The organism is Pseudomonas sp. S35 (assembly GCF_009866765.1).
Lineage (GTDB): Bacteria > Pseudomonadota > Gammaproteobacteria > Pseudomonadales > Pseudomonadaceae > Aquipseudomonas.
Genome location: NZ_CP019431.1, coordinates 1601818 through 1832503, shown reverse-complemented (window position 1 = coordinate 1832503; position 230686 = coordinate 1601818). Strand labels below are relative to the sequence as shown.

Below are 230686 nucleotides of genomic sequence, written 5' to 3'. Positions count from 1 at the left end.
TAGCTCAACGCCTGGGAAATTTCCGAGTCGAGGAAGCTCAGCAACTGGTCGCGGTTATCCACCAGTTCCACCAGTACACCCAGGCCGCTGAAGATCGAGGCGTATTCACAGCCGATCACGCCAGCGCCGTAGATGATCAGTTTGCGCGGGGTGTGGCCCAGGCTCAGGATGGTGTCGCTATCGTAGATACGCGGGTGGTGAAAATCGATGTCCGCCGGGCGATACGGGCGCGACCCGGTGGCGATGATGATGTGCTTGGCCACCAGCTTCTCGACCACGCCGTTGGCGCAGACCACTTCGACGGTTTGCTCGTCGGCAAAGCTGCCGGTGCCAAAGAACAGATCGACGCGGTTACGGGCGTAGTAGCCGGTACGCGATGCCACTTGCTTGGAGATGACTCTCTCAGCGCTCTTGAGCACGTCCGGGAACGAGAACCAGCGCGGCTCACCAATGGCCCGGAACATCGGGTTGGTGTTGAACTGCATGATCTGGCGGACCGAGTGACGCAAGGCCTTGGACGGGATGGTACCCAGGTGGGTGCAGTTACCGCCGACCTGGCGACGGCTATCGACCATCGCCACCTTGCGCCCTGCCTTCGCGGCGTTCATCGCCGCACCTTCTCCAGCCGGGCCGGAACCCAGTACCACCACGTCGTAGTTGTAGACAGCCATGCGTACTCCTCAGAACAGGCCAGGCGCACGGTTGGACGCCTGGCTAAATCATGCCGCGGCCAGCGGTCATGAAGGACAATTTGGCTCAAGTGTGTGAACCGGGGCACAGTCTATATAAGGCTCAACGCCGCGCACATTAACCCTTGGTCGCGTCGTAGGCCAGTCTTGCCTTTACTACAGGGCGCCGATTACGGTTTTACACCCGTCAATTGATCGAACGCCTGGTTGGTGCGCGTGACGAAACCAGCCCCTTCACGACTCACGAAAAAGGCCGCGATGCCGTGCTGCTCAGCATAGTCCCGACCTTGCTCAGGCCCGAGGATGAGCAGCAACGTCGACAAACCATCCGCCATCAACGCCGAGGGGTGCAATACGGTCACCGAGGCCAGCTGATGGGTGATCGGCGCACCGGTACGCGCATCCAGCGTGTGGGCATAACGCCGACCATCCTGCTGGAAATAATTGCGATAGTCACCTGACGTGGACACCCCAAAGCCATCCACCTCGATGATTTTTTCGGCCACCTGCCGATCATCCCGAGGCTCTTCCAGGGCGATGCGCCAAGGTGAGCCATCGGGTTTGCGGCCAACGGCCTTGAGCTCGCCAGTGGCTTCGACGAGGTAGCTGTGGACGCCCTGGCCGCCGAGCAACTCAGCGATACGGTCCACGGCGTAGCCGGCGGCGATGCTGTTGAAGTCGATTTCGATGGCGGCGTCCTTGCACAGTTGCTCACCTTCGATGCGCAGGTGCTGGTGCCCGACGCTCTGCCGGACCAGCCTGAGTGTCGTGGCGTCCGGCACCTTCAACGCCCGCGCCTGGGGGCCGAAGCCCCACAGGTTCAACAGCGGCTCAACCGTCAGGTCGAACGCACTGTCACTGGCCTGGGACAACTGCTCGCCGGTGCGCACCAGGTGCAGGACAGGCGCAGGCATCGCCTGACAGCTGTTCGCCGGCAGACGGTTGAAGCCCTCGATAACGGAGTCGCTGCGGTAGGTCGACATCTGCCGGTCAACTTCGCCTAGTAGGCTTTCCACCTGGCGCTGGAGTTCTTTCGGACCCGGCGCGCTCGACGTTCTGACGTACTGGATCGAATAGGTACTGCCCATGGTCGGCCCGCCAAAGCGTTCCAGCGAATCGCCGTCGCAGCCGGTGAGCAGCGCCACCGCACAGAACATCACCACTTGACGCAGATTGCCCATAAACCCTGCCGTTGCCGTAATTGAATTAACCTGTAGGCACACACCTTTTCAGGATCGGCCATTATGCGACATGTCATTTTGTGTTTATTGCTGATGTTCTCGATCCCGACATTCGCCAATGAGGCAGATCGTCTCGCCCAGGCGAATTTTCCGGCGCAGTCCCAGCAACTGGCGCTGAAAAACCAGGCCGTGCTGACCTATCTCTGGGCCGATGTGTATGCAGCGGCGCTCTACACCCCGGCGGACCTCGGCGCGAAGCAAGCCTGGGAACAGCAAAAGGCTGTCCGCCTGGTGCTGTATTACTTTCGCGATATCGACCGCAACGATGTAATCAAGGCCGCCACCACCACCCTTGAACGCCAACAGGCCAATGCGCGTTTAAAGCCGGAACTGGACCAATTGCACGCCAGCTTTCGTAACATTCGCAGCGGTGATCGCTATGCCCTGGACTTTCGTCCGGGCCGTGGCCTGAATTTGGAGATCAATGGCCAAGTGGTGTTCAGCAGCCGCAATGATGCGCTGGCAAGGGCCTACCTGGGCATCTGGCTGGCGCCCAAGGGCCTGTCTGATGAGTTGCGCGGCAAATTGCTGAAATGAAAAAGGGTGCCAGGTGCAGATGTTGCAGCTGAACCACCGCTATCGGGGGCTTACCCCCGATGAGGCCCTCACCCACACCACAAGCCCAGCCAAGAAAAAGCCCCGAACCAGTCGGGGCTTTTTCATTCACTGCAAAGGCTTAGCGCGGGAACGCAGGCGGGTTAACCCCGGCCATGTCTTCCATCACGCGAACCACCTGGCAGCTGTAGCCGAACTCGTTGTCGTACCACACGTACAACACAACGCGGTTGTCCTGGCTGATGGTCGCTTCGGCATCCACTACACCGGCGTGGCGCGAACCAACGAAGTCAGTCGAGACCACTTCCTGGGAATTGACGTAGTCGATTTGCTTATGCAGATCGGAGTGCAGCGCCATGTAGCGCAGGTACTCGTTCATCTCTTCGCGGCTGGCGGCTTTCTCAAGGTTGAGGTTGAGAATGGCCATCGACACGTTAGGCGTCGGCACGCGGATCGCGTTACCGGTCAGCTTGCCGGCCAGCTCAGGCAAGGCCTTGGCAGCAGCAGTGGCAGCACCGGTCTCGGTGATCACCATGTTCAGCGCGGCGCTACGACCACGGCGATCGCCTTTGTGGAAGTTGTCGATCAGGTTCTGGTCGTTGGTGTACGAGTGAACGGTTTCAACGTGACCGTTAACGATGCCGAACTTGTCGTTCACAGCCTTGAGCACCGGCACGATGGCGTTGGTGGTGCAGGAAGCGGCGGACACGATCTTGTCGTCTGCGGTGATTTCACCGTGGTTGATGCCGTGCACGATGTTCTTCAGCTTGCCTTTGCCAGGCGCGGTCAGCACAACGCGGTCGACACCCGGGCAGGCCAGGTGCTGGCCCAGGCCTTCGGCGTCACGCCATACGCCGGTGTTGTCCACCAGCAGGGCGTCCTTGATGCCGTACTGGGTGTAGTCCACCTCGGACGGGTTCTTCGCGTAGATCACCTGGATCAGGTTACCGTTGGCGGTGATGGTGTTGTTTTCTTCGTCAATGACGATGGTGCCGTTGAACGGACCGTGTACCGAGTCGCGACGCAGCAGGCTCGCGCGCTTGGTCAGGTCGTTGTCGGCGCCTTTGCGTACGACGATGGCACGCAGGCGCAGGCCGTCGCCGCCACCGGTTTTTTCGATCAGGATGCGCGCCAGCAGGCGGCCGATACGACCGAAGCCGTACAGTACAACGTCGGTGCCTTTGCGGGCTGCGGCGTTTTGCTGGCCAACCACGTCGGCCATTTCTTCACGCACGAACTGCTCGGCGGTGCGGCCAGCGCCTTCTTTGCGGAATTTGTACGCCAACTTGCCCAGGTCTACCGAGGCCGCGCCGAGCTTGAGCTCGCTCATGGCCTTGAGCAGTGGGAATGTTTCGTGGACGGAGAGTTCGCTGTCGTCGGCAGAGCGATGGCGCGCAAAGCGGTGCGCCTTGAGAATCGCGATGACGGACTGGTTGATCAGGCTGCGGCCATAGATCGAGCTCACCACATTGTTATTGCGGTATAGCTGACCGATAAGCGGGATCATCGCTTCTGCGAGTGCTTCACGGTCGATCCATTCACCAAGACACTGGTCGGGCTTCTGAGTCACGGGAACCTTCCACATGTAGGGGCTGAAAAAAGGGGCTACATTATGCCGCCCGAGTGTCCGGGGAGCAATGCGCACCGGACAACAAAAACGGCTTGCGCAAACTTGATACCTCGCTGGAGCCCAGTAAATACGCGGGCTTCAGAAGGCCACTAGTTGAGCGAGCAAGCCAACTTGTCCGTAACACTCCTAAACATTCGCGCTTTTTGGCACTACATATTGAGTCAAAACACGCCATTGTTTGTCTTAGCCACTACATTTCCTACAAACCGTAATAGGCACAGTCAGCAACTGACAGGCGGCACCTTGGCCCGTTACAATTACCGACTTTGTCGCAACGCTTGGAGCTCAACCTTCCGTGCCCGTTCTGCGTCTACCGCTACTCCCTGCTGCGGCAGGTAAACAGCACTGGGGCAACCTGCCCGGTGCCGCCCTGAGCCTGGCCATTGCCGAGGCTGCCAGCGCAGCCAAGCGCTTTACCCTGCTGCTTACCGCCGACAGCCAAAGTGCCGAACGGTTGGAGCAGGAGCTGAGCTTCTTCGCCCCCGATTTACCGGTGCTGCATTTTCCCGACTGGGAAACCCTGCCCTACGACCTGTTCTCGCCGCATCAGGACATCATCTCCCAGCGCATCGCCAGCCTGTACCGCTTGCCGGAACTGGCCCACGGCGTACTGGTGGTGCCGATCACCACGGCACTGCACCGCCTGGCGCCGACCAAGTTCCTGCTGGGCAGCAGCCTGGTGCTGGATATCGGCCAGAAGCTCGACGTCGAGCAGATGCGCACGCGCCTGGAAGCCAGCGGCTATCGCTGCGTCGACACGGTGTACGAGCACGGCGAATTCGCAGTGCGCGGCGCCCTGATCGACCTGTTCCCGATGGGCAGCAAGTTGCCGTATCGCATCGACCTGTTCGATGACGAAATCGAAACCCTGCGCACCTTCGATCCGGAGAACCAGCGCTCCATCGACAAAGTCGACTCGATCAAGCTGCTGCCCGCCCGGGAGTTCCCGCTGCAAAAAGACGCGGTCACCCGCTTCAAGGCGCGCTTTCGTGAACGCTTCGACGTCGACTTCCGTCGCTGCCCGATCTTTCAGGACTTGAGCAGCGGGATTACCCCCGCCGGTATCGAGTACTACCTGCCGCTGTTCTTCGACGAAACCTCCACGCTGTTCGATTACTTGCCTCAGGACACCCAGGTGTTCTCGCTACCGGGCATCGAGCAAGCGGCGGAAAACTTCTGGAACGACGTGCGCAACCGCTACGAAGAGCGCCGCGTCGACCCGTCCCGTCCTTTATTGCCACCGGCCGAACTGTTTTTGCCGGTGGAAGACTGCTTCGCCCGCCTGAAGAACTGGCCGCGTGTCGTCGCCAGCCAGCAGGATGTGGACGCCGGCAGTGGCCGCGAACGCTTTCCAGCGGGAACGCTGCCGGACCTGGCGATTCAAGCCAAAGCCACGCAGCCTCTGGAGGCGTTGTCCAACTTCCTCGGCGACTTCCCCGGCCGCGTGCTGTTTACCGCTGAATCCGCCGGCCGCCGTGAAGTGCTGCTCGAACTGCTGGAACGCCTGAAACTGCGGCCAAAAACCGTCGACAGCTGGCCGGACTTCGTAAAGAGCAAAGAACGCCTGGCGATCACCATCGCGCCGCTCGACGAAGGCTTGCTACTGGATGACCCGGCCCTGGCGCTGATCGCCGAGAGCCCACTGTTCGGCCAGCGCGTGATGCAACGTCGCCGTCGCGAAAAGCGCGCCGACGCCAACAATGACGCGGTAATCAAGAACCTCACCGAACTGCGCGAAGGCGCGCCGGTGGTACATATCGACCACGGCGTGGGCCGCTACCTGGGCCTGCAAACCCTGGAGATCGACAACCAGGCCGCCGAATTCCTCACCATGGAATACGCCGAGGGCGCCAAGCTCTACGTGCCGGTCGCCAGCCTGCACCTGATCGCCCGCTACACCGGCAGCGACGATGCCTTGGCGCCGTTGCACCGCCTGGGCTCCGAGACCTGGCAGAAAGCCAAGCGCAAGGCCGCCGAACAGGTGCGCGATGTGGCTGCCGAACTGCTCGACATCTATGCCCGTCGTGCGGCCCGTGAAGGCTATGCCTTCGCCGACCCGAAAGCCGACTACGCGACCTTCAGTGCCGGTTTCGCTTTCGAAGAAACCCCGGACCAACAAACCACCATCGAAGCGGTGCGCGCCGACATGCTCGCGCCCAAGCCGATGGACCGCCTGGTGTGCGGCGACGTGGGCTTCGGCAAGACCGAAGTGGCCATGCGTGCAGCCTTTATTGCGGTGCACGGCGGTCGCCAGGTGGCGATTCTGGTGCCCACCACCCTGCTCGCCCAGCAGCACTACAACAGCTTCCGCGACCGCTTTGCCGACTGGCCGGTGACCGTCGAAGTGATGAGCCGCTTCAAGTCGGCCAAGGAAGTGAATGCCGCCGTCGCCGATTTGGCCGAAGGCAAGATCGACATCGTGATCGGCACGCACAAGCTGCTATCGGACGACGTCAAGATCAAGAACCTGGGCCTGGTGATCATCGACGAGGAACACCGCTTCGGTGTGCGTCAGAAGGAACAGCTCAAGGCCCTGCGCAGTGAAGTCGATATTCTTACGCTCACGGCGACGCCGATCCCACGCACGCTGAACATGGCGGTGTCGGGCATGCGCGACCTGTCGATCATCGCCACGCCGCCGGCACGGCGCCTGTCGGTGCGCACCTTCGTGATGGAGCAGAACAAAAGCACGGTAAAAGAAGCACTGCTGCGCGAGTTGCTGCGTGGTGGCCAGGTGTACTACCTGCACAACGACGTCAAAACCATCGAGAAATGCGCCGCCGACCTCGCCGAACTGGTGCCGGAAGCACGGATCGCCATCGGCCACGGGCAGATGCGCGAACGTGAACTCGAACAGGTGATGAGCGACTTCTACCACAAGCGCTTCAACGTGCTGATCGCCTCGACCATCATCGAGACCGGCATCGACGTGCCAAGCGCCAACACCATCATCATCGAACGTGCCGACAAGTTCGGCCTGGCGCAATTGCATCAACTGCGCGGGCGTGTGGGCCGCAGTCACCACCAGGCCTACGCCTATTTGCTGACGCCGCCTCGCCAACAGATCACCTCCGACGCCGAGAAGCGCCTGGAAGCCATCGCCAACACCCAGGACCTGGGTGCCGGTTTTGTACTGGCCACCAACGACCTGGAAATCCGCGGCGCCGGCGAACTGCTGGGCGACGGTCAGAGCGGGCAGATCCAGGCGGTGGGTTTCACCCTGTATATGGAGATGCTCGAACGGGCGGTCAAAGCCATCCGCAAGGGCGAGCAACCGAACCTCGACCAACCCCTGGGAGGCGGTCCGGAAATCAACCTGCGCCTACCGGCGTTGATTCCCGAAGACTACCTGCCGGACGTGCACGCGCGGCTGATCCTGTACAAACGCATCGCCTCGGCCACCGACGAAGAAGGCCTCAAGGACTTGCAGGTCGAGATGATCGACCGCTTCGGCCTGCTGCCCGAGCCGACCAAGAACCTGGTGCGCCTGACCCTGCTTAAATTGCAGGCCGAGCAGTTGGGCATCAAGAAAGTCGACGCCGGGCCGCAGGGCGGGCGCATCGAGTTCGAAGCGCAGACGCCGGTGGACCCGTTGGTGCTGATCAAGTTGATCCAGGGCCAGCCCAACCGCTACAAGTTCGAAGGGGCTACGCTGTTCAAGTTCATGGTGCCGATGGAACGTGCCGAAGAGCGCTTTAATACCTTGGAGGCGCTGTTTGAGCGCCTCATCCCGAAATCTGTTTGAAGGACGCCCCAATGCGCCTGTTCCGCATGCTGAGCTTGTTGTTGGTGGTAGTGGCGCCTTCGGCATTCGCCGACAGCCCGTACCAGGTAGAAATGATCCTGGTACGCCAGAACGCGGAGCCGGTGATCAACAGCCGCGCCGCGCCGGAAAACTGGGATGCCGGGGCTGCGCGCCTGGGCGACAAAATGAGCCCGCCGCGCCTGAGCAACATCGTCGACAAGTTGCGCGCCGATAACAGCTACACCGTGTTGGCGCACAAGGCCTGGGAACAGAACCTCGGCGAACAGCCGGTCAAAATCGCGATCACCGACGGCCAGGAACAGTTCGGCCAGTTCCCCATCGAGGGCACGCTGAACCTGCAACTGGGGCGTTTTACCGACATCGATGCGCAGTTCTGGATCAACCAATTCGACAGCAACGGCAGTGTGATCGCCAGCGAACACCTGAACCAGACTGACGTGCGCACCAAGAACAACCAACTCAATTACCTCGACGGCGGCCATCTGGCGCTGCTGATCAAGATCACTTCGCTGACCGCCAAGCCACCCAGCGCACCGCCGCCCGACATCCAGGACTGATCCAGCGCCATGCCCCTGACGTCGTCGTTGACCAAGCCCCTGGCCCCTTCGTGGGCCAATCGCTTCAAAGAGCAAAGCCTGGAGCGCGGGCGACGTTATGCCTTGGAGAACCGTGTGCGTATCGTCGAGTCCGGCGACAGCACCATCATCGCCAGTTGCGAAGGCTCGGGTAGCAACGTTTACCGGCAGACCATTTCACTGCGCGAGTCAGCCAAGGGCACCTTGATCCTGGTGGACAGCCGCTGTACTTGCCCGGTGCACACCAACTGCAAACACATCGCCGCCGTGCTGCTCAAGGTCCAGGAAACGCTGGCCTATCCAGCCGCCGCCCAGGATGCCGAACTGCTGGAAAAACTCCAGGCCGTGCTGGACAACCGCGTGGTGTTGCCACAGGTGGTGATGGAAGACGTGATGCCGGTGCCGCGTTTGTGGCTGGCGAGTATCGAGTTCAGTGCGTTCGAACCGCGCAACGGCAAGATGCAACGCTATATCCAGCACCGTGCCGCGTTGTCGTTCAACTACTTGGGCAACTATGTCAGCGGGCAAAAGAACGCCGACATCATCGTGCGCCAGGACACCCAGAGCCTGCGCATCAAGCGCCACCCGGCGCTGGAACAGCCCTATCGCGAACACCTGCGCCTGCTGGGCTTCAAGATCGCCACACGCCAGAGCAAGGCCCTGCCGGAAAGTGCCGGCGAATTGTTCGAGATGGTCAATGACAGCGCCTGGCTGAACTTCACCCTCAACGCCTCGCCCACCTTGCGCGCCGAGGGCTGGGAGTTGCAGATCGACGAGGATTTCGGTTTCGACCTGAGCACGGTGGACGACTGGTACGCCACCGTCGATGAAGGGCCTGAGCGCGATTGGTTCGACCTGGAACTGGGCATTATCGTCAACGGCGAGCGGCTGAGCCTGCTGCCGATCCTGCTGAACCTGATGCGCTCCCACACCGAGATCCTCAACCCGGAAAAACTCGCACGGCGCCGTGATGACGAACTGATCCTGGTGAACATTCCCGGCCTGCCCAACGGCGGCCACGGCCCGTTGCAAGTGGCGCTGCCTTACGGTCGCCTGAAACCGGTTCTGGCAACGCTGGGCGAGTTTTACCTACAGGAAGCTGGCACCACCACCTTGCGCCTGGCCAAGGCCGATGCGATCCGGTTGAACCCGCTGGAAGACCTCCCGCTGCAATGGGAAGGCGGCGAGAAGATCCGCAATTTTGCCCAGCGCCTGCGGGATATCAAGGACTTCACCTGCGTAGCGCCCGAAGGCCTGAACGCGACCTTGCGCCCTTACCAGTTGGAAGGCCTGAGCTGGATGCAGTCGCTGCGCCAATTGGACGTCGGCGGGATTCTTGCGGATGACATGGGCCTGGGCAAAACCCTACAGACCTTGGCGCATATCCTCAGCGAAAAGATCGCCGGCCGCCTGGACCGGCCCTGCATGGTGGTGATGCCCACCAGCCTGATCCCCAACTGGCTAGACGAAGCGGCGCACTTCACACCGCAACTGCGGGTACAGGCACTTTATGGTGCCGGGCGTAAGAAACATTTCGCCAACCTGCAGGATTACGACCTACTGCTCACCACCTACGCCCTGCTGCCCAAGGACATCGACCACCTCGCCGCCCTGCCCTTGCACGTATTGATCCTCGACGAAGCCCAGTACATCAAGAACCCTTCCAGCAAGGCGGCCCAGGCAGCGCGCGAGCTGAATGCCCGGCAGCGCCTGTGCCTGAGTGGTACGCCGCTGGAAAATCACCTGGGCGAGCTGTGGTCGCTGTTCCACTTCCTGCTACCGGGCTGGTTGGGTGACGTGAAAAGCTTCAACCGTGACTACCGCGTGCCCATCGAAAAGCGCGCCAGTGAGGTGCGATTGCAGCACCTCAACGGTCGGATAAAACCCTTCCTGCTGCGCCGTACCAAGGAGCAAGTGGCAACGGAATTGCCGCCCAAGACCGAGATCATCCACTGGGTCGACCTTAACGAAGCCCAGCGCGACGTGTACGAAACCATGCGCCTGGCCATGGATAAAAAGGTCCGCGACGAGATCACCCGCAAGGGCGTGGCACGCAGCCAGATCATCATCCTTGAAGCACTGCTCAAGCTGCGCCAGGTCTGCTGCGATCTACGCCTGGTCAACGACGCCACCCTGCCCGCCCGCGGCAGTAGCTCGGGCAAGCTCGACAGCTTGCTGGACATGCTCGACGAGTTGTTTGCCGAAGGTCGCCGGATCCTGCTGTTTTCCCAATTCACCTCGATGCTGAGCCTGATCGAAGCCGAACTGAAAAAACGTGGCATTGCCTACGCACTGCTCACCGGCCAGACCCGGGATCGGCGCACGCCGGTGAAAGACTTCCAGAGCGGCAAGTTGCAGATCTTCCTGATCAGCCTGAAGGCCGGCGGCGTGGGCCTGAACCTGACCGAAGCCGACACCGTGATCCACTACGACCCGTGGTGGAACCCGGCCACGGAAAACCAGGCGACTGACCGTGCGTATCGTATCGGGCAAGAGAAGCCGGTATTCGTCTACAAGATGATTGCACGGGGCACGGTGGAGGAGAAAATCCAGCACCTGCAGAAGGAAAAGTCCGATTTGGCGGCGGGCGTGCTGGATGGGCGCACCACCGGGGATTGGCAACTGGCCAACGAGGATATCGAGGCGCTGTTTGCCCCACTGCCGAATAAGCAAGAGAAGCGCTGACTGTCGGATCGCCATCGGGGGCAGGCCCCCGATAGACGCGACTCAGTCTTCAGCCAATCAACTGAGCATCCCGCAGCGCAGTAAGCGCTGCCAACCAACGCGGATCCTGCTTGTACTCAGTCGAAGCAATCGCTTGCCCGCGCATCCGCGCAATACGCGCAGACGGCGTGACCTTCATCCGCTGCGCCGCAGTCAGAGCAAGCTCGGCCGCTGCACGGTCATTGCACACCAAGCCCATATCGCAGCCCGCCGTCAGCGCCGCTTCAATCCGACTGGCCGCATCGCCGACCACATGAGCGCCGGCCATGGACAGGTCATCGCTGAAAATCACCCCATCAAATTGCAATTCACCGCGCAGGATCTCCTGCAACCAGCGACGCGAGAACCCCGCGGGCTGGGCGTCAACCTGCGGGTAGATGACGTGAGCCGGCATCACCGCCGCCAATTGCTTGCTCAGGCGTGCGAAAGGCACCAGGTCATTGGCGCGAATCTGTTCCAGGCTGCGTTCGTCATTAGGAATCGCGACGTGGGAATCGGCCTCAGCCCAACCATGACCGGGGAAGTGCTTGCCCGTCGCGGCCATGCCGGCGCTGTTCATGCCGCGAATAAAGGCACCCGCGAGCACGGCGGCGCGCTCGGGGTCGCCTTCGAAGGAGCGCGTGCCGACCACAGCACTGCGCTGGTAGTCCAGGTCGAGTACGGGGGCAAAACTCAGGTCGAGGCCGACGGCGAGCACTTCGGTGGCCATGATCCAGCCGCACTGCTCGGCCAGGTATTCGGCGTTGGGGTTGTCCGCCAGCGCACGCATGGCCGGCAAGCGCACAAAGCCCTGGCGCAGGCGCTGTACGCGACCGCCTTCCTGGTCGACGGCCAGCAGCAGGTCGGGCCGCACCGCACGAATCGCCGCGCTCAATTCCCGCACCTGGCGTGGATGCTCGATATTGCGCGCGAAAATGATCAGGCCGCCCACTTCGGGTTGGCGCAACAGGTGACGATCCTCGGCCGTCAGCCAGGTACCGGCCACGTCGACCATCAAAGAACCTTGCAGGGCAGCAGTCATAAACCTTCCTTAAATAACGCACACAACCCGTTGCGCTCACGCGGCGCAATTGGCGCGGCGAGCACAACGGGTTGCGAGTAAATAGCTGAAATCGGCATGGCGGCTAGCTTAGCGGATGCAAGCGGCCGCGCACACCCGCAGCGGTCAAACCTTGGCGGGCGCCGCTGCGGTCTTGCTGCGTGGGCGCAACTGGGCAGCCGCCATGCTCGCATCGGTCACGCCGGTTTCGGCACGCATGCCGGCAGCGAGGAACGGCACCATCAGGCGCATGACCTGCTCGATGGAGGTGTTGACGCCAAAATCGGTCTCGGCAATTGCACGCAACGCCTTGATCCCGGACATGCTGAACGCGGCCGCACCCAGCATGAAATGCACACGCCAGAACAGTTCGATAGGAGGAATACGCGGCGCCGCTTCGTTGACCAGCAACATATAGCGACGAAATACCTTGCCGTACATGTCTTCCAGGTAACGCCGAAGGTGGCCTTGGCTCTGACTGAACGCCAGGCCCAACAGACGCATGAAAATCGACAGGTCGTTGCCACTGCGCGGTTGAACCACCAGGGCTTGCTCGACGAGGATTTCCAGCAACTCTTCCAGGCTGGGCTTGTTGTCAGCCTTGGCCTGGCGACGTTCGAGCTCACGGTCGAGACTGGCGCAGAACGGCCCCAGGAAGCGCGAGAACACCGCCTGGATCAGGGCTTTCTTCGAGCCGAAATGGTAGTTCACAGCAGCGAGGTTGACCCCGGCCTTGCTGGTGATCAGCCGCAATGAGGTTTCAGCAAATCCTTTTTCCGCGAACAATTGCTCGGCAGCATCGAGAATGCGTTCAACGGTTTCCGACTGGGCCATGACTACTCCGCCTGACAAACACTTGTTTGAAACATACGTTTCAGGGTGTGTCTTGTCAAGCCTGCGGGTTCGCTTTCCGGCCGGGCAGTCATCTATTTCATCGCTATTTAATCACATCCTTCCCGGTCTGTAGGCAGCGCTATCTCTAGCTTGTAGGACGGATGACAAATGACCGTCTAGCGGAGCCACAGAAAAGGATGATTGCCAAGCGCAGTTCACTGTATATAATCCCAGTCACTGTATAAAAAGACAGAGCGATCAACATGCTAAAACTGACGCCACGCCAAGCTGAGATTCTGGCTTTTATCAAGCGCTGCCTCGATGACAACGGCTACCCGCCGACACGAGCCGAAATTGCGCTGGAACTGGGGTTCAAGTCCCCCAACGCCGCCGAAGAACACCTCAAGGCCCTCGCTCGCAAAGGCGCGATCGAGATGACCCCCGGTGCGTCGCGCGGTATTCGCATCCCTGGCTTCGAAGCCAAGGCCGACGAATCGACACTGCCGATCATCGGTCGCGTCGCGGCCGGTGCGCCGATCCTGGCGCAGCAGCACGTCGAGGAGTCCTGCAACATCAACCCGACCTTCTTCCATCCGCGTGCCGACTACCTGTTGCGGGTACACGGCATGAGCATGAAAGACGTGGGTATCTTCGATGGCGACCTGCTGGCCGTCCACACCACACGCGAAGCCCGCAATGGCCAGATCGTCGTCGCACGTATCGGCGACGAAGTCACCGTCAAACGCTTCAAGCGCGAAGGCAGCAAGGTCTGGCTCCTGGCCGAGAACCCTGAGTTCGCCCCGATTGAAGTGAACCTGAAAGATCAGGACCTGGTGATCGAAGGCTTGAGCGTCGGCGTCATTCGCCGCTAAAGGAGGCATCATGCAGCTCGTACACACCCCACAACACACACAACTGTCGCTGTTCGAGGCCTTTATGGCCCAACCCCTTGCGCCCATCCTCAAGGAAACGGTCGAGGCGCCCTGGAGCGCCGAGCCCGAGGCGTTCAGTGAGCTGTCGTTGCGCGGTGCGGCCGGAAGCTGCCTGAGCCTGCTGGCGCCGATTCTTCGCGAGCTGAGCGAAGACCAGGATGCACGCTGGTTGACCCTGATCGCCCCGCCCGCCAGCCTGACCCAGGCCTGGTTGCGGGACGCCGGCCTCAACCGTGAGCGCATCCTGCTGCTGCAACCACGCGGCACGCAAAGTGCCCAGCAATTGACATGCGAAGCGCTGCGCTTGGGTCGTAGCCATACGGTGGTGAGCTGGTTGAACCCGCTGAACGCGACAGCCAAGCAGCAATTGATCAGTGCGGCACGCACGGGTGATGCGCAGAGCTTGAATATTCGACTGGGATAAGAAGCTGGGTCTGATGAAGACGCGAAGCGGGCTGGTTGTAGTTAGCATGCTCATTATGCTGAGCGAGCTTGTGTGGTGAGCGGGCTTGTGTGGTGAGCGGGCTTGCCCCGCGCTGGGCTGCGAAGCTGCCCTAGATAGATTAACTCGGTGTATCAGGTATTCCACGGTGTCTGGTTTTGGGGCCGCTTGGCAGGGGACTGTCATAAATTTTGTGTTCGGGCATAACATGTTGATAGAGGTGCATGTATGCCGACCAAAAAGAAACCGGCCCGTGAGGCCCTGCGAGACCTTCCATCTATTCCAAAAGAGCTGATCGACCAGTTCGTCAGCGGCCCGATGAGTGCCGAAGCCATTCAGGATGCCTCGATGGCGTTTAAAAAGGCACTTATCGAGCGAGCCCTTGGTGCCGAGTTGGGCCACCACCTTGGCTACCCTCAGGGCGCGGAGCGCCCTGAGGAATCGAGCAACCAACGCAACGGCAAAAGTGGCAAAACGGTGCTGACCGATGACGGCCCGTTGCGTCTCGACATTCCCAGAGATCGCGATGGAAGCTTTGCCCCGATCTTGATCCCTAAGCATGAGCGCCGTTTTACAGGCTTTGATGACAAGATCATCGCGATGTATGCCCGAGGTATGACGGTTCGCGAAATCCGGGCGTTTCTCTCGGAACAGTACGGAACAGACGTCTCCCACGACTTCATCAGTTCTGTCACTGACGCAGTTTTGGAGGAGGTTACCGCCTGGCAACAGCGACCGCTTGAACCGATGTACCCGGTAATTTTCTTCGATGCATTGCGAGTCAAAATTCGCGACGAAGGCCTGGTTCGCAACAAAGCGATTTACTTGGCACTGGGAGTATTGCCGGACGGAACGCGAGATATCCTGGGAATTTGGATTGAAACAACCGAAGGCGCCAAGTTTTGGATGAAGGTCTTTAACGACCTGAAAACCCGAGGTGTCGAAGACGTCTTGATCGCGGTGACTGATGGTCTCAAAGGCATGCCCGAAGCGCTGAGTGCTGTATTTCCTGAGACGACATTGCAGACCTGTATCGTCCACTTGATCCGTAACAGCCTCGATTACGCCCCGTGGGATAAGCGCCGTGAGCTGGCCAAGGCACTGAAGCCGATCTATCAAGCACTCAATGTTGACGCTGCAGAACAAGCGCTACTGGCTTTCGAAGCCGGGCCTTGGGGTAAGCAATATCCGACGGTCGTATCGGCTTGGAAACGTGCTTGGGATCGAGTTATACCGTTCTTTGTGTTTCCCCCGGCGATACGCAAAGTGATCTACACAACCAACGCCATCGAGAGTATCAATGCCCAGTTGCGCAAGATCATCAAGACGCGAGGCCACTTCCCAACGGATGAGGCCGCGACAAAACTAATCTGGCTGGCATTGCGAAATATCACCGCGAACTGGGGCAGCGCAGCTCATGATTGGAAGAGCGCGATGAATCAATTTTCGATTCTGTACGGAGATCGATTTATCAGGCCGACCTGGTAAAGCTAGGGCCTGCCTGACGGCAGGCCGTAACCGGCCCGCACACAAAAAATCTGACACTCTCCTTGGCAGCCCAACGCGGGGCAAGCCCGCTCACCACCCAAGCCCGCTCACCACCCAAGCCGGCTCGCCACAACAGCGAACCCACTTGCCACACTCAGTGAAGAACCCGCGACCCATCCTCTTTCTCCGGCTCGCCTTCCGCCAGACGACCCGCCATCTGCACGCCCACACTCAACATGGCTTTTGCCACTTCCACGTGCTGGCCTTGCAGGAACGCTTTTGCGTCCTCGGAAAAATCCAGAATAACCAGAGAACCTTCGTCCTCAGCCCGGCGCAGTTCGATTCGGCCGTCAGGCAACTCAACAATTTCCAGAAAGGACGTCGGCATAAAAGTCTGTTCTCCACGAAAGGCCGGGATTATATCAGTCATCCACCCAGCCTCGCTGAGGATCTGAACAGGTTTCTTTACAGCATGATGAACGGCGCTTTCTCAATTCAGGGCGGCTTTAGCACTCGTTCAAACCTTCACGAAAACGCAGCGCCATCTTCTTAAGCTCCTGACGCCAGCCCTCCAACGCTTCCCGGCTCAGTGGCTTGGGCTCGTCCTCTTCCAACGCAACTGCGACGATCAACGGCTGAGTCACATCACCCTTTGGCACGTGGGGAACACGCGGCGGCTGGAACATATCCGAATGAGCCTTGAGCAGACGCGCGACCCAACTGTCGGGGCTCTGGGCCATTTCCACCAGCTCAGCAAGTTCAGGAATCGCCATGCTTTCCAGCACTTCACGATTCATGATCATTTCCGCACGGGGTGAGCCGGCCTGTGGCAAACGGTAGAACCCGGCGATTTCATGGCAAAGACCCAGCAAGGCACCGTACAGGTGGAACAAGGCTGCTTCACGCCCCGCCTGAACCAGCGCGATAGCATTCATCTCCTTCCCTTCCTCGGCACGCCCAAGGGCTTCCAGGGACAAACCCGCGAAGTAAATTTTCTGATTGGTACGGGTATAGAGTTCGTTGGCCATGACGGCAATCTCCACAACGAATGAGGCGTGATGCTGGCTCAACAGTGTCACGGATCAACCGAGCCCACTGCAAGCGCAAAAAAAGGCCGCCCATACAGGCGGCCTTTGTCTATGACAGATCAGTCGATCACGCGCCCTGGCGCTTGTCCTCGACCTTCCACTTGCCGCCGTCGTAGAACGCTTTCCAGCCCGTAGGCTTGCCGTCCACTTCGGTCTGCACGTACTGCTCCTTGGTCTTGCGGCTGTAGCGGATCACGGCTGGGCGACCATCCGGGTCCTTCTTCGGCGCTTCACACAGGAAGTGGTACTTAGGATCGATCTCGTCCTTGTGCGGCACGATCTCCATCACCAGCGGCGCACGGGTCTCGCGGTTTTTCGGGAATTGGCTGGCGGCCAGGAACAGACCCGAAGCGCCGTCGCGCAGGATATAGGTGTCGTTGACCTTCTCGCACTTGAGTTCCGGCATCTTCACCGGGTCCATCTTCGGCGGCGCGGCATCCCCGCTTTTCAGCAGTTTGCGCGTGTTCTTGCAGGTTGGGTTGGTGCAACCGAAGAACTTGCCGAAACGGCCAGTCTTGAGTTGCATCTCGCTGCCGCACTTGTCGCATTCCAGGCTAGGACCTTCGTAGCCCTTGATGCGGTAAGTCCCCTCTTCAATCTCGTAGCCGTTGCAATCCGGGTTGTTACCGCAGATATGCAGCTTGTGCTTCTCGTCCAGCAGGTAGGCGTCCATCGCCGTGCTGCAGATCGGGCAACGGTGCTTGCCACGCAGCACCAGCGACTCGGACTCACCCTCGTCGTCGGCGGCGATTTCATCACCCGGCACCAGGTTGACGGTGGCCTTGCAGCGCTCTTTCGGCGGCAGGCTGTAGCCCGAGCAACCAAGGAACACACCAGTGGATGCCGTACGAATCTGCATCGGACGGCCGCATGTCTGGCACGGGATGTCGGTCATCACCGGCTGGTTGGCACGCATGCCGTTCTCAGGGCTTTCGGCTACTTCGAGTTTTTTCTTGAAGTCACCGTAGAACTCGTCCAGCACGTTTTTCCAGTCGCGCTCGCCCTGGGCCACGTCATCGAGGTTCTCTTCCATACCGGCGGTGAAGCCGTAATCCATCAGGTTGGAGAAGCTCTCGGACAAGCGCTCGGTAACGATATCGCCCATCTTTTCCGAATAGAAACGACGGTTGTGCAGCGCCACGTAGCCACGGTCCTGGATAGTGGAGATGATCGCCGCGTAGGTCGAAGGACGACCGATGCCACGTTTTTCCATCTCCTTGACCAGGCTGGCTTCCGAATAACGCGCCGGCGGCTTGGTGAAGTGCTGGGACGGGTCGAGCTTGATCAGCTTTAGCGTATCGCCTTGGGCCATGTCCGGCAGCACATCGTCGTCGCCCGGCTTGGCGATTTGCGGCATCACCCGGGTATAACCGTCGAACTTGAGGATACGGCCCTTGGCACGCAGCTCGAAGTCGCCTGCGCCCACACTGACGGTAGTCGACAGGTATTGCGCTGGTAGCATCTGGCAGGCCAGGAACTGGCGCCAGATCAGCTCGTAGAGGCGCTCAGCGTCGCGTTCCATGCCGCTCAGCTTGCTTGGCTCGGTGTTGGCGTCAGAAGGGCGAATCGCTTCGTGAGCCTCTTGGGCGCCTTCCTTGCTGCTGTAGACGTTCGGCTTCTCCGGCAGGTACTTCTTGCCAAACTCGCTTTCGATATACGTGCGCGCCATCGCCACCGCATCTTGCGACAGGTTGGTGGAGTCGGTACGCATATAAGTGATGTAGCCGGCTTCGTACAGACGCTGGGCCATCATCATGGTTTTCTTCACACCGAAGCCCAGGCGGTTGCTCGCGGCCTGTTGCAGGGTGGATGTGATGAATGGTGCCGACGGCTTGCTGCTGGTCGGTTTGTCTTCGCGCTTGACGATGCTGTAGCTGGACGCCTTGAGCTTTTCCAGCGCAGCCATGGCCTGGGCTTCGTTCAGCGGCTTGAAGGCCTCGCCTTTCTCGCGGGCCACTTCAAAGCGCACGTTGTTGCCCTTGGCAGTACCGAGGTCGGCGTGGACTTCCCAATACTCTTCAGGGTTGAACGCACGGATCTCACGCTCACGCTCCACCACCAGCTTGACCGCTACCGACTGCACACGGCCGGCGGACAGGCCACGGGCGATCTTCGCCCACAGCAGCGGCGAGACCATGTAACCCACCACGCGATCGAGGAAACGCCGGGCCTGCTGGGCGTTGACGCGGTCTATGTCCAGCTCGCCCGGCTTGGAGAAGGCTTCCTGGATGGCTTTTTTGGTGATTTCGTTGAACACCACACGCTTGTAGCGGCTGTCGTCACCGCCGATGGCTTCCCGCAGGTGCCAGGCAATGGCTTCCCCTTCGCGGTCCAAGTCCGTTGCGAGATAGATGGTGTCGGCATCTTTGGCGAGCCTGCGCAGCTCTTCGATGACCTTTTCCTTGCCCGGAAGGATTTCGTACTTGGCCTTCCAGCCATGATCCGGGTCCACACCCATGCGCGAGACCAGCTGCTTGCGCGCTTTCTCTTTTGGCGTGAGCACCGGACCTTCGCCCGCAGCGGCCTTGCCGCGCTTGGCGGCAGGCTCCTTGCTGGCGCTAGCCGAACCGCTGGTGGGCAGGTCTCGGATATGGCCGATACTCGACTTCACCACGTACTCGTTACCCAAGTACTTGTTGATGGTCTTGGCCTTAGCCGGGGATTCCACAATGACCAGCGATTTGCCCATGGATCGGAAAATTCCTGAATTCGAGAAGTGAGAGGCAGTTGGCGCCTGTCGCGGCAACGCTATATATAGTGGCAACAAGGTGAGGTCAAGCGCAGCATTCTGCGCGACCTGCCGTTATTGCCCTTTAAAAAGACTGGCTTCGGCCTGGACCAAAGCAAAGCGCGGGACCTGCTCGCCGTCAACTTCGACGGTCTCCAGGAACATGCTCAAGGGGCGCACCCAAAAGCCGTATTCACCATACAGCGCTTGGTAGAACACCACTTCTTCTTCCGTCTCGGAGTGCCGCGCCACACTGAAAACACGGTACTGCGGACCTTTATAATGCTGGTAGAGCCCTGGTTCGACTTTCATGCTCTGGCCCCCTTACAAAATTTGTTAAAAAAAAAATACGAAATCACCCAAAAACAAAAACCGGGGCACTGGGCCCCGGCTTCCGTCAACCGAACGCTTAGACGCGTTCGAAGACGGTGGAAATGCCTTGGCCGAGACCAATGCACATGGTGGCTACCCCAAGGTTGCCGCCATTTTGCTTCATCACGTTAAGCAAAGTGCCAGAGATCCGTGCACCGGAGCAACCAAATGGGTGGCCCAGGGCAATCGCACCGCCGTGCAGGTTAACCTTCTCATTCATCTTGTCGAGCACTTTCAAATCTTTCAGCACCGGCAGGGCCTGTGCGGCGAAAGCTTCGTTGAGCTCGAAGAAGTCGATATCAGAGATGGTCAGGCCCGCGCGCTTCAAGGCTTTTTGTGTGGCCGGTACTGGACCATAGCCCATGATCGCGGGGTCCACACCCGCCACGGCCATCGAACGGATCACTGCCAGCGGCTGGATGCCCAGGTCCTGGGCCCGCTGCGCCGACATCACGATCATGCACGAAGCACCGTCGGTGATTTGCGACGAAGTGCCGGCCGTCACGGTGCCGCCCTTTGGATTGAAGGCAGGTTTCAAGGCTGCCAGGCTTTCCAGGGTGGTATCCGGACGGATGGTTTCGTCGTAGTCGAACAATTTCAGGAAACCGTTCTCGTCGTAACCGTTCATCGGGATGATTTCATCCTTGAACTTGCCTTCCACGGTCGCCTTGTGGGCGAGTTGGTGGGAGCGCACGCCGAATGCATCCTGGGCTTCGCGGGTAATGCCGTGCATCTTGCCAAGCATTTCTGCGGTCAGGCCCATCATGCCCGAGGCTTTCGCCGCGTACAGGGACATGTGCGGGTTAGGATCGACGCCGTGCATCATGCTGACGTGGCCCATGTGCTCCACGCCACCGACCACGAACACATCACCGTTACCGGTCATGATCGCCTGGGCGGCGGTGTGCAGCGCGCTCATCGACGAACCGCACAGGCGGCTGACGGTCTGGCCAGCGGCCGTGTGCGGGATCTGGGTCATCAGCGACGCCATGCGCGCGATGTTCCAGCCCTGCTCCAGGGTCTGGTTGACGCAGCCCCAGATCACATCCTCGACTTCGTTCGGGTCGACCTTGACGTTGCGCTCCAGCAGTTTGCTGATCAGGTGCGCCGACATGTCTTCAGCGCGGGTGTTGCGGTGCATGCCGCCCTTGGAGCGGCCCATCGGCGTGCGACCGAAGTCGACAATCACGACGTCTCTTGGATTCAAGCTCATAAATATTCTCGCTCAAGTGTCAGGGGCGCTTAACCGAAGAAGCTCTGGCCATTCTTGGCCATTTCACGCAGCTTCGCGGTCGGGTGGTACAGCGGGCCCAGATCAGCGTATTGATCAGCCAGGGCAACGAATTCAGCCACACCGATCGAGTCGATGTAACGCAGTGCACCGCCACGGAACGGAGGGAAACCAATACCGTACACCAGGCCCATATCGGCTTCGGCGGCGGTTTCAACGATGCCGTCTTCCAGGCAACGCACGGTTTCCAGGCACAGGGCGATCATCATCCAGTTGATGATGTCCTCGTCGGACACCTCACGCTGTTCGTAGATGACCGGCGCCAGCACTTCGTGCACCGATGGATCGGCGACTTTCTTCTGCTTGCCCTTCTTGTCGGTCTCGTAGGCGTAGAAGCCCTTGCCGTTCTTCTGGCCCAGGCGCTTGGCTTCGTAGAGCGCGTCGACAGCCGAGCGGCGGTCGTCTTTCATGCGGTCCGGGAAGCCTTCAGCCATCACGTCGCGACCGTGGTGGCCAGTGTCGATACCGACCACGTCCATCAGGTACGCCGGGCCCATGGGCCAGCCGAATTTCTCCATGACTTTGTCGATGCGCACGAAGTCCACACCGGCGCTGACCAGCTTGGCGAAACCACCGAAGTACGGGAACAGTACGCGGTTGACCAGGAAGCCCGGGCAGTCGTTGACCACGATCGGGTTCTTGCCCATTTTCTTGGCGTAGGCCACGGTGGTGGCAACGGCCAGTTCACTGGACTTCTCACCACGGATCACTTCCACCAACGGCATCATGTGCACCGGGTTGAAGAAGTGCATGCCGACGAAATTTTCCGGACGCTTGAGGGCCTTGGCCAGCAGCGAGATGGAAATAGTCGAGGTGTTCGAAGCCAGGATCGTGTCGTCTTTGACATGGCCTTCGACTTCAGCCAGTACCGCCTGCTTGACCTTCGGGTTCTCGACAACCGCTTCGACCACCAGGTCGACGTGGCCGAAATCACCGTAGGACAGCGTAGGACGAATGCCGTTAAGCACTTCAGCCATTTTCGCAGCGGTCATGCGACCTTTGTCAACGCGGCCCACCAGCAGCTTGGCGGCTTCGGCCAGACCTTGCTCGATACCGTGCTCGTTGATGTCCTTCATCAGGATCGGCGTGCCTTTGGACGCCGACTGATAGGCAATACCGCCACCCATGATACCGGCGCCGAGTACGGCAGCCTGTTTCACGTCCTTGGCGATTTCGTCGTAGGCCTTGGCCTTTTTCTTCAGTTCCTGATCGTTCAGGAACAAGCCGATCAGGCTCTGGGCCGCCGAAGTCTTCGCCAATTTGACGAAGCCTGCCGCTTCCACTTCCAGGGCTTTGTCGCGACCGAAGTTCGCGGCTTTCTGGATGGTCTTGATCGCTTCGACCGGCGCCGGGTAGTTCGGGCCGGCTTGGCCAGCCACGAAACCTTTGGCGGTTTCAAACGACATCATTTGTTCGATGGCGTTGAGCTTGAGTTTTTCCAGCTTCGGCTGACGCTTGGCCTTGTAGTCAAATTCGCCGCTGATGGCGCCCTTGATCAGGTTCAGCGCGGCTTCGGCCAGTTTGTCTGGCGCAACCACAGCGTCGACGGCACCGACTTTCAGCGCGTCTTCAGCTTTGTTTTCCTTACCGGCGGCAATCCACTCGATGGCGTTATCAGCCCCGATCAGGCGCGGCAGACGTACGGTGCCGCCAAAACCCGGGTAGATGCCCAGCTTGACTTCAGGCAGGCCGATCTTGGCAGTGGCCGACATGACGCGGAAGTCGGCGGCCAGGCACATTTCGAAGCCGCCGCCCAACGCGATGCCATTGATCGCGGCAACGGTCGGAACGTTGAGGTCTTCGAAATCGCTGAAAATCTTGTTGGCTTCGAGGTTGCCAGCCACTAGCTCGGCATCGGGCAGCTTGAAGTTGTCGACGAATTCGGTGATGTCAGCGCCGACGATAAACACGTCCTTGCCGCTGGAGACGATCACGCCCTTGACCGACGCATCTGCCTTGATGGTGTCTACGGCCTGACGCAGTTCGTTCAGGGTTAGACGGTTGAACTTGTTGACGGACTCACCCTTGAGGTCGAATTTCAGTTCGACGATGCCACTTTCAAGAGCCTTAACCGTGATGGCTTTACCTTCGTAAATCATCAACTGATCTCCACGATATGGAAGCTGAACAGTACACATTGGACGCTGGCCTCTGGTTGGACACTGGCCGTTAGGTCAATGCTCACTCCAATCCGCCAGGCACACCCGCCAATGCGATAGTCGGGATTCTGTATGAGCTGTCTGACAGACAAACGCTCAATTCATACGCCCGTTTGATTTGGGTACGCCACCTTCATCCAATTCCGAGCAATTGTCAATCGCTCGAAAGGCTAGGAAAAACGCGACTTTCCAGTCATTTCAGAACCCCAACCATAGGCCGACGGTTCGTCAATATTCAAATATTCACGAAATCAATAATAGAAAACATGTGGGAAAAGGCTGTACAGAACAGGATATGCCGCTAGGCTAGCGACAACCGTAACGCGCCTGGATGAACATCCGACGCAGGAACCACAGATTTACCGGCCTGCCTGGCCAACTCCAGCCCGATGATGATGTCGGGCTTTTTATTGCCTGAATTTCTGTCAGCGCTTTAGGCCAACGCTTTGAGCAGTGCATCAATGGCAAGCAAATCACTTGCTTCGCCCTTCTCGCCCCAATATAGGGCGATCATCTGCTTGTCAGCCTCAACCTTGAAGACATTGGCTGGCAGCGTTGCAAAATGCGGCAACAACTTCTCGTCCTCGCACACTTCACGCCACTGATTGACCCATACCCCCGGCTCCAACTGCCAGTAGCTCCAGATGGCCGGCGTACTGCCGCGCCGTGGCCGGCAGTACTGCGCGCAGGGGCTTGGCGGCTCCTGCTTGAGCCAATGCGGCCACTCCTGCGGCGCCAGTTGCATGGCTAGGCCGATGCGGCGCGCTTCCATGCGCAGGGCCATGCGCCCGCTCTGGTGGCGCGACGGGCGCAGCCATGCCAGCGGGCTCAGAACCACCACAAGGATTGACACCACTATCCAGACCGTCATATGTGTACTCCCGAATTTCTAGATGAGCGGATTTGATCTGACGCAACCCCATCCGCTTGAAAGCAGCCATACTGAATTTATTGCAGTCCCTTGGAGGAACGCCTCATGCCCTACGTACATATTCTGGTCGCCGTAGACCTGACCGAAGAGTGCGATCCAGTGATCAAGCGCGCACAAGAATCTGCATTGGCCAATGGCGCCATACTGTCGCTGGTGCATATCGTCGAGCCTATGGCCATGGCCTTTGGCGGTGACGTGCCGATGGACCTTTCCCAGTTGCAGCAACAACAATTTGACCAGGCCAAGGAGCGCCTGGACCGTTTGATTCTCAAGTACCCGCACCTGAAAAAGGAAGACTGCCACCTGACTTACGGCCAGCCGCGCCAGGAAATCCACCACTTGGCCAAAGAAAAGGCTTGTGACCTGATCGTGGTCGGCAGCCATGGCCGACATGGTTTGGCGTTGCTGCTGGGCTCCACTGCCAATGATGTGCTGCACGGCGCGCCGTGTGATGTGCTGGCAGTGAAGCTTGTAAAAGCCTCATAAGGCCAATGAGAACCAAATGTGGGAGCGGGCTTGCCCCCGATGGCGGTGTATCAGTCACCAGATGTATCAACTGACAGACTGCTATCGGGGGCAAGCCCCTCCCACCTTTGAACCGCGCTTCATATGAAAAACCCGGTGTTCATCAGATGAACACCGGGTTTTTTAATGCACCGCCATCACTCAGGCATCCAGCTCGGCCCAACGCTCCATCAACACTTCCAGTTCCTGGTTCAGCGTCTCCAACGAAGCGATGACCTTGGCGGTTTCCGCCGCCGGGCGCAGGTAGAAACCCGCGTCAGCCATGTCCGCTTCCACCGCAGCGATCTGCTTTTCCTTGGCGTCGATGTCACCCGGCAAGGCTTCCAGCTCACGCTGCAGCTTGTAACTGAGCTTCTTCTTGGCCGCCGGAGCAGCTTCTGATACAGGGGCAGCAGCGGCAATAGGGGTCACCACCGCAGAGTTCAAGTCAGCCTTGCCGGACTTGCTCTCGGTCACGCCCAGCAGGCGCGGCGAACCGCCCTGGCGCAGCCAGTCCTGATAACCACCGACGTACTCGCGCACCTTGCCTTCACCTTCGAACACCAGGGTGCTGGTAACCACGTTGTCGAGGAATGCCCGGTCGTGGCTGACCATCAGCACAGTGCCGTTGAAGGTCAACAGCACCTCTTCCAGCAGTTCGAGGGTTTCTACATCGAGGTCGTTGGTCGGTTCGTCGAGCACCAGCAGGTTAGCCGGCTTGCTGAACAGCTTGGCCAGCAGCAAACGCGCGCGCTCACCACCGGACAAAGCCTTGACCGGCGTGCGTGCACGCTGCGGGCTGAACAGGAAATCGCCCAGGTAGCTGAGCACGTGGCGGCTCTGGCCGTCGATGTCGATAAAGTCGCGGCCTTCGGCCACGTTGTCGATCACGGTTTTTTCCAGATCCAACTGATGGCGCAACTGGTCGAAGTAGGCCACGTCGATACGCGTGCCCTCTTCCACGGTGCCGCTGGTCGGTTTCAGGCCGCTGAGCATCAGCTTGAGCAGCGTGGTCTTGCCGGTACCGTTGGCGCCCAACAGGCCGATACGGTCGCCGCGCTGCAGGACCATGGAGAAGTCCTTGATCAGGAACGGGCCGTCCGGGTGATGGAAGCTGACGTTCTCCAGCACCATCACTTGCTTGCCCGACTTGTCGGCGGTGTCCAGCTGGATGTTGGCCTTGCCGGTGCGCTCGCGACGTTCGCCGCGCTCCACACGCAGAGCTTTGAGGGCGCGGACACGGCCTTCGTTACGGGTGCGGCGGGCCTTGATGCCCTGGCGGATCCAGACTTCTTCCTGGGCCAGTTTTTTGTCAAACAGCGCGTTGGCAGTCTCTTCGGCGGCCAGCGCGGCTTCCTTGTGCACCAGGAAGCTGGCGTAGTCGCCGTTCCAGTCGATCAGGCCGCCGCGGTCCAGTTCCAGGATGCGCGTGGCCAGGTTTTGCAGGAAGGAACGGTCGTGCGTGATGAACAGCACAGCGCCCTGGAACTCCTTGAGGGCTTCTTCAAGCCAGGCGATGGCGCCGATATCCAGGTGGTTGGTCGGTTCGTCGAGCAGCAGCAAGTCCGGCTCGGACACCAGGGCCTGGGCCAGCAGCACGCGACGACGCCAGCCGCCGGACAATTCGGCGAGGGTCTTGTCGGCCGGCAGTTGCAGGCGGCTCAGGGTGCTGTCGACCAGTTGCTGCAAGCGCCAGCCGTCACGGGCTTCGAGGTCTTGCTGAACGTGCATCAGCTTGTTCAGGTCTTCTTCGGTCACGCAGTTCTGTGCCAGGTGATGGTATTGCGCGAGCAACTCGCCCACGCCGTCCAGGCCTTCGGCAACCACGTCGAACACTGTCCGTCCGTCGGCCACCGGCAATTCTTGCGGCAATTCGCCAATCTTGAGGCCCGGGGAGCGCCAAACAGAGCCATCGTCGGGCTTCTGGTCGCCTTTGACCAGCTTCATCATGCTGGACTTGCCGGTGCCGTTGCGGCCGATGATGCACACCCGCTCACCACGGGCGATCTGCCAGGACACCTTGTCCAACAACGGCATAGCGCCGAAAGCAAGGGACACATCGCTGAATTTGAGCAGGGTCATACGCTTCTCCAAAAACTGGGCGCGCATTCTACCTGAGTTAAGGGTGGGATGCGGCCGGCATTTTTACTACGGGCACCTTCTGCAGGACATTTCCAGCGAACTTCAACGATGCCACCGGCAAAGCTTTCGCCGGCCGCTGGCAAAAGGCTAAGCTAGGGGCAATCAGCGTCGGCGGTGCCGGCGTTAGTCGTGATTTCTCTGCACGGATGTCTCATGCGCAGTCGCCTTTTCAACTTTTTATCTTGTCTGCTTCTTTCCGCCACCGCCGCTCAATCCGCCCAGGCCGTGGACCTCACCACCCAACGTCAATATTACGATGAAGCCAAGCGCGCCCTGGCCAAGGGCGACAGCGGCCCGTACATGCAATACAGCCAGGCCCTGGCCGACTACCCGCTCACGCCGTACCTGGCCTATGACGAACTGACCGCCCGCCTGAAAACCGCAAGCAACCCGGAAATCGAGCAGTTCCTCGCCAAAAACGGCGACCTGCCCCAGGCCAATTGGATGAAGCTGCGCTGGTTGCGCTGGCTGTCCGAGCGTGGCGACTGGCAGACCTTTGAAAAGTACTACGACAGCAAGCTCAATTTCGTCGAACTGGACTGCCTGCACGGCCAATACCAGCTAACCCACAACCTGAAGGCCGAAGGCTACAAGACTGCCGAAAAGCTGTGGATGACCGGCAAATCCCAACCTGCCGCCTGTGATGCCACCTTCGGTCAGTGGGCAGCGGATGGCCAACTTACCGAACAGAAGATCTGGGACCGCACCAAACTCGCCGCCGAAGCGCGCAACTACGCGCTGGCCAACAGCTTGGTCAAAACCTTGCCGACCCTTGGCGCCCAAGGTCGCCTGATGGTGGACGTGGCGCAAAAGCCCGACATGCTCAGCGACCCATCACGCTTCCAGCCGGCCACCGAGGCCATGTCTGACGCCGTGGGCCTGGGCCTGCGGCGCCTGGCCCGCCAGGACCCGGACAAGGCCATGGCGCTGCTCGACGGTTATGCCAGCAGCATGCACTTCTCCCGTGACGAAAAAGTGTCGATTGCCCGCGAAATCGGGCTGACCCTGGCCAAACGCTTCGACCCACGCGCCCTTGAGGTGATGACCAAGTACGACCCCGAACTGCGCGACAACACCGTCTCCGAATGGCGCCTGCGCCTGCTGCTGCGCCTGGCCCGCTGGGAAGATGCCTACCAACTGACGCGCAAACTCCCACAAGACCTGGCCACCACCAACCGCTGGCGTTACTGGCAGGCCCGCAGCCTGGAGCTGGCGGAGCCAAAGAACCCGCAAGCCTTGGTGCTGTACAAGAACCTGTCACGCGAGCGCGATTTCTACGGTTTCCTCGCCGCCGACCGCTCCAAGGCACCATACCAGTTGAATAACAAGCCGCTGGTAATGAGCCAGGCGCTGGTCAATAAAGTGCGCAACACCCCAGGCGTGCGTCGCGCGCTGGAGTTCTACGCCCGTGGCCAGATCGTCGATGGCCGTCGCGAGTGGTACCACGTCAGCCGTCACTTCAACCGCGACGAGATGGTCGCCCAGGCCAAACTGGCCTACGACATGAAGTGGTACTTCCCGGCGATCCGCACCATCAGCCAGGCGCAGTATTGGGACGACCTGGACATCCGCTTCCCAATGGCCCACCGCGACACGCTGGTGCGTGAGGCCAAGGTGCGCGGCCTGCATTCGAGCTGGGTATTTGCCATCACCCGCCAGGAAAGCGCCTTTATGGACGATGCCCGCTCAGGCGTCGGCGCCAGCGGCCTGATGCAACTGATGCCCGGCACCGCCAAGGAAACCGCGCGCAAGTTCAGCATTCCCCTGGCCTCCCCGGCCCAGGTGCTGGACCCGGACAAGAACATCCAACTCGGCGCCGCTTACCTGAGCCAAGTGCACAGCCAGTTCAACGGCAACCGCGTACTCGCCTCCGCCGCTTACAACGCGGGGCCGGGTCGCGTACGCCAGTGGCTGCGCGGCGCCGATCACCTGAGTTTCGACGTGTGGGTGGAGAGCATCCCGTTCGACGAAACCCGCCAGTACGTGCAGAACGTGCTGTCTTATTCGGTGATCTACGGGCAGAAGCTCAATTCGCCACAGCCGCTGGTGGATTGGCATGAGCGGTATTTTGACGATCAATGACACACCACATCCTTGTGGTGAGCGAGCTTGCTCGCTCACCACAGGTCAGTGTTGAAGCTGCTCATCCCCATCACTGAACTGCAACGCCGCCAACCGCGCATACAGCGGGTTGCTCGCAATCAACTGCTGATGCGTGCCCACTGCCACCAACTTGCCTTGGTCCATCACCGCAATCCGATCGGCGTTCTTCACCGTGGCCAGGCGATGGGCGATGACCAACGTGGTGCGCCCCTTCATCAACTGCGGCAGCGCCTGCTGGATCAGGTGTTCACTCTGGGCATCCAAAGCGCTGGTGGCCTCGTCCAGCAGCAGGATCGGCGCGTCCACCAGCAATGCGCGAGCAATCGCCAGGCGTTGCCGTTGCCCGCCGGAGAGGCCCATCCCACCATCGCCCAAATGGGTCTGATAGCCGTTGGGCATTTGCAGGATGAAATCGTGGGCGTGGGCGATACGCGCGGCAGCTTCGACCTGGGCGGTTGTCGCGCTCGGGTTGCCGTAGCGGATGTTTTCCTCGACGCTGCCAAAAAACAGCGCCGGGCTCTGGGACACTAGGGCGAAGTGACGGCGCAGGTCCAGAGGGTCGAGTTCGGTCAGCGAATGGCCTTCGAGCAGGATGCGGCCGTGCTGAGGATCATAGAAGCGCAACAGCAGGTCGAAAATCGTCGATTTGCCAGCACCGGACGGCCCCACCAACGCCAGGGTTTCACCAGGGTTGATGGTCAGGTTCAGGCCATCAATGGCGTAGCTGTCTGGCCGTGACGGGTAGGAAAAACGCAGCTCCTGCAGCTCCATGCCGCCACTGACCCGCTCCGGTAATTTCACCGCATCGGTAGCAGGCGCCTGGATTTCGTTCGTTGACTGCAACAGCTCTGCGATCCGTTCGGCTGCACCCGCAGCCCGCTGCAACTCCCCCAGCACTTCACTCAACGTACCCACGGCGCTGCCGACGATCAGGCTGTAGAACACAAATGCCGCCAGTTCGCCGCCGGAAATGCGCCCGCTGATCACGTCCATGCCGCCCACCCACAGCATCACGCCTACCGCGCCGAGCACCAGCATGATCACCAGGGTAATCAGCCAGGCACGCTGAGCGATGCGTTTACGCGCCGTGGCAAAAGCGTCCTCGACGGTTATGGCAAAGCGCTGCTCATCCTGAACCTGATGGTTGTAGGCCTGCACGGTCTTGATCTGGCCGAGGGTCTCGGACACATAGCTGCCCACATCGGCAATGCGGTCCTGGCTCAGGCGCGACAGGCTGCGCACGCGGCGGCCGAAAATCAGGATCGGCGCCAGCACCAACGGCAGCGCCACCACCACGATGCTGGTGAGCTTGGGGTTGGTGACGAACAGCAGCACAATGCCGCCGATCACCATCAAGGCATTGCGCAGGAACAGCGACAGCGACGAGCCGATCACCGATTGCAGCAAGGTGGTGTCAGTGGTCAACCGCGACTGGATTTCCGAGCTACGGTTGTTCTCGTAGAAGCCGGGGTGCAGGTAGATCAGGTGGTTGAACACCTGCCGACGAATATCCGCCACCACCCGCTCGCCGATCCAGGACACCAGGTAAAACCGCGCAAAGGTACCCACCGCCAGGCCCACTACCAGCAGCATGAACAGGCCAATGGACTGGTTGAGCAGGTGTGGCGACTGGGTCATGAACCCCTGGTCGACCAGCAGACGAATGCCCTGCCCCATGGATAACGTGATGCCGGCCGTGACGATCAGCGCCAACAACGCGCCCAACGCTTGCCAGCGATAGGGCGCGATAAAGCGGCTGGCCAAGCGAATCGCACGGCGTTGACGGGCAGAGAACATGAGGGCGTCACCTGATCAAGAAGGGATTGGTACCTACCCCCTTACATTGGGGGAACTTGGCTGAATAACAATGAGTCAGGTTAATTATGCCCGCCGATACTCGCCCCTAGAGGCTATCGGTCTAAAGCGTGGCTGGAAATCGGCGGCCGTTTCTGGTGGACTGAGTATTCGAACCGGTGGTCGTGCAGGGAGTTGTAACAGCGCGGTCACGCGGGGGTTTTACAGTAGGTACACAACCTGATGAGGAGACAGGCCATGACCTTGCAAAACAGCAGCGATGCCAAGATTGAAGTGATCCGCCAACCCCAGCAGTTGCCTTGCTCCGTCATCGACGCCCAAGGCCACGAGGTGCAGATTACCGAAGAGATGATCCAGCAAGCGTGCCGCGAACTGGAAGAAAAATTGGTCAAGCCTGCCCAGCAAGGCTGAAGCGCCCATGCTCTTTCAGACCCGGCCTCGATGGCCGGGTTTTTTATCGGCGTTTAAACTGCCGCCGCGCCCAGTGCGGACACGATCTTCGACAACGCCGCCGATTCCCCGTTGATGCGCACATTCAAGCCATCAATCTCACGACGCTCCGGGTAGTGCTTGCGCAGCAGGTCGAACGCCTTGCGCTGTTCTTCCACAGTGCCCACCAGGCTGCGACGCAAATCCGCGTCATCGCGGCGCGGGTCGTACACGCTGCGGCACAAGGTCGCCAGCGCCCAGGCTGGGTCGGTCGAGGCATTCAAGTGCACTTCAGCCAACCACAGTGGCGGCAAGAGCTCGCTCAAGTGGATACTCGGTTCCTGGCCCAGGTGTGCACAGAACGCCTGGTAGATCTGCGCCGTGCCGCGCTGCCGGCCCTCAAGGCTGTAACCGGCGATATGCGGTGTGGCCAGCACGCACAGGTCAGCCAGGTCCACATCCACCTCAGGCTCGCCTTCCCACACATCCAGCACCGCTTGCAGGTCTTCGCGCGCCAGCAACACTTCGCGCAGGGCGGCGTTGTCCACCACCGGGCCACGGCTGGCGTTGATCAGCCAAGTGCCGGGCTTGAGCTGCTCCAGGCGTTGGCGGTCGAACAAATGCCAAGTGGAGCCATTACCGGACTTGGTCAGTGGCGTGTGCAGGCTGATCACGTCGCACTGCTCGATGATCTGCGCCAGGCTCACATAGTCGCCGTCTTCGGCGATCTGCCGGGGCGGGTCGCACACCAGCACGTTCCAGCCCAGGCCCTTGAGCACCTTGACCAAGCGCCCGCCCACCTCACCGGCGCCGACGATGCCGTAGGTACGCTGATTGAGGTCGGCGCCTTCGATCTCGGCCAGGGTCTGCAGGCTGCCCAGCACGTAATCCACCACGCCACGCGCATTGCAGCCAGGGGCGCTGGACCACTGGATGCCGGCCTGCTTGAAGTAGTCGAGGTCCAAATGGTCGGTGCCGATGGTGCAGGTGCCGACAAAACGCACCTTTGAGCCTTCCAGCAGCGCGCGGTTGACGTTGGTCACCGAGCGCACCAATAGCACGTCGGCCTGCTCGACCGTGGCGCGGTCCAGGGAACGGCCAGGCACTCGGCGAATCTCACCAAACCCTTGGAAGAAGGCATCGAGCAGCGGGATATTTTCGTCGGCAACAATCAGCATGGCAGGCTCCTTTGGCGGACCCGCAGTGTACAGGCTTGTGCGGATTCAATGTGGGAGGGGCTTGCCCCCGATTGCAGTATGTCAGTCACGAGCTAGTTGGCTGACACACTGCAATCGGGGCATGGGGGCCTACACAACTTCCTGTGGATGCTGAATCGATGGCAAATGGGCTGTTGTGGTGAGCGGGCTTGCCCCGCGCTGGGCTGCGCAGCAGCCCCAACAAGGTCGCCGCTGAGTGCCAGAATCAATCGAAGTGAACGTTTGGGGGCCGCTTCGCAGCCCAGCGCGGGGCAAGCCCGCTCACCACAGAGTTATGTATGAGCTTTTGAGAGTTGTGTAGATACCGATGCTCATCGGGGCATGGGGGCCTAAACAACTTCCCGTGGATGCTGAGTCGATGGCAAATGGGCTGTTGTGGTGAGCGGGCTTGCCCCGCGCTGGGCTGCGCAGCAGCCCCAACAAGGTCACCGCTGAGTGCCAGAACCAATCGAGGTGAGCGTTTGGGGGCCGCTGCGCAGCCCAGCGCGGGGCAAGCCCGCTCACTACAGAGTTATGTAGACACCGATGCTCATCGGGGCTTGGAGGCCTACACAACTTCCCGTGGATGCTGAGTCGATGGCAAATGGGCTGTTGTGGTAAGCGGGCTTGCCCCGCGCTGGGCTGCGCAGCAGCCCCAACAAGGTCGCCGCTGAGTGCCAGTTTGGGGGGCCGCTTCGCAGCCCAGCGCGGGGCAAGCCCGCTCACTACAGAGTTATGTGTCAGCCTTTAAGAGTTTCATCGGGGGCAAGGCCCTCCCACAATGGCTATGCGGTGGCCTGGCAGGTCGCTTACAAATCCCCAACACAGGTTTTTTCCTGACCACTGCGTCAAGGCGTAGAATCCGCCGTCCTTGCGCTCCTCTATTGGACACCTGTACGTGAACACTGCCACCGCTGCCCTCACCCGCCCCGCCCGCATCAGCCGGGAAGTGCGCGACCTGCTGACACTCGCCCTGCCGATCATGATCGGCCAACTGGCGACCACCGCCATGAGCTTTGTCGACGCGGTGATGGCCGGCCGAGTCAGCCCCCAGGATCTGGCGGCGGTGGGCCTGGGCAATTCGATCTGGATTCCCGTGTACCTGCTGATGAGCGGCACGCTACTGGCCACCACGCCCAAAGTCGCTCAGCGCTACGGTGCCGGCACGTTCAGCGAAATCGGCCCGCTGGTACGCCAGGCGTTGTGGCTGGCGGTGGTCGTGGGGGTCATCGGCGGATTGCTGCTGCTGTGCGCCGAACCGATCCTGCATGCCATGAAGGTCGAACCGGACCTGATCGAACCGTCCATGGGTTACTTGCACGGCATCGCCGCCGGAATGCCGGCGATTGCGCTGTATTACGTGCTGCGTTGCTTCAGCGATGGCCTGGGCCGCACGCGGCCGAGCATGGTCATGGGCCTGGTCGGCCTGGCGCTGAATATCCCGCTGAACTACATCTTCATCTACGGCCACTTTGGCGTGCCGGCCATGGGCGGCGTGGGCTGCGGTTGGGCCACGGCCATTGCGATGTGGGTGATGATGCTCGGCCTGGCGGTCTGGACGCGCTGGGGCCCGGCCTATCAGAGCAGTGAATTGTTCAAGCGTTTTGACTGGCCACAATGGGCGGTGATCAAGCGCATATTGGGGATTGGCCTGCCGATTGGTGTCGCGATCTTTGCCGAATCGAGCATTTTTGCCGTGATCGCCCTGCTACTCGGCAGCCTGGGCGCCACGGTGGTGTCCGGGCATCAGATCGCGCTGAACGTCAGCTCGCTGGTGTTCATGATTCCCTACTCCCTGAGCATGGCCGTCACCGTGCGCGTCGGTCAGGCCCTGGGGCGTGGCGAGGCGCGGGAAGCGCGCTTCGCCGCCGGGGTCGGCATGGGCACCGCGCTGGCCTATGCCTGCCTGTCGTGCAGCCTGATGCTGTTGTTCCGCGAGCAGATCGCGTCGATCTACACCCCGGACCCGGTAGTGATCCACCTGGCCTCGACGCTGATCGTATTTTCGGCGCTGTTCCAGTTCTCGGATTCGATCCAGGTCACAGCCGCTGGCGCATTGCGTGGCTATCAGGACACCCGCGTGACCATGGTGCTGACGCTGTTCGCTTATTGGGGGGTGGGGCTGCCGGTAGGTTACGCCCTGGGGCTGACCGACTGGCTCGGCGAACCCAGTGGCCCGAGCGGCTTGTGGCAAGGCCTGATCGTCGGCCTGAGCTGCGCGGCAGGAATGTTGCTGGTACGCCTGGCGCGCAGTGCACGCCGGCGTATCCGGGCGGACAAGGCGCGCGCTTAGTCGGCCTTCTTGCGGATCCAGTACAGGTAGGTGCCGGCCTGCTCTTGCTGATCCACCAGTTCGTGGTCAAGGAACACGCAGAACTTGGGAATGTCGCGACGGGTCGACGGGTCGGTCGCGATCACCTTGAGCAAGCCGCCAGCGGGCAGGTCGCGGATGTGCTGGTGCAGCATCATCACCGGTTCCGGGCAGTTGAGACCCGTCGCGTCAAGCACGCCGTCGACGGTGCTTTCGTTGATATCGCTCATTGATGACTCCTCGTTAACGGGCCTTGGTTTTCTTCGCATCCACCAGACGGCGCAAGTGACAGGTCACTTCCTCACGGTCGTGGTACAGCTGCTTGCAGCCGATCTCCACGCGAATGCCACGGGCCTTGAAGCCCTCTTCAATGCGCTCCAGCAGGCGTTTGACTTCGGCATAGCGCTGCTTCATCGGCAACTTCAGGTTCACCACGGCCTCGCGACAATGCCCCTCGCCAATCCAGGTTTCCAGCAGTGCGGCGTTGCGCGCCGGTTTTTCGACGATGTCGCACACCATCCAGTCCACCGGTTGCTTGGGCACGAAGGTGAAGCCGTCAGCCATCAGGTGTTGGACCAGGCCAGTGTCCATCAGGCTTTCGGCCATCGGGCCGTTGTCGATGGCGGTTACCAGCATGCCCCGATTGACCAATTGCCAGGTCCAGCCGCCTGGCGCGGCACCGAGGTCGACGCCGGTCATGTCGCCGTGCAGGCGCTCGTCCCACTGGTCGCGGGGGATAAAGTGGTGCCAGGCCTCTTCCAGCTTCAGGGTTGAGCGGCTTGGTGCGTCTCGCGGGAACTTCAAACGCGGGATGCCCATTGGCCACATCGCCGAGTTGTTCGACTCGGCCAGGCCCATGAACACTTCGCGGCCGCTCTTGAAAGTCAGCAGCAGACGCGGCTTGCTCGGGTCGTCCACCAGTTTGCCGGCGCCCAGCAGGGCTTTGCGCAGGTGCACTTCGAATTTCTTGCAGAAGTTCGACAGTTCCTTGCCATCATTGGTGTCGACCATCTCCAGCCACAGGCTGCCGCACACCGGGAATTCGCGCAGGTGAGCGAGAATAACGCTGATGCGGTCGGTTTCCGGCAGGTCGATAAACACCCCGCGCGCCCACTGCCTCGGGAAGATCAGCTCGGCAAAGCGCTGGCCGTGCATCAGGCGCTGGGCGCCGTCTTCTTCGGTGCAGACAAATTCGGCGCAGGCGCTGCCGGTCTTGGCCTTGGCGTAGCCGGACACGTTCAGGCGCGCGGCGTGTTCCGCGATCTCGGAACAGACTTCGCCTTCAAAACCCGGGCGGCAGTGCATAAAAAGGGTGTTCATTGAATCTCCTGGCAACTGGCTTGCTCTATCGCAATGCCTGTCATGAAAACGCGCGCATGATAGCTGAGTTCGGAACCTTGGACTTGCCCATAGAGTCCAGTTATTAGCCTGCTAATGAAAACGGGGCTAGTTTGATAGCTCTGTTCGTCCCGTCAGGTCCGTAGCCGTGCGGACCATAAGGAGTCGCGTCATGTCATCGCTTGATAGCCTGAGAACCCTTAAAACCCTGGAAATAGACAGCAAAACCTACCACTACTTCAGCCTGCCCGAAGCCGCCAAGAGCCTGGGCGACCTGGACACGTTACCAATGTCGCTCAAAGTGCTGCTGGAAAACCTGCTGCGCTGGGAAGACAACAAGACCGTCACCGGCGCCGACCTCAAGGCCATTGCCGCCTGGCTCAAAGAGCGCCAGTCCGATCGCGAGATCCAATACCGCCCCGCCCGCGTGCTGATGCAGGACTTCACCGGCGTTCCCGCCGTGGTCGACCTGGCCGCCATGCGCGCCGCCGTGGCCAAGGCCGGTGGCGACCCGCAGCGCATCAACCCGCTGTCCCCCGTGGACCTGGTGATCGACCACTCGGTGATGGTCGATAAATTCGGCAATGCCGACGCCTTCGAACAGAACGTCGATATCGAGATGCAGCGCAACGGCGAACGCTACGCCTTCCTGCGTTGGGGCCAGAGCGCCTTCGACAACTTCAGCGTGGTCCCGCCGGGCACCGGCATCTGCCATCAGGTCAACCTGGAATACCTGGGCCGCACGGTGTGGACCAAGGACGAGGACGGCCGCACCTACGCCTTCCCAGACACCTTGGTCGGCACCGACTCCCACACCACCATGATCAACGGCCTTGGCGTACTCGGCTGGGGCGTGGGCGGCATCGAAGCGGAAGCGGCGATGCTTGGCCAACCGGTGTCGATGCTGATCCCAGAAGTAATCGGCTTCAAACTCACCGGCAAGCTCAAGGAAGGCATCACCGCCACAGACCTGGTGCTGACCGTCACTCAGATGCTGCGCAAGAAAGGCGTGGTGGGTAAGTTCGTCGAGTTCTACGGCGACGGCCTGGCCGACCTGCCCCTGGCCGACCGCGCCACCATCGCCAACATGGCCCCGGAATACGGCGCCACTTGCGGATTTTTCCCGGTAGATGACGTGACCCTGGATTACCTGCGCCTGTCCGGTCGCCCGACGCAAACCGTCAAACTGGTCGAGGCCTACACCAAGGCCCAAGGTTTGTGGCGTATTGCCGGCCAGGAGCCGGTGTTCACCGACAGCCTGGCCTTGGACATGGGCAGCGTCGAAGCCAGCCTCGCCGGGCCGAAACGCCCGCAGGACCGCGTGGCCCTGCCGAATGTCGGCCAGGCCTTCAGCGACTTCCTCGACCTGCAATTCAAACCCACCAACAAGGAAGAAGGCCGCCTGGAAAGCGAAGGCGGCGGCGGTGTCGCCGTGGGCAACGCCGACCTGGTGGGTGAAGCCGATTACGAATACGAAGGCAGCACCTATCGCCTGAAAAACGGCGCAGTGGTCATCGCCGCGATCACTTCGTGCACCAACACCTCCAACCCGAGCGTGATGATGGCGGCCGGGCTGGTGGCAAAAAAAGCCGTGGAAAAGGGCCTGACGCGCAAGCCGTGGGTCAAAAGCTCCCTGGCACCCGGCTCCAAGGTGGTCACCGACTACTACAACGCCGCCGGCCTGACGCAATACCTGGACGCGCTCGGCTTTGATCTGGTGGGCTATGGCTGCACCACCTGCATCGGTAACTCCGGGCCGTTGCCCGAGCCGATTGAAAAGGCCATCCAGCAAGCCGACCTCACCGTGGCCTCGGTGCTGTCCGGCAACCGCAACTTCGAAGGCCGCGTGCACCCGCTGGTGAAAACCAATTGGCTGGCCTCGCCGCCGCTGGTCGTGGCTTATGCGCTGGCTGGCACCGTTCGCATCGACATCAGCAGCGAACCGCTGGGTAACGACCAGGATGGCAAGCCGGTGTACCTGAAGGACATCTGGCCGAGCAGCAAGGAAATTGCCGACGCCGTCGCCCAGGTCAGCACCGGCATGTTCCACAAGGAATACGCCGAGGTGTTTGCCGGCGACGAGCAGTGGCAAGCGATTGAAGTGCCCCAGGCCGCGACGTATGTATGGCAGAAAGATTCCACCTACATCCAGCACCCGCCATTTTTTGACGACATTGCCGGCCCGCTGCCGGTGATCAAGGACGTCAAGGGCGCCAACGTGCTGGCCCTGCTGGGGGATTCGGTAACCACCGACCACATCTCCCCTGCCGGTAATATCAAGGCCGACAGCCCTGCCGGCCGCTACCTGCGCGAGCAAGGCGTGGAGCCGCGTGACTTCAACTCCTACGGCTCACGCCGGGGCAACCATGAAGTGATGATGCGCGGCACCTTCGCCAATATCCGCATCCGCAATGAAATGCTCGGCGGCGAGGAAGGCGGCAACACGCTGTATATCCCCACTGGCGAGAAGATGGCGATCTACGACGCCGCGATGAAATACCAAGCGTCGGGCACGCCGCTGGTGGTGATCGCCGGGCAAGAATACGGCACCGGCTCGAGCCGCGACTGGGCGGCCAAGGGCACCAACCTGCTGGGGGTCAAGGCGGTGATCGCCGAGAGCTTCGAGCGTATTCACCGCTCCAACCTGGTGGGCATGGGGGTATTGCCATTGCAGTTCAAGCTGGACCAGAACCGCAAGGCGCTCAAGCTTACCGGCAAGGAGAAGCTCGATATTCTCGGGCTGACCGAGGTGGAGATTGTGCCGCGCATGAACCTGACGCTGGTGATTACGCGGGAGGATGGCAGCACGGAGAAGGTCGAGGTGTTGTGCCGGATTGATACGTTGAATGAGGTCGAATACTTCAAGGCGGGGGGCATTCTGCACTATGTGCTAAGGCAGTTGATCGCCAGCTAAAGAACACTGGAAATCAAATGTGGGAGGGGGCTTGTCCCCGATGAGGGTTTGTCAGCTGATAAATCGGTAGCTGACCCACTGTCATCGGGGGCAAGCCCCCTCCCACATTTTTGGCCGCGTTTAAACTTTCAGATCAGCCGAACAGCCATTTCCACAGCAGCACCAGCACCACCACCGCCAACACCGGCCGCGCAATGCGGTAGGCCTTCGGATGCTTGCGCTTCCACTGCTTGACCTGCCCACTGAACTTGTCGCTGAACGTCTTGCTCCACGCGTACGCCTGGTTGATGCCGCCAACACGCTCGTCATCCAGGTTCTGCGGTGCAGTCGCGCGGCCCAGTTGCTTGCTGACCCAACGGTTGAGGCAGGTCATCACGCGGTTGCTCAGGGGGCGCTCGATGTCGCAAAACAGGATCACGCGGGTCTGTTCGGTTTCGTTCTTGACCCAGTGCACGTAGGTTTCGTCGAACATCACATCGTCACCGTCGCGCCAGGCGTATTCCTGGCCGTCGACGAAAATGCGGCAGGCGTCGGAATTGGGCGTGGACAGCCCCAGGTGATAACGCAGCGAACCAGCAAACGGGTCGCGGTGCGGGTTGAGGTGACTGCCGCCCGGCAACAGCGCGAACATCGCGCCCTTGACGTTGGGAATGCTGCTCACCAGCGCCACGGTTTTCGGGCACAGCGCCTCTGCCGATGGCAACGGTTTGTCGTACCACTTGAGGTAGAAACGCTTCCAGCCCTTCTTGAAGAACGAACCGAAACCGGCGTCGTTGTTCTTTTCAGCAGCGCGGATGTAACCCTCGTCGAACAGGTGCATGGCCTCTTCGCGGATCACTTCCCAGTTGTCCTTGAGCACGTCCAGTTCCGGGAACTTGCTGCGGTCCAGGTAAGGCTTGGACGGCACGGCCGAGAACAGGTACATCAAGGCGTTATACGGGGCGAACAACGCCGAATGGTTAACGAACTGGCGCAACATCGGTAAACGGGCCTTGCCGCGCAGGTGGACATACAGCGTGCTGCCGATAAACAACAGCAACACCGACAGTTTGGCGGCCAACGAAAAGGTCATGCAGCAACTCCTGGAAAAAAGCGCCTGGCCAACAACTTCCCTTCACTGGGAAACCAGACGTAGCAGCCAGCCATGATAAACAGTTGGGCCATTATGCAGAAGGCCCAGGGTAACGGGGCTGACACACATCAACCCCGAATGCTCATCAGGCCTGGGTTTCCTGCTCGGTAAACAAATCGCTGAACAGCATGCTCGACAGGTAGCGCTCACCCGAGTCCGGTAGGATCACCACAATGGTCTTGCCCTGCATTTCCGGCTTCTGGGCCAGGCGCACGGCCACGGCCATCGCGGCGCCACAGGAGATACCGCACAGAATTCCCTCTTCCTGCATCAAGCGCAGGGCCATGGCCTTGGATTCGTCGTCGCTCACCAGTTCAACGCGGTCAACCATCGACAGGTCGAGGTTTTTCGGCACAAAGCCGGCGCCGATGCCCTGGATCTTGTGTGGGCTTGGCTTGATTTCTTCACCGGCCAGGGCCTGGGTGATCACCGGCGACACCATCGGCTCCACGGCCACCGACAGGATCGGCTTGCCCGCGATGTTCTTGATATAGCGTGATACACCGGTGATGGTGCCACCGGTGCCCACGCCCGCGACCAGCACGTCTACGGCGCCGTCGGTGTCGTTCCAGATTTCCGGACCGGTGGTTTTCTCATGGATTGCGGGATTCGCCGGGTTTTCGAACTGGCCGGGCATAAAGTAGGTGGCCGGGTCGCTGGCGACGATTTCGCCGGCCTTTTCGATAGCGCCTTTCATGCCCTTGGCCGGCTCGGTCAGCACCAGCTCGGCACCCAGAGCCTTGAGTACCTTGCGGCGCTCGATGCTCATGGACGCCGGCATGGTTAGCAGCAGCTTGTAGCCACGGGCGGCGGCGACGAACGCCAGGCCGATGCCGGTGTTGCCCGAAGTCGGTTCGACGATGGTCATGCCCGGCTTGAGTTTGCCGGTGCTTTCCGCGTCCCAGATCATGTTCGCGCCAATGCGGCACTTCACCGAGTAACCCGGGTTACGCCCTTCGATCTTGGCCAGGATAGTCACGCCACGCGGGGCGATCCGGTTGATCTGCACCAGGGGCGTGTTACCGATGGAGTGCGCGTTGTCTGCAAAGATACGGCTCATGACGGGTCCTATTGGGCGGTTTCAGGAAGGCAACAAGGGTATGCCTCGGACTGCAAAGCGTCCAGTCAGAGGAACGTTGCACGGTTCAAGGCAGTCCATGCTTTACCTGCAAGGAGAACTGCCCGATGAAACGTCGCTACAGCTGGCCACTATGGACCGTCGCCGGATTGCTGGTGGTCTTGGTTGCCGTGAGCATCGCCCTGCCCTATCTCGTGCGTAACTACCTGAATGACAAGCTGGCTGACATGGGCGACTACCGCGGCCAGGTGACCGATGTGGACCTGGCCCTGTGGCGCGGTGCGTACCGGATCAATGGCCTTGAGATCATCAAGGTCGATGGCAAGGTGCCCGTACCGTTCGTCAAGGCGCCGTTGATCGACCTGGCGGTGAGCTGGCACTCACTGTGGTACGACCATGCGGTGGTCGCCAAGGTACGGTTCATCAAGCCTGAAGTGAACTTCGTCGACGGCGGTGCCAACAAGCAGGCGTCCCAGACCGGTAAAGGCACCGACTGGCGCGAGCAGTTGAGCAAGCTGGCGCCCATCACCCTTGATGAAGTGCGCATCGAAGACGGCAAGATTGCCTTCCATAACTTCAGTTCCAAACCCGTGGTGAAGATCGACGCCACCGACGTCAACGCCAGCTTCTACAACCTGACCAACGTGGTCGACGTCAAAGGCAAGCGCGACGCCCGCTTCGACGGCAAGGCCCTGCTGCAAGGCCAGGCCCCGCTGGAAGCCAGCGCCACCTTCGACCCGCTGAGCAATTTCGAAAACTTCGAATTCCGTTTCCGCGCCAAGGATTTGCAGCTCAAACGCATGAATGACTTTGCCTCGGCCTACGGCAAGTTCGACTTCAAGGCGGGCACCGGTGATGTGGTGATCGAGGCCCAGGCCGAAAAAGGGCAGTTGACCGGTTACATCAAACCCCTGTTGCGCGATGTAGAAGTCTTCGACTGGCAGCAGGACGTGGAAAACAAAGACAAGAACATCTTCCGCTCGATCTGGGAGGCTGTGGTGGGTGCCAGCGAGACCGTATTGAAGAACCAGCAGAAAAACCAGTTCGCCACCCGTGTCGAACTCAGTGGCAGCGTGCATCAGCAAGATGTCGGCGCGTTTTCCGCGTTTTTGGCGATTTTGCGTAATGGGTTTATCCAGGCGTTCAACGCGCGCTATGAACAGCCCAAGCCCAGCGCAGATTAAAATGTCGCAGGGGCGGTTATTCAGAAACTGAATAACCCGTCTGCGTTCACAGTCGCCGGGGCTGCGCGGTATAGTCCGGGCATTGATGAATGCGAGGAAACACCGATGAAGTTCGAAGGCACCCAGGCCTATGTGGCTACCGATGACCTGAAACTGGCCGTCAACGCCGCCATCACCCTGGAGCGGCCGCTGCTGGTCAAGGGCGAGCCCGGCACCGGCAAGACCATGCTCGCCGAGCAACTGGCCGAGTCCTTCGGCGCCAAGCTGATCACCTGGCACATCAAGTCAACCACCAAGGCCCACCAGGGCTTGTACGAGTACGACGCGGTCAGCCGCCTGCGCGACTCGCAACTGGGCGTGGACAAGGTGCACGACGTGCGCAACTACCTGAAAAAGGGCAAGCTGTGGGAGGCGTTCGAGTCCGAAGAACGGGTGATCCTGCTGATCGATGAAATCGACAAGGCCGACATCGAGTTCCCCAACGACCTGCTGCAAGAACTCGACAAGATGGAGTTCTACGTCTACGAAATCGACGAGACCATCAAGGCCAAGAAACGCCCGATCATCATCATTACCTCCAACAACGAAAAAGAACTGCCGGACGCGTTCCTGCGCCGCTGCTTCTTCCACTACATCGCCTTCCCCGACCGCACCACCCTGCAGAAGATCGTGGATGTGCACTACCCCGACATCAAGAAAGACCTGGTCAGCGAAGCGCTGGACGTGTTCTTCGACGTGCGCAAAGTCCCGGGTCTGAAGAAAAAACCATCCACCTCCGAACTGGTCGACTGGCTCAAGCTGCTGATGGCCGACAACATCGGCGAAGCGGTGCTGCGCGAACGCGACCCGACCAAGGCCATCCCGCCGCTGGCCGGTGCCTTGGTCAAGAACGAGCAAGACGTGCAGTTGCTGGAACGTCTGGCGTTCATGAGCCGTCGCGGTAATCGCTGATGTTGCTCAACCTGTTCAACGAAATGCGTGCCGCCAAGGTGCCGGTGTCGGTGCGCGAGCTGCTCGACCTGATCAACGCGCTGAAACAGCGCGTGACGTTCGCCAACATGGACGAGTTCTACTACTTGGCCCGGACGATCCTGGTGAAGGACGAGCGGCATTTCGATAAGTTCGACCGGGCCTTCGGCGCCTATTTCAACGGCCTGGAAAAACTCGACGACCACTTGCAGGCGCTGATCCCCGAAGAGTGGCTGCGCAAGGAGTTCGAGCGTTCGCTCAGCGATGAGGAGCGTGCGCAGATCCAGTCCCTCGGCGGGCTGGACAAGCTGATCGAGGCATTCAAGAAACGCCTGGAAGAACAGAAGGAACGCCACGCCGGCGGCAACAAATGGATCGGCACCGGCGGCACCAGCCCGTTCGGTTCCGGCGGCTACAACCCCGAAGGCATTCGCGTCGGCGACGCCGGCCAGCGCCAGGGCAAGGCGGTCAAGGTCTGGGACCAGCGCGAATACAAGAACCTCGACGACCAGGTGGAGTTGGGCACGCGCAATATCAAGATCGCCCTGCGCCGCCTGCGCAAGTTCGCGCGCCAAGGCGCGGCCGAGGAGCTGGATATCGATGGCACCATCGACCACACCGCCCGCGATGCAGGGCTGCTGAACATCCAGATGCGCCCGGAGCGGCGTAACACCATCAAGCTGTTGCTGCTGTTTGATATCGGCGGCTCGATGGACGCCCACGTCAAGATCTGCGAAGAGCTGTTCTCGGCGTGCAAGACCGAGTTCAAGCACTTGGAGTACTTCTACTTCCACAACTTTGTGTACGAGTCGGTGTGGAAGAACAACCAGCGCCGCACCTCGGAGCGCACCGCCACCCAAGACCTGCTGCACAAGTACGGCGCGGATTACAAAGTGATCTTTATCGGCGACGCGTCGATGGCCCCGTATGAGATCACCCAGGCCGGCGGCAGCGTCGAGCATTGGAACGAAGAGCCGGGCTATGTATGGATGCAGCGCTTCATGGCCAAGTACAAGAAGCTGATCTGGATTAACCCGTATCCGAAGGACACCTGGGGCTACACGGCGTCGACCAAGATTGTGCAGGACTTGGTGGAGGATCAGATGTTTCCGCTGACGCTGCGCGGGTTGGAAGAAGGGATGCGCTTGCTCTCCAAATAAACGCCGACCCAAATAATGCAGGAGATCTAATGCGGGAGGGGGCTTGCTCCCGATGGCGGTGGGTCAGTCACTGATGGGTTGACTGACACACTGCTATCGGGAGCAAGCCCCCTCTCACATTTTAAATTGCGGTGTTATGTAAATCGGCGCAAATACTCGACATGCTGCCGATGCGCCGTTTCCTGGACAACCGGCACCACCCTCACCTTTTCTCCCGGTAAACACTGCGCCAGCCGCGCCAGCGCCAACGGCGTCAACGCCCCCAGGCGCGGATAACCGCCAATGGTCTGCCGATCATTGAGCAACACAATCGGCTGCCCATCCGGCGGTACCTGGATTGCGCCCAGCGGGATCCCTTCGGAAATCAGCGACGGCCCCTGGTACTGCAACGGCGTGCCCAACAAACGCATGCCCATGCGGTCGGCGCGGCTGTCCAAGGTCCACTCGGTGTTAAACACATCGAACAGGCTCTGGCCGCTGAACTGGCCGATCTGTGCACCGACGATCACGTCCAGCGGTGCCTTGGCCGCAAGTGCGGGCTCGCTTAAAACGTTCATCGCCCCGCCCGTGCCCGAATAAGCCAACCGCCCACCTTCACCGAGCGCCTTGCCAAAACCGTCCAGCCCGCCCAATTCCTCGCGCACCACCGTGGCGCAGCTGCCCAGCACAGCCGGCGCGTCAAACCCACCCGGCGCCGCCAGGTAAGCCCGTGCGCCGTTGAACGGCTGGGTAAAACGCAAGCGCTGGCCTTTTTGCAGGATAAAACTGCGGCCAGGGCTGAGAGCTCGTTCGTCGATAAACGCGCCCAGGTCCGCACCGGCCAGGGCCAGCAGGCAATAATCCTCAGCCTGCACGGTAAAGCCGCCCAACGTGATTTCCACTACCGGCGCGTCCAGCGCGTTGCCCAGCAGCCAGTTGGCCCAGGACATTGACACCCAATCCAGCGCCCCGCCCTGGGTAACGCCCAGGTGGCGCACGCCAAAACGGCCGGCGTCCTGCAACAGACACAGCGGCGTGCTGGCCTCGATGATCAAGCGGCTCATGCCTGCGCCTCCAACGGCGTGTCATCGCCACCCAGGTTGATGAATTCGGCGCGACTGACCGCTTCGAAGCGCACCGTGTCGCCAGGTTGCATGAGGCTGTAGCCGTCGCGCGCGCGGTCGAAGAGTTTGGCGGGGGTACGGCCGATCAGGTTCCAGCCGCCCGGAGAAACAACCGGGTAAGCCGCCGTCTGGCGCTCGGCGATCCCCACACTGCCGGCCGCCACGCGTTTGCGCGGGGTGTTGAGGCGTGGGCTGGCGAGGACTTCGTCCACCAACCCCATAAAAGCAAAACCAGGGGCGAAGCCGAGGGCGAACACCTGATATTCATGGGCGCTGTGGCGACGGATAACGGCGTCGACGGCCAGGCCACTGCGCTGGCTGAGCAAGCTCAGCTCCGGGCCGACACTCAGGTCGTACCACACCGGCAGCACATGGCATTGGCCGCTTCCTTGGGCCAGGGGCTGCAAGTCGGTGAACGCATGGTCGATCAGCTCACGGGCCTGGGCCGGGCTCAGTGCGATCAGGTCGTAATGCACCATCAAGGTGGTGTAGGACGGCACCAGGTCCACCAATGCCGCGCCAAACCCCTCGCGCAGACGTTGGGCGGCGGCGAGCATCCACGGCATGTTGGCTTCTGCGATCGCATCGAACAGACGCACCATCAGGCAGTCGATGGCCACCACTTCAATCCGTGGCTTCATGCTGGCTTCAACGCCTCGCGGATACGCTGCACGGCAGCAATCGAACTGGCGTTGTCGCCATGCACGCACAGGGTATTGGCCTGTAACACAAGGGCGCTGCCGTCGCTGGCCGTCAGCGATTCGCCACGAGAAATCGTCAGGGCTTGCTGGATGATCGTTTCGGCGTCGTGGTGTACGGCGCCTGGTAACTGGCGGGACACCAAGTGGCCATTGTTATCGTAGGCGCGATCAGCGAAGGCTTCGAACCACAGGGTCACGCCGTACTCGTCACCCAAGGCCTGGGCCGCGCTGTTGTCACGGGTGGCCAGCAGCATCAGTGGCAGGTCGCCATAGGCGGCCACGGCCTGGATCACCGCACGCAACTGCGCAGGGTTGGCCATCATGTCGTTGTACATCGCGCCATGGGGTTTGACATAGCTGACACGCCCGCCCTGGGCACGACAGATGCCGTCGAGTGCGCCGATCTGATAGTGCAACAGGTCCTGGATTTCCTGAGGCGTGTAGGCCATGGAGCGACGGCCAAAACCTTGCAAGTCCTGGTACGCCGGGTGCGCCCCCACTTGCACGCCATGCTTGAGCGCCAGGCTGACAGTCTTGCGCATGATGCTCGGGTCGCCCGCATGAAAGCCGCAGGCCACGTTGGCGCAATCAATGAACGGCATGACATCGGCGTCCAGACCCAAGGTCCAGTTGCCAAAGCTTTCGCCGATGTCGCAATTCAGTAAAAGACGGCTCACGGCCTGACGCTCCTGTAGGACTTATTTTTTTGTAGTGTGGGATTTTTAACGCAGAACGCGCAACTTGTCCTGACACCCCACCGACGCTTATCGTGCAATGGCTCGATTTTTGGCGCTGGCCCGGTGCGGCGTCCAACTAATAAAAACCGATCCATGCATAAGAAAAAGTTGATCCCATGAATTTGAAGTTCCTCGAAACCTTCGTCTGGGTGGCCAAGCTCAAGAGCTTTCGCCTGACGGCCGAGAAGCTGTTCACCACCCAGGCCTCGATTTCCAGCCGCATCGCCGTGCTGGAAAGCGAGTTGGGGGTGAAGCTGTTCCTGCGTGATTCGCGGGGCGTGAGCCTGACGCCGGAAGGCTTGAAAGTGCTCGATTACGCCGAGCAGATGATGGTGACCATGCAAGGGCTGAAGCAATCCTTGGAGACCACCAGCAGCAAGGTCGGGCGTATTCGGATCGGCGCGATGGACACGGTGATCCACACCTGGCTCAGCCCGCTGGTGGCGGAACTGATGGACCATTTCCCTTTGGTGGAAATCGAATTGGTCGCCGATACCGCGCTCAACCTCAGCGATCAGCTGCAAAAAGGCTTTCTCGACCTGATCCTGCAAACCGACCTGCTGCGTCTGGAAACCGTACGCAGCCTGGAACTGTGCAGCCACCCCATGGCCTGGATCGTCGCCAGCCAATCGATCTACCACCGCGACTACGCCTCCCTCGCCGAACTGGCCCAGGAGCGCATCATCACCTACTCGAAAAACTCCCACCCGCACCAGGATGTGCTGAGCCTGATGCAGGCCAACGGCGTGGCCGCGCCACGGATGAACTGTGTGAATTCGGTGTCGGCGATTACGCGGCTATTGCGCGACGGATTCGGCATCGGCGCACTGCCGCCGGTGCTGGTGCGCGAAGAGCTGGCACGCGGGGAGTTGGTCATGCTGCCGATGGCGCAGAAACTGCCGAACCTGCAAGTGGTGGTGTCGTGGCGCGTGGGGGTGGAATTGGTGGAGGAGATTGTCGGGTTGTGCCAGAAGGTCGTTGGTCGCTATGCCGAGGAAGTCGGCGAAGAGCGGATGCTGCTGAGCAACTGAATAAACCGGATACAAATGTGGGAGGGGGCAAGCCCCCTCCCACATTAGACCGGGTTGAGCGTTAAAGACCCTTCAGGTCCCGCTCTTCAATCGGCCGGCTCTGGCGCAGGCGCTTGCCGCCCAGCACCACCCAGTCGATCAACCGGAACAGACACTCCAACCCAAACGACAGCAGCATCGCCCCGCCCAATCCCCAGCCCATGGCTTCAGGGGTCAGCAGGATCTGGTAGCTGTAGCCGTTCCAGGTTTCCTTACGGATATCCGGGTCGGCAGCCACTGCCACCTGCAAGGCGCGGATGTACCACGGGCCTTGCATGGCCTGGAATTGTTTATCCAACGCCACCTGGCGATCGAGCATGGCGCCCAGGCTGCTGGCATCGCTCTGGAACACCGGGTCATCACTGGCGCGGTAGTGCGCCACCAACGCCTTCAAATCACCGTTGAAAAACTGCCTTGCGGTGGACTCGAACCCGCTGAGGCCGGTCTGGGCCTCGATCAGGTGAGCCTCGACGCGCTTGGCGTAGTCATTGATAAACCCTGGCACTTGCACGCCGACCAACAGGCCAATGGCAAACAGCACCAACCGCAGATAGCTGAGCAACATGGTCGATATCCTTACTCAGTAATGCCCTGGCTGACGCATTCACCGCGTCGCCACAGGCTCCATTGGCCCGGTTCGTAGCGGGTCCAGTTTTCGTTGTCGGTCAACGGCTCGGTGGCGATCACCGTCACTACGTCATTGGGCGTGGTTTCGGCCTGGAAATCGACGATTACGTCGACATCTTTCAAACGCGCCGGGCCAAACGGGGCACGCCGGGTGATCTGCGCCAACTTGGTCGAGCAGTAGCAGAACAGCCAGTCACCGTCACTGAGCAGGCAGTTGAACACGCCTTTGCTGCGGTATTCGGCGCAGGCGGCGATCAGGTCCGGCAACATCTGCTCGATGCCTACCGGTTCGGGGAAGGCTTCGCGCACGCGGTTGAGCAAATCGCAGAAGGCCGCTTCGCTGTCGGTATCGCCGACCGGGCGGTAGAAAGTGGCGCGGGGGTTGAAGTCCGCCAGTTGGCCATTATGGGCAAAACACCAGTTGCGGCCCCACAGTTCGCGCACGAACGGGTGGGTATTGGCCAGGCTCACCTTGCCCACATTGGCCTGGCGGATATGGCCGATCACCACTTCACTCTTGATGGGGTATCGCTGCACCAGCAACGCGACTTCCGATTCACTGCTCGCGGCCGGGTCCTGGAACAGACGCAGGCCACGGCCTTCGTAGAACGCGATGCCCCAACCGTCGCGGTGGGGACCGGTACGCCCACCGCGCTGCATCAGCCCGGTAAAGCTGAACACGATATCGGTAGGGACGTTGGCACTCATGCCCAATAATTCACACATGCCAGGGCTCTCGCTGCAACGTTAAAGACGCGGTTCGACCCGCATGCCACTGACAGGCGCCGGACGGCGGAATGGTTCATCATCTTGCGCCAGTTCGGCGGCCAGGGCGGCATCGGTAGCGGCCTTGCGCTCACGGCGCGCATTGGCGGCACGCTCGATGGGCCAGCGGATCAACACAACCACGAGGTACACGCCAAAGGCGATCATGGTGTACATGAACAAATCGGAAATCGCGCGCCAGGCGTTATTGCCGACCTTGAGCACCAGGTCCAGGGCAGTGATGGCCACGGCCGGGGCGAACTGAGTCTTGACCGGGTCGACGATGGTCGGGCTCAACAGCAACACCGCCATCAGCAATTGCAATGGCTCACGCAGCCAGCGCCAGATCCAGCGCGTCATGCGCCACCACACCAACAGGCAGCCCAAAGCGGCGAAGGCGTAAAGGCCCCAAGCGGTCAGATAGTCGTTCTCGGTCATGGTGTCCATGGCAAGGCTGGCAAAGAGGCGGCTATGATAACGGCTTTTGCGTGTCGCGGCTGCAAAGCCTGCCACCGTCCGCCAGATAGAGAATAATCCATGCCTACATCGACCACCCCGATTGCCCGCAAGGCCCCAGGCCAGGATCCTTACGCTTGGCTGCAAGAACGCGACAACGCTGAAGTACTCGATTACCTCAAGGCCGAAAACGCCTGGCAGGACGCCCAGCTCGCCGACCAGGCCGCCTTGCGCGAAAGCCTGTTTGAAGAGATCAAGGGCCGCATCCTCGAAACCGACCTTTCCCTACCCTCGCCGTGGGGCCCGTACCTGTATTACACCCGCACCACCGCCGGTGACGAGTACGCCCGGCACTACCGCTGCCGCCGCCCCGCCGACGACGGCAATCAGGTAGACGATAGCAGCGAAGAGCTGTTGCTGGACCCGAACGCACTGGCCAATGGCGGTTTCTTCTCCCTCGGCGCGTTCAGCATCAGCCCCGACCATCAGCGCCTGGCCTACAGCCTGGACACCAGCGGCGATGAGATCTACACCCTGTTCGTGAAGGAATTGGCCACCGGCAAGGTCAGCGAACTGGAGTTCCAGGACTGCGACGGCAGCATGACCTGGGCCAACGACAGCCTGACCCTGTTTTTCGCTGAGCTGGACGACACCCACCGCCCACACAAACTGTATCGCTATCGTCTGGACGGCACGGCAGCGCAGGAAGTGTTCCATGAGCCCGACGGGCGATTCTTCCTGCACTGCTACCGCTCCAGCTCCGAGCGCCAGTTGCTGCTGGCCCTGGGCAGCAAGACCACCAGCGAAATCTGGGCACTGGACGCCAGCCAGCCGCACTTGGACTTCACGTGCATGGCGCCACGGGTCGAGGACCACGAATACGATGTCGACCACGGCCAACTGAATGGCGCGTGGACCTGGTTTATCCGCAGCAACCGTGATGGCATCAACTACGCACTGTTCGTCGCCACCGACATTGGCGACGTGCCCACCGAGGATGAGTGGCAAAACCTGATCCCCCACAACAATGACGTGATGCTCGACGGCGTGAGCCTGAATACCGGCGCCATGACCCTGAGCCTGCGCATCGGCGGCCTGCCGGTGATTGAAGTGCACCCACAAGGCGTGCCGGCGTATCGCGTGGAATTGCCTGACGCTGCCTACAGCCTCTACGTACAAAACAGCCTGGAATTCCCCAGCGACAAGATCCGCCTGCGCTACGAAGCCCTGAACCGCCCGGCCCAGGTGCGTCAGCTGGAACTGGCCACTGGCACGCAACAGGTGCTCAAGGAAACCCCAGTGCTGGGCGCGTTCAACGCCGACGACTATGTCAGCCAGCGCCTGTGGGCCACCTCCGCCGATGGCACCCAGGTACCGATCAGCCTGGTGGTCAAGCGCGATCAACTCGGCAAAACCACCCCGCTCTACCTGTACGGCTACGGCGCCTATGGCCAAAGCCTCGACCCGTGGTTCTCCCATGCGCGCCTGAGCCTGCTGGATCGCGGCGTGGCGTTTGCTATTGCGCATGTGCGTGGCGGCGGCGAACTGGGTGAAGCCTGGTACCGCAACGGCAAGCAGGAACACAAGCAGAACACCTTCAGCGACTTTATCGCCTGCGCCGAACACCTGATCGCCCAGGGCCTGACGACGTCCAAGCAACTGGCCATCAGTGGCGGCAGTGCCGGTGGCCTGTTGATCGGCGCGGTGCTCAACCAGCGTCCCGAACTGTTCCAGGCGGCGATTGCCGAAGTGCCATTCGTCGATGTGCTCAACACCATGCTCGACCCGGAGCTGCCGCTGACCATCACCGAGTACGACGAATGGGGCAACCCCGAAGAGCCCGAGGTGTACGAACGCATCAAGGCCTACGCGCCGTACGAAAATGTCCAGGCCCAGGCCTACCCGCACCTGCTGGTGATCGCCGGCTACAACGACAGCCGCGTGCAGTACTGGGAAGCGGCCAAATGGGTGGCCAAGCTGCGTGACACCAAGACCGACCGCAACCTGCTGTTGCTCAAGACCGAACTGGGCGCAGGCCACGGCGGGATGAGCGGTCGTTACCAGGGATTACGTGACGTAGCGCTCGAATATGCATTTGTGTTCAAGGCGCTGGGGTTAGTTTAGGAACTTAGTGCGGCGGTTCTGTCTGAACACAGGACCGCTTGCCGATTGATGGACCAGTCATGCCACAACCGACCTTACTGAACGATGAAATCCGCGACATGCTCATGGACTGCGGGCTGTTCGACCCGCTGTTGCCGGAGGATTTTCACGTCGCCGCCGGCTACTTCAATATCAGCAGCATTGCCCAGGACGATGTGATCTTCCTCGAAGGCGATGCGGGCACCTTCATGTGCATCCTCCACAGCGGCCAGGTGGCGGTGCAGAAGACCCATCACGACGGCCAGCGCCTGACCATCGCTACCCTGCGCAGTGGCCGGGCCTTTGGTGAGATGGCGGTACTCGATGGCGAGCGACGCTCGGCCAGTTGCGTGGCGGCCAGTGACTGCGTGCTGTTGAACCTGGGCAAGGATTCCCTGGAAAAGATGCTCAACGAAACGCCTCGGGTGGCCGCGAAGATCATCCGCGCGATTGCGATTGCCTTGTCCAAGCGTCTGCGCATGGCCGACGGGCAGTTGCTGTCCCAACAGTTTTAACCGCCGGGGGTCTTCGGTTTGCTGTCGTTCTGTTGCAGACCGGGTACCGTCTGGTCCTTGGGTGGCGTCGGCAACACGATAGGCGCCAAGGGCGGTGAGCCGTTGGTCTTGGGCTGCGCAGGCGGGGTGACTTGGGGGTACAACGTCGGTGTTGGCGTGCCCGGTGCACCAGGGGTTGCTGCTGGCGCAACCGGGACGGTTTGCAACTCCTGAGCCTGCGCCGCACCGGATGCGAGCGCGCTCAACACAATGACCGCTAGAATGCTGCACTTCATCGATGGCTCCATGGCCTGACCGGAATGTCGTAAGGCTACTCCCAACCGCGCAAGAATGCCCTTCCCAATGAGATTTCCATGAAACGTTTCGTTCTGCTGGACACCACCCCGATCCCCGACAACGGCGGTGCCTTGTGCCTGTTCGAATACGGCGAGGATTTTGTCATCAAGATCCAGGGCGGTGACGGCGGCCAATTGATGAACACGCGCATGCACGGCTCCGAAGATGCGCTGGCGGAGATTCCCTGCCGCAAGGTCGCCGGGCGCCCTGCTTCACGGGTGCTGATTGGCGGCCTGGGCATGGGCTTTACCCTGGCCTCGGCCCTCAAGCATTTAGGCAAGACCGCCGAAGTGGTCGTCGCCGAACTGGTGCCGGGCGTCGTGGAGTGGAACCGTGGGCCGCTGGGGGAAAAATCCGGGCGCCCGTTGCTGGACCCACGCACGGTGATCCGCATGGAAGACGTGGCCAAGGTGCTGCAAGCCGAGCCCCAGGGCTTTGACGCGATCATGCTCGACGTCGACAACGGCCCCGAAGGCCTGACGCAAAAAGCCAACAGCTGGCTCTACTCCGCCGGCGGGCTCGCCGCCTGTGCCAAAGCCCTGCGGCCCAAGGGCGTACTGGCCGTGTGGTCGGCCAGTGCCGACAAGCTGTTCAGCGACAAACTGCGCAAAGCCGGTTTCAAGGCCGAGGAAGTGCAAGTGTTTGCCCACGGCAATAAGGGCACCCGGCACACCATCTGGATTGCGGAAAAACTCAAGAGCTGAAAAAACCGCTCCGCCGCATGAAACAAACTTTATATTTTATCGGCAACGCCTGTGCTTGCCGATAAATTACTACCAACACTTTTACCCGTTTCTTACATACACCAGCACCCGCCGCTGACATTCCTCTCGTTAAAAATCAAAGAAACTGCCACCACTGCGCGGCACAACGCTTCACCGTGCAGACACTGTTCGGAGACGAAGTAATTATTTTCAGTATCCGTTACAGCTTCTTACTCATACGTAGCAAGGGTGATTGTTATGCAAGAAAAAACCATGACCGAACTCGACATCAACGAACTTGAGGAAATCCGTGGCGGAGGTGCTTTAGTCAATGCGATGACAGGCGCAGCCACTTGGACTGAAGGCGCAGCAAACTCCGTCGCAAATTGGAGCGAAGGTGTTTTCAAGGCTGTAACTAACAGCTGATTCATAAAGCCGTTATTTGCGCTATGTAAAACAGGCCAAGGAAAGAGCAACTACCTTCCTTGGCCTTCTTATTGACTGGATCATTAACATCCCCCTACAAGTATTGAGAGAGTCACTGGTCTAATTATGCTTGAACTGGGAAGTGTCACACCAAGGTCATCCGTTCGGCCATTGGTGTTCGGCTGGTTGATTTGCCTCTTTTTCATGACTGCACTCATCCTGCTGTTCACGGGCACTTATGCAAGAAAAGAGGAAATAACAGGCCATATTCAGACCCGCGATATTGTACGTATTACCAGCGAACGATCAGCCCATATCAAAGAGGTGCTGGTGGGCGCCGGAGAAACAGTCAAAAAGGGCCAGCCATTGCTGCAGATGCTGAACAACAACCCGGAACTCGTCAGTGGACAAACCCGCACGACGTCTTCCAGCGCGAGTGCTGAGCGGCTTGAGCACCTCTTGGCAGATCGGCTTGCAGACGAGGCCAGCGCACGATCAACCCATGACGCCCAGCAGCAACTGCTCCACCTGCAACGTGAACAATTGCGTGCAAGCCTGCAACTGAACAGCACCGTCCAACAGTCCATACAGCGTCGTGCCAACATCGCCCTGGAACAAAAACAACGGCATGAACGCCTGGCCGAACAACAGGCCATATCCCAGGCAGATCTTAACGCCGCAACGGTCCATCACGAGTCGGTGCTGCAGGACCTGGCCACCAATGAGCTGGCCAGGACTCACGCCCAACAGCGCTTGCTTGAGCTTGAACAAGCCAGCCATGAGAACGAACAGGCCTTGACCCGCCGCCTCAGCGAACTGGCACGTCAAGACCATGAACTGCGCGAACAACTGCAAAATCTGCATAAAAACCAAGAGTACGTACTGCTTTCCCCCGTCGACGGCGTTGTCGACAGTGTTTCGGTTTTTTCAGGTAGCCGAGCGGACATCGGGCTCCCGATGATCGTGCTGCGGATCAACCAACCCTCCCTCCATGCCCCGGTGGTGGTGCTTGAAGTCAGCCCTTCGGCCATTGGCTTCGCCCAGGTGGGCAGTGAGGTGATCGTGCGAATCGACGCGTTCCCCTATGCGCGTTACGGGGTTATCAAGGGGTCTATTGTGCACAGCACCTCAAGCACGTATCTGAACACCACGCCGATTGGCACCGCCGACCCTGCCCGCAACGGCCAGGTATATCTGGTGGAGGTTAACCTCGACTTCGAGGGCAGCAGGACCCAGATCCAACAGGGGTGGCTCAAAGACGGTATGACCCTGCGCGCCTCATTGAGCCTGGAGCGCTTGAATCTGATGCAATGGCTATTCCTGCCGGTGCTCAAGGGCATCGAACGCGCCCCCGACTTTCGAAGCTTGCCTTCCACTGACGGGCATTCGCTATGACAGCATTCAAACAGGTACTGACCGACGCACTCAATCGCTCGCGGCAATGGCTGCGCAAACGCATGCCAGTGATTCTCCAGGACGAGATGTCCGAATGCGGCATCGCCTGCATCGCCATGATCAGCAGCTACTACGGCAAAAACCTGAGCCTTCGCGAAATGCGCCAGCACTACCGGGTGGCACGCGATGGAATGTCATTGCTGCAAGTGGTCAAGATGTGCGAAGAACACAACTTGATTTCCCGCCCCCTGCGCTTGACCCTCGCTAACACGGTGCATCTGCGTACGCCGTCAATCCTGTTCTGGAACAACCGGCATTACGTGGTTCTGGAATCCACCAATGCTCGCGGGCTGCATATCGTCGACCCGGCGGTCGGGCGGCGGTTCTATACCTGGGCCCAGGCGCTGACGATGTTCAGTTCAGTCGCGCTGGAAGTGCAACCGGGTCTTTCATTCACGACAAAGGTCAAGGGCACGGACAAGCAGTCGTTGAGTTTTACCCACCTGCTCGAGCGCAACCCCTGGCTGTTGCGCTACCTGATACCGATGGGGCTGCTATCCATTTTTGGCTACGTAGGTGCCATCGCCGCCCCCAAACTGTTTGCCCTGACGATTGACGAGGTCGTGGCAAAGAACGATCAGGACTTTCTGTACCTTATCCTCTACATCTTTGGCGCTTTGTTCATCTTCAAAACCCTGGCTGCGTGGCTCAGGGCAATCCTGGACATGCGCCTGCGAGTGGCGCTGAGCCTGGACCTGGCAACGGGAGTCGTTGCCTGGCTGCTGCGCCTGCCGGTGCAGTACTTCGAGCGCCGCGCCGCGGCCGACCTGCTGCGTCGAACCCAGGCCACGGAAAAAGCCTATCTGCAATTCACCTCCGGGACGATGGACATCACCATCGACCTGCTGGCCAGCGTGCTGTTCCTGGCATTGATGGCGCTGATCAACCCCATGTTGGCTGGACTGTCGATAGCGCTATGCGGTGTGTTTTTTGTATTTCGCAGCATCACGCTGCCGGCAATGGAGCGACATCACAAGGCGTCAATCGAGGCAGAGACGGCCCGCAACGTCACGCTGTTGAGCACGCTGGGCAACATCGAGTCGATGAAACTCTATCAATACGAAGCGGACCGACTGGCCACCTGGAACAATCACCAAGCTGACATGGAAAGCGCCAGGGCACGGGTTCAACACCTGCAAGTGATGAACAACGTGGTCCACGAGGGGTTATCTCACAGCCACTCGTTGCTGGTGAGCGCGATAGGAGCGTTGGCAGTGCTGCATGGGACAAACAGCGTCGGCGACCTGTTTGCCTTTGTTCTCTACAAAGACCTGTTCATGGGGTGCCTGTTCAAAGCCATCGACAATTACATCAACCTGCGGCTGGTACGTGTCGAGTTGCTCAGGGTCGAGCAGATCGTCGACGAGCCCAGGGAAGCGATGGAGACCTGCGTTTATAGCGCCAAGGGACTGAATGAACCGGACCCGGTTACATCAATCAGCCTGGACGGTGCGTTGTTTCGCTACAGCTCGTTTGATCGACCGACCTTCAAGGACGTGCACCTGAGCCTGCCGGATAGCGGGCGCAAAATCGCGATCTTCGGGCCGTCAGGCTGTGGCAAAAGCACCTTGCTGAAAGTCCTCGCGGGATTTTACCCGCCCGACCAGGGCCAGTTGATGATCAATGGTGTGGCGCTGCAACGCTTCGGCCTGCGGCGCTATCAAAACAACGTGGCCTATGTCACTGCGATTGGCGAAATCATCGACGGCTCCGTCATCGAAAATATCGCCATGGGGATCGAGCCCCTGGATGGCGAGTACCTGCTGGCATGTGTCGAACAGGCCGGCCTGCTGGACAGCATTCGCGCATTGAGCAATGGCTTCAATACATTGCTCGGCCCGGGCGGCGTACAGCTGTCTTCCGGGCAACGACAACGGCTGTTGATCGCCCGCGCGCTTTTCCGTCGCCCAAACCTGTTGTTGCTCGATGAACCCACCTCGCACCTGGATGGCGATGCCAGGGATGTGATCATCGAAACGTTGCGCCGTCTCCCCATGCTCTGTGTAGTCGTGACCCATGACTTGGCGGTGACCAAAGCCTGCGACCGGGTATTGCAGATGGTCGATGGCCAACTGGTGCCCATGCCGGAAAACCGCCCATGAGCCTGCACTGGCGATTGCGCTGGGCTGTCGGCAAGGTCCACATTCACAAGGCCGTGTGTACCTTGCTGGCGACGGCATTGGGCGACGAAGTGCGGTCGCGTGGGCTGGTACGGTTACCGCAGTGGCTAGCGCACTTGCCAGCGCGCGCGCGCGGCGCGCACTACCTGCGAACCGTCCAAAACCTTGAGCTATTCGATCTGCCCCCCAATGACATTGAAGCCTGCGCCTGTCGTCATATCGCTATTGAATGGCAAAAAGGCATCCACCAACAGCGTTACCCCTTGCAGCACCCAGCGCTGTTACGCACCTGGATTCGCTCGGTTGCCTGGGTCGATCCCGAAAACCACTGGCAACGATTGCCTCACAGGCCGCACGTGCTGGTGCTGCTCCATACCGGCGAATACTGGATGGCAGTCGCCAGGCTGGTGGAGCACTACGCTGCCCCGACGCGTTTCGTGATTCCGATCTGGAACTACCGAGACGCGTTCACCCGCAGTGCCCTCATGAGCCTGGAAAGCCTGGGTCATACGGTCGAGATTCTCGACAGCAACGCACCTGCCACAGCGCTGTGTATTGCGCGCCGTATCAGGCAAGGCCATCAGGTCATCATCTTCTCGGATATACCAGTGAGCCTGAACACCAGCCGGGCCGGCGAGCCGGTCGATGGGACACTCTTCGGACGCGCCGCCCAGTTTGTCAAAGGGCCCATGTTCCTCGCTTCACGACTGGGCTGCCCGGTCCTGCTTGCCGGCCATCGCGTCCAGCTTGGTAGCCACGGCGAGCTGCATGCAATTGCCCATATCGCGCACGGGGAGGCGCGAGACATGCTGGCCCATTGGAGCAAAGCCATGGAACGCTTCATCCGCCAGGCACCAGAACACTGGTTCTACCTGTCGCAGATGGAAGCCTTCTACCAAAGACAACCCGATTCGGCGCAGCGACGTTCAAACATCCCTGGCGCCTTAACCAAACACACCCACCGCCGAGTTGCCCCATGAAAGCCTGGACCGGATTGCTGACGCTGGGCCTGGCCGGTTGCTCACTGACCCCTGACTACCAGGCGCCAGCCTTGCCAATTGCCGCGCACTGGCGCGATCACCCAACTGAAGTCGAGGCAAAGGCGCTGTCTGAATGGCACGAAGTTTTTTCCGACCCGCAACTTTATGCGCTGATCACGCAAGCCTTGCAGCACAATCGCAACTTGCAGGTTGCCATCCTGCGCATTGAGGAGGCCCGTGCTCAGCATGGCATCCAACGCGCCGGGCAATGGCCAGCAGTCGGCCTCAACGGCTCGACCGAACGAAAGCAGGTGTCCGCCCTGGATTCACCTGATGGTCAACGCCACATTCTCGAACACGGCCAGGTCGGGCTTGGCATCACCGCATTCGAACTGGACCTGTGGGGGCGCCTAGCTGCACTCAAGGACGCCGCTGGCCATAGCTTTGTGGCCACCCAGGAGGATGCCCGTAGCGTACAGATCAGCCTGATAGCAGAAGTAGCCAGCCACTACTACAAGGCCTTGGCCCTGCTGAACATGCGTGACCAACACCAGCAATTGCTCAGCATGGCGCATGCTGCAAGGCGGATGATGACCACGCGTTATGAAGCAGGTCTTGTCAGCGAGTTGCAGGATCGCCAGGCCGACAGTTGGTTGCAGAATCTGCAGAGGCAATCGGCAGAAACCGATCGCGAGCTGAACCTCACCCTTCACAACCTTGAGTACCTGGCCGGGACCCCGCTGGATCAATCCGGCCTACTGTCGGTTGCTTGGCGCGACGGCTCCGTCATCCTGCCTGTCAGCCCAGGCCTTGCGTCGCAACTCTTGACCCGCCGCCCGGACATCCGAGCCGCAGAAGCACGCCTGCGGGCGCTCGATGCGAACATCGGGGCTGCACGTGCGGCTTTTTTACCGTCCATCAGCCTGACCGCACTGCTCGGTGTCAGTAGCCCTCAGTTGGGGCAACTGTTCTCCGGTGATGCGAGAAGCTGGTCGTTCAGCCCGCAGTTGGGAGTGCCACTGTTTGATATGGGCAAGCGCCTGGCCCAACTGGACGTTGCCAAGGCCCAACGCGAAAGCGCCGTGGCCCATTATCAGTTGACGGTCCAGCAAGCCTTTCGTGAAGTGGCCGATGCATTGGGCTCTGCCGAACCGCTGCAAATCCGGCTTGAAGCCCAGGAGCGCACGGTGGCGAACGAGCTAAGACGGGTAGAGTTGGCAAATCTGCTGCTTAACGAAGGGCTGAACAGTTATCTGGAGGTCGTGGATGCGCAGCGCCGCTTAAGTTCGGCGCAACAGGATCTGATCAGTGTGCGCCTGTTGCAGATAAACAATCGGATATCCCTTTACAAAAGCTTGGGCGGTGGCTGGTCGTAACGACAAGGCTGCCAGGCTTGGTGCCCCTCCTATTTCACGCTGGCACCCTTCAGGGCGCCAGGTGCCTGCTAGACAATCCTCACATGAACTGACGCATCTGCTGCACGTCCCGCTCGGTCAGCTCGCCTCGGCCCACCGTTCCCAGCTTGAAGGTGCCGTCAGGCTTTACGTCAATGCTGCTGGAGCCAGTGATTACCGTGCAAATACCTGGAGTTTCCAGCAGGTCCTTCAGTGGCTGACGACCTCCCTCCTCCTGCTTCAGGCTGAGTGCCAGCTGAAAATCGGTCTGCGCATCCGCCCCACCTACCCAGATGACTTTACCGCCACCCGCCAAAGAACCCTTGAGCTCGGCAAGCAACTCAGTGGCGTCTTGATCGATCAAGCCGTAGGGCAGGCTGCTTCCATTCAGATGCATCAACGTACGCGATTCGTAGGTACTGCCATTCCAGCCTGAAAGCACTGCCAGGGCTGAGCTGCTGGACAAATACTGTGTGGACAGCGTCGACGTGGTGTCATGGACGGTCTTGCAACGCCCCGTGTCGACAGAAACGGTTTGCGTGGGCGGTGAGGCTTTTTGGCTTGGTGATACTGCATGGCCTTGGCGGAAAAAACCCTTCACCTTGGTAAAAATAGAACAGTCCGCAGCCGGGCCAGCATCCTCACAGCCAAGCCGAAAGGCCTGGGAAGAGGGAGTTTGACTTGATGTGGTTACTAGGGGCATCACATACCTCTGAGGTTCTCTGTTGTGGAGCAAACGAGAGTACCTGAGACCTGGATGCCGCTCACTGCTGGCCCGCCGGTATTGGTGTACAGGGTATGTCTCGGATGAGCGCGCTTGCGTACGTTGCTGAAAAAGCCGCAGCCAACTGCATGTCGAACGGCTAGAATCACCCTCATCCGTGACCCACCAAATAGCCAGGAGCCATGATGAGCTCGACCAACCCGCCCTCCCACACCGCCAAGCTGGACCGCATCCTTGCCGATGCCCAGCGCGACCGGGAAATGGGCTACCGCGACAAAGCCCTCAAGATGTACCCCCACGTGTGCGGCCGCTGCGCCCGTGAATTCGCCGGCAAGCGCCTGAGCGAACTCACCGTGCACCACCGCAACCACAATCATGATGACAACCCCCAGGACGGCTCCAACTGGGAGTTGCTGTGCCTGTATTGTCACGACAACGAACACTCGCGCTACACCGACCAGCAGTACTTCGGTGAAGGCTCCACCAGCAGCCCGACGATCGCCAAGGCGACGCACAACCCGTTTGCGGCGTTGGCGGGGTTGATGAAGAAAGACAGCTGAATTACGCAGCTTCAAGTTTCAAGCAGCGAGCTACAAGAAAAAGCCATGGCGCTTTTACTTGCAGCTTGTAGCTTGCCGCTATAATGCTGCCTTTTTAAAGGCACTCCCGTGGGCAATAAACGCTACAGCTGCATCGGCCTGTATAACCCCAAATCCCCCGAAAACGTCGGTTCGGTCATGCGTGCCGCCGGCTGCTACGGCGTGGCCTCGGTGTTCTACACCGGCGTGCGCTATGAGCGTGCCCGGGACTTCATCACCGACACCAAGAAAGTCCACCACGACATTCCACTGATCGGCATCGACGACCTGAAAAAGATCCTGCCCCTGGGCTGCATCCCCGTCGCCGTGGAACTGGTGGAAGGTGCCCGCCCGCTGCCGGAGTACACCCACCCTGACCGTGCGCTGTACATCTTCGGCCCCGAAGACGGCTCGCTGGACAAAGAGATCCGCGACTGGTGTGAGGACGTGGTGTACATCCCCACCACCGGTTGCATGAACCTCGCCGCCACCGTCAACGTGGTGCTCTATGATCGCCTGGCCAAGGGCAACAACACCCGCTCGGGCCCCAAGTACTGATCTTTCGGGAACATCTGGTACCTGCAAACAGTCAGCTACTTACACTTGCCCTTGTTGGAGACAGATCATGAGCGACAGCGAAAACGTGCGACCTATCATCGAACACACGCCATTCCAGACTCAACCCGCACAGAACGTACACGGCTGGGAACGTATCGGCTCGGTGGCCGGTGGTGTGATGATGGTGGGCAAAGGCCTGCGCCGGGGCGGAATTTTCGGTTTGATCCAGGTGGCGATTGGCGGTGTGGCGTTAGCGCGTGGTTTTACCGGGCACAGCTCGCTCAAGGACAAGTTGGAACAGGGCCGCCAGGAGATGAACAGCGTGCGCACGAAGATCGAGCGTGCCGGGGCGCAGCTGAAGAACCTGAAGACCAAGGCCGAAGTAGCGGCTGAGAAGGCTGTGAAAACCACAGGCTGACACCCGCTTTCAGTCTGTTGCAGATCCAAATGCGGGAGGGCCAGGCACCCTCCCCCCATTTGGCTTTGCGCATGCCTTGAAGGTCAGTGCAGTAGTTTTGAATCCAGCACCACCGACGACTCGCCAATGATGCTTTCAGCCAGTTGCACGAATTGCGCAGTGGTGACGCTATTGGCCCGCATCACCGCCTGCGCAAGGTCATCCAGCGAGCGCTTGTTATGGGTTTTCACACGGATCTCGCGGTCCAGCTCCTGCAATACCACCACTGCCCGCGCAACGGTTGCGCCGCCAACGTGCTCGCCGCGTAGCGTGGTGACGGCCTTGCCGTCCTGGGTCAAGCGCGCCTGTATGGCCTGATACCGCTCATCGGTGATCCCGCCAGCACGGCGCAGCAGCTCAATGGCGTAATACTCCCCAAGCCCTTCGCTGATCCAGTCACTGGTGTCGTGGTCGCTGAAACGTCCAATCGCCTGTACCACCTCACGAATCAACGGGCTGCTGCCGTTCTCACTGACCAGCGGCGTGCGACTGTTGAGGTAGATCGAATCACGCGCCGAGAACGCCCCGCGGCGCATCGGGTCGCTGGCGCCCACCACCAGCAGCTTGACCGGATGGCGCGGGAACGCGGCTTCCACCTGCGGCCAGACGAACGTCAGCAACGTCAACACATCCATGCGGCGCATGGCCTGGCCTTTGGGCGACGCCACGGTGACTTCGGTCTCGCCCAGGCGCACACGGCGACTGCCGAGATTGCCGGCGAGCATCCAGCCAGTGGGCCGGTCGAACAGGCGCGAAACATTGTCGATGCGAAACTTGTTCTTGCCGATACGCGGCCAGGCGGTCTCGACGCTTTTCCAACCCACTGGCAGCTCGAACGCGAGGCGCGAGACCAGTTCGACGCCGTCCTGTTGGTCAAGGCGCGCAGAGGGCACCAGGTCTTCACCGCGAAACAACGCCCAGCCCGGGGTCATCCGTGTGTCATAGATCCCCGGTTTACGCGCCAGACTCAGGCGTACGCGGTAGCTCAAAGTGGCCTTGCCGGTCCCCGGTTGCCACACGCCACGGCCGCCCGTAACCGACCACTGCCCGTCGGCCTTGAAGTCGCTGTAGGCACCCTCGCCGTCCAGGTCGAAGTCCAGGCTGCGCACCGCCGAGCCTTGGGACAAACTCACGCGCACTTCAGCCTGATCGCTCTGGGGCAACAGTTTGACGTGATAGTCCAGGTCGACTTTCTTTGCGCACCATGCCGGCATGCTCAGCGCCAGCAGCACCAGGCTTGCCACCAGCGGGGTTCCCACCTTCATACACACTCCTTTTTTCAGCCGGCGCGGAAGATCAGGTAATCCTCCCAGTCGTCTTCGGGCACGCTGCCTTCACTGAGCATGCGCCCGGACTGGGAAATGCGTTCGTGGTGCACGGCGTCGCGGTCGCCACAGACCAAGTGGTGCCACAGCGGCAAATCCTTGCGCTCGCTGACCAGCCGATAGCCGCAGGTCGGCGGCAGCCATTTGAACTGATCGGCCTGGCCTGGGGTGAGTTGGATGCAGTCAGGCACCGAGGCGCGACGGTTGGGGTAATCGCTGCACTGGCAGGTTTTCAGGTCAAGCAGTTTGCAGGCGATGCGCGTGTAATAAACGCTGTTGTCGTCTTCGTCCTCAAGCTTTTGCAGGCAGCACAGGCCACAGCCGTCGCACAACGACTCCCACTCCTCCTGGTCGAGGTGTTCAAGGGTTTTGCGTATCCAGAAAGGTTCGACTTTGGCGGCCATGGCTCTACATCAGTATCGGTAGGTGAAAAGGCCGCCAGTCTAGTGCGCAAGTCCCTCGGAACCAAGCGCTTACGACCTACGGTGTAACAACACTTGTCAGTCTAGCGGGCGCGCAGTAGCTTTGAGCGCCGAATTGACGATCAGGAACAGCTCATGACACGTGTTGCCGACTATCCGATCCACACCCAGTTCACCGACCGCTGGTCGCCCCGCGCCTTCACCGGCGAGAGCATTTCCCAGGAAACCCTGCTGAGTTTCTTCGAAGCCGCACGCTGGGCGCCTTCGGCCTACAACTCGCAGCCTTGGCGCTTTCTCTACGCGCGCCGTGACACGCCGGACTGGCAACGCTTCCTGAGCCTGCTCAACGAATTCAACCGCGGCTGGGCGCAACACGCCTCGGCCCTGGTGATCATCGCCTCGAAAACCGACTTCGTCGCCCCCGGCGCCACCGAAGAAACCCCGGCGCTGTGGCACACCTTCGACACCGGTTCCGCCTGGGGCCACCTGGCGCTGCAAGCCAGCCTCAGCGGCTGGCACACCCACGGCATGGCGGGCTTCGATCAGGAGCTGACGCGCAGGGAGCTGAAGATTCCAGAAGGCTATGCGCTGCATGCAGCCGTGGCCGTTGGCAAGCTGGGCGACAAGTCGACCCTGCCGGAGTACCTGCAAGGCCGCGAAGTACCCAGCCCGCGCAAGCCGTTGAGCGAGCTGGTGTCGGAAGGCGACTTCAGCCTTTGACACAGATGGCCCCCTGCCATTGAAAAACGGCAGGGGTAACCCTCAAGGCTCTCGCGCAATCAGTGCACTGAACGCAGCGCGCAGTTCGTTGACTTGTCGGTCGTACGCCCTTTTTACCACTGGCACCATAAACTCAGCCGGCATGCCATTCATGTCGACGGGGTAAACCATGTTGTCTTTTTTCGAGTAGATGAAGTTTTTCAACTGCAGGTCATCGTGATAGATGTCCTTGGCTTCCATCCGTGCCACTGCCTCATCGACCAACGACCGCGTATTCGGCGGCAAACTGCCCCTCGGCACCTGGCTCAGGTCTACGCCATCGATCCTACCCATTTTTATGTACTTACGGCCGTCCTCAATCACCACCTCGGCAAAGGCATTTCCATAGTATTTCCTCAGGTTCTCCACCTGCATGTCCGTATGGCCTTCGGCCGTGGTCAACCGTGTAGGCCCCAAGTCTTTGTAAACACTTTTCCCATCCCGGCTTGCATAAACAATCGCCTCCCCGCCTCGACCTATCTCAGGCCCAAGGTCTGCCTTGACCGAAACAGGACTGCCGCCCCACACGCCCAGCCGCTGCCATCGATCCGCCTGGAGACTCTCCAGCAACAATGGGGTCTGCCGGTCGTTGTGATACACACGCACCTGGACCTTGCCATTCTCCGCACGCGTGACTTGCCGCACTTCGTAGACCGCCGCCTGGCCAGTGCTGTCGGTATGGCGGATATGCGACAGATGGCCGTCAGCGGCAACATACACACCCTGACTGTTGTGTGAGAGCCCGGCAATTCTCGATTCGGGCACTTTGAATTCGCGAAATGACCGGTTGCGCAGTTCGCCCGGCAGTTGAGTCATCTTGCCATCCACCGCGCGGGCTAGAGGTACGAAGTCTTCCAGCGGGCGTCCATAGGCACGCAGGGTGTGCGTATCCAGCGCATACCAGTTGCCATCGCGCAGCACCGCACCGCCCTCGACGCTTTCGCCAGCGACCTTGAACGTGCCCGTCGCCACTTCCCCATGTTGTTTGCTAGCAACCTTGAGCAGCTCGTAACTGTCCGTCGCGCCCCTGAACTGATTGAGTTGCCGGGCCATGTTCGCCGCTACATAACGGCTGCCATTGGCCACCCACCGGCCGGTGCCTACCAGCAAGTCACCCACGCCGCTCACGGGGTTGAAGGCTTCCACCGCAGCAGCGCCGACAAACCTCGCGGCCTTGACCGCATGGCGTGCCGAGGACAAGGCACTGCCCACCACCTTACCGGCCTGCGCTGCCTTGCCCGCGCCAAGGGTGACCAGGCCGACGACATCCAGGCCCAGGTCAAAGATACCCTGGGCGACATTGCCATTCTGAAAGTTAACGATCGCTGAGCGCAAAGGGATGAGGTTCAGAAAGAATTGGGAAATAGCTTCATTTCTGGCGCTTTCCTGATCATAGACAGTGCTCCCCCTGGCCTCGTTCAGCAGGTCGTCGTTCTTCAGGTCGAGGGCCTTCACGAAGGCATCCGCGATAGCCTGGCTGCGGCTGGAGTTGAAACTGTCGGGCTGCTCCAGCCCTTCAGGCTGCTCCTGGAACGGCTGAACATCGGTATCGTTACCGGGTTCAAACAGCGTGGTTCTAGAGAGGATATTCGCGTTGCGCGCCTCCATCTTGTCGTCGGTGTAAGGCTCGGTACGGCGGCGTAGCAGGACGTTCTCCTTCTCGATGGCACCGCGCCGGGTATCGAGGGTGTAGAGATTGACCTGCCCATTCCTGGTCGCCTTCACCTCCAACGTATGCCCCCTGACGTGAAGGGCAGGCGGAGTGAATAAATCACCGGCAATTTTGTACTGGTGGGTATGGAAGAACTCCAGCTTGCCGAACTCAAGGTTCTTGCGGTCTTCCAAAGGCAATGTGCAGATCAGTTGCCTGACCCGGTTCTGATGCCCCTCCTCATGAGCGCGTATGGCCGCGTCGTACGCTGCCTCAAATGACGCCGCGACACCCAGCTTGCCCTTCTCGTAGAGGTTGCAAAATGCAGTGATGGGAAGGCGCTTGTCATCGCTGACCCAATGATCGTCAGCCGCCAGCTTTTCCCCGCCCATCACGATGTCCAGCATCGAGCGTACACCGGGATGGAGGCCAGGCCGCCCCTCCCGCAACCTCGCCTTCTTTAGAGTGCGCACCTCAAACAGGCTTGGGTCCAGGTTGGGAAACGCTTCTTCCAGCTGGGCAAGCGCCATCGCCTTTCGGCTGGGGATAGCGGTTTGCAGCAAGGTGCTGGTGGCCTTCAATGAACCCAACTGGCGGTTATAGGCCTCCCGCACGCGCGCCATCGCAGTGGCCGAGGGTGCCTCTTCGGGCTTGGCGAGAAACCCGTTGGCTGCGCCCCAATCCCAAAGCGCCTCATAGTTGATCTGTTCGCTGACAGCTTCGTCGGTGTTGAGCTGCTCGGCGCCCAACAATACCTCGGCATAGCTCATGACAAGCGTACGGCCCGGGGTCTGGGCTTCGATCCTGGCCACAGCCATTGCCAGTTGCGCCCAGAGCACACTGCCGTAGGTGACGCTGGCGGGGATGTCCCTGACCAGGTATTGCGGCGCAGTCCTGGCCAGCAACAGCGAAGCGCCGAAGTGAGCGGTTTTCGCGCTGACGCGGCCTTTTTCGAGAAGGTGGTCGCCTAGCCTTTGAACCACCACTGACGCCGGCTGCCCCCAGTGCTGGAGCGCTCCCAGATCAAATCCGGCGACTGTATTGCGCGCAGGTGTCGCCTGTGACTCCGGGTCTAAGCCCAGTTGAATCGCCGTCATCACATAGTCGCTGCCTGCGCCGTCAGCCACGACTCCACCCAGCCGAGCTTGAATCGCGGGCCCCAGGGCCAGGGCGCGGGGCGCGTCGAGCAGCTTCTCCATCGCGAGCACAGGGCGCTGCAGGTCGGCATCAGAGACCGAACTGCCGCTCATCAGATAAGCCAGCACACCTCTCGCTCCGTCAGCCAAGGGCAGGCCTGGCAAGCCGCTGGTGTTGCTTTGCATCAGCGCGACCAGGGTGTTCTGATCCTGCACAGGCATCGCCAGGGGCCACGACAGCGCGCCACTGAGGTTGCCCAGGGGATGGACCTGCGTTTGCCGGGAAAGCTTGAGTTCGAGGTCAAGCAGTGCGTCAAGGGTCTGCGGGACTGGCATGCCGCAGCCGAGGATATAGGCTTGCAGGCTGATCAAGCGGTTCGCAGGCAACGGCTGTTGTGGCGAATAGGACGAGTCCTCGCACACGTACATCGTCGTATTTTTCAACAGCACGGCCAGCGCTGTTTCCATCTGCGCCCTCGCCTTGTTTAGAGCTGGCGGCTCACCCGAAGCGAGCTGGCCGGGAAGGTCCTGAATGATACGCTTGAGTGTGTCGGCCAGGGTTCGCTGGTTGCAGCGATCTCCCAGCATCCTCTTCAAAACCGATGAATGCCCATCGCCCGAAGTGCCTGGCGCACCGGCGGCCGCTGCGGGCGGTTGATCAGCCGAAGCGGTAGAGTGGTCGAGGGGGAGCGCTGGGGGAGTGTGAAGAGCAGGCAAAACGGAAGGGATCATGCGGGTACCGGTCGTTAGTCAGTGGGTCTCTGTCAAAAGGCGCGGCTGTGCGCCCTTTGCGGTCACTGGGTGGGGAGACCCACTAAGGAGGTTCCGTCTTGACTGTGAAGCAGTATGTACGTGTCCCTATGTAAACAAGTACCGCCGGCCAACGCGTGCGGCCATCAGTAACCGCGCTCGAAATCCACTTCCCCGCGTAGCGCTTGCTTGGCCCGATAAGCGCGCAGGTTGTCCAGAAACAACCCCACCATCATCGGCGGCGACGTCGGCCCGGAACTGTGCCCGGTCAACAGCAACCCCCACGCGGTCCAGAACGGATGGCGCTGGGGCAGCGGTTCCTGGCGGCATACGTCGATCACCGCACCGGCCAAATGCCCTTCTTTCAAGGCCTCGACCAGGTCGGCATCCACGACGGCTACACCACGCCCGACATTGATGAACAGGCCTGTCGGCTTGAATTGCTTGAAGAGCGCGGCGTCGTAAAGATCATGGGTGGTCGGCGTGTTGGGCAACAGGTTGATCACATAATCCACCTCTCCCACCAGCCGCCCCAGTTGGTCAAGCCCGACCACTTCGATAAACGGCGCCTGCTCGCGCGCAGCACTGGCAATGCCATACAGCTTGACGCCAAACGGCTGGAGGAATTGAGCCACACTTTGGCCAATGTCGCCGGTACCCACGACCAACACCTTACGCCCCGACAGGCTCTGGCCCATGCGGCTGTCCCACTTGCGCTCGACCTGGCTGACCAGTCGCGCCAACACTTCGCGCTCATGGCCGAGCATGTAAGTGAGGACAAACTCAGCCATTACCTGACCATAAATCCCGACGGCGCGAGTCAGGCGATAGTCGCGGGGCAAGCCGTCTGCCAGCAGCGGCGTGATGCCGGCCCAGGTCGATTGCAGCCATTGAGGTTGGTGGCCCTGGCGCAGCAGGGTCGCCAACAGGTCCGGCTGGCCCAGCCATACCGGGCAATCGGCGGCCAGGCGCGACAGTTCGGCCGAGTCGCCGCTGGTGAACACCTCAAGGTCCGGCGCCAGGTCATTGAGCAATTGGGCGTAGAGCGGGTGATCCTGTTCAGCAATCAGAACACGCATGGTTCAAACCTTTCAAAAACAGTGCAGACGGCCGCCCGCTTCCCTACGGCCACCGCCCACTAATACGATTCCATTGAAACCTGTGCCCTGGAGCGGGCACCGACCGATTACATCGGGTCGTTGCGACGCAACAGCTCTTCGGGCAAGTGCTCGATGTACTCGTCCTCGGCCGGCGGCATTTGCAGGTGGTAGCCCTGCTTGTCGAGGTTTTCCAGGACCACCAGGATGTCTTCGCGCGACAGCTTGCGTTCGGGTGTCAGCACCATGTCGAACGCGTGGTGCGGCTTGCCGAAGGCGGCCATCAAAGGCTCCGGCACGCGCTCCAGGGCGTCGCTCTTGAGCACGTAGAGGTACATGCCGTCTTTTTTCAAGCTGCGATAGATGGAGCAAATACGTTTCAAGGCTGTTCTCCGGCAGTGGCCAGGCTGTCAAGCAGCGCCTGGCCCATCAACTCGCGGCGCCAGCCACGCAGCGAGTCTGGCAATTTATAAGGCCCATCGGGGTAGCCACTTTTAACCAGGGCTTCGAGGGTTTTCTTGCGCAGCATCAGTTCCGGCGCCATGTCCTGGCGCTCGGCGAATGTCTGGCCCAGGGCACGCAGTTGCTTGATCAGCGTGGCGGCGTCCACCGGCAGTGGTTCAGCCACCGCGGGCGGCCATTGGTCCATTGGCACGCTGCCGGCACGCTTGATCAGGTCCAGCAGGAACTGGCCGTCCTGACGCACGGTGCGCGGGTGCATGTCTTCGATCTTGCCCAGGGCGGCGAGGTTATCCGGCTGGGATTTGGCCAGAGGCCACAGCGAGTGCTCACGAACGATGCGATTGCGTGGCAGGTCACGGGCGCGGGCCTGCTGCTCGCGCCAGGCGCACAGCTCACGCAGCACGGCGAGTTGGGCGCGGGACAGTTTCCACGCCAGCTTGGCGTCGCGGTACACCTCGTACGGGTCGACTTCGCGGCGCAGGTTGGCCACCAGTTCGGCGCCATCCTCCAGCACCCAGGCGTATTTATCGTCCGAAAGCTGCGGACGCAGGCGAATGTAGACCTCGGCCAAATGCACCGCGTCTTCGGCGGCGTAGCTGACCTGGGTCTCGGACAATGGCCGCTGCAGCCAGTCCGAGCGGGTCTCGCCCTTGGGCAGTTCGATGTCGAGCACGGCTTGCACCAGGCGCGAGTAACCCATGGAGAAGCCGAGGTTCAGGTAGGCCGCAGCCAATTGGGTGTCGAACAGCGGCACCGGCAGGCTGCCGGTCAAGCGCAGCAACACTTCGAGGTCTTCGCTGCAGGCGTGCACCACCTTGATCACCGCCGGGTTTTCCAGCAGATCGGCCAGGGGTTGCCAGTTGTCGATGGTCAGGGGATCGATCAGGTAAGCGCGTACGCCATCACCGATCTGGATCAGCCCGGCAATGGGATAAAAGGTGTCGACCCGCATAAATTCGGTGTCGAGGGCGACGAATGGCAACTGCTGCCATTCGGCGCAATGCTGGCCGAGGCTATCGTTGTCGCAGATCCAGTGAATATCGATGGCCACACGGCTCTCCCTTGAAGAATGGCGCGCAGTATATATCGCGAAAGGGGCTAGCGAGCATTCGCAGTGCACAGGCAACCATGAAAACTCAGACAGGAGATGAAGAATAGCCCTACAGACCAGAGTTATCCTTTCTTGCGCAACACATAGACCCGCCACAGGTTCGAGCCGGGCATGAATTCCTGCTGGTTCAGCACCTTGAAGCCCGCCTGGCGAAACTCGTCGTCAACTGCCGTACGTGAGTTGACCGAAACAATGACGGTGTCCCGACTCACCCGGTAAAACTCCCGTAGCAACGCCAGGCGCCCGTCACTGCTGGGCACATGGCGAAATAACTCCAGGCAGAAGATGCAGTCCACCGCGTTCGCCGACAAGCCAATGGAGAACGCCGAACCTTGAAACGTCTTGACCCGCTTGAGCAGCGCCGCCGCGTGGTGGGTGCACGCGTGGTCGAGCATGTCCTGGGAATTGTCCGAGGCGAGGATCACCCGGTTGACGTGTTCGGCCAGCACTGGCCAGAAGCGTCCCGAGCCGCAGGCCAGGTCGAGGATCAACCCCGGCTCGCCGGCCACCTTGAGCGCCTGGCGCACCAACCACTCGTCGCGCCATGACGCCAGGCGCCGCCGCAGTCCGGGTGGACGCGTGTCTGCACAGACCTTGGCATGTTCAAGGCCGCAGCGCTCGGCGTATTCGATCTCGATGGAGGATGGTGGTTGTGGCGACATCACGGGCTCATTGGGGTTAAACAGGGGTGAACGACCTTGATTCGCAGCTTAACCATCGCAACGTGAAAAAAAGGTTGAAGCCTCCACTCCCGCCCATCCACTCACGCCTGATGCAGGTACCAACGCCAATCCTGCTCGCCCACTTCGCCCATGAACTGGCGATATTCAGCGCGTTTCACCGCCAGGTACACACCGAGGAACTCGCCGCCAAACGCCTCTCGCGCCCAGCTTGACCCCTCAAGCGCACGCAGGGTGGTGAGCCAGTCGGTGGGCAGAAACTCCGTGGCCTGGGCGTAGCCGTTGCCTTCGACCGGTGCGCCGGGGTCACGCTGTTCGCGGATACCGCGGTGAATGCCGGCCAGGATCGCGGCAGCTGCGAGATAAGGGTTGGCGTCGGCGCCGCAGATGCGGTGTTCGATATGCCGGGAGTTGGCCGGCCCGCCGGGTACGCGCAGGCTGACCGTGCGGTTGTCCACGCCCCAGGTGACGGCCAGGGGCGCGTAGCTGTTGGTTTGGAAGCGTCGATACGAGTTGGCGTTGGGGCAAAACAACAGCAGTGAATCGAGCAAGGTGCTGAGCATCCCACCCACGGCCTGGCGCAGCAGCGGTGTACCGTCGGCGGCCTCACTGGCGAACAGGTTGTTGCCTTCGGCATCCGCCAGGCTCACGTGCATGTGCATGCCGGTGCCCGCCAGGTCGTCGAACGGCTTGGCCATGAAGCATGCCGTCATCCCGTGCTTGTGCGCCACGCCCTTGACCAGGCGCTTGTAGCGCACCGCTTCGTCCATAGCTTGCAGAGCATCGGCGCGGTGTTCCAGGGTGATTTCCACTTGGCCTGGGGCGTACTCGGAAATGGCGGTGCGCGCCGGGATACCTTGCAGCTTGCAGGCGTTGTAGAGGTCGGCAAGGAAGGGCTCGATCTGCTCCAGTTCGCGCAGGCCGTAGACTTGGGTCGAACGTGGCCGGCCGCCATCCACATCGCGCGCCGGTTGCGGGCGGCCGTTGCTGTCGGGCTTTTGGTCGAGCAGGTAGAACTCCAGCTCCGCCGCCATCACCGGGTAATAACCGTCGGCCTTGAGACCGTCGATTACCTTGGCCAGCACATGTCGGGGATCGGCCACGGTGGCAGGCAGACCTTCGGTGGGGTGCATGCTGACTTGCACCGCCGCCGTGGGGATCAGCCGCCAAGGCATGCGCTGCAAACTGCCGCTGATCGGGTAGGCGCGGCAATCGATATCACCCACTTCCCAGACCAACCCAGAGTTTTCCACGTCGTCGCCGTTGATGGTCAGGCCGAGGATGGTGCTGGGCAATGGTCGCCCGCTTTCATACACCGCCAGCAGCTCATCGCGGTGCAGCAACTTGCCGCGCGGTACGCCGTTGTTGTCGAGGATAAACAGCTCGAACATTTCGATATCGGGGTGTTGCTCAAGGAAGGACTGGGCTTCGTGCAGGCTGGCAAAATCGCGCATTGGGTTTCTCATACGTTCGTTGCAGGCAGACGCGCGCAGGGGCGCGTCATACATAGGGCAGATCAACGTAAGAAAAGGGCGTCCGGCGGGCGTGCATGCCGACAGTGAAACAGCGCCCAGAACGCAAGTAGGGACGGCAGTGTCGCGAGATGGGTAGCGGCGGAACCGTCCATGGGCGAATCACGATGATGAAGATGCCCGCAGCCTCACACGCCTGAATAGGCGATTCAAGTCAGGGATAACGGAGTTTGGTTACACACTGGCTAAACAATCGCCACGCCTTGCCACTCTGCCCCTTGCTGGAAATAATGACTCCCCCCTGACAATGCCCCAAGGACTCGACCACATGAAAGCTCCCTTAGCCCTGTGTGTACTGGCGAGCCTGGCCACCAGCGCCCTGGCCGACACCGCCCCCTCGCGCCTGGATCAAGTGCTGCAGCGCGGCACCCTCAGCGTGTGTACCACTGGCGACTACACGCCCTATTCCAAGTTGGGCGCCGATGGCCGCTACGAAGGCATCGACATTGCCATGGCCGAATCCTTGGCCAAGACCCTCAACGCCAAGATCACCTGGGTCCCCACCACCTGGAAAACCCTGATGCCGGACTTTATTGCGCAACGCTGCGACATCGCCGTGGGGGGTATTTCGGTGTCGCTGGAGCGTCAGAAAAAGGCGTTCTTCAGCCAGTCCCTCGGCGTGGACGGCAAGATCCCACTGGTGCGCTGCGCCGACGTGAAGCGCTACCAGAGCGTCGAGCAGATCAACAAGCCAACGGTGCGGGTGATCGAACCGGCAGGCGGCACCAACGAAATATTTGCCCGTACTCACCTGGGCCAGGCGCAGATCCGCCTGCACGACAACGTGACGATCTTCGACGAACTGCTTGCCGGCAGGGCCGATGTGATGATCACCGACGCCAGCGAGGCGCTCTACCAGCAGAAGTTCAAGCCAGGCCTGTGTGCCGTCAACCCGGAGCGGCAGATGCAGTACAGCGAAAAAGCCTTTTTGCTGCCCCGCGATGATGTGGCCTGGAAAAGCTATGTCGACCAGTGGTTGCACCTGAGCATCGCCACCGGGGTGTACCAGGGCATCGTCAATCAATGGTTGGCAGCGCCCTGAGCCAGGGCCGTCTACGCTCTTGTCACACCAACAAGAACGAGGACGGACCATGAAGGGAATGCTCCGCATCACCTGGCTGCTGCTGTTGTGTTTCAGCCAGGTGCACGCCGCCCCGACTCAGGATGAGGACGCCCAGGCGGCCAAGGCCCTGCTGGAAAAAGCCCTGGCCTACTACCAGAGCAACGGCGACAAGGCCTTCGCCGCGTTCAGCCGCCAAGGGGAATTTATCGACCAGGACCGTTACGTGTTCGTGGTCGATACCCAGGGCGTGCTGTTGGCCAGTGGCGGGCCCTCCTCCGCACTGATCGGTCGCGACGTCAACGAGGTGCTGGGGCCGGATTTGCGCCAGTCGTTCAAGGACGCGCTCACGGTGCCCGAAGGCCAGGGCATCCAGCAAGCCGACTACCGCTGGCAGAACTGGAATGATGGCAAGGTCGAACACAAGCATGTGTTCTACCAGCGGGTGGGCGAGCGCATCCTGGCCGTGGGCTATTACCTACCACGTGCAACCCCGGAACAGGCCCGGGCCCTGCGCAACAAAGCGGTGAACGCCCTGCTCAAGGATGAAGCCGGCACACTCAAGGCCATCAATGCCTTGCAAGGCGGTTTCCTACAGGATGACCTGTATGTGTTTGTGGTCGACCTGAACACCCAACGCTACGTGGCCCACGGCACCAACCTGCGGCTGATCAACACTGACTTCAGCAAGATCAAGGACCCGGATGGCAAGCCCGTCGGCGAGCCAATCCTCAAGTTGATGGCCGAACAGGACCAGGGGGAATACAAGTACCGCTGGAAGAACCCGGTGACGGATAAGGTCGAGAACAAACATGCCTATATCCGCAAGGCCGGGCATTTCATGGTGGCCGTCGGGTACTACAGCCCCTGAAACTGTAATGCGGTAAACATGTGGGAGGGGCAAGTCGAATCGTCGTAACGCCCTCCCACCTTTTTATCTTCATCGTGTCAGTTACTTCGCTTTGTCTTCCCGACCACGCAGCACCCGATTGGGCATCGCTATCGCCGCCGCCAACCCCAGCAACGACACCGCTGCACTCACCATCAACAAGTGCCGGAACGTCACCCCCAACTCGCCACGCAGTGCATCCTGCGCCGGGCCCGGCGCAGCGTTCAGGCCATCGAGCAGCACATTGCCGGAACTGCCCTCGGCCACCAGCGCACCGCTGGCCAAATGAGCGAAGCTGGAATCCTGCAACAACGCCAGCAGCAACGCCGACATGCACGCCACGCCTACCGCACCGCCCAGGGAGCGGAACAGGTTGGTGGTGCTGGTGGCGACGCCGATGTCCCGCTGTTCCACCGAGTTTTGCGAGCCCACCAAAGAGGTGGGGAATTGCATGCCGGCAGCGATCCCGCACAACAGCATGAACACGCCGGTCAGCAGCACGTCCTGGGGCGCGCTGAAGGCCATGCCCAGAATCGCCAGCGGGCTTAACAGCGCACCGCTCAGGATCATCGGTTTGTAGCGCCCGGTCACCGACGTCATGCGCCCGGCAGAATACGCGCCGATAGGCAGGCCAATCGCCAGGGGCAACAAGTGCAAGGCCGCACTGTCGGCACCGCCTCCGGTCACGGTCTGAAAGCGCAGGGGCATCAGCACGGTCAGGGAAATCGCCTGGAAGCTGGTGAAAAACACCGTGCACCAACACAGCACCGCGCTACGGTTGGCGAACAAATGCATCGGCAGCAGCGGTTCCCGCGCACGGCGCTCGTGCCACACAAACAACGTCAACGCCACCAGCGCGCTGGCCAGCAACCCCAGCACCTGGCTGTCACGCCAATGATGGCCCTGGCCGATTTCGGTGATGCCCAGCAACAAGGCAGTCAAGCCGATGATCATCAGCACGGTGCCGAGGTAATCGATGATCGGCTTGCGCTGCGGCACTGGCAGCCCCACCAGGGTGCGATGGGCCACGTACCAGGCACCGGCGCCCAGCGGCAGGTTGATCAAGAACACCCAGCGCCACGACAGGTACTCGGTCATGTAACCGCCCAACACCGGCCCGGCCACGCTGGCCACTGCGTACATGCTGCTGAAATAACCCTGGTAACGCCCACGCTCACGGGGCGCGATGATGTCGCCGATGATCGCTTGGCTCACCGAGATCATCCCGCCGGCGCCGATGCCTTGCAGCACCCGCGCCAGCACCAGTTGCTCCATATTTTGGGCCATGCCACAAAACAGCGACGCCACGGTGAACACCCCCATGCCGATCAGCATCATCGGCCGGCGCCCGTACAGGTCGCCGAGCTTGCCGTAGATCGGCACCGCCACTGTCATCGCGACCATGTAGCCGGAGATCACCCAGGCCAGCAGGTTGACGTCATGAAATTGCGCGGAGATGGCGGGCATGGACACGGCGACGATGGTCTGGTCCAGGGCACCCAAGAAGATCGCCATCATCAATGAGGCGAGGATACTGCGCACCGCCGGCAGCGGTGGCGTAGGCTGATTGAGCTGAGTCACGGCAGAACCTTCAAGCAAGGCCCGTGGGAAAAGGCGGCCCACGGGAATGCTGAATACGATAGCAGGCTATTCGATAGCCTCGTAAGGAAGCCCGACGTAATTTTCTGCAATGGTGGTTCGCCCGGCTTCTGAATGGATGAAGTACTCCAGTTCGCTCTGTGCGATGCGCTGGCTGAAGCCGTCCGCTTCCGGGAATTGATGCAGCATCGAGGTCATCCACCAGGAAAACCGCTCGGCCTTCCACACCCGGCGTAGGCAAATGGCCGAATAGCGCTCCAGCAAATCCACGCGCCCTTCGCCATAGACCTTGAGCAAAATCCGGAACAAGGTGCTCACATCACTGGCCGCCAGGTTCAAGCCCTTGGCCCCGGTGGGCGGCACGATATGCGCAGCGTCCCCCAACAGGAACAGGCGCCCGTATTGCATCGGCTCCACCACAAAGCTGCGCAGCGGCGCGATGCTTTTTTCAATCGATGGGCCTGTGACCAACTGCTCGGCCAGGCTGCGGGGCAAGCGGGTTTTCAGTTCATCCCAAAAACGCGCATCCGACCATTCGTCCAGCGGCTCTTCGGCTGGCACTTGCAGGTAATAACGGCTGCGGGTCGGCGAGCGCATGCTGCACAGGGCAAAGCCACGCGGGTGCTTGGCGTACACCAGTTCGGCGTGCACCGGCGGCGTGTCGGCGAGAATGCCCAGCCAACCGAAGGGGTAGACGCGTTCAAAGATTTTCAGTGACTCAGCCGGGATCGACTGGCGCGCCACGCCGTGGAAACCATCACAGCCGGCGATGTAATCGCACTCCAGGCGAAACGCCTCGCCCTGGTGTTCGAAGGTCAGCCAGGGTCGATCAGTTTTAAGATCATGGGGCTGCACGTCACGCGCTTCGTAGAACGTGACAGCGCCGGCCGCGTCACGGGCGGCCATCAGGTCGCGGGTGACTTCGGTCTGGCCGTAGATCATCACCGATTGGCCGCCGGTCAAGGCCTTGAGGTCGATGTGGGTGAGCTGCCCGTCCAGCGCCAGCTCGAAGCCGTCATGCACCAGGCCTTCGGCATCCATGCGTTGGCTGACACCCGCCTGGCGCAGCAGGTCGACCATGCCCTGCTCCAGCACCCCGGCGCGGATGCGGCCTTGCACGTAGTCGGCGCTCTGGCGCTCTAGGATAAGGGTCTCAATACCGGCGTTGTGCAGCAATTGGCCGAGCAGCAGTCCGGAAGGACCGGCGCCGATAATGGCGACTTGGGTTTTCAGCGTTTTCATTATTTTTATGGCCCGCAAGTTCCACCCGAACGGATCGAGTGAAAGAGTTGTCATTGATCTTATGCCTGACATTTTTCACTTGAGTGCACAGCATAAGAAGGTGAAAACTGCGACAAACCCTGCGCTTTTTGCCAATTTGGGCGATTACCGCACAACCGTCCTGAGTATCGGATTGAAACCATGACCAACACCGCGATTCCGGTCTTCAAGCTTTACGGGGAAAACCAGCAATGGCCGACCCCCGATTTGTTGCACTGCGAAACCATTTCCCGACGCAGTCGGGAATACCAGTGGGAAATCCAGCCCCACCGGCACGCGGATCTGTGCCAGTTGCTGTACGTGCACAAGGGCCAGGCCCAGTTGGAAATCGAAGGCCAACGCACCACCCTCAACGAAGCCACCCTGCAGGTATTGCCGCCGTTGTGCGTGCATGGGTTCCGTTTTGCCGAAGATGTCGAAGGCTATGTGGTGACACTCTCGGCGCCACTGGTGAGCCACTTGCAAGCCCAACTGGGTGCGACAGCAGGCGGTCTGCACACCTTGGGCAGCTACCCGGCGGGCAAGGACAGCGATTACCTCAACAGCCAGTTCGCCCGCCTGCAGGACGAATACGCCGACGACCAACCGGCCCGGGACATGATGATGCACGCGCTGGTCAGTGTGCTGCTGGTGTGGATCAGCCGCCAGGCCATCCAGCGTCGCCATTCGCGTGCGCCAAGGGGGCGCGAGTATTTCCGGCGGTTTACCCAATTGGTCGAACAGCACTACCGCGAACACCCCAAGATCGAGGATCTGGCCCACAAGCTGGGTATCTCGGTCTCACACCTGAATGGGACGTGTCGCGAACTGGGTGGGCAGCCCGCCTTGCAGATCATGCATGATCGCCAGTTGCTGGAAGCCAAGCGCCTGCTGACCTACACCAGCATGACCATCAATGAAATGTCGGAGGTGCTGGGGTTTTCCGACCCGACCAACTTCTCACGGCTGTTTCGCCGGCGGGTCGGGTTCTCACCCAAGGCGTTTCGCGAGCAACTCAAGGCCGAATCGCCGGCTACCTGAGCGCGCTGAAACTGCCGGTGTGGGGAACGCATTGGTCCTGATGGCAGCTGATCGCAAAGGTCGGCTGCATACGGGTCTGTTCGACGCGGTAGGCGGCAGTCCCGTACAGCGCGCTGGCAAAGGCGCAGAGGGTGAAAATCATCAGGTATTTTCGGGTTTTAATGTTCATGGCACAGACCTCTGGACGGATCTACACGGTGCTGTTTAAAGCATAGGCCAGCCAGGGCGAGTTGCCATTATTGGACGACATTCAACAGGGTTATGTCGCCCTACAGACCGACGTCCCACACCGGCTGTTCCGGGAACCTCACCACCAGGAAATCCAGCAGGCTGCGCAGCGCCGACGGCATGTGTTTGCGTGAGGCGTAGACCGCGTAGATATTCATCTGCCGGGGCTCGGCGTGGGGCAGCAGGCGCACCAGTTCGCCACGGCGGATGTGATCGCCGGCCTGGTAACTGGGCAGCATCGCCACCCCGGCTCCCGCCAGGGTCAGGCGTAACAGCGTGCTGGCCTCGTTGGCCGTGATGTTGCCGTGCACTGGCACCGACACGTGCTCGCCATGTTCCTCGAAATGCCACAGGCTTTTGCCGAAGTACGAGTGGGTCAGGCAGTTGTGCCGGGCAAGCGCTTCGACCTTCTGCGGGGCCGGGTGCTCCAGCAGATATGCCGGCGTTGCACACACAACAGAACGACAGACGGTCAGGCGACGTGCGATCAAGTTGGGGTCCAGGTCATTACTGGTGCGAATGGCCAGGTCGATGCGTTCATCCACCAGGTTCACCGTACGGTCGAGCATTTGCAGGTCGACCGTGACCAAGGGGTAGCGCTTGACGTACTCGGCAATCGCCTCGGCCAATTGCGCCTGGCCGAACGAGGTGCTGACACTCAGGCGCAGCAAGCCTCGGGGCGCGTCATCCGGTTCGCTGACGGCGGCCTGCATGTCGCCGCACAGTTCCAGCAATTGTCGGCAGCGCGGCAAGGTTTCGCTGCCAGCGGCCGTGAGGCTCAGCTTGCGCGTGGTGCGGTGCATCAGGCGCGCACCGACCCAGTCTTCCAACTCGGCCAGGTAACGCGAGACCACCGGGCGAGACAGGTCCAGGTGGTCGGCGGCGGCGGACTGGCTGCCCAGGTCCACCACGGTGACAAACACGCGCATGGCGTGAAGGCGATCCATGATTTGCTCACTTTAAGAAACAAACTATGTCCCAGCATCGCATTTTTAGTCTCGTTTGGTGCAACTAAGCTCTGTGCTTCCTTTGAATCGCCTGCCGGAGCTACTCGATGTTCTCAACCCTCAAGCGCTTGACCCTAGCCACCGCCGCCCTGGCGTTTGCCGCCCACGCCTCGGCGGCCGACCTGACCCTCGACGTGTACAACCCAGGCGAAGCCGCGATCTTCCCGGTGACCTCGGTGCTGGTCAGCGGCGCCAAGGACGCGATCCTGGTAGACGCGCAATTCGGCAAGGGCCAGGCCGAGCAACTGGTGCAGAAGATCCGCGCCAGTGGCAAAAACCTGACCACCATCTACATCAGCCACGGCGACCCGGATTACTACTTCGGCCTCGACACCCTCACCGCCGCGTTCCCGGATGCCAAGGTGCTCGCGCCGCAACCGGTGGTCGACCATATCAACGCCACCGTGGCCGGCAAGCTTGAGTTCTGGGGCCCGAAGATGGGCGCCGACAAACCGGCTAAAACCATCGTGCCGCAGGTGCTGCAAGGCCATAGCCTGACGTTGGAAGGTAAACAGCTGGACGTGATCGGCCTGGACGGCCCACAGCCGGACCGCAGCTTTGTGTGGATCCCGTCGATCAAGGCCGTGGTCGGTGGCGTCGTGGTCGCCGAAAACATCCATCTGTGGATGGCCGACACCCAGGGCGCGCAATCTCACAAGGACTGGCTGACCACCCTGCAGCGCATCGAAAACCTGAAACCGCGCACCGTGATTCCCGGCCATTACCTGGGCACGCCGTCGCCGAAATCCGTGGCCTTTACTGCCGACTACATCAAGGCCTTCGACGTAGAAACCGCCAAGGCCAAGGACTCTGCCGCCCTCATCGCGGCCATGAAAAAACGTTACCCCACCCTGGCCGACGAAAGCTCCCTGGAGCTGAGTGCCAAAGTCGCCAAGGGCGAAATGAAGTGGTGAAACCTCTCAAACCTTAACCGTACTGGAGAACGTCATGAGCAAGATCGCAATCATTGGGGCTACAGGCCGTGCCGGCAGCCAATTGCTGGAAGAAGCGTTGCGTCGTGGGCACAGCGTCACCGCCATCGCGCGTAATACCGACAAGCTGACAGCGCGCCCGAACGTCACCGTCAAACAAGTGGACGCGCTGGACGCCGCTGCACTGCAACAGGCCATCAGCGGCAGCGATGTGGTAATCAGCGCCGCGCATTTTGCCACCCTGCCCGCCAGCGCCGTGATCGGGCCGGTGAAACAGGCTGGGGTGAAACGCCTGCTGGTGGTGGGCGGTGCGGGTTCGCTGTTGCTGCCAGGTGGTGGTCGAGTGATCGACAGCGAAGGTTTCCCTGCCGAGTACAAGGCAGAAGCCAGCGCAGGGGCTGAATTCCTGGAGACCCTGCGCCAGGAACAAGAACTGGATTGGACATTCCTGTCGCCATCGGCGCTGTTCGATGGGACCGAGCGCACCGGTAAATTCCGTCTGGGCCAGGATGATTTGCTGGTGAGCAGCGACGGCAAAAGCTCGATCAGCTTTGCCGACTACGCCATCGCAATGATTGATGAAGTGGAAACACCAAAGCACTCGCGCAAGCGGTTTACCGTCGGTTACTGACACAACGCGGTCAATAAATGTGGGAGGGGCAAGCCCCCTCTCACATTTGCCCTTCAATGCTCTGGACATTGCGCCTGGCTGACTAACCAATCCATTAACGCTTCGAGCCCGGTCGACGGCTTCGTCCCCGGCGGATACACCAGGTAATACCCCATCCCCGTCCGCACCCGCAGCTCAAACGGCATCACCAACCGCCCCGCCTTCACATCCTCGCCAATCAACGCGCTGTCGCCAATCGCCACCCCGGAACCCTGGGAGGCCACCGTCATTGCCAAGTCCAGCGTTTCGAAATGATGACCCTGGCTCAGATTGCTCAAGTGGATATTCGCCGCCTTCAACCACAACGCCCAATCCCGCTCGTCCCGCGTGGGGTGCAGCAGCACCTGTTGCTGCAAGTGCTGCGGTGCTTGCAAGCCCGGCAGTAAACCCGGCGCGCAGACCGGTGTGAGTTGCTCGTCGAACAAATGCCGCGCCTCGGCCGACTGCTCGGCGATGGGGGCGTAGATCACCGCTGCATCAAATTGCTCGCGCCGAAAATCCACGCTGTAGGCCACGGTGGTGGTGAGTTCCACCGGCACGTCCGGGCGCTCCTTTTGCCACTGCATCAGGCGCGGCAGCAACCAGCGCATCACGCAGGTGGACGCCTTGAGCTGCAAGGTCTGGCGGCGACTGCCGATCTGCTCCACCGCGTCACCGAGCAAGCCAAATACGTGCTGCGCCCGCACTGACCACTCGCGCCCCTCTTCGGTCAGGCTCAAACCGCGCGCCTGGCGTTGGAACAGCGCGTAGCCCAAGTGGCTTTCCAGCCCGGCGATCTGCCGACTCACCGCGCCCTGGGTGATGTGCAGTTGCTCGGCGGCGCGAGTGAAGTTGCAGCACTGGGCCGTGACCCAGAAGGTGTGCAGCGCGGGCAGCGGCGGAAGGCGTTTCATAGGGTTCAGCCATGACGTGAAGACATGGCTAGTATGACTTTTTATCGATTGTTGCCGCTACGGGCCAGCCGGTCCAATACCGCCTCGAATCCATAACAAGAGCGACCTGTATGGCGACCTGCGGCGAAGTGTTGGTCAAACTCCTGGAAGGCTACGGCGTGGACCAGGTGTTCGGCATCCCCGGCGTGCACACCGTGGAACTGTATCGCGGCCTGGCCCGTTCCCGTATCCGCCACGTCACCCCGCGCCACGAGCAAGGTGCCGGGTTCATGGCCGACGGCTATGCGCGCACCAGCGGCAAGCCCGGCGTGTGTTTCATCATCACCGGCCCCGGCATGACCAATATCACCACGGCGATGGGCCAGGCCTATGCCGACTCGATCCCGATGCTGGTGATCTCCAGCGTGCAGTCACGCAGCCAATTGGGCGGCGGGCGCGGCAAGCTGCATGAACTGCCGAACCAGAGCGCGATGATTGCGGGTGTGGCGGCGTTCTCCCATACCTTGATGTCGGCGGCAGAGTTGCCCGGTGTGCTGGCGCGGGCGTTTGCACTGTTCCAGGCCGGTCGTCCGCGGCCGGTGCATATCGAAATCCCTTTGGATGTGTTGGTGCAAGACGCTGACGCACTGCTGGGCAGCGAACCGATCAGCGTCGCACGCGCCGGCGCTGCACCCTCGGCGATCAAGCAGATGAGTCAGTTGCTGGCGTCGGCCAAGCGCCCGCTGATCCTGGCCGGTGGCGGTGCCATCGATGCTGCACCCGCCTTGACTCGCCTGGCCGAAACCCTGGGCGCGCCGGTGGCCCTGACCATCAACGCCAAAGGCATGTTGCCCGCCGCGCACCCGTTGCTGGTCGGCTCGACCCAAACCTTGGTTGCCACCCGCGCATTGGTCGCCGAGGCCGACGTGGTGTTGGCCATTGGCACTGAGCTTGGGGAAACCGATTACGACGTGACCTTCGCCGGCGGCTTTGACATTCCAGGCGCACTGTTGCGTATCGACATCGACCCCGACCAGACCGTGCGCAACTACCCGCCTCACATCGCCTTGGTGGCCGATGCACAGATCGCCGCCGAGGCCTTGTTGACTGAGTTGGGCAGCACATCTTTAGCGCCGCGCCGCACCGACTGGGGCAGCCAACGCGTCGCCCGTTTATGGGCTGAACTGGCGCCCACCTGGGACGCCGCCACCCGCGCGCAAACCCTGTTGCTCAACACGGTCCTGGAGACACTGCCCGGCGCCGTCATGGTGGGCGACTCCACGCAACCGGTGTACAGCGGCAACCTGACCCTGAACCTCGACCACCCGCGCCGCTGGTTCAATTCCTCCACCGGCTACGGCACCTTGGGTTACGCCCTGCCCGCCGCTATCGGTGCGTGGCTGGGACGCGGCGATGGGCAACCGGTGGTGTGCCTGATCGGCGACGGCGGCCTGCAATTTAGCCTGCCGGAACTGGCCAGCGCGGTGGAAGCCCGCACGCCGATCATCGTGTTGCTGTGGAATAACCAGGGCTACGAGGAGATCAAGAAATACATGGTCAACCGCGCCATCGAGCCGGTCGGCGTAGACATCTACACCCCGGACTTTATCGGCGTGGCCAAGGCACTGGGCTGCGCGGCTGAGCGCATCCAGGGCATCGCGCCTTTGCGCACCGCACTGCTCGCGGCCGCTGAGCGCCAGGGGCCGACGCTGATTGAAATCGACCAGGGGCTTTGGATGAAGGAGGTTGCGCTATGAGCACAGTTTTGAACGGTGTGTATATCGACGGCGAATGGCGTGCGGGGCATGCCGTGCTGGAGGTGATCAACCCGGCGACCGAAGCCCTCCTGGCCCAGGTCAGCGCTGGGGACAAGGCTGCCGTGACCCAGGCGGTGGACGCCGCCAGCCGCGCGTTTGCCGGCTGGTCAAACAGCACCGGCCGTGACCGCGGCGCCTTGTTGCGCAAGATCGCCCAAGGCGTGCGCGAGCAGCGCGAACCGTTGATGCACCTGCAGTCGAGTAACAACGGCAAGCCGCTGTTTGAGGCCGGCATCGATGTGGACGACGTGATCGCCACCTTCGCGTACTACGCCAGCGTGGCGGACGAAATGGATGCGGGCCAAGACCACCCGGTGGCGCTACCCAGCGAGGCGTTCAGCGCCCGCCTGCGCCGCGAACCGTGTGGCGTGGTGGGGCTGATCGTGCCGTGGAATTTCCCCATGGTGACCACCGCCTGGAAGCTCGCCCCGGCCCTTGCCGCCGGTTGCTGCGTGGTGCTTAAACCGTCGGAAGTCACGCCACTGGCGGAACTGCGCTTGGCGCAGATCATTGCCGACGCCGGGCTGCCGAAGGGCGTATTCAACCTGATCTGTGGCACCGGCCTGGCCGTAGGTGCACCGCTGGCGGCAGATCGTCGGGTGGCCAAAATTTCCTTCACCGGCAGCAACGCGGTGGGCGTGCAAGTGATGCAGCGCGCTGCCGAAACCATCAAGGGCGTGAGCCTGGAACTGGGTGGCAAATCCTCGCTGCTGGTGCTGGCGGATGCCGACCTTGACCTGGCGGTGGAACTGGCGTGCGGCGGTGGTTTTTTCAACGCCGGGCAGATGTGTTCCGCCACCAGCCGCGTGTTGGTGGCCGACAGCCTGGCGGATGAATTCCTGCAACGTTTGCAGGCGCGGACCGAAGGGATTCGCGTAGCTGGCCCGTTTACCGAGGACGTGGAAATGGGCGCGCTGATCAACCGTGCGCAGTATCAGCGGGTACAGGCGCATATCCAGCGCGGCATCGAGGACGGCGCGCGATTGCTGTGCGGCGGTGAACGTCCAGTGGGTCTGGCGACAGGTTTTTTCATCCGCCCGACAGTGTTCACCGAGGTGCCGCTGGACAGCGCGTTATGGAACGAGGAAATCTTCGGCCCGGTGCTGTGTGTACGACGTTTCGCGACTGTGGATGAGGCGATTGCCCTGGCCAACGACAGCGATTTCGGCCTGGTGGCCAGTGTGGTCAGCGCCGATGCCGACACCGCCGAGCGGGTGGCAAATGCCTTGCAGGCCGGGCTGGTGTGGATCAACGCACCGCAGGTGATCTTCCCGCAGACGGCGTGGGGCGGCTACAAGCAGAGCAGCATCGGCCGTGAACTGGGGCCTTGGGGGCTGGCGGCGTTTCAGGAGATCAAGCACGTGATTCGATCCACCTGACACCGCAGCCCCTGCTGTAGAAGGTGGACCCCCTCCCACATTTCGATTTGCGGTGTTTGTGGGAAATGCATTTTTTAGATAGTCCCTGCGACTTTCTCATTTGCCCCCTGGCCCCATGCGTGGCCTGATTCGCCCTTGTTCATTCAAGGCAGGCCCATGGAAAACGTTCAGGCAAAACCCACCACCGCCGTTTGGCTGATGATCAGCGTGGTACTGGTCGCCCTTAACCTGCGCCCGTCGATGGCGGCTGTGGGGCCATTGTTGTCATCGATTCGTGGCGATGTGCCGCTGAGTTTCAGCAGCGCGGCGTTGCTGACCATGTTGCCGGTCATGGCCATGGGCCTGGCGATGTTCTTTGGCATGGGCTTGGCCAAGCGTATTGGCGAGCACCGCAGCATCGTGCTGTCGCTGGTCGTGATTGGCCTGGCCACGCTGTCGCGGTTGTTCCTCGATTCGGCGCTGGAATTGATCGTCAGCGCCATTGCGGCCGGTATTGGTATCGCAATGATCCAGGCGCTGATGCCGGCGCTGATCAAGTCGCGCTTCAGCACCAACGTCTCGCTGTTCATGGGCCTGTACGTCACTGCCATCATGGGCGGTGCAGCACTGGCCGCTTCGTTCTCGCCCTTGGTGCAAGTCCACACTGGCAGTTGGCGCATCGGCCTGGCGATCTGGGCCGTGCTGGCGTTACTGGCGTTGGTGTTCTGGTACGCCCAGCGCTCGGCCATGCCGCCGCTGCCGCAGACGGGTTCAAGCCCGCAGGAAGCATTTTTCGGTAACGGTCGCGCCTGGTTGCTGGCGATCTTTTTTGGCTTGGGCACCGCGTCCTACACCTGTGTACTCGCATGGCTGGCGCCGTACTACGTGGAGCAAGGCTGGAGCGAACAGAACGCCGGCCTGCTGCTGGGCTTCCTGACCGCCATGGAAGTGGTCTCCGGCCTGGTCACCCCTGCCATTGCCAACCGTCGCCAGGATAAACGCGGCGTGGTCGCGGTGTTGCTGGTGCTGATCATCATCGGGTTCTGCGGCCTGATCCTCAGCCCGCAATTCTTGAGTTTGTTGTGGCCCTGCTTGCTCGGCCTGGGTATTGGCGGGCTGTTCCCCATGAGCTTGATCCTGCCCCTCGACCACCTGGACAACCCACGTCGCGCTGGGGGCCTGACGGCCTTTGTGCAAGGCATCGGCTACCTGATCGCCGGCCTGTCGCCGCTGATCGCGGGGATGATCCGTGACCAACTGGGCAGTTTCGAGTGGGCCTGGTGGGCACTGACGGGGGTGGTCGTGTTGATGCTGTTGATCGTCACGCGCTTCAACCCGAAGCATTACTCACGACATATCCGCTGAGGTCGTGTTGCAAACAGTATTTGTCCCACGCACAACATAGAAACGCCCTACAGAGCTTTCTATTGGCACGTCCGTTCCGTTAAGCTTTTGCGCTGTCGTGTACTGAGTTCGGTACATCGGGTTTACGGACGGAATGGATGCTAAACAGTAACTTGCTCAGAAAGCTCGATATGCAGGACTTGATGGTGTTTATCGCCGTCTACGACCAGAGCAGCGTTACCGAGGTGTCAGAAACGCTGTTCGTCAGCCAGTCCACCGTGAGCTACAGCCTGAAGAAGCTGCGCACCAGCTTTGAAGACGAGTTGTTTATCAACACGCGAGCAGGCATGCGTCCTACGTACAAGGCCACCACCATGTACGGCCACGTGCAAAAAATCCTCGAAAGCATCAACCTGTGCCACGCCGGTGCCCAGTCCTTCGACCCCACCCAGAAGGCGGTGACCTTCAACGTCTGCGCACCGGAATACTTCGAACAGTTGATCCTGCCGCGCCTGCTCAAAACCTTCGACCGCGCCGACCTGCCGGTGATCGTCAACGTACAGAAACTGGAAACCGAGATCCCCGCCGATGACCTGCGCGAAGGTCGCCTGGACCTGGTGATCTGTTTCGGCCCGCACTTTCACCGTGCCCACAAAGACTTCAAGACCCAGATGCTGCTCGAGGACGACCTGGTGTGTGTGTTCGACAAGCGCTCGGCGCCCCGCGAGCCCGCGTTCAGCCTGCAATCCTTTGTCGAGCGGCGCCACGTGTTCCCCACGCCGTGGACCTCCGACACCAACATGATCGACGGCTGGCTGGCGCGCCAGGCCCACAAGCGCCAAGTGATCGCACGGGCCAACAGCTACAGCGCAGCCTTGAAGATGATCACCGGCACCGACTTCATCGTCACCCTGCCCCGCCGTGTGCAAAAACTCCTGGCGCCGGCAACGGTGTTTGGCCATTGCGAAGCGCCCAACGGGCTGCCGGGGTTTACCCTGGATATGCAGTGGAACGAAGCCAGCGGACAGAACAGCGCCAATACCTGGTTCAGGGAACAAGTCGTAAAGGTCTGCGCAGACCAAGGTTTACTCTAACCGCTGTGGCGAGGTGTCAGCCGATGGCGACTTTGCTGTAGGAATCACGGTCCATGTCCACCAACTGGACACTCAATTGAACCTGTATATCCGCCGGCCAGTCGCCCAGATCCTGCAACGCCGCCAGCAGGTTTTCCGACAGCTGTTTCTTGACCTGCGGTGACCGCCCACTGAGCAGTGACAGCTTCACCGCAATAAACCCGCGCGGATTGAGGGAGGTGCCTACTTGAAAACTCTCAAGCTTCACCGCCCGGCTTTTGATATCGAACTCGGAGCCGAACTGCCCGGACGCCATTAGCACGTTGTTGAGCCGCAACAGGGTTTTATCGACGGCCAGGTTGGTCAGGTTGGCGGTGTATTCCAAGTGCAGGTGCGGCATGGGTTGCTCCGTGTTTGTTGTAGGAAGATTCTTAAATATATAGCGTCAGGCCTTGGCGCCCAAGCCTCTATCGCTCATGAACGCCTCCAACCGCGAACGCACCCAACGTTCGGCCGGGTCGGTGTCCACATGGCTGAGCCAGACCATGGACAAATCCAACGTCGGCGTTTCAAACGGAAACGGCTCACAGAACAGGTTGCCCGATACCGCCATAGCTTCGGCGGTGTAGTCCGGCAGGCTGGCGATCAGGTCGGTGCCGGCCAGCAAGGCGGGCAACGCGCTGTATTGCGGCACCGACAACACCACGTGGCGCTTGCGGCCAATCTCGGCCAGCCACTCATCGGCAAACCCCGACACGTTGGCCGTGTGGGACACCAGCACATGGGGCCGCGCGCAATATTCATCGAGGGTCAGCGGCGTGTCCGAGGCATCGGCGCGCAGCAGTCGCGGGCGGATATGGCGCAGCAACTTGCGCTTGGCATTCGCCGGCAGGCCACGGGTCTGGGTGATGCCGACGGTAATGTCGCCGGACGCGAGCAGGTCGGGGATGCGCCAGTAATCCACATGCTGCACCACGAACACCACCTGCGGCGCTTCCTGGCGCAACGCACGCAACAGCGGCGGCAACAGGCCGAATTCGACGTCATCGGACAGGCCGATGCGAAAGGTCATGGTGCTGATGGACGGGTCGAAATCGTGGGTCAGGCTCAAGGCCGATGACAGCGAATCCAGGGCTGGCGACAAATGCTGGATGATTTCCTCGGCGCGCGCGGTGGGCTCCATACGGTGGCCGACGCGAATGAACAGCGGGTCGTTGAACAAGGTACGCAAACGGTTGAGGGCCGAGCTGATGGTTGGCTGGCCCAGAAACAGCTTCTCGGCCACCCGCGTCACATTGCGCTCAAGCATCAGTGCTTCGAAGACCACCATCAGATTGATGTCGGCCTTGCGTAATTCATTGCGATTCATTGGCGCCTGCCCCTTCCCCAAGACAGCTGGCAGTGTAGGAAGCGCGACGTGCGGCGTCTATGCGCATTACGCAATGCTCCCTCGCCACGGTTACAGCCACACAAAACGCGTCAGCGTTTTCGATTGATAACTTGAACGCATTAATAAATCCAAATCTTTCACTTATCATTTCTAAATGTGTCAGCCACTATCCTCAGTCTTAAGCGAAACAAGCACTTTAAAAAGAACGCTGGAGACACAAACCATGACTAGCTCTTCCCGGCCCGACTCTGCCAGTTCGAAAGTTGGCGCGGTATTGCGCGTTACTTCGGGCAACTTCCTCGAACAGTTCGACTTCTTTCTGTTCGGTTTCTACGCCACCTACATCGCTGCCGCGTTCTTCCCCGCCGCTAATGAGTTTGCGTCATTAATGATGACCTTCGCGGTGTTCGGCGCGGGCTTCCTGATGCGTCCTCTTGGCGCAATCATTCTCGGTGCCTATATCGACGACGTGGGTCGCCGCAAAGGGCTGATCGTAACGCTGTCGATCATGGCCAGCGGCACCCTGCTGATCGTGCTGGTGCCGGGTTATCACACCATTGGCCTGTGGGCACCGCTGCTGGTGCTGCTTGGCCGCTTGCTGCAAGGCTTCTCGGCCGGTGCAGAACTGGGCGGCGTGTCGGTGTACTTGTCCGAGATGGCCACCCCAGGCCGCAAGGGCTTCTACACCAGCTGGCAGTCGGGCAGCCAACAGATCTCCATCGTGGTCGCCGCTGCGCTGGGTTATGGCCTGAACGTGTGGATGGAGCCGGCAGTGGTTGCCGACTGGGGCTGGCGCATTCCGTTCGCCGTCGGTTGCGTGATCATTCCGTTTATCTTTGTGCTGCGGCGCAACTTGCAGGAAACCGAAGAGTTCGCCAACCGCAAGCATCGTCCGACCATGCGTGAAGTGCTGGCAACCCTGGTGAAGAACTGGACCGTCGTGATCGGCGGCATGCTGATGGTGGCCATGACCACCACCGCGTTTTACTTGATCACCGTGTACGCGCCGACCTTCGGCAAGACCGTGCTGCAATTGAGCACCTCCGACGCGCTGCTGGTGACCTTGTTGGTGGCGGTGTCGAACTTTGTCTGGCTGCCGATCGGCGGCACCTTGAGCGACCGCTTCGGCCGCAAGCCGGTACTGATCGCCATGACGGCGCTGACCGTTCTCACCGCCTATCCAGCACTGTCCTACGTGGTAAATGCGCCGAGCTTCGGCCATATGTTGGAAACCCTGCTGTGGTTCTCCTTCCTCTATGGCATGTACAACGGCGCGATGATCCCGGCGCTGACCGAAATCATGCCGGTGGAAGTGCGCGTGGCGGGGTTCTCCCTGGCCTATAGCTTGGCGACGGCGATCTTCGGTGGCTTTACCCCGGCGATTTCCACTTGGTTTATCCATATCACCGAAGACAAGGCCTCGCCGGCCTACTGGATGATGTTTGCCGCACTGTGCGCGCTGTGTTCGACCCTGGCGTTGTATCGCCGCGCCAACACTCGCGGGCAGGTGATGCAGGGGGCCGTATGATGCAGCCGCTGCTCAAGACCCTGGCGGCCCTGGCCCTCGGCGCGCTGGCGCTGACGGCCCAGGCTGAGGAACTCAAGGTGATGACCTCGGGCGGCTTCACCGCCGCCTATAAGCTGCTCGGCCCGCAGTATGCCCAGCACAGCGGTGACACCCTCGACACTATTCTCGGCCCGTCCATGGGCAAGGCGCCGGAAGCGATTCCCAACCGCCTGGCCCGGGGCGAACACGCCGACGTGGTGATCATGGTCGGCTACGCCCTGGATGACTTGATCAAACAGGGCAAGGTCGACCCGGCGTCTCGGGTGGAGCTGGCGGATTCACGCATCGGCCTGGTGGTGAAGGCCGGTGCAGCGAAGCCCGCAATCGGCACCGACGCAGAATTGAAGGCCGTGCTGAGCAAGGCCAAATCGGTGGCCTATTCGGACAGCGCCAGCGGTGTGTATGTCGAGAAAGAGCTGTTCAAGAAGCTCGGCATGCCGGCCAAGGGCACGATGATCGAACGCCAACCGGTGGCTGAACAGGTTGCCAAGGGTGACTACGAAGTAGGTCTGCAACAGGTAGCGGAATTGTTACCAGTAGCGGGCGTGACTTTTGTAGGAAAAATCCCCGAAGACGTGCAATCAGTGACGCGCTTTGCGGCCGGTATTCCGGTGAACGCCGAACACCCGGCGCAGGCCAAGGCGCTGCTGAAGTACCTGGCGTCGCCCGAGGCGCAACCGGTGGTGCAATCCACCGGCCTGGATTCGGTGTCACGCTGACCGAAACGGCATCTCCCGCACCAACCGCTCCAACTCCAGCGCCGCCGGTGGCAATGTGCGCCCGCGGCGCTTGATCAAGCCCACATTGCGCATCACCTGCGGCTCCACCAGCGGCACACTGACCAGAATCGGATGTTCGCACGCCGGCATCGCAATCGATGGCACCATCGCCACGCCCAGCCCCGCCTCCACCAGCCCGATCATGGTGGTCACGTGGTGCGTCTCGCAGATACTCGGTTTCTTCACTCGCACGCCGCGCAAGGCCTGGTCCAGCAGGAAGCGGTTGCCGGAGGTCTTGTCCACGGTGATGTAGTCATGTTCGTAGGCTTCGGCCCACGTCACGCTGTCACGCCCGGCCAGCGGGTGATCACGCCGACAGGCCAGCACGTAGCGCTCCTGCAACAGCAATTCGAACTCCACTTCATCGGCCAGGCTGCCGCTGAAACTCACGCCAAAATCCGCCTCGCCACTTTCCACCGCCTGGCACACCTCGCCAGCACTGGCGTCCAGCACCCGCAGGCGAATTTTCGGATACAGCTTGTGGAATTCGGAGATCACGTGCGGCATGAAGTAGTACGCGGTCGAGGGCACGCAGGCGATGGTGACATTGCCCATGCGTGTGGACGCGACGTTGCTGATGCCCATCAGTGCGATGTCCAGATCGTCGAGCATGCGCTCCACCTGCGGCAGGAACGCGCGGCCCACCATCGTCAGGCTGACCCGCCGCGTGGTGCGTTCGAACAGCTTTACATCAAGGGCGGATTCAAGCTTTTCGATGCGCCGGCTGAGGGCCGGTTGCGAGATACGGATAGCCTCGGCGGCGCCGCGAAAACTGCCCTTGTCTACCACGGCGCGGAAGGCTTGGAGGTCGTTGAGGTCGAAGTTGATGATCACGGGAGTCGCCAGTGTGGTCGATTTGACGGGCATTATCTTACGAATGCGCTGACGCATGGCCCAAGTACATTGAAAAAAACACGCACCTGCGTAGGCTGCACGCCGAACCCTATCGAATGAGTTTTCAATGACCAAGGCATTCAATAACAAAAAAAGCCACCGGCTACTGCGATTAGGCGCATGGCTGGTGGGCCTGCCCTGTCTTGCTGCTGGCGGCTTCTTCGCCTGGCAAAGCTTCTACCCCGTGAGCGCGGCGAACGGCTGGAGTGTCCAGGTGCTGCACCGCGATGTGCCCAAGGCCGCCTCGCTGATGCCCGCGACGGACGGCTCGCTGATGGTCAGCCAGGAGCTCGATCGCGCCAAGGGCAGCATCGTGCGCATCCACCCCGACGGCACACGTGAGGTGGTGGTGGCCAACCTGTCCAAACCCGACGGCATGTTTGCCACCCGTGGCGGCTGGGTGTTCAGCCAGGAGTCCAGCGGCGAGCCCGTCAGTTTCTTCAAGGATGGCGTCGTCACCGAACTGTTCAAAGGCGAAAGCGTGCAAGGGCTGTGGGATGACGGCGATGACCTCTACGCCATCGAGGACCGCAAGCCCTACGGGCGCCTGCTGCGCTATCGCTGGAGCGACCAGTCCCTGAGCGTACTGCGCGACCACGTGCAGGAAGGCGAGGCCATCGTACGCTGCACCGATGGGCGCATGCTCTACACGGAGAAACAAAAAGGCGTCGTGCGCGAGCTGACCGCAGACGGCAGCGACCCGGTGGTCTTGAGCAAACTGAACCAGCCGACGTTCTTGATGTGCGATGAGCGCGGGCTGTGGATCAACGAGGACGCGACCCATCGGGCGCGGTTGTTGCTGATTGATAAACAGGGGCGCCAGCAGACCATCCTGTCGTTCCTCAAGGCGCCGCAGTCGATTGTGCCGACGGGACGAGGGACGTATCTACTGGCCGAAGGCGGAAGAAACCGGGTATTGGAACTCACGCCTTCGCCCTGAGCTCACTACAACTGGAACCGTGCGACCGCGTCGTTGAGCGCAACCGCCAAGCGTGCCAACTCCTGGCTTGAGCCATTGATCTGCCCGGCGCCGGACGAGGATTGCGCCGACAGGTCACGAATATTGACGATGTTGCGGTCGACTTCCTTGGCCACTTGAGCTTGCTCCTCAGCGGCACTGGCAATCACCAGGTTGCGCTGATGGATCTGGTCGATGGAGTCAGTGATCTGACTCAAGGCGCCGCCCGCGCCTTCTGCCAGGGTCAAGGTGTCGGTGGCACGCTGGGTGCTGGACTGCATTGACGTCAAGGCCTCATTGGAACCGGTGCGCATGGCGGTGACCATCTGGTCGATTTCCAACGTCGATTGCTGGGTGCGATGGGCCAGCGCACGCACTTCATCTGCCACCACCGCAAAACCACGGCCGGACTCCCCCGCACGCGCCGCCTCGATGGCGGCATTGAGTGCCAGCAGGTTGGTTTGCTCGGCGATGGAGCGAATCACGTCGAGCACCTTGCCGATATCCCGCGATTGCTCGGCCAGGCTCTGCACCAGGGTCGAGGTCTCGCCGATATTGCTGCTCAGGGCCTGGATCGCGCTGACCGTTTCACCGACGCGGTGCTGGCCTTCACGCGCCGTCTCATTGGAAAGGCGCGTGGACTCAGAGGTGGAAACCGCATTGCGCGCCACTTCTTCCGCGGCCGAGGTCATCTCGTTGACGGCCGTCGCCGCCTGTTCAATCTCAGCCGTCTGTTGTTGCAGGCTGCGACTGCTCTGCTCGGTAATGCCGTTGAGGTCGGTGGCGGAGGCCGCCATTTGAGCCGCCGATTGGCGGATCAGTTGCAAGGTACTGCGCAGGCTGCCTTGCATGGAGTGCAGGGCTACGAGCAAACGGGTCACCTCGTCGTCACCACTGACCTGCACGGTTTGGGTCAGGTCGCCCCGCGCAACGTTTTCTGCAGCGCGCATCGCCTGGCCCAACGGGCCGACGATGCTGCGCGTCAGCAGCCAGGCCAGGGCCACCGTGCTGAGGCCGGCCAGGATGACGAAACCGAACACCATCGTGCGCGAGCGACTGTACTGCGCCTGCGCTGCCTGGCCCTGCTGGTTGATCTGGGCGTTGTAGTAGTCGGCCAATGCGTTGAGCTGCGCGCCGGAGCCATCGACCACGGTTTTCATGTCCACCAGCAGCAACTTATTGAGTTCGGCGCCCTGCTGCTTGTCGGCCAGCACAAACGACTGGGCCAACCCCTGCTGGTACTGGCGTAGCGAACCCTGGAACTGGTCGTACAGGGCGCGCACCTCGGGCGTGTCGATCACCGCGTCGAGGTCAGCCAGTTTCTTGGTCAGGTCCTGGCTGCGGGTGTCCATCTGGCTGCGGTACTGCGGGAGGCTCGTGGGGTTGGGGTCCAGCGCCATGCGCAAAGAAATCGTACGAATGCGCAGCATGATTTCGCGAATGTCAGCCACCAGCCGCATCTTCGGCACCAGCCCGCTTTCCACCTGCACCGCACTGGCGCGGATGCTTGCCATGTTCGACAACGCAAAAAAGCCCAGCAGGGCCACGAGCAAAGCAATCAAGGCAAAACCCAAACCCGCACGGCGGGCGATGGACAGGCTGCGAAGGGACATTTAGGGGCGCTCTCTTATTGGGGATACGATGTCGTATGAGAGCGTTTCGGCCTGCCGGGGCAGGACTTGAGGGATATTGGGGAAAGTGCTGGAGAAGATTTCCAGCACCTCAGGAAACGGTCAGTTGAACCCATCTCTAAGCGTTGATAAACGCAGGCTGCTTGCACATGACGAGGTTATTGCACCGCTCATTAATGTCGAGTTTCGACACACCAATATCAAACTGGTAGTAGACCCTCCAAGAGATCAGCGATCGCGCTCCGGATGTACAAAACTTCATCAGCTTGGCCTTGCAGGTACTCGGGTAAAAAGTACCCGCGAGCATACGTGCCGGGCTCGCGCCTGGATCCTTTGACTGGCAAGGGCAATGAGACAAAAATACCTCTGCCTTCGCCGGTGGCCGGCCACGCAATGCGACGAAATTCTGTATGCACTCATTAAAGCGCTCGATCATCAACTCTTCGGCGTGGCGCCCCTCGACTTCCACCTCGCGCTGCACTGCCAGGCTTCGTGCAATCGGAAGCAATGACGCGAACTTAGCCTGGTGTTCGCTGGGGGTCAGCGTCCGGTTCAGCAACTGCGCATTCAACTTCAACCTATTCCCCACGGCACTGTTGGCTACCTGATCACGAGACTGGCGACTGATGAATACGTAATAACGCGCGCCCTCCAAGCTCAGCACCAAGCCCACCGCGCCAGGACGCTCACGAAGGGCGAGTGCCTCGTTGAGCGTTTCTCGGTAAATCAACATACCCATCTCCCAAAAAACAATGACGTCTCAGCAAAGACCGGCAAACACCTGGTGCTGGGCTCGGTTCACGCTATTGATCAACGGTAGAAGGGGTGGATGTGTTCCTTCGCTTATTGGAAAGCACCAGGCACTCGCTCATACCGCCTTCAACCTTGGCGAGCGATTCTTACAAAGCGGTGTGGATACGTATGTAGGACTTTGATGCCGTCCAAAGCAAAAAAGCCCCGTAGCTTATTCAGCTACGAGGCTTTTTCTGGGTAATGGCGGAGAGGTATTGATGCTGCTGATCAGGATCATGCTGCAGGCTGGTGCTGATCCGGAAATTCAGGACTGGCATGGTATGACCGCCCTTCACTCAGCGATCAAATCCCGAGTGGACAGTTGCGTGGATGCCCTACTTGATCATCCGTGCCGCTTGGATCATCTCACTAATGACGGACAGTCACCGTTACACACTGCAAGCTGGATCGCCAATTTGCATGCTGTAAGGCGGTTGCTGGAACTGGCCCCCGCGCTTGCATGGCAACGTAACTCTCACGAAATGACACCTTTAGAGCAGGTTGAATCTTTGATCGACAATCCAGATGCCTTGGAGGCGCTAGTCAATCGGCTCGCCCAGGACGGTAGGCGCTGTGCCTCCAAGCAGGAACTGGCATGCATTGCAGAACAGCTTGAGCAGGCAACACCAGTACCGACTATCTAAAGGATACTTTCAACTAGCCTGCGAAGACGTGCTGAATGATGAAGGCCTCCAGCCCGTCTTCCAAGACACGCACAATACCGCCATTCGGTGTAGCCCAAACCAGAGCTTTGCGTGCCTGGTTGTCGTACAAATAGTACTGCCCGTCACCGATCTCCAGCAGTGGCACCGTATTTTTCGGGTAGTTCGGGTCACGACTCAGGTCCGAGAATGCGGCAAAGACATTCAGGTAATAGTCGTCAGGTACACCCAGGCCATACGTTTCATAGGCGTCAAAGACAATGACGCCAAAAGTCGACAGGTAGTGCTTGTATTCGTCAGACAGTGTGAACCCCAGTTTCCGCTCAAGGTTCTGGATGCTGGCGGTGTCTACTGGCCGGGTGTCGGCCTGATGACGATCAACGAGTTTTTTAAGTTCTTTCATAAGATTCGCCCTCAGCGCTGATTCTCAATCTGTTCGGCTCGCGCCTTCCAGTAGTCTTTTCGCTCTTTGTCGAAGTCTTCGCGATTGATCTCGGACTCCTTCTGTTTGTTATGCAGCACGTTGTCGTTTCCGTTGCCACGGTGCTCAGCGCTGGTCAATTCTGCCAATGGCGAGTCTGGTTTCTGGCCGATGTGATGTAACTCGATCGGCTTTCCGTTGGCATCCAGCGGAGCCCTGCCCGACTTCATCCGGTCCAGGTTGGTGGTACCCATCGCATCTTTTTGATCGTAATCGATGTCGGTACGAATCAATGCAGGCTTGCCGTTGACTTCGGCCGGTTCAAGATTGGCGCCTTCATAGATTTTCGCTTCGGCTTCACTGCCGATAGCATCCAGAACCTCTTTTGGAACGCCCAACTGCTCAAGCCGCTCACGGGTTTGCGGCGACATTTGCGGTAGCTCCAGGCGGGTTTCCTGGGTGAGCACGATAGGCCGATCAAGCTCGACAACGATCAGGCAGCGCTCGGGCATTTCACGCGCCAGTAACGCCAGGTTGGACGGAACCTCGGTTTTTTCAGCAAAGAAATTTTCAAAGTTCACAGAACACTCCCTGTTTCGAGGCGCGCACGCCATGCAGAATAAATATCGATATGGCTCTCGTGCTGGAGGCTGTAATCCTTCATCAAGCATTGCTGGGTCGCCAGGGCCAGCTCAGTGCTCAAGGCTGTCGCTCGCTCGTGGAGTAGCTGGTCCAGTTGATTGCTGAGTTGCCCGTAATCGGTCGCCGTTTGAATGATCTGCTGAACCTGGTGCCGACAACCGAGCACATCGACCACCAATTGTGCGGCGTAGGCAAATGCCTCGGGCTTGCACAGCGCCGACGGCTTCTCTTCTTTGTGGGCATTGAGCGTCTCGAACAGCGCGATTTTGCTGCGAGCCAGCAACGGCAATTCACACAAGCCATTTTCCAGCAACGCTAAATCCAAGGCGACTGGCGTGCGGATACGGTTGCTCAGCAGCAGGTTGAGTACCTGCAGGTTGAAATCCTGGCTACGCACGGCGCGCTTGTCATTGGCGGTATACACATAAGGGGTTTCATGCCCGGCGAATTTCTTCACCTGACACAACACCGGCTCCAGCCAGTCATTTTGATAAACGATGGCGACGCCTTTGGGTAACTTGGCGATTTCTTCAAGCTGGTCATCACGCAACGCCACCGACTTGCCGATTAAACGACGGTCCATTTCATCCGGCAGGCGCATGATTATTTTGGTGTTGGTGTTGCGAATCGCGGCGATATCCACCGCATGGGGCGACTGGTCGGCAATGATGAAACCTTCACCATAGGTGCGCATTTCGGCGATGGCATTGGTCAGCATCTCCACTGACTTGCCGACCACATTTGCCCCTTCAGCACCGCCTTCGGACGGGCTGCGCTTGAGGATGTTGTGCGCTTCCTCAAGGACCGTGACGTGGCGCAGCGGCTGGTTCATGCCACCACCGGCCATTCGGTGCTCACTCAGGCGCATCACCAGGATCCCCATGATCAGGGCCTTGGTCTCGGACGAGCCGATGCGGCTCAGGTCCACGATTGCGCTCTGATCAAACAGCACTGCGCTGTCGATTTCGTTAGCGGTAAAAATCTGCCCATTCAAGCCATTGGTCAGGGATTTGATCCGCGTGGACAGCGAACCGATGTAGTTACCTTTGAGCTCCTGGGAGTACGCGGAGGCCTCGATCACGCTTTGCAGGGTACTGAGCAGGTCACTGAACGTCGGAAACAATGCATCGCTGTAACGGTTGGTCGACGCGTCCAAGTCCCAACCACATTGCTGATACGCCTGCAGGATTGCCTCTTTGAGTACGGCAGGCATTGCGGCATACATCGGCCAGCAGACGTTGAAGATTTCCACGAGCCGATCAACGTGCTCCAGCACATGAATGGCCAACGGGAAGCGGAACGGGTTGATGCGCAACAATTCACTGTGGGCCGGATGCGTACCGAATACATTGACGTCATCGCGATGACCGAAGACGTGTTTGTACTCGCCCTTGGCCGGCTCAATCACCAGGAATGGCACGCCGGCGGCGCTGATTTGGCTGAGGATTTCGTACAGCGTGTTGCTTTTACCGGCACCGGTCGAACCACTGACAAACACATGGCTGGCCAATTGATCGAGGCTCAACTCGATCTTTTGCGGCAGGTTTTCCCACAAGTGGCGGATGTTGCCCAAGGTCAGTGTCTTGCCCTTGCCTGGCTCACTGCTGTGACCATCCAGGCGCTGCACCTTGCGGCCGAACGCCTGGGTTTCCAGCACGGCCACCGTGGAGGTGGAGCGTCGGGGCAGGCTCAATTGGATCGCCATCTCCTTACCAGACACCAGCGTGGCGGGCGTGAGGTAACTGATCGGGATCTTTTTCGAAAACCCCGGCTTCAATTGCGGATGGCTGAACGCGCTGAGCCAGTCCAGCACAGCGGACTTGTTGGCAGATTTCCAGGTGGTCAGGGCGAAGTCTTCATGGCTGGACTTGCTGCCGCGTACCAGCCCAAGAAAGATACTCGCCAACGATTCGGACGACGCAGTGCTGTCACCGATGAAATACGCCGCCGAGTTCCAGCCGCCGTATGTCTTGGCTTCGTCGATACGCTCGAGGTGATGATCGATTTTGCTGAGCAACTGCTCGATGGTCTTGTCCACGGTCTCAATCGAAATCTGCCGATTAGAGCCCAGGGTTTTGTTCAACGAATGAGTGTCGGTGGTGCTGGTGGTGTGTGTGGTCGAGGTGGTCTTCGACGCGGCCTCACTGAAGGACGTGCCGTGGCTTTCATTGCGGCCGGTAGACGTCGACTGGCTGGTACCGGTGGTGCGTTGTTCGTTGAGTAGCGCAGCAGCGGCCGAGCCGATCTGGCTACCGAGCATCGCGCCGAATGGCCCCAATGTCGCACCACCCACCATACCCAGCACATTGGCACCGATAGCGACCGTTTTGGAGGTCAGGGTCTGTGCACTGAACGACTCGCTGGTACCGGTTGTGTCGGTGGTCGATGTGCCCAGCGTCGTCGACGTGCCCTTGGTTTCGGTCAGCCCAAGGCTGTGTCCAAGGGAGTCACTCAAGCCCTGGCTGATGCTCAGCCCCACGGAATCGCTGTCTTGTTCGCCGAACGACAATTGCTGTTTGAGCAATGGCGAAAGTTGCGTGGCGACCTGCTCGTATCCGGCGCGGATCAGGTCAAGGTTCTGCGACGAAACCGGCTCGGCAAGAATGATCGCGTGATACACCCGGCGCTCAGCCGCATCGATAAAGCGCTCGAGCCCTTGCATGAAGTGTTCGCGGTTCTCCGTCGACAACGCAGGCACACCCGTGACCGCCGTGATACTTGCCGAAGGGTTGGCCTTTTCGGCCTGCAAAGCACCCAGCAAGGCATCGGCATGCTGTTGCGGCAGCGGCACTAATGAACTGCCCGAGAAGTGCCCCTTGAAGGTCTCCCGCAGCAGCTCGCCAGAACTGTGCCCTAGGGTTTTACCGGGCTCACCCCGGGTACCGATGTAGAGGTCGGTTTCGATACCGTCGGAGCGCAGTATCAGGAAAACCGAGTAACCCGCAGCACCCAGTGCGGTGTAAGCGGCCGTGGTGCTCTCGAGTACCGATTGTTTGTTGTCCTGGACGATGCGCTCAATGCGAAAAATCCGCACGTCACTGGCAGCATTGAACCGCAGCCCCTTCTCGGCAAAGGCATGGACCGGATACTGCTCCAGCTCCGACAGGTAGCTGCGATTGATCAGCGCACGCCCAGCTTCAAGGGTCAGACCGGCGTTTTCACGGATATCCTGCACGGCAGTGCGGGTCAGTATTGGAGAGGTCATCAGGTCACCGTACCAGTGCAATAAGGAACACCACCACGGCCGCAATGGCGCCGCCGATCAGCAGTGCTGCTTTAAAAGCTGGGTTTAGTTCGGAGTGAGCGGAAGCCGTAGACTGTTGCGAACCTGACCTCGGCCGTTGCGGAGATTGCGATGCCGACCGTGCACGTGATGTAGCCTTGGGTTCAGTGCTGTCAGCGGGAGCAAAATTCTCCTCGCCACGCTCACGCAGCAATTGTCGGACTTCAATCAAGTGCAAGAAGCGCTCCTCGGAAAAATTGGTTTTGAGATAGACGACCTGATTGCCGAAGTATTCAGACGTCCACTGACTGCTGTCCGATTCAATCCCACGGGCAAAGGCCTTTTCTGAATAACTTTCAAAGATATCCGTGACCTGCTCTTTCATCCATTTTACGGCTGCGTACAACTGATGATCGTCCAGCCGATTGTCGTTGAACTCTATGCGCAGTGCAGTGCGAATAGTTAGCAAATCACCCTGTGCGACGAATTTTTTGAGGTTGTTTGTAGGTTGATAATCAGATTGCGATTGAGGGTTCTGAGGCGCGACGGACTGATGTGACCTCATGATAGGTGCAAAACCTTTATCACCGCGCTGACGAAGAAATTCGCGCACTTCTATAAGGTGTTCAAGACGCTCCTTGGAGAAATTCTGTCGCGCAAATACTTTTTGCTTGTTGAAATAGTCGCTAGACCAGTAAGGCTGACGCCCGTTAATGGCGTAGTGTTCATTTGGAAGGAAGGGTTCCAAAACATCGGAAATCCTAGCCAACTCCAATACCATATCCAAGAGCTGGCCGGAACTCACCTGGGTATCTTTGAGTGCAGCAAGAAATTCATCACGCGCACTAGAAATATTTGAAGTGATAGCTGTCATGAGAACTCCTGGATTAAACGGCTAGGGTTTTATCGAGTTTCGACTTGAAATCGTTAATCCAAGCTTGGAGCACTTTTGCCTCTTCAACTGCTAGCAATCGGGCATCACGATTCACCGTTTTTTCTTTCAGAGAACTCATAAGCTGTTTGAATTTCCCATCAAACTCGCTGCTCATGAACGCGACAAATTGATTGATCAGCGTATCTTTACCTTTTTCTATCTCGAGCCGGGCATTATCGACCAGATGTGAGAACTCTAACCCGACAGCCACCGAGCGGTCGTTCCAAAAGTCACCTAAATTAACCGCATCCTCGTGGCGATACACATTCACGGTTTTGGTATCAAACCAAGAAAAAGGGTTGTACCAGGTACTATTGCTTTCTTTACGCGTACCGATGACAACTCGCCGTTTGGTGATGTCGTCATTTGTCATCGACAGATTGAACGAAATATCGCCCACCGTTTTGCGAATGCCTTCCAGGATGGGCAGTTGCAGATGCTGGCTATCCTCGAACAGCTCAACGACGTATCGTTGGTACTCTTTGTACAAGTCCTGACGGATTGACTCTTGACTGGTGTTGAACAGTGCTTCATATGCGTTGATCAGCTGTTTATACAAAAATTGCAGATCCGTTTCGGCCTCTTTAATTCGCGTTTCCCCTGCGCGCACCTCAACAGTGCCGCTGAGGCGTGATGCCACTCTCTGAACAAGGTTGTCAGGAATACGTTCAAGCGTGACCAGTTCCTGCTCAACGTCAGCAGGTAAGATTTTACCGTCGTCTGCAATTCTTTCTTTATAGGCAAGGGTGTCGAACCCCTTAGCCTGCCGGTACTCCAGCGCTTGGATTTCTTCATTGAGATGGCCAAGCAGCCGCTCATCCTGATCCATTTGCTCGATCAATCCGGCTTCGTTGAGGCCAACCTCGATAGCTTTGGACATGGCGTCATAAGCACGTTTAAGACGGTGCGGAAAATTGTACTTATCGATGTACTCATCAATCATCGCTTCAACGGCTGGCAGCCCACTACTTTTTAGCAAGGGGGTAATGTTCTTGGCATCCAATGCTCGCTTCACACGAGAAGTAATCGGCATGTATTGCAAAAGGTCCATGCACGGCGACTCGCTGAAAAAATCAGCCATGCCCTTGAATCGGCTGCGCTCCTTGCTGGTGTGCAAGTCCTGTGGCTTCCGAATCAACCGGGTAAGTTCGGCGGAAATTGGATAAACCTGAGGGGATGGAATACCGTTCTCCACCAAATAGTCGCTGACACGATTCATCATGCCAGGCAGATCTTCGGTCTCCGGGTCATAGTCATCCACTTTATTGATGACAAAAATGAAGCGATCCTTACTCTGCTTCCCGCCCTTGCTCATAGCGTCGGCTACCAGGCGCAGCAAGCGCTTGTCATCATTGGTGCGCAATTGACCGGCGTTCAAAACATAAAGAATTAACGGATTACGCTTTGAATCCTGGATGAAGCCCATTGTGGTCTGTTCATGACCCTGATCCTGGCTATTGTTAGGCCCCGGCGTATCGGTCAACACCAAACGTACACTCTCACGCTCCTGGATAGCCAGAATATTGCCTTCCAGATCGATTCGTACGGTATCGGTTTGATTATTCCAGACTTTAATCATGTCAAGCGTCGCATCATCGCTGCTATCAGAAACTTGCTCGTTCTTGAGTATGCGCTTGGCTGAAAACTTGCTACCCATAGAGGTGTTGTCTGTAATTTTCGCAATGGTCGCCGTGGTGGCTTCGTTTGCCGCCGGCAGTAAGTCGCGCCCGAGCATAGCGTTGATCAGTGTCGACTTACCCGACGACATAGTAGCAACCACATATACATCGAAATCCCTGTTGAAAGCCTCTTCAAAGTATTTGCGAACATCATCATTCCCAGTAATAAAATGCTCGAACTGCGGGTGCTGTCGTGCCTCATTCATCAGGTCACGAATTTTTTCCAGGCGAGTTTCTGTCGGGACGCTTTCAATCCAACGCAATGCGACCTGCATGCCGCTGCCCGTCGCTACTTTCGCCGCCTCAGCAACGTCGAGGTAATCCGACTCAACTCCCGTAAAAGTAACGTCAAAGCGATTGTCACCATTGAACAACTGACTCAACTCATCAAACAGCTTCTCGATCCACACTTGCAGCCGCGATTCTTTGTAGCTCGACAGTTTGCAGCCTTCGGCCGGCGGTTGGCCACTGATCAGGAACTGAGTCTCGACGATGAATGGGTTATGGATGATTTCAATAGTATTCATGGTTGCTCATCTAATCGGCGTTGATGATGGATAAGGGCTTCAACGGTTTTGAGCCCACTGATGGTGACCAACTGGTGCAATTGGTTTTTATCGTAGGCACGGGTATCGAGTGCCTTGGTTCGCTGTCTGCGTTCCAGGTTGTTGAGTGATGTGAGGATCCGGCGCTTGACCAGGTCTGGCGCGACGGTGGCATTGAGCAAATCGCGCTTGTTCACGTCCAGGTCATCGAGTACCTGGCGCAACTTGGAACGTTGCGCGCGCGTCAGTGTTTCGGCACTCAGGGCCTTGCGCGCGTACAGCGCTGCACTGGCCATTGTCGGAATGATGATCGGCTGCTCAAAACCGATATCGCGCAAATAGCGCTGGGCGTTGTGCACATAGCCTTGAATGCTTTCGCCCTTCTCCGGATCGAGCAAATCCACTTTATTTAGGATGAAATAAATAGGCTGGGCAGGCTTGGCGGCGAGTTCTTCGCGCAGCTGTTCGAGTAGCAACCGGTCGTCACGAGTCCCCAGTTGGCTGGCGTTGAGCACATAGCAAAGCGCCTTGAACGATACCGTGCGGATAGCCTCCAGCATCAGTCTGGCGTGGTTTTCATCCTGGCTGTTGTTAGGCCCTGGCGTGTCGTGAAGTACCAGGCCGGGCGCTGGGCGCGGCAGCACTTTGAAGGTTCCGGCCAAGGTGATGCGCTTGACCTCGGCATTGGCGTTCCAGTCCTGTAGCAAGGCTACTGACGGGGAATGCTGGGAGGCCAACTCGGTGTCGTTGTAGCAATAACAGGCACCACTGAATCGACGAGTGCCCTGGCGATGCTCGACACGGGTCACGCAGGCAGTGGTGGCTTCATTGGCGGTGTACAGGAGTTCCTGGCCAATCAGCGCGTTGATGAACGACGTTTTACCTGCGCTCATTGTGGCCAATACCAACACATCGAACGTTGCGGTAGCAGCAGGTGCCGAACCCCTGGCCTTTCGAGGTTTTGCAAGCGTAACGGTGGAGCGCGTCATCAGCTTCTGTCCCTATTGCCGGGTGCCTTGCACCCAACACGTATTAATCCATTGGCGGTTGATCAGCCGCAGTCTTGCACGGCAGTGCGACCGTTCATGTCGCGTAGTCAGGTGACGCATAGAGGTTTTGCATACTGTTCAATCTGGCGCTGATCTCATCGACCCAGACCTGCGGCCCATGCACGCGGATGTTGTCGTTCAGGCCGAAGATCCACCACAGCGTTTCACGATCCAGCGGCACTTGGGCGCGCAGACGCTTCCAGGTATGCGAGGGAATATCGCTCAAGGTCTGCTCATGACTCAGCGGGGTTTCGCCGAGCAGGACGGCGATCTGCGGATGAACATCCGCGATCAGCTCTGCCTGAACATTGGTTTGGCGATGGCTGAATATGCCGCTCGCGATGTAATCGTCTACATCAAAGGTGGCGTGCAGCACGGACGGTTCATCGAGTACTCGAACGTGCTGAATACGGTGCAGGGCAAACTGGCGCAAATCACCATAGCCGTCCACAGAGGCCAGCAAATAGCTGATGGCATGCCGCGATACCAGACCCGCCGGGTGCAGGCGAAACTGTTTGAGTTCGCCCTTGCTGCGACTCTGGTAGGTCACTTGCAATTGCCTGCGCTCCAGCAAAACGGCAGACACCAGCCCCCAGACTTCGGGATCGATCGCAGCGGGCAGCAGGGTTTTCCCATTGGGAATCGCACGAACTCGTCGCGCCCAATCGGCCAATCCGTTGTGGCCCAGATCGCCCAGGAAGTTACGTGCGCGTCGAAATTGTGGACCGAGCTGGTCCAGAACAGTCTGCGGCAACAAGGTAGTCAGATGGCTTTCCGACAGATACAAGGCCAGTGCGGTGGAAGCATCCATATCCTCCAACTTCAGTGGCGCGTCCCGTGTGAAACTCCAGCGGAAAGGGATCTCGCTATCGTCGCATTGCAACGAGAAAGGCATCGACAACCGGTTCAAATCACGCTGAACCGAGCGAAGTGTCACGGAAAAACCTCTATCACGAAGCTTTTCGAGCAGGGTCGGGGTTGCAATGCGCTGGGGCTCTGTGGGGATCAGGCGCAGCAATGCAAATAGCCTGAGCAGCGTATCCTTCGCTTGGGACATGGTGACTACCTTGTTTTGCAATTCAACTGAAAGCCAGCAGGCTGGCGCCAATTTGGCGTCGATGCTACTGACTAAAATGGCGTTTTGCCATCTATTGTATTCAACATAAGACTTTAGTCTTTAGACGGCGGCGCACGAACCTTGAGGCTCAGCCCTCAACCCAGGCTCAAGAAGACTCGCGCGCCTCCTTGTCACGCTTCAGTTCGCTGTACTCGCGATACAGCTCATAGCCTTTCTTCAGCACCACACAAAGTCCGATGACGGCAAACAGGTTTTTCATATTCGTAATATCCCAGGTCTTTTTGACCATTTTCCAGGCTAGAGCGACAGGCTGTGTCGCGGCCTTGAAACATCAATCGTTGAGGCTAAGGAATTGTTCCAGACGGGTTCTGAGGATTTCATGACGATTGGCCTGTCTCCCCTCCAGTGAAGGGGTATGGCACTCAGGACAAAGGATGAAAGCAGCTTGGCCAAACGATGCCAATTCGCTGTGAGGCAGGACCGTTTTCTTCCAAGAGCAGTGAACACAGACAAGGGTGAACGGACGCGGGGGGAGTGGCATAGCGGTGTCCTACGGCTGTCGAATGACGCTAGCTTGCCGGGTAGGTACGACAATGTGTGTCGCCTTGCTTACGCCAATCGGTACGGCGACGTAACACAAGATGTTCTGACCCTAGTGGTCGAGCCAGCGTGGACTGAAAGGAGCTTTAACCGCTTTTCCCTAACTTGACGCGCCTCATCACTGACGCTGGGAACACCTTTCCCGCGCAGCGAAGTGAGCTTCTATAGACATAGCACCAGCCAGAAGCCCACTCCCACCAGCTAATCAGCTTACGACTGCAACCCGCATTTTTCTGTTTTCTGAATAATTCGTGTCATTGGTGGATCAAGCTTTGAGCTTTCGAGAAAAATTCAGCGCGAGCCTCATCACCATAGATTTTTATCTCCGGCAGATTAGCCCGGTAGGTCGCAATGCAATCCTGCATCTTCGGCTGCATCCAAGATTGAACATCACCAGGATTACTGCTGATTTCTGGCGCATATTTGTTTGTCCAAGCCTGACTATTCCCTAACATATAGTCGACATTTGAGTAAACAATACCGGCATAAGTCATCTCCAATCCGCCCTCTGTGAGCGCTTGGTTTACCGGTTTTCCGTGAGCCGTGAAAAATTGATTCACTGCGACCACCAGCCCCGAGCATGAGGCAAATTTAGCTGCTTTCGGAAGGTCAAAAGGACGTTTAACCATTGCGTTCGGCGCTGCTGGTGCAGAAGGTTTAGCTACGCTTGCTTGATATTTCTGGTCCACGACTGGCAGAACATTTTTTAGGTCTGCCTTTAAATTCTCGCCAAGATTTATATATCCGTTATCGAAGCTTCTATCTTTCTGATTGGCACACATTGTCTTTACATACGTCAGATCATCCAAGCCCTTATCGATTCTAATTGATCGGGCATCTTCTATTTGTTGCTTGGACTGAACAACGCCATAAACATATGCTGGCCGCATATCGCTTAGGCGATCTGCAATCTGACGCGGAAATACAAACGTCATTGCAGCAGAGCAGGTATTGTCATCAGCCACAAAACTCTTATCGTACTGCGCGCGGGTTGCAAACTTCCTAAACCCGTCGAGATCTTTTAATTCGAGGTTGTCAACTGCATAAACTGGTACTACCGCCTCGCCATTTTCCACGATCAGCGGCGAGTAGATTTCCATTAATTTCTGATAAGCCTGAAGGGATTTAGCGACCCCGCCCTCTCTCGCAGAACCCAGAGCTGCCCAGATTTCTACATTTTTCAGATTTTCCAATAATCGGGAATACTTTTCTTGAGTTGCAATATCTGCACGCTTTGCTTTGTAGACGCCGCCCTCTATAGCCATAACCAAACTAGAGTATCCAACCAGCCCAGCCAAAACAAACGCTGCTGCAGTTTTTTGCGAAATCTTCATTCCCTGTCCTTAAAGTCGCTGTGCTTTTCCATTAAGGGATGTCGGCTTCAAACTAAAAAACTTTAGAGCTTCTGCTTTGGGGTCAATCCGTTTCAGCTTCATATATCGACCAGCTCAAAATCAAGATACGATTTAATAATCCACCTCTTGATTTTTTTCACAGGCAACGCTGACAGGAACGTACAAGCGTGCGCGTGGCTATCGTTGCTGAGGTATTGGCATTAATAAAAATTGCCGTAGAACGGGGCCACCATGCCAGCCTAACCGAAATGGGGAAGCAGTTACTTGGAATGCCGCAAGAGGAACGCTCAGAAGCTTCATTGCAGGTACGAATCCCACAGCACTATTGCAGGGTCTACGTCGCCAACCCTGGAAAACTTAGCTACCTCTCGCCAGAGGACGCTCAGTTGGTTGCGAGCCTCTATTAGTACGTCGATAGCGTCGTACAGGACGTCATAGAAGGCGGGGTCATCTATGAAGGTACGGATGACCCAGAAGCCTTTATAGAGGCTGCAAACGTCCTTCAATTCACGTTAGACGCTGCACAAATACTGGCTGACAGACATGCATCTCCAGGCCGTGAGCCGCATGATTTGAGTAGTACAACCCGAAAACAAAAAAGCCCCGCAGACCTTGATCTGCGGGGCTTTCATTTGTATGGCGGAGAGATAGGGATTCGAACCCTAGGTACCGGTGAAGGTACAACGGATTTCGAATCCGTCCCATTCGGCCACTCTGGCATCTCTCCAACGGCGCGCATCATAACAGCGTGAATCAGGAAAGCAAAGCGCTGAAGCGATTTTTTTCCGTGCTATCAGATGCTTGCGTCGATTACAGCGGTACGCCGAGACGATTGGCGACTTCTTCGTAGGCTTCGATAACGTCACCGAGGCCTTGGCGGAAGCGGTCTTTGTCCATCTTCTTCTTGGTGTCCTTGTCCCACAGGCGGCAGCCGTCTGGGCTGAATTCGTCGCCCAGGACGATGGAGCCGTCGTGGAATACGCCGAATTCCAGTTTGAAGTCGACCAGCAGCAGGCCGGCGTCGTCGAACAGTTTGTTCAGCACGTCGTTGACCTTCAGGGACAACTCTTTCATGCGTGCCAGTTGCTCAGCGGTGCCCCAGCCGAATGCCACGACGTGGGATTCATTGATGAACGGGTCGCCCTTGGCGTCGTCCTTCAGGAACAGTTCGAAGGTGTAAGGGTTGAGCTTGAGGCCCTCCTCCACACCGAGGCGTTTGACCAGGCTGCCGGCAGCGTAGTTGCGCACGACGCATTCGACCGGGATCATGTCCAGCTTCTTCACCAGGCACTCGTTGTCGCCCAGCAGTTTGTCGAATTGGGTCGGAATACCGGCCTCTTCGAGCTTCTGCATGATGAAGGCGTTGAACTTGTTGTTCACCATGCCTTTGCGGTCCAGCTGTTCGATACGCTTGCCGTCGAACGCCGAGGTGTCGTTGCGAAACAGCAGGATCAGGCGGTTGGCGTCGTCGGTCTTGTACACCGACTTGGCTTTGCCGCGGTAGAGTTCTTCACGTTTTTCCATGATGGGCTCCGCTTTGAGTGAGGTGGGCTAGGCGATGTGTCGCCAGTCGAGCCCTGAATCTTGATCGGCCAGTTGCAGCCAGTCCGGGTCGCACCCTAGGGTGTCGACAAAACATTGCCGGGCAAGCGTCGGCAGGTTGTTCTTGCTGCTCAAGTGGGCCAGGACCAGGTGTTGCAGGTCTTGCCAGCCCAACTCATACACCAGGTACGCCGCCTGGTGGTTGTTCAAATGTCCCAGTTCGCCGCCCACCCGCTGCTTGAGAAAGTAGGGGTAGTGACCGCGAGCCAGCAGGTCTCGGCAGTGGTTGGACTCGATCATCAACGCATCGAGGTCCCGATAGCCGTCCAGCACTTTGCTGCAATAAGAGCCCAGGTCGGTCAGCACGCCGAAGCGCCGCTGACCGTCACTGAATACGTATTGCGTCGGTTCCTGAGCGTCGTGAGCCACCGCGATCACATCGATGCTCAACGCCCCGATCTGCAGTTGCTCGCCACCCGCCAGGAAACCTGCAGGTTCAATGGGTTTGCGCATCCCGCGCAAGGTGCCACGACTGAGGTACACCGGAAGATTGTAGCGCCGAGACAGCAAACCCACGCCATGCACGTGGTCGGCATGTTCGTGGGTCACTAGAATCGCGCTCAACTGCGCGGGGTGAACCCCCAGGCGCAGCAGGCGTCGCTCGGTTTCTTTCAAGGAGAAACCACAATCCACCAGTACGTACGTGTCGTCGTGGGCGACCAGCGTGCCGTTCCCTTGGCTACCGCTACCGAGAACAGCAAAACGCATCGGATCAGCCCAGGTTGTCCTGAATCACGCCCAACACTTTGCGCGCTGTTTCAGCCGGCGCAACGGTGTTGATGTTCTTCTCGACGGTGACCTGCACCGTCTCGCCAACCTTGCTCAAACGTACTTGGTAACGCTCGGCACGGGTCTCGATTTCTTCCTTGGTCGGCTTGCTGCCGAACAGCTTGCCGAAGAAACCAGGCTCGTCGTCTTTGCGCTCGGCTTTTTCGGCCACGTTGATGTAGTACAGGCCCAGGCTGCGGTTGATGTCTTCAACACGCCAAGGGCCTTGCTCCAACGCGCGACCGACGCTGGCCCAGGCACGGTCCAGGTCTTCACCCAGGTTCAGCACCACGTTGCCGCTGCCGTCCTCGGTGAGGCTGACGCGGCTCGGGGTGTCGTAATCACGGGCAGCGAGCAGGGAAACAGAACCGCCCTTCTCGGAAATACGGCTCATGCTGGCCAGCATCTCGTCGACCAGTGCCGAGTCAACGCCGGTGTTGACCGAACGGTTGGTGAAGTCGACGTTGGCGGTGCTGCCGGCAGGACGCTCAGCGCTCACCACGTAGACCTCACTGGTATTGCGCTGCACGCCTGGCTCGATGCGCACACGCACACGGGCTTCGCTGTCAGCAGCAACACCGCCGGCCTGCAGGCGCTTGGCCAGGGTGGCGGACAGTTCGCTGCCTTGCTGCCATGCCGTGGTGAATTCACCGGTTTGCGGACGCTGTTCGTCGATACGGAAACCGTTGTCCTGGAAGAACTGCACCGCTACCGGCCAGACTTCGGCAGGTGGACGCTGGGCCACGATCCAACGCGAGTCACCGCTTTTCTGCAAGCTGTAGTCGCTGGCATCGGCCACGGCCGAAATCGGCTGTGGGCGTGGCACTACGTACTCACCTTTGGCGGTGTCGTCGGCGACGTTGCGCGGAATCGGCAGCAACGGGTCAAGGCGCTTGGCGACATTCACGTCCGGCGGCAGTTGCATCGGTTTGGTTGCTTGGGCTTCCAGGTAATCGCTACCGCGGTCACGGAAGTAGCCTTCCGGGCCCCAGACCCAACCGCAGCCACTGGTGCTGGAGATAATCAAGGCAAGTGCGGAAAGTCCGGCCAATCGCTTCATGCGTAGTGCTTCCTCAATTAAACCAGGACGCCGGACTGGCGCAGGGCCTGTCGCAGCGGTTCGTGACAGGCTTCGCTGAGACGGGTGAGCGGCAGACGGATACCGTCCGGCATCAGGCCCATCTCGAACAGCGCCCATTTCACGGGAATAGGGTTGGATTCGATAAACAGTGTCTTGTTGAGCGGCATCAGCTTCTCGTGGATCGCACGGGCAGTCACGGCATCGCCAGCGATGGCAGCGGCGCACATGTCGCTCATGGCACGCGGGGCCACGTTGGCGGTCACGGAGATATTGCCCTTGCCGCCCAGCAGGATCAGCTCGACAGCCGTAGCGTCGTCACCGGAATACAGCAGGAAGTCACTGCCCACGCCGGCCAGGATGTCCTTGGCGCGCTGCAGGTCGCCGGTGGCTTCCTTGATACCGATGATGTTCGGCACGGTGGACAGGCGGATCACAGTTGCGGCCTGCATGTCGCACGCGGTGCGGCCTGGCACGTTGTAGAGGATCTGCGGGATGTCGACGGCTTCGGCGATGGTCTTGAAGTGCTGGTACAAGCCTTCCTGGGTCGGCTTGTTGTAGTACGGGGTCACCAGCAGGCAGGCGTCGGCGCCAGCCTTCTTGGCGTTTTTGGTCAGCTCGATCGCTTCGCGCGTCGAATTGGCGCCCGTACCGGCGATCACGGCGATACGGCCCGCAACGCGCTTGACCACGAACTCGATCACCTGGATGTGTTCTTCCACATCAAGGGTGGCCGACTCACCTGTGGTGCCGACGGCCACAATGGCGTTGGTGCCTTCTTGCAGGTGGAAGTCCACCAGTTTGCCCAGGCTGTCCCAGTCGAGATGACCTTGTGCATCCATGGGTGTGACCAGTGCCACCATACTGCCCGCAATCATGCAACCGCTCCTGCCGGAAAAAGAGAGCCGTAATGGTACTGGCGCCAAGATGCTTGTACAAGCGAAGTACCGCGTGAGGATGCGTTCTGGGGCAACTAAACGATAGGCAATGCCATCATTGGACGAAAGCACGGGTGACAGCAGGGTGGAATCACGCCGTTCACGTAATGAAAACGCCACCTCCTATCCCTTGGCGGCGCTTTTCGCTACCCTTCATGCTTTGATCGATACGGCCCTCATGGTATCGACCGCTCATCGTTTAGGAAGGCTGCATGTCCACCCCCACAGTTCGCGAACAATTCCTTGTTATCAGTGCCCTCGGCGCCAACCCCATGGAGCTGACCAACGTCCTGTGCCGCGCCAGCCATGAAAACCGCTGCGCCGTCGTGACCTCCCGCTTGACCCGCCACGGCGAGTGCAGCGCGCTGGTCCTGCAGATCTCCGGCACCTGGGACGCCCTGGCACGCCTCGAAACCGGCCTGCCGGGCCTGGCCAAGAAGCATGACTTCACCGTCAATGTAGTGCGCAGCGCCGCGCTGGAAAATCGCCCGCAGGCGCTGCCGTACGTCGCTTACGTCAGCTCGGCCTACCGCTCGGACATCGTCAATGAGCTGTGCCAGTTCTTTATCGACCACAACGTCGAGCTGGAAAACCTGACCTGCGACACCTACCAGGCGCCGCAAACCGGCGGCACCATGCTCAATGCTACCTTCACGGTGACCTTGCCGGCCGGTGTGCAGATCAGTTGGTTGCGCGACCAGTTCCTGGATTTCGCCGATGCACTGAACCTCGACGCACTGATCGAGCCATGGCGCCCACAGAACCCAATGTAAGGAAGTATTCATGGCGGTAGTCATCGACCAACCCGTAGCCGACTTCGAAGCCCAGGCCACCAGTGGGCAGACCTTCAGCCTTGCCGCCCTCAAGGGCAAGCAAGTGGTGATCTATTTCTACCCGAAGGACAGCACCCCCGGCTGCACAACCGAAGGCCAGGGCTTTCGCGACCAGTACGCGGCGTTCAAGGCGGCCAACACCGAAGTGTTTGGCGTGTCGCGTGACAGCGTGAAGTCCCACGAGAACTTCAAAGGCAAGCAGGCGTTCCCCTTCGAGCTGATCAGCGACAAGGACGAGGCGGTTTGCCAGCTGTTTGATGTGATCAAGTTGAAGAAGCTGTACGGCAAGGAATACCTGGGCGTGGATCGCAGCACTTTCCTGATCGACAAGGATGGCGTGCTGCGCCAGGAATGGCGTGGGGTGAAAGTGCCGGGCCACGTGGATGCCGTTCTGGCGGCTGCGCAGGCGTTGAGCAAAGCCTGAAACGCTGACCCTTGTAGTGAGCGGGCTTGCCCCTGAAACCTGCCAATGCGGCCTTCCTGAAAAAATGCGGCGGCCTTTTTAGGGCTGCTCCGCAGCCCAGCGCGGGGCAAGCCCGCTCACTACAACAATGGCGCAACCACCGGCTCCTGCCGTGGCCACGCATCCAGCACCGCCTTGAACAGCGTTGCCAGGGGAATCGCAAAGAACACTCCCCAGAACCCCCATAACCCGCCAAACAACAACACCGCGCAGATGATCGCCACCGGGTGCAGGTTGACCGCCTCCGAGAACAGCAGCGGCACCAGCACGTTGCCATCCAGTGTCTGGATGATCCCGTACACCGCCATCAAGTAGATGAACTGGTCACTCCAGCCCCACTGGAACAAGGCAATCAGTGTCACCGGTACCGTCACCACCACCGCGCCGACATAGGGCACCACCACTGAGATACCGACCAGCAATGCCAGCAGGCTGCGTAATTCAGGTCCAGGGCAATAAAAGCGATGTAGGTCACGCCGCCACAGATAATGATCTCGATGACCTTGCCGCGAATGTAGTTGGCGATCTGGCGGTTCATCTCCTCGGCCACCCGCGTGATCAACGCCCGCTCACGCGGCAGGTAGCCACGTACCCAACGGCCAATCATGGCGCGGTCCTTGAGGAAGAAAAACACCAGGATCGGCACCAGCACCAGGTAGATCATGATGTTGACCAGCAGCGGCAGACTGGACAGGGAAAACGTCAGCGCCCACTGCCCGAATTTTCCGATTTCGCCGCGCGCCACCTCGATGGCCTGCAATACCTGCTCATCCGACACCAAGTGTGGGTAGCGCTCCGGCAGCAGCAGCAACAGCGATTGCCACTTGGCGAGCATGCCCGGCAGCTCGTTGAACAGTGTGATCAATTGGTGCCACAGCAGCGGCAACACCACCACGATAAACACCACCAGCAACCCCATGAACAAGGCAAATACCAAGCCCACCGCGGCGGCGCCCGGCAAGCGCAAACGCTCAAGGGTAGTGACCAAGCCTTGCATCAGATAAGCCAGCACCATCCCCGCCAATACCGGCGCGAGCATACCGCCCAAGGTCAGGACTGCCGTAAAGGCCAGAAACAGCAGGACGGCCAGCACCACGGCTTCTTCGTCAGAGAAGTAGCGCTGGATCCAGTCACGTAACACTTTGAACATCAATCAACCTCGGATGGTGGGGGCGAACGAACGGTTCAGGCCTTGCGCAACCAGTAACGATACACACCGGCAACCTCGTCTTCGTGCAACAGGGCATGGCCAGCAAGTTTGGCGAACGTGCGGAAGTCACGCTGGGAACCTGCGTCCGTAGCGATCACCTTGAGCACGGCCCCACTGGCTAATCGATTGAGTTCCAACTTGGCCTTGAGCAACGGCAACGGGCAATTGAGGCCGCTGGCATCAAGTTCGGCGTCAAAGGCTACAGCGTCGGTCATGGTTTTACTCCGGCAAGCGTTCGGGTGCTTAGAATATCTGGTCCGAAGCTCAGTGTCCGGCTACAGTAAGCTCTTTGTCGAAAGGCTCTGTGCATGACTTTTTTGCGCCCTACCCTGCTGACGCTGGCTTGCCTGCTGGCCTCTCCGGGCTTCGCTGACGACCTGCCGTCGCTTGGCGACGCCAGTTCTGCCATTGTCTCGCCACAACAGGAATTCCAATTGGGCCGCGCCTGGCTGGCCTACCTGCGCGGGCAGGTTTCACAACTGAACGACCCGCAACTCAAGGATTACGTCGAAACCAGCGTGTACAAGCTGGTAGAGACCAGCCAGGTGAATGACCGACGCCTGGAGTTCATCCTGATCAACAGCCCGCAACTCAACGCCTTTGCTGCGCCAGGCGGTATCGTCGGCGTGAACGGCGGCCTGTTCCTCAACGCCCAGACCGAAGGCGAATACGCCTCGGTACTGGCCCACGAATTGGCTCACTTGTCCCAGCGCCACTTCGCCCGTGGCGTGGAAGCGCAACAGCGTATGCAGATCCCAATGATGGCCGCGCTGCTCGGCGGCATCATCGCGGCAGCCGCCGGTGCGGGTGACGCGGGCATCGCTGCGATTGCCGGCACTCAGGCCGCAGCGATCCAGGAACAACGGCGGTTCTCCCGACAGAACGAACAAGAGGCGGACCGCATCGGTATCGTCAACCTGGAAAAAGCCGGCTACGACCCACGTTCCATGCCGACCATGTTCGAGCGCCTCGGGCGCCAGTACCGCTTCGACGCCAAGCCACCGGAATTTCTGCTGACGCACCCGGTCACCGAGTCGCGAATCGCCGACACCCGTAACCGTGCCGAGCAAGCCAAGCCCGGCGGCAAGGAAGACAGCCTGCGCTACCAACTGATTCGCGCACGGGTGCAGCTGCAATATGAGGACACTTCAGGACTCGCCGCCAAGCGCTTCCAGGCGCAACTGGATGAAAACCCCAAAAACGATGTGGCGCGCTATGGCTTGGCCATCGCCCAGATCAAAGCTTCACAGTTCAAGCAGGCACGGGACAGCCTGCAACCGTTGCTGGCCAAGGCGCCCAACGACATCACTTACAACCTGGCGCAGATCCAGCTGGACATCGATAACAGCCGTCTGCCCGATGCCCAGCAACGCACGGATCGGATGCTGACCCAGTACCCAGGCAACTATCCGCTGAATCAGATCCGGGTCGACCTGCTGCTTAAACAGAATCGTACTGCCGACGCGGAAAAGGCCTTGGATGGCTTGCTCAAGTCTCGCCCAGACGATCCGGACGTGTGGTATCAAGTCGCCGAGACACGCGGTTTGTCCGGCAACATCATCGGCCTGCACCAGGCACGCGCTGAATACTTTGCCTTGGTGGGCGACTTCCAGCAGGCGATTCAGCAACTGGACTTCGCCAAGCGCCGCGCGGGTAGCAACTTCCCGTTGTCGTCACGCATCGACGCACGCCAACGTGAGCTGATCGAACAGGAACGCCTGGTAAAAGGAATGATGGGCTAAACCCATCACCCACAAAAAAGCCCCGCCATCGTTAACCGACGGCGGGGCTTTTTATTGGTTCAGCGGATTACTCGGCCAGCTTGAAGGTGATGAAGCTGGCACGGCCCTGACGCAGCACGCGCATCGACACAGAGCGATTCTTCGGCAACGCCTTGGCGATGTCGGTGAACTGCTTGGTGGTGTCGATCGCCTGATTGTTCAGGTGGGTGATCACGTCCCCCGGCTGCAGGCCGATCAAGGCTGCAGGGCCGTCCTGCACCTCCTTGATCACTACGCCGCCCTTGAGGTCGAAGCTCTTCTTCTGCTCTTCGGTCAGCTCGACCACGGCGATGCCCAGGCGGTTGCTGCTGCGCTCGGCACCCGGCTTGGTGTTACCCAGGGCATCCAGCGTCGCGCCTTCCTCTGGGATGGCACCCACCGTCAGCTCAACGTTCTGACGCTTGCCATCACGGATCACTTCCAGCTTGGCCTTGCTGCCTGCCTTGAGCGCACCCACCAGATGTGGCAGGTCTGCCGACATGACGATCGGCTGGCTATTCATGCTCAGGATCACGTCGCCGACTTGCAGCCCGCCTTTAGCTGCAGGGCCGCCGTCCTGGATCTGCGCAACCAGGGCACCAGCCGGCTTGTCGAGGCCGAAGGACTCAGCAAGGTCCTTGTTGACTTCCTGGATCACGACGCCCAACCAACCACGACTGACCTTGCCACCGCTTTTCAGCTGGTTGGAAACGTCCATGGCCACATCGATCGGGATCGCGAACGAAACGCCCATGAAGCCACCGGAACGGGTGTAGATCTGCGAGTTGATACCCACCACTTCGCCCGCCAGGTTGAACAGCGGGCCACCGGAGTTGCCGGGGTTGATCGGCACGTCGGTCTGGATGAACGGCACGTAGTTTTCGTTCGGCAGGCTGCGGCCAATGGCGCTGACGATGCCCTGGGTCACGGTGTGGTCAAACCCAAACGGCGAACCGATGGCGACGACCCACTGCCCGGCCTTCAGATCCTGGGACTTGCCCAGTTTCAGTACCGGCAGGTCCTTGCCTTCGATCTTCAGCAATGCCACGTCGGACCGTGGATCAGTGCCCACCAGCTTGGCTTTCAGTTCGCTGCGATCGGCCAGGCGCACGAGAATCTCGTCAGCGTCGGCAATGACGTGGTTGTTGGTGAGGATGTAGCCATCAGGGGAAATGATGAAGCCCGAACCCAGGGACTGCGCCTCACGCTGACCGCCTCCACCGCCACGCGGCGTGCGCGGTTGTGGCATACCGCGCTCAAAGAATTCGCGCAGCATCGGCGGCAAGCCTTCCAGGTCTGGCATCTGCTGGTTCGAGACTTTGCGATCCGGCAGTTTCTGCGTGGTGCTGATGTTCACCACTGCCGGCGAGGCTTGCTCAACCAACTGGGTGAAGTCAGGCAAATCGGCCGCTTGTGCGGTCACGGCCTGGCCCAGCACCAATACCGCGGCGACTATGGATAGGTAGGATTTCAAACGTGGTATCGACATACAGCTCCCGTTACGACGAGCAGGGTTGAGCGACAGGGTTCAATAAACGCCGAAAACTTCGACCGACATTTTTGTTCCGCGAACAAAACAAGGCCAGAGACGACAAGCCCTGACCTATAAAAAACATGGCGGATTTTTGCAAGTGAAAATGCTGATCCAGACATTTCATGCTCTCGGCAGCCAACCTGGCATAGACCCACAGTGAAAGATCTGGATGAACATAGGATTAACAACTCACGGCTGAGTGGTGGCCTTTTTTTCACCGCGCACCGACAGCGCGATGCGCTCGGCGGTGCCGATAGGGATCTCACCAACGACCGTCACCATCATTTCGCCGTCCACTGTATTCAAGCGACGGGACACTGCAACCGTGGGGCCCAATTGGGTGCGCGTCTCGGTCACGCTCACATCGCTGATCGGCTCAAGAAACACGGAGAAGCGCGCCAGCCCATCTTCATACATCAGGCTGTCGACCGTGGCTTTGGTATGGGTGTCTTTACGTGCACTGGTACTGGCCAGCTGAAAACCCGGTGGCAACCACTCCAGGTGCCAAGCCTCGGTGGGCTCTACAACGGGCGCTTTGGTGTCGGCGACGGCAATAGACGTGCACTCACTGCTGGGCTGCAAATCACGATCATTGGGCGCGGTGGACGTATCCAAGCGGGTGAACTGAAAGCGCTCCAGCAACTGCCCTTGATCATTGAGCAGCAAGGACTTCAGTGGCAGTGCGGTGTCACGATCCAGGTGCAGCTCAAAACCATAGCGGTATTGATCACGCGGTGTGATCGACACAATAACGGCATTACGACCGGCCACGCGGGATTTGCCGATGACGGCCAGTTCGTAGAATTGGTTGAGTTTTTGCGGATCAAGTGCGCGTGAAGGTGCATCACGCGAATTACCAAGGCCTGCGACAAGGGCACCGCTGACACATTGGGTCCGACCATCTACTCGCACAACTTCCTGGGCAGAACCATCGAGCTGCAAGAGCCGCTCACGGACCTGACCGTTCTGGACGCGATGCCAGATGTCATGGGTAGAAAAATTGCCATTACGTTCGTAGACAAACGTACCTTGAAAACTTTGCTGCTGCTCTGCACGCCCAAGTCGAGTTAGCCAGTCTTGGGCTTCATCGGCATGGGCGGGGAGTGCAAACCAACCACTGAGCAAAAGCGTAAGGAGCGGTATGGCGCGCATAGGGCTCCTTAACGTATTAGCGGTTTTCCAGGCTTGCAGCGCGAGCGTATGGCAGAGCGCTTTCAGTGCCTTTCAAGGCCGATTCCTGTGCATGTTGGCGCAGGTAGCCTGGAAGACGCTGGTCCTGCCAGCCGGATTGCCCTTGCAACACACCGTTAGCCATAGGGCCGGTGGTGTCAGAGCTTTCCTTGTAGCCGGCCAGTACCGCCGGGCCTTTGACTTGCGGACCGGCCATGACCGGTTGCTGAGTCTGCTGGGCCAGTTCGGCACCGGCGATTTCGTCCTGGTTGTACAGGCGAACACCGGCCAGCACTGCAACCGTCACCGAGGCAGCAACAGCCAGGCGACCCAGGCTACGCCAAGGGCCACGAGCAGCTTTTGCCGGAACGGCTTCATCGGCCAGCGCAGCAGAAACGGCCGCAGCAATATCCAGACGAGGGATTAGAAGATCCTTGTGCATCACCGCCCGAGCGACTTGGTAACGAGACCAGGTATCACGGGTTTCGGCATCATCAAATGCGTTGAGCACTCGACGAAGTTCCAGTTCATCCGCTTCGTTATCCATCACTGCGGACAGCGATTCCTGCAGGGCATCACGACTCATGGCGGTTCCTCTCTTGGCTGTCGCCGCTGTCTTTAGTTTTCCTGCAACAACGGTTGCAAGGCTTTATCGATGGCTTCCCGGGCCCGGAAAATCCGTGACCTTACAGTCCCCACCGGACATTGCATGACGCTCGCAATGTCTTCATAACTCAGACCATCGAATTCACGTAAAGTTAACGCCGTACGCAAATCTTCTGGCAGTTGCTGAATTGTGCGATGGACGGTCCCCTCGATCTCGTCGCGCAGCAATGCACGCTCCGGCGACTCGAGATCTTTGAGGCCGTGATCACCATCGTAAAATTCTGCATCTTCTGAACTTACATCGCTATCCGGTGGGCGGCGTCCGCGAGACACCAGATAGTTCTTCGCCGTGTTAATGGCGATGCGGTACAGCCACGTGTAAAACGCACTGTCACCGCGGAAATTGCCCAGTGCACGGTAAGCCTTGATAAAGGCCTCTTGTGCAACGTCCTGCGCTTCATGGGTGTCGTGCACAAACCGCACGATCAACCCGAGAATTTTGTGCTGGTATTTCAGCACTAGCAGATCAAATGCTCGCTTGTCGCCGCGTTGAACGCGCTCGACCAGCTGCTGATCCTCTTCCTGGGTTAGCATGAACACTCCTCGTTGTGCTTGAAGGAGGCTTGCATAACTAAACGATCAGGCTTGCAAACATAGACTCGGACTTTTCGCAAAAGTTCTCCCCCTCCAAGCAAGTTTCCGGCATGCACTGATTTGGCACACACGAAAAACGCAGCGCGGGCAACGCCGGCTGCGCGAATAATCTTGTCGCCGGTTTTCTGACGCGTCCAATGCTCCCGACGGGCCAATAAACTCAACGTTTTCCCAGCTTTCGGGCAACCTGCTATTGAGTCGGGGCTTATGCAAAAAGTTCCCGCTTCAATAACCGGCTGATTTTACCCAAGCCGTGCACCGTAATCTCACATTGCCACGAATGCCCGGCTATTGTGCCGCTCCCCCCCTCTATATACTAGTAGCCCGTGTGACCCTTTGATTCGCCGATCCAGGCGTCCTGTCTGCGCCTGCCCTTTGGATCGCTTTTTGCGGAATCCTTCAAATGAGCCAACAGTTTCAACACGATGTCCTGGTGATCGGCAGCGGCGCGGCCGGATTGAGCCTTGCGCTGACCCTCCCAAGCCATCTGCGCATTGCGGTCCTGAGCAAAGGCGACCTGGCCAACGGCTCCACATTCTGGGCCCAGGGCGGTGTCGCCGCTGTGCTGGATGACACTGACACGGTGCAATCCCACGTCGAAGACACGCTTAACGCCGGTGGCGGCCTGTGCGACGAAGACGCGGTGCGCTTTACCGTCGAGCACAGCCGCGAGGCGATCCAATGGCTGATCGACCAGGGCGTGCCCTTCACCCGCGATGAACACGCAGGCAGCGACGACGGCGGCTTCGAATTCCACCTGACCCGCGAAGGCGGCCACAGCCACCGACGCATCATCCACGCCGCCGACGCCACCGGTGCCGCGATCTTCAAGACCCTGCTCGACCAGGCCCGCCAACGCCCCAACATCGAATTGCTGGAGCAGCGCGTCGCCGTCGACCTGATCACCGAAAAACGCCTGGGCCTGGATGGCGAGCGCTGCCTCGGCGCCTACGTGCTCAATCGCGCGAGCGGCGAAGTCGACACCTACGGCGCGCGCTTCACCATTCTCGCCTCGGGCGGTGCGGCCAAGGTCTACCTCTATACCAGCAACCCCGATGGGGCTTGCGGCGACGGTATCGCCATGGCTTGGCGTTCCGGCTGCCGGGTGGCCAACCTGGAATTCAACCAGTTCCACCCCACTTGCCTGTATCACCCGCAAGCCAAGAGTTTCCTGATCACCGAAGCCCTGCGCGGTGAAGGTGCACACCTGAAACTGCCGAACGGCGAACGCTTCATGCAGCGCTTCGACCCACGCGCTGAGTTGGCCCCACGCGATATCGTCGCCCGCGCCATCGACCACGAGATGAAGCGCCTGGGCATCGACTGCGTGTACCTGGACATCAGCCACAAGCCCGAAGCGTTCATCAAGACCCACTTCCCCACCGTCTACGAGCGCTGCCTGGCGTTCAACATCGACATCACCAAAGGCCCGATCCCGGTGGTGCCGGCCGCGCACTACACCTGCGGCGGCGTAATGGTCGACCAGCACGGACGCACAGACGTGCCCGGCTTGTATGCGATTGGCGAAACCAGCTTCACCGGCCTGCACGGCGCCAACCGTATGGCCAGCAACTCGCTGCTCGAATGCTTCGTCTACGCCCGCTCGGCCGCCGCGGACATTCTCGACCAACTGCCGCGCATCCCCGTGCCGGCCGCCCTGCCCCGCTGGGACGCCAGCCAGGTAACGGACTCGGACGAAGACGTGATCATCGCCCACAACTGGGACGAGCTGCGACGCTTCATGTGGGACTACGTTGGGATCGTGCGCACCAACAAGCGCCTGCAACGCGCTCAACACCGGGTGCGTTTGCTGCTGGATGAGATCGACGAGTTCTACAGTAACTATAAAGTCAGCCGTGACCTGATCGAATTGCGCAACCTGGCCCAGGTCGCGGAGCTGATGATCCGCTCGGCTATGGAACGCAAGGAGAGCCGGGGCCTGCATTACACCCTCGATTACCCGCAGATGCTGCCCGAGGCCCGCGACACTATTCTGGTGCCAACCACCTACGGCGGCTGAATTTCAGGCGAACCCGCAGGCGCCGGTGCACATCGGCGACCTGCGAGTCCCTCGGCACACAGACCGAACGCACCCACCACTCACCCTGCACCCGATAGCGCACCACCACTATCAGTGGCAACGCCAGGCTGTCGGGGCGCAACTGCACGCTGTGCCACCCCCGCTCATCACTGAATAACTGCCAGCCGTCTTCATCGCGACGCAGGCCACGAATCGACGAACGGTGGGTCAGCAGGATTTGGCGCGGCAACACCCAGGCGCCGTGAGCCAGGCATAACACGATGCCAACGCTGGAGAACGGCAGCTCCACAACGAGCAAGGCACCCAGCGCGAACAGCTGGGCAAGCAGGTACACCGCCAGCAGCACCCTTGAGGCCTGCCAGCGGCATTCAAAGCGATTATTTGGGCTGGACACGATCCAGAATTATCCGAACCATGCGCTGCAGCTCCGGATCTTCTGACTCGGCGCGTTCCATGAACCAGCCGAACATGTCCTGGTCTTCGCATTCCAACAGACGTACATAAAGGTCGCGATCTACCTGATTGAGCGTCGCGTACACTTCTTTGGTGAAAGGTACCAGCAACACATCCAACTCCAGCATGCCACGACGGCTGTGCCAGTAGAGACGATTGATTTCTACAGCTTCGACCATGGAGCGCTCCTCAAATAGAGCGCAAGTATACAGGCCCGACGACAGGGGAACAGTCGGCTTTGGTCGCCCCATATGGAAACTATCCATTTGCCGGGCGCCCCTCTATGATGCGCTCATGACTTTTTGACCTGCGATGACCCATGGCTGACTCCGCTTTTTTCTGCCCCCTGTCCCACGAAGGCGTTCTCGCCGTCCGCGGTTCCGACGCTGCCAAGTTCCTCCAGGGCCAGCTCACCTGCAACCTCAATTACCTGAGCGACACCCAGGCCAGCCTCGGTGCGCGCTGCACGCAAAAAGGCCGCATGCAGTCGAGCTTCCGCATTCTGCTGCAAGGTGATGGCGTACTGCTGGCGATGGCCACTGAGTTGCTGGAACCGCAACTGGCCGACCTGAAGAAATACGCGGTGTTCTCCAAGTCCAAGCTCACCGACGAAAGCGCCGCCTGGGTGCGTTTCGGGCTATCGAATGCCGACGCGGCCCTCAGCAGCCTGGGCCTTGAACTGCCGGCCGAGACCGACAGCGTGGCGCGTGCCGACACACTGATCGCCATCCGCGTCTCCCCCGGCCGCGCCGAGCTTTGGGTGCCTGCCGAACAAGCCGACAGCGTGCGCAGCCAACTGGCCGCACATTTAAAAGAGGCCGGCTTGAACGAATGGCTGCTGGGCCAGATCCGCGCCGGCATCGGCCAGGTCATGGCGCAAACCCGCGAAGTCTTCATCCCGCAGATGCTCAACCTGCAAGCGGTGGGCGGCGTGAGTTTCAAGAAAGGCTGCTACACCGGCCAGGAAATCGTCGCGCGCATGCAGTACCTGGGCAAACTCAAGCGTCGCCTGTACCGCCTGAGCCTCAATGCGGCTGACATGCCCGAGCCAGGCACTCCGCTGTTTTCACCCAGCCACAACAGTTCGATCGGCGAAGTGGTGATTGCAGCAAAAGCTGACCAAGTGATTGAACTTCTGGCGGTCTTGCAAGCCGAAGCAGCCGACAGTGGCGATGTGCACTTAGGCACACTCGAAGGCCCCGGATTGCAACTGCTTGACCTGCCTTACACCCTCGACCGCGATCGAGAGATCCAGCGTTAGTCGCTGTACCTTTTTGCAACACCCTAGAGAGCATGAATGAACAAACTGGCGGAAAAAGTCCAACAGGCGTTGGTTAAGGCCATCAACAACGATGACCTGGTTCTGCCGACATTGCCGGAAGTGGCCCTGAACATCCGTCAGGCCGCTGAAGACCCGGAAATCAGCATCAGCCACTTGAGCAAAGTCATCGGTCGCGACACCGCGCTGTCGGCGCGCCTGATCAAAGTGGTCAACAGCCCGCTGTTGCGCGCTACCCAGGAAGTTACCGACCTGCACACCGCCATCACCCGGCTGGGCACCAACTACAGCAGCAACCTGGCCATCGGGCTGGTAATGGAGCAGATTTTCCACGCACGCTCCGAAACCGTCGAACAGAAAATGCGCGATGTGTGGCGCCGCAGCCTGGAAGTGGCGGGCGTGAGCTACGCGTTATGCCGCAGCCACAGCCAGCTCAAGCCGGACCAGGCAGCTCTCGGTGGTTTGGTACACCAGATCGGTGTGCTGCCGATCCTGACTTACGCCGAAGACCACTACGAGTTGCTCTCGGACCCGATCAGTCTCAACCACGTGATCGACAGCATCCATCCGTTACTGGGCGAAAAACTGCTCAGTGGCTGGGATTTTCCAGAAATGCTGGCCCAGCTGCCGGGCCAGTACCTGAACCTGGAGCGCGACTCCGCCAGCCTCGACTACATCGACTTGGTGCAAATTGCCGTGCTGTATTGCCATCACGGCACCGACCACCCGCTGGCGAAAGTGGATGTCACCAGCGTACCGGCGATGAAAAAGCTGCGGGTTGATCCCTACAGCGAGAAGCTGCGCGCAGAGCTGGATGAAGCCCGCTCGATGTTCGATTGATCAGCCTGCGATAAAGCTCACCCGCACCTTCAGCCCCACCGGCTCACCATCGTGCAGGCTGATCTGCGCCAGATGGGCGCGGCAGATTTCGCCCACGATCGCCAGCCCCAGGCCTGAGCCCATGCCTTGCTGGCTGCGGCGGTAGAAGCGCTCGAACACCCGGTCGCGCTCATCCAGCGGAATGCCCGGGCCGTCATCTTCCACCTCCAATACCGCCGGCGCCGAGACCCGCAGGATCACGTTGCCACCCGGCGGCGTGTGGGCCAGGGCGTTGTCCACCAAGTTGCTCAGCAACTCGTTGAGCAGCGTCGGCTCGCCGCGCAGCCAAACCGGCTCATCCGCCTCCAGCGCCAGTGCCACACCCCGCGCATGGGCCAACGGCGCCATAGCCATGCCCAGTTCACGGGCCAGCTGGCTTAAATCCAGCAACTGTGCGCCGCCTTCGGCAATCGCCCGAGCGCCGTTTTCGATGCGCGCCAGGGACAGCAACTGATTGGCCAGATGGGTCAACCGGTCGGTGCCTTGGGCGGCGGTTTCCAGGGTACTGCGCCAAGTCGCCGGGTCTTCGGCGCGCAAGCCCAACTCCAGGCGCGCCTTGAGGGCCGCCAATGGCGTACGCAATTCGTGGGAGGCGTCGGCGATAAACTGCGCCTGACGCTCGAACTGCCCGCGCAGCCGTTCAGTGAAGTGGTTGAGGGAACGCACCAGCGGGCCAAACTCATGCTGCACTTCCACCAACGGCAACGGCCGCAGGTCGTCGGGCTGGCGTTCTTCCACCGCCGTGCGCAAGCGCTCCAGCGGGCGCAGCGCCGCGCTCACGGCAAACCACACCAGCAGCAATGCACCGATGGCGAGCATGCCCAGGCGCAGCAAGGTGTCGGCCATCAGGCTGCGCGCCATGCTGACGCGGGCTTCATCGGTTTCGGCCACGCGGATTTCCGCCATGCCGTTCATGTTCGGCTCGGAGACGGCCTTGAGCAGGCTGACCACGCGCACCTGCTGGCCCTGATAAGTCGCGTTGTAAAACCGTGCCAGCGCTGGGTAATCGTCGGTACGCGGCGTACCGGGCGGCGGGCCGGGCAGGTTCTCGTAACCAGAAATCAGCTTCTGGTCGATATCATTGACCTGGTAATAGATGCGCCCGGCGCTGTCGTAGGCGAAGGTGTCCAGGGCCACATAAGGCACGTTGGCACTGAGGGTGCCGTCCACCTGCGTCAAGCCCGCGGCGATGGTGCGTGCCGAGGCCAGCAGCGTACGGTCGTAGGCGGTGTCGGCCGCCTCGCGACCGTTCCAGTAGGCGCTCATGCCGCTGGCCAGCATCAACAGCACCAACAACAGCGCCAGGTTCCACAGCAGGCGCCAGCGCAGGCTGCTGGGCTTATGCATCGCGGGCTTCCAGCAGGTAGCCGAGGCCACGGAAGGTCACGATGGCGATGGGCTGGCCATCGAGTTTCTTGCGCAGGCGGTGCACGTAGATTTCGATGGCATCCGGGCTAGCCTCTTCGTCCAGGCCAAACACGTGGGACGCGAGTTGCTCCTTGCTCATGACTCGGCCCGGCCGAGCGATCAACGCTTCAAGCACGGCCTGCTCGCGGGAGGTCAAGGTCATCAGCTCGCCGCCGACGGCGAACCTGCGCGTATCGAGGTCGTACACCAACACGCCACACGTCTGCTGGCGCTCGCCGCCCAATACGCTGCGGCGCAGCAGCGCCTTGACCCGCGCTTCCAACTCCGTCAGCTCGAACGGTTTGGCAAGGTAGTCATCGGCACCCAGGTTCAAGCCGTGTACGCGGTCTTTCACATCGCTGCGCGCGGTCAGCATCAGCACCGGCAGGTTTTTTCCTCGGGCCCGCAAACGCGCGAGCACCTCAAAACCATCCATGCGCGGCAACCCCACATCGAGGATCACCACCGCATATTCCTCGCTGCTCAAGGCCAGGTCCGCGGCGACTCCGTCGTGCAATACGTCGACGGTCAAACCCGTGCTCTTGAGCGCCTGGGCGACACTTTCGGCGAGTTGCAAATGGTCTTCAACCAGGAGGACACGCATGGATTTCTACCTTATTCGGAGGTGGTCGGCGCCACGCTGTGCGAGGCAGTTTACAGGCGCGGCCTGCCCTGTGAAGCCCGAAAACATTGAAAGGCCGCTGAAAGGTTAGTGAAAGCTTCGCCCTTTAGCATCCAGCCACGGTAGGCCATGCCTGCCCAGCTACCTGAACCGTAGCGTCCGAAAAACGCCTCGATGCGTTTTCGCCAAAATAAGAACAATAACGGAGTGCACCACAATGCTGTCGACCCAGCCCCAGGCTTGCCCGCCTGTTCGTTTTTCCCGCCTGACCCAGACCGCCCTTGCCAGTGCCGCTGCCCTTGCCGGCTTTACGCCGCTCAGCCAGGCTGCCTTCTTCGAAGACAGTAGCGCGACCCTGGAAACCCGCAACATGTACTTCAACCGCGATTTTCGCGACGGCACCAGCGCGCAGCAGTCCAAGCGCGACGAATGGGCCCAGGGCTTCATGCTCAACCTGCAATCAGGCTACACCGACGGCACCGTCGGTTTTGGCGTGGATGCGCTAGGCATGCTCGGGGTCAAGCTCGACTCCAGCCCCGACCGCACCGGCACCGGCCTGCTGCCCACCCATGACGACGGTCGCGCCGCCGATGCGTACTCCAAGCTGGGCCTGACCGGCAAAGTGAAAATCTCCGCCACCGAGCTGAAGATCGGCTCGCTGATGCCGGAACTGCCGATCCTCAAGCCCAACGACGGGCGCATCCTGCCGCAGACCTTCAACGGCGGCCTGCTGACCTCCAAGGAGTTCAAGAACCTGACGTTCACCGGCGGCCGCCTGGACAAGGCCAAGGACCGCGACGACAGCAACTACGAGGACATTGCCCTCAACAACAAAAACAGCCGCTTCCTCAGCGGCGCCACCGGCAAGCACTTCAACTTCGGTGGCGTGGACTACAAGTTCGCCGACAAGATCACCGGCAGCTACCACTTCGCCCAACTCGACGACGTGTACCGCCAGCACTTCATCGGCCTGGTGGCTGCACGCCCGATGGGCCCCGGCACTTTCGCCACCGACCTGCGCCTGGCCCTCAGTGATGACACCGGCGCAGCCCGCGGCGGCAAGATCGACAACACCTCCCTCAACGGTCTGTTCAGCTATGCCCTCAATGGCCACAAGCTCAGTGCCGGCTACCAGCACATGTCCGGCGACAGCGCCTTCCCGTATGTGGATGGCAGTGACCCGTACCTCGTCAACTTCGTTCAGATCAATGACTTTGCCGGCGCCGACGAGCGTTCCTGGCAGGCGCGCTACGACTACGACTTCGCCAAGCTGGGCATTCCTGGCCTGAGTTTCATGAGCCGTTACCTGTCGGGTGACAACATCAAGCTCAAGAACGGCGAGACCGGTAAAGAGTGGGAGCGCAACACCGAGATCAAGTACGTGGTGCAAACCGGCGCGCTCAAGGACGTCGCCGTGCGCCTGCGTAACGCCACGTACCGCTCCAACTATTCAGCCCGTGATGCGGATGAAATGCGCGTGCTGGTCAGCTACAGCATTGCCCTTTGGTAAGTGTGCTCTGGTAAACCACTCATAACAAAAAGACGGAGAAAACCATGACCCCTTCACTGCGTAAATTTGCCCTCGCCGCCGGCTGCATGCTGTTCGCCGGCCAACTGCTGGCCGCCGACGAACCCAAGCGCCCGGAGTGCATCGCCCCGGCCTCCCCCGGCGGTGGTTTTGACCTGACCTGCAAACTGGCGCAAAGCGCGCTGGTCAACCAGAAGTTGCTGAGCAAGCCGATGCGTGTGACCTATATGCCTGGCGGCGTGGGCGCGGTGGCCTACAACGCGGTGGTCGCCCAGCGCCCTGCGGACGCCGGCACCCTGGTGGCCTGGTCCAGCGGTTCGCTGTTGAACCTGGCCCAGGGCAAGTTCGGCCGTTTCGATGAAACCAACGTGCGTTGGCTGGCGGCGGTGGGCACCAGCTACGGTGCCATCGCAGTGAAAAGCGATTCGCCCTACAAAACCCTCGACGATCTGGTCCAGGCGCTGAAGAAAGATCCGAGCAAGGTCGTGATTGGTTCCGGCGGTACCGTCGGCAGCCAGGACTGGATGCAAACCGCGCTGATCGCCAAGGCGGCCGGGATCAACCCGCGTGACTTGCGTTATGTAGCGCTCGAAGGCGGCGGCGAAATCGCCACGGCCCTGCTGGGTGGTCACATCCAAGTGGGCAGTACCGACATCTCCGACTCCATGCCACACATCCAGAGCGGCGACATGCGCCTGCTGGCGGTGTTCGCCGACAAGCGCCTGGACGAGCCGGAAATGAAGGATATCCCGACCGCCAAAGAACAAGGCTACGACATCGTCTGGCCGGTGGTACGCGGCTTCTACCTTGGGCCAAAAGTCAGCGATGCCGACTACGCCTGGTGGAAAGACGCCTTCGACAAACTGCTGGCCTCCGACGAGTTCGCCAAGCTGCGTGACCAGCGCGAGCTGTTCCCGTTCGCCATGACCGGCCCGGAGCTGGACACCTACGTGAAGAAACAGGTGGCTGACTACAAAGTGCTGGCCAAAGAGTTCGGCCTGATCCAGTAAACGCCCCTCTTTTGTGTAATGCCCCTGTAGGAGCGAGCGTGCTCGCAAAGAACGTCAATGATAACGCGTGCTGTCTGGAGGCACGTGGATGTCCTTGAGTTCTTCGCGAGCAAGCTCGCGCCTACCAAAGGGGCCTTGGAGTTCCCTATGCTCTTACAACGCATTTTCGCGGCCGTGCTGTTACTGGTCTGTGTCGGCCTGGCGCTGATGGCCTGGCCGTATCAGGCGGCCTTTTCCTACGAGCCAGTAGGACCAAGGGCCTTCCCATTGCTGCTGCTCGGGCTGATGGGCCTGGCACTTGTCTACATGCTGATTCGTCCGCAACCGACCAAACACACCGACGATGAACCGGCGCTGGACCGACCGACGCTGGTCAAGATCGGCGTCTGCGTGGCCTTGTTGCTGGTGTTTGCCGGCACTTTCGAATCACTGGGTTTCATCCTCAGCAGCATGCTGATCGGTATTCCGATGGCACGGCTGTATGGCGGCCGCTGGTTGCCCGGTGCGGTGATCATCACATTGATGAGCGTCGGTCTTTATCTGCTGTTCGATAAAACCATGGACGTACCGCTGCCCCTCGGTCTGCTCGACGTTCTGGAGAACTGATATGGATACTTTTGGCTATTTGGGCCAGGGCTTCGGCATCGCGCTGAGCCCCTACAACCTGGTGACCGCGCTGTGCGGCACCTTGATCGGTACGGTGGTTGGCCTGTTGCCGGGCCTGGGCCCGATCAACGGCGTAGCGTTGTTGATCCCCATCGCGTTTGCCCTGGGCCTGCCGCCGGAGTCGGCGCTGATCCTGCTGGCGGCCGTGTACCTGGGCTGTGAATACGGCGGCCGCATCAGCTCGATCCTGCTGAACATTCCGGGCGAAGCCTCCACTGTGATGACCACCCTCGACGGCTACCCGATGGCCCGCAAAGGCATGGCTGGCGTGGCGCTGTCGTTGTCGGCCTGGAGCTCGTTCATCGGTGCGTTTATCGCCACCTGCGGGATGGTGCTGTTCGCCCCGCTGCTGGCCAAATGGGCGATTGCTTTCGGCCCGGCGGAATATTTCGTACTCATGGTGTTTGCGATTGTCTGCCTGGGCGGCATGGCCGGTGACAAACCCCTGAAGACGTTTGTCTCGGCGCTGATCGGCCTGTTCCTCGCGTGCGTCGGCATCGATGCCAACAGTGGCGTGTACCGCTTTACCGGCGACAACATCCACCTGACCGACGGCATCCAGTTCGTGGTGCTGGTACTGGGCCTGTTCTCGATCAGTGAGATTCTACTGCTCCTGGAAAAAACCCATCGCGGCCAGGAAGCGGTAAAAGCCACCGGACGCATGATGTTCAACGCCAAGGAAGCCTTGTCGGTGTTGACCGTGAACCTGCGTTGCGGCGTGTCGGGCTTCATCATCGGCGTCTTGCCAGGTGCGGGCGCGACCATGGCTTCGGCCGTTGCCTACATGACCGAGAAACGTATCGCCGGGGCCAGCGGCAAGTTCGGCCAAGGTGACATGCGCGGCCTGGCGGCTCCGGAAACCGCGATCGGCGCGTCGGTCTGCGGCGCGATGGTGCCGATGCTGACCCTTGGCGTACCCGGTTCGGGCACCACGGCGGTGATGATCGGCGCGCTGTCGCTGTACAACATCACGCCGGGTCCGCTGCTGTTCCAACAGCAACCGGACATCGTCTGGGGCCTGATCGCGTCGTTGTTCATCGCCAACATCATGCTGGTGATCCTGAACATCCCGATGATCCGCATCTTCACGCGCATCCTCGCCGTGCCGAACTGGGCGCTGGTGCCGGTAATCGCCATCATCACTGCGATCGGCGTCTACGCGGTACATGCCACCACCTTCGATCTGTTCCTGATGATCGCTATCGGCATCTTCGGCTACATCCTGCGCAAGCTGGACTTCCCACTGTCGCCGCTGCTGCTGGGCTTTATCCTCGGCGGCCTGATGGAGCAGAACCTGCGTCGTGCGCTGTCGATTTCCAACGGTGCGCTGGAAATCCTCTGGTCGAGCCCGATCACCTTTGGTGTCTGGGTATTGACCGCCATCATGCTGCTCGTACCGTTGCTGCGTATCTGGCGCAAACGTGCGCAACAGCGTCGTGCCGTGGCCGATGTCTGAGGTCACCTTCAGACAATGGTGGGGAACACCGCTGGTCGGACTGGCCGGCGGTTACCTGGCCAGCCTCGTCGGCTGGCCGTTGCCGTACATGGTCGGCTCGTTGCTGGCGATCATCCTGGTGCGTTGCCTCACGCCGTGGCAGTTGGCCGAGATTCCCGGCGGGCGCAAATGCGGCCAATGGGTGGTAGGTATCGGCATTGGCCTGCACTTCACGCCGGTGGTGATCGAGCAGGTGATGAGCCACTTCGGCCTGATCTTTTTCGGCGCGCTGGTCACCAGCCTGTCGAGCGTGGTCGGCGTGTGGCTGATGCGCCGCAGCGGTGAAGACCGCGCCACGGCGTTTTTCTCCAGCATGCCGGGTGGTTCCGGCGAGATGGTCAACCTCGGCGCACGCAATGGTGCGGTGCTCAGCCGCGTCGCGGCGGGCCAGAGTTTGCGGGTGCTGGTGGTGGTGTTGTGTGTGCCGGCGATCTTCAAGTATTTACTGGACGGCAGCGCACCGCAGTTTCATCCGGCGCCGGTGAACTGGGCCTGGCTGGCGCTGCTGTTTCCGGTCGGTGCGCTGGTGGCCTGGGGCTGGCAGCGCTTGCGTCAGCCGAACCCGTGGTTGTTCGGGCCGTTGTTGGTCAGCGCTACCGCCAGCGTGATGTGGGACTTGCACATCGGTTTGCCCGACGGCGGCAGCCAGATCGGCCAGTGGCTGATCGGCAGCGGCCTGGGCTGCCACTTCAACCGTCAGTTCTTCCGGCGCGCGCCGTCGTTCATGGCGCGCACCTTGATCGGCACGGCGTTGACCATGGCGCTGGCGACGCTGGCGGCGGTGGGCTTGAGTGCCCTCACCCACCTGGACCTGCGTTCGTTGACCCTGGGCATGATGCCCGGCGGCATTGCCGAGATGAGCCTCACGGCCGAAACCCTGCAACTGTCGGTGCCGCTGGTGACAGCGATGCAGGTGATGCGGTTGTTGTTTGTGTTGTTTTTGGCAGAGCCGTTGTTCAGGCATTGGAACCGCCAGCCCGAGCAAGCCTGAACCTCAGAGTGGCGGCAACCGCCACTCAATCGGCGTCTCGCCATTCTGCTCAAGAAACTTGTTGGTACGGCTGAAATGCCCGCAGCCCAGAAACCCACGATACGCCGACAGCGGCGACGGATGCACCGACGTCAGTACCAAGTGCTTGGTGGCATCGACCAGTTTCTGCTTGCCCTGGGCATGGGCGCCCCACAGTAAAAACACCAAATGCGGCTGATGCTCGCTGACCACTTCGATAATCCGATCGGTCAAGAACTGCCAGCCCTTGCCCGCGTGGGCGTTGGCATTGGCGCGCTCCACGGTCATGGTGGTGTTGAGCATCAACACGCCCTGGTCGGCCCAGCTTTGTAGGCAGCCATGGTTGGGGATGTCGATGTTCAGGTCGCGCTTGAGTTCTTTATAGATATTGACCAAGGACGGGGGCGTCGGCACGCCCGGTTGCACCGAGAAGCACAACCCGTGGGCCTGGCCGGGGCCGTGGTAAGGGTCCTGGCCGAGTATCACCACCTTGACCTTGTCCAAAGGCGTGGAGTTGAGCGCGTTGAAAATCAGCGGGCCGGGCGGGTAGATCTCTTTGCCAGCGGCATGCTCCAGGCGCAGGAATTCGCGCAACTGGGCCATGTAGGGTTTGTCGAACTCATCGCGCAAGGCGTGTTTCCAGCTGGGTTCGAGTTTGATACGGTCGCCTTCGGTCATACTTGAATTGTCTTGTAAAAAAGAATGTGGCGAACCCTAGGAAAGCCGGCGTTGCTTGTCAATTGATCTGACACACCATCGGCACTTTCCCACGAAGCGATCATACTGATCCTTCACCCTCCCGAATGAGGTCACAATGAACCTGCACTTCGAAGAGCTCACCGGCAGCGACGGTGCCCGCGTCGGCATCGCCAGCCTTGATGCTGAAAAATCCCTGAACGCCCTGTCCCTGCCGATGATCCTGGCCTTGAGCGATCGCCTGGATGCCTGGGCCAAAGACCCGAACATCGTTTGTGTGCTGCTGCGCGGTAACGGGCCCAAGGCCTTTTGCGCCGGTGGCGAGGTGCGCAGCCTGGCCATGGAATGCCGTGAACAACCCGGTGAAGTGCCCGCCCTGGCCGCGCAGTTTTTCGCGGCGGAGTACCGTCTCGACTATCGCCTGCACACCTATCCCAAACCGCTGATCTGCTGGGGCCACGGCTATGTACTGGGTGGCGGCATGGGGCTGCTGCAAAGCGCCGCCATCCGCATCGTCACACCGAGCAGCCGCCTGGCCATGCCCGAAATCAGCATCGGCCTGTACCCGGATGTGGGCGCCAGCTGGTTTCTGTCACGCTTGCCGGGCAAGCTCGGTCTATTCCTGGGTCTCACCGGCGCACACATCAACGGCCGTGACGCCCTGGACCTGGGCCTGGCCGACCGCTTCCTGCGTGACGATCAGCAGGACGAACTGCTCGACGGCCTGCTGCAACTCAATTGGCAGGAACAGACCGCGATACAACTCAACAGCCTGCTCAAGGCCCTGGCCCAGGAAGCTGTCAACCAGCAGCCCGACGCCCAATGGCTGCCGCGCCGAAGGCAAATCGACGAATGGCTGGATGTGGGCGATGTGCACTGTGCCTGGCGAGCATTGAGCCCACTGCGCGACCATGCCGACCCGCTGTTCAGCCGCGCCGGCCAGACGCTGAGCGAAGGCTGCCCGTTGACCGCGCACCTGGTGTGGGAGCAGATCCAGCGCGCTCGGCATTTGTCCCTGGCCCAGGTGTTCCAGATGGAATACACCCTGAGCCTCAATTGCTGCCGTCACCCGGAGTTCAGCGAAGGGGTGCGTGCGCGGTTGATCGATAAAGACCAGAAACCCCATTGGCATTGGCCGGATATCAATACTGTCCCGGACGCCGTGGTGCAGGCGCACTTTCACAAAGCGTGGGAAGGTCGCCATCCGTTGGCGGATTTGTCCGATTACTGATTGTTTTCACCCACAAAAAACGGCGCTTGCTGCGCCGTTTGCATTCAACACCGATCAACGGTGACCGCCACGGCCTCGGCCATGGTCACCATCGCGCCCGTGCCTGCCATTCCCCCCGTGATCACCCCACCCCTGGTTCGGATAAGGCCGGTAGCCCGCCCTTGGCCCCGACGGGTAATAGCGAGGTGCCGGCTGGTAATAACGCGGCGCCGAGTAGTAACGCGGTGCGGGTGCGTAGTAGCGCGGCGACGGGTAGTAGTCACGGCGGTATTGATACGCCGAGCCGCCCCCGTAGTAATACGCCGGCGCCGGTGAGGTGTAGACCTCTGATCGATAGTAGCTCTGGCCTCCATCGTAGTAGGGCACACAAGCGCAAAGGGTCAGACCGAGTAAAGCGCTGAGCAGCAGTCGTCGATACATGGCGGCCTCCTGGACCGCGAAAGAGCACCTCCAGCGACGCGGGAGGGCGGCATTCAGCTTTCACTGAATGACAAAGTATCTGACATCAAAAACCGAATCTGGTGCGTTTTGGTAACAGCTTGATACATCTGCAGCCGCAAACTTGCGTCAGCCACGCAATATTGCCCATTGGTCGGGGCTTTCAGGGTAGGTGGAACATTTTTGGTTGTATTGAAACTTTAAATAATTGGATAGCGTCACTATGACATCGCACAATAGCAGGGAGGCTCTAGCGCGAGCTCTCTATCCCTATCATCTCGGATTTCGGCCATGAAGATTTCAACCAAACTGTTGCTCTCCTTTCTACTGTGCGCAGTCGTCACCTTGGGCGTGGGTGTACTGGGTATCAAAGGTGTGGCTCGCCTCGCCACCGCACTCGAAATGACGTTCTCCAACAATCTGGTGTCCGTCAGCACCACGTCGGCCACCCTCAACGGCCTGGTCGCCCACAACCGTGGCTTGTACCGGTTGATGGATGCCAGCCAGGGCGACGTGTCCCAGCAAGACCGCGATCGCGTCCGCCAGGACATCGCCAAAGAACTCGCGAACAGCCAGGCCGCCTACAAAACCTACCGCGCCACGCCGTTGGAAGACGACGAGCGGGCAGCTGGCGACAAGCTCGACCAGCTCTGGCCCACCTACATCAACAACTCCGAACGCATCATGTCGATGCTTGAAAACAACCAGCTCGACCAGGCCCGAGCACAGCTCAACACCACCAACAATGAGATCTTTCGCCAGGCACGCGACTTGATCCGCGTGATCGTCGACTCCAACAACCGCCAGATCAAAGAAGGCTCCATCGCCGCTGATGACCTGCGCAACAGCGCGCTGACCTGGATGATCAGCGGCATCGTGCTGGCCTTTATCATCGCCATCACCATTGGCGTACTGATCACCCGCCTGATCACGCGTCCCATCGCCCAGGCCGTGGAGAGCGCTCAACGCATTGCCAAAGGTGACCTGACCCAGGCCATCGTCACCGAGCGTACCGACGAAACCGGGCAACTGCTGATGGCGCTGGCCGATATGCAGGGCGGCCTGAAAAGCACCCTGATGGAAATCGCCAACGCCTCTGACCAATTAGCGTCGGCCGCCGAAGAACTCAGCGCAGTCACCGAAGAAAGCAGCCGTGGCCTCACCCGCCAGAATGACGAAATCCAACAGGCCGCTACCGCCGTCAATCAGATGACCGCAGCGGTGGACGAAGTGGCGAGCAATGCCGTGTCCACCTCGGAAGCCTCGCGCCAGGCCACCACCGAAGCCGAAGAGGGCCGTGAGCAAGTGGCCCAGGCCGTGTCTGGCATGGGCTCGATGGTGGTCGAGATCAACGACTCCACCCAATCGGTCGCCGACCTCGCCGGCCAGGTCCGGGAAATCGGCAAGGTGATCGATGTGATCCGCGGCATCGCCGACCAGACCAACCTGCTGGCCCTCAATGCGGCGATCGAAGCCGCCCGTGCGGGTGAGCAAGGTCGCGGTTTCGCGGTGGTTGCCGATGAAGTGCGCGCCTTGGCCCATCGCACCCAGACCTCCACGGTCGACATCGAAAAAATGATCGGTGCCGTGCAGGTCGGCGCCGATGACGCCGTGGCCGCGATGAACAAGAGCCTGACGTGGGCCAACAACACCCAGACCCTGGCACAGAACGCCGGTGAGGCATTGGATCGCATCACCTCCAGCGTGGCGAAGATCAACGAGCGCAACCTGGTGATCGCCTCCGCCTCCGAGGAACAGGCGCAAGTGGCCCGTGAAGTGGACCGCAACCTGCTCAACATCCAGGACCTGTCGACCCAGACCGCCGCCGGTGCCAACCAGACCAACGCCTCCAGCCAAGACCTGTCGCGCCTGGCCACCTCGTTCAATGCGCTGGTCAGCAAGTTCCAGCTGTAAGTAGCCTGCCGTGGGTTGGCGCTGTATCGTGCAAGGCCAAGCGAACCTTGCCCGATCAGCCCACCCCATGACCACGCCAACCCTATGCCCCGCCTGCGGTGCCCGCAACGACTGCGCCCTGGCCGACCCACGCACAGCCGACCAGGCCTGCTGGTGCTTCAGCGTCACCATCGATACTGCGGTGCTCGAAGCGTTGCCGGATGAGCTGCGCAACACAGCCTGCCTATGCCCGCGCTGCGCCCAAGTCGATGAACAACTGCGCAGCCGCGATGCGGGTTGATCGTTTCCTCAGCAACCTGCCGCAGTTCAATCGCAAGCAAGTGCGCCTGCTATTGGTAGAGCGAAGGGTCATCGTCGATGGCGTGGCGGTCAGTGACCCCCACCATGAAGTGCGCGAATTCAGCCGCGTGTGCGTTGACGACAACGTGCTGCAAGCGGGCAAACCGGCGCGTTATTTCATGCTGCACAAGCCCCAGGGTTGTGTGAGTGCCACCTTGGACCCGCAACACCCCACGGTACTGGACCTGCTGCATGAGCCGGACAACGCCGACTTGCATATCGCCGGCCGCCTGGATTTCAACACCACCGGGCTGCTGTTGATCACCAATGACGGCCAGTGGTCACGCCGCCTGACGCAACCGACGACCAAGTTACCCAAGGTCTATCTCGTTGAAACTGAACAGGCCATCGGCGCCGAGTACGCGACGACGTTTGCGGCCGGTGTGTATTTTGCGTTTGAGGGCCTCACCACCCAGCCTGCCGAGTTGGCATTGCTGGGACCAACGACAGCGCGCTTGAGCATCATCGAAGGCCGCTACCACCAGGTGAAGCGCATGTTCGGGTACTTCAACAACAAAGTGATTGGCTTGCATCGCGAGCGCATGGGGCCGTTGGTGTTGGATGCCGCGCTGGCGCCGGGCGAATATCGAGCGTTGACCGCCGAGGAAATCCACCAGGTCTGATGACCGTTCAGCCGGTGATGGCAAAAACCCATTTCCAAGCCTTGCGACATCCCGAGTCTGTGCTTGAATCAAGCTCACCAGTTTAAATATGACTGGCGAGTCGCCTATAACCTCCAAGAAACACCTTGCCCCCGCCCGTGCGTTATCCAACGGGCTTTCCAGGCAAACAGCCCGCCATAACAACACCTGTCGGCCAGCCGTCATCGGACCGACATGGGCCTCCCTTTTCAGGCGTATGCCTACCTGTCACAAAGCTCGTGCAGAGTTATCTGCGCGCCCTACCCGCTTGCCAGGAGTCTTACGACATGAGGCCAGAAATCGCTGTGTTGGATATACAGGGTCAGTATCGGGTTTACACGGAGTTCTATCGCGCGGACGCTGCTGCCAAGACCATCATCATGGTCAACGGCTCCATGGCCACTACCGCCTCATTTGCCCAGACCGTGAAAAGCCTGCACCCGCAGTTCAATGTGGTTTTGTACGACCAGCCCTACGCTGGCCGCTCAAAAATCCATAACCGCCATGAGCAGATGCTGACGAAGGAAGTCGAAGGCCAGATCCTCCTGGAACTCATCGACCACTTTGCCGCCGAACACGTGCTGTCGTTTTCCTGGGGCGGCGCCGCCACCCTGGTCGCCCTCGCCCACCGCCCACGCCGCGTGGAGAAGGCTGTGATCAGCTCGTTCTCGCCGGTGATCAACGCGCCCATGCGCGACTACCTCGAACGCGGCGTCGACTACCTCGGCAACCTCGACCGCGACCGCGTCGGCCATTTGGTCAACAGCACCATCGGCAAACACCTGCCGTCGCTGTTCAAGCGCTTCAACTACAAGCATGTGAGCAGCCTGGCCGAGCACGAATATGGGCAGATGCACTTTCACATCAGCCAAGTGCTCCACAGCGACCGGTTGTGCTACCTCAAGGCGGCCAAAGCGATCGACATTCCAGTGCTGTTCCTGAACGGCGAATGGGACGAATACACCAGCGCCCAGGATGCCCGGCAGTTTGGCAACCACGTGGCCAACAGCAGCTTCAGCACCATCCAGGCCACGGGGCATTTTCTGGATATGGAGCACAAGGCCGCATGCCGAGACAGCCGCGAAGCGGTGGTGGGGTTTCTGAAGCCAGAGCGGCAGGTCAGCCGATTGCGTTATCACCAAGGCCAGACACAGCATGCGTTTGCAATTTGAAATCAGGCCCGCTGCAGAAACGAGCTTGCTCGCGAAGAACGTTAACAATGACGCGTTTATTTCTGGATGAGCGCGGCAACCTGAGGTTCTTCGCGAGCAAGCCCGTTCTTGCAAAGGTGCTGCAACTCGCACATTTTCCAAAGAAAAACTTCAAATCGTGGCGAACATCTGGTACAAAGTCAGCCGCTCTGAGCGGGTATAGTTTAGTGGCAAAACGAAAGCTTCCCAAGCTTTAGTTGAGGGTTCGATTCCCTCTACCCGCTCCACTTCTGCTTCTCCCTCGTTTTTCCGCATCATCCCCCACGTTTCCACATCAGCGACCAGCCCAGTCAATACAAGGCTTTCAGCGATTCCGCACGTTCCCTCGCACTCCGCCGTTTGTCTTCTCAGTCTGGAATTTTTTGTATAGCGGTTTGTATAGTGGCGTTAGATCGAACCACGCGATACAAACGCCATGAAACGTACTGATATCAAGCGCCTACCCTTGGCCGATACGGTGTTGGCTGCATTGGAGCCTGAGGCGAAGGACTATTACTAAAACTACGGGGCTGACCGCTTCTACTTCCTTGTGACCAGTGCTGGGTGCTGCGGTACAAAAAGCCCAACGGGAAATGGACCTGGCATGGGTTGGGCACCTATCCTGACGTCAGCGCCAAGTACGCCCGAGAAAAAGCGCGTGCTGCGTTGAAGCTTAATGCTGATGGCGTTGACCCCATTACGCGCAAAGCTGCCCTGAAAGCGGCACAGGCCGTCGCTGAGGCCAATACGTTCAAAGTGGCGGCTGATTTGTGGCTCGAAAAGAAAATCAAAGATGATCGCGCTGAGAAAACCCTCGAGGGGATTAACGGCGCCCTGAAGAACGACATCCTCCCTGCCCTTGGGCATAAACCTCTCGATCACATCACCCGTGGCGATTGCGCCAACCTGCAGGCACGCATCGAGAAACGTGGGGCGCATAACACTTCGGAAAAGGTGCGGGTGTGGGTGAACCAGATATTTGCGCTGGCCATCGCTAAGGGCATGACTGAAAACAATCCTGCCAGCAACCTGCTTGCCATTGCTGAGAAGGCGCCGCCGGAGAATCAGTATCCGCATTTGCTAGGAGAAGAGCTGCCGGACTTTCTCAAGGCGCTACGTGCGTCAGACAGCGGCGCCATTGTGAAAACGGCGGCTTGGCTGACTGTGTGGACCGCGTCGCGGCCAGGGATGGTGCGGTGGGCGGAATGGGTGGAGTTCGATTTGGATAACGGGTTGTGGAGCGTTCCTGGGGCGAAGATGAAGATGAAGCGGGATCATCTGGTGCCCTTGCCTACGCAGGCCGTTGAACTGATCAGGGAGCTACAAAAGCTGACCGGTTGTTCGCGGTATCTGTTTCCGTCCAGTGGGGAAAAGGTGCCGGTTATCTCTGATGGATCGATCAACAAGTGCTTTGCGTTGATTGGCTATAAGGGGCGCCTTGCGCGTCCCACCACGATAGACAATACGCAAGGCTGAAATTGAAATAGAAAGCACTGCTGCGTATATCACCTGAGAGTGTTGCGAGAGCCAAGCAAAGATAGCCACCCAAACACTAGGGTCTTTGGTAGACATTGGTAACCTCACTGGACGTCCGGTATGAAAAGCGAAGATAAATCGCTACCTGATGAAAAGTACGCTGTAAAAAAGCTCTACCCCGCAACCTGCAAAACAGGTGGTCCTCAGCTCTCGAATCAATCACACCGGATCCTCATGCTGGCCGAGCTGAACGGGCCACAGATGTCATCCCTCTTCGCGGCGAACAATTGCGCACCTACAACAATGAAACCTACGACGCTGTAGATATGCACCGTGACGGGCTACTGGCGTGGGACTTCGTCGAAATAACGCCGGAAATGCTCATCCCCATCTCTTCCGACGATTTTAAAGAAAATGAACGGGCGCTGAAAAATCTTGGCCCCATCATGGGACGCAAATCTCAGGAACTCATACCTGTAATCATCAGGCTGATGAGAGATCTGGAGCCCTTCGGGTCCTGGTCGTCAAATGGCAGTGATAAAACCATGTTCAAGTGCGGCAGTACCCACCTGCATCTGGGTCGTCCAGCATTACCGTTGAAACTTTTCGATAAAAATCCCGCATTACGCCAATTGGTTTTAATCCCTCACCTCAGCGCAAGAGGCCCTAATGGGGCGTGGATTATCCGTCGAGGACCAGAGCACATCGGCTCAAAGTTGTTCGCAGATAAATATGCCTTCTACGCTCGAGATGATGGCGCACCGTTCACCTTCGAGAGTTCTACAAGCCCTGAAAGCTGGTCTTCAGTCGGCACGATGGCGCTTTTTGCAACAGAAGAGGCTGCTCGCTCCTTCGCACAAGGCTGGGATGACGAAGAGGAAACTGCGTCGACCGATGTCGGGCGAGCTGAAGACGCAGAGCTTTTTGCGCTTTTCGGTTTGGTGGATGTTGTTGAAACAGAGGAACATCAGCTAGCAGTCACATTCAGAGGGGCCAGAAGCTTGGATCAACCTGTTTCGAGCCTTGAGACGCTTGCGTTAGCGTTGCCCTCAACACCTGGGCACGGATAGATAAGACAAATGCGTAAGCCCGGCGCCAGGCCGGGCTAAGAACCGATCAGCTCAAACCGCGTTCAGCCGCTCAACCATATCCGGGAAGCGCTCAACCAGCTTGATCAACAGCGCCGCCTGAGCGTTGGGCTTGGACTTAGACTGTTCCCAGTTTTTCAGCGTGTCAGGACTGGTCCTGATCTGCCGGGCGAATACGGGCTGTGACATGTGCAGTTTTTCACGGATGGCAATGATCTCAGCAGCCGTCACCTCTGGGGGCGCAAGGGCCTCCACTTCGTACTGGCGAAGCGTAATCTTCCCTTGCCGGTGTTCAGCCATCTCGCCAACACCCTGCATCAGTTCTGTAAACAGATCGCGCTTTTTCATTTTCCACCTCGTTTTTTCAGCTCTGCATCAATCGCAGCTTTCAGTGCTTTCTCCTGATCAGCTGTCAGGTTCCCCATTTCATCCTTGTCGTAGATCGCAAACATCCAAAACTGACCGTAATTCATCAGCCAGTAGTAAATGACACGCAGCCCACCACGCTTTCCCTTGCCTCGGCGAACGTCCTGCCAGCGGAGCTTTCTGAAGCCTCCGGTACGTGGCATCACATCGCCAGCCTCAGGATTCGCCTGCATTTCGGTCTGAAGCTGGCGATACTCATCGTCAGTCAGGTAGTCACCAACCGTGGCGGTGAAGCTTGTGGTTTCGAAGAAGACCGTTTTCATAGATAAAAGTATAGGCAAGTTGCTTACACTTAAAATAACTCATCCTCGGGCCGTCGTCATCCCAGACGCGCGACGTCATGACAGACGGCCGGGGTCAGCCGACCCGAAAATTCTTGTATAGCGGCTTGTATAGCGAACCGAAAAAAAGCCCTGAAACCCGCGCACCACGTGGCCCATTCGACCCCCTTCACCCGCTCCACTCAAATCTTGCCCTTGCGTCAGTGTGATACTGACGCAAGAGACACAAAAAACCGGTCCCCAGTGGCCGGTTTTTTGTGCGCGGCAGTTGAGCCCAGGCCTAACCGGCCGAACACTTGCTGCACAGCGACGACCCCGCCAGCGCCGCGGGTAAAACTCAATCACGCCGAGACAACGTTGCCGGACGCCCGCCACCCTGTCCGCGCAATCATCAAGGCCAACAGCTGGAACCCGATGATCAGCGCCACACACCCCGCCCATCCCCAGCGCTCCCAGATCAACGCCGGGACGATTGCACCGCAACTGCCGCCCAGGTAATAGCACGTGAGGTAGACACCAACGGCTCCCGCCTTGTTGTCGCGGGCCGTCGCGGTGGTGAAGGCATTGGCTGCAGCCTGGGCGAGGAACACGCCAGTGGAACTGAGCGCCAGGCCTGTCACGATGCTCCACAGGGACGGCACCAGCGTCAGGGCTGAGCCGCTGATGCCAAGCACCGCAGCACCGGTCAACAGTTGGGCATGAGGACGCGCTTTGCTCAGGCGGCCGGCGATGGGGATCACGATCAGTGCCAGCAGGAACACCGTGTACAGCGTCCCCAAAGCCGCAGGCCCGAGGTTGAACGGCGGCAGGCCGAGGTACAGACCTACGTAGGTAAATGCCGCCACTTGGGAAAACAATACGCAAAAACCCACGGCATACGCCGCTAGCAACGGTTTGCAAAAAACACTCGAAAAAGACGTCCTGACCTGCACTGCCCGTGCACGGTTGGCAGGCAACAGAAACTGAATAAACCCGCCGACCATCAAGCTCAACACCGCGAGTAATTCAAACGCTTCACGCCATCCCACGTATTGAGTCATCACCCCCGTGACAAAGCGTCCGGCAAACCCACCCAACACGGTGCCCGCGACATACAGGCTCGTGACTTCGGTGACGGTGCCGCCGCTCCAGCGGTCGCCGATGTACGCCACGCTGGTGGCGAACACCACCGGAATCAGCATGCCCTCGATAAAGCGCCACACCAGCACGGCCGCAAAGCTGTCGGCATACGCGGTCATCAACGCCGGCACTGCCAGCAGCAGCGCGGCCACGGAGATCACCGTGCGCTGATCGAAACGCCCGGTCAGGCGGCTGACAAACGGCGCGGTGAGCGCCACTGCCAGGGTGGTCACGGTGATGCTCCAGCCCGCCGCCCTGTGGCTGATCTGAAACTGCGCGGCAAAGGTCTGCAGGATGCTCTGGGTCGCATACAAGTTGAGAAACGCCGCGCAGCCACACAGGAACAGGGCAAGGCGGGCACAATGCAGGCGCGGTTTCATGAAACCTCTCGTTTTATTTTGAAAGGTCTTTATAGAATGGCGCGCAGGCCCTACACCAATACCGAATTCCGACCGATCGATACCCAAGGATCAGCATGCTCGACCTACGCAAGCTGCGTTACTTTCTGACGGTCGCCGAAGAGGTGGCAGATGGGCGATTGGACGTCGGCTTGAGCCGGCTGTTGCCACAGAGCGCGCAAGTGCACACGTTGTCACTGGGTCAGGAGCGGCTGATGGCGGCAGTCTCCACCGACAGTCCCCTGGCGAGTCTGGCGCAGCTCAGCTTGATGCAGCTCAGCCCTCACCCGTTGATCCTGTTTCCTGCGGATTACGGCTCCGGCCTGAACCACTCCATCGAGCAACTCTACCGCCGTCATGGCGTACCTTTGCGTCCCGGGCCGACCGGGCGGCAGATCACGTCGATTATCGCGCTGGTGGCCGCCGGCCAAGGGGTAGCGCTGGTGCCGCAATGCACGCAAAGCCTGATGAACAAAGGGGTGACGTACAGGCCATTGATCGAAGCTGATGCGCACGCGCCGTTATTGGTGCTGACTCGAAAAGAGGAGTCGAACGCTGCCGTGCGCGCCTTTATGACGGTGATTGACGAAGTCGTACCCACGCCATGACACGACGTGAGGAATCAGCAAAATCTGATTACATTGACGACTGCGCCTCCCGACAATGTCGCGCCCTTGACCAACCGAGATGACTGCAATGCTTGAACCGGGACAACCCACACCAAAATCCATACTGCGCCAGGTACTGGGTTGGGTGCTGGTTCTGCCCCTGCTGGCCTCGTTCGTGAGGCTGCCATTTCCCTTGGGGCTGGTCCTTGCGCTGGGGGTGATGGCGGCCTCGGTCTACGGCGTATGGTTAGCCAGGTGCCAGGCCAGTCGACGCGTGACTCTGTTTGCGTTGAACGTCGCCCTGCTCAACGGCGTCTCAGTGGTCATGCTGGGGACGGCCTCCCTGCTCAAAGCGCTGTATTACGTTGCCCTCCTCTATGTGTATCCGCATTACGTCAATTGGGTGTACTGGAATCACTAGACTCCGAGGAATTTGATCGCAAGAAACGTAGTTTCCGCCCCGGCTGAAAAAACTACAGTAGCGACGTCACCTTTTGCACCCGCCTGTTGAGGAGCCACCCATGTTCTACGACTACAAGCTCATGCCCTCCCCCGTCGGCCAGCTCACGCTGGTGGCACGCGATGGCAAACTCAGCGCCGTTCTGTGGGAGTGCGAACGTGCCAACCGCGTGCGCCTGGGCGAGTTGCACGAAGCCAACGGCAGCCCGGTATTGCTGGAGGCCGAGCGCCAGTTGCAGGAATACTTTGCCGGCACGCGCAGCGCCTTCGCGTTGGAACTGGACTTCAATGGCACCGCGTTTCAAAAGCAAGTCTGGCAGGCGCTGTTGACCATTCCCTTCGGCGAAACCCGCAGCTACAGCCAGATCGCCCAGCAGATCGGCAACCCCAAGGCGGTGCGTGCCGTCGGCGCTGCCAATGGGCGCAATCCCCTCTCGATCATCGCCCCATGCCATCGGGTAATCGGGGCGTCGGGCAGCCTGACCGGGTTCGCCGGAGGTCTTGAGGCCAAGCAGTATCTGCTGGCACTGGAGGGCACCGGCCAGGCGGAGCTGGCATTCTGAGCCAGGCAAAAAAACGGCGATTGAGCCAGGCCCAACCGCCGTTCTGTGCTTGGGCCAACGGCCTCAACCGTCGCCTTGATGAGCCTTACCGTAAGTCGACGCCAGTGCACGGGCTTTCTGCAGACGCTCTTGCAGCTTAGGCAGCGTCTCATCCACCAGGGCTTTTATTTCGGGCACCTGCGATGCAGCACCTTCCTGCTTGAACAGCGCAATGGCGTCTTCGTTTTCCTTGACCTGTTGCGCGGTGTAGGCCGCGTCAAAGGAGTCGCCGTCCTTGAGTTCCGGCATCAGGGTTTCGGCTTTGTCGACGATCTTTTCGCGTGGAGCCACGGGCAGGTCGAGCTTCTTGGCGATGGCCGCCAAGTGCTGGTTGGCCAGGGTGCGCTCGTTGATCACCTCGATGGTGTAGTCCTTGATTTCCTGGGACGAGGTCTTGGCGTGGGCCATGCGACTGGTTTCGATATCCGCCATACCTTTGGCGCTAGCCTGCTCGATGAATTCAGCAGGCGACTGGGCGAAAGCATTGCTGGCGCCGAGGCCCAGCAGCATCGCGAAACTGGCGGTGCGTAACCGGATAGCCATGCGGCTCATGATGGGTTCCTCCAGGGCAAAAATAAGTGCGGGGGAACACACCCCGCCCTGAATTCGAATTTTCAGGGCGGCAAAGGTTTAGAAAAAACTTGCCCGTGCGACGAACGGTCGTCGTCGCCTCAGGTTGGTTTGTTGGCGAACAGCCCTGGCAATGCGTGCGCCAGGGCGTTGATGGCAAAGCCGATGAACATCACACCGCAGAGCTTGGTGATGAGAATTTCATGGCGCTGGTACACCGTGCGCACGCGCTGGGCGCCGACGACGCCGATCAGGATCGCGTAGGCCGTCAGACCGCCGACAAAGCTCAGGAAGATCAGCGACGGCAGCATCGACCAGGTCAGCAACTCGGCGCGGCTGGACAACACCGCCGTGAAGGTCGCGACCGCCACCGGATACGCCTTAGGGTTGGTCAGGCCGAACACAACCCCATGCCAGAACGGATGCCGCGCCGCGCCCTGAGGCGCATCACCGCTGCGACGTTGGGTGCGGATGGCGCGCCAGCCCAGCCAGAACAGGTACAGGCCGCTGAGCACACCCAACACATCAAACGCCGTACTGCCGACTTCCCGTGCGCCCACAATGGCAATCAACGCCGTGCTGCACCACACCACATCGCCCAGCAAGTGCCCACACAGGAACCCCGCCCCGGCACGGCGGCCACGGGCGGCGCCGATACCAAACACGGCCAATACGCCAGGGCCAGGCGTAATACCGTAGATAAAACCCGACGCGAGGACGGCGAGCAGCAGGGATAGGGTCATGGGTGCGACTCTGACAGGTGGTTGGCAAGTGGACGGATTCTGCATGTTCTTGCGCGGAAAAACGACCGTGCTGATTGTGGTGAACGCTGTCTGTCTACCCCACTTGCTTACGTCAAAACACCCTGCACCTGCCCCATCAACCACTGCAATCCCGAATCCCCTCCCCGCCGCGCATGCCACGCCAGCTCAACTGCAAACGAAGGAATATGAAAGGGCGGCGCTAAGGCCAATAAATGCGGATGATCGACAGTAAGCAGCCCCCGCGACGATACCGTCAGAATCAAGTCCGTGCCCTCAATCAACTGCGGCGCCACGCCCCAGTGCGGCAGGCTGATCGCGACATGCCGGCGCTGGCGAATCGCGGTCAGCGCGCGTTCGATTTCCGGCGTGCCGCTGCCGCGCATTTCCAGTAGCACATGGGGGCGCGAGAGGTAGGTGGGCAAGTCGAGCGTGCCGTCCTGCGGCAGGCTGTTGCGGTCCACCAGGCAGGTGTAATGCTCGTCAAACAAAGGCGTGGTGCGCAGTTCGGCAGGCATATCGGGGAACACGCCGGCAGCCAGGTCGAGGTCGCCATTGAGCACGCCGTCGACCATGCCTTCGCGGCTGGCCTGGATGATTTGCAGGTCGATGCCCGGTGCCTCACGACGTAATACACGGACCAACTTCGGTAGGAAAATCGCCGCGCTGTAGTCCGACATCGCCACACGAAACCGGCGTTTGGCCGATGCCGGATCAAAGCGATTCGGTGCCAGCAGCGCCTGCACCTGGGCCAGGGCTTCGGCCAGCGGTGCCGCCAATTCCAACGCGCGGGCGGTGGGCACCAGCGTGCCACCCTGGCGCACCAGCAACGGGTCGCCCAGTAGATCACGCAAGCGCGCCAGCGCATGGCTGACCGCCGGCTGGCTCAGGTGCAGGCGCTCGGCGGCGCGGGTAACGTGTTGCTCGCTGAGCAAGGCGTCGAGGATCACCAAGAGGTTGAGGTCGATACGGCGCAGATCATTCATCAGCTGCATGCCCAGCATAAGAACTTGGAATTTAAATTTGCTCGACGAATAACCTAGAGTCCAGCAAAACCTCTGGGAGATTCAAAATGACAACGTTGCACTGGGTGGGTTTGTTGGCGCTGGCGGTGATCGCCGGGGCGGTGGTGCCGTTTCAGAGCGCGATCAATGCCAACCTCGGGCGCGGGCTCGGCCATCCGTTGTGGGCCACCCTGGCGTCGCTGCTGGTGAGCATTCTCGTGTTGCTGCCGGTGATCATCGCCCTGCGCCTGCCGTTGCCGAGCCTGGGGTTTATCACCCAGGCTCCGCTATGGATGTGGGCCGGCGGTGCGTTTGGCGTGTGCTTTATTTCGTTGGCGTTGATACTGCTGCCCAAGCTGGGTGCGTCCGGCTTCATAGCCCTGGCGTTGGCCGGGCAGATGCTCGCCTCGCTGCTGCTCGACCACTTCGGGCTGTTCGGCCTGGTGCAGCGCCAACTGACAACGCCCCGTGTGTTCGGGGCGCTGTTGCTGATGGCCGGGGTGGCGCTGATTCAGTTCGGCAACACGCCCGCACGCGCACTGGCAACGACGGGCTGATCAGCCCTTGGCCTCGATTTGAGCGACGTAATCGGGTGCACGATGCAGATCACAATTGCGCCCGGCCTTGGCGACCTGGCCGGGCAGTTCATGGCCAAGCAGGGCCGGCAAGCGCCGAGACATCTGCAACAGATGCGGCAGGTCGATACCGGTGTGAATACCCACCTCTTCGCACAGGTTGACCAGGTCTTCGGTGCAGATATTGCCCGAGGCCCCCGGCGCAAACGGGCAGCCGCCGAGGCCACCGAGCGCCGCATCAAAACGCCGGGCACCCGCCTCGTAGGCAGCCAGCACATTGCACAACCCCAAGCCACGGGTGTTGTGAAAATGCAGGGTCAGATCGCTGGCGGGAATGCATTCCAGCACGCGCCTGACCAGACGCTGCACCTGGCGCGGATTGGCCATGCCAGTGGTGTCGGCCAGGGTGATGCCCTGGATGCCCAACTCGCGATAGGCCTGCACAATGTGCAGCACACGATCCTCATCGATCTTGCCTTCGAACGGGCAACCGAAGGTGGTGGCGATACTGCCGTTGAGACGCACCGGATGGTCGGCGGCATAGCGGATGATGTCGGCAAAGGCGGCCAGTGACGCCTCGCAGCGCATGCGCATGTTCGCCAGGTTGTGGGTCTGGCTGGCGGACATCACCAGGTTCAGTTCATCGGCGCGGGACTCGATGGCGCGCTGGGCGCCCTTGAGGTTGGGGATCAACGCCACGTAGATCACACCGGGCTTGCGTTGGATGCCCTGGAACACTTGCTCGCCATCGCGCAGGGCGGGAATGGCTTTAGGCGAGACAAATGAACCGGCCTCGATCCGCGAAAAGCCGGCGAGGGACAGTTGGTCGATCAACGCAATCTTGTCAGCCGTCTCGACCCAGGTCGGTTCGATTTGCAGACCATCGCGCGGCGACACTTCCTGCACGATCAGCGGGTCGGAATAATCCTCGATCACAGCATCACTCCCAAGGTTGTCGACGTCGTTGTGCATTCAATAGCGCTCAGCCGCCAGACGATTGATCTCGCCCTGCTCCACCACCGGTTGCGGCGCGCCAAGGCGCACCGCCTGCAGCATCGCCCGGCCAACGGTCTCGGTACTCACCACCCAGCCCGGCTTGACCCGGCGTACCAGCGACAGCACCGGGCCCAGCACGCAATAGAAGGACTGGTACAACGGCGTCTTCGAGCGCACACCGTGCAACGGCTGGATAAGCCCAGGCCGGAACAGGAACACCGCCTTGAAGGGCAGGCGCAGCAAGGCGTTCTCGGTCTTGCCTTTGACCCGCGCCCACATCGAATTGCCGGCCTCGGAACTGTCCGTTCCGGCGCCGGACACATAGATAAACGTCATCTGCGGATTCAGCCGCGCCAAGGTGCTGGCCGCCACCAGGGTCAGGTCATAGGTGAGGTGGGTGTAGCGGGTTTCATTCATGCCCGCCGACGACACGCCGAGGCAGAAGAAACACGCATCAAAGCCTTGCAGCAGGTTTTCCAGGGGTTGGAAATCCAGCATGTCGCTGTGCAGCACCTGGTGCAGCTTGCCGTGTTCCTGGGTCAACGCCGTGCGGCCGACGGCGACCACTTCCTGCACGTCGGCAGCCAACAGGCACTCACGCAGTACACCCTGGCCGACCATGCCGGTGGCGCCGAATAACAGAACTCTCATAAGGGGACCTCAGCGGCGCGCCGCAAGCTCAAGTTAAACGCATTCGACTTGTAGCTTAACGCTTGCGGCTTGCCACTGCCCTATTCAAAACGCGCTGCGAAAGATCTCCTCGATCTGCCGCTGGTCGGCTCGCCGTGGGTTGGTCAGCCCGCAAGCATCCTTCAACGCATTGGTGGCGAGCAGCGGAATGTCCTGCAACTTGGCGCCCAGCTCACGCAGGCCGGCCGGGATTTCCACATCCTGGGCCAGGCTGCGAATGGCCGCGATGGCAGCTTGGGCGCCCTCTTCATCGGTGACGCCCTTGATATCGGCGCCCAGTGCACGGCCCACGTCGCTCAAGCGTTTGGCACTGACGCTGGCGTTGAAGCTTTGCACATGGGGCAACAACACGGCGTTGCACACACCGTGGGGCAGGTCGTAAAAGCCGCCCAACTGGTGGGCCATAGCGTGCACAAAACCCAGGGACGCATTGTTGAACGCCATGCCGGCGAGGAACTGCGCATAGGCCATGTTTTCCCGTGCGGCCTTGTCACTGCCATCACGCACGGCCAGGCGCAGGTTGGCACTGATCAATTCGATGGCCTTGATCGCGCAGGCATCGGTAATCGGCGTGGCGGCGGTGGACACGTAGGCTTCGATGGCGTGGGTCAGGGCATCCATGCCGGTGGCGGCGGTGAGGCCCTTGGGCATGCCGACCATCAGCGAGGGGTCATTGACCGACAGCAGCGGCGTGACGTTGCGGTCGACGATGGCCATTTTCACATGACGGGTTTCGTCGGTGATGATGCAGAAACGGGTCATCTCGCTGGCAGTGCCGGCGGTGGTGTTGATGGCCACCAGCGGCAGTTGCGGCTTGGCCGATTGGTCGACGCCCTCGTAGTCGCCAATATGCCCGCCGTTGGTGGCGCACAGGGCAATGCCCTTGGCGCAGTCATGGGGCGAGCCGCCGCCCAGGGACACCACGAAATCACAGGCACTTTGCTGTAACAGCGCCAGGCCTTTCTCGACGTTCTCCACATTCGGGTTGGGCTTGGCGCCGTCGTAGATCACCGAGTCGATGTCCTGCATCGCCAGTTTCTCGGCGATCATGCTGGCCACGCCCGCCTTGGCCAGGCCAGCGTCGGTGACGATCAACGCCTTGCGAAAGCCGTAGTTGCGAATCGCGCTCATGGCTTCGTCGAGGCAGTCGGTGCCCATGATGTTGACGGCGGGGATGAAGAAGGTGCTGCTCATGGCGAATCCTCGGATAGCGGTTATGCCTACAGCATCGACCTCACTGGCCTGCGGCATCTTGACGAAGATCAACACCCGCTCGTGATAAAGTCTGCGTCCAGCCGATTTCGAGTAGCCCGCCGCAATGAAGGATTTCCAGGATATTGACGCCCACCTCGAAGACTGGAGCGCCCTGCGCAGCGCCATCGACTTCAGCGCGATTCTGATCGGCAACGGTGCAAGCCGTACGATTTGGGAAGACTTTGCCTACGACTCGCTGTTCGAAAACGCACGCACCGTTGAAGAAAAACCCCTGAGCCAATCCGAACTCAGCGTGTTCGACGCCCTGCAAACCCGCAGCTTCGAGCAGGCCCTGGGCGCGCTGAAAACCACCAGCCGGGTCAACAAGGCCCTGGCGGTCAGTTCGGCGGCGCCACGCAATCGCTACTACGCGATCAAGGAAGCGCTGATCAACACCATCCACAGCGTGCATATCCCGTGGCGCCTGGTGCAGCCGTCGACGCTGGCGACGATCAACACTGAGTTGACCCACTATCCAACCGTGTTCACCAGCAACTACGACCTGCTCAACTACTGGGCCATCCTGCATACGCCTGGCATCGACGACCTGTTCCGCAGCGCTGACTCAAGCTTCGACCTGCGCAACACCCGCACCGACGCGACGCGCATCCTGTACCTGCACGGCGGCCTGCACCTGGTGCGCAACCTCGATGGTACTGCGCGCAAACTGCCGACCACCGACAGCACCTTGCTCAGCAGCTTTGCCATCAACAACACGATCAAGACCCTGGACGATGTGCCGTTGTTTGTCAGCGAAGGCAAGGTGGAGGAGAAGCTCAAGACCATCCGCAGCTCGGACTACCTGTCGTTCTGCTACGAGCAACTGCTGAGCCATGAGGGCGCGCTGTGCATTTTTGGGCACGGCCTGGGACCGCAGGATCAGCACTTGGTGGATGCGATTCGCCAGGCGAATGTGAGCACCCTGGCGATCTCGGTGTCGGGGCGCAGCGACGGGTTTATTCGCCAGCAGAAGCGGCGGTATTCAGAGTTGTTCGACGGTACCGGTGTGGCACTGAAGTTCTTTGCGGCGCGCACGCATCCGTTGGGTAATGCAGCCCTGTCGGTACCCGTCGAGCGCTGATCAGTCCTGCGCGCTGTGCACCACCACCAACAACTGCGCCTGCACCTCCCCCACCGAACGAAGCCGGTGCGGCTTCTGCGCGTTGAAGTGCAGCGCATCGCCTCGCTGCAGAATCACCCGCTCGTTCATGAAGTCCACCTCTACCGCGCCTTCATGCACGAACAAAAACTCTTCGCCCAGGTGTTCCTTGAAGGTCTTGTCGCTGAACTGCGCCGGCGGGTAAATGATGAACGGCAGCAAACTGCGCTCACTGACCTGATGGGCAAGCACCGCATAACCTGGTGATGTCTCGGGCCGCTCATGGCTGCGCACCAGGCTGTAACTGTCGAGGCTGACGCGGTCTTCGCTGAACAACTCTTCGACGTTCACGTTCAACGCCTTGGCCAGTTTCAGCGCGGCGGCGATGGAGGGTGTGTTGAGCCCACGTTCGACCTTGGACACGTAACTCTTGGTCATACCGGCTTTTTCAGCCAGCGCTTCCAAGGTCACGCCAAGTTTTTTTCTCAATATTTTCAAACGGATAGACATGTGCTGCGGTTAATCCATGCAAGAAACGATAAGCTGCGCTTGCCAATGACACGATGTGTCATATAGCATCTTTAGTGTCATTTGCTCTAACCCAAAGGACACCGATATGGCCAAGACATTAGCACTCCCAAAAGACCAACTGGTCAAGCACGCGCTGAGCCAGATGCAAAACAGCCTGGCGGATAATACGTGGACCGACCGGCAAAAGCTGGCGCTCACGTGCCGCATCCTGTTCGAGAACGGCCACGACTCCGGCCTGGCCGGGCAGATCACTGCACGCGGTCCAACACCCGGTACCTATTACACTCAACAACTGGGCCTGGGTTTTGATGAGATCACCGCCAGCAACCTGCTGCTGGTAAACGAAGACCTGGAGGTGCTCGAAGGTCACGGCATTCCCAACCCGGCCAACCGTTTTCACAGCTGGGTGTACCGCGGCCGGCCGGATGTGCACTGCATTATTCACACACACCCGACTCACATTGCGGCGCTGTCGATGCTGGAAGTGCCGCTGCAGGTGTCCCACATGGACCTGTGCCCGCTGTACGAAGACTGCGCGTTCCTGCAAGCCTGGCCGGGCGTGCCGGTGGGCAATGAAGAAGGCGAAATCATCACCACAGCCCTGGGCGACAAACGCGCGATTGTGCTCTCGCACCACGGCCAGTTGTCGACCGGGGCGAGTATCGAGCAAGCCTGCGTGATCGCGCAGTTGATCGAACGGGCGGCCAAGTTGCAGCTGCTGGCGATGGCGGCGGGCACGATCAAGCCGATCCTGCCGGCGCTGGGCCGCGAAGCCCATGACTGGATCGCGCGGCCCAAGCGCTATGGCGCCGCGTTCAATTACTACGCCCGGCAGAACCTGCGCCAACACGCCGATTGCCTGAACTGACCCGCCCTTTTTCGACCGGAGACGCGCCATGCCCAGCCCAACCCTTCACGGCATCATCGGCTATACCATCACCCCCTTCAGCGCCGACGGCCAACGCATCGACCTCGGCGCCCTTGGCCGCTCCATCGACCGCCTGATCGACAGCGGCGTGCATGCCATCGCGCCGTTGGGCAGCACCGGCGAAGGCGCCTACTTGAGTGATGCCGAGTGGGACGAAGTGAGCGCCTACAGCCTCGCCAAAATCGCCCGGCGTGTGCCGACCATTGTCAGCGTCTCCGACCTGACCACCGCCAAGGCCGTGCGTCGCGCCCGTTATGCCGAGGCCAATGGTGCCGACGTGGTGATGGTACTGCCGGCCTCGTACTGGAAACTCAGCGAGGCGCAAATCCTCGCCCACTACGCCGCCATCGGCGACAGCATCAGCGTGCCGATCATGCTCTACAACAACCCGGCTACCAGCGGCACGGACATGTCGGTGGAACTGATCCTGCGCATCCTCAAGCAGGTGGCCAACGTGACCATGGTCAAGGAAAGCAGCGGGGATATTCAGCGTATGCACCAGTTGCATCGCCACAGTGACGTGCCGTTCTACAACGGTTGCAACCCACTGGCGCTGGAGGCTTTCGCGGCAGGTGCCAAGGGTTGGTGCACGGCAGCGCCAAACCTGATCCCGCAACTCAACCTGGCGTTGTATGAAGCGGTATTGGCCAATGATCTGAACCGGGCACGTGAACTGTTCTATCGCCAACTGCCGCTGCTGGAATTCATCCTCAAGGGTGGCTTGCCGGCGACGATCAAGGCAGGGTTGCGTTTGACCGGGCTGGAAGTGGGCGATCCACGATTACCGGTATTCCCCTTGGGGGAAGCGGGGATTGAACAACTGAGAACCTTGCTGCGCTAACGCGGCGATCCGGTGTGGCAGGGAGCAAGCTCCCTGCCACGTTTTTCAATTGGGAACAGCGTTCACATAGAGACAAATAGCAATAGTTCTCGATATCATTAGCGACTTTTCCCACGTCGTGCTTCGCCAAGAAGGATATCCATGTCTCGTCCCAAGCCGGACCCGGTGTCGGCCGATGCCTTTCGCGGGTTTTATACGGACATTCTGTATTTCCTGCGCAAACGCACGGACAACGCCAGCGACGCGGCGGACATGACCCAGGATGTCTTCACCCAATGGCTGGATTACCGCGACCGGGCCAAGGTCGAGCAGCCACGGGCGTTTCTGTTCCAGATGGCACGCAACCTGCTGCGTGATCACTGGCGCAAGCAGAAGGTACGACACACCGCCCATTCCGATCAGGCCGAGAGGGACGCCGAGCCGGTCACCGACGAGCAAAACGATCCCATGGCCGCCGCCCAGCGCTTGCAACGCCTGGAACAGTTGAAAGAAGTCCTCGCCGAACTCTCGCCCCGCAGGCGAGAAGCCCTTATGCTGCACCGCTTCGAAGGCCTGAACCAGGCGCAGATCGCCGAACGCATGGGCATTTCGATCAGCATGGTGGAGAAGCACATCGCTTTTGCCCTGCTGCATTGCAAGCGACGCCTTCACACCGAACCCGGCACGGAGCAGCCAGAATGAACCGCCTGAGCGACACCGACGACCTGGATATCGACGACGCTGACGCCATCGACGCCCAGGCCGCCAGCTGGTTTGCCCGCAACCGCAACGAAACGGATCGCGCCGACCGCCGGGCCTTTGCCGCCTGGCAGGCCGAACCGGCGCATGCCCGCGCCTATGCTGAATTCGAACAACTGTGGGCCGACCTGGCGCAGTTGCAGCAACTGAACAAACCCGTGGCGCTGCCCAAGCGCAAACCGTCGGTGTGGCGCCCTGCCTTGGCGGTGGCCCCCGCGCTGTTGTGTGCCGTGCTGGCTCCCCACCTTGGCGCGCCCCGCGAGCTGTATCACACCCAGGTCGCCGCCCTGGCCAAGGGCATGCGCACCTTGAACCTGCCGGATGGCAGCACCTTGTATGTGAATGCCAACACCCGTCTGCGCGTGGATTTCACCGCGCATCAACGCATCGTGCACCTGGACAAGGGCCAGTTGTACATCGAGGTGGCCGCCGACAAGGAGCGGCCGTTGTTCGTGCAGGCCGGCGAGGCCACTGTGCGCGTCGTCGGCACGGGCTTCGATGTACGCCGCAGCCAGCAGCAACTGGTGATCAGTGTCGCTCACGGCCAGGTGGCCTTCGAGCCGGACGCAAAAAGCCCCGCCACCCTGCTCGGCGCCCAGCAACGGGCCAGCTACAGCTACGCCAAGGGCACCTTGCAGCAACACACCCTGACGGCTGGGGAAGTGGCCGACTGGCGCAGCGGGCACTTGTCGTTTCGCAACCGCGAACTGGTCAGCCTGATCGATGAACTGAGCCTGTACCGCCCCCAGCCGCCGTTGCAGGTGAGCAACGCGGTGGCCCACCTGACTGTCTCGGGCAACCTTGATGTGAATGACCCCGACGCCCTGCTCAATGCCCTGCCCGCCCTGCTACCGGTGAAAACCGTGGCATCCGCCGATGGCATCGTGCGCATAGAGTCGAGCAAGTAACTCGGTAAAAACCGCACCTGAGAATATTTTTCATTCGCAGGTGTGGTTTTTTCTGCCCGCCCCGTCTTCCTCGGGTCTGCGTTTGATACGCACACCTTTTTGGCTATTTAGCCGCACCGGGGGATTTCATGTTTCGCGCGCCTTGCCATGCTTCGCACCTGTTTGTGCGACCGACCCTTATTGCCACCTGCCTGGCTTTGAGCCTCACTGCCCAGGCCGAGTCGTTCACGCTGCAACTGCCCGCCCAGTCGCTGGCCACCTCCCTGAGCCAGGTGGCCCAGCAGGCGAAGATCCAGTTGCTGTTCGATGAAACGCTGCTCAAGCACCTACAGGCACCGGCGCTCAATGGTGAGTTCACCCCGGAAGTGGCAATCCGTACCCTACTGAAAAACGCTGAGTTCACCTTGATCAAGGTCGGCAACACCTACGTGGTAAAGCCCGAAGAGGCCAAGACCACCCACAGTGGCGCGGTGCAATTGGATGCCTTGAGCGTGATCGGTAACGGCAACCAAGTGGACGCCAGCACCGTCGGCCGTTCCACCCTGAGCCAGGCGGATATTGACCGCTACCAGCCCAACAACATCCCCTCGCTATTACAGACCTTGCCTGGGGTGTTCATGGGCGGCTCACCCAAGCCAGGTGGCCAGACCATCAACATTCGCGGCATGGCCGAGGCCGAAGACGTGCCGATGACCGTGGATGGCGCGACCAAGAGCGGCTTCGAGCGCTATCAGCAAGGCACCATTTTTATCGAGCCGGAGCTGATCAAGAGCATCGAAGTGGAGAAAGGCCCCTACTCGCCGTTCACCGGTAACGGTGGCTTTGGCGGCACGGTGCACATGGAAACCAAAGACGCCCCGGACCTGCTGGAAGAAGGCCGGAACACCGGCGCCATGCTCAAATACGGCTACGCCAGCAACAATCAAGAGCAGGTCTACAGCTCGGCGATCTATGGCCGAACCGACGATGGCCGCTTCGACGGCCTCGCCTACGTCACCCAACGCGACGGCGGCGATATCAAGCTGGCGGCTACCCCGCCAGACAAGTACAACGAATACCCGATCAACCCCAAGCGCCTGCCCAACAGCGCGCAGAATGTCGACGGTGCCCTGTTCAAGTTCAATGCGCATTTCAACGATGAACACAGCCTGGGCCTGTCTTACTCCCGCTCGCGCAGCCAACTCTGGACGCCCTTCTCGGCCAAGAGCTATCCGTCACCGCCGCGGCAAGCGGCGATCAACCTTTACGGCTACGAAGGCGCGTTGAAACGCTTGCTGGCCAACCGCGAGACCATCGACACCACTTACTCGGGCAAGTACGAATACCAGCCGGTGGACAACCCACTGATCGATTTGAAACTCAGCTACTCCATGTCCAATACCGATCAGACCGACGAACGTAACGCCAACGCGGCGTTCTTGCTCACATCGGGCGGGCGCAAGATGGACACGGCGTACAACGACAAGACCCTCGAAGTACGCAACATCAGCCAATTCAGCACCGGGCCGTTGGAGCACGTCGTCACCACCGGCGTGCAGGTGCGCAAGCACAAACGCGAAATCGAAAGCTGGTTGCCGGGCGCCGCCTACAACACCCCACGGTACAACTATGAGCATTTCCAGCCGGCCTTCATGCCCCATGGCAAGGTCGATACCAACGCCTTCTACTTGCAGGACGCCATTACCCTGGGCGAAGTGACCATCACCCCATCCCTGCGCTATGACCACGTGCGCAACCGCGGCGAAGCCAACGATGCGCCGTTCTACAGCAGCCCGAACCCGTCGTTCGGCCATGACTACAGCAACCGCACGTATACCGGTTGGTCCCCACGCCTGGCGGCCTACTGGAACATCACCCCGGACGTGGCGATGTTTGCCAGCTGGAACAAAACCTGGCGCGCACCGGTGATCGACGAACAGTACGAAGTGCAGGGCACCGGTAGCCGCACGTCGACCAGCCTCGACCTGGACCCGGAACGCATCACCGCGATCACCGCAGGCAACGTCACCAACTTCTCCAACCTCATCCGTCACGACGACAACCTGCAACTGCGCACTACGTTGTTTCACAACCGCATCGAAGACGAAATCTTCAAGGCCACCGGTATCGGCTGCGAACGGCAGCTCACGGTGGTCGGTAACGTCGCCGCTGTCTGCACCGATATGGCGTCCAAAGCCAACTACCGCAACGTGGGTGGCATGACCATCAAGGGCTTCGAACTGGAAGCCTACTACGACTCGACTTACCTCTTCGGCTCGGCGACCTACTCCTGGGCCACGGGCAAACGCGATAACCCCTACACCAACCCTTGGGCGAGCAACCTGCATGTCTGGGCACGCGATATTCCACCGGCCAAATGGGTGGTGGTTCTGGGCACCAAGATCCCGAGCTGGGATGCGCAAGTGGGCTGGCAAGGCCAGTTCGTGCGCAAGACTGATCGGGTGCCCAGCGATGTCTACGCACGCGGCCTGAACACGCTGGAGGGCGACTCGATCTACGACACCACTCAAAACGCCAGCTACGACACCCAAGGCCTGTTCGCCAGCTGGAAACCCCAACAGGCGGGTCTTAAAGGCACCCAGGTCAACTTCACCGTCGACAACCTCTTCAACCGTAACTACCTGCCCGCCCTCGCCGGCGACCGCGCCTACAGCCAAGGCCGCAACGCCAAGATCAGCGTCACACGCTTCTTCTAAAACTGTACGGATAAATCCGCACCCAGCTGTAGGCCCTTGTTCGGCGGGGGTTGTGGCTAGATGGGCTTCCCTTGAAGCCCTCTAGATTTCGGTTGCCCCCATGAGCTCGCGCGAAAACACCGGCATGGCCCTCGGCCTGCTGGGCGTCATCATCTTCAGCCTGACCCTGCCCTTCACCCGCATCGTGGTACAGGAGATCCACCCGCTGCTCAACGGCCTGGGCCGTGCCTTGTTCGCGGCGGTGCCGGCGGCGGCGCTGTTGCTGTGGCGCCGCGAGCGCTGGCCCACCTGGCGCCAGGTGCGCGGGCTATGCCTGGTCATTGCCGGTGTGATTCTGGGCTTTCCGGTGTTGTCGGCCTGGGCCATGCAAACCTTGCCGGCGTCCCATGGCGCACTGGTCAACGGCCTGCAACCGCTGTGCGTGGCGCTGTATGCGGCGTGGCTGTCCCATGAGCGGCCATCGAAAGCCTTCTGGGCCTGCGCGGCGCTGGGCAGTGCGCTGGTGTTGAGTTATGCGTTGATCACCGGCGCCGGCAGTATCCAGGCCGGTGATTTGCTGATGCTCGGCGCAATTGCCGTGGGCGGCCTGGGTTATGCCGAAGGCGGCCGGTTGGCCAAGGAGATGGGCGGCTGGCAGGTGATCTGCTGGGCGTTGGTGTTGTCGACCCCGGTGCTGATCGGCCCAGTGTGGTACTTGGCGGCGCAGCATCAAGGCGCGATTTCGATGCGCACCTGGTGGGCGTTTGGCTATGTGTCGCTGTTCTCGCAGTTCCTCGGTTTCTTTGCCTGGTACGCAGGGTTGGCCATGGGCGGCATCGCCCGGGTCAGCCAGATCCAGCTGTTGCAGATCTTCTTCACCATCGCGTTTTCGGCGTTGTTCTTTGGCGAACATATCGAGCCGATTACCTGGGTATTTGCGTGCGGGGTGATTGTGACGGTGATGCTGGGGCGCAAGACGTCCGTGCAACCGGCGCCAGCGCCTAAACCGAGCGCGGTCTAAATGTGGGAGGGGGTAAGCCCCCTTCCACATTTGAGCAGTATTCAGGCCAGGTAGCCATCTGCGCGCAGCAGGGTTTCCAGGCAGTGTTCGCTGATGTGGTAGAACGCCTTGAGTTCCTGGATTTTCTCCAGCAACTGCCCGTTGTCCAAAGGCTCTGCGCGCTTGACCGCCAGGATCATCTTGTTCTTGTTGGTGTGGTCCAGGGAGATGAATTCGAACACCTTGGTCTCATAACCACAGGCTTCCAAAAACAACGCACGCAAACTGTCGGTGACCATTTCCGCCTGCTGGCCCAGGTGCAAACCGTATTGCAGCATCGGCTTGAGCAGCGCCGGGCTCTGGATCTGCAAACGGATCTGCTTATGGCAGCACGGCGAACACATGATGATCGACGCGCCGGAACGGATGCCGGTGTGGATCGCATAGTCGGTGGCGATGTCGCAGGCATGCAGGGCGATCATCACGTCCAGTTCGCTCGGCGCCACGCTGCGCACATCGCCGCATTTAAACACCAGCCCCGGGTGCTCCAGGCGCGCGGCGGCGGTGTTGCACAGGGTCACCATGTCTTCGCGCAGTTCCACACCGGTGACTTCACCTTCGGCCTTGAGGGTGTTGCGCAGGTAATCGTGAATCGCAAACGTGAGGTAGCCCTTGCCCGAGCCAAAGTCGGCAACGCGCACCGGTTGATCCAGCTTGAGCGGTGACGAGGTCAGCGCATGGCTGAACACTTCGATGAACTTGTTGATCTGCTTCCACTTGCGCGACATCGACGGGATCAGCGCCTGCTTGGCGTCGGTCACACCCAGGTCGGCGAGGAACGGCCGGCTCAGGTCGAGGAAGCGATTCTTCTCGCGGTTGTGCTCGGCCGAAGGTGCCTCACGCAATTGCTGCGGCTTGCTTTTGAACAGCGAGCTTTTGTTCTTCTTGCTGTATTCCAGCTGGGCTTCGTCGGTCAGCGACAGCAGGTGCGCGTTCTTGAACGAGGTCGGCAGCAACTCGGCAATCGCCGCCACACCCTCGGCCAGCGGGAAGTTCTTGGTGATATCGCGGGTCTTGTAGCGGTAGACGAAGGACAGGCACGGCTGCTCCTTGACCGTGACCGCCTTGATGATCAGCCGTTGCAACTCGGCTTGCTCACCGACGTACTTGGCCAACACCAGCTTGATAAAGGCGTTCTGCGCGAGGCTTGTGCTCAGCAGTTCGATGAACTGGGCGTGATGATCCGGCGCAGGGCTGGCAGGTTGAGCGGTGACGGACATGAACAAAAACGCCTCGGGTAAAGAATGCCGGGCATTTTAGGGGGGATAGTCCACCAGGGCACGGAGTTATTTGACCAGTGGTCACCGCAGACTCAAATGTGGGAGGGGGCTATTCCAATACGATCAAGCGGTTTGGCAGTTCATTGCGGGTTTGCGTCACCGGCACATGCACCTTGAGCAATTCACCGCAGGCCTCGATACACGCAATGAAACCCGCCAACGTCTGCCCCTGTTTCACCTGCTGGGTAAAAGCCTTGACGATCCCATCCCAGTTGCTGTCATCCAGGCGCTTGGAAATGCCGTCATCCACCAGGATCTCGACATAACGCTCGGCCTCGCTGACAAAAATCAGCACGCCGGTACTGCCCAACGTGTGGTGCAGGTTCTGCTCCAGAAATTGCCGGCGTGCCAGGTTGGACGCCCGCCAATGGCGCACAGAACGCGGGATCAGCCGCGTGGTGACCTTGGGCAGGCGAAACACCAGGCACAACACGATGAATGTCGCCCATTGGGCCAGCAACAAGGTGTACATGGTCAGGTAGCCCGACAGGTAATGCACCACTCCCGGCACCACCAACGCGATCAGGCTGGCCCACAACAGCGGGATATAGGCGTAATCGTCGGCGCGCGCGGCCAGCACAGTGACCAGTTCGGCGTCAGTCTGTTGCTCGACCCGGGCAATCGCCTCGGCGACTTGGCGTTGCTCGTGTTCAGTCAGTAATGCCATGGTTGTACATGCTCTTTTCTAGTTATTGTCATCACCAGCCACCCGAAGCACCGCCGCCGCCAAAACCGCCACCGCCGCCACGGAAACCACCGCCCCCGCCACCACCACCGCCGCGTCCACTGCTGCTGAGGATCGCCAGCAGGATCGCACCCACCGGCAGGCCCATGCGATTGCACAGCCACAACACGCCGATCAGCAGGATAAACAGGCCGATGGAAAAGCCGGGATTATCCTTGGCAAAGTTGGCATCCGCCACATGGGCCGGCACCGCCAGCGGTTCACCGCCCACCACCTGGATCATCGCGGCCACGCCGTCACTGATGCCCTGGCTGAAATTGCCAGTCTTGAATTTTGGGGTGATCACCTGGTTGATGATCACCCACGACTGCGCATCGGTGAGCACACCTTCCAGGCCGTAGCCAACTTCGATGCGCAACTTGCGCTCATCGCGGGCGACGATCAACAGCGCGCCGTTGTCCTTGCCCTTCTGGCCGATGCCCCAGTGGCGACCCAGTTGATAACCGAAGTCTTCAATGGGCACGCCTTGCAGGTCAGGCACGGTAACCACCACGATCTGGTCGCCGCTGGTTTGCTCCAGCGCCTGCAACTGCTGGGTCAACTGCGCGCGCACCGCCGGGTCGATCATCTGGGCGTTATCCACCACCCGCCCGGTCAGCGCCGGGAACGTCAACGCCGCCTGGGCCGCGCCCACGCAGGCCAACAAGCACAGCGCCAGGCCTATCCGTAATAAGCGCATCGGCTTATTTGAACTTCACTTGCGGCGCTTTATCGGCATCGGCACTGGTGGCTTCAAATGTCTGGCGGATCGGCAAGTCGCTGTACATCACGCTATGCCACAGGCGGCCGGGGAAGGTGCGGATCTCGGTGTTGTAGGCCTGCACGGCCTGGATGAAATCACGACGGGCCACAGCGATGCGGTTTTCGGTGCCTTCGAGTTGGGATTGCAGGGCCAGGAAATTCTGGTTGGCCTTAAGGTCCGGATAGCGCTCTGACACCACCATCAAGCGGCTGAGAGCCCCGCTCAAACCGTCCTGGGCCTGTTGGAACTGCTTGAGTTTCTCGGGGTTGTCGAGGGTGCTGGCATCCACCTGGATCGAGGTGGCCTTGGCCCGCGCTTCGATCACGGCGGTGAGGGTGTCTTGCTCATGGGCGGCGTAGCCCTTGACCACTTCCACCAAGTTGGGGATCAGGTCGGCACGGCGTTGGTATTGGTTCTGCACCTGGCCCCAGGCGGCTTTGGCCTGTTCGTCCAGGGTCGGAATGGTGTTGATGCCGCAACCGCTCAGCACTGTGCTGATCAATAGCAAAGCCGCGGCTTTCAAGCCCCAGCGGTAACCTTGTGCTGCTTGCATGGTGTTTCTCCTGCCCAATCTGATGGAATTTGACGACTAACCCTATAAACCGCGCGCTTGGGGCATAATCCGCCACCACTGGATTGCATCGAGCCAATCAGCTAAAAAGATGCCCAGCGCAAATAAGAGTTCCGAAGTGTGCTGCATTTATCGGAACAACACCCGAACAACAATAGACGCTCCCCACATTTTGGCCGATCAGCGTAATCGCTGTGCAGTGAGCCAAAAAAGGATATTCATGAAGAAGCTGTGTTTGCTCGGCCTTGTTGCCACTCTGGCCAGTCACCCCGTATGGGCAGAAACAAAGCCTGCTGCGCTTAACGACAAGGACGCCTTTGTCAGCGATCTGCTCAAGCAGATGACCCTCGATGAAAAGATCGGCCAGTTGCGCCTGATCAGCATCGGCCCCGAAATGCCCCGCGAGATGATCCGCAAGGAAATCGCCGCTGGCCGCATCGGTGGCACGTTCAACTCCATCACCCGCCCGGAAAACCGTCCGATGCAGGACGCGGCCATGCGCAGCCGCTTGAAGATCCCGATGTTCTTCGCCTACGACGTGATCCACGGCCACCGCACGATTTTCCCGATCAGCCTGGCCCTGGCCTCCAGTTGGGACATGGACGCCATTGGCCGCTCCGGGCGCATTGCCGCCCAGGAAGCCGCCGCCGACAGCCTCGACATCACCTTCGCGCCGATGGTCGACATCTCCCGCGACCCACGCTGGGGCCGCACCTCCGAAGGCTTCGGTGAAGACACCTACCTCGTCTCGCGTATCGCCGAAGTGATGGTCCGGGCCTTCCAGGGCGCCAGCGCCGCGAATGCCGACAGCATCATGGCCAGCGTCAAGCACTTCGCCCTGTACGGCGCGGTGGAGGGCGGTCGCGACTACAACGTGGTCGACATGAGCCCGGTCAAGATGTACCAGGACTACCTGCCGCCGTACCACGCGGCGATCAAGGCCGGCTCCGGTGGCGTGATGGTGGCGCTCAACTCGATCAATGGCGTGCCTGCCACCGCCAACACCTGGCTGATGAACGACCTGCTGCGCAAGGACTGGGGCTTCAAAGGCCTGGCCGTGAGTGACCACGGCGCGATCTTCGAGCTGATCAAGCACGGCGTGGCCAAGGACGGGCGCGAGGCCGCCAAGCTGGCGATCAAGGCCGGTATCGACATGAGCATGAACGACTCGCTCTACGGCAAGGAATTGCCGGGGCTGCTCAAATCCGGAGAGATCGAGCAAAGCGACATCGACAACGCCGTGCGCGAAGTGCTCGGCGCCAAGTACGACATGGGCCTGTTCAAGGACCCGTACCTGCGCATCGGCAAGGCCGAGGATGACCCGGTCGACACCTACGCCGACAGCCGCCTGCACCGCGCCGAGGCCCGCGATATTGCGCGCCGCAGCCTGGTGCTGCTGAAAAACCAGAACAACACCCTGCCGCTGAAAAAATCCGCGACCATCGCCCTGGTCGGCCCGCTGGCCAAGGCACCGATCGACATGATGGGCAGTTGGGCTGCGGCCGGCAAACCGGAACAATCGGTGACCCTGCTCGACGGCTTGAATGCGGTGATCGGTGAGAAAGGCAAGATCATCTACGCCCGTGGTGCCAACATCACCAACGACAAGGCCGTGGTCGACTACCTCAACTTCCTCAACTTCGATGCCCCGGAAGTGGTGGATGACAAGCGTGCGCCCCAGGTGCTGATCGACGAGGCCGTCAAGGCAGCCAAGGATGCCGACGTGATCGTCGCTGCCGTGGGCGAGTCGCGTGGCATGTCCCACGAGTCTTCCAGCCGCACCGACCTGAACATCCCGCAAAGCCAGCGCGACCTGATCAAGGCCCTGAAAGCCACCGGCAAACCGTTGGTGCTGGTGCTGATGAACGGCCGTCCGCTGTCGATCCTGGAAGAGAACCAACAGGCCGACGCGATCCTGGAAACCTGGTTCGCCGGTACCGAAGGCGGCAACGCCATCGCCGACGTGCTGTTCGGCGACTACAACCCATCGGGTAAGCTGCCGATCACCTTCCCACGCTCGGTGGGGCAGATTCCGACCTACTACAACCACTTGACCATCGGCCGCCCGTTCACCCCAGGCAAGCCGGGCAACTACACCTCGCAATACTTCGATGACACCACCGGGCCGCTGTTCCCGTTTGGCTATGGCCTGAGCTACACCACGTTCAGCCTGTCGGACATGGCGCTGTCGTCCACCACCCTGAACAAGACCGGCAAGCTCGACGCCAGCGTCACGGTGCAAAACACCGGCAAGGTCGACGGCGAAACCGTGGTGCAGCTGTATATCCAGGACGTGGCCGGCTCGATGATCCGCCCGATCAAAGAGCTCAAGGGTTTCCAGAAAGTCATGCTCAAGGCGGGCGAAGAGCGCACGTTGCACTTCACCATCACCGAGGAAGACTTGAAGTTCTACAACACCCAGCTCAAGTTTGCGGCGGAACCGGGTGAGTTCAATGTGCAGATCGGGTTGGATTCCCAGGATGTGCAACAACAAACGTTCGAGTTGTTGTAAGACCCGCAGCCGCCTCTTGCTTGAAGAGGCGGCTTGCGCACCGGCCCGCTTCAATCCGCAATAAGTTAGCTTTCACTCCTGCTTTCAAGTCAGGTCCTACACCACGCCCCCGCTCTACTCGCACACCCTGTACACCCAATTTAATGTGCAGGTGTGTGGACTATGTCACCCGCGAAAAACGCCCGAACGGCCACTAAAAAAACGCCCTTTCAATCATCGTTCAAGCTAAATGCTATCGCGCTTTGTGTGCTTGCCTGCCTGTCGGGTAATCCGGTTGACGCTGCGGGCTATATCGAACAAGGCAGGCTGCACGACCCAGCCAGTTGGCGCAGTGAAGAGTTCAAGCGTAACTGGGGGCTGGGTGCAGTCGGCGCTGATTACGCTTATGCGCGGGGCTTGAGTGGCGCAGGGATACACATGGGGGTTTACGACACTGGAACTGACCTGCGCCATAGCGAGTTTGCCGGTAAGCCAAATATCGGCGTGTTAATGGCAGACCCCGGTTGTATAAGCGGAGCCGTGCTGGAGAGGGGCTGCTTCTACACCGAAGGTGATCGTGCCGTTATCAACGTTATCGATTCATTACCACCCGAAGCATTGGCCAACCTTGAAAAACTTATTGCCGACGGCGTCCTTACCAGAGAGCAACTTAATGAATATCTCGGCGTTGTAGGTGCTGCCTACGACGCGCATGGCACTCACGTTGCCGGCACAGCACTTGCCAATCGGGACAGCTCCGGGGTCCATGGTGTGGCTTACGCGGCCAACTTGAGTGCAGTGCGCAAGTACAGCAATGCCTACTTGGACGGTCCCATCACCATAACGGACATTTTGAAAGTCCCATTTCCGACAGCCGCCGCGGTAGACGCTGTCTATACCCAACTGCACAGGCAGAATGTGCGTGTCGTCAATAATAGTTGGGGGAGCGCTTTTTCACCTGCCAATGAAGCAGAGTTGGACGTTGCGTTAAGCCAAACCCAAACCTCCAATTATTCAGAGCTCAAGGCCATAGCAGACAACGCTATCAGGTATGGGATCCTGCAAGTATGGTCTGCAGGTAATGAAACCACGGCTAACGACTCCCCTCAAACAGCGCCAAATGCCGGGCTTCACCCCAGCCTGCCGCGCGCCATTGCAGCGCTTGAGCCCTATTGGTTGACCGTGGTCAACTTAAACAAAGAGCTGACCTTGAGCGATTCCTCCAAGCGCTGCGGCTTCAGCAAAAACTGGTGCCTCGCTGCACCCGGAACGGATATCAACTCGTCCTGGATCGAAGGTTCGATACAAACCGAAAACCACTACAACCAGGACGGGGAGATCGACGGTTTTGCGGTAACCGGTGATAAACCCGAGTTGGGTTATGCATTAAGCACCGGCACCTCCACGGCCGCGCCTCACGTCACCGGCGGCCTGGTACTGCTGATGGAACGCTTCCCCTACCTCGACAACCCGAAAATTCGCGACGTGTTGCTGACCACCGCCACCGACCTCGGCGAGCCGGGCGTGGACGACGTCTACGGCTGGGGCCTGATGAACCTGAAAAAAGCCATCGACGGCCCCGGCCAATTACGCGTCGATACCTCGGTGAACATGGACCGCCCCGCAGGTGGCGCCGTAGTCTGGCAAGGTGGCGCATGGGACGATTGGCGCAACGACATCAGCGGGCCCGGCCGCCTGGAAAAAACCGGCATCGGCTGGCTGCGCCTGAGCGGCAATAACAGCTTCGCCGGCGCCACACTCAAGCAGGGCATTCTGGAACTGGACGGTGTCAACAACCTCAAGGGCGACGTAAAACTCGACGGTGGCGTCCTGCGCCTGAACGGCGCCTTGGCGGTTGAAGGCGACTACCAGCAGGGCTCCGGCGCAACCCTGATGACCGGTTTGGTTGCCCAAGCAGACCCGGCAAAACTGCAGGTTAGCAAGCAGGCCTCAATCACCGGCGGCACCCTATACCTGAGCGGGCAACCCAATAGTTACCCTTTGGGCCAGCGCTACAGCATCCTGCAGGCCAAAGGTGCGTTGAGCGGTGAGTTTGGTTCGATCGACCACCGTGAGTTCTCGCCCTTCCTCAGCGTTTCCCAGGTCCGGCAGGGCAATGATCTGCTGGTGGAATTCGGTCGTGGCCAATCACTGGTGTCAGCGGCGGGCACTGCCAACCAACGCGTTGTGGCTAATGCCGCTGACGCGCAAACACTGCCCTCCCCGCTGCTGCAGGGCCTGACGGCGCTGTTCCCCCAACAGGCGCCATCGGCCCTGGACCAATTGAGCGGCGAACTGCATGCCAGCACCCAAACGGTGTTGATCGAAAACAGCCGAGTGTTGCGCCAGGCCGTGCTCGACCGTCAACGCCTAGTGCAAGACAGCCGCACTGCCGGGCCAGAAACAGCGAGCCGCGGCGTGTGGGTGCAACTGCCTCGCCAGTCCGGGCAGCTTGTGGGCGATGACAATACCACCCGCACATCCCACAGCAGCACGGGCTTGCTGGTCGGTTTCGATCACCAACTGGAACAAGGCACACGCGTGGGTGTGGTGGCGGGCAGCGGTAGCAGCGAAGTAAAGGCTGGGCCTCGCGGCAAGGCAAGTGTCGACACCTACCAGCTAGCCCTGCATGTTGGCCACACCTGGGACGCTTTTGGCCTTTATGGCGGCATTACCTATGCGCAACATGAGATCCAGACCAAACGTCGCGTCAGCTTCCCCGGCGTAGAGAACCGCCTGGCCGCCAAGTACACCAGTCGTACCGTGCAGACATTTGTCGAGGCCAACTATAAACTCAGCCATGACTTCTGGGATTGGCAGCCATACCTGCAACTGGCCAATGTGCAACAGCGCAGTGAGGGGTTCGAAGAACGGGGCGGCCTGGCGGCACTGCGCGGCAAAAGCTCGAAAGAAAACGTCAACCTGACCATCGGCGGTGTACGGGTCAACCTCGACCTGGGCAAGGCGCAAATTGGCCCATCGTGGTTGAGCGTGCGCGGCGGCCTGGCTTACACCCATGCCAACGGTGTCCTGCAACCCAGCACTCAGGCGGCGTGGGACGGCGGGCGAGTGATGAGCGTCAGCGGTGCGCCACTGGATCGGCTCAGCACCCGACTGGAACTGGGCGCCACCGCGCGCCTGACCCGCGACAGTGCGCTGGACCTGAGTTTCAATCGACAACAAGGTGAGCGCACGCGAGACCAAAGCATCGCGGCACAGTACTCGCTGCAGTTTTGAACAAACGGCGGGGCTGCCCTACCCCCGCCGATCCAACAGGTTGACCACCAAGCGGTCAATCCAACCCCAGACCCGCTGCTTCACCCGCCGCCACAGCGGCCGCGCCTTCCACGCCTCCAGGCTTACCGCCTGGCTCTTTGCAAAATCGCGCTCGAAACTGCCCGCCACCGCCGCCGTCAGCTCAGGGTCCAGGGCCTCCAGGTTGGCTTCCAGGTTAAAGCGCAAATTCCAGTGATCGAAGTTGCACGAGCCGACGCTGACCCAATCGTCCACCAGCACCATTTTCAGGTGCAGGAAGCACGGCTGGTATTCAAAAATCTGCACCCCGGACTTGAGCAAACGCGGGTAATAACGGTGCCCGGCGTAACGCACCGACGGGTGATCAGTGCGCGGGCCGGTGAGCAGCAGGCGCACATCAACCCCACGCCCCGCGGCTCGACGCAAGGCACGGCGCACGCTCCAGGTAGGTAGGAAATACGGGGTCGCCAGCCAAATGCGCTGTTGGCTGCTGTTTAACGCCCGGATCAGTGATTGCAAAATATCGCGGTGCTGACGGGCATCGGCGTACGCGACGCGGCCAAGCCCCGGCCCGCTGGCAGGCACCTTGGGCAGGCGCGGCAAACCGAAATGGGTGGCCGGCTTCCACTCACGGCGCGCCGCATTGGCGTGCCACTGGCGGTCGAACAAGGCCTGCCAGTCCTGCACCAGCGGGCCACTGATCTGCACCATCACTTCGTGCCAGTCGGCGGTGTCTTGGCCGGGCGTCCAGAATTCATCGGTCACACCGGTGCCGCCGACCACGGCGACATCCTGGTCAATAAGCAGCACCTTGCGATGGTCGCGATACAAGTTGCGCATCCAGCGCCGCCAGCTCAGGCGATTGTAAAAACGCAGCTGCACGCCGGCGTCCGTCAAGCGCTTGCGCAAGCCAAGGGTAAACGCCAGGCTGCCGTAATCATCAAACAGACAGCGCACCTGCACGCCACGCTCGGCCGCCAGCACCAACGCCTGCACCATCGCTTCGGCGCAAGCGCCGGCTTCCACCAGATACAACTCAAGATCGACCTGCCGCTCGGCCCGGGCAATGCCCACCAGCATCTGCGGGAAGAACTGCGGGCCGTCGATCAGCAACTCGAAACGGTTGGCGCTGCGCCACGGGAACACTGCGCCGCTCACGTCAGCGCGCCGTAAAAATCAGCACCGCACCCACCGGCACCGACAAACTGATCGACTTGAGGCCCGCCGCTTCACGCAACGCCGCCACACCTGGCGCCAGGTCGAAATCCTCGGCGTGCAACACCACAGGCTCCAGGGTCACCACCTGGAAACGCCGGTCATCCAGGCGCGTGGCCAGCAATTCGGCGCTGTAGGTCTGGGTCTTGCCGTGCAAGGTCACGCTCAGGGGCAGGAGCAATTCCAACTGCGCGCCGGGGGCGAGGTCATTGATGGGTTGCAGGTTGATCTGTGCACTGATCAGCGCATCGGGGAAAGCCTTGATCTCGAACAGTTGATTACGCATGCGCTCGTCGCGCAGCGGGATACCACTGTTGACCGACTCCAGTTCCACCTCCAACTGCGCCGCGCCCTTGCTGTCGACCTTGCCATGCAGCACCAGGAAGCGATGGACCTCGGCGATCTCGGTGTTTTTGGTGGTGACGAACGACAGCCGCGAGGACTCGTTGTCCAGGTACCAGTCGGCATGGGCGGGTACGGCGGCGCAGGTCAGTAACGTGAAGGCCAGAGGTTTGAGATTGAACATAAAGACTCGCGGGGCAAAAAACCTGCACGAACCTTAAGCGCATGTCAGGAACGGCGCAAATCCAAATGTGGGAGGTGGCTTGCCGCCGATGGCGGCCGTTCAGCCAAGGATTCATTAACGGATACACCGCAATCGCGAGCAAGTATCCCGAGAAAGAAGACGCTACAGCGTCGTCATGCAAACCAGTCGGCGCTTTTTTAATGCTCTCTCTTGAGGCTGCAATGCACCCCAAGGCAGAGAAGTTCGCGTTCGCTTTGCATTACCTGGGCGAAATGGGTAAAGCCATCGTTGATGATCTACTCCTGGCTATGCAGCCCGGCAATCCAACACCGCAGTAAGCCGTTCGCGCCCGATGTAATGCAGCGGGGACCTAGACACCCTATTCCTACATAAACTGACGCTCCTCATCAGACTCTAGAGACACAATTATCGGAAACGTCTGACTTTACGCCAAGTAAAAGCCTCTCCAAAGTTCGGCGTGCTAGCTACTTCTTCCAACCCATTGCCCTCGACTGAAACGCGTCATGCATAACAGTTCGTGGAAGCAACAGAGGTACATAGCCAAAAACGCCCACCCGCGAGGATTACAAAAAATAGTTCAGCAACATCGGCGTTCTACACCAACCAAGTTCCTGCGGACTTTCTCCGCACTTTTGATCAGTCGCCTTTCACGGAGCAACAACTTTGCGCCTTCAATGAACAAGCATTGGCAACAATTAAGCAACAGCAGGAATATAAAAAATCTCACCCACCTATCGCCATTTATAGGATTGCAGTTGAAGGCAGCCAACCAAAATAGATAGAGGACAAGATAATGAACGAAGGACATTTCATTGGCCTGGGTGATAAAACCACCTGCGGCGGGAAAGTTCTGCATGGTGATCCAAGAGTTAATATTTATGGCCTCCTACATGCCCGTGAAGGTGACCGAGTAACGTGTGGGAAACATGAGGGAATTTATAATATCCTCGGAGGAATTTCGCACATTGAAAGTCATGGCAAACTTGTGGCAGGCACACTGGACAGTCTCAGCAGTTGCCCATGTCGCGCCAAGCTGATTCCCTCGGTGTACACCGCTACTTACAGCAACCAAAGCTCCCCATCCCAATCAACCCGGCGCACCGCTGAACCGGCTCCATCACCGGTAAATAATCGCTCGGCAGCGCCGCAACAATCCGCCGATGTCCCTTCGCGCAATGTGTCACCACCTGCATTTAAAGGCCCAGCAGGCGAGGAGCCCGGCTTCTATATCGTGCCGACAAGCATGACCCGTGAAGCGCTGGAAAAAACGCTATTTCCCACACCTGATCCGGCGGTGATGCGCAAATTCCAAGCGCTCAATCCTCGCACGGCAAACGTCAAAGCGGGCTCAATGATCGTGCTTGGCGATCCTGAAAATACCGCCTGCACCTATCAGGAATCGCAACTGATGCAAGCGGCTCAACAGATCGACGCATCCCTTGATTCTCTTACACCGGATGAGGCTGACTTCCTGCAACGTCACGGCGCCGAAATCGCCGGTTTCATCGGCCACACCTCGACATGGCTGGGCGTGAGTGCCGTGGTGATGGAGACACACTTGGCCAACCTGCGCGACACACTCCGGGCCATTGAACGCCTGCACCAAGAGAGCTATCGCCAGCATGGTCACCTTAAATCGCCGCAGTTCTTCGCCGAACGCCAGCGCCTGCTCGCTCAGTTGGACGCTCACCTGCTGAACTCCACTCGCCTGCGCGGCCACACCACATTGGGCGATCATCCCAAGCTGAAAACGGCCCTCGGAATTTCCAGCCGAAGTCTGGTGCATCACTGGGACAAGGCCGGTGCGCCGGGGCAGATTCCAGGGTATTCCGCCCATGTGGAGGCGGTCAGTCGTGCTACCAAATATATGAAGATGGGGGGCTATCTCGCCATTGGCATTGGCGGTGTTTCTTCGGTGCTGGCTATTCAGCAGGTCTGTGGCAGTGACTCTGAGACGGCTTGCGAGAAGATCAAGTTTACTGAAGCGGGGAAATTCGGCATGTCTACTCTTGTTGGCGGTTTTAGCGGATTGGCTGGCGCTGCTGCCAGTGGCCCGATATGTCTAGGGATCGGAGTAGCTACCGCAGGTATAGGAGGTGTTGTCTGTGTCGCGGCCGTAGTGGGCGTTAGCACATGGGCGGGTACAACTATCGGCGGTGAGGCTGGTGAGGTGATTGGAGAGAAAATTTACCAGGCCACTCAACCATGACCAGTATCGACACTTGGTCGCCCTGGGCTGCAATACTTTTCCTGGGGGCACCTGGCCTGCTATCCGCTGTTGGCCTTGCCTACAGCCTGTACTTGAGCCACCGCCACATCGAGGAGATAAAGGAGGCATTAAAGAACAGCCGTTATATCTATCTCTGGGGCCCGAGTCTGGGCAAACGAGGCTTGATTTGGTCCCTATTGGAGATCGCAAAAATCGCCGGGATGATGACGTGGCCGAAGGCGTACATTCGGATTGGAGATTTAAACCCTGTGGATTTTGAGAATTTCCCAACTCACCTAAAACGTCGTCTGTTCGCCAATATGGCGATAGCGTTCGTTGCTTTACCTTGGGCGATAGTTGCAGCTGTACTGGTAGAGTTCAGGTGATCCAGACCGGGCCTCACCAGAGGCCCGTCTATTGGGGTTGATTAAGTGGAAGTGCCCAATTGGAACCTCACGGCAACAACCGACACCCCTGCCGCTCCCCCAACCACCTGGCACTGTGCGTGCGCCCCAACCCACTCGCCGTCACTTCGCTACGCTGCGGGTTATCGCTGAACGCACTGGTCGGCACGTACTGCTTCACATACCCCCGGCAATATTCCGCCGGGTTGTTCGCCACATACCGGCACGAGCAATACTCCTTGGCGGTATACGCCGCGATGATGTCGGGGAAGGCTTGCAGGTTGACGCGCTCGTGCCAAACCCAGCCCGACAGGGCGAGCAGCAGCACCAGAAAAAGGCTGGTGAACGGCCGACGACGAATCATGGTTGCACCGCCGCAAGCACGCGCTTGAGCAGTTCGTTATGGCGATAGCTGCCGTCGCGATCATCGCCATAGCGCACGATCACCAGGTGTTCGTCGGGCATCACGTACAGCGCCTGGCCCCAGTGGCCGAGGGCGGCGAAGGTGTCGGCGGGGGCGTCCGGCCAGGGTCGCGGGGTGCCTTGGTTGAGCCACCAATGGCCGCCCGGGACGGCTTCGTCCTGGCCTGCCTTGTATTTGTCGAAGGGTTGGCGGTTGAAAGCGACCCAGTCTTTGGGCAGCAATTGTTGGTCACCCCAGCGCCCGTCGCGCGCCATCAGCAGGCCGACACGCGCCAAGTCACGCGCGGTGAGGTAAGCGTAGGACGAGGCGACAAAGGTTTCGTCGGCATCGGTTTCCCAGGTGGCGTTGTGAATGCCCAGCGGCTTGAACAGCGCATCCCAGGGGTAACTCATGTACGCCTTGTGGCCGAGCATGCCCTTGAGCGCGGCGGACAGGATATTGCTGTCGCCGCTGGAATAACGAAAGACCTGGCCCGGGGCACTGAAGGATTCGGTGTTGGCGGCAAACTCGGCCATATCGGCGCGACCACGGGTGTACAGCATCGCAACCACCGAGGATTTGAGCGGGGCGTATTCGTAGTCCTCCTGCCAGTCCAAGCCCGAGGCCCAGTGCAACAGGTCGGCCATAGTCACCGTGGGGTGCTGTTTCATCGGCGGATAAAAGCGGGCAACGGGGTCGGTGAGTTTGAAGCGATTATCGCCGTAGGCCACCCCAAGCACGGTGGCCATTAGGCTCTTGCTGATCGACCAGGTCAGGTGCGGCGTGTCGGCGGTGGTAGGCGCGGCGTAGCGTTCATAGATGATCTGGCCGTCGCGGATCACCAGCAGTGCATCGGTGCGAATGCCCTGGCGGGTGGCATCGTCACGCGGCGCGAACGCGTAGGTATCCAAGGCTTCGACGGCGGGGCCGGCAAGCGGCGTGCCCTTGGCCCAGTCCTTGTCAGGCCAGGTGTCGGCGCGAGCGGTGACGGTGACGAACAGCAGGGCAACACACAGCAAGCCTCTTACCATGGACGCAGACTCGAGGGGGCATTCAAGCCGGCGAGCCTAGCCGAAGGTGATGACAGATTGGCGACAGAGGGCCTGTCATCCAAGCGTCACCATAACTTCATGGAGATGACACCGGGGCTACATAGCCTGACTTTGGACAACAAAGTCGACCGGCCGAAACGTGGCCGGCACTCGGAGACTCGCCATGACTCAGATCGCCCGCATCAGCGACACCGGCAATGAACGCCGTCTGCAAGCCGAACGCCTGGTTGGCGCACAGGCGTTGCAGGAAGCCCAGGCCCTGCGGTTCAACGTATTCAGCGGCGAGTTCAACGCCAAGCTGAAAGGCGCGGAACTGGGTCTGGACATGGATGACTATGATGTTCACTGCAGCCACATCGGCGTGCGGGATTTGAACAGCGGACGACTCGTCGCCACCACCCGTTTGCTCGACCACCAGGCCGCCAGCACCTTGGGCCGGTTCTACAGCGAAGAAGAATTCAGCCTGCATGGCTTGCTGCACCTGCAAGGCCCGATCCTGGAAATCGGCCGCACCTGCGTCGACCCGGCCTACCGCAACGGTGGCACCATCGCCGTGTTGTGGGGCGAATTGGCCGAGGTGCTCAACCAGGGCGGCTACAGCTATTTGATGGGTTGCGCGAGCATCCCGATGCACGACGGCGGCATCCAGGCCCACGCGATCATGCAGCGCCTGCGCGAACGCTACCTGTGCAACGAACACCTGCGCGCCGAACCGAAAAAACCGCTGCCGGCGCTGGACCTGCCGTCCAACGTGATCGCCGAAATGCCGCCGCTGCTCAAGGCCTATATGCGCCTGGGTGCGAAGATCTGCGGCGAGCCGTGCTGGGATGAGGATTTCCAGGTGGCCGACGTGTTCATCCTGCTCAAGCGCGATAATTTGTGCCCGCGTTATGCACGCCATTTCAAGGCGGCCATGTGATGAGCCGTTTGCGCGTGTACGGGCGCATTGCCCGCGTGCTGGTAGTAGTGGCGCTAGGCTTGAGCATGGCCAGTGTGTTTGGCGTGTTCGAGCGTCTGGGCGTCGCCAACTCTATGGTGCGGCGCCAGCGCTGGTCGCGGTTTTTTATGGCGCGGCTGACCAACGCCCTGCCCTTTCGCGTGACGGTGCACGGTGAGCTGCCGACGCAGCCGATGCTGTGGGTGAGCAATCACGTGTCCTGGACTGACATTCCGCTGCTGGGCGCGGTGGCGCCGATGTCGTTTTTGTCCAAGGCCGAAGTGCGCACCTGGCCGGTGGCCGGTTGGTTGGCGGCCAAAGCGGGTAGCCTGTTTATCCGTCGCGGCTCGGGTGACAGCCAGTTGATCCGCAAGCAGATGACCCGGCATCTGGAGCAACAGCATCCGCTGCTGATGTTCCCCGAAGGCACCACCACCGATGGGCGCAGCCTGCGCACCTTCCACGGGCGTTTGCTGGCCAGCGCGATCGATGCGGATGTGGCGCTGCAACCGGTGGCGATTCGTTACCTGCGCGATGGGCAAGTGGACCCGCTGGCACCGTTTATTGGCGATGATGATTTGCTCTCGCACCTGATGCGTTTGTTCGGCAATGACCAGGGTGATGTGGAAATCCACGTGCTCAAGCCGATTGCCTGCGCCGGGCAGGAACGCGCGGCGCTGGCGTATCAGGCGCAGCAGGCGGTGCAGAAGGCGCTGTTTGGGCCGTTGCCGGAGACCGAACAAGTGCATGCTCGACCGGCTTTTGCAGCCTGAGATGTGAACACAGTTCAAATGTGGGAGGGGGCTTGCTCCCTCCCACATTTAGCTTTGTGTTGTCAGGTGGTTATGCGCGAAGGCTTGCAGTTCGGGGTAGAAGACCCGGAAGTCTTCACTCAACGGCTCATACAACTCACGCAACTCCTGCATCGCAAACCCCAATTCCTCCGGCTGCGTCAGCCGCCGCGAAATCCCCCGCAACACCTGCTCCATCACCGCAAACTCACGGTACGAACCCAACCAATCATCCGCCGCCATATACGGCGCAATCTGCGCCAGTCGCCCGGGCAACTGCGGTTCGGCCGCCAGCACGCGGTACACCTGAGAGGTGAAGTGCTCCAGCGGCTGGTCGGCATACAGCGCCCAGTCCCGCGCCAGGCAGTGATCAAAAAACACATCGAGGACGATCCCCGCGTAGCGCCGACGCGTGAGGCGAAAGCGCGACAACGCCTGCCCCACCAACGGGTGGCTGTCGGTAAAGCGGTCAATCGAGCGATGCAACTGAATCGCCGACTCGATTTGCGGGCTGAACTGCCCTTGCAGGCGACCTTTGACGAAATCGCCATAGAGGCTGCCCAGCAGTTGCGCAGGAAGTTGGCCGCCCAGGTGCAGATGTGCGAGATAATTCATGGCGCGCAGTCTAGCACTGCCGCCAACGTATCGTTATAACCCGATATACCGATTTGGCCTGATCTCAGAGCAAAATCATATTGGTATATCGGGATATAACGATTTAAGGTTCGCCTCATCGCGATATAACGCTTTACGACACCGAGCACCTGCCATGTCCATCGACCTCGACGAAATAATAAAAGCCCTGGCGCACCCAGTACGACGAGACATCCTCACCTGGCTGAAAGACCCGAAAGTGCAATTCCCCGAGCAACTGCACAACCACGAATACGGCATCTGTGCCGGGCAGATCGACCAACGCTGCGGCTTGTCCCAGTCGACGGTGTCGGCGCACCTGGCCACCTTGCAACGGGCGGGTTTGATCAGCAGCCAGAAGGCCGGGCAGTGGCATTTTTTCAAGCGTAATGAGGAGGTGATCCAAAGCTTCCTCGCGGCGCTCACCACAGAACTCAGCGCTGACGACAACGCAGCGCTGTAACAAGGAAACGATAATGCCCCTCTCGCTACTCATACTGGCCCTGAGCGCCTTCGCCATCGGCACCACCGAGTTCGTCATCATGGGCCTGTTGCCCGATGTGGCGGCAGACCTCGGCGTGTCGATCCCCGGCGCCGGCTGGCTGGTCACCGGCTACGCCCTGGGCGTGGCCATCGGTGCCCCCTTCATGGCATTGGCCACCGCCAAGCTGCCACGCAAGGCCGCCCTGGTAGCGTTGATGGGCATCTTCATTATCGGCAACCTGCTCTGCGCCCTGGCCAGTGACTACAACCCGTGTAATCACCGCGCTGTGCCACGGCGCGTTCTTCGGGATCGGCTCGGTGGTTGCGGCCAACCTGGTGCCCGCCAACAAACGTGCATCGGCTGTGGCCTTGATGTTCACCGGCCTGACCCTGGCCAACGTGCTCGGTGTACCGCTGGGTACTGCGCTGGGCCAGGAAGCCGGCTGGCGCTCGACCTTCTGGGCGGTGACGGTGATTGGCGTGGTGGCGTTGATCGGCCTGATCCGCTTCCTGCCGGCCAAGCGCGACGAAGAAAAACTCGACATGCGCGCCGAGCTGGCCGCCCTCAAAGGCGCCGGGATCTGGTTGTCGCTGAGCATGACCGCGCTGTTCGCCGCGTCCATGTTCACCCTCTTCACCTATGTGGCGCCGCTGCTCGGCGATGTCACCGGCGTGTCGCCCAAAGGCGTGACCTGGACCCTGCTGCTGATCGGCCTGGGCCTCACGGTGGGCAACATCATCGGCGGCAAGCTGGCGGACAAACGCCTGGCCGCGACCTTGATCGGTGTGTTTATCAGCATGGCGGTGGTGTCCACTGCGCTGACCTGGACCAGCGTCGCGCTGATCCCGACCGAAATCACCCTGTTCCTGTGGGCCACCGCTTCGTTTGCCGCCGTGCCGGCGCTGCAGATCAACGTGGTGACCTTCGGCAAGGCCGCGCCAAACCTGGTGTCCACCTTGAACATCGGCGCCTTCAACATCGGCAATGCCCTCGGTGCCTGGGTCGGCGGCAGTGTGATTGCCCACGGTTTCGGCCTGACCCGCGTGCCTCTGGCCGCAGCGGCCCTGGCGATCCTGGCGCTGGTGGTGACCTTGATTACTTTCCGTCAGAGCGGCGATGCCGACCTGGCCCCTGCGACCAACTGATCAACTTCAAAGAGAAAGGTGTTTTCCCATGACGACTATTTTCGATCCGATCACTCTGGGCGATCTGGAACTGTCGAACCGCATCATCATGGCGCCGCTGACCCGCTGCCGCGCCGACGCCGGCCGCGTGCCCAACGCGCTGATGGCCGAGTACTACGTGCAACGCGCCTCCGCCGGGCTGATCCTCAGCGAAGCCACCTCGGTGACGCCGCTGGGCGTGGGCTACCCGGACACCCCGGGCATCTGGTCCAACGACCAGGTACGCGGCTGGGCCAACGTGACCAAGGCCATTCATGGCGCGGGCGGCAAGATTTTCCTGCAACTGTGGCATGTGGGTCGTATCTCCCATGAGTCGTACCTGAACGGCGAAACCCCGGTGGCACCGAGCGCGATCCAGCCCAAGGGCCACGTCAGCCTGGTGCGCCCGCTGGCCGACTACCCGACGCCACGCGCCCTGGAAACCGCTGAAATCGCCGACATCGTCGACGCCTACCGCACCGGCGCCGAGAACGCCAAGGCCGCAGGTTTTGACGGCGTGGAAATCCACGGCGCCAACGGCTACCTGCTCGACCAGTTCCTGCAAAGCAGCACCAACCAGCGTACCGACAGCTACGGCGGCTCCCTGGAAAACCGTGCGCGCCTGCTGCTGGAAGTGACCGACGCCGCCATTGAGGTCTGGGGCGCTGGCCGCGTGGGTGTACATTTGGCACCGCGTGCCGACTCCCACGACATGGGCGACGACAACTTGGCGCAAACCTTCACCTACGTCGCCAGTGAGCTGGGCAAGCGCGGCATCGCGTTTATCTGCTCACGTGAGAAGGAAGGCGCCGACAGCCTTGGCCCGCAATTGAAGAAAGCCTTCGGCGGCGTGTACATCGCTAACGAGCGCTTCACCAAGGACAGCGCCAATGCGTGGCTGGCCGAGGGTAAAGCGGATGCGGTGGCTTGGGGCGTGCCGTTCATTGCCAACCCAGACCTGCCTGCGCGCCTGAAGGCCGACGCGCCGCTGAACGACGCGCGCCCGGACACCTTCTATAGCAAGGGCCCGGTGGGTTACATCGACTACCCGACGCTGGCGCTGTAATCGCCCGAACACGCAAAACCAACTGTGGGAGGGGGCTTGCCCCCCCACATTTTTGCGTGTGCGCAAGCGCAGGCTACATCGCTTCACAGATCCGCAACAAAATCCCTACAAAATACTTAGGCGGCTACCTATCAACCGCCTGCCCGCCCGTATATAAAGTCACCCCAACAATCAGGCAGAAGGACGATTGACGGTCCTTAGGCTTTACTGTTGACACAACCTGATGCAATTACGCATTTTGTTTCAATTGCGCAGGCTGGGACTCAGACGCAGCATGTCCAACCCGGCATCCACCCAGCGCTCGGCTTCCTGGTGTAACTGGAAGCTGTCGGGTACCAACAGCCATTGGCCAATCAACCCGTTGATGTAGGCGTGAATGCACACCGCGCCACGGGTGGTGTCGAGGTTTTCCGGCAGTTGCCCGCGATGGACCGCGTTACGCAGTGTCAGGCCAATGCGCAGGTTGCATTCCAGGCTGTGGGTCTGGCGCTGGCGGCGCATGTCGCACATTTCATCGGTGAATTCGCACTTATGAAACAAGATCTCATTGATGCGCCGGGTTTTCGGGTCCAGGGCCACTTGATGGAACAGATGAATCAGCAGCTTGCGCATACAGCCCAGCGGGTCGAGTTCGTCCTCGCTTTCGCTGGCCCTGGCCAATTCATCCAGCGGCTCATGCAGGGTGTCGAGCAGCGCCTGCAACAGGTCGGACTTATTGCTGAAGTGCCAGTAAATGGCGCCTCGCGTCACGCCGGCCAACGCGGCGATATCAGCCAGCGTGGTGCGCGCAACGCCCCGGTCGTAAAAGGCTTGTTCGGCGGCTTGAAGAATTTGGCTGCGCGTTTCCTGAGCTTCCTCTTTGGTGCGACGAACCATGGCAGTAGAACCTCAATCAGGACACTTGAGACTATCGTTAACGCAATGTTAATAGGCGTAAACGATTATCAAAATATTTGTGGGACGACACCGTCATGGGTGCCGAACGTAATGAAATCGAGGCTCGTGGCGTTGCTTTGTCAACATTCCGCGAAACCTGTCAAGAGTTTACAAACAACCATGAACGTAAGTATATTGCGTAGCAAGCTACTTATCCACTCACGGCTTGTTTTTTACCCTTCCACCCTTCTTGTGCGCACCCTGCGCGCCTGACCCGAGGATCTTCATGCAACTTAAGCCAGCTGTTACCGCTCTGGTCACTGCCGTCGCCCTGGCATCGCTGCTCAGCGGATGTAAAAAGGAAGAAGCGGCTCCGCCCGCTCAAACCCCTCAGGTCGGCGTGGTCACCATTCAACCGCAAGCCTATACCTTGACGTCCGAGCTGCCAGGCCGCACCACCGCCTACCGCATTGCGGAAGTTCGCCCTCAGGTCAACGGCATCATCCTCAAGCGCCTGTACAAAGAAGGCGCCGATGTGAAGGAAGGCCAGCAGCTGTATCAGATCGACCCGTCGGTCTATGAGGCCACCCTGAAAAGCGCACAAGCGACGCTGACCCAGACCAAGTCGATCACCGACCGCTACAAGCAGTTGGTCGATGAACAAGCCGTCAGCCGTCAGGAATACGACACCGCCGTCGCCAACCGCATGACTGCCGAAGCAAACGTTCAAACCGCCCAGATCAACGTGCGCTACACCAAGGTGTACGCGCCGATTTCCGGGCGTATCGGCCGTTCTGCCGTCACCGAAGGCGCGCTGGTCAGCAATGGCCAGACCGATGCCATGGCCGTGATCCAGCAATTGGACCCGATCTACGTCGACGTCACGCAGTCTTCCGCCGAAATGCTGAAACTGCGCCGCGACCTGGAAAGCGGTCAGCTGGAAAAAGCCGGCGCCAACGCCGCCAAGGTCAAATTGACCCTGGAAGACGGCAGCGACTACGGCCAGGACGGTAAGCTGGAGTTCTCCGAAGTTTCGGTGGACCAGACCACCGGTTCCGTGACCCTGCGCGCCGTGTTCCCCAACCCTGACCACACCCTGCTGCCGGGCATGTTTGTCCACGCCCAGTTGCAAGCCGGCGTGAACAGCAAGGCCATCCTGGCACCTCAGCAAGGCGTGACCCGCGACATCAAGGGCATCCCGACCGCGCTGGTGGTGAACAAGGACAACAAGGTCGAGCAACGCACCTTGGTGGCCAACCGTACCGACGGCGCCTACTGGCTGGTGGAAAAAGGCCTGAACGCCGGTGACCGCGTGATCACCGAAGGCCTGCAATTCATCAAGCCGGGCATCGAAGTCAAGGTCAAGGACGCTGACAACGCCAAGCCCGCCGGTTCCGCCGCTGCTCCTGCTGCCGCGCCTGGCCAGGGGGAGTAACCCATGTCGAAATTTTTTATCGACCGTCCCATTTTCGCCTGGGTAATTGCCCTGGTGATCATGCTGGTCGGGGCACTGTCGATCCTGAAGTTGCCCATCAACCAATACCCGGCCATCGCGCCAACCGCCATTGACATCCAGGTAACCTACCCAGGCGCGTCCGCACAAACCGTGCAGGACACCGTGGTGCAGGTCATCGAGCAACAGCTCAACGGTATCGACAACCTGCGCTATGTCGCCTCGGACAGTAACTCCGACGGCAGCATGACCATCACCGCGACGTTCAACCAGGGTACCAACCCGGACATCGCCCAGGTCCAGGTGCAGAACAAGCTGAACCTGGCGACCCCACTGCTGCCGCAAGAAGTGCAGCAGCAGGGTATCCGCGTGACCAAGTCGGTGAAGAACTTCCTGATGGTGATCGGTCTGGTGTCGGAAGACGGCAGCATGACCAAGGACGACCTCTCCAACTACATCGTGTCCAACATCCAGGACCCGATCTCGCGTACCGCAGGTGTGGGTGACTTCCAGGTGTTCGGTTCGCAGTACGCCATGCGTATCTGGCTGGACCCGGGCAAGCTGAACAACTACCAGTTGACCCCGGTCGACGTCAGCAGCGCCATCTCGGCACAGAACGTACAGGTGGCCACCGGCCAACTGGGCGGCCTGCCTGCCCTGCCCGGCACTCAACTGAACGCGACCATCATCGGCAAGACCCGCCTGCAAACCGCAGAAGAGTTCGGCAAGATCTTGATGAAGGTCAACGCCGACGGCTCGCAGGTGCGTTTGCGTGACATCGCGCGTATCGAACTGGGCGGCCAGAACTACAGCATCAGTGCACAGTTCAACGGCAAGCCAGCGTCCGGTATGGCGATCAAGCTGGCATCCGGCGCCAACGCGCTGGATACCGCCAAGGCCATCCGCGCCACCGTGGCGTCCCTGGAACCGTTCTTCCCGCCAGGCATGAAGGCGGTGGTGCCGTATGACACCACGCCTGTGGTGACCGAATCGATCTCCGGTGTGGTGCACACCCTGGTCGAAGCGATCGTGCTGGTGTTCCTGGTGATGTTCCTGTTCCTGCAGAACTTCCGCGCCACCATCATCACCACCATGACTGTACCGGTGGTATTGCTGGGCACCTTCGGGATCCTGGCGGCGTTCGGCTTCACCATCAACACCCTGACCATGTTCGGCATGATCCTGGCCATCGGCTTGCTGGTGGACGATGCCATCGTCGTGGTGGAAAACGTCGAGCGGGTCATGGCCGAGGAACACCTGTCGCCGAAAGAAGCGACGGTCAAGTCCATGGGCCAGATCCAGGGCGCCCTGGTAGGTATTGCCCTGGTGCTGTCGGCGGTACTGCTGCCGATGGCGTTCTTCGGTGGTTCCACCGGTGTGATCTACAAACAGTTCTCCATCACCATCGTTTCGGCCATGGCGTTGTCGGTACTGGTTGCCCTGATCTTCACCCCGGCGCTCTGCGCCACCATGCTCAAGCCGATCGATCCTGAGAAGCACGGCCAACCCAAGCGTGGTTTCTTCGGCTGGTTCAACCGCACCTTCGACCGTGGCGTCATCAGCTACGAGCGCGGCGTGGGCAACATGATCAAGCACAAATTCCCAGCGTTCTTTGTGTACCTGATCATCGTCGTCGGCATGATCTGGCTGTTCACCCGCATTCCAAGCGCGTTCCTGCCCGAGGAAGACCAGGGTGTGATCTTTGCCCAGGTGCAGACACCGGTCGGTTCGTCCGCTGAACGTACGCAAAAAGTCATCGACGACATGCGTGCCTTCCTGCTCAACGACAAGGAAGGCGAGCCAGGCGAAGGCAAGGCCGTGAAATCGGTATTTACCGTCAACGGCTTCAACTTCGCCGGCCGTGGCCAGAGCTCGGGCCTTGCGTTCGTAATGCTCAAGCCGTGGGATGAACGCGACGCTTCGCAGTCGGTATTCGAAGTGGCCAAGCGTGCCCAGGGTTACTTCTTCGGGGCCTTCAAGGACGCGATGGTCTTTGCCATCGTGCCGCCTTCGGTTCTGGAGTTGGGTAACGCGACCGGTTTCGACGTGTTCCTGCAAGACCAGGGCGGTGTCGGCCACGAAAAACTGATGGAAGCGCGTAACCAGTTCCTCGGCATGGCCGCCCAGAGCAAGATCCTGGCCGGTGTGCGCCCCAACGGCGTGAACGATGAGCCGCAGTACGAGCTCACCGTCGACGACGAGAAGGCCAGCGCCCAAGGCATTACGCTGTCGAGCATCAACCAGACCCTGGCGATTGCCCTGGGTGGCAGCTACGTCAACGACTTCATCGACCGTGGTCGCGTGAAGAAGGTGTACGTGCAGGGCGAGGCCGCTGGCCGTATGTCCCCTGAAGACCTGAACAAGTGGTTCGTGCGCAGCGACTCCGGGAAGATGGTGCCGTTGTCGGCCATTTCCTCGGGCAAGTGGATCTTCGGTTCGCCGAAACTCTCGCGCTACAACGGTGTAGCCGCGATGGAAATCCTTGGTACCCCGGCGCCGGGCTACAGCACCGGTGACGCGATGGCCGAAGTCGAACGCATCGCCAAGCAACTGCCGGCGGGCGTGGGTTATGCCTGGACGGGCCTGTCGTACGAAGAACGTCTGTCCGGCTCCCAGGCACCTGCGTTGTACGCCTTGTCGCTGCTGGTGGTGTTCCTGTGCCTCGCGGCCCTGTACGAAAGCTGGTCGATCCCGATTGCAGTCGTCCTGGTGGTGCCGTTGGGTGTGGTGGGTGCGCTGATCGCAACCAGCATGCGCGGCTTGTCCAACGACGTGTTCTTCCAGGTGGGCTTGTTGGTGACGGTGGGCCTGGCGGCGAAAAACGCCATCCTGATCGTCGAGTTCGCCAAAGAGCTGCATGAACAAGGCAAGGGCATTGTCGAGTCGGCCATCGAGGCTTCCCGCATGCGTCTGCGCCCGATCATCATGACCTCCATGGCGTTCGTCCTCGGCGTACTGCCGCTGGCGATCTCCTCGGGCGCCGGCTCAGGCAGCCAGCACGCCATCGGTACCGGTGTGATTGGCGGTATGATCACGGCCACGGTCCTGGCGATCTTCTGGGTGCCGCTGTTCTTTGCAACCGTGTCCGCCGCGGGCGAGCGTAAACAGACTGAACCTAAGCAAACTCCTAAAGAGGCTGGCCAATGAGCAAGTCGCTACTTTCCCTAGCCGTCACCGCCTTCGTGCTCAGTGGCTGCTCGCTGATACCTGACTACCAGCGCCCTGACGCGCCGGTAGCGGCACAGTTCCCGCAGGGGCCGGCGTATTCGCCAGCCCAGGCGCCGAACCAGGCCGCTGCCGAGCAGGGCTGGAAGCAGTTCTTCCATGACCCTGCCCTGCAACAGTTGATCAAGACTGCGCTGGAAAACAACCGTGACCTGCGCGTTGCGGCCCTGAACATCGACGCCTATGCCGCGCAGTACCAGATCCAGCGCGCCGACCTGTTCCCGGCCATCTCGGCCACGGGCAGCGGCAGCCGTTCGCGTACGCCGGCCAAGCTGTCGCAGACCGGTGAAGCGACCATCGCCAGCCAATACTCGGCCGGCCTGGGGATCAGTTCCTACGAACTGGACCTGTTCGGCCGCGTACGCAGCCTGAGTGAAGAAGCGCTGCAGAAATACTTCGCCACTGAAGAAGCGCGCCGCAGCACCCAGATCAGCCTGGTCGCCAGTGTGGCCAACGCCTACCTGACCTGGCAGGCCGACAAGGAACTGCTCAAGCTCACCCAGGACACCCTGGGCGCGTTCGAGCAGAGCTTCAAGCTGACCTCGCGCAGCAACGAAGTCGGCGTGGCCTCGGCCCTCGACCTGAGCCAGGCCCGTACGTCGGTGGAAAACGCCCGCGTGCAACTGGCGCGTTACACCCGCCAGGTGGCCCAGGACGAAAACAACCTGACACTGCTGCTGGGCACCGGCCTGCCGGCAAATCTTGCCAGCCAGCCGCTGTCGGATGACCTGCTCAGCGAAGTACCGGCCGGCTTGCCGTCGGACCTGCTGCAACGTCGTCCCGACATCGTGCAGGCCGAGTACAACCTCAAGGCGGCCAACGCCAACATCGGCGCGGCCCGTGCGGCGTTCTTCCCGAGCATCACCCTCACGGCCAGCGCCGGCACGGCCAGCCCGACCCTGGGTGGGCTGTTCAAGGGCGGTTCGGGCACCTGGTCGTTCGCACCACAGATCAACATCCCGATCTTCAACGCCGGTAGCCTGCGCGCCAGCCTGGACTACTCCAAGATCCAGAAAGAGATCAACGTGGCCACCTACGAGAAGGCCATCCAGACCGGCTTCCAGGAAGTCTCCGACGGCCTCGCCGCGCGCGCGACCTACAAGCAGCAACTGGATGCCCAGCGTGGTTTCGTCGCGGCCAACCAGGATTACTACCGCCTGGCAGAGCGTCGCTACCGCATTGGTGTCGACAGCAACCTGACCTTCCTCGACGCCCAACGCCAGCTGTTCAGTGCCCAGCAATCGCTGATCACCGACCGCCTGGCGCAGCTGACCAGCGAGGTCACCCTGTACAAGGCCCTCGGCGGTGGCTGGAACGAGCAGACGGCCAAGAACGAACCGTTGAAAGAAGAAGCGCCGGCGTTGAAGTTGTTCTGATCACGCCGCAATAAACAAAAAACCGCCTCCCTTACAGGAGGCGGTTTTTTTATGCCCGCTCACCACAAAACGCCCTATCACCTTGCTTTCGCTTCAACTTTTCAGGGTAAAATTGGTCACAGATTCTTACAGACCACAGAGGGAGCTCGTCGTAATGATCGTAGGAATCGACTTGGGGACCACCAACAGTCTCGCAGCCGTCTGGCGCGGTGACGCCGCCGAACTGGTGCCCAATGCCCTTGGCCAGTTGCTGACCCCTAGCGTGGTCGGGCTGGATGATCAAGGCCGTGTCCTGGTCGGCCAGGCCGCCAAGGAGCGCCTGCACACCCACCCGCACCTGACCACGTCGTTGTTCAAGCGCTACATGGGCAGCGCCACGGAAGTACGCCTGGGTGATCGCTCCTTCCGCCCCGAGGAACTCTCGGCGCTGGTGCTCAAGAGCCTCAAGGAAGACATCGAACGCACCTACGGTCATACCGTCACCGAAGCGGTGATCAGCGTGCCCGCCTACTTCAGCGATGGCCAGCGCAAAGCCACGCGCATCGCCGGCGAGCTGGCGGGGCTCAACGTTGAAAAACTGATCAACGAACCCACCGCCGCCGCCCTCGCCTACGGCCTGCATCAGCGCGACAAGGAAACCTCGTTCCTGGTCTTCGACCTCGGCGGCGGCACCTTTGACGTGTCGATCATCGAACTGTTCGACGGGGTGATGGAAGTGCGCGCCAGTGCCGGCGACAACTTCCTCGGTGGCGAAGACTTCGACACGTTGCTGCTGGAACACTTCGTCGACAGCCAGCGCAACGCCGCCGGTTTCCCGCCCACCCACAGCGTGCTGCATGCCCTGCGCCGCGAGGCCGAGCGCGTGCGCAAAGCCTTGGGCCAGGACGACAGCGCCGAGTTCGCCTTGCGCATCGATGGTCAGCAATGGGTGCAGACCATCACTCAGCAGGCACTGGCCAAGCTCTACACACCACTGCTGGAACGCCTGCGCGCGCCGATCGAACGGGCCCTGCGCGATGCGCGGATTCGCGTCGGCGACCTTGATGAAATCCTGCTGGTGGGCGGCACCACGCGCATGCCACTGGTGCGCAAACTCGCCGCCGGCTTGTTCGGGCGCTTCCCGTCGATCAGCCTCGACCCCGACCAGGTGGTCGCCCACGGCGCCGCGATCCAGGCCGCGCTCAAGGCGCGCTCCGCTGCGTTGGAAGAAGTGGTGCTGACCGACGTGTGCCCCTACACCCTGGGCATCGAAACCTCGAACCAATACGGCGGCCATATCGAAAGCGGCCATTACCTGCCGTTGATCGAACGCAACAGCAGCGTGCCGGTGAGTCGGGTCAAAAGCGTGGTGACCCTGCACGACAACCAGAGCCAGGTGCTGCTGAAGATTTACCAAGGCGAAAGCCGCCTGGTCAAAGACAACATCGAACTGGGCCAACTGGATATCGCCGTGCCCAAGCGCAAGGCCGGTGAAGTCTCGCTGGACGTGCGCTTCACCTACGACAACAACGGCCTGCTGGAAGCTCAGGTGAGCATCCCGCTGACCGGCGAGCAGCACTCATTGGTGATCGAGAACAACCCCGGCGTGCTCAGCCCGCAGGAAATCCAGCAACGCCTGCAAGCCCTGGCGCAGTTGAAGGTCCACCCGCGCGACCAGCAGGTCAACACCGTGCTGACTGCGCGCCTTGAGCGGCTCTACAAAGAAAACCTCGGCGAACTGCGCGAGCAACTGGGTCATTGGGCCGCGCAGTTCCAGCAAGTGCTCGACACCCAGGACGAACGCCGTATCCGCGATGCGCGCAGCGAACTGACCCGCCAATTGGAACAGTTGGACAACGGGTTCTGGCGCTGAGGGAGCACGACATGGATTGCTGGAGCGTACTGCAGGTGCCGGAAGGCGCCGACGAGCGGAGCATCAAACGCCAGTATGCGCGACTGCTCAAAAGCTGCCGCCCGGATGACGACGCCGCAGGTTTCCAGCGCCTGCGCGAAGCCTACGAGCAAGCGTTAAGCGAGACGCGCTGGCGAGCCGAACACGAGGAGGAAGAATGCCTGGAGGTGCCGCAGGCCCAACCCTCCTACGGCAACCTCAGCGATTTGGCCGAGCTGATGGACATTCGCCCCCTCAGCCCTGCCCCGCTCGAAGCGCCCCTATCTGACCCGGCCCGAGCACTGCTCGAGGGTCTCAATGCACACAACCTGCGTGAACGCTGGGCTCTGGCCTCACAGCAACGTTGCACCGACGCATTCCAGGCCGGCCTGCTGCGTCATTGTTTCGAGTCCCCTGGAGAACGCGGCGCGATCGCCAACTGGGCGGTGCAACATCTGGACTGGCTGACCCCGTGGCAGAAAGTGGCCATGACGCCTTGGCAATCCGACGCGCTGAGCGGTGAGCTGCTGCAAGACTACCGTCGCACCTTGCAAGAACTGCTGGAGCGTAAGGCCGAGCGCGAGTTCATCACCCAGCTCACGCAGTACAACAACCAGCCCTGGCTGCGCGTATTCGACCTGCAGCAGCAGTGGCAGCGCATCGTGCTGAACCTACTCCACGACACCCAGTGGAGCGTGCCGCTGTTCGAAAGGGTATGCCAGGCATTCGGCTGGGACGACCAGAAGGGCGTGTACCCGGAACCGGCGTGGATGTGGCGCCAATTGGTGTCGCGCTGTGAACAGGAAAGCTTCTACGCCAACCTGCAAGCCAAGGCCCAGGACAACACATGGCAATCGGCCGACGCCCTGGCAGCGCGCCTGCTGCTCACGCCAATGTCAGCGACACAACAAAAACAGATGACGGAACGCTTCGACAGCAATGCCTGGAACGCCTGTCAGCATCTGGCCGAAATCCTGGCCTGGCGCTACCCACAGTTGGTTGAACGGCTCCCCCAGGCCAATGTGTTTTTTTGGCGAGCGTTCCTCCCCAGGCCGGTATCCCATTACAGTTGGATACGGGTATGGGCCGGCCTGGCGCTGGCAGCCGCCTTGGCCGTTTACCCCCATACAAAAATGGATAGGCTCAGCGACGCCGTCATTGTGGTGATACTGACCTTTGTGCCTGCCATTATCGGCATCCGTGGCACTCAGTTATGGGCGGTCCTGACATCACAACTGATCGTCCAGGACCTGTGGCTCAGCAAGCGCTTGCTGCCGTCACGGTTCAACCCCCATCAACACTGGTTGGTGCTGCGCCACGGCATTCCTCAAGTGGGCATGCTGCTGATGTTCGGCTTGCTGCTGGGCGTAATGGGCATGCTGACGTACTCGGGGATGATCGGCATCCACCTGTTCCACAGCAGGCGTATCGGCAAAGTGAATGAGCATGTCGAGCACTTTTACCCTTGGGTCAGCGGCTTGCATTGGGCGCACTGGAGTCCGCTGCAGGTGGCTTTCCTGGCCGTGATGGTAGCGGCCACCCTGCTATGCCAGCGGTACTTGCCTGAAATCCCGTGGACGAGCCTGTTCCACTTCCTCTGAGCTATTGAACCGGCGCCTCCTTGGCAAAGGGAGGCCCGGCAACTTGCGTTCGATCATCGCCCACAACCCGCCCGCCCCCGATTGAACCGCCCCCGCAACGCCCCGCACCATGGCCGCCACCTGCAAAACCCCAATAACAACAGGTCCAACGCCATGAGCACTTTTCGCCCGCGCCAGCTCTTGCTGGCCACCGCTGTCGCCAGCCTTGCCCTTCCCGTCGTCGCCGAAGAACACGGTTTCCTGGAAGACGCCAGCGCCAACCTCAACTTGCGTAATTTCTTCTTCAACCGCAATTTCACCAACCCCACCAAGACCCAGGGCGGCGCGCAGGAGTGGACGCAGAGTTTCATTCTCGACGCCAAGTCCGGCTTTACCCAGGGCACGGTGGGGTTCGGTGTGGACGTGTTGGGCATGTACTCGCTCAAGCTCGATGGCGGGCGCGGCACCGGCGGCACGCAGTTGTTGCCGCTGGATCATGACGGCCGGCCGGCGGATGAGTTCGGACGCCTCGGCGTGGCGTTTAAAGCGCGGATTTTGAAGACTGAATTGAAGGTCGGCGAATGGATGCCGGTGCTGCCGATCCTGCGCTCGGACGACGGCCGTTCCCTGCCGCAAACCCTGCGCGGCGGGCAGGTCACGTCGAAGGAGATCGACGGCCTGACCCTCTACGGCGGCCAGTTCCGCGCCAACAGCCCGCGTGACGACAGCAGCATGTCGGACATGTCGATGACCGGTAAAACCGCGTTCACCTCAGACCGCTTCAACTTCCAGGGCGGCGAATACGCGTTCAACGATAAACGCACCCAAGTCGGCCTGTGGAATGCCCAACTCAAGGACATCTACAGCCAACAATACGTCAACCTGATCCACAGCCAGCCCCTCGGCGACTGGACCTTGGGCGCCAACCTCGGTTACTTCTACGGCAAGGAAGACGGCAGCGCCCGCGCTGGCGACCTGGACAACAAGACGTGGTCCGGCCTGTTCTCTGCCAAGTACGGCGGCAACACCTTCTACGTCGGCCTGCAAAAACTCACCGGCAATAACGCCTGGATGCGCGTCAACGGCACCAGCGGCGGCACCTTGGCCAACGACAGCTACAACTCCAGCTACGACAACGCCCAGGAAAAATCCTGGCAAGTGCGCCACGACTACAACTTCGCCGCCCTCGGCGTACCGGGCCTGACCTTGATGAACCGCTATATCAGCGGCAGCAACGTACACACCGGCACCATCACCGACGGCAAGGAATGGGGCCGCGAAAGCGAACTGGGCTACACCGTGCAAAGCGGCAGTCTGAAAAACCTGACAATGCGCTGGCGCAACTCCAGCATGCGTCGCGACTACAGCAACAACGAGTTTGACGAAAACCGGTTGATCGTCAGTTACCCGGTAAGTCTGCTGTAATCAAGCGCTGCACTTGCTGTATGGTGCGCGCCTGCCGCTGCTGATCCGCCCAGCAGCGGCCTCTTTTTCGAGCCTGCGCACACCATGAAATGCTTCGCCATCGCATCCGCCGTGCTGGCCCTGGCCGTGAGCCTCAGTGGCTGCATCGGCGCGCCCATCGCCCTGACGCCACAGACTGAACAGCGCCTGCAAACCCAGGCGCCAATCCGCTTTCTGCTGACGTTCGATGACGGCCCGAGTGCCTCGGGCTACAACAACCCGAGCCGTTCAGTGGTGGCCGATCTGGCAGACAACCCGGTGTTGCCTGGGATCAAGGCAGTGTTTTTCCTACAGACCGAAGCGGCCCGCTCCGGCGGCAGTTCACGGGGTCGCAAGACCATGGAACGTGAGTACGCGGGCGGCCATATCCTGGCCTTCCACACTGCCACGGCGTTTCATACCAACCACCGCTGGCTGAACAACGCCGAACTGCAAAGCACCCTCGCCCAGGGGTCTGCCGATATCGCCTCGATCACCGGCGCCCCGCCGGTGCTGGTGCGCCCGCCGTTCTGGAACTACGACCGCCGCACCTTCGCCGCCTACCAACGCCAGGGTATGCACGTACTGCTGACTGACTTGAGTGCCAATGACGGCAAGATCTGGGGCTTCAACGGCAGCCCGCGCCGCCGCGCCAACCTGTATCGACAGCTGTCGGTGGTGCGCGAGCGCATCGCGTTGGGCGAGTTACCGACGGTGGATGGGGTGATTCCGGTGGTGGTGACTTTCCACGATATCAACCGCTACACCGCACGGCATATGCAGGAGTACCTGCAGATCCTGCTGGACAGTGCCCAGGTCACCGGCATGAAAACCGCCGCCGAGCCGTTCTATACCGACCGTGGCGCACTCGAACGTGCAGCGCTGTCACGCACCGTGAAGGCTGTCAGTGAGGAAGTGCATTTACCGGGCGTGTGGAATTGGGTGTGGGACGCCGACTCCCACTGACCTTAAGCCGTGTGAAGAGCAAAATGTGGGAGGGGGCTTACTCCCTCCCACATTTCGACCGCCTTTCAAATCTACCCTGGTTGCCGGGACTCAACGCCCAATTCATCCCACACCGACTCAGCCAAGTGGAAGGTGGCATTCGCCGCCGGGATCCCGCAGTAGATCGCACTTTGCATCAACACTTCCTTGATCTCGGCACGGGTTACACCGTTGCTCGCAGCGGCGCGCAGGTGCAGCTTCAATTCATCGTTGCGGTTCATGCCGATCAGCATCGCAATGGTGATCAGGCTGCGGGTGTGCCGAGGCAAGCCCGGACGGGTCCAGATATCACCCCAGGCGTGGCGGGTGATCATGTTCTGGAATTCGCTGTTGAATTCGGTCAGGGCATTGAGGCTGCGGTCGACATGGGCGTCGCCCAGCACTTCGCGGCGCACTTGCAGGCCGTCGGCGTAACGTTGTTTCTCGTCCACAAAAAACTCCTCAACGGGCTAGCAAAAATTCAATCACGCGGTCGCTGAACGCTGCACCGGCCTGAACGTTGGACAGGTGCGCCGCGTAGAACTCAGCGTACTCGGCCCCCCTCACATGGTTCTGGATGAAGTGGCTACCGGCCGGCGGTGTGACGGCATCTTCGGTGCCGGCAATTACCAGGGTCGGGACTTTGATGGAGGCCAGTTGCTCACGAAAATCCGCATCCCGCACTGCGGCGCAGTTGGCGGCGTAACCCTCGGGTGAGGTGGACGCGAGCATGTCGGTAATCTGCTGCGCCTGATGCGGGTTGGCTGCCGCAAAATCAGCGGTGAACCAGCGCGCAATGGAAGCATCACGCAGGGCAACCATCGCCGCCGCGCCATCGCGCAGCACCGTCTCGATGCGCGGGTTCCAGATCTGCGGCGTGCCGATTTTGGCGGCGGTGTTGCACACCACCAGGCGGTTCAGGCGAGCCCCCGCGTGGATACCCAGCCATTGGCCGATCAAACCGCCCATGGACAGCCCGCAAAAATGCGCACGTTGGATATCCAGCGCATCGAGCAAGGCAAGCACGTCATGGCCCAATTGCTCGATGCTATAGGGCCCCTCGGTGACCAGGGATTTGCCGTGGCCACGGGTATCGAAGCGCAGCACGCGAAAATGCTTGGTGAAGGCCGGGATCTGGATGTCCCACATATGCAGGTCGGTGCCCAATGAGTTGGACAGCACCAGTACCGGCGCATCCACGGGGCCATCGAGTTGGTAGTGCAGGTCGCCTTCGGCGAGTTTTACAAATGGCACGGCGGCCTCCTTAGGCAGTCAGTTCAACGTGTTCGGTGACAGCGCGAGTAACCCAGGTCTGCGCCTGGCCCAAATAGTGGGCGGGGTCGAGCAGGCGGTCCAGTTCGATTGCGGACAACTCGGCAGTGATCTGCGGTTCGTCTGCAAGGACGGCGCGTAGATGGCGCCCTTCGGCAACCGCGCGTTTGCAGCACTGCTCCAGCAGGTGATGCGCGGTTTCGCGGCCAAGGCGTTGGGCAAGCACGATGCTCACGGCTTCGGCCAGTACCAGGCCCTGGGTCAGGTCGAGGTTGTGCTTCATGCGTTCGGGGTCGACTTCCAAGCCTTCGCTCACCAGCAGCGCCTGTTGCAAGGCACCGGAAACCAACCGGCAAATCTCTGGCAAGGTTTCCCATTCGGCATGCCACAGGCCCAGGCTGCGTTCGTGCTCCTGAGGCATGGCGCTGAACATCGTCGAGACCAACCCAGGCACGCGGGTGGCCGCACTGATCAACACGGCAGCGCCGACTGGATTGCGCTTGTGCGGCATGGTCGACGAGCCACCTTTACCCGGCGCCGACGGTTCGAACACTTCCGCCGCTTCGGTCTGCATCAGCAGGCTGACGTCCCTGCCCAGCTTGCCGAGGCTGCCGGCGATCAGGCCGAGCACGCTGGCGAACTCCACCAGGCGATCACGCTGAGTGTGCCAGGGTTGTTCGGGCAGGGTCAGTTGCAACTGCGCCGCCAGGGCTTGTGCCACGGGCATCGCCTGCTCTCCGAGCGCGGCCAAGGTGCCGGAAGCGCCGCCGAATTGCAGCACCAACAGGCGCGGTTTCAGCTCGGCAAGACGTTGGCGACTGCGCGTCACGGCGCCCAGCCAACCGGCGATTTTCATCCCCAAGGTGACGGGCGTTGCGTGCTGCAACCAGGTGCGCCCGGCCATCGGTGTGGTCGCGTAACGCTGGGCCTGGGCGGCGAGCACATCCCCCAAGCGCGCAAGGTCGTTTTCGATCAACACCAATGCGCGCCGCAATTGCAGCACCAGACCAGTGTCCATCACATCCTGGCTGGTCGCGCCCAGATGCACGTAGCGTTCGGCACTGGCATCTTCACTGGCGATCAACTTGCCCAGTGCCTTGACCAACGGAATCGCCGAATTACCCGCGCTGGCAATTGCCACGCCGAGTGCGTCCACGTCGTACAACGACGCCAGGCACGCCTGGGCAATCGGTGCGACCGCGGCCTGGGGAATCAACCCAACCCGCGCCTCGGCGCGGGCCAAACCTGCCTCGAAATCCAGCATGCCCTGCAAGCGCCCCTGGTCGCAGAACACCTCGGCCATGCTGTCAGCGGTGAAGTAGGCGTCGAACAATTGGTTGCTCGTGCGCAGTGTCATAACGCGTCCCTTACAAATCGTGGTGCAAGTACTCCGCCTGTTTCGGCAGGCGCAAGCTGAACAGGAAGGCCACGGCCATCATGCCAGTGACATACCAATAGAAGGTGTTTTCCATGCCCATGGACTTAAGGCCCAAGGCCACGTATTCCGCCGAGCCACCGAAGATCGCGTTCGCCACCGCATAGGCCAGGCCCACACCCAGTGCGCGCACATGGGGCGGGAACATCTCGGCTTTCACCAGGCCGCTGATCGAGGTGTAGAAACTCACGATAGCCAACGCCAGAGAGATCAGCACAAACGCCAGGAACGGGCTGGTCACGGTTTTCAGGGTCAGCAGGATCGGCACGGTGCACAGGGTGCCGAGGGCGCCGAACCACAGCATCGAGTTGCGTCGACCGATCTTGTCCGAGAGCATGCCGAACAGCGGCTGCATGCACATGTACACAAACAGCGCGCCGGTCATGATGTAGCTGGCGGTCTTGGCGTGCATCCCAGCGGTGTTCACCAGGTACTTCTGCATGTAGGTCGTGAAGGTGTAGAAAATCAGCGAACCGCCGGCGGTGTAGCCGAGCACGGTGATGAAGGCGGCTTTGTGATTGCGAAACAACGCGGCGACGCTGCCAGCATCTTTGTCCTGGCGGGTTTCCTGGCTGGTGGTTTCCTTGAGGGTGCGGCGCAGCAGCAGGGAGATCACCGCCGCAATGGCGCCAATCACGAACGGAATCCGCCAGCCCCAGGCGCGCAGTTCGTCTTCGGTGAGGATCTGTTGCAGGATCACCACCACCAGCACCGCCAGCAGTTGCCCGCCGATGAGGGTGACGTACTGGAACGAGGCGAAGAAGCCACGCTGGCCTTTGAGTGCAACTTCACTCATGTAGGTCGCGGTGGTGCCGTATTCGCCACCCACCGACAAGCCCTGGAACAACCGCGCCACCAGCAGCAACGCCGGAGCCCAGGCGCCGATGTCTTTGTAGGTGGGCAGGAAGGCGATGACCAACGAGCCGGCACACATCATCAGCACCGAGATCATCATCGAGTTTTTGCGACCGTGCTTGTCGGCCACCCGGCCAAACAACCAGCCGCCGATGGGGCGCATCAGGAACCCGGCGGCGAATACACCAGCGGTGTTGAGCAGTTGGACCGTGGGGTCGTCCGAAGGGAAAAACGCGGGAGCAAAGTAGATGGCGCAGAAGGCGTAGACGTAGAAGTCGAACCATTCGACGAGGTTGCCGGAGGAGGCACCGACAATCGCAAAGATCCGTTTGCTGCGCTCTTCTCCGGTGTAGTGACTGGTGGTTGTTGTCATGGTTTTTTCACTCAGTGGGAACGGTTATAGCCTAGACATACTTTGCAACAACCGGGGGTAGTTGCAAGCAGCAAGCTACAAGCTGCAAGAGAAGATCCACCGCGGCCAGCGCTTTTCCTTGTAGCTTGCAGCTTGAAACTTACCGCTGCGACTCATCAATAATCAAAAAACACCGTCTCCTTATCCGTCCCCTGCAAAATCACATTCCACTGATACACACCCTGCTCATCCTGCTTGGCAATCAAGGTGCTACGCCGCTCAGCCGGTACACACGCCAGCAGCGCGTCATCGCCATTGAGCACCTCACCGTCAAAATAAATCCGCGTCAGCAAGTGCTTCACCAAGCCACGGGCAAACACCAGTACCACCAGGTGCGGCGCCTGGGTCGTGCCCTTCAGGCCCGGAACAGCGCCCGGCTTGATGGTGGTAAAGCGAAAACGCCCTTCGGCGTCCACCGGCACCCGGCCGAAACCTTCGAAGTTTGGGTCGACGGCCTTGTCCTGCTCGTCCTCCGGGTGGTCGTACTTGCCGGCGGCGTTGGCCTGCCAGACTTCAAGCATGGCGTCGTTGACCACATCACCGTTGCCATCCACCACTTGCCCGCTGATCGCCACGCGTTCGCCAAGGGTGGCGGCCACGGTCAAGTCTTCACGGTTCAGCCAGGTCAGGCCGATGTGGTAGTACGGCCCGACGGTGTGGGACGTGGTTGCGTAAAGGCTCATCTCATTTCTCCATCGGCGTGGCGTCGCGGCCGCGCAGGACGATGTCCCAGCGGTAGCCGAGGGCATAGGAAGGGATGGTTTTTTCCAGGTCGAAGCTGGCGATCAGGCGCTGCTTGGCCGAGGTGTCCGGCACACAGTTGTAGATCGGGTCGTATTCGAGCAGCGGGTCGCCGGGAAAATACATCTGCGTGACCAAGCGCGTCAGCACGCTGGGGCCGAACAGCGAAAAGTGGATATGCGCCGGGCGCCACGCGTTGTGGTGGTTGCCCCACGGGTAGGCGCCGGGCTTGATGGTCTGGAACTGGTACCAGCCATCGGCGTCGGTGACGGTGCGGCCGGTGCCGGTGAAGTTCGGGTCCAGCGGCGCGTCGTGCAGGTCACGCTTGTGGTTGTAGCGACCGGCGGCGTTGGCCTGCCAGATCTCCACGAGGATGCCCGGCACCGGCAGGCCATTTTCATCCAATACACGGCCGTGAATGATGATGCGTTCGCCCTGGGGCTCGCCTTCATGCTGGGCGGTGAGGTCGTTGTCCTTCTCGTTGATCCGCTCGGCGCCGATGGTCGGACCGGTGATTTCCGACAAGGAATGGGGCAGGAACACCAACGGCTGGGACGGCGAACGCAGGTTCGTCGACTGGTAGGCCGGGTGCAGGTAATCAGGTTGAGTGCCCGCTTGCGGGCGCCGGTAACCGGGCTTGTCACTCATGGAGCAGTCCTCTCTTATTAGATGCGTTCAATCGCCAGGGCCAACCCTTGGCCGACGCCGACACACATGGTCGCCAGGCCTTTGCGGCCACCGGTTTTTTCCAACTGGTGCAGGGCTGTCAGTACCAACCGCGCACCGCTCATGCCCAATGGGTGACCGAGGGCGATGGCGCCGCCGTTCGGGTTGACCTGGGAGGCGTCGTCGGCAATGCCCAGCTCGCGCAGCACTGCCAGGCCTTGGCTGGCGAAGGCTTCGTTGAGTTCGATCACGTCAAAGTCGGTAACCGCCAAACCCAGGCGCTCCACCAGCTTGCGCACCGCTGGCACCGGGCCGATGCCCATCACACGCGGGGCGACACCGGCACTGGCCATGCCCAACACACGGGCACGGGCGGTGAGGCCGTGTTTCTTGACCGCTTCGGCGGACGCCAAAATCAGCGCCGCCGCACCATCGTTCACACCCGAAGCATTGCCGGCGGTGACGGTCTTGTCGGGGCCGTTGACTGGCTTGAGTTTGGTCAGGGCTTCAAGGGTGGTGTCGCGTGGGTGCTCATCATGGTCCACCACGGTTTCGCCTTTTTTATGGGCGACACGCACCGGCACGATTTCTTCAGCAAAGTAACCGGCAGCCTGGGCGGCAGCCGTACGTTGCTGGCTGCGCAGGGCAAAAGCGTCCTGATCAGCACGAGACACCTTGTAATCGTCGGCCACGTTATCGGCGGTCTGCGGCATCGCATCCACGCCGTATTGGTCCTTCATCAGCGGGTTGATAAAGCGCCAGCCGATGGTGGTGTCTTCCAGCTTCATGTTGCGTGAAAACGCCGCGTCGGCCTTGCCCATCACGAACGGTGCGCGGGACATCGACTCGACGCCCCCGGCAATCGTCAGCTCCATTTCGCCACTGGCGATGGCGCGAAACGCGGTGCCGATGGCGTCCATGCCCGAGGCGCACAAACGGTTGAGGGTCACGCCGGGAATAGTCTCCGGCAGGCCCGCCAACAACAGCGCCATGCGTGCAACGTTACGGTTGTCTTCGCCGGCCTGGTTGGCGCAGCCCAGGAACACCTCGTCCACCGCACTCCAGTCCACCGACGGGTTGCGTTCCATCAACGCCTTGATCGGCAGCGCGGCCAAGTCGTCGGCACGCACCGTGGCCAGGCCACCGCCGAAACGGCCGATGGGCGTGCGGATGGCATCGCAGATAAATACGTCACGCATCAGGCTTCTCCGGGTGCTTGGCCGTGGGCGGCGGCCGTGCGGGCTTCGAGGTCACGCAGGGCGGTCAGCTCGACCTCGGTCGGTTCGGCAGTGGCGCTCACGTGGTCGGCAAAGCGAACCGCCCAACCGGTCGCGGCCACCACTTGCTCGCGGGTCACGCCGGGGTGCAGCGCGGTGACGACGAACTCATGGGTGCCCTCTTCCGGCTCCATGATGCACAGGTCGGTAATAATTCCGACAGGACCGGCGCCCGGCAGGCCCAGGCGTTTGCGTGAATCGCCGCCTTCGCCGTGACCGACGGAGGTGATGAAGTCCAGCTTGTCCACGAACGAACGGGACGACTGCTTGAGGATGATCAACACGCTCTTGGCAGAACCGGCGATCTCCGGCGCGCCACCGGCACCCGGCAGGCGTACTTTGGGCTGGTGATAGTCACCGACCACGGTGGTGTTGATGTTGCCGAAGCGGTCGACCTGGGCCGCGCCGAGAAAGCCGACGTCAATGCGCCCGCCTTGCAACCAGTAGCGGAAGATTTCACCGGTGGGCACCACGGTGTCAGCGGTTTCCGCCAACTCGCCATCACCGATGGACAGCGGCAGTACCGAAGGCTTGGCGCCAATCGGGCCGGACTCGTAGATCAGCACCACGTCGGGCGACGAGGTCAGGCGCGCCAGGTTGGCCGCTTTCGAGGGCAGGCCGATGCCAACGAAGCACACGGAGCCGTTCTTGAGGCGGCGCGCAGCGGCGACGGTCATCATTTCGTTGGTCGAGTAAGCCATCACTTGGCCTCCTGCGCGGTGGCCAGCTTGGCCTGGAATTCACTGAAATCGGCAGTGCCGTGGATGTATTCGTCGATCCAGGCGGTAAAGGTCCCACGGTCGCGGGCGATTGGGTCCCACGCCTGGTAGAAGCGGTTGTCGCGCTCGTTGTAACCGTGGGCGTAGGACGGATGCGCGCCGCCGGGTACGTGGCAAACGGCGGTCAGAGCCCAGGTCGGCAATACACAGCTGTTCATCGGTGCGTTCAAGTCATCGACGATCTCCTCGACGGTGACGATGCAACGCTTGGCCGCCAGCGCCGCTTCCTTCTGCACACCGAGAATGCCCCATAGCAGCACATTGCCCTTGCGGTCGGCCTTTTGCGCGTGGATCACGGTGATGTCCGGGCGTACCGACGGCACCGCAGCCAGCACTTCACCGGTGAACGGGCAGGTCACGCTTTTGATCAGCGGGTTGACCTTGGGCAGGTCGGAACCGGCGTAGGCACGCAGCACCGCGAACGGCAGGCCGGAAGCGCCGGCGACGTAGGCATTGGCCAGGTCGGCGTGGCTGTGTTCTTCGATCTCCAGCGGCTGCGGCCACTGCTTCTCGACCGCATCGCGCAGGCGATGCAGGGAGCCCACGCCAGGGTTGCCGCCCCAGGAGAAAATCAGCTTGCGTGCGCAGCCGGCACCGATCAACTGGTCGTAGATCAGGTCAGGCGTCATACGTACCAGCGTCAGGTCTTTCTTGCCCTGACGAATGATTTCATGACCTGCGGCCGTAGGGATCAGATGGGTAAAGCCTTCAAGGGCAACGGTATCGCCGTCGTTCACGAAGCGCTTGACCGCATCACGCAGGGTGAGAATGTCAGCCATGGGGTTGGGCTCCCGGGGTTATCGAAAAAGACGCTGAGGTGGCGCCGAAGTGCTTGAAGATTAAGCTGGGGACATAGGCCAAACAATCCGATAATCGACTAAGCGTTCGATTATCGAACCGATTGTTGGCAAGCTATCAATCAACCTCAGGTCGCATCCGCATGGCTGACCATGCCCTTGATCACCACGGCCGCCGTGGCCAATGCAGCGGGGATCACCAACGCGGTGAGTACCTGCTCAAAGTTCCAACCCAGGCCCAGCAGGGTGGCGCCCATCCAGGCGCCGAGGATCGCGCCGAAGCGACCGATACCGAGCATCCACGACACGCCAGTGGCGCGGCCTTGGGTCGGGTAAAAGCGCGCCGCCAGGGACGGCATCGCCGATTGCGCGCCGTTGACGCACATCCCGGCGATCAACACCAAGGTCGCCAGCACGGTGATATTGCCCAGGCTCTGCCCGACCGCGTAGGCAAATACCCCGGCCAGCAAGTAGAAAGTGCCGATGACTTTGTGGGGATTGAACCGGTCCATCGCCCAACCCACACCGACGGCGCTCAACACGCCACCGAACTGGAACAACGCACCGATAAACGCGGCCTGCTCCATGCTCGCGCCACTGTCGCGCATCAGGGTCGGCAGCCAACTGGTCAACAGATACACGATCACCAGGCCCATGAAGTAGGTGAGCCACAGCAGCAACGTGCCGGCGCTGTAGGTACCCGAGAAGATCACCGCGAACACGTTGCGGGCCTTGACGGTTTTCTGTTCGGGCACGCTGAAGGCGGTGGCTTGGGCGACGATGCCGGGCTCGATGGGTGACAAGGTTTTGCGCACCTTGTCGGTGCCACGGTTGCGCACCACCAGGTAACGCGCCGACTCCGGCAACCACAGCACCAGCACCACCACCAGGATCAACGGCAGGATGCCGCCGATCATCAACAGCGCATGCCAGCCGAACGCCGGAATCAGCTTGGCCGAGATAAATCCGCCACCGGCCATGCCCAAGTTGAAGCCGCAGAACATGCTGGTCACCAGCAGCGACTTGTGGCGCTCGGGGGTGTACTCGGACAGCAGCGTGGTGGCGTTGGGCATACCTGCGCCCAAGCCCAGCCCGGTGAGGAAGCGCAGCACCAGCAGTTGGTCGACATTGCTGCTGTAGGCCGATGCCAGACTGAACGCGCCGAACACCAGCACGGCGCCGACCAACACGACTTTACGGCCGAAACGGTCGGCCAACGGACCCGAGCCCAGTGCACCGAACACCATGCCGATCAACGCGGCACTCATCACCGGGCCGAGGCTGGCGCGGTCGATGCCCCAGTCTTGGGACAACGCAGGCGCGATAAAGCCCATGGCGGCGGTGTCGAGGCCATCGAGGAAAACAATCAGGAAACACAGGATCACCACACGCCACTGGTAGCGGGACAGTGGCTGGGCGTTGATGAAGGACTGCACGTCCAGGGTGGTACCGACAGAAGGCTGATTCATTATTTTTATTCCACACCGAGGGCGGGCCAACGACCTGGGGTCGCCATTATTATTGGGGCGCCCCTAAGAGCGCTGCCGCACAATAATAAGCCGGGGGAAATACCGTCAATTGATCAAGCCGGGATCTGTGCGGTCACCGAACAGCTTAGGCAAACAGCTGCGCACTCAACTCACGGCTGGCGCTGAGCATGCTCGGCAGGAAGCGCTGCTCCAACTCGCTGCGGCTGACCCGCCCGGCGTGGGTGCTGACATTGAGCGCCGCCAAGACCTGGCCGGAGGCGTCATACACCGGCACGGCAATCGAACGCAGGCCCTGTTCCAATTCCTGGTCGACGATGCACCAACCCTGCTGACGCACCTGTTGCAGGCATTCGAACAACGCTTCGGGGGTGGTGAGGGTGCGGCTGGTCTTGGTTTGCAACTCGGCGTGGTCGAGGTAGTCCTGCAGCGAGGCATCATCGAGTGCCGCGAGCAGGATGCGGCCCATGGACGTGCAATAGGCCGGGAGACGTCCGCCCACCGACAAATCCACGGAGATCAGGCGCTGGGTGGTGGCCGAACGGGCGATGTAGAGGATGTCGTCGCCTTCGAGGGTGGCCATGTTGCAGGCCTCGTGGAGTTGCTCGCTCATGCGGTCCAGATAAGGCTGGGCCGACACTGCCAACGGCGTGGACGACAGGTAGGCATGCCCCAAGGTCAGGACTTTTGGCAACAGCGAATAGGTACGCCCATCGGTGGTGGCGTAGCCGAGCTTGATCAACGTATGTAGGCAACGACGTACGGCGGCGCGGGGGATTTCGGTGCGGTGGCTGATCTGCGCGATGGTCAGGTGGCGCTTGCGCTCCTGGAATGCCTGCACCACGGCCAGGCCACGGGCCAGTGACGTCATGAAGTCCGGGTCACCGGTAAACGCCTGGATACGCTTGGCCGGTGAGGCAACGATCGGCGGCGCCACTGACGCGAAAGAGTTGCGCAATTGATCGTTCATGTCGGGTTCCTTTCTATTATTGTCAACCACAGAGGATTGGGCTGCTATTACAAGCCGCGCCCGCCATGATGCACAAGGCAGGGTCAGCAACATTGGGCGATTATCGGACGAGTATGCGATTATCGCAATTGAGCGCCTCACCTGAGACCGGTCGTACAAGTACGTATCGGCAAAGTTAAAACTGGAGTTTAGAACGCCGGCACGGTTGAATTTATGACGCCAGATTTTCAGCAAATACTGACGTAGGCGTGTAACAAAACCCTCACACAAAGTTGACGCTTTTTAACTTTATGCCGATAGTGTTATTCAAATGCGCCGCTATAATGCACCCTGTGCGGAGATCAACCCGGTTTCATGATCGGGATCAGAACCCGCCAAGCCATGCACCTGCCGCGCATGGACGGTCGCAACGACCTGCCTCGAATGACAGCACAACACGTGGTCGATGGTTTGCATTTCAAACTTGAACACTTCATGGGTTCAACTTGGAACACTCCGAGGGCCGCATTCAGGCATAACGCTGCACGGTAATTACACTCAACTCAGTTAGGTAACAATGTGACGAAAGATGAACTGCGCGCGGAACTTGAGCGCCAGGAGCAACGTTACAAGGATGTTTACGGCGGGGAAGTCACCACCTACGCCGCCCAGCCTGAACCCGAACGCAAACCATGGCGCAAGCGCGCCAGCCTGCTCGACCAGGCGTTTGCCCAGGAAATCCAAAAGATTGAACAGGAACTCAAAGCCGAAGAGCCATAAGCGCGCCGGCTTGGACTGACGGGACTGCCTCGACTAGCGGCTCATTGCCACTGGTCGACAACCCGGCATCCTTCATGCACCTGTAAAATTTCATACAAATGTTTCAGGCATGCCGTTTTGATGACAAAACCCGGCCTTTTTGCACCTGCGCTTTATAAATCAAAGACTTGCCAAAGCCCCGAAAACCCTGGGATAGCCCCCTTTTGCCCCTGGCTTTTCAATGAAGATTGTTACCGATGAGCAGCTAGTGCATCGATTACCGAGGTTTTCTGGCATAATCGCGCCCCCTTACGACCGGGTCAGAAAACCTTCATGATCGATTTATTCAGCGGACTGGATGCTTGGGTTCTAGTGAGCCTACTGCTCGCCCTCGCCTTTGTCCTCGCCTTCGAGTTCATCAATGGCTTTCATGACACCGCTAACGCGGTGGCCACAGTCATCTATACCAAAGCCATGCCGCCGCATCTGGCCGTGTTCTTCTCCGGGGTGTTCAATTTCCTCGGCGTGTTGCTCGGTGGTGTCGGTGTCGCCTACGCCATCGTGCATTTGCTGCCGGTGGAGTTGCTGATCAATGTGAACACCGGCCATGGTTTGGCGATGGTTTTCTCGTTGTTGGCCGCGGCGATCACCTGGAACCTGGGCACCTGGTACTTCGGTATCCCAGCCTCCAGCTCCCACACCCTGATCGGCTCGATCCTCGGTGTCGGCCTGGCCAACGCCCTGATCAACGACATTCCCCTGGCTGACGGTGTGAACTGGCAGAAGGCGATTGATATCGGTGCCTCCCTGGTGTTCTCGCCGATGGCCGGCTTCCTGGTCGCAGCCCTGGTGCTGATCGGCTTGAAGTGGTGGCGCCCGCTGTCGAAGATGCACAAGACCCCGGACCAGCGCCGCAAGCTCGACGACAAGAAACACCCGCCGTTCTGGAACCGCCTGGTCCTGGTGATTTCCGCGATGGCCGTAAGCTTCGTGCACGGTTCCAACGATGGTCAAAAAGGTATCGGCCTGATCATGCTGGTGCTGATCGGTATCGTACCGGCGCAGTTCGTACTCGACCTGGGCAGCACCACCTACCAGATCGAGCGTACCCGCGACGCCACCGTGCATTTGAGCCAGTTCTACCAGCGCAATAACGCCACCCTCGGCGAATTCCTGGCCCTGGGTAAAAGTGTGAAGGACGATCTGCCGGGCAAGTTCCAGTGCAACCCACAGCAGACCGAGCCCACTATCAACGCGCTCGTCAGTACGCTCAAAGGTGTCTCCGACTACCACTCGCTAACCTCCGACCAGCGTATCGAAGTGCGTCGCTACCTGCTCTGCCTGGACGACACCGCGAAAAAAGTCGGCAAGCTGCCGGGCCTGGATGCGCGTGAGAAGTCCGACCTCGACAAACTGCGCAAAGACCTTACCGCCACCACCGAGTACGCGCCGTTCTGGGTGATCCTCGCGGTCGCACTCGCCTTGGGCCTGGGCACAATGGTGGGCTGGAAGCGTGTGGTACTGACCATCGGTGAAAAGATCGGCAAGCAGGGCATGACCTATGCCCAAGGCATGTCGGCCCAGATCACCACCGCGACCATGATTGGTTTTGCCAATATCTTCGCCCTGCCGGTGTCCACGACACATGTGCTGTCTTCGGGCGTGGCCGGCACCATGGTCGCGAATAAGAGCGGCCTGCAAGGTGGCACGGTCAAGACCATCCTGATGGCTTGGGTGTTGACACTGCCTGCGACCGTGGGCCTGTCGGCCGGGTTGTTCTGGCTGGCGTCCAAGGCGCTGGGTAGCTGATAGTCCGTCGCTGAAAAAAAAGGCGCGATCCTGATGGGGATTGCGCCTTTTTTTTGGTTTTTTTGGGGGCCATCTCCGTTGCCGCCGTTACCCCGACAACGGATATACGCACAAATGCCAGCCCAAAAAAAAGGGCGACCGAAGTCGCCCAAAATGCCTTGCGTGCTCATGTAACCCAAAAAGACTTAAGGTTTTTTACGCTTGTTAGCGTCTTTCCAGATAAAAAATCCAAACCCTACAAAAAACAGCACCATGAGGCTTACCGTCAGCACTCCGGCGAATACCACGTTATCGATAAACATGACCGGCCTCCTGCACTTGCCCTGTTGCGATAGGGCTAAGTTACTGGAGAAGGCGGATTGGAAAATTGACGGGGATCAATGTCGCCCGCAACGGGGCGTAAAGAAGGGCAATAACTGACCTGCATCAACAGATGCAGGCTGTATTAACGCTTTTTCGGTTTGTTCTTTGATTTTTTCTTGGCTTTGCCCAAGGGCATCGCCTGTTCAAATGCCTGACGCACTTCATTCAGGCGTTTGTCATTGAGGTCATGTACACGCTTGGCGCGTTCGGCATTCAGGTCGATCAACTTGTCGTCATCACTCATGGCTTGGCTTACGTCGTGGCGAGTAAGGCTCAATAATGCGGGCTCCCGCGGCCGACGGCAAATCAGCGCGCGACAAAAGGCAGGCCGTCGCCCAAAATCGGCACTTTCCAGCCAACCCAAGAGGCGCATTCCGGTGGCACTGCACAAGGATCTTCCGCCGTTGCTGGCCCTGCGCGCCTTTGAAGCCGTGGCCCGGCACTTGAGTTTTAGCAAGGCGGCGACTGAGTTGTCAGTGACTCAAAGCGCCCTTAGCCATCAGGTACAAAAACTCGAACAGCACCTGGGTAAACCACTGTTTATCCGACGCACCCGTGCGATTGATCTGACGGTAGACGGCCAGCGTTACTACGACGATATCCGCCCCGCCCTTGACGCCATCGCCGCCGCAACCCGCGCCCAACGGATCGTGCCCAGCGCCACGGTGTTGCGCATCGGCCTGCTGGCGTCTTTCGCCACCCTATGGCTGGCCCCACGGCTGGCGGGGTTTCTCAACCGCTACCCGCATATCCAGGTGGAGTTGTTGCCGGCGATTCAACTGGCCAACGTCGGCGCCGCCGAGGTCGACCTGGCCATTCGCTACGGCAAGGGCGATTGGCCGGACGTGCAGGCCACGCGACTGATGGCTGAAGTGATCTCACCGGTGTGCAGCCCGGCGTTCAAGGCCAGCCAACTGCACAACGGCCCCTTATTGATGGCAACCTCACACCGGCCGTTCGAATGGACGGATTGGTCCCGGCATTATCAAGTCGACCTCCAACACCACCCGCGCGTCATGCTGCATGACTACAACATCGTGGTCGAAGCCGCCGTGGCCGGGCAAGGCATTGCAATGGGCCGTCACCACCTGATCCAACGCCGGCTCCAGGACGGCAGCCTGGTGCAGGCCTTCGACTGGCCGCCCTACCACAGCGATATCGGCTATTGGCTGATCGCCCCCCAAGGCCCCGTCCACGAGGCGGCCGAGTGCTTCAGCCAATGGTTAAAGGAGACCTGCGCCGACGTGTGAGTTATTTCGATACGTCGAGTGAGATCTATCCGTTTGTCGCAGTCCCGCCAGCACAACATGCTCAAACCTCTTAAAAACAGAGGACTCAGCATGAGCAACTCCATCCGCCAACGCCTGCACGCCCTTGGCCTGACGCTGCCCGCCCCCAGCCAGCCGATTGCCAACTACATCAACCATGTGATCAGCCAGAACCAGCTGTTTATCTGCGGGCAGATTCCCCTGCTCGACGGCAAGCCTGCGTTCCTCGGCCGACTGGGTGAGTCCCTCAGCGAGGAAGAAGGTGTGCAGGCTGCAGAACTGGCTGCACTGAGCTTGCTCGCGCAATTGAGCGATGCCTTGGGCGATGACCTGTCGCGCCTGGTGCGCACCCTGCGCCTGGGTGTGTTTATCGCCAGCAGCGCCGACTTCCAACGCCAGGGCGCGGTGGCCAACGGTGCGTCGAACCTGCTGGTCAATGCCCTCGGCGAACCGGGCCGGCATGTGCGCACGGCAGTGGGGGTTTGCAGCCTTCCAGCCGGCGTGGCGGTGGAGGTTGACGCGATTTTCGAGCTGCGACCGTGAACCTGCTTAACGTTCAACAATTAAGGGAGGCCACCCCCGGCTGCCAGTCGGGCCTGGTGCACTTCAACCATGCCGGCGCTTCCCTGCCAAGCCAGGCGACCCTCGACGCTATCATCGGCCAACTACAGCGCGAAGCCCGCGACGGCCCGATGGAAGCCGGCGAACAGGGCGCCGTACTGATGGAAAAAGCCCGCCACGCCGCCGCGCAACTGCTCAACGCGCCCACCGCGTCGATTGCCTTTGCCAACAGTGGCTCGACCGCCTGGAGCATGGCATTCCAAGCCCTGGGCCCGTGGCAACGCGGTGATCGCATTCTGGTAGGGCGCCACGAATGGGGTGGCAACCTGGCGAGCATGCAACTGGCTGTGCAAGCGGGTGCGCGGGTGGAAGTCATTCCCTGCGATGCAACGGGCGCGGTGTGCCCGGTGGCCCTGGACTCAATGATCGATGCCAGCGTAAAGCTGATCGACCTCACCTGGCTCCCCGCCAACGGCGGCCTGATCAACCCGGCCGAGGCCATTGGCGCAGTGGCCAGGCGTCATGGCATCCCCTACTTTATCGACGCCGGCCAAGCCGTCGGCCAGGTGCCAGTGGATGTGCAGGCGTTGCAGTGCGATGTCCTCAAGTCGGCCGGCCGCAAACACCTGCGCGGGCCGCGTGGCACAGCGCTGTTGTATGTGCGGCCGGGCTTTCTGCAGCGGTTGAACCCCGCTCAACGCGACGTGTTTTCGGCGCCCTGGAGCCCCCAGGGGTTTGACCTGCGCGACGACGCCAGGCGCTTTGAAACCAGCGAGGTGTCTTTTGCCTTGTTGGCGGGACTGGGCAATGCCTTGCAGGAAATGAACAACGTGGGGATTGAGCGCGTGTGGGAAAACGTCGCACAGACCAGCGCACGAATTCGCGAAGCCCTGCGTGAGATTCCGGGGGCTTCCCTGCATGACCTGGGCACGCTGCAATCAGGGCTGATCGCCTTCAACCTCGCCGGCTGGGACGCCTTCGAACTGAAACGGCAATTGGGACTCAAGCACATCAATATCGGCGCCAACGGCGTGGCCTACACCCCGCTCGATATGCAGGCCCGTGGCCTGGCAAGCGTTGCGCGGATCTCGGTGAGCCCCCTCAACAACGATCACGACGTGGAGTGGTTGCTGGCAGCCCTGCGGGACCTGCGCGCTTAAACCTCGACGTCCACCCAAAGGCCCTGGCGCGGCGCGTCTTCGATCAACGGCACAACCGGTACGGTGTTGTCGGCATTGAGCAGGTCACCGGGGATCGCCAAGTGCTGGTCCGGATCCTCGTCAGCTTCGCGCCGGCGTTTCTGTTGTTCCTGCTGGCGGCGTTGTTCTTCGCGCAGCAAAAAGGTCGACTGCTCGGCATCGCCCTTTTTCAGGTCGATCGTGCTTTCGTTGGAGCCCGCTTGCACAGGGACCACGGGCGGAATATCCGGTTTCTGGCGGACCGGGTCGAGTTGCGACGTAACCGGTATGACGCTGACGGGCAGCATGGGTGGCAGCATGATAGTTGTTCTCCTGTCAGCAGGCTGTCGGCGGGCGGCGCGGCGACTTGAGCGCGGGCTCGCCAACCTGTGACCGAGTCGACACTCGCAAGTGCCCGCCACCCGTCGATTCAGCGCGCGCCCCTGCACTCAAACGGAGTAGTTTTTGTCAGAGTCCTTTGGCTGAGGGCCTTGTTCCGTTAAGATAGTCGGCTTTTTCACGGCGGGAGTCAGGCAGCATGGCGCAGCAGTATCAACCGGGGCAACGCTGGATTAGTGACAGCGAAGCAGAGCTGGGGTTAGGCACCGTTCTGGCACAGGACGGCCGCTTGTTGACCGTGCTCTATCCGGCCACTGGCGACACCCGCCAGTATGCGCTACGGAATGCGCCCCTCACCCGCGTGAGGTTCTCGCCGGGTGACACCATCACCCATTTCGAAGGCTGGAAAATGACCGTGCAAGAAGTCGACGACGTCGACGGCCTGCTGGTCTACCACGGCCTCAATGGGCAGAACGAGCAGGTCACCCTGCCGGAAACCCAACTGTCGAACTTTATCCAGTTCCGCCTGGCCAGCGACCGTCTGTTCGCCGGCCAGATCGACCCGCTGGCCTGGTTCTCGCTGCGTTATCACACCCTGGAACACACCAGCCGCCAATTGCAGTCGTCGCTGTGGGGCCTGGGTGGCGTGCGCGCGCAACCGATTGCTCACCAACTGCACATTGCCCGTGAAGTCGCTGACCGTATCGCGCCACGGGTATTGCTGGCCGACGAAGTAGGCCTGGGCAAGACCATCGAAGCCGGCCTGGTGATCCATCGCCAGTTGCTGTCGGGCCGCGCCAACCGCGTGCTGATCCTGGTTCCGGAAAACCTGCAGCACCAGTGGCTGGTAGAGATGCGCCGCCGCTTCAACCTGCAGGTTGCGTTGTTCGACGAAGAACGTTTTATCGAAAGCGATGCCGCCAACCCGTTCGAAGACACCCAGTTGGCCCTGGTCGCCCTGGAATGGCTGGTGGACGACGAGAAGGCCCAGGACGCGCTGTTCGCTGCGGGCTGGGACTTGATGGTGGTCGACGAAGCCCACCACTTGGTCTGGCACGAAGAAAAAGCCAGCCCGGAATACGCGCTGGTCGAGCAACTGGCCGAAGTGATTCCTGGCGTGCTGCTGCTCACCGCCACCCCGGAACAACTGGGCCAGGACAGCCACTTCGCACGTCTGCGCCTGCTGGACCCGAACCGCTTCCACGACCTCGCCGCCTTCCGCGCCGAGAGCGAGAACTATCGCCCGGTAGCCGAAGCCGTGCAGGAACTGATGGATAAGGGCCGCCTGTCACCTGCGGCCCACAAGACCATCCAGGGTTTCCTCGGCAACGAAGGCGAAGCGCTGCTTGCCGCCGTCAACGATGGCGACGCCGAAGCCAGTGCGCGCCTGGTGCGTGAGTTGCTCGACCGCCACGGTACCGGCCGCGTGCTGTTTCGCAACACCCGTGCCGCCGTGCAAGGTTTCCCGGAGCGCAAGCTGCACGCCTACCCGATGCCAAACCCGGATGAATACCTGGAGCTGCCGCTGGGCGAACACGCCGAGCTGTACCCGGAAGTCAGCTTCCAGTCGCAACCGGACATCGACGAAGAAAATCGCTGGTGGCGCTTCGACCCACGCGTTGAGTGGCTGATCGACCAGCTGAAAATGCTAAAGCGCACCAAGGTCCTGGTGATCTGCGCCCATGCCGAAACCGCCATGGACCTGGAAGACGCCCTGCGCGTGCGCTCCGGTATCCCGGCCACGGTGTTCCACGAGGGCATGAACATCCTGGAGCGTGACCGCGCCGCCGCTTATTTTGCCGACGAAGAGTTCGGCGCCCAGGTGCTGATCTGCTCCGAGATCGGCTCCGAAGGCCGCAACTTCCAGTTCTCCCACCATCTGGTGCTGTTCGACCTGCCATCGCACCCCGACCTGCTGGAACAGCGGATCGGCCGCCTGGACCGGATCGGCCAGAAACATGTGATCGAACTGCACGTGCCGTACCTGGAAACCAGCCCGCAAGAGCGCCTGTTCCAGTGGTATCACGAGGCGCTGAACGCGTTCCTCAACACCTGCCCGACCGGCAACGCCTTGCAGCATCAGTTCGGCCCGCGCCTGCTGCCGCTGCTGGAAAACGCCGACGACGGCGAGTGGCAAGCCCTGATCGACGAAGCCCGTGCCGAACGCGAGCGCATGGAGCAAGAGCTGCACACCGGTCGCGACCGCCTGCTGGAGCTCAACTCCGGCGGCGCCGGCGAAGGCGATGCGCTGGTGGAAGACATCCTTGAGCAAGACGACCAGTTCGCCCTGCCGATCTACATGGAAACCCTGTTCGACGCGTTCGGCATCGACAGCGAAGACCATTCGGAAAACGCGCTGATCCTCAAGCCGAGCGAAAAAATGCTCGACGCCAGCTTCCCCCTGGGCGACGACGAAGGTGTGACCATCACCTACGATCGTAACCAGGCACTGTCGCGCGAAGACATGCAGTTCATCACTTGGGAACACCCGATGGTGCAGGGCGGCATGGACCTGGTGCTGTCCGGCTCGATGGGCAACACCGCCGTAGCGCTGATCAAGAACAAGGCGCTCAAGCCGGGCACCGTGTTGCTGGAACTGCTCTACGTCAGCGAAGTGGTTGCGCCACGCGCACTGCAACTGGGCCGCTACCTGCCGCCGGCAGCACTGCGCTGCCTGCTGGACACCAATGGCAACGACCTGTCCGGGCGCGTCTCGTTCGAGACCTTGAACGACCAGCTCGAAAGCGTGCCACGGGCCAGCGCCAACAAGTTCGTGCAGGCCCAACGCGATCAACTCACGCCGCGCATCAATGCCGGTGAAGAGAAGATCACCCCACGCCACGCCGAGCGTGTGGCCGAGGCCAAGCGTCGCCTGGCAGCAGACACCGACGAAGAACTGGCACGCCTGAGCGCGTTGCAAGCGGTCAACCCGACCGTGCGTGACAGCGAGCTGGTCGCCCTGCGCAACCAACGCGAGCAAGGCCTGGCCATGCTCGACAAGGCGGCGCTGCGACTGGAAGCGATCCGGGTGTTGGTGGCGGGTTGATTACCGCCCTGCCCTGCTGAACCAAAAAGGCCCGCGCAATGCGGGCCTTTTTATTGGTTTTGAGGGCCTCATCGGGGGCAGGCCCCCGATGGCATCACCTCGATTTCAAGCCGTTGCTGCGGCGGCTGGCACCTCAACAGCCACCAACCCCTCTTTCATGCGCTTGGCATCACGCACAAAACTGCGCGATGCCTGGAACAGAAACAACATGGTCAAGAACAGCGCCACCGGGATCAGGTACATGGCGTCATGCAGGCCCACGGCTTTATAAGCCTCGGTCATCTGCTCCGCCCCCGCCGCATACATCGCCGAATGGGCAAAGTGATCGGACAGCCCGCCGACCACAATCGGCCCCATGCCCCCGCCCAGCAAGTACAACCCAGCAAAGAACAACGCCATCGCCGTGGCCCGCAGCCGTGGTTCGACCACGTCCTGAATCGCCGTGTACACGCAGGTGTAGAAGTTATACGCAAACAACCAGCCCACACTGAACAGCGCCACGAACACACCAATTTCGATGCGGCCGGCATGCAAGGCCCAGGCGGTGGTGACGGTGGAGATGATCAGGCTGCACGCCGCGAACAGCAGCCGGCCATTGGCAACCCGCTGGTGGATCTTATCGGCAACCCAACCGCCCAACGTCAGGCCTATCAGACCGGTCAAGCCGACAATCACCCCGGTGGCAACGGCTGCGTCTTGCAACGGCATGAGGAAATAGCGTTGCAGCATGGGCACCAGAAACGAGTTGCACGCGTAGGTGGCAAAATTGAAGCACAGACCGGCCAGCACCAGCCACAGGAAGGTCGGCACAGCCAGCACGCGGCGGATCGGGCGGTCGACGCGTTCCTGGGAGACTTGGACGGTTTCGGCCGCGCCGCGCTTGGGTTCCTTGATATAGAACATAAACACCGCAAGGATCATCCCCGGCACGGCGGCAATAAAGAACGGCGCGCGCCAGCTGTCGAACGCTTTGACCATCCAGCCGATGGTGAAGAATGCCAGTAACAGGCCAAGCGGCAGCCCCAGCATGAAAATCCCCATGGCCCGGGCGCGGCGGTGCGCCGGGAACAAATCGCCGATCAGCGAGTTGGCGGCCGGCGCATAGCTGGCTTCACCGATACCGATGCCCATGCGCACCAGCAAGAACGTCCAGAAACTGCCGACCAGACCGTTGACCGCCGTCAGACCGCTCCAGGCAAACAAGCCCCACCCCATCAGCTTGCTGCGCGAGCCGGTATCGGCCATACGCCCGAGCGGCAGGCCGGCAATGGCGTAGACGATGGTGAAGGCGGTGCCGATGATGCCGAGCTGGAAATCGCTCAGGTGCCATTCCATTCGGATTGGCTCGATGATGATTGCGGGAATCGTGCGATCGAAGAAATTGAACAAGTTGGCGAGGAACAGCAGGAACAGAATGCGCCAGGCATTCGCCGCTTGGGTCGAGTTCTGCATGGGTCCGTCTCTTTTATTGTTATGAGAGCTGCGATGCCCGATGCATCCTGCTCAGGTACCTGCAACATAGTCAGGCGAGGCACGGTTGTCTGTAATGATTCGTAAAGCTGATAGGGCATGATTTCACCCAGCGCTACGGGATTTCGCCTACAAAAATATAAGTGCTCGCCCCCCTTCCCAACGGCCATGGCGCGATTAGAATGGCGAGCCTTCCCGCAGCATCCCCTTACCTACTTTCTTATCGATGACGCCCATGTCCGAAGCCAGTCCGTGTCTGAGTTGCGGTGCCTGCTGTTCATACTTTCGTGTGTCTTTCTTCTGGGGTGAGTGCGCCTCGTCCGGCGGCACGGTACCCGATGACCTGGTGGTGCAGATCAACCCCACCCGCGTGGCGATGATCGGCACCGACCAGAAGCCCGCACGCTGCTGCAGCCTTGAAGGCGAAGTCGGCAAAGGCACCAGCTGCTCAATTTATGAGCAACGTTCAAGCCCGTGCCGGGAGTTCGACGCGTCGTGGAGCCAGGGTGAGCAGAACGTCGACTGCGACGCAGCCCGTGCCGCGTTTGGACTGCCGCCGCTGCAAGCGCCGTTCGAGTTGGAGCTGCCCATCAGCGCTTAGCATTAATCGCTATGGATGGCATGCCAAAATCATTGAGAGCAAAGTGCCATTATTCCTGGAAAATCCACCGAGGCTTCTATACTCGACGTCATAGGTCATCGCCGTAGGCTGTGACGGGACGCTATGACGGGACATGCTATGGAATGGCTGGGGATGCATTTTTTTACCGACCTTCCAGAGAACGGGCATTTATTACTCAATTGCAGTCATAACCCCTTTCTGGTGCTGCTGGCCTACCTGGTCGCGTGTGCGGCCGGTTTTGGCACGCTGGACATGGCCGAACGGGTTGGCCATGTCGAAGACCCGACCGCTCGTCGCCACTGGCGCTGGCTTGGCGCTGGTTGCCTGGCGGGCGGTATCTGGTCCACCCACTTCATCAGTATGCTGGCCTTCCAGGCCCCCATCGAAATTCACTACGAATTGCTCATGACGTTCGCGTCGTTGCTGATCGCCCTGATCGCCTCGTTGTTCGCCATGCAAACCCTCAGTCATACCAAGCTGCACTGGCACCAGTACCTGTTGGCCTCGGTGTGGATGGGGATCGGCATCGCCCTGATGCACTACGTGGGCATGTCGGCCATGCACTCCCAGGCCAAGGTGTATTTCGAGCCGGCGTTGTTCCTGGCCTCGGTGGCAATTGCGATTGGCGCCAGCCTGGCCGCGCTGCTGCTGTCGAGCTACCTGCGCACCGGCACCGGCGTGTTCCACCAACTGCTCAAATACGCCGCCAGCCTGGTGCTGGGTGCGGGCATTATCAGCATGCACTTTACTGGCATGGCCGCGATGCAACTGATCGTGCCCACTGGCGCCGATCTCTCGTTACCGCTGGATAACAACCCGATTCAGTTGGGCCTGTCGGTGGCCGTGATTACCTTGTTGGTGATCGGCAGCAGCATCAGTGCAGCCCTGGCGGACAAGAAGCTGCAACACAAGGAACGCGACCTGCGGCGGGTCAACGCGCTGCTCAGCGAACTGGACCAGGCGCGCGCCTCCCTGCAACAGGTGGCCCATTACGATGCACTGACCAGCCTGCTCAATCGCCGGGGTTTCAACCAGATCTTCGCGGAAAAAATCGCTGAAAAAACCGCTTCCAACGGCATGATGGCGGTGATTTTCCTTGATATCGACCACTTCAAACGCATCAACGATAGCCTCGGGCATGATGCGGGCGATCAATTGCTCACCGTACTGGCCAGCCATATCAAAGGCTCGGTGCGCAGCCACGCCGACGTGGTAGCGCGGTTTGGTGGCGATGAGTTCTGTATCCTGATCAGCGTTCACCACCGCGACGAAGCGCGACACCTGGCCCAGCGCATCATGCAGAAAATGAAAGAACCGATCGAACTGGCCGGCCGCCGCATGGTGATGACCACCAGCATCGGCATCAGCCTGTTCCCCGATGACGGCCTGACCTGCGAAGAGTTGCTCAAGACTGCCGACCTGGCGCTTTACCAGTCCAAGGACACGGGGCGCAACAGCCTGAATTTCTTCAGCTCAAACCTCAAGACCCGGGCCTTTCTCGAACTGCAACTGGAAGAAGAACTGCGCAGCGCCCTGCGTGCCCAAAACCAACTGGTGCTGTTCTACCAACCGATCTTTGACATGAAGCTGGGCAAGGTCACGCGCCTGGAGGCCCTGGTGCGCTGGCAACATCCGCAACACGGGCTGCTGACCCCGGACCGGTTCATCGGCATTGCCGAAAGCAACGGGCTGATCGCCGACCTCGACCACTGGGTACTGCGCCAGGCCTGCCATGACTTGAGCCTGCTCTGCGACCGAGGCTATACCGACCTGACCATGGCGGTGAATTGCTCGGCCCTGAACCTGGCCCGTGATGAACTGGCGGACGAGATCGAGGACGCGCTGCGCTTCAGCGGGATCGGCGCCAACCGCCTGGAACTGGAAGTGACAGAAAATGCGCTGATGGGCAACATCAGCAGCACCCTGGCCCTGCTGCGGCAGATCCGTGCGCTGGGCGTGTCGCTGGCCATCGACGACTTCGGCACCGGCTACTCGTCCCTCGCCTACCTCAAGCGTTTGCCGCTCAATACCCTGAAGATCGATCGGTCCTTTATCCAGGACATTCCCAAGTCGACCGCCGATATCGAGATTGTCCAGGCGATTATCGGCATGGCCCATACCCTGCACCTGCAGGTGGTGACCGAAGGCGTGGAAACCCAGGCCCAGTTCGAGCTGCTGCTCAAGCACGGCTGTGATTACGTCCAAGGCTACCTGCTGAGCCCGGCGGTGCCCGCCAGCGACATCATCGGCGTGATGCAGGGCATCGACCAGCGTAACCCGCTCTATCCGTTCAGCGTGGCGGGAGCCAAAGACGCCAACCCGACGCGAGAACCGTCGCCGGATCGTCCTGGATCCACCTCCATCGTCAGGCCAATTCGCTGACGTCGAATCTTTGGCATTTCGCCATCACCCACCTCAAGATTCCCGACGAACGGCCGATTCATCAGAGTCCGGCCTGGTTTTCCCTGAGAACACGGGGTCAAACCCGATCGTGCCGGACAAGGACGCACTGCAAAGTCGCGAACTCCCATTCCGTGATGGCCCTTGATTCTTTCCAGCCATCCGTCCAGGCACATGGCGCACAATGACTTCTAAAAATAACTCTGCCACCGTGGTATCCGACGTGTTGCTCGCAGCTCCTGCGGAAAAGCCCTCAGGTTCAAAGTCATTGAGCACCGCCCGCCCGCTGGCCACCCAGCAATACCTGTACTTCACCGAAACCAATACCGACCGCATCCTCGATAACCTCGACGGCCTGCGCGATATGGTGTTCCCGCGCCCGCCACATCTGGAAGTCGACGGCGAACAGCGCAGCGAGCAGGAATTCCCGTCGGTATGCCTGATCGGCCTGGGCCGCTGCGGTTCGAACATCGCGCTGGACGTGGCGGAGTTGGTGTACAACGCGCGCAAGTTCTACCTGAACGAATTCAGCAACGAAGACAAGTCGCTGGACAAGGGTTACAGCCCGGCCCAGTGGATCCGCAACAACCTGCGCCTGGGCGGCGGCAAGGCCAGCAAGCCCGTGTTCCTGGTGGAGCCGCTGGTAATGCTCGGCGACTTGGACAAGGACATTGCAGGGCGTATCCGCTTCTCGCGCAAGGGCGAAAAAAGCGGCTTCCTGCGCGACTACAGCAAGATGAAAATCATGGACCTGTCTGAAGTCCATGCCGGCGGCGCCGGTAACGCGCCGATCCTCGGCCAGTACCTGGCCAAGATCATCCTCAATAAAGACACCCAGCGCTTTTCCAGTCCCGACTGGAAGATGATCCACTCGTACCTGATCGACTCCTGCGGCATCAAGGCCAACCAGTCGCGCCTGTACTTCTCGATCTTCAGCGCCGGCGGCGGTACCGGCTCGGGCATGGCCTCAGAATTCGGCCTGGCCCAACAGCATTCGTACATGAACAAGACGTTCGACACCAAGCCCGCCGATGAGCACGACAGCAAGAGCGGCCACGCCTTCGTCTTCGAGCCGATCTTCACCAGCGGCATTTGCGTACTGCCGAACATTTCCGATCACCGCAGCGAAATGTCCGAGGCGTTGCACATCAACGCCGGGCGGCTGCTGTGCAAATACCTGTCGGAAGAATGGGATTTCTCGTACAACTTCGACAATGAAGACAGCAGCGAAGCCAGCGTGAAGGGCCGCATCCGCCCGTGGAACGCAATGATGCTGATCTCCAACGACATCATGCGGTACGCCGAAGAAAGCGATGACGGCAACATCCAGAACATTGATGTCAATGCCATGGAAAAGCACGCCAACCAGTACATTTCCCAGCAGATCTTCAACATCCTCACCGCCCAGGCCGTGACCACCGACTACGACCAGAACTACTTCCGCCGCGCCGGCATCGACATCGGCGAAACCATCCGCCTGGATGCCAACGACCTGTTCATGAGCCTGGCCGGCCCGGTGGCGATTGCCTACGCCGAGTCGGTGGTACCGGAGACCCCGGCGCCGTCGAATGACAAGTTCAAGGTGTTCGAGAAAGAGCCCCAGCGCCTGAACATCGACGACCTGTTCTTCCGCTCCATCGACCTGCCGCATTTCAACAAGGTCACCCAGGCCATCGAAGGCATCAGCCTGTTGCCGATCGAGTCCAAGCGCTACAAGGCGTCCCTGGAGCAGTACAAGAACTCCGGCTACGACGCCGCGGCGCTGCATGACCTGCACTTCTTCAAGAACTGCTCGTCGGTGGTGTCCATCGTCTCGCTGCCAAAGGACTACAAACTGTCCTACATGGACCTGAACCGGCTCAAGACCCACCTCAACAGCCTGTTCCCCAACACCACGCTCAAGCGCTACGCGTTGGTGATCGGCGCGTCGGCCAACCTGTCGTTGACCACGTTGATCGCCAAGAGCCCGTGCCTGTCGGACGACTTCCTGACGTTGATCGTGGCCTTCATCAAGCGTTGCTTCGCCCGCAACCCGTACCGCTTCGACGACACCCTGGACAACTCGATCCTGGACTTCATCATCCACGAGGACTTCGACGAAGACCGTATCGACGAGTTGCTCAACGAGTTTGAAAACCCGGCGAAGATCCTGGATACCAACTGGTACGCGATCAAGCCGATGTACGAGAAGAAGTACCGCGAACTGATCAACGACAAAGACAAGTTCGTGTCGATCAATGACATTCGCCTGTCACGGGATTGCGTGAAGAAAGCGATCAAGTACCTGCGCGAGATCTACCGCCACCGTATCGGCAAGACCAAGGTTATTTCGTTGAATAACCATACGGGCAAGACAGCGTAGTCCGTTGTGACGGCGCCACCCGGCGCCGTCGCAGGTTCACTGCGACCGTTGCCGGTGCAGGAAGGCGATGATGGCTTTTTCGTCAGCACGCTTTGCCGGCCGAGGGAAATGCTTCGGCCAGCCGGCGTCTTTCGAACCAAAGAATTTCTGCTGCTCCGCCTGATCCCAACCGCGAATCTCCCGCACAGCCGATTCCCACCAGCCATGTCGGCACACGTCGTAATACGGGTGCTTGGGTGCTGAACTGCCATAGAACAAGTCGCGACCGACCTTTTTCAGGTGCTTACGTTGATTGCGCAGCTTCCATTTGATGCGCAGCCGTTGCCACGGTGAGGGCACTGGCTTCACTCGGGGCACATCCAGGCAGCGCGCCACCAGCTCAGGGCCGAACGCTTCACCGTGCAGGGTAAAAAAGTGCGCCTGCATGGCGTGGAAAAAACGCTTGTCGGCAAAGTAGTGGTGAACGAATTTCTTGGCTTCGCACACCTTCTCGTCGCGCAGTGCCAAGGAAATCGCGATTTGCTCGATGGTATGGATATCGAACGAGCCCTGGGTCCATTCGTCGATCAAGCGGATCGAGGTCTCAAGCAGCGGCCCGTCAGTAGCACGCACACCACACAGGCCACTGTTGTAAAGCTTGAAGCTGTTGTCGGCGCAAATGCCATGTGCCCGCAGATGCTCGCCCAACTTGAGGTAGTCCGGGCGCTTGCACACGTAGCTCCAGTCGTATTCGAAGCCGTCCATCACATACTGGCCCGGCTGGATCAGTTCGAACACACGCAGGGGCGACTTCAGGAACAGCGTATCGGTGTCGACGAACAGGGTTTTGTCCGCCAGCGTCAGCCCATGGGCAATGGCGCAGGCCTTGCGGCGATGGGGGTAGCCGTTGTCACCCTGCCATTGGGCCAGGGTGCGTTCATCCAAGGCAATGGTTTCAACCGGCCAGCCGGTGTAGTCCTGGGGACGATCGGTCAGGACCCGGATACACAGCGTTTCGCCCTGCTTGAGCTGCGACAGGGCGGTGAGGATGCTGAATTTGGCTTCGCGCCGGTAAACGTCCTGATTACCGTAGATAAGGTAGAGCAACTGGTGCGAGGCTTTCGCTAAAGAGGGCAGCGCTGACTGCATGACGAACTCCAGGTAAACAGGTCGCGAACTTTACCGGAATTCAGCGTTTACTACGCCACGATCTGACAACTGCCCTCGTTTATAAACACCAAGAAACAATTCCCCAGCCCAACCGGCAGTGGAAGAACTGTTCCCATGACGCGCGCGTCACCCTAGGCTGTGACCTTTCTCCACGGCAAGGTGCCATCACCGCTTCAGCGGTTACTGCGCTACACACTTAAACAGGCAAAAACAACGCACTATTTTGGTGCTGAACCCTATTGCGCCGCCCTCTCCTGGATCAGGATCCACGGCGAAACCACCACCGCCCACAGGCTCGGATCGCGCTCCACCAGGTCCAACGCCCGCGTCGCAGACACTTCGCTCAGGCTCCCCGAGGCCAGCCAGGCAGCGACCTTTTCACGGTTGTCCTCGGCCATTCCCTCGGCGGCCTCGATCAAATCCAGGCTGGCTTCGACCCACAATAGGGCACCCTTGGCAAAGAACGGCTCAAGCTCCTTCCAGGAAATTTCGGCGGTTTCACCGAGCAGCTTGGCATAGAGGGTGCTAGGTTCTTGCGTCATGGGAATTCACCTTGGGAAAAAATCGGCGCAATCATAACGTCGCGACCGAGGTAGAAAAACCCAGTTGCAAATGAGTCATCGATAGAAAGTGTCAGAAAAGCCAAGGATTGCCTGAAACTCTGGCACAAGCCCGCCGCAATTCTGTCTTTTTCTTTCATTTAAGCGACACGTCCGGCTTTTGCCCCCAGCAGCCAGCTTTTCAAGCGATCAACCGGCGCTCTACACTGTACCGGTACAGTTGCCAGGGCACTGCCGGGGGGATATCCGAGATATCTGATCCGGTTCAGCAGCTCACAAGGCCGCTAGAACTATAAAAAATACAACAGTAAGAGTGGAGCACTATGAATAAGGCTACTAAGCAGATTTCCAAACTGTTTGCCGCTATGGTCCTGGCTGGGGTTGCCGGCCATTCGTTCGCAGCCGACACCATCAAGATCGGCATCGCCGGTCCTAAGACGGGTCCTGTAACGCAATACGGCGACATGCAATTCATGGGTGCCAAGCAGGCAATCGCCGACATCAACGCCAAGGGCGGCGTCGATGGCAAAATGCTCGAAGCCAAGGAATACGACGACGCTTGCGATCCTAAGCAAGCCGTGGCCGTCGCCAACAAAGTAGTCAACGACGGCGTCAAGTTCGTGGTCGGTCACCTTTGCTCCAGCTCCACTCAGCCAGCGTCCGACATCTACGAAGACGAAGGCGTGATCATGATCACCCCGGCGGCCACCAGCCCGGAAATCACCGCCCGTGGCTACAAGCTGATCTTCCGCACTATCGGCCTCGACAGCGCCCAGGGCCCGGCAGCCGGCAACTACATCGCCGACCACGTGAAGCCGAAGATCGTCGCGGTCCTGCACGACAAACAGCAATACGGTGAAGGCATCGCCACCGCCGTGAAGAAAACCCTCGAAGAGAAAGGCACCAAGGTTGCCGTCTTCGAAGGCCTGAACGCTGGCGACAAGGACTTCTCCTCGATCATCCAGAAGCTCAAGCAAGCCAACGTCGACTTCGTCTACTACGGCGGCTACCACCCAGAACTGGGCCTGATCCTGCGCCAAGCCAAGGAAAAAGGCCTGAACGCCAAGTTCATGGGCCCAGAAGGTGTCGGCAACGACTCCATCTCGCAAATCGCCCAGGGCGCTTCCGAAGGTCTGCTGGTGACCCTGCCGAAATCCTTCGACACCGACCCTGCCAACAAGGCGATCGTTGAAGAGTTCACCAAGAACAAGCAGGACCCAACCGGTCCGTTCGTGTTCCCGGCCTACTCGGCCATTGAAGTCATCGCCGGTGGTATCAAAGCCGCCAAGAGCGAAGACACCGCCAAAGTGGCCGAAGCCATCCACGCGGGCACCTTCAAGACCCCTACCGGCGAGCTGAGCTTCGACGCCAAGGGCGACCTGAAGGACTTCAAGTTCGTGGTCTACGAATGGCACTTCGGCAAACCTAAAACCGAAGTTTCCCCTCAGTAAGCCAGGCATTACTGGTCCAACAAGCCCACTGTGAGAGCAGTGGGCTTTGTTTTACGAGGTTTATGGGCCTGTCACCCGCGATCCGGGCGCTGGCTCACCTGAAAATCTTAAAACCGTCACCAGCGGTTCGCTGGCAAACGCTTTGTGCAAATGTGCTCACAGAACACAGCACACGGCCGGAACATGACTCCACCAGTGAAATGCGTATCGGGTTTTTAGGAGCGCTGTAATGCCTGAGATCTATCATTTTTTCCAACAGCTGGTTAATGGCCTGACCATTGGCAGCACCTATGCCTTGATAGCCATTGGCTACACAATGGTTTACGGCATCATTGGAATGATCAACTTCGCCCATGGCGAGGTGTACATGATTGGTTCCTACGTGGCCTTCATCGCCCTTGCCGGGCTGGCCATGATGGGTATCCACTCCCTGCCGCTGTTGATGACCGCTGCGTTCCTTGCATCGATCGTCGTAACCAGTGCCTATGGCTACAGTATCGAGCGCGTTGCCTACCGTCCCTTGCGTGGCAGCAACCGTTTGATCCCGCTGATTTCCGCCATCGGCATGTCGATTTTCCTGCAGAACACCGTATTGCTGTCCCAGGACTCCAAGGACAAGTCCATTCCCAACCTGATTCCGGGGAGCTTCTCCTTCGGCCCAGGTGGCGCACAAGAAGTGCTGATTTCGTATATGCAGATCCTGGTCTTCGTCGTCACCCTGGTGGCCATGCTGGGCCTGACCCTGTTCATCTCCCGCTCCCGTCTGGGGCGCGCCTGCCGGGCCTGCGCCGAAGACATCAAGATGGCCAACCTGCTGGGCATCAACACCAACAACATCATCGCCCTGACCTTCGTGATCGGTGCCGCGCTGGCCGCCGTTGCGGCGGTACTGCTGAGCATGCAGTACGGCGTGATCAACCCCAACGCCGGTTTCCTGGTAGGCCTCAAGGCCTTTACCGCAGCGGTCTTGGGCGGCATCGGCAGTATTCCGGGCGCGATGCTCGGCGGGCTGGTGCTGGGTGTGGCCGAGGCGTTTGGTGCCGATATCTTCGGCGACCAGTACAAGGACGTCGTGGCGTTCGGCCTGTTGGTTCTGGTGCTGTTGTTCCGTCCGACCGGCATCCTGGGCCGTCCGGAGGTTGAGAAAGTATGAGCAGATATCTTAAATCGGCGTTTTTCAGCGCCTTGCTGGTGTGGGCTGTGGCCTTCCCGGTACTCGGCCTCAAGCTGAGCATTGTCGGCATCAACCTGGAAGTGCATGGCACCGGTCCCGTGACCCTGACCATCATCGCCCTGTGCTCGGTGCTGATGTTCCTGCGCGTGCTGTTCACCCAGCAGGTCGGTGCCTTGTTCAAAGGCAACCGCGGCCCGCTGGTATCGCCCAAGGTCAGCCAATTCCTGACCCTGCCGCGCACCCAGCGCTACATCATCATCGGCCTGATCGTGGCTGCGTTGATCTGGCCGTTCTTCGGCTCCCGTGGTGCGGTCGACATTGCCACCCTGATCCTCATCTACGTGTTGCTGGGCCTGGGCCTGAACATCGTGGTCGGCCTGGCCGGCCTGCTTGACCTGGGTTACGTGGGCTTCTACGCCGTGGGTGCCTACACCTACGCACTGCTCTCGCACTACCTGGGCTGGAGCTTCTGGATCTGCCTGCCACTGGCGGGTATGGCGGCGGCAACGTTCGGCTTCCTGCTGGGCTTCCCGGTGCTGCGTTTGCGCGGGGACTACCTGGCCATCGTGACCCTGGGCTTCGGGGAAATCATCCGTCTGTTCCTGCGTAACCTCACGGATATCACCGGCGGTCCCAACGGCATCAGCAGCATCCCCAAGCCAACGTTCTTCGGGCTGTCGTTCGACCGCACCGCTGCCGAAGGCATGCAGACCTTCCACGAGTACTTCGGGATTGCCTACAACCCGGTGAGCAAAGTGGTGTTCCTGTACCTGGTCGCGCTGTTGCTGGCACTGGCGGCATTGTTCGTGATCAACCGCCTGCTGCGCATGCCCATCGGCCGTGCGTGGGAAGCGCTGCGCGAAGATGAAATCGCCTGCCGCGCCCTGGGCCTGAACCCGACCATCATCAAGCTCTCCGCGTTCACCCTGGGTGCTGCGTTCGCCGGTTTCGCCGGCAGCTTCTTCGCTGCCCGCCAAGGCCTGGTAACGCCGGAATCGTTCACCTTCATCGAGTCGGCGATCATCCTCGCCATCGTGGTACTGGGTGGCATGGGCTCGCAGTTGGGCGTGATCCTGGCTGCAATCGTGATGATCCTGCTGCCGGAAATGATGCGTGAGTTCAGCGAATACCGCATGTTGATGTTCGGCGCCATGATGGTGCTGATGATGATCTGGCGCCCTCAAGGCCTGCTGCCCATGCAACGTCCTCACATGGAGCTGCGCAAATGAGCCGCGAGATCCTGAAAGTCGAAAATCTGAGCATGCGCTTTGGCGGCTTGCTCGCGGTCAACGGCGTGGCCCTGACCGTGAAAGAAAAACAGGTTGTAGCGTTGATCGGCCCCAACGGCGCCGGCAAGACCACGGTGTTCAACTGCCTCACCGGTTTCTACAAGCCGAGCGGCGGCAGCATCCTGCTGGATGGCCAGCCGATCCAAGGCCTGGCCGGTCACGAGATCGCCCGCAAGGGCGTGGTGCGGACCTTCCAGAACGTGCGGCTGTTCAAGGACATGACGGCGGTTGAGAACCTGTTGATCGCCCAGCACCGTCACCTGAACACCAACTTCTTTGCAGGCCTGTTCAAGACCCCGGCGTTCCGCAAGAGCGAGCGCGAGGCCATGGAATATGCGGAGTACTGGCTGGACAAGGTCAACCTGACCGAGTTCGCCAACCGCCCCGCCGGCACCCTGGCCTATGGGCAGCAACGTCGCCTGGAAATCGCCCGCTGCATGATGACCCGCCCGCGGATCCTCATGCTCGACGAGCCAGCGGCAGGCCTGAACCCCAAGGAAACCGAAGACCTCAAGGCGCTGATCAGCGTACTGCGTGAAGAAAACAATGCCACCGTGCTGTTGATCGAACACGACATGAAACTGGTCATGAGCATTTCCGACCACATCGTGGTGATCAACCAGGGCACGCCACTGGCCGACGGGACGCCGGAGCAGATCCGCGACAATCCTGAAGTGATCAAAGCCTATCTGGGGGAAGCGTAAAATGCTGCAATTCGAAAACGTTTCCACCTTCTACGGCAAGATCCAGGCCCTGCACAGCGTCAACGTGGAAGTACGCCAAGGTGAGATCGTGACCCTGATTGGCGCCAACGGCGCCGGCAAGTCCACCTTGCTGATGACCCTGTGCGGTTCGCCCCAGGCCCATAGCGGCAGCATCCGCTACATGGGTGAGGAACTGGTGGGCCAGCAGTCGTCGCAGATCATGCGCAAAAGCATCGCGGTGGTGCCGGAAGGCCGTCGTGTGTTCTCGCGCCTGACCGTTGAAGAGAACCTGGCCATGGGCGGGTTCTTCACCGACAAAGGCGACTACCAGGAGCAGATGGACAAGGTGCTGCACCTGTTCCCAAGGCTCAAGGAACGCTTCAGCCAGCGCGGCGGCACCATGTCCGGAGGCGAGCAGCAAATGCTCGCCATCGGCCGGGCGCTGATGAGCAAGCCCAAGCTGTTGCTGCTGGACGAACCGTCCCTGGGCCTGGCACCGATCATCATCCAGCAGATCTTCGACATCATCGAACAACTGCGCAAGGACGGTGTGACCGTGTTTTTGGTGGAGCAGAACGCCAACCAGGCACTGAAAATCGCCGACCGCGCCTACGTGCTGGAAAACGGCCGGGTGGTGATGCAGGGCACTGGCGAGCAGTTGCTGACGGATCCGAAGGTGCGTGAGGCATACCTGGGCGGTTAACACCCGGTTACTAATGTGGGAGGGGTTTACCCCTCCCACATTTTTTTTGCATTGTTTGAAATTATTTCATCCGACCGTGTAACGAACACCGTCCCCCCCCTCTCTAGTGGTGCATGCAGGCACTCAAGCCTGCCCACACAACCACTGCTGGAGAAACACCATGACCAACAAATTGTCCGCCTCCGCCCTCATCCTGGCCCTGGGTTCCGCCCTGAGCCTGTCCGCCCTGACCACCACCGCCCACGCCGCCGACGACATGCAGAAATGCTTTGGTGTCGCTGAAGCCGGCAAGAACGATTGCGCCGCAGGCGCGGGCACTTCCTGTGCCGGCACCTCGAAAACCAAGGATCAGGCCAACGCCTGGAAACTGGTCCCCGCCGGCACCTGCACCCAAACTCCAAGCTCCACCTCGCCGACTGGTTTCGGCCAGGAAGCTGCTTTCGCCGCCAAGTCCTGAAACCCTGCACAGCCTGAGTACGGATGATGACGCTTTCAACCCTGCACACGGTCTCAACGGCTCAGGCGCCCGGCCTGCCCTTTCGGGCCGGGCTGGGGCTGAAGAACGAGCACTTCGCCGAGGTACTCCAGACCTGCCCCGACATCGGCTTTTTTGAAGTGCACGCCGAAAACTACATGGTCGCCGGCGGCCCTTTCCATCATTACCTGGGGTTGATTCGCCAACAGTACCCGCTGTCTTTGCACGGCGTGGGCCTGTCCATCGGCGGTGAAGGTCCGCTCAACCGCGAGCACCTGGCACGCCTGGCCACACTGATCGAACGCTACCAACCTCACTCCTTTTCCGAACACCTGGCCTGGTCCAGCCACGGCCCGGTGTTTCTCAATGACTTGCTGCCACTGGCCTACGACGTCGACACCTTGAACCGGGTATGCGCGCACGTCGACCAGGTGCAGAGCACGCTCAAGCGGCCGATGCTGCTAGAGAACCCATCGACCTACCTGCAGTTCCAGCGTTCCACCCTGGACGAGACCGACTTCATCAGCGAGATCATCCGCCGTACCGGCTGCGGCTTGCTGCTGGATGTGAACAACGTCTACGTGTCGTGCATCAACCACCAGCGCGACCCACTGGCCTACATCGACGCCCTACCGTTGCACGCGGTGGGTGAGATTCATCTGGCTGGCTTTGCCGAAGACACTGACAGCCTGGGTGATCGCCTGCTGATCGATGATCACGGTGCGCCTATCGACAACGCCGTGTGGCAACTGTACGAGCAGGTGCTCACACGGACTGGCCCGGTCGCCACACTGATTGAACGAGATAACCAGGTGCCGGCCTTCAGCGTGTTGCACGCGGAAGCCCAACAGGCCGACCGCTATTTATCGCAGGTCCAGCCATGAGCCTTCACGACGCGTTCGCCAGCGCTTTATTGGCACCCGAGCAGCCCTGCCCGGACGGCCTGTTCAGCAGCAACGGTGCCGACCCGGCCAGTCGTTTTGCGGTGTATCGCAACAATGTTCACCGCTCATTGATCAATGCACTGGCAACGGCCTATCCCGTGACAGTGCAACTGGTAGGTGACGATTTTTTTCACGCCATGGCCAGCCTTTACGTGCAGGCGTCCCCAGCCAAGCATCCACTGATGAGCGAATACGGCAGCACATTCGCCGACTTCATCCAGGGGTTTGAGCCGGCTGCCAGCGTGCCTTACCTGGCCGATGTGGCCCGCTTGGAACGCTTGCGGGTGCGTGCCTATCACGCGGCGGATACGCCGCCGATGAATCAGCAAGCCGTCCTGCAACACCTGCAGGCCCAAACCCAACTGGGTGCATCGCGTCTGCGGCTGCATCCCTGCGTTGCCACCCTGAACTGCGCCTACGCCGTGGTTGCGGTATGGGCGGCGCACCAGACCGAAGGCGCCCTGGCCACCCTTGATCCTTGGCATGCCCAAAGTGCACTGGTGCTGCGCCAGGGGCTGAACGTGAAGGTCTTCGCCATCGACGGCGGCTCAGTCGCCTTTATCAATAGCCTGAACCAGGGCGCGGCATTGGAGATGGCCGTGGCAGACGCCCTTGAGGCCTGCGCCGAGTTCGACCTGCACCAATGCCTGTCACTGCTGATCAGCCACGACGCCATCACTCACCTGCTCCCAGAACAAAAGGTATCGCCATGAACATCCGCCGTCCGTGCCTGATCAAACAGGCGATCACGCTTTTCGAGAAAATCCCCTACAGCCTGATTGCCTTTATCGCGAGATTCTCCATCGCGGCCGTGTTCTGGAAGTCCGGGCAAACCAAGGTTGAAGGCTTCGCGATAGACCTGATCAACGGCACCTTCCAGCTTGGTGCACCCAAACTCGCCGCCTCGACCTTGCCGCTGTTTCGCAGTGAGTACCACGTGCCGTTGCTGTCGCCGCAAGTGGCCGCGCATATGGCGGCGTTTGCCGAGCACTTTTTCCCGGTGCTGATATTGGTGGGGTTCGCCACGCGCTTCTCGGCCCTGGCCTTGATTGGCATGACGCTGGTCATTCAATTGTTCGTCTACCCGGATGCGTACCCCACCCACGGCACTTGGCTTGCGTTGTTGTTACTGTTGGTTGCCAAAGGCCCTGGCCGCTTGTCCATCGACCATTG

At 60.3% G+C, this 230686-nt stretch carries 208 protein-coding genes, 2 tRNA genes and 4 pseudogenes (2 of these 214 running past the window's edge); 106 read left to right on the top strand and 108 right to left on the bottom strand.

Going from position 1 to position 230686, the window contains the following annotated elements; genetic code table 11:
- Both sthA and PspS35_RS08215 read right to left on the bottom strand, forming a co-directional pair.
- Positions 1–671 carry the start of a Si-specific NAD(P)(+) transhydrogenase gene (sthA, locus tag PspS35_RS08220; RefSeq protein ID WP_159933504.1) on the bottom strand. The gene continues 724 nt to the left of window position 1, outside the view, so the window shows 671 of its 1395 coding nt (coding positions 1–671); it begins with the start codon at positions 669–671; its stop codon lies off the left edge, out of view.
- A gap of 188 nt (positions 672–859) precedes the next feature.
- Positions 860–1870, bottom strand: coding sequence for an FAD:protein FMN transferase (locus PspS35_RS08215; RefSeq protein WP_159933503.1), 1011 nt, complete (start codon positions 1868–1870; stop codon positions 860–862).
- A 63-nt stretch (positions 1871–1933) separates the two neighbouring features.
- Between PspS35_RS08215 and PspS35_RS08210 the strand changes: the two genes are divergently transcribed.
- Positions 1934–2467: a chalcone isomerase family protein gene (locus PspS35_RS08210; protein WP_159933502.1), complete on the top strand. Its 534-nt coding sequence runs from the start codon at positions 1934–1936 to the stop codon at positions 2465–2467.
- A gap of 139 nt (positions 2468–2606) precedes the next feature.
- Here PspS35_RS08210 and PspS35_RS08205 read toward each other — a convergent pair whose 3' ends face one another.
- The gene (locus PspS35_RS08205) at positions 2607–4070 is read right to left on the bottom strand and encodes a glyceraldehyde-3-phosphate dehydrogenase (protein WP_159933501.1); all 1464 of its coding nucleotides are present in this window, start codon (positions 4068–4070) and stop codon (positions 2607–2609) included.
- 340 nt (positions 4071–4410) lie between these two features.
- On the opposite strand from PspS35_RS08205, the gene mfd reads away from it, so the two are divergent.
- From mfd to PspS35_RS08190, 3 genes are read left to right on the top strand one after another with little or no spacing between them, the layout of a single operon-like run.
- Positions 4411–7860, top strand: a complete 3450-nt coding sequence (gene mfd / locus PspS35_RS08200; RefSeq protein ID WP_159933500.1) for a transcription-repair coupling factor — start codon at positions 4411–4413, stop codon at positions 7858–7860.
- Positions 7861–7871: 11 nt separating this feature from the next.
- Positions 7872–8438, top strand: coding sequence for a CsiV family protein (locus PspS35_RS08195; RefSeq protein WP_159933499.1), 567 nt, complete (start codon positions 7872–7874; stop codon positions 8436–8438).
- Between the two features lie 9 nt (positions 8439–8447).
- Complete coding sequence (locus PspS35_RS08190; RefSeq protein ID WP_159933498.1) at positions 8448–11141, top strand: DEAD/DEAH box helicase; 2694 nt, start codon at positions 8448–8450, stop codon at positions 11139–11141.
- A 49-nt stretch (positions 11142–11190) separates the two neighbouring features.
- On the opposite strand, the gene nagZ is transcribed toward PspS35_RS08190, so the two are convergent.
- Entirely contained in the window at positions 11191–12201 is a 1011-nt protein-coding gene (gene nagZ, locus PspS35_RS08185) for a beta-N-acetylhexosaminidase (protein WP_159933497.1), read from the bottom strand.
- 144 nt (positions 12202–12345) lie between these two features.
- On the bottom strand, positions 12346–13053 hold the full coding sequence (locus tag PspS35_RS08180; protein ID WP_159933496.1) for a TetR/AcrR family transcriptional regulator: 708 nt from the start codon (positions 13051–13053) through the stop codon (positions 12346–12348).
- 263 nt (positions 13054–13316) lie between these two features.
- On the opposite strand from PspS35_RS08180, the gene lexA reads away from it, so the two are divergent.
- From lexA to PspS35_RS08165, 3 genes are all read left to right on the top strand, one after another.
- The gene (gene lexA, locus PspS35_RS08175) at positions 13317–13925 is read left to right on the top strand and encodes a transcriptional repressor LexA (protein WP_003172575.1); all 609 of its coding nucleotides are present in this window, start codon (positions 13317–13319) and stop codon (positions 13923–13925) included.
- Between the two features lie 10 nt (positions 13926–13935).
- Complete coding sequence (sulA, locus tag PspS35_RS08170) at positions 13936–14409, top strand: SOS-induced cell division inhibitor SulA (RefSeq protein WP_159933495.1); 474 nt, start codon at positions 13936–13938, stop codon at positions 14407–14409.
- Between the two features lie 246 nt (positions 14410–14655).
- Complete coding sequence (locus tag PspS35_RS08165; protein ID WP_159932780.1) at positions 14656–15915, top strand: IS256 family transposase; 1260 nt, start codon at positions 14656–14658, stop codon at positions 15913–15915.
- A 154-nt stretch (positions 15916–16069) separates the two neighbouring features.
- Here PspS35_RS08165 and PspS35_RS08160 read toward each other — a convergent pair whose 3' ends face one another.
- The 7 genes from PspS35_RS08160 to PspS35_RS08130 all read right to left on the bottom strand — a co-directional run bounded on the left by PspS35_RS08160 (position 16070) and on the right by PspS35_RS08130 (position 24424).
- Positions 16070–16303 (bottom strand): hypothetical protein, encoded by a 234-nt coding sequence (locus tag PspS35_RS08160; RefSeq protein ID WP_032889274.1) that lies wholly within the window; start codon positions 16301–16303, stop codon positions 16070–16072.
- A 118-nt stretch (positions 16304–16421) separates the two neighbouring features.
- Positions 16422–16943: a DUF6586 family protein gene (locus PspS35_RS08155; protein ID WP_159933494.1), complete on the bottom strand. Its 522-nt coding sequence runs from the start codon at positions 16941–16943 to the stop codon at positions 16422–16424.
- Positions 16944–17070: 127 nt separating this feature from the next.
- The gene (gene topA, locus PspS35_RS08150) at positions 17071–19692 is read right to left on the bottom strand and encodes a type I DNA topoisomerase (protein ID WP_159933493.1); all 2622 of its coding nucleotides are present in this window, start codon (positions 19690–19692) and stop codon (positions 17071–17073) included.
- 114 nt (positions 19693–19806) lie between these two features.
- Positions 19807–20043 (bottom strand): DUF1653 domain-containing protein, encoded by a 237-nt coding sequence (locus PspS35_RS08145; RefSeq protein WP_159933492.1) that lies wholly within the window; start codon positions 20041–20043, stop codon positions 19807–19809.
- Positions 20044–20140: 97 nt separating this feature from the next.
- Positions 20141–21316 (bottom strand): acetyl-CoA C-acyltransferase FadA, encoded by a 1176-nt coding sequence (gene fadA / locus PspS35_RS08140; RefSeq protein WP_026136849.1) that lies wholly within the window; start codon positions 21314–21316, stop codon positions 20141–20143.
- A 29-nt stretch (positions 21317–21345) separates the two neighbouring features.
- Positions 21346–23493 carry a fatty acid oxidation complex subunit alpha FadB gene (gene fadB / locus PspS35_RS08135; RefSeq protein ID WP_159933491.1) on the bottom strand — a complete coding sequence of 716 codons (2148 nt, stop codon included), beginning with the start codon at positions 23491–23493 and terminating at the stop codon, positions 21346–21348.
- Positions 23494–23986: 493 nt separating this feature from the next.
- The gene (locus tag PspS35_RS08130) at positions 23987–24424 is read right to left on the bottom strand and encodes a hypothetical protein (RefSeq protein WP_159933490.1); all 438 of its coding nucleotides are present in this window, start codon (positions 24422–24424) and stop codon (positions 23987–23989) included.
- Positions 24425–24529: 105 nt separating this feature from the next.
- On the opposite strand from PspS35_RS08130, the gene PspS35_RS08125 reads away from it, so the two are divergent.
- Positions 24530–24970, top strand: a complete 441-nt coding sequence (locus PspS35_RS08125; protein WP_159933489.1) for a universal stress protein — start codon at positions 24530–24532, stop codon at positions 24968–24970.
- A gap of 180 nt (positions 24971–25150) precedes the next feature.
- Here PspS35_RS08125 and PspS35_RS08120 read toward each other — a convergent pair whose 3' ends face one another.
- Positions 25151–27070 carry an ATP-binding cassette domain-containing protein gene (locus PspS35_RS08120; RefSeq protein WP_159933488.1) on the bottom strand — a complete coding sequence of 640 codons (1920 nt, stop codon included), beginning with the start codon at positions 27068–27070 and terminating at the stop codon, positions 25151–25153.
- 213 nt (positions 27071–27283) lie between these two features.
- On the opposite strand from PspS35_RS08120, the gene PspS35_RS08115 reads away from it, so the two are divergent.
- Positions 27284–29212 (top strand): transglycosylase SLT domain-containing protein, encoded by a 1929-nt coding sequence (locus PspS35_RS08115; protein ID WP_159933487.1) that lies wholly within the window; start codon positions 27284–27286, stop codon positions 29210–29212.
- A 45-nt stretch (positions 29213–29257) separates the two neighbouring features.
- On the opposite strand, the gene PspS35_RS08110 is transcribed toward PspS35_RS08115, so the two are convergent.
- A complete protein-coding gene (locus tag PspS35_RS08110) occupies positions 29258–31030 on the bottom strand; it encodes an ABC transporter transmembrane domain-containing protein (protein ID WP_159933486.1) in 1773 nt (590 codons plus the stop codon).
- Positions 31031–31285: 255 nt separating this feature from the next.
- Between PspS35_RS08110 and PspS35_RS30010 the strand changes: the two genes are divergently transcribed.
- Entirely contained in the window at positions 31286–31459 is a 174-nt protein-coding gene (locus PspS35_RS30010) for a PA1571 family protein (protein WP_032888780.1), read from the top strand.
- Between the two features lie 53 nt (positions 31460–31512).
- Here the strand turns inward: PspS35_RS30010 and pdxB are convergent, their stop codons facing one another.
- Entirely contained in the window at positions 31513–32655 is a 1143-nt protein-coding gene (pdxB, locus tag PspS35_RS08105) for a 4-phosphoerythronate dehydrogenase PdxB (RefSeq protein ID WP_159933485.1), read from the bottom strand.
- 916 nt (positions 32656–33571) lie between these two features.
- Here pdxB and PspS35_RS08100 point away from each other — a divergent pair.
- Positions 33572–34966, top strand: a complete 1395-nt coding sequence (locus PspS35_RS08100; RefSeq protein WP_159933484.1) for an MATE family efflux transporter — start codon at positions 33572–33574, stop codon at positions 34964–34966.
- On the opposite strand, the gene tusA is transcribed toward PspS35_RS08100, so the two are convergent.
- Positions 34963–35214 carry a sulfurtransferase TusA gene (gene tusA, locus PspS35_RS08095; protein WP_159933483.1) on the bottom strand — a complete coding sequence of 84 codons (252 nt, stop codon included), beginning with the start codon at positions 35212–35214 and terminating at the stop codon, positions 34963–34965. The genes PspS35_RS08100 and tusA overlap by 4 nt on opposite strands.
- 13 nt (positions 35215–35227) lie before the next feature.
- Positions 35228–36304 carry a 23S rRNA (cytidine(2498)-2'-O)-methyltransferase RlmM gene (gene rlmM, locus PspS35_RS08090; RefSeq protein WP_159933482.1) on the bottom strand — a complete coding sequence of 359 codons (1077 nt, stop codon included), beginning with the start codon at positions 36302–36304 and terminating at the stop codon, positions 35228–35230.
- A gap of 190 nt (positions 36305–36494) precedes the next feature.
- Between rlmM and acnA the strand changes: the two genes are divergently transcribed.
- Positions 36495–39236 (top strand): aconitate hydratase AcnA, encoded by a 2742-nt coding sequence (gene acnA / locus PspS35_RS08085; protein ID WP_159933481.1) that lies wholly within the window; start codon positions 36495–36497, stop codon positions 39234–39236.
- 133 nt (positions 39237–39369) lie between these two features.
- Here the strand turns inward: acnA and PspS35_RS08080 are convergent, their stop codons facing one another.
- Together PspS35_RS08080 and cysK are read right to left on the bottom strand one after the other, a co-directional pair.
- Positions 39370–40308: an aspartyl/asparaginyl beta-hydroxylase domain-containing protein gene (locus PspS35_RS08080; RefSeq protein WP_159933480.1), complete on the bottom strand. Its 939-nt coding sequence runs from the start codon at positions 40306–40308 to the stop codon at positions 39370–39372.
- A 145-nt stretch (positions 40309–40453) separates the two neighbouring features.
- A complete protein-coding gene (gene cysK / locus PspS35_RS08075) occupies positions 40454–41428 on the bottom strand; it encodes a cysteine synthase A (protein WP_159933479.1) in 975 nt (324 codons plus the stop codon).
- Between the two features lie 125 nt (positions 41429–41553).
- On the opposite strand from cysK, the gene PspS35_RS08070 reads away from it, so the two are divergent.
- From PspS35_RS08070 to PspS35_RS08060, 3 genes are all read left to right on the top strand, one after another.
- On the top strand, positions 41554–42630 hold the full coding sequence (locus PspS35_RS08070) for a DUF748 domain-containing protein (protein WP_159933478.1): 1077 nt from the start codon (positions 41554–41556) through the stop codon (positions 42628–42630).
- A 105-nt stretch (positions 42631–42735) separates the two neighbouring features.
- The gene (locus PspS35_RS08065; protein ID WP_003210690.1) at positions 42736–43581 is read left to right on the top strand and encodes a MoxR family ATPase; all 846 of its coding nucleotides are present in this window, start codon (positions 42736–42738) and stop codon (positions 43579–43581) included.
- On the top strand, positions 43581–44759 hold the full coding sequence (locus PspS35_RS08060) for a VWA domain-containing protein (RefSeq protein WP_159933477.1): 1179 nt from the start codon (positions 43581–43583) through the stop codon (positions 44757–44759). Before PspS35_RS08065 ends, PspS35_RS08060 begins: the two co-directional genes overlap by 1 nt.
- 134 nt (positions 44760–44893) lie before the next feature.
- On the opposite strand, the gene PspS35_RS08055 is transcribed toward PspS35_RS08060, so the two are convergent.
- From PspS35_RS08055 to PspS35_RS08045, 3 genes are read right to left on the bottom strand one after another with little or no spacing between them, the layout of a single operon-like run.
- Entirely contained in the window at positions 44894–45802 is a 909-nt protein-coding gene (locus tag PspS35_RS08055; RefSeq protein ID WP_159933476.1) for a biotin-dependent carboxyltransferase family protein, read from the bottom strand.
- Positions 45799–46503 carry a 5-oxoprolinase subunit PxpB gene (gene pxpB / locus PspS35_RS08050; protein WP_159933475.1) on the bottom strand — a complete coding sequence of 235 codons (705 nt, stop codon included), beginning with the start codon at positions 46501–46503 and terminating at the stop codon, positions 45799–45801. The genes PspS35_RS08055 and pxpB overlap by 4 nt, the downstream gene beginning before the upstream one ends.
- Positions 46500–47240: a 5-oxoprolinase subunit PxpA gene (locus PspS35_RS08045; protein ID WP_159933474.1), complete on the bottom strand. Its 741-nt coding sequence runs from the start codon at positions 47238–47240 to the stop codon at positions 46500–46502. The genes pxpB and PspS35_RS08045 overlap by 4 nt, the downstream gene beginning before the upstream one ends.
- A gap of 176 nt (positions 47241–47416) precedes the next feature.
- On the opposite strand from PspS35_RS08045, the gene PspS35_RS08040 reads away from it, so the two are divergent.
- Positions 47417–48331 carry a LysR family transcriptional regulator gene (locus PspS35_RS08040; protein ID WP_159933473.1) on the top strand — a complete coding sequence of 305 codons (915 nt, stop codon included), beginning with the start codon at positions 47417–47419 and terminating at the stop codon, positions 48329–48331.
- Between the two features lie 61 nt (positions 48332–48392).
- Here the strand turns inward: PspS35_RS08040 and PspS35_RS08035 are convergent, their stop codons facing one another.
- From PspS35_RS08035 to PspS35_RS08025, 3 genes are read right to left on the bottom strand one after another with little or no spacing between them, the layout of a single operon-like run.
- Entirely contained in the window at positions 48393–48935 is a 543-nt protein-coding gene (locus tag PspS35_RS08035; protein WP_159933472.1) for a DUF2937 family protein, read from the bottom strand.
- A gap of 11 nt (positions 48936–48946) precedes the next feature.
- Positions 48947–49723 (bottom strand): class II glutamine amidotransferase, encoded by a 777-nt coding sequence (locus PspS35_RS08030; protein ID WP_159933471.1) that lies wholly within the window; start codon positions 49721–49723, stop codon positions 48947–48949.
- A gap of 21 nt (positions 49724–49744) precedes the next feature.
- Positions 49745–50275, bottom strand: coding sequence for an MFS transporter (locus PspS35_RS08025; protein WP_159933470.1), 531 nt, complete (start codon positions 50273–50275; stop codon positions 49745–49747).
- Between the two features lie 24 nt (positions 50276–50299).
- On the opposite strand from PspS35_RS08025, the gene PspS35_RS08020 reads away from it, so the two are divergent.
- Together PspS35_RS08020 and PspS35_RS08015 are read left to right on the top strand one after the other, a co-directional pair.
- On the top strand, positions 50300–52342 hold the full coding sequence (locus PspS35_RS08020) for a S9 family peptidase (RefSeq protein ID WP_159933469.1): 2043 nt from the start codon (positions 50300–50302) through the stop codon (positions 52340–52342).
- A 59-nt stretch (positions 52343–52401) separates the two neighbouring features.
- Positions 52402–52875, top strand: coding sequence for a cyclic nucleotide-binding domain-containing protein (locus PspS35_RS08015; protein WP_159933468.1), 474 nt, complete (start codon positions 52402–52404; stop codon positions 52873–52875).
- Here the strand turns inward: PspS35_RS08015 and PspS35_RS08010 are convergent.
- Positions 52872–53150 (bottom strand): hypothetical protein, encoded by a 279-nt coding sequence (locus tag PspS35_RS08010; protein ID WP_159933467.1) that lies wholly within the window; start codon positions 53148–53150, stop codon positions 52872–52874. The two genes, PspS35_RS08015 and PspS35_RS08010, sit on opposite strands and share 4 nt — an antisense overlap.
- Before the next feature lie 78 nt (positions 53151–53228).
- Between PspS35_RS08010 and PspS35_RS08005 the strand changes: the two genes are divergently transcribed.
- From PspS35_RS08005 to PspS35_RS07980, 6 genes are all read left to right on the top strand, one after another.
- Positions 53229–53915, top strand: a complete 687-nt coding sequence (locus PspS35_RS08005) for a hypothetical protein (RefSeq protein WP_159933466.1) — start codon at positions 53229–53231, stop codon at positions 53913–53915.
- Positions 53916–54188: 273 nt separating this feature from the next.
- On the top strand, positions 54189–54341 hold the full coding sequence (locus PspS35_RS08000) for a hypothetical protein (protein ID WP_159933465.1): 153 nt from the start codon (positions 54189–54191) through the stop codon (positions 54339–54341).
- Between the two features lie 126 nt (positions 54342–54467).
- Positions 54468–55736, top strand: a complete 1269-nt coding sequence (locus PspS35_RS07995; RefSeq protein ID WP_238786001.1) for an HlyD family secretion protein — start codon at positions 54468–54470, stop codon at positions 55734–55736.
- Positions 55733–57898: a peptidase domain-containing ABC transporter gene (locus PspS35_RS07990; protein ID WP_159933464.1), complete on the top strand. Its 2166-nt coding sequence runs from the start codon at positions 55733–55735 to the stop codon at positions 57896–57898. Before PspS35_RS07995 ends, PspS35_RS07990 begins: the two co-directional genes overlap by 4 nt.
- The gene (locus tag PspS35_RS07985; RefSeq protein WP_159933463.1) at positions 57895–58896 is read left to right on the top strand and encodes a hypothetical protein; all 1002 of its coding nucleotides are present in this window, start codon (positions 57895–57897) and stop codon (positions 58894–58896) included. The genes PspS35_RS07990 and PspS35_RS07985 overlap by 4 nt, the downstream gene beginning before the upstream one ends.
- On the top strand, positions 58893–60272 hold the full coding sequence (locus PspS35_RS07980; protein ID WP_159933462.1) for an efflux transporter outer membrane subunit: 1380 nt from the start codon (positions 58893–58895) through the stop codon (positions 60270–60272). The genes PspS35_RS07985 and PspS35_RS07980 overlap by 4 nt, the downstream gene beginning before the upstream one ends.
- A 79-nt stretch (positions 60273–60351) precedes the next feature.
- On the opposite strand, the gene PspS35_RS07975 is transcribed toward PspS35_RS07980, so the two are convergent.
- Positions 60352–60993: a hypothetical protein gene (locus PspS35_RS07975; RefSeq protein WP_159933461.1), complete on the bottom strand. Its 642-nt coding sequence runs from the start codon at positions 60991–60993 to the stop codon at positions 60352–60354.
- A gap of 206 nt (positions 60994–61199) precedes the next feature.
- On the opposite strand from PspS35_RS07975, the gene PspS35_RS07970 reads away from it, so the two are divergent.
- From PspS35_RS07970 to PspS35_RS07960, 3 genes are all read left to right on the top strand, one after another.
- A complete protein-coding gene (locus PspS35_RS07970) occupies positions 61200–61574 on the top strand; it encodes a YajD family HNH nuclease (protein ID WP_003172528.1) in 375 nt (124 codons plus the stop codon).
- A 108-nt stretch (positions 61575–61682) separates the two neighbouring features.
- Positions 61683–62150 (top strand): RNA methyltransferase, encoded by a 468-nt coding sequence (locus PspS35_RS07965; RefSeq protein ID WP_003189607.1) that lies wholly within the window; start codon positions 61683–61685, stop codon positions 62148–62150.
- A gap of 67 nt (positions 62151–62217) precedes the next feature.
- The gene (locus tag PspS35_RS07960) at positions 62218–62568 is read left to right on the top strand and encodes a DUF2892 domain-containing protein (RefSeq protein ID WP_159933460.1); all 351 of its coding nucleotides are present in this window, start codon (positions 62218–62220) and stop codon (positions 62566–62568) included.
- 83 nt (positions 62569–62651) lie between these two features.
- Here PspS35_RS07960 and PspS35_RS07955 read toward each other — a convergent pair whose 3' ends face one another.
- Both PspS35_RS07955 and PspS35_RS07950 read right to left on the bottom strand, forming a co-directional pair.
- Positions 62652–63872 carry a hypothetical protein gene (locus PspS35_RS07955; protein WP_159933459.1) on the bottom strand — a complete coding sequence of 407 codons (1221 nt, stop codon included), beginning with the start codon at positions 63870–63872 and terminating at the stop codon, positions 62652–62654.
- Positions 63873–63886: 14 nt separating this feature from the next.
- Positions 63887–64336, bottom strand: coding sequence for a YcgN family cysteine cluster protein (locus tag PspS35_RS07950; protein WP_065950524.1), 450 nt, complete (start codon positions 64334–64336; stop codon positions 63887–63889).
- Positions 64337–64489: 153 nt separating this feature from the next.
- Between PspS35_RS07950 and PspS35_RS07945 the strand changes: the two genes are divergently transcribed.
- The gene (locus PspS35_RS07945; protein ID WP_159933458.1) at positions 64490–65074 is read left to right on the top strand and encodes a nitroreductase family protein; all 585 of its coding nucleotides are present in this window, start codon (positions 64490–64492) and stop codon (positions 65072–65074) included.
- 42 nt (positions 65075–65116) lie between these two features.
- On the opposite strand, the gene PspS35_RS07940 is transcribed toward PspS35_RS07945, so the two are convergent.
- The 6 genes from PspS35_RS07940 to PspS35_RS07915 form a co-directional block, all read right to left on the bottom strand.
- Positions 65117–68632 (bottom strand): hypothetical protein, encoded by a 3516-nt coding sequence (locus PspS35_RS07940; protein ID WP_159933457.1) that lies wholly within the window; start codon positions 68630–68632, stop codon positions 65117–65119.
- 164 nt (positions 68633–68796) lie between these two features.
- Positions 68797–69729: a D-2-hydroxyacid dehydrogenase gene (locus PspS35_RS07935; RefSeq protein ID WP_159933456.1), complete on the bottom strand. Its 933-nt coding sequence runs from the start codon at positions 69727–69729 to the stop codon at positions 68797–68799.
- A 107-nt stretch (positions 69730–69836) separates the two neighbouring features.
- Complete coding sequence (locus PspS35_RS07930; protein WP_003172521.1) at positions 69837–70130, bottom strand: YcgL domain-containing protein; 294 nt, start codon at positions 70128–70130, stop codon at positions 69837–69839.
- Positions 70127–71260, bottom strand: a complete 1134-nt coding sequence (gene rnd / locus PspS35_RS07925; protein ID WP_159933455.1) for a ribonuclease D — start codon at positions 71258–71260, stop codon at positions 70127–70129. The genes PspS35_RS07930 and rnd overlap by 4 nt, the downstream gene beginning before the upstream one ends.
- A gap of 122 nt (positions 71261–71382) precedes the next feature.
- Complete coding sequence (locus PspS35_RS07920; RefSeq protein WP_159933454.1) at positions 71383–71982, bottom strand: class I SAM-dependent methyltransferase; 600 nt, start codon at positions 71980–71982, stop codon at positions 71383–71385.
- Positions 71983–72083: 101 nt separating this feature from the next.
- On the bottom strand, positions 72084–73454 hold the full coding sequence (locus tag PspS35_RS07915) for a glutamine synthetase family protein (RefSeq protein WP_159933453.1): 1371 nt from the start codon (positions 73452–73454) through the stop codon (positions 72084–72086).
- Positions 73455–73800: 346 nt separating this feature from the next.
- Between PspS35_RS07915 and PspS35_RS07910 the strand changes: the two genes are divergently transcribed.
- Together PspS35_RS07910 and PspS35_RS07905 are read left to right on the top strand one after the other, a co-directional pair.
- The gene (locus PspS35_RS07910) at positions 73801–74574 is read left to right on the top strand and encodes a transporter substrate-binding domain-containing protein (RefSeq protein ID WP_159933452.1); all 774 of its coding nucleotides are present in this window, start codon (positions 73801–73803) and stop codon (positions 74572–74574) included.
- Between the two features lie 49 nt (positions 74575–74623).
- Positions 74624–75463, top strand: a complete 840-nt coding sequence (locus PspS35_RS07905) for a cache domain-containing protein (protein ID WP_159933451.1) — start codon at positions 74624–74626, stop codon at positions 75461–75463.
- 81 nt (positions 75464–75544) lie between these two features.
- Here PspS35_RS07905 and PspS35_RS07900 read toward each other — a convergent pair whose 3' ends face one another.
- Together PspS35_RS07900 and pobA are read right to left on the bottom strand one after the other, a co-directional pair.
- On the bottom strand, positions 75545–77062 hold the full coding sequence (locus tag PspS35_RS07900) for an MDR family MFS transporter (protein ID WP_159933450.1): 1518 nt from the start codon (positions 77060–77062) through the stop codon (positions 75545–75547).
- 66 nt (positions 77063–77128) lie between these two features.
- On the bottom strand, positions 77129–78313 hold the full coding sequence (gene pobA, locus PspS35_RS07895) for a 4-hydroxybenzoate 3-monooxygenase (RefSeq protein WP_174244865.1): 1185 nt from the start codon (positions 78311–78313) through the stop codon (positions 77129–77131).
- A 189-nt stretch (positions 78314–78502) separates the two neighbouring features.
- On the opposite strand from pobA, the gene PspS35_RS07890 reads away from it, so the two are divergent.
- Positions 78503–79381, top strand: coding sequence for a helix-turn-helix domain-containing protein (locus PspS35_RS07890; RefSeq protein WP_159933448.1), 879 nt, complete (start codon positions 78503–78505; stop codon positions 79379–79381).
- On the opposite strand, the gene PspS35_RS30005 is transcribed toward PspS35_RS07890, so the two are convergent.
- Both PspS35_RS30005 and PspS35_RS07885 read right to left on the bottom strand, forming a co-directional pair.
- A complete protein-coding gene (locus PspS35_RS30005) occupies positions 79374–79550 on the bottom strand; it encodes a hypothetical protein (RefSeq protein WP_174244791.1) in 177 nt (58 codons plus the stop codon). The two genes, PspS35_RS07890 and PspS35_RS30005, sit on opposite strands and share 8 nt — an antisense overlap.
- A 100-nt stretch (positions 79551–79650) precedes the next feature.
- Positions 79651–80556 (bottom strand): LysR family transcriptional regulator, encoded by a 906-nt coding sequence (locus PspS35_RS07885; protein ID WP_159933447.1) that lies wholly within the window; start codon positions 80554–80556, stop codon positions 79651–79653.
- 107 nt (positions 80557–80663) lie between these two features.
- Here PspS35_RS07885 and PspS35_RS07880 point away from each other — a divergent pair, with 107 nt between their 5' ends.
- The gene (locus PspS35_RS07880) at positions 80664–81530 is read left to right on the top strand and encodes an MBL fold metallo-hydrolase (protein ID WP_159933446.1); all 867 of its coding nucleotides are present in this window, start codon (positions 80664–80666) and stop codon (positions 81528–81530) included.
- 34 nt (positions 81531–81564) lie between these two features.
- The gene (locus PspS35_RS07875) at positions 81565–82179 is read left to right on the top strand and encodes an NAD(P)-dependent oxidoreductase (protein WP_159933445.1); all 615 of its coding nucleotides are present in this window, start codon (positions 81565–81567) and stop codon (positions 82177–82179) included.
- Between the two features lie 53 nt (positions 82180–82232).
- On the opposite strand, the gene PspS35_RS07870 is transcribed toward PspS35_RS07875, so the two are convergent.
- Positions 82233–83111 (bottom strand): LysR substrate-binding domain-containing protein, encoded by an 879-nt coding sequence (locus PspS35_RS07870; RefSeq protein WP_159933444.1) that lies wholly within the window; start codon positions 83109–83111, stop codon positions 82233–82235.
- Between the two features lie 110 nt (positions 83112–83221).
- On the opposite strand from PspS35_RS07870, the gene PspS35_RS07865 reads away from it, so the two are divergent.
- The 4 genes from PspS35_RS07865 to PspS35_RS07850 all read left to right on the top strand — a co-directional run bounded on the left by PspS35_RS07865 (position 83222) and on the right by PspS35_RS07850 (position 88703).
- The gene (locus tag PspS35_RS07865; protein WP_159933443.1) at positions 83222–84847 is read left to right on the top strand and encodes a 5-guanidino-2-oxopentanoate decarboxylase; all 1626 of its coding nucleotides are present in this window, start codon (positions 83222–83224) and stop codon (positions 84845–84847) included.
- Entirely contained in the window at positions 84844–86286 is a 1443-nt protein-coding gene (locus PspS35_RS07860; protein ID WP_159933442.1) for an aldehyde dehydrogenase family protein, read from the top strand. The genes PspS35_RS07865 and PspS35_RS07860 overlap by 4 nt, the downstream gene beginning before the upstream one ends.
- Before the next feature lie 156 nt (positions 86287–86442).
- The gene (locus tag PspS35_RS07855) at positions 86443–87630 is read left to right on the top strand and encodes a cyanate transporter (protein ID WP_159933441.1); all 1188 of its coding nucleotides are present in this window, start codon (positions 86443–86445) and stop codon (positions 87628–87630) included.
- A 137-nt stretch (positions 87631–87767) separates the two neighbouring features.
- Positions 87768–88703: a LysR family transcriptional regulator gene (locus PspS35_RS07850; RefSeq protein ID WP_159933440.1), complete on the top strand. Its 936-nt coding sequence runs from the start codon at positions 87768–87770 to the stop codon at positions 88701–88703.
- Between the two features lie 16 nt (positions 88704–88719).
- On the opposite strand, the gene PspS35_RS07845 is transcribed toward PspS35_RS07850, so the two are convergent.
- Together PspS35_RS07845 and PspS35_RS07840 are read right to left on the bottom strand one after the other, a co-directional pair.
- Positions 88720–89082, bottom strand: coding sequence for a 5-carboxymethyl-2-hydroxymuconate Delta-isomerase (locus PspS35_RS07845; protein WP_159933439.1), 363 nt, complete (start codon positions 89080–89082; stop codon positions 88720–88722).
- Positions 89083–89127: 45 nt separating this feature from the next.
- Positions 89128–90051, bottom strand: a complete 924-nt coding sequence (locus PspS35_RS07840; RefSeq protein ID WP_159933438.1) for a LysR substrate-binding domain-containing protein — start codon at positions 90049–90051, stop codon at positions 89128–89130.
- A gap of 244 nt (positions 90052–90295) precedes the next feature.
- Here PspS35_RS07840 and PspS35_RS07835 point away from each other — a divergent pair, with 244 nt between their 5' ends.
- Positions 90296–91600 carry an MFS transporter gene (locus PspS35_RS07835; protein WP_159933437.1) on the top strand — a complete coding sequence of 435 codons (1305 nt, stop codon included), beginning with the start codon at positions 90296–90298 and terminating at the stop codon, positions 91598–91600.
- Positions 91600–92358: a substrate-binding domain-containing protein gene (locus tag PspS35_RS07830; RefSeq protein ID WP_159938003.1), complete on the top strand. Its 759-nt coding sequence runs from the start codon at positions 91600–91602 to the stop codon at positions 92356–92358. Before PspS35_RS07835 ends, PspS35_RS07830 begins: the two co-directional genes overlap by 1 nt.
- On the opposite strand, the gene PspS35_RS07825 is transcribed toward PspS35_RS07830, so the two are convergent.
- Complete coding sequence (locus PspS35_RS07825; protein WP_159938004.1) at positions 92350–93252, bottom strand: LysR family transcriptional regulator; 903 nt, start codon at positions 93250–93252, stop codon at positions 92350–92352. The two genes, PspS35_RS07830 and PspS35_RS07825, sit on opposite strands and share 9 nt — an antisense overlap.
- A gap of 193 nt (positions 93253–93445) precedes the next feature.
- On the opposite strand from PspS35_RS07825, the gene PspS35_RS07820 reads away from it, so the two are divergent.
- Positions 93446–94252 carry a hypothetical protein gene (locus tag PspS35_RS07820; protein WP_159938002.1) on the top strand — a complete coding sequence of 269 codons (807 nt, stop codon included), beginning with the start codon at positions 93446–93448 and terminating at the stop codon, positions 94250–94252.
- A gap of 5 nt (positions 94253–94257) precedes the next feature.
- On the opposite strand, the gene PspS35_RS07815 is transcribed toward PspS35_RS07820, so the two are convergent.
- Together PspS35_RS07815 and PspS35_RS07810 are read right to left on the bottom strand one after the other, a co-directional pair.
- On the bottom strand, positions 94258–95883 hold the full coding sequence (locus tag PspS35_RS07815) for a methyl-accepting chemotaxis protein (protein WP_159933436.1): 1626 nt from the start codon (positions 95881–95883) through the stop codon (positions 94258–94260).
- Between the two features lie 136 nt (positions 95884–96019).
- Positions 96020–96634 (bottom strand): hypothetical protein, encoded by a 615-nt coding sequence (locus PspS35_RS07810; protein ID WP_159933435.1) that lies wholly within the window; start codon positions 96632–96634, stop codon positions 96020–96022.
- A gap of 277 nt (positions 96635–96911) precedes the next feature.
- On the opposite strand from PspS35_RS07810, the gene PspS35_RS07805 reads away from it, so the two are divergent.
- Complete coding sequence (locus tag PspS35_RS07805) at positions 96912–97337, top strand: ankyrin repeat domain-containing protein (protein WP_159938001.1); 426 nt, start codon at positions 96912–96914, stop codon at positions 97335–97337.
- 13 nt (positions 97338–97350) lie between these two features.
- On the opposite strand, the gene PspS35_RS07800 is transcribed toward PspS35_RS07805, so the two are convergent.
- The 13 genes from PspS35_RS07800 to dapA form a co-directional block, all read right to left on the bottom strand.
- A complete protein-coding gene (locus PspS35_RS07800) occupies positions 97351–97758 on the bottom strand; it encodes an SMI1/KNR4 family protein (RefSeq protein WP_159933434.1) in 408 nt (135 codons plus the stop codon).
- 11 nt (positions 97759–97769) lie between these two features.
- Positions 97770–98357 (bottom strand): HNH/ENDO VII family nuclease, encoded by a 588-nt coding sequence (locus PspS35_RS07795; RefSeq protein ID WP_159933433.1) that lies wholly within the window; start codon positions 98355–98357, stop codon positions 97770–97772.
- Entirely contained in the window at positions 98354–101623 is a 3270-nt protein-coding gene (locus tag PspS35_RS07790; protein WP_159933432.1) for an ATP-binding protein, read from the bottom strand. The genes PspS35_RS07795 and PspS35_RS07790 overlap by 4 nt, the downstream gene beginning before the upstream one ends.
- 4 nt (positions 101624–101627) lie before the next feature.
- Entirely contained in the window at positions 101628–102515 is an 888-nt protein-coding gene (locus PspS35_RS07785) for a hypothetical protein (RefSeq protein WP_159933431.1), read from the bottom strand.
- Positions 102516–102528: 13 nt separating this feature from the next.
- Positions 102529–104781 (bottom strand): dynamin family protein, encoded by a 2253-nt coding sequence (locus tag PspS35_RS07780; RefSeq protein WP_159933430.1) that lies wholly within the window; start codon positions 104779–104781, stop codon positions 102529–102531.
- On the bottom strand, positions 104778–105710 hold the full coding sequence (locus PspS35_RS07775; RefSeq protein WP_202982135.1) for a dynamin family protein: 933 nt from the start codon (positions 105708–105710) through the stop codon (positions 104778–104780). The genes PspS35_RS07780 and PspS35_RS07775 overlap by 4 nt, the downstream gene beginning before the upstream one ends.
- Positions 105711–105882: 172 nt before the next feature.
- Positions 105883–106905 carry a WYL domain-containing protein gene (locus PspS35_RS07770; protein ID WP_159933428.1) on the bottom strand — a complete coding sequence of 341 codons (1023 nt, stop codon included), beginning with the start codon at positions 106903–106905 and terminating at the stop codon, positions 105883–105885.
- Between the two features lie 875 nt (positions 106906–107780).
- The gene (locus PspS35_RS07765; protein WP_159933427.1) at positions 107781–108860 is read right to left on the bottom strand and encodes a hypothetical protein; all 1080 of its coding nucleotides are present in this window, start codon (positions 108858–108860) and stop codon (positions 107781–107783) included.
- Between the two features lie 658 nt (positions 108861–109518).
- Positions 109519–109608 (bottom strand) — tRNA-Ser (locus PspS35_RS07760).
- Between the two features lie 83 nt (positions 109609–109691).
- Entirely contained in the window at positions 109692–110405 is a 714-nt protein-coding gene (gene purC, locus PspS35_RS07755) for a phosphoribosylaminoimidazolesuccinocarboxamide synthase (RefSeq protein WP_017736329.1), read from the bottom strand.
- Positions 110406–110432: 27 nt separating this feature from the next.
- Positions 110433–111191 carry an MBL fold metallo-hydrolase gene (locus tag PspS35_RS07750; RefSeq protein WP_159933426.1) on the bottom strand — a complete coding sequence of 253 codons (759 nt, stop codon included), beginning with the start codon at positions 111189–111191 and terminating at the stop codon, positions 110433–110435.
- Positions 111192–111195: 4 nt separating this feature from the next.
- Positions 111196–112311: an outer membrane protein assembly factor BamC gene (gene bamC / locus PspS35_RS07745; RefSeq protein WP_159933425.1), complete on the bottom strand. Its 1116-nt coding sequence runs from the start codon at positions 112309–112311 to the stop codon at positions 111196–111198.
- 17 nt (positions 112312–112328) lie between these two features.
- Entirely contained in the window at positions 112329–113207 is an 879-nt protein-coding gene (dapA, locus tag PspS35_RS07740; protein ID WP_159933424.1) for a 4-hydroxy-tetrahydrodipicolinate synthase, read from the bottom strand.
- A 272-nt stretch (positions 113208–113479) separates the two neighbouring features.
- On the opposite strand from dapA, the gene PspS35_RS07735 reads away from it, so the two are divergent.
- Positions 113480–114040 (top strand): glycine cleavage system protein R, encoded by a 561-nt coding sequence (locus PspS35_RS07735; RefSeq protein WP_003172487.1) that lies wholly within the window; start codon positions 113480–113482, stop codon positions 114038–114040.
- A 10-nt stretch (positions 114041–114050) separates the two neighbouring features.
- Positions 114051–114524 (top strand): peroxiredoxin, encoded by a 474-nt coding sequence (locus PspS35_RS07730; RefSeq protein WP_159933423.1) that lies wholly within the window; start codon positions 114051–114053, stop codon positions 114522–114524.
- A 119-nt stretch (positions 114525–114643) separates the two neighbouring features.
- Here the strand turns inward: PspS35_RS07730 and PspS35_RS07725 are convergent.
- Positions 114644–115713: pseudogene (locus PspS35_RS07725) on the bottom strand (AI-2E family transporter).
- Between the two features lie 35 nt (positions 115714–115748).
- Positions 115749–115988 carry a sulfurtransferase TusA family protein gene (locus tag PspS35_RS07720; protein WP_159933422.1) on the bottom strand — a complete coding sequence of 80 codons (240 nt, stop codon included), beginning with the start codon at positions 115986–115988 and terminating at the stop codon, positions 115749–115751.
- 93 nt (positions 115989–116081) lie between these two features.
- Here PspS35_RS07720 and PspS35_RS07715 point away from each other — a divergent pair, with 93 nt between their 5' ends.
- Complete coding sequence (locus tag PspS35_RS07715; RefSeq protein ID WP_159933421.1) at positions 116082–117515, top strand: M48 family metalloprotease; 1434 nt, start codon at positions 116082–116084, stop codon at positions 117513–117515.
- Between the two features lie 67 nt (positions 117516–117582).
- Here the strand turns inward: PspS35_RS07715 and PspS35_RS07710 are convergent, their stop codons facing one another.
- The 4 genes from PspS35_RS07710 to rpoE all read right to left on the bottom strand — a co-directional run bounded on the left by PspS35_RS07710 (position 117583) and on the right by rpoE (position 121437).
- Positions 117583–119022: a DegQ family serine endoprotease gene (locus PspS35_RS07710; protein ID WP_159933420.1), complete on the bottom strand. Its 1440-nt coding sequence runs from the start codon at positions 119020–119022 to the stop codon at positions 117583–117585.
- Positions 119023–119256: 234 nt separating this feature from the next.
- A complete protein-coding gene (locus PspS35_RS07705) occupies positions 119257–120219 on the bottom strand; it encodes a MucB/RseB C-terminal domain-containing protein (RefSeq protein WP_159933419.1) in 963 nt (320 codons plus the stop codon).
- Between the two features lie 16 nt (positions 120220–120235).
- On the bottom strand, positions 120236–120823 hold the full coding sequence (locus PspS35_RS07700) for an RseA family anti-sigma factor (protein WP_003172479.1): 588 nt from the start codon (positions 120821–120823) through the stop codon (positions 120236–120238).
- Between the two features lie 32 nt (positions 120824–120855).
- The gene (gene rpoE, locus PspS35_RS07695; protein WP_003172477.1) at positions 120856–121437 is read right to left on the bottom strand and encodes an RNA polymerase sigma factor RpoE; all 582 of its coding nucleotides are present in this window, start codon (positions 121435–121437) and stop codon (positions 120856–120858) included.
- 463 nt (positions 121438–121900) lie between these two features.
- On the opposite strand from rpoE, the gene nadB reads away from it, so the two are divergent.
- Positions 121901–123517: an L-aspartate oxidase gene (gene nadB, locus PspS35_RS07690; RefSeq protein ID WP_159933418.1), complete on the top strand. Its 1617-nt coding sequence runs from the start codon at positions 121901–121903 to the stop codon at positions 123515–123517.
- Here nadB and PspS35_RS07685 read toward each other — a convergent pair.
- The gene (locus tag PspS35_RS07685; protein ID WP_159933417.1) at positions 123486–123932 is read right to left on the bottom strand and encodes a hypothetical protein; all 447 of its coding nucleotides are present in this window, start codon (positions 123930–123932) and stop codon (positions 123486–123488) included. The two genes, nadB and PspS35_RS07685, sit on opposite strands and share 32 nt — an antisense overlap.
- Complete coding sequence (locus PspS35_RS07680; protein WP_159933416.1) at positions 123916–124170, bottom strand: succinate dehydrogenase assembly factor 2; 255 nt, start codon at positions 124168–124170, stop codon at positions 123916–123918. Before PspS35_RS07680 ends, PspS35_RS07685 begins: the two co-directional genes overlap by 17 nt.
- A 140-nt stretch (positions 124171–124310) precedes the next feature.
- Here PspS35_RS07680 and PspS35_RS07675 point away from each other — a divergent pair, with 140 nt between their 5' ends.
- The gene (locus PspS35_RS07675; RefSeq protein WP_159933415.1) at positions 124311–125252 is read left to right on the top strand and encodes a folate-binding protein YgfZ; all 942 of its coding nucleotides are present in this window, start codon (positions 124311–124313) and stop codon (positions 125250–125252) included.
- Between the two features lie 36 nt (positions 125253–125288).
- Positions 125289–126110 carry an HDOD domain-containing protein gene (locus tag PspS35_RS07670; protein ID WP_159933414.1) on the top strand — a complete coding sequence of 274 codons (822 nt, stop codon included), beginning with the start codon at positions 125289–125291 and terminating at the stop codon, positions 126108–126110.
- Here PspS35_RS07670 and PspS35_RS07665 read toward each other — a convergent pair whose 3' ends face one another.
- Complete coding sequence (locus PspS35_RS07665) at positions 126111–127496, bottom strand: sensor histidine kinase (RefSeq protein ID WP_159933413.1); 1386 nt, start codon at positions 127494–127496, stop codon at positions 126111–126113. It abuts the gene before it with no gap.
- Complete coding sequence (locus tag PspS35_RS07660) at positions 127489–128160, bottom strand: response regulator (RefSeq protein WP_159933412.1); 672 nt, start codon at positions 128158–128160, stop codon at positions 127489–127491. The genes PspS35_RS07665 and PspS35_RS07660 overlap by 8 nt, the downstream gene beginning before the upstream one ends.
- 235 nt (positions 128161–128395) lie before the next feature.
- On the opposite strand from PspS35_RS07660, the gene PspS35_RS07655 reads away from it, so the two are divergent.
- The 5 genes from PspS35_RS07655 (at position 128396) to PspS35_RS07635 (ending at position 133868) form a co-directional block, all read left to right on the top strand.
- A complete protein-coding gene (locus PspS35_RS07655; protein ID WP_159933411.1) occupies positions 128396–129688 on the top strand; it encodes an OprD family porin in 1293 nt (430 codons plus the stop codon).
- Between the two features lie 44 nt (positions 129689–129732).
- The gene (locus PspS35_RS07650) at positions 129733–130716 is read left to right on the top strand and encodes a tripartite tricarboxylate transporter substrate binding protein (protein WP_159933410.1); all 984 of its coding nucleotides are present in this window, start codon (positions 129733–129735) and stop codon (positions 130714–130716) included.
- Positions 130717–130863: 147 nt separating this feature from the next.
- On the top strand, positions 130864–131322 hold the full coding sequence (locus tag PspS35_RS07645) for a tripartite tricarboxylate transporter TctB family protein (protein ID WP_159933409.1): 459 nt from the start codon (positions 130864–130866) through the stop codon (positions 131320–131322).
- Between the two features lies 1 nt (position 131323).
- Positions 131324–132838: a tripartite tricarboxylate transporter permease gene (locus tag PspS35_RS07640; protein ID WP_159933408.1), complete on the top strand. Its 1515-nt coding sequence runs from the start codon at positions 131324–131326 to the stop codon at positions 132836–132838.
- Entirely contained in the window at positions 132831–133868 is a 1038-nt protein-coding gene (locus tag PspS35_RS07635) for an AbrB family transcriptional regulator (protein WP_159938000.1), read from the top strand. Before PspS35_RS07640 ends, PspS35_RS07635 begins: the two co-directional genes overlap by 8 nt.
- Positions 133869–133871: 3 nt before the next feature.
- Here the strand turns inward: PspS35_RS07635 and ung are convergent, their stop codons facing one another.
- Positions 133872–134564 carry a uracil-DNA glycosylase gene (gene ung, locus PspS35_RS07630; RefSeq protein ID WP_159933407.1) on the bottom strand — a complete coding sequence of 231 codons (693 nt, stop codon included), beginning with the start codon at positions 134562–134564 and terminating at the stop codon, positions 133872–133874.
- 136 nt (positions 134565–134700) lie between these two features.
- On the opposite strand from ung, the gene PspS35_RS07625 reads away from it, so the two are divergent.
- Positions 134701–135813, top strand: a complete 1113-nt coding sequence (locus PspS35_RS07625) for an enoyl-CoA hydratase/isomerase family protein (RefSeq protein WP_159933406.1) — start codon at positions 134701–134703, stop codon at positions 135811–135813.
- 54 nt (positions 135814–135867) lie between these two features.
- On the opposite strand, the gene PspS35_RS07620 is transcribed toward PspS35_RS07625, so the two are convergent.
- On the bottom strand, positions 135868–136233 hold the full coding sequence (locus PspS35_RS07620) for a hypothetical protein (RefSeq protein ID WP_159933405.1): 366 nt from the start codon (positions 136231–136233) through the stop codon (positions 135868–135870).
- A gap of 309 nt (positions 136234–136542) precedes the next feature.
- On the opposite strand from PspS35_RS07620, the gene PspS35_RS07615 reads away from it, so the two are divergent.
- From PspS35_RS07615 to PspS35_RS07590, 6 genes and pseudogenes are all read left to right on the top strand, one after another.
- Positions 136543–138165: a methyl-accepting chemotaxis protein gene (locus tag PspS35_RS07615; RefSeq protein WP_159933404.1), complete on the top strand. Its 1623-nt coding sequence runs from the start codon at positions 136543–136545 to the stop codon at positions 138163–138165.
- Between the two features lie 67 nt (positions 138166–138232).
- A complete protein-coding gene (locus PspS35_RS07610) occupies positions 138233–138445 on the top strand; it encodes a cysteine-rich CWC family protein (RefSeq protein ID WP_159933403.1) in 213 nt (70 codons plus the stop codon).
- Positions 138435–139127: a pseudouridine synthase gene (locus PspS35_RS07605; protein ID WP_159937999.1), complete on the top strand. Its 693-nt coding sequence runs from the start codon at positions 138435–138437 to the stop codon at positions 139125–139127. Before PspS35_RS07610 ends, PspS35_RS07605 begins: the two co-directional genes overlap by 11 nt.
- 305 nt (positions 139128–139432) lie before the next feature.
- The gene (locus PspS35_RS07600) at positions 139433–140317 is read left to right on the top strand and encodes an alpha/beta hydrolase (RefSeq protein ID WP_159933402.1); all 885 of its coding nucleotides are present in this window, start codon (positions 139433–139435) and stop codon (positions 140315–140317) included.
- A 192-nt stretch (positions 140318–140509) separates the two neighbouring features.
- Positions 140510–140583, top strand: a tRNA-Gly gene (locus PspS35_RS07595).
- A 316-nt stretch (positions 140584–140899) separates the two neighbouring features.
- Positions 140900–141703 (top strand): annotated as a pseudogene (locus PspS35_RS07590) (integrase arm-type DNA-binding domain-containing protein); the annotation flags it as partial.
- Here PspS35_RS07590 and PspS35_RS30500 read toward each other — a convergent pair.
- Positions 141656–141907, bottom strand: coding sequence for a phage holin family protein (locus PspS35_RS30500; protein ID WP_159933400.1), 252 nt, complete (start codon positions 141905–141907; stop codon positions 141656–141658). The pseudogene PspS35_RS07590 and the gene PspS35_RS30500 sit on opposite strands and share 48 nt — an antisense overlap.
- Before the next feature lie 191 nt (positions 141908–142098).
- Here PspS35_RS30500 and PspS35_RS07580 point away from each other — a divergent pair, with 191 nt between their 5' ends.
- The gene (locus PspS35_RS07580; RefSeq protein ID WP_159933399.1) at positions 142099–142881 is read left to right on the top strand and encodes a hypothetical protein; all 783 of its coding nucleotides are present in this window, start codon (positions 142099–142101) and stop codon (positions 142879–142881) included.
- Between the two features lie 51 nt (positions 142882–142932).
- Here the strand turns inward: PspS35_RS07580 and PspS35_RS07575 are convergent, their stop codons facing one another.
- The 3 genes from PspS35_RS07575 to PspS35_RS07565 all read right to left on the bottom strand — a co-directional run bounded on the left by PspS35_RS07575 (position 142933) and on the right by PspS35_RS07565 (position 145105).
- On the bottom strand, positions 142933–143247 hold the full coding sequence (locus tag PspS35_RS07575) for a transcriptional regulator (protein WP_159933398.1): 315 nt from the start codon (positions 143245–143247) through the stop codon (positions 142933–142935).
- Positions 143244–143588, bottom strand: a complete 345-nt coding sequence (locus tag PspS35_RS07570; protein ID WP_159933397.1) for a toxin — start codon at positions 143586–143588, stop codon at positions 143244–143246. The genes PspS35_RS07575 and PspS35_RS07570 overlap by 4 nt, the downstream gene beginning before the upstream one ends.
- Positions 143589–143947: 359 nt before the next feature.
- Positions 143948–145105, bottom strand: a complete 1158-nt coding sequence (locus tag PspS35_RS07565) for an MFS transporter (protein ID WP_159933396.1) — start codon at positions 145103–145105, stop codon at positions 143948–143950.
- 128 nt (positions 145106–145233) lie between these two features.
- Here PspS35_RS07565 and PspS35_RS07560 point away from each other — a divergent pair.
- The 3 genes and pseudogenes from PspS35_RS07560 to PspS35_RS07550 all read left to right on the top strand — a co-directional run.
- Positions 145234–145731: pseudogene (locus PspS35_RS07560) on the top strand (LysR family substrate-binding domain-containing protein); the annotation flags it as partial.
- 88 nt (positions 145732–145819) lie between these two features.
- Positions 145820–146152 carry a hypothetical protein gene (locus PspS35_RS07555; RefSeq protein ID WP_159933394.1) on the top strand — a complete coding sequence of 111 codons (333 nt, stop codon included), beginning with the start codon at positions 145820–145822 and terminating at the stop codon, positions 146150–146152.
- A 100-nt stretch (positions 146153–146252) separates the two neighbouring features.
- Positions 146253–146753: a methylated-DNA--[protein]-cysteine S-methyltransferase gene (locus PspS35_RS07550; RefSeq protein WP_159933393.1), complete on the top strand. Its 501-nt coding sequence runs from the start codon at positions 146253–146255 to the stop codon at positions 146751–146753.
- Between the two features lie 63 nt (positions 146754–146816).
- Here the strand turns inward: PspS35_RS07550 and PspS35_RS07545 are convergent, their stop codons facing one another.
- The 3 genes from PspS35_RS07545 to PspS35_RS07535 form a co-directional block, all read right to left on the bottom strand.
- The gene (locus PspS35_RS07545) at positions 146817–147344 is read right to left on the bottom strand and encodes a DUF4142 domain-containing protein (protein ID WP_159933392.1); all 528 of its coding nucleotides are present in this window, start codon (positions 147342–147344) and stop codon (positions 146817–146819) included.
- 119 nt (positions 147345–147463) lie between these two features.
- Positions 147464–148105 carry a LysE family translocator gene (locus PspS35_RS07540; RefSeq protein ID WP_159933391.1) on the bottom strand — a complete coding sequence of 214 codons (642 nt, stop codon included), beginning with the start codon at positions 148103–148105 and terminating at the stop codon, positions 147464–147466.
- Between the two features lie 107 nt (positions 148106–148212).
- Entirely contained in the window at positions 148213–149127 is a 915-nt protein-coding gene (locus tag PspS35_RS07535; RefSeq protein ID WP_159933390.1) for a LysR family transcriptional regulator, read from the bottom strand.
- 68 nt (positions 149128–149195) lie between these two features.
- Between PspS35_RS07535 and PspS35_RS07530 the strand changes: the two genes are divergently transcribed.
- Positions 149196–149684: a DMT family transporter gene (locus PspS35_RS07530; protein ID WP_159933389.1), complete on the top strand. Its 489-nt coding sequence runs from the start codon at positions 149196–149198 to the stop codon at positions 149682–149684.
- Here PspS35_RS07530 and PspS35_RS07525 read toward each other — a convergent pair whose 3' ends face one another.
- From PspS35_RS07525 to yiaY, 3 genes are all read right to left on the bottom strand, one after another.
- Positions 149685–150638 carry a hydroxymethylglutaryl-CoA lyase gene (locus PspS35_RS07525; protein ID WP_159937998.1) on the bottom strand — a complete coding sequence of 318 codons (954 nt, stop codon included), beginning with the start codon at positions 150636–150638 and terminating at the stop codon, positions 149685–149687. It lies immediately after the preceding gene.
- A 36-nt stretch (positions 150639–150674) separates the two neighbouring features.
- The gene (locus PspS35_RS07520) at positions 150675–151349 is read right to left on the bottom strand and encodes an NAD(P)H-binding protein (protein ID WP_159933388.1); all 675 of its coding nucleotides are present in this window, start codon (positions 151347–151349) and stop codon (positions 150675–150677) included.
- Positions 151350–151433: 84 nt separating this feature from the next.
- Positions 151434–152582 carry an L-threonine dehydrogenase gene (gene yiaY / locus PspS35_RS07515; RefSeq protein WP_159933387.1) on the bottom strand — a complete coding sequence of 383 codons (1149 nt, stop codon included), beginning with the start codon at positions 152580–152582 and terminating at the stop codon, positions 151434–151436.
- Positions 152583–152706: 124 nt separating this feature from the next.
- Here yiaY and PspS35_RS07510 point away from each other — a divergent pair, with 124 nt between their 5' ends.
- The gene (locus tag PspS35_RS07510; RefSeq protein WP_159933386.1) at positions 152707–153723 is read left to right on the top strand and encodes a DUF4917 family protein; all 1017 of its coding nucleotides are present in this window, start codon (positions 152707–152709) and stop codon (positions 153721–153723) included.
- Here PspS35_RS07510 and PspS35_RS07505 read toward each other — a convergent pair whose 3' ends face one another.
- Positions 153724–154251, bottom strand: coding sequence for an XRE family transcriptional regulator (locus tag PspS35_RS07505; RefSeq protein ID WP_159933385.1), 528 nt, complete (start codon positions 154249–154251; stop codon positions 153724–153726). It abuts the gene before it with no gap.
- A 106-nt stretch (positions 154252–154357) separates the two neighbouring features.
- Between PspS35_RS07505 and PspS35_RS07500 the strand changes: the two genes are divergently transcribed.
- From PspS35_RS07500 to PspS35_RS07475, 6 genes are all read left to right on the top strand, one after another.
- On the top strand, positions 154358–155140 hold the full coding sequence (locus PspS35_RS07500; RefSeq protein WP_159933384.1) for an aldolase: 783 nt from the start codon (positions 154358–154360) through the stop codon (positions 155138–155140).
- 28 nt (positions 155141–155168) lie between these two features.
- Positions 155169–156041: a dihydrodipicolinate synthase family protein gene (locus tag PspS35_RS07495; protein WP_159933383.1), complete on the top strand. Its 873-nt coding sequence runs from the start codon at positions 155169–155171 to the stop codon at positions 156039–156041.
- 141 nt (positions 156042–156182) lie between these two features.
- Positions 156183–156722 (top strand): sigma-70 family RNA polymerase sigma factor, encoded by a 540-nt coding sequence (locus tag PspS35_RS07490; protein ID WP_159933382.1) that lies wholly within the window; start codon positions 156183–156185, stop codon positions 156720–156722.
- A complete protein-coding gene (locus PspS35_RS07485; RefSeq protein WP_159933381.1) occupies positions 156719–157687 on the top strand; it encodes a FecR domain-containing protein in 969 nt (322 codons plus the stop codon). Before PspS35_RS07490 ends, PspS35_RS07485 begins: the two co-directional genes overlap by 4 nt.
- A 128-nt stretch (positions 157688–157815) precedes the next feature.
- Positions 157816–160383, top strand: a complete 2568-nt coding sequence (locus PspS35_RS07480) for a TonB-dependent receptor (RefSeq protein ID WP_159933380.1) — start codon at positions 157816–157818, stop codon at positions 160381–160383.
- A 100-nt stretch (positions 160384–160483) separates the two neighbouring features.
- Positions 160484–161383, top strand: coding sequence for a DMT family transporter (locus PspS35_RS07475; RefSeq protein WP_159933379.1), 900 nt, complete (start codon positions 160484–160486; stop codon positions 161381–161383).
- Between the two features lie 41 nt (positions 161384–161424).
- Here the strand turns inward: PspS35_RS07475 and PspS35_RS07470 are convergent, their stop codons facing one another.
- From PspS35_RS07470 to PspS35_RS07455, 4 genes are all read right to left on the bottom strand, one after another.
- Positions 161425–162642: an SAM-dependent methyltransferase gene (locus PspS35_RS07470; protein ID WP_159933378.1), complete on the bottom strand. Its 1218-nt coding sequence runs from the start codon at positions 162640–162642 to the stop codon at positions 161425–161427.
- 109 nt (positions 162643–162751) lie between these two features.
- Positions 162752–163369 (bottom strand): TPM domain-containing protein, encoded by a 618-nt coding sequence (locus tag PspS35_RS07465; RefSeq protein WP_159933377.1) that lies wholly within the window; start codon positions 163367–163369, stop codon positions 162752–162754.
- A gap of 31 nt (positions 163370–163400) precedes the next feature.
- Positions 163401–164126 (bottom strand): YgcG family protein, encoded by a 726-nt coding sequence (locus tag PspS35_RS07460; protein ID WP_159933376.1) that lies wholly within the window; start codon positions 164124–164126, stop codon positions 163401–163403.
- Positions 164127–164130: 4 nt separating this feature from the next.
- Positions 164131–164742, bottom strand: coding sequence for a LemA family protein (locus PspS35_RS07455; protein ID WP_159933375.1), 612 nt, complete (start codon positions 164740–164742; stop codon positions 164131–164133).
- Positions 164743–164980: 238 nt separating this feature from the next.
- Between PspS35_RS07455 and bglX the strand changes: the two genes are divergently transcribed.
- Both bglX and PspS35_RS07445 read left to right on the top strand, forming a co-directional pair.
- Positions 164981–167272 carry a beta-glucosidase BglX gene (gene bglX / locus PspS35_RS07450; protein WP_159933374.1) on the top strand — a complete coding sequence of 764 codons (2292 nt, stop codon included), beginning with the start codon at positions 164981–164983 and terminating at the stop codon, positions 167270–167272.
- Between the two features lie 162 nt (positions 167273–167434).
- Positions 167435–170488, top strand: coding sequence for an autotransporter serine protease (locus tag PspS35_RS07445; protein ID WP_159933373.1), 3054 nt, complete (start codon positions 167435–167437; stop codon positions 170486–170488).
- 18 nt (positions 170489–170506) lie between these two features.
- On the opposite strand, the gene PspS35_RS07440 is transcribed toward PspS35_RS07445, so the two are convergent.
- Both PspS35_RS07440 and PspS35_RS07435 read right to left on the bottom strand, forming a co-directional pair.
- Positions 170507–171664, bottom strand: coding sequence for a phosphatidylserine/phosphatidylglycerophosphate/cardiolipin synthase family protein (locus PspS35_RS07440; RefSeq protein WP_159933372.1), 1158 nt, complete (start codon positions 171662–171664; stop codon positions 170507–170509).
- A 1-nt stretch (position 171665) separates the two neighbouring features.
- Positions 171666–172247: a YceI family protein gene (locus PspS35_RS07435; protein WP_159933371.1), complete on the bottom strand. Its 582-nt coding sequence runs from the start codon at positions 172245–172247 to the stop codon at positions 171666–171668.
- Between the two features lie 41 nt (positions 172248–172288).
- Between PspS35_RS07435 and PspS35_RS07430 the strand changes: the two genes are divergently transcribed.
- From PspS35_RS07430 to PspS35_RS07420, 3 genes are all read left to right on the top strand, one after another.
- On the top strand, positions 172289–172585 hold the full coding sequence (locus PspS35_RS07430) for a DUF3077 domain-containing protein (RefSeq protein ID WP_238785996.1): 297 nt from the start codon (positions 172289–172291) through the stop codon (positions 172583–172585).
- A gap of 476 nt (positions 172586–173061) precedes the next feature.
- Complete coding sequence (locus tag PspS35_RS07425; RefSeq protein ID WP_159933370.1) at positions 173062–174477, top strand: PAAR domain-containing protein; 1416 nt, start codon at positions 173062–173064, stop codon at positions 174475–174477.
- Entirely contained in the window at positions 174474–174863 is a 390-nt protein-coding gene (locus tag PspS35_RS07420) for a hypothetical protein (protein WP_159933369.1), read from the top strand. The genes PspS35_RS07425 and PspS35_RS07420 overlap by 4 nt, the downstream gene beginning before the upstream one ends.
- A gap of 67 nt (positions 174864–174930) precedes the next feature.
- On the opposite strand, the gene PspS35_RS07415 is transcribed toward PspS35_RS07420, so the two are convergent.
- Together PspS35_RS07415 and PspS35_RS07410 are read right to left on the bottom strand one after the other, a co-directional pair.
- Positions 174931–175245 carry an amidase gene (locus tag PspS35_RS07415; RefSeq protein WP_159933368.1) on the bottom strand — a complete coding sequence of 105 codons (315 nt, stop codon included), beginning with the start codon at positions 175243–175245 and terminating at the stop codon, positions 174931–174933.
- Positions 175242–176315, bottom strand: a complete 1074-nt coding sequence (locus PspS35_RS07410; RefSeq protein ID WP_159933367.1) for a serine hydrolase — start codon at positions 176313–176315, stop codon at positions 175242–175244. The genes PspS35_RS07415 and PspS35_RS07410 overlap by 4 nt, the downstream gene beginning before the upstream one ends.
- A gap of 184 nt (positions 176316–176499) precedes the next feature.
- Here PspS35_RS07410 and olsB point away from each other — a divergent pair, with 184 nt between their 5' ends.
- Entirely contained in the window at positions 176500–177255 is a 756-nt protein-coding gene (gene olsB / locus PspS35_RS07405; protein ID WP_105698684.1) for an L-ornithine N(alpha)-acyltransferase, read from the top strand.
- Positions 177255–178046 carry a lysophospholipid acyltransferase family protein gene (locus PspS35_RS07400; RefSeq protein ID WP_159933366.1) on the top strand — a complete coding sequence of 264 codons (792 nt, stop codon included), beginning with the start codon at positions 177255–177257 and terminating at the stop codon, positions 178044–178046. Before olsB ends, PspS35_RS07400 begins: the two co-directional genes overlap by 1 nt.
- Positions 178047–178094: 48 nt before the next feature.
- Here PspS35_RS07400 and PspS35_RS07395 read toward each other — a convergent pair whose 3' ends face one another.
- Entirely contained in the window at positions 178095–178679 is a 585-nt protein-coding gene (locus PspS35_RS07395; protein ID WP_159933365.1) for an ACP phosphodiesterase, read from the bottom strand.
- Between the two features lie 154 nt (positions 178680–178833).
- Here PspS35_RS07395 and PspS35_RS07390 point away from each other — a divergent pair, with 154 nt between their 5' ends.
- From PspS35_RS07390 to PspS35_RS07380, 3 genes and pseudogenes are all read left to right on the top strand, one after another.
- On the top strand, positions 178834–179160 hold the full coding sequence (locus PspS35_RS07390; protein ID WP_159933364.1) for a metalloregulator ArsR/SmtB family transcription factor: 327 nt from the start codon (positions 178834–178836) through the stop codon (positions 179158–179160).
- Positions 179161–179173: 13 nt separating this feature from the next.
- A pseudogene (locus PspS35_RS07385) lies at positions 179174–180326 on the top strand (MFS transporter).
- Between the two features lie 28 nt (positions 180327–180354).
- Positions 180355–181410: an alkene reductase gene (locus tag PspS35_RS07380; RefSeq protein WP_159933363.1), complete on the top strand. Its 1056-nt coding sequence runs from the start codon at positions 180355–180357 to the stop codon at positions 181408–181410.
- A 243-nt stretch (positions 181411–181653) separates the two neighbouring features.
- Here PspS35_RS07380 and PspS35_RS07375 read toward each other — a convergent pair whose 3' ends face one another.
- On the bottom strand, positions 181654–182286 hold the full coding sequence (locus PspS35_RS07375) for a TetR family transcriptional regulator (protein ID WP_099587559.1): 633 nt from the start codon (positions 182284–182286) through the stop codon (positions 181654–181656).
- A 286-nt stretch (positions 182287–182572) separates the two neighbouring features.
- On the opposite strand from PspS35_RS07375, the gene PspS35_RS07370 reads away from it, so the two are divergent.
- From PspS35_RS07370 to PspS35_RS07340, 7 genes are all read left to right on the top strand, one after another.
- The gene (locus PspS35_RS07370; RefSeq protein ID WP_122308473.1) at positions 182573–183721 is read left to right on the top strand and encodes an efflux RND transporter periplasmic adaptor subunit; all 1149 of its coding nucleotides are present in this window, start codon (positions 182573–182575) and stop codon (positions 183719–183721) included.
- A 3-nt stretch (positions 183722–183724) separates the two neighbouring features.
- A complete protein-coding gene (locus tag PspS35_RS07365) occupies positions 183725–186886 on the top strand; it encodes an efflux RND transporter permease subunit (protein WP_159933362.1) in 3162 nt (1053 codons plus the stop codon).
- Positions 186883–188340 carry an AdeC/AdeK/OprM family multidrug efflux complex outer membrane factor gene (gene adeC / locus PspS35_RS07360; RefSeq protein ID WP_159933361.1) on the top strand — a complete coding sequence of 486 codons (1458 nt, stop codon included), beginning with the start codon at positions 186883–186885 and terminating at the stop codon, positions 188338–188340. The genes PspS35_RS07365 and adeC overlap by 4 nt, the downstream gene beginning before the upstream one ends.
- Positions 188341–188494: 154 nt before the next feature.
- A complete protein-coding gene (locus PspS35_RS07355; RefSeq protein WP_159933360.1) occupies positions 188495–190192 on the top strand; it encodes a molecular chaperone HscC in 1698 nt (565 codons plus the stop codon).
- 11 nt (positions 190193–190203) lie between these two features.
- Positions 190204–191811 (top strand): J domain-containing protein, encoded by a 1608-nt coding sequence (locus tag PspS35_RS07350; protein WP_159933359.1) that lies wholly within the window; start codon positions 190204–190206, stop codon positions 191809–191811.
- Positions 191812–191964: 153 nt separating this feature from the next.
- Complete coding sequence (locus PspS35_RS07345; RefSeq protein WP_159933358.1) at positions 191965–193215, top strand: OprD family porin; 1251 nt, start codon at positions 191965–191967, stop codon at positions 193213–193215.
- 84 nt (positions 193216–193299) lie between these two features.
- Entirely contained in the window at positions 193300–194199 is a 900-nt protein-coding gene (locus PspS35_RS07340) for a polysaccharide deacetylase family protein (protein WP_159933357.1), read from the top strand.
- Between the two features lie 71 nt (positions 194200–194270).
- Here the strand turns inward: PspS35_RS07340 and pcaC are convergent, their stop codons facing one another.
- From pcaC to pcaR, 11 genes are all read right to left on the bottom strand, one after another.
- On the bottom strand, positions 194271–194669 hold the full coding sequence (pcaC, locus tag PspS35_RS07335) for a 4-carboxymuconolactone decarboxylase (protein ID WP_159933356.1): 399 nt from the start codon (positions 194667–194669) through the stop codon (positions 194271–194273).
- A gap of 10 nt (positions 194670–194679) precedes the next feature.
- Positions 194680–195471 carry a 3-oxoadipate enol-lactonase gene (gene pcaD, locus PspS35_RS07330; RefSeq protein ID WP_159933355.1) on the bottom strand — a complete coding sequence of 264 codons (792 nt, stop codon included), beginning with the start codon at positions 195469–195471 and terminating at the stop codon, positions 194680–194682.
- Positions 195472–195481: 10 nt separating this feature from the next.
- Complete coding sequence (locus PspS35_RS07325; RefSeq protein ID WP_159933354.1) at positions 195482–196846, bottom strand: 3-carboxy-cis,cis-muconate cycloisomerase; 1365 nt, start codon at positions 196844–196846, stop codon at positions 195482–195484.
- A gap of 10 nt (positions 196847–196856) precedes the next feature.
- On the bottom strand, positions 196857–198152 hold the full coding sequence (locus tag PspS35_RS07320) for an MFS family transporter (RefSeq protein ID WP_159933353.1): 1296 nt from the start codon (positions 198150–198152) through the stop codon (positions 196857–196859).
- Positions 198153–198307: 155 nt separating this feature from the next.
- Positions 198308–198874 carry a protocatechuate 3,4-dioxygenase subunit alpha gene (gene pcaG / locus PspS35_RS07315; protein ID WP_159933352.1) on the bottom strand — a complete coding sequence of 189 codons (567 nt, stop codon included), beginning with the start codon at positions 198872–198874 and terminating at the stop codon, positions 198308–198310.
- Between the two features lies 1 nt (position 198875).
- On the bottom strand, positions 198876–199580 hold the full coding sequence (gene pcaH, locus PspS35_RS07310) for a protocatechuate 3,4-dioxygenase subunit beta (protein WP_019817832.1): 705 nt from the start codon (positions 199578–199580) through the stop codon (positions 198876–198878).
- Between the two features lie 17 nt (positions 199581–199597).
- The gene (pcaF, locus tag PspS35_RS07305; RefSeq protein ID WP_174244864.1) at positions 199598–200800 is read right to left on the bottom strand and encodes a 3-oxoadipyl-CoA thiolase; all 1203 of its coding nucleotides are present in this window, start codon (positions 200798–200800) and stop codon (positions 199598–199600) included.
- Positions 200797–201579 (bottom strand): CoA-transferase subunit beta, encoded by a 783-nt coding sequence (locus tag PspS35_RS07300; RefSeq protein ID WP_174244790.1) that lies wholly within the window; start codon positions 201577–201579, stop codon positions 200797–200799. Before PspS35_RS07300 ends, pcaF begins: the two co-directional genes overlap by 4 nt.
- Positions 201576–202433: a CoA transferase subunit A gene (locus PspS35_RS07295; RefSeq protein WP_112193939.1), complete on the bottom strand. Its 858-nt coding sequence runs from the start codon at positions 202431–202433 to the stop codon at positions 201576–201578. Before PspS35_RS07295 ends, PspS35_RS07300 begins: the two co-directional genes overlap by 4 nt.
- 146 nt (positions 202434–202579) lie before the next feature.
- Positions 202580–203920 (bottom strand): MFS transporter, encoded by a 1341-nt coding sequence (locus PspS35_RS07290; protein WP_159933350.1) that lies wholly within the window; start codon positions 203918–203920, stop codon positions 202580–202582.
- Positions 203921–204065: 145 nt separating this feature from the next.
- The gene (pcaR, locus tag PspS35_RS07285) at positions 204066–204908 is read right to left on the bottom strand and encodes a pca regulon transcriptional regulator PcaR (RefSeq protein WP_034103970.1); all 843 of its coding nucleotides are present in this window, start codon (positions 204906–204908) and stop codon (positions 204066–204068) included.
- 558 nt (positions 204909–205466) lie between these two features.
- Here pcaR and PspS35_RS07280 point away from each other — a divergent pair.
- Positions 205467–205667, top strand: a complete 201-nt coding sequence (locus PspS35_RS07280; RefSeq protein WP_003172389.1) for a hypothetical protein — start codon at positions 205467–205469, stop codon at positions 205665–205667.
- Positions 205668–205979: 312 nt separating this feature from the next.
- Positions 205980–207455, top strand: a complete 1476-nt coding sequence (locus PspS35_RS07275; protein ID WP_159933349.1) for an inorganic phosphate transporter — start codon at positions 205980–205982, stop codon at positions 207453–207455.
- Positions 207456–207640: 185 nt separating this feature from the next.
- Here PspS35_RS07275 and ccoM read toward each other — a convergent pair whose 3' ends face one another.
- Together ccoM and PspS35_RS07270 are read right to left on the bottom strand one after the other, a co-directional pair.
- Positions 207641–207757 (bottom strand): cytochrome c oxidase subunit CcoM, encoded by a 117-nt coding sequence (gene ccoM, locus PspS35_RS30600; protein WP_017530457.1) that lies wholly within the window; start codon positions 207755–207757, stop codon positions 207641–207643.
- A gap of 143 nt (positions 207758–207900) precedes the next feature.
- Positions 207901–208095, bottom strand: coding sequence for a hypothetical protein (locus tag PspS35_RS07270; RefSeq protein ID WP_131697188.1), 195 nt, complete (start codon positions 208093–208095; stop codon positions 207901–207903).
- A 100-nt stretch (positions 208096–208195) separates the two neighbouring features.
- Between PspS35_RS07270 and PspS35_RS07265 the strand changes: the two genes are divergently transcribed.
- The 3 genes from PspS35_RS07265 (at position 208196) to PspS35_RS07255 (ending at position 210807) form a co-directional block, all read left to right on the top strand.
- Entirely contained in the window at positions 208196–209068 is an 873-nt protein-coding gene (locus PspS35_RS07265) for a LysR substrate-binding domain-containing protein (protein ID WP_159933348.1), read from the top strand.
- Positions 209069–209158: 90 nt separating this feature from the next.
- Positions 209159–209629 carry a RidA family protein gene (locus PspS35_RS07260; RefSeq protein WP_159933347.1) on the top strand — a complete coding sequence of 157 codons (471 nt, stop codon included), beginning with the start codon at positions 209159–209161 and terminating at the stop codon, positions 209627–209629.
- Positions 209626–210807: an aminotransferase class V-fold PLP-dependent enzyme gene (locus PspS35_RS07255; protein ID WP_159933346.1), complete on the top strand. Its 1182-nt coding sequence runs from the start codon at positions 209626–209628 to the stop codon at positions 210805–210807. Before PspS35_RS07260 ends, PspS35_RS07255 begins: the two co-directional genes overlap by 4 nt.
- Here PspS35_RS07255 and PspS35_RS07250 read toward each other — a convergent pair.
- The gene (locus tag PspS35_RS07250) at positions 210804–211145 is read right to left on the bottom strand and encodes an aspartate-semialdehyde dehydrogenase (protein WP_159933345.1); all 342 of its coding nucleotides are present in this window, start codon (positions 211143–211145) and stop codon (positions 210804–210806) included. The two genes, PspS35_RS07255 and PspS35_RS07250, sit on opposite strands and share 4 nt — an antisense overlap.
- Before the next feature lie 218 nt (positions 211146–211363).
- On the opposite strand from PspS35_RS07250, the gene rapA reads away from it, so the two are divergent.
- Entirely contained in the window at positions 211364–214210 is a 2847-nt protein-coding gene (rapA, locus tag PspS35_RS07245) for an RNA polymerase-associated protein RapA (protein WP_159933344.1), read from the top strand.
- Between the two features lie 105 nt (positions 214211–214315).
- Here rapA and PspS35_RS07240 read toward each other — a convergent pair whose 3' ends face one another.
- Entirely contained in the window at positions 214316–215662 is a 1347-nt protein-coding gene (locus PspS35_RS07240; protein WP_159933343.1) for an MFS transporter, read from the bottom strand.
- A 253-nt stretch (positions 215663–215915) separates the two neighbouring features.
- On the opposite strand from PspS35_RS07240, the gene PspS35_RS07235 reads away from it, so the two are divergent.
- From PspS35_RS07235 to PspS35_RS07225, 3 genes are all read left to right on the top strand, one after another.
- Positions 215916–216281: a YkgJ family cysteine cluster protein gene (locus PspS35_RS07235; protein WP_122308684.1), complete on the top strand. Its 366-nt coding sequence runs from the start codon at positions 215916–215918 to the stop codon at positions 216279–216281.
- A 138-nt stretch (positions 216282–216419) separates the two neighbouring features.
- Positions 216420–218684: a bifunctional diguanylate cyclase/phosphodiesterase gene (locus tag PspS35_RS07230; RefSeq protein ID WP_159933342.1), complete on the top strand. Its 2265-nt coding sequence runs from the start codon at positions 216420–216422 to the stop codon at positions 218682–218684.
- Positions 218685–218886: 202 nt separating this feature from the next.
- Positions 218887–221064, top strand: a complete 2178-nt coding sequence (locus PspS35_RS07225; protein ID WP_159933341.1) for a hypothetical protein — start codon at positions 218887–218889, stop codon at positions 221062–221064.
- 36 nt (positions 221065–221100) lie between these two features.
- On the opposite strand, the gene PspS35_RS07220 is transcribed toward PspS35_RS07225, so the two are convergent.
- Together PspS35_RS07220 and PspS35_RS07215 are read right to left on the bottom strand one after the other, a co-directional pair.
- Positions 221101–222192 (bottom strand): hypothetical protein, encoded by a 1092-nt coding sequence (locus PspS35_RS07220; protein WP_159933340.1) that lies wholly within the window; start codon positions 222190–222192, stop codon positions 221101–221103.
- A 257-nt stretch (positions 222193–222449) separates the two neighbouring features.
- The gene (locus tag PspS35_RS07215) at positions 222450–222755 is read right to left on the bottom strand and encodes a DUF2288 domain-containing protein (protein ID WP_159933339.1); all 306 of its coding nucleotides are present in this window, start codon (positions 222753–222755) and stop codon (positions 222450–222452) included.
- A 341-nt stretch (positions 222756–223096) separates the two neighbouring features.
- Between PspS35_RS07215 and PspS35_RS07210 the strand changes: the two genes are divergently transcribed.
- From PspS35_RS07210 to PspS35_RS07170, 9 genes are all read left to right on the top strand, one after another.
- On the top strand, positions 223097–224224 hold the full coding sequence (locus PspS35_RS07210; RefSeq protein WP_159933338.1) for a branched-chain amino acid ABC transporter substrate-binding protein: 1128 nt from the start codon (positions 223097–223099) through the stop codon (positions 224222–224224).
- Positions 224225–224453: 229 nt separating this feature from the next.
- Entirely contained in the window at positions 224454–225377 is a 924-nt protein-coding gene (gene livH / locus PspS35_RS07205) for a high-affinity branched-chain amino acid ABC transporter permease LivH (RefSeq protein ID WP_003231100.1), read from the top strand.
- Positions 225374–226627 carry a high-affinity branched-chain amino acid ABC transporter permease LivM gene (locus PspS35_RS07200; protein ID WP_003231103.1) on the top strand — a complete coding sequence of 418 codons (1254 nt, stop codon included), beginning with the start codon at positions 225374–225376 and terminating at the stop codon, positions 226625–226627. Before livH ends, PspS35_RS07200 begins: the two co-directional genes overlap by 4 nt.
- Complete coding sequence (livG, locus tag PspS35_RS07195; RefSeq protein ID WP_016975067.1) at positions 226624–227391, top strand: high-affinity branched-chain amino acid ABC transporter ATP-binding protein LivG; 768 nt, start codon at positions 226624–226626, stop codon at positions 227389–227391. The genes PspS35_RS07200 and livG overlap by 4 nt, the downstream gene beginning before the upstream one ends.
- 1 nt (position 227392) lies before the next feature.
- Positions 227393–228094, top strand: coding sequence for an ABC transporter ATP-binding protein (locus PspS35_RS07190; RefSeq protein ID WP_010212366.1), 702 nt, complete (start codon positions 227393–227395; stop codon positions 228092–228094).
- Positions 228095–228254: 160 nt separating this feature from the next.
- Positions 228255–228551 carry a DUF2282 domain-containing protein gene (locus PspS35_RS07185; protein WP_159933337.1) on the top strand — a complete coding sequence of 99 codons (297 nt, stop codon included), beginning with the start codon at positions 228255–228257 and terminating at the stop codon, positions 228549–228551.
- 23 nt (positions 228552–228574) lie between these two features.
- Positions 228575–229453: a DUF692 domain-containing protein gene (locus tag PspS35_RS07180; protein WP_159933336.1), complete on the top strand. Its 879-nt coding sequence runs from the start codon at positions 228575–228577 to the stop codon at positions 229451–229453.
- On the top strand, positions 229450–230226 hold the full coding sequence (locus PspS35_RS07175; protein WP_159933335.1) for a DNA-binding domain-containing protein: 777 nt from the start codon (positions 229450–229452) through the stop codon (positions 230224–230226). Before PspS35_RS07180 ends, PspS35_RS07175 begins: the two co-directional genes overlap by 4 nt.
- Positions 230223–230686, top strand: the 5' portion of a protein-coding gene (locus tag PspS35_RS07170) for a DoxX family protein (RefSeq protein WP_159933334.1). The gene runs 22 nt beyond the window's last position; 464 of the gene's 486 nt are visible here — the first part of the coding sequence; the start codon lies at positions 230223–230225; its stop codon lies off the right edge, out of view. The genes PspS35_RS07175 and PspS35_RS07170 overlap by 4 nt, the downstream gene beginning before the upstream one ends.

Bases quoted from the DNA above. Each gene is read 5' to 3' on its own strand.
- PspS35_RS08215 (WP_159933503.1), bottom strand. From the start codon at position 1,870: ATGGGCAATCTGCGTCAAGTGGTGATGTTCTGTGCGGTGGCGCTGCTC.
- PspS35_RS08210 (WP_159933502.1), top strand. From the start codon at position 1,934: ATGCGACATGTCATTTTGTGTTTATTGCTGATGTTCTCGATCCCGACA.
- PspS35_RS08205 (WP_159933501.1), bottom strand. From the start codon at position 4,070: ATGTGGAAGGTTCCCGTGACTCAGAAGCCCGACCAGTGTCTTGGTGAA.
- PspS35_RS08195 (WP_159933499.1), top strand. From the start codon at position 7,872: ATGCGCCTGTTCCGCATGCTGAGCTTGTTGTTGGTGGTAGTGGCGCCT.
- PspS35_RS08190 (WP_159933498.1), top strand. From the start codon at position 8,448: ATGCCCCTGACGTCGTCGTTGACCAAGCCCCTGGCCCCTTCGTGGGCC.
- nagZ (WP_159933497.1), bottom strand. From the start codon at position 12,201: ATGACTGCTGCCCTGCAAGGTTCTTTGATGGTCGACGTGGCCGGTACC.
- PspS35_RS08180 (WP_159933496.1), bottom strand. From the start codon at position 13,053: ATGGCCCAGTCGGAAACCGTTGAACGCATTCTCGATGCTGCCGAGCAA.
- lexA (WP_003172575.1), top strand. From the start codon at position 13,317: ATGCTAAAACTGACGCCACGCCAAGCTGAGATTCTGGCTTTTATCAAG.
- sulA (WP_159933495.1), top strand. From the start codon at position 13,936: ATGCAGCTCGTACACACCCCACAACACACACAACTGTCGCTGTTCGAG.
- PspS35_RS08165 (WP_159932780.1), top strand. From the start codon at position 14,656: ATGCCGACCAAAAAGAAACCGGCCCGTGAGGCCCTGCGAGACCTTCCA.
- PspS35_RS08160 (WP_032889274.1), bottom strand. From the start codon at position 16,303: ATGCCGACGTCCTTTCTGGAAATTGTTGAGTTGCCTGACGGCCGAATC.
- PspS35_RS08155 (WP_159933494.1), bottom strand. From the start codon at position 16,943: ATGGCCAACGAACTCTATACCCGTACCAATCAGAAAATTTACTTCGCG.
- topA (WP_159933493.1), bottom strand. From the start codon at position 19,692: ATGGGCAAATCGCTGGTCATTGTGGAATCCCCGGCTAAGGCCAAGACC.
- PspS35_RS08145 (WP_159933492.1), bottom strand. From the start codon at position 20,043: ATGAAAGTCGAACCAGGGCTCTACCAGCATTATAAAGGTCCGCAGTAC.
- fadA (WP_026136849.1), bottom strand. From the start codon at position 21,316: ATGAGCTTGAATCCAAGAGACGTCGTGATTGTCGACTTCGGTCGCACG.
- fadB (WP_159933491.1), bottom strand. From the start codon at position 23,493: ATGATTTACGAAGGTAAAGCCATCACGGTTAAGGCTCTTGAAAGTGGC.
- PspS35_RS08130 (WP_159933490.1), bottom strand. From the start codon at position 24,424: ATGACGGTCTGGATAGTGGTGTCAATCCTTGTGGTGGTTCTGAGCCCG.
- PspS35_RS08125 (WP_159933489.1), top strand. From the start codon at position 24,530: ATGCCCTACGTACATATTCTGGTCGCCGTAGACCTGACCGAAGAGTGC.
- PspS35_RS08120 (WP_159933488.1), bottom strand. From the start codon at position 27,070: ATGACCCTGCTCAAATTCAGCGATGTGTCCCTTGCTTTCGGCGCTATG.
- PspS35_RS08115 (WP_159933487.1), top strand. From the start codon at position 27,284: ATGCGCAGTCGCCTTTTCAACTTTTTATCTTGTCTGCTTCTTTCCGCC.
- PspS35_RS08110 (WP_159933486.1), bottom strand. From the start codon at position 31,030: ATGTTCTCTGCCCGTCAACGCCGTGCGATTCGCTTGGCCAGCCGCTTT.
- PspS35_RS30010 (WP_032888780.1), top strand. From the start codon at position 31,286: ATGACCTTGCAAAACAGCAGCGATGCCAAGATTGAAGTGATCCGCCAA.
- pdxB (WP_159933485.1), bottom strand. From the start codon at position 32,655: ATGCTGATTGTTGCCGACGAAAATATCCCGCTGCTCGATGCCTTCTTC.
- tusA (WP_159933483.1), bottom strand. From the start codon at position 35,214: ATGAGCGATATCAACGAAAGCACCGTCGACGGCGTGCTTGACGCGACG.
- rlmM (WP_159933482.1), bottom strand. From the start codon at position 36,304: ATGAACACCCTTTTTATGCACTGCCGCCCGGGTTTTGAAGGCGAAGTC.
- acnA (WP_159933481.1), top strand. From the start codon at position 36,495: ATGTCATCGCTTGATAGCCTGAGAACCCTTAAAACCCTGGAAATAGAC.
- PspS35_RS08080 (WP_159933480.1), bottom strand. From the start codon at position 40,308: ATGACCTTTTCGTTGGCCGCCAAACTGTCGGTGTTGCTGTTGTTTATC.
- cysK (WP_159933479.1), bottom strand. From the start codon at position 41,428: ATGAGCCGTATCTTTGCAGACAACGCGCACTCCATCGGTAACACGCCC.
- PspS35_RS08070 (WP_159933478.1), top strand. From the start codon at position 41,554: ATGAAACGTCGCTACAGCTGGCCACTATGGACCGTCGCCGGATTGCTG.
- PspS35_RS08065 (WP_003210690.1), top strand. From the start codon at position 42,736: ATGAAGTTCGAAGGCACCCAGGCCTATGTGGCTACCGATGACCTGAAA.
- PspS35_RS08060 (WP_159933477.1), top strand. From the start codon at position 43,581: ATGTTGCTCAACCTGTTCAACGAAATGCGTGCCGCCAAGGTGCCGGTG.
- PspS35_RS08055 (WP_159933476.1), bottom strand. From the start codon at position 45,802: ATGAGCCGCTTGATCATCGAGGCCAGCACGCCGCTGTGTCTGTTGCAG.
- pxpB (WP_159933475.1), bottom strand. From the start codon at position 46,503: ATGAAGCCACGGATTGAAGTGGTGGCCATCGACTGCCTGATGGTGCGT.
- PspS35_RS08040 (WP_159933473.1), top strand. From the start codon at position 47,417: ATGAATTTGAAGTTCCTCGAAACCTTCGTCTGGGTGGCCAAGCTCAAG.
- PspS35_RS08035 (WP_159933472.1), bottom strand. From the start codon at position 48,935: ATGTTGCTCAGCTATCTGCGGTTGGTGCTGTTTGCCATTGGCCTGTTG.
- PspS35_RS08030 (WP_159933471.1), bottom strand. From the start codon at position 49,723: ATGTGTGAATTATTGGGCATGAGTGCCAACGTCCCTACCGATATCGTG.
- PspS35_RS08020 (WP_159933469.1), top strand. From the start codon at position 50,300: ATGCCTACATCGACCACCCCGATTGCCCGCAAGGCCCCAGGCCAGGAT.
- PspS35_RS08015 (WP_159933468.1), top strand. From the start codon at position 52,402: ATGCCACAACCGACCTTACTGAACGATGAAATCCGCGACATGCTCATG.
- PspS35_RS08010 (WP_159933467.1), bottom strand. From the start codon at position 53,150: ATGAAGTGCAGCATTCTAGCGGTCATTGTGTTGAGCGCGCTCGCATCC.
- PspS35_RS08005 (WP_159933466.1), top strand. From the start codon at position 53,229: ATGAAACGTTTCGTTCTGCTGGACACCACCCCGATCCCCGACAACGGC.
- PspS35_RS08000 (WP_159933465.1), top strand. From the start codon at position 54,189: ATGACCGAACTCGACATCAACGAACTTGAGGAAATCCGTGGCGGAGGT.
- PspS35_RS07995 (WP_238786001.1), top strand. From the start codon at position 54,468: ATGCTTGAACTGGGAAGTGTCACACCAAGGTCATCCGTTCGGCCATTG.
- PspS35_RS07990 (WP_159933464.1), top strand. From the start codon at position 55,733: ATGACAGCATTCAAACAGGTACTGACCGACGCACTCAATCGCTCGCGG.
- PspS35_RS07985 (WP_159933463.1), top strand. From the start codon at position 57,895: ATGAGCCTGCACTGGCGATTGCGCTGGGCTGTCGGCAAGGTCCACATT.
- PspS35_RS07980 (WP_159933462.1), top strand. From the start codon at position 58,893: ATGAAAGCCTGGACCGGATTGCTGACGCTGGGCCTGGCCGGTTGCTCA.
- PspS35_RS07975 (WP_159933461.1), bottom strand. From the start codon at position 60,993: ATGCCCCTAGTAACCACATCAAGTCAAACTCCCTCTTCCCAGGCCTTT.
- PspS35_RS07970 (WP_003172528.1), top strand. From the start codon at position 61,200: ATGAGCTCGACCAACCCGCCCTCCCACACCGCCAAGCTGGACCGCATC.
- PspS35_RS07960 (WP_159933460.1), top strand. From the start codon at position 62,218: ATGAGCGACAGCGAAAACGTGCGACCTATCATCGAACACACGCCATTC.
- PspS35_RS07955 (WP_159933459.1), bottom strand. From the start codon at position 63,872: ATGAAGGTGGGAACCCCGCTGGTGGCAAGCCTGGTGCTGCTGGCGCTG.
- PspS35_RS07950 (WP_065950524.1), bottom strand. From the start codon at position 64,336: ATGGCCGCCAAAGTCGAACCTTTCTGGATACGCAAAACCCTTGAACAC.
- PspS35_RS07945 (WP_159933458.1), top strand. From the start codon at position 64,490: ATGACACGTGTTGCCGACTATCCGATCCACACCCAGTTCACCGACCGC.
- PspS35_RS07940 (WP_159933457.1), bottom strand. From the start codon at position 68,632: ATGATCCCTTCCGTTTTGCCTGCTCTTCACACTCCCCCAGCGCTCCCC.
- PspS35_RS07935 (WP_159933456.1), bottom strand. From the start codon at position 69,729: ATGCGTGTTCTGATTGCTGAACAGGATCACCCGCTCTACGCCCAATTG.
- PspS35_RS07920 (WP_159933454.1), bottom strand. From the start codon at position 71,982: ATGTCGCCACAACCACCATCCTCCATCGAGATCGAATACGCCGAGCGC.
- PspS35_RS07915 (WP_159933453.1), bottom strand. From the start codon at position 73,454: ATGCGCGATTTTGCCAGCCTGCACGAAGCCCAGTCCTTCCTTGAGCAA.
- PspS35_RS07910 (WP_159933452.1), top strand. From the start codon at position 73,801: ATGAAAGCTCCCTTAGCCCTGTGTGTACTGGCGAGCCTGGCCACCAGC.
- PspS35_RS07905 (WP_159933451.1), top strand. From the start codon at position 74,624: ATGAAGGGAATGCTCCGCATCACCTGGCTGCTGCTGTTGTGTTTCAGC.
- PspS35_RS07890 (WP_159933448.1), top strand. From the start codon at position 78,503: ATGACCAACACCGCGATTCCGGTCTTCAAGCTTTACGGGGAAAACCAG.
- PspS35_RS30005 (WP_174244791.1), bottom strand. From the start codon at position 79,550: ATGAACATTAAAACCCGAAAATACCTGATGATTTTCACCCTCTGCGCC.
- PspS35_RS07885 (WP_159933447.1), bottom strand. From the start codon at position 80,556: ATGGATCGCCTTCACGCCATGCGCGTGTTTGTCACCGTGGTGGACCTG.
- PspS35_RS07880 (WP_159933446.1), top strand. From the start codon at position 80,664: ATGTTCTCAACCCTCAAGCGCTTGACCCTAGCCACCGCCGCCCTGGCG.
- PspS35_RS07875 (WP_159933445.1), top strand. From the start codon at position 81,565: ATGAGCAAGATCGCAATCATTGGGGCTACAGGCCGTGCCGGCAGCCAA.
- PspS35_RS07870 (WP_159933444.1), bottom strand. From the start codon at position 83,111: ATGAAACGCCTTCCGCCGCTGCCCGCGCTGCACACCTTCTGGGTCACG.
- PspS35_RS07865 (WP_159933443.1), top strand. From the start codon at position 83,222: ATGGCGACCTGCGGCGAAGTGTTGGTCAAACTCCTGGAAGGCTACGGC.
- PspS35_RS07860 (WP_159933442.1), top strand. From the start codon at position 84,844: ATGAGCACAGTTTTGAACGGTGTGTATATCGACGGCGAATGGCGTGCG.
- PspS35_RS07855 (WP_159933441.1), top strand. From the start codon at position 86,443: ATGGAAAACGTTCAGGCAAAACCCACCACCGCCGTTTGGCTGATGATC.
- PspS35_RS07850 (WP_159933440.1), top strand. From the start codon at position 87,768: ATGCTAAACAGTAACTTGCTCAGAAAGCTCGATATGCAGGACTTGATG.
- PspS35_RS07845 (WP_159933439.1), bottom strand. From the start codon at position 89,082: ATGCCGCACCTGCACTTGGAATACACCGCCAACCTGACCAACCTGGCC.
- PspS35_RS07840 (WP_159933438.1), bottom strand. From the start codon at position 90,051: ATGAATCGCAATGAATTACGCAAGGCCGACATCAATCTGATGGTGGTC.
- PspS35_RS07835 (WP_159933437.1), top strand. From the start codon at position 90,296: ATGACTAGCTCTTCCCGGCCCGACTCTGCCAGTTCGAAAGTTGGCGCG.
- PspS35_RS07830 (WP_159938003.1), top strand. From the start codon at position 91,600: ATGCAGCCGCTGCTCAAGACCCTGGCGGCCCTGGCCCTCGGCGCGCTG.
- PspS35_RS07815 (WP_159933436.1), bottom strand. From the start codon at position 95,883: ATGTCCCTTCGCAGCCTGTCCATCGCCCGCCGTGCGGGTTTGGGTTTT.
- PspS35_RS07810 (WP_159933435.1), bottom strand. From the start codon at position 96,634: ATGTTGATTTACCGAGAAACGCTCAACGAGGCACTCGCCCTTCGTGAG.
- PspS35_RS07805 (WP_159938001.1), top strand. From the start codon at position 96,912: ATGCTGCTGATCAGGATCATGCTGCAGGCTGGTGCTGATCCGGAAATT.
- PspS35_RS07800 (WP_159933434.1), bottom strand. From the start codon at position 97,758: ATGAAAGAACTTAAAAAACTCGTTGATCGTCATCAGGCCGACACCCGG.
- PspS35_RS07790 (WP_159933432.1), bottom strand. From the start codon at position 101,623: ATGACCTCTCCAATACTGACCCGCACTGCCGTGCAGGATATCCGTGAA.
- PspS35_RS07785 (WP_159933431.1), bottom strand. From the start codon at position 102,515: ATGACAGCTATCACTTCAAATATTTCTAGTGCGCGTGATGAATTTCTT.
- PspS35_RS07780 (WP_159933430.1), bottom strand. From the start codon at position 104,781: ATGAATACTATTGAAATCATCCATAACCCATTCATCGTCGAGACTCAG.
- PspS35_RS07770 (WP_159933428.1), bottom strand. From the start codon at position 106,905: ATGTCCCAAGCGAAGGATACGCTGCTCAGGCTATTTGCATTGCTGCGC.
- PspS35_RS07765 (WP_159933427.1), bottom strand. From the start codon at position 108,860: ATGAAGATTTCGCAAAAAACTGCAGCAGCGTTTGTTTTGGCTGGGCTG.
- purC (WP_017736329.1), bottom strand. From the start codon at position 110,405: ATGGAAAAACGTGAAGAACTCTACCGCGGCAAAGCCAAGTCGGTGTAC.
- PspS35_RS07750 (WP_159933426.1), bottom strand. From the start codon at position 111,191: ATGCGTTTTGCTGTTCTCGGTAGCGGTAGCCAAGGGAACGGCACGCTG.
- bamC (WP_159933425.1), bottom strand. From the start codon at position 112,311: ATGAAGCGATTGGCCGGACTTTCCGCACTTGCCTTGATTATCTCCAGC.
- dapA (WP_159933424.1), bottom strand. From the start codon at position 113,207: ATGATTGCGGGCAGTATGGTGGCACTGGTCACACCCATGGATGCACAA.
- PspS35_RS07735 (WP_003172487.1), top strand. From the start codon at position 113,480: ATGTCCACCCCCACAGTTCGCGAACAATTCCTTGTTATCAGTGCCCTC.
- PspS35_RS07730 (WP_159933423.1), top strand. From the start codon at position 114,051: ATGGCGGTAGTCATCGACCAACCCGTAGCCGACTTCGAAGCCCAGGCC.
- PspS35_RS07720 (WP_159933422.1), bottom strand. From the start codon at position 115,988: ATGACCGACGCTGTAGCCTTTGACGCCGAACTTGATGCCAGCGGCCTC.
- PspS35_RS07715 (WP_159933421.1), top strand. From the start codon at position 116,082: ATGACTTTTTTGCGCCCTACCCTGCTGACGCTGGCTTGCCTGCTGGCC.
- PspS35_RS07710 (WP_159933420.1), bottom strand. From the start codon at position 119,022: ATGTCGATACCACGTTTGAAATCCTACCTATCCATAGTCGCCGCGGTA.
- PspS35_RS07705 (WP_159933419.1), bottom strand. From the start codon at position 120,219: ATGCGCGCCATACCGCTCCTTACGCTTTTGCTCAGTGGTTGGTTTGCA.
- PspS35_RS07700 (WP_003172479.1), bottom strand. From the start codon at position 120,823: ATGAGTCGTGATGCCCTGCAGGAATCGCTGTCCGCAGTGATGGATAAC.
- rpoE (WP_003172477.1), bottom strand. From the start codon at position 121,437: ATGCTAACCCAGGAAGAGGATCAGCAGCTGGTCGAGCGCGTTCAACGC.
- nadB (WP_159933418.1), top strand. From the start codon at position 121,901: ATGAGCCAACAGTTTCAACACGATGTCCTGGTGATCGGCAGCGGCGCG.
- PspS35_RS07680 (WP_159933416.1), bottom strand. From the start codon at position 124,170: ATGGTCGAAGCTGTAGAAATCAATCGTCTCTACTGGCACAGCCGTCGT.
- PspS35_RS07675 (WP_159933415.1), top strand. From the start codon at position 124,311: ATGGCTGACTCCGCTTTTTTCTGCCCCCTGTCCCACGAAGGCGTTCTC.
- PspS35_RS07670 (WP_159933414.1), top strand. From the start codon at position 125,289: ATGAACAAACTGGCGGAAAAAGTCCAACAGGCGTTGGTTAAGGCCATC.
- PspS35_RS07665 (WP_159933413.1), bottom strand. From the start codon at position 127,496: ATGCATAAGCCCAGCAGCCTGCGCTGGCGCCTGCTGTGGAACCTGGCG.
- PspS35_RS07660 (WP_159933412.1), bottom strand. From the start codon at position 128,160: ATGCGTGTCCTCCTGGTTGAAGACCATTTGCAACTCGCCGAAAGTGTC.
- PspS35_RS07655 (WP_159933411.1), top strand. From the start codon at position 128,396: ATGCTGTCGACCCAGCCCCAGGCTTGCCCGCCTGTTCGTTTTTCCCGC.
- PspS35_RS07650 (WP_159933410.1), top strand. From the start codon at position 129,733: ATGACCCCTTCACTGCGTAAATTTGCCCTCGCCGCCGGCTGCATGCTG.
- PspS35_RS07645 (WP_159933409.1), top strand. From the start codon at position 130,864: ATGCTCTTACAACGCATTTTCGCGGCCGTGCTGTTACTGGTCTGTGTC.
- PspS35_RS07640 (WP_159933408.1), top strand. From the start codon at position 131,324: ATGGATACTTTTGGCTATTTGGGCCAGGGCTTCGGCATCGCGCTGAGC.
- PspS35_RS07635 (WP_159938000.1), top strand. From the start codon at position 132,831: ATGTCTGAGGTCACCTTCAGACAATGGTGGGGAACACCGCTGGTCGGA.
- ung (WP_159933407.1), bottom strand. From the start codon at position 134,564: ATGACCGAAGGCGACCGTATCAAACTCGAACCCAGCTGGAAACACGCC.
- PspS35_RS07625 (WP_159933406.1), top strand. From the start codon at position 134,701: ATGAACCTGCACTTCGAAGAGCTCACCGGCAGCGACGGTGCCCGCGTC.
- PspS35_RS07620 (WP_159933405.1), bottom strand. From the start codon at position 136,233: ATGTATCGACGACTGCTGCTCAGCGCTTTACTCGGTCTGACCCTTTGC.
- PspS35_RS07615 (WP_159933404.1), top strand. From the start codon at position 136,543: ATGAAGATTTCAACCAAACTGTTGCTCTCCTTTCTACTGTGCGCAGTC.
- PspS35_RS07610 (WP_159933403.1), top strand. From the start codon at position 138,233: ATGACCACGCCAACCCTATGCCCCGCCTGCGGTGCCCGCAACGACTGC.
- PspS35_RS07605 (WP_159937999.1), top strand. From the start codon at position 138,435: ATGCGGGTTGATCGTTTCCTCAGCAACCTGCCGCAGTTCAATCGCAAG.
- PspS35_RS07600 (WP_159933402.1), top strand. From the start codon at position 139,433: ATGAGGCCAGAAATCGCTGTGTTGGATATACAGGGTCAGTATCGGGTT.
- PspS35_RS30500 (WP_159933400.1), bottom strand. From the start codon at position 141,907: ATGTCTACCAAAGACCCTAGTGTTTGGGTGGCTATCTTTGCTTGGCTC.
- PspS35_RS07575 (WP_159933398.1), bottom strand. From the start codon at position 143,247: ATGAAAAAGCGCGATCTGTTTACAGAACTGATGCAGGGTGTTGGCGAG.
- PspS35_RS07570 (WP_159933397.1), bottom strand. From the start codon at position 143,588: ATGAAAACGGTCTTCTTCGAAACCACAAGCTTCACCGCCACGGTTGGT.
- PspS35_RS07565 (WP_159933396.1), bottom strand. From the start codon at position 145,105: ATGAAACCGCGCCTGCATTGTGCCCGCCTTGCCCTGTTCCTGTGTGGC.
- PspS35_RS07555 (WP_159933394.1), top strand. From the start codon at position 145,820: ATGCTTGAACCGGGACAACCCACACCAAAATCCATACTGCGCCAGGTA.
- PspS35_RS07550 (WP_159933393.1), top strand. From the start codon at position 146,253: ATGTTCTACGACTACAAGCTCATGCCCTCCCCCGTCGGCCAGCTCACG.
- PspS35_RS07545 (WP_159933392.1), bottom strand. From the start codon at position 147,344: ATGAGCCGCATGGCTATCCGGTTACGCACCGCCAGTTTCGCGATGCTG.
- PspS35_RS07540 (WP_159933391.1), bottom strand. From the start codon at position 148,105: ATGACCCTATCCCTGCTGCTCGCCGTCCTCGCGTCGGGTTTTATCTAC.
- PspS35_RS07535 (WP_159933390.1), bottom strand. From the start codon at position 149,127: ATGCTGGGCATGCAGCTGATGAATGATCTGCGCCGTATCGACCTCAAC.
- PspS35_RS07530 (WP_159933389.1), top strand. From the start codon at position 149,196: ATGACAACGTTGCACTGGGTGGGTTTGTTGGCGCTGGCGGTGATCGCC.
- PspS35_RS07520 (WP_159933388.1), bottom strand. From the start codon at position 151,349: ATGAGAGTTCTGTTATTCGGCGCCACCGGCATGGTCGGCCAGGGTGTA.
- yiaY (WP_159933387.1), bottom strand. From the start codon at position 152,582: ATGAGCAGCACCTTCTTCATCCCCGCCGTCAACATCATGGGCACCGAC.
- PspS35_RS07510 (WP_159933386.1), top strand. From the start codon at position 152,707: ATGAAGGATTTCCAGGATATTGACGCCCACCTCGAAGACTGGAGCGCC.
- PspS35_RS07505 (WP_159933385.1), bottom strand. From the start codon at position 154,251: ATGTCTATCCGTTTGAAAATATTGAGAAAAAAACTTGGCGTGACCTTG.
- PspS35_RS07500 (WP_159933384.1), top strand. From the start codon at position 154,358: ATGGCCAAGACATTAGCACTCCCAAAAGACCAACTGGTCAAGCACGCG.
- PspS35_RS07495 (WP_159933383.1), top strand. From the start codon at position 155,169: ATGCCCAGCCCAACCCTTCACGGCATCATCGGCTATACCATCACCCCC.
- PspS35_RS07490 (WP_159933382.1), top strand. From the start codon at position 156,183: ATGTCTCGTCCCAAGCCGGACCCGGTGTCGGCCGATGCCTTTCGCGGG.
- PspS35_RS07485 (WP_159933381.1), top strand. From the start codon at position 156,719: ATGAACCGCCTGAGCGACACCGACGACCTGGATATCGACGACGCTGAC.
- PspS35_RS07480 (WP_159933380.1), top strand. From the start codon at position 157,816: ATGTTTCGCGCGCCTTGCCATGCTTCGCACCTGTTTGTGCGACCGACC.
- PspS35_RS07475 (WP_159933379.1), top strand. From the start codon at position 160,484: ATGAGCTCGCGCGAAAACACCGGCATGGCCCTCGGCCTGCTGGGCGTC.
- PspS35_RS07470 (WP_159933378.1), bottom strand. From the start codon at position 162,642: ATGTCCGTCACCGCTCAACCTGCCAGCCCTGCGCCGGATCATCACGCC.
- PspS35_RS07465 (WP_159933377.1), bottom strand. From the start codon at position 163,369: ATGGCATTACTGACTGAACACGAGCAACGCCAAGTCGCCGAGGCGATT.
- PspS35_RS07460 (WP_159933376.1), bottom strand. From the start codon at position 164,126: ATGCGCTTATTACGGATAGGCCTGGCGCTGTGCTTGTTGGCCTGCGTG.
- PspS35_RS07455 (WP_159933375.1), bottom strand. From the start codon at position 164,742: ATGCAAGCAGCACAAGGTTACCGCTGGGGCTTGAAAGCCGCGGCTTTG.
- bglX (WP_159933374.1), top strand. From the start codon at position 164,981: ATGAAGAAGCTGTGTTTGCTCGGCCTTGTTGCCACTCTGGCCAGTCAC.
- PspS35_RS07445 (WP_159933373.1), top strand. From the start codon at position 167,435: ATGTCACCCGCGAAAAACGCCCGAACGGCCACTAAAAAAACGCCCTTT.
- PspS35_RS07435 (WP_159933371.1), bottom strand. From the start codon at position 172,247: ATGTTCAATCTCAAACCTCTGGCCTTCACGTTACTGACCTGCGCCGCC.
- PspS35_RS07430 (WP_238785996.1), top strand. From the start codon at position 172,289: ATGTCAGGAACGGCGCAAATCCAAATGTGGGAGGTGGCTTGCCGCCGA.
- PspS35_RS07425 (WP_159933370.1), top strand. From the start codon at position 173,062: ATGAACGAAGGACATTTCATTGGCCTGGGTGATAAAACCACCTGCGGC.
- PspS35_RS07420 (WP_159933369.1), top strand. From the start codon at position 174,474: ATGACCAGTATCGACACTTGGTCGCCCTGGGCTGCAATACTTTTCCTG.
- PspS35_RS07415 (WP_159933368.1), bottom strand. From the start codon at position 175,245: ATGATTCGTCGTCGGCCGTTCACCAGCCTTTTTCTGGTGCTGCTGCTC.
- PspS35_RS07410 (WP_159933367.1), bottom strand. From the start codon at position 176,315: ATGGTAAGAGGCTTGCTGTGTGTTGCCCTGCTGTTCGTCACCGTCACC.
- olsB (WP_105698684.1), top strand. From the start codon at position 176,500: ATGACTCAGATCGCCCGCATCAGCGACACCGGCAATGAACGCCGTCTG.
- PspS35_RS07400 (WP_159933366.1), top strand. From the start codon at position 177,255: ATGAGCCGTTTGCGCGTGTACGGGCGCATTGCCCGCGTGCTGGTAGTA.
- PspS35_RS07395 (WP_159933365.1), bottom strand. From the start codon at position 178,679: ATGAATTATCTCGCACATCTGCACCTGGGCGGCCAACTTCCTGCGCAA.
- PspS35_RS07390 (WP_159933364.1), top strand. From the start codon at position 178,834: ATGTCCATCGACCTCGACGAAATAATAAAAGCCCTGGCGCACCCAGTA.
- PspS35_RS07380 (WP_159933363.1), top strand. From the start codon at position 180,355: ATGACGACTATTTTCGATCCGATCACTCTGGGCGATCTGGAACTGTCG.
- PspS35_RS07375 (WP_099587559.1), bottom strand. From the start codon at position 182,286: ATGGTTCGTCGCACCAAAGAGGAAGCTCAGGAAACGCGCAGCCAAATT.
- PspS35_RS07370 (WP_122308473.1), top strand. From the start codon at position 182,573: ATGCAACTTAAGCCAGCTGTTACCGCTCTGGTCACTGCCGTCGCCCTG.
- PspS35_RS07365 (WP_159933362.1), top strand. From the start codon at position 183,725: ATGTCGAAATTTTTTATCGACCGTCCCATTTTCGCCTGGGTAATTGCC.
- adeC (WP_159933361.1), top strand. From the start codon at position 186,883: ATGAGCAAGTCGCTACTTTCCCTAGCCGTCACCGCCTTCGTGCTCAGT.
- PspS35_RS07355 (WP_159933360.1), top strand. From the start codon at position 188,495: ATGATCGTAGGAATCGACTTGGGGACCACCAACAGTCTCGCAGCCGTC.
- PspS35_RS07350 (WP_159933359.1), top strand. From the start codon at position 190,204: ATGGATTGCTGGAGCGTACTGCAGGTGCCGGAAGGCGCCGACGAGCGG.
- PspS35_RS07345 (WP_159933358.1), top strand. From the start codon at position 191,965: ATGAGCACTTTTCGCCCGCGCCAGCTCTTGCTGGCCACCGCTGTCGCC.
- PspS35_RS07340 (WP_159933357.1), top strand. From the start codon at position 193,300: ATGAAATGCTTCGCCATCGCATCCGCCGTGCTGGCCCTGGCCGTGAGC.
- PspS35_RS07325 (WP_159933354.1), bottom strand. From the start codon at position 196,846: ATGACACTGCGCACGAGCAACCAATTGTTCGACGCCTACTTCACCGCT.
- PspS35_RS07320 (WP_159933353.1), bottom strand. From the start codon at position 198,152: ATGACAACAACCACCAGTCACTACACCGGAGAAGAGCGCAGCAAACGG.
- pcaG (WP_159933352.1), bottom strand. From the start codon at position 198,874: ATGAGCCTTTACGCAACCACGTCCCACACCGTCGGGCCGTACTACCAC.
- pcaH (WP_019817832.1), bottom strand. From the start codon at position 199,580: ATGAGTGACAAGCCCGGTTACCGGCGCCCGCAAGCGGGCACTCAACCT.
- PspS35_RS07295 (WP_112193939.1), bottom strand. From the start codon at position 202,433: ATGGCTGACATTCTCACCCTGCGTGATGCGGTCAAGCGCTTCGTGAAC.
- PspS35_RS07290 (WP_159933350.1), bottom strand. From the start codon at position 203,920: ATGAATCAGCCTTCTGTCGGTACCACCCTGGACGTGCAGTCCTTCATC.
- pcaR (WP_034103970.1), bottom strand. From the start codon at position 204,908: ATGAACGATCAATTGCGCAACTCTTTCGCGTCAGTGGCGCCGCCGATC.
- PspS35_RS07275 (WP_159933349.1), top strand. From the start codon at position 205,980: ATGATCGATTTATTCAGCGGACTGGATGCTTGGGTTCTAGTGAGCCTA.
- ccoM (WP_017530457.1), bottom strand. From the start codon at position 207,757: ATGTTTATCGATAACGTGGTATTCGCCGGAGTGCTGACGGTAAGCCTC.
- PspS35_RS07260 (WP_159933347.1), top strand. From the start codon at position 209,159: ATGAGCAACTCCATCCGCCAACGCCTGCACGCCCTTGGCCTGACGCTG.
- PspS35_RS07250 (WP_159933345.1), bottom strand. From the start codon at position 211,145: ATGCTGCCACCCATGCTGCCCGTCAGCGTCATACCGGTTACGTCGCAA.
- rapA (WP_159933344.1), top strand. From the start codon at position 211,364: ATGGCGCAGCAGTATCAACCGGGGCAACGCTGGATTAGTGACAGCGAA.
- PspS35_RS07240 (WP_159933343.1), bottom strand. From the start codon at position 215,662: ATGCAGAACTCGACCCAAGCGGCGAATGCCTGGCGCATTCTGTTCCTG.
- PspS35_RS07235 (WP_122308684.1), top strand. From the start codon at position 215,916: ATGTCCGAAGCCAGTCCGTGTCTGAGTTGCGGTGCCTGCTGTTCATAC.
- PspS35_RS07230 (WP_159933342.1), top strand. From the start codon at position 216,420: ATGGAATGGCTGGGGATGCATTTTTTTACCGACCTTCCAGAGAACGGG.
- PspS35_RS07225 (WP_159933341.1), top strand. From the start codon at position 218,887: ATGACTTCTAAAAATAACTCTGCCACCGTGGTATCCGACGTGTTGCTC.
- PspS35_RS07220 (WP_159933340.1), bottom strand. From the start codon at position 222,192: ATGCAGTCAGCGCTGCCCTCTTTAGCGAAAGCCTCGCACCAGTTGCTC.
- PspS35_RS07215 (WP_159933339.1), bottom strand. From the start codon at position 222,755: ATGACGCAAGAACCTAGCACCCTCTATGCCAAGCTGCTCGGTGAAACC.
- PspS35_RS07210 (WP_159933338.1), top strand. From the start codon at position 223,097: ATGAATAAGGCTACTAAGCAGATTTCCAAACTGTTTGCCGCTATGGTC.
- livH (WP_003231100.1), top strand. From the start codon at position 224,454: ATGCCTGAGATCTATCATTTTTTCCAACAGCTGGTTAATGGCCTGACC.
- PspS35_RS07200 (WP_003231103.1), top strand. From the start codon at position 225,374: ATGAGCAGATATCTTAAATCGGCGTTTTTCAGCGCCTTGCTGGTGTGG.
- livG (WP_016975067.1), top strand. From the start codon at position 226,624: ATGAGCCGCGAGATCCTGAAAGTCGAAAATCTGAGCATGCGCTTTGGC.
- PspS35_RS07190 (WP_010212366.1), top strand. From the start codon at position 227,393: ATGCTGCAATTCGAAAACGTTTCCACCTTCTACGGCAAGATCCAGGCC.
- PspS35_RS07185 (WP_159933337.1), top strand. From the start codon at position 228,255: ATGACCAACAAATTGTCCGCCTCCGCCCTCATCCTGGCCCTGGGTTCC.
- PspS35_RS07180 (WP_159933336.1), top strand. From the start codon at position 228,575: ATGATGACGCTTTCAACCCTGCACACGGTCTCAACGGCTCAGGCGCCC.
- PspS35_RS07175 (WP_159933335.1), top strand. From the start codon at position 229,450: ATGAGCCTTCACGACGCGTTCGCCAGCGCTTTATTGGCACCCGAGCAG.